Genomic DNA, 230,686 nt, shown 5'->3' with positions numbered 1-230,686 from the left:
TTCCCGTGCGCAGGTTCTTCACCGGAACGTTGACTCCCCGGTGGCCGTAGCGCAGCTTGTATGTCTCGAGGCCAAGCGCACGACCTAAGATTTGGTTACCGAAGCAGATCCCGAAGAACGGAATCTCAGCAGCGATAATATCGCGAACAATCGCCACCATTTCGTCTGCGGTGGATGGGTCTCCTGGACCGTTCGAGACGAACACACCATCCGGTCGGTACTGTTCAATATCCTTTAGCTGAGTATTTGCCGGCACCACGACGGTCTCAATGCCCCGTTGTGCAAACTGCATAGGCGTAGCAGTCTTAATACCCATGTCGTAGGCGACGACGGTGTAACGCTTCTCGCCTTCAGCGGGGATAGTGTACGGCTGCTTCGTCGAGACCTCTTCGCTGAGGTCTGCCCCAGCCATCGCAGGCTGCTCGTTCACCAGCTTCACTAGCTCATCGACTGGACGCTCGGTGTCTTCACCGACGAAAATTCCTGCCGCAATAGAGCCGTGATTGCGGAGATGACGCACCAGAGTACGAGTGTCCACCCCGTAGACGCCCGGGATACCTTCGTTTTCCATCTGTTCTGCAAGGCTGCGCTTTGCGCGCCAGCTCGAGTGCACGGTGGAAAGATCGCGGATCACAAGGCCAGCAGCCCAGATCTTGTTGTCGTGGGACTCATTGTCTTCGTCGTTCCAACCGGTGTTGCCGATCTGTGGGGCTGTAAGGGTCACGATCTGCTTGTGGTAGGACGGGTCAGTCATCGTTTCCTGGTAGCCCGTCATCGCGGTGCTAAACACTGCCTCTCCGAAGACCTGCTTCTTCGCCCCAAATGAGAAGCCTCGAAAAACCTTTCCGTCGCCAAGCACGAGAAGCGCTGGGATACGTTCATTAACCATATTGTTTAGTTCCTTTACTCGTTATCAGCTTGGTACGTAATAGCTCCACGCAGCATCGTCATTTTGACCTGCGCATTAAACTGCATTCCCTCGTATGGTGTGTTCGAGGCCTTCGACGCCAACTCTTCCGGCTCTACCGTCCACGGCGAATTCGGGTCGACCAAGGTGAGGTTTGCTGGTTCGCCAGCAGTAATCGGTCTCCCCTGGTCCTCCAGCCTCAAAATCTCAGCTGGTCTCTCACTCATTACCTTTGCGACGAACCGCCAGTCCGCCAACCCCGCTTCAACGAAGACACGCGCGATGATTGCCAGCGATGTCTCGAGCCCCAGCATGCCTGGCTTCGCGTGTTCAAACTCCACACACTTTTCTTCCGAACCGTGCGGGGCATGGTCCGTCGCAACTACGTCAATAATCCCGTTCAGCAAAGCGTCACGAAGCGCAATTGTGTCTCTGTGCTCACGCAGCGGCGGGTTTACCCGGAAGTTTCCGTTAAACGTTTCCAGCTTCTCATCTGTCAACAGCAGATGGTGCGGTGTAACCTCCGCCGTAATCTTTGAGGAATGCTGCTTCGCCAGGCGCAAGAGCTGAACAGTTCCTTCCGTCGAAGCGTGGCAGACGTGGAGACGTCCGCCGTAATCGCGCGACATGATCATATCCCTGGCGACAATCGATTCTTCAGCTACGCGCGGCCATCCACGAAGGCCCAGCTTCGCAGCCATTGGCCCTTCGTGAGCGCTGGCGTCTTCAGTCAGACGGTGATCCTCGGCGTGTTGTGCGAGCAGCACATCATATGCTTTCGCATATTCAATTGCGCGCCGCATGATTTGTGGATCGTTTACGCATTTTCCGTCGTCCGAGAACATACGAACATGGGACTTCGACATCAATCCCATCTCGGTGAGCTGCTTGCCCTCAAGCCCTTGCGTGATAGATCCAACCGGGTACACGTCACACTTACCGTAGCTTTGCCCCTTGTTCCACACCGCTTCAGCAAGGAATGGCTGGTCAATCACCGGCCGCGTATTAGCCATCGTAAACACGGCTGTAAAACCGCCCTTCGCAGCTGCGTCGGAACCTGTGGCGATGGTTTCCGTATCTTCCCTGCCCGGCTCACGGAGGTGGACGTGCATGTCCACCAGGCCAGGCAGCAGCACCCAACCCTGACCATCTAGTACTTCGTCAGCCTTCGAGGTATCGACGTCTTCCCCTACCGAAGCAATCTGCCCATCTTTGATCAGGACGTTTACGGTGGATTCGCCGTATGGCCGAACGTTTGTCAATGCAATTACTGACATTTCTAGCTATCCTCTCCAGCCAACAAAGCGAACAGCACAGCCATTCGCGTATAAACACCATTTGAGACCTGCTGCAGTACAGCAGTATTTTCGCGGTCTGCAACATCAAAGTTGATTTCCATACCGCGCAGCATTGGGCCCGGGTGCATGATGATGGCGCCAGGTTTCATTTGCTGTGCTCGCTGTTTGCTGAGTCCGAACAGCGTGGCGTACTCGCGGTGCGATGGGAAAAACCCGCCATGCATACGCTCTGCCTGAACGCGCAGCATCATTACAACGTCCGCGTCTGGAATCTCGGCATCAAAGTCGTAACTGATACGGCATGGCCAGTCCTCCGCCCCAACTGGCAACAGGGTTGGTGGTGCAACGAGTACGACATCCGCGCCAAGCTTCGACAGCAGTTGCACGTTGGAGCGTGCGACCCTTGAATGCAAAATATCGCCGACAATGATGATTTTCTTGCCGGCGATTTCACCAATCTTCTGACGCATCGTTACCGCATCAAGGAGCGCCTGCGTCGGGTGCTGGTTCTGGCCATCGCCCGCATTGACGACAGATACATTAGGAACCCAGTCAGCAATGAGTTTCGCTGCTCCAGACGATGGGTGGCGAACGACAATGGCGTCAGCGCCGACTGCAGCGATCGTCGAGGCCGTATCCTTCAGCGACTCGCCCTTCTTCACGGAAGAAGAGGACGCAGAAATATTGATGACGTCAGCGCTCATCCACTTACCTGCAGTCTCGAACGAGGAGCGCGTGCGCGTTGAATTCTCGTAAAACAGCGTGAAGATCGTACGTCCACGCAGCGTTGGGAGCTTCTTAATCTCGCGACCCTCGAGGGTTTCTCGGAACCGATCTGCCTCATCCATGATGAGGTGAATGTCGTTAACGCTGAGATCGTCGATCGAAATCAGGTGCTTCATTCGGTGGTGACCTCCTTGGTCAGCGTCACCGCATCGATGTCATCAATTGGGGTCAGAGACACCGTGACATCTTCAGCAATGGCGGTTGGAATGTTCTTGCCAACGTAGTCGGCGCGAATTGGTAGTTGGCGGTGTCCACGATCAACTAGGACTGCAAGCTGAATAGTGCGTGGTCGACCAAGATCTCGCAACGAATCGAGTGCCGCGCGGATGGTCCGACCGGAAAACAAAACATCATCTACGAGGATTATGGTTGCGTTATTGATCTCAACCGGAATGTTCGTCGGCATTAGCGCCCTATGAGGCTTGTCTCGGAGATCGTCTCGGTACAGCGTAATATCCAGGCTGCCTACGGGGACGGTGATCCCGGTAAAAGACTGAATCGCATCCGCGATCCGCTCTGCTAGTGGCACTCCCCCCGAAGGAATACCCAATAGGACTGGAGTGTCTGAAGACTCCGAATCAAGCGCATTCTTTTCAATGATCTGGTGCGCGATGCGTGCAATTGTTCGCTCAACGTCACGCTCACTTAATAGCGCAGACGTCACGCGTTGCTTGTCACTCATCGAACCTCCTTCCCCGCCTCGCTGTGCGGAATTTAAAGGATGTCGAAATTGGTATTTGTCTATGCTGAGACTGGTCAGAATCTTAGCACCTTCACAAAGGCGTCTCGCTATATCGGTCAATAATTCTCTTCACTAGATTGCTCGCTTCCCCTATACAGGTGTACCCGCCAAGTTTTCTCAGGATTCCGCATAGGTAGTTGGCCGACGAATGATTGGTAGGGTTGGAACAATGACGACGCAACAAATCCCTGACCAGCCCAGTCCGGTTTCGCTTGCAGATGTTGCAGCCATTTTTGAAAATGAGGACCTTGAGTACCGCATTGAAGAAAATATTTTGCGAAGCGGATTCGTCAACTGCGCGACTGTGTGCGCTTTGGATGATAGTTATCTGATTTTCGAATCCATTTGGCGCGGTGCTGTGCCACAAGAAATGGCTTCACACTTGCTCTTGGCAATGAACGAACATAACCAAACCCACTTTGCGCCAACCTTGCGTTTCTTCGAAAACGAAACAGGAAGCGATGCACCATCGCTGGCGGTGAGCGCAATCCGTACGACAGACGTCACAAACGGGTTAACACCAGATCAATTGGGCGCATTTATCGTCACATCGATCGAATCAACACTGCAGGCTTTTGATTTTCTGGAAACGTCATTTCCCACGTTAGTGAACTGGAAGGACCCCCACGTTGAGCACTAGTACTTCTACACCCCAGGTAACGATCGAACGCATCATTGAACAAATGCGGGGTCACGGCATCGAACTGTCCGATGATCCGACAGGGCGCGTCGCGCATGCAAACCTGAATGATTTCCATGTCTTGTTTGTACTCCTGGACACCGTGTTGATCGTCCGCGCCGATGCCGAAACAGACGTTCCTTCCGACTCCACAGATCCCTCACTCTATCTCGCCGCGAACCAGACGAACTCTTCGCTGCTCGGTTGCCGCGCGGTTGTGGCAAACAGAGGGGAGACACTAGTTGTCCGTTCTGAAAGCGAGATACACGTTGCCGCGGGCATGACCGATGAACAACTTTCGAGTGCTCTCCGCCGTAGTGTCGACCAGGTGCTCTATGCACAAAATATGATGAAAGTGCTATCAGAAACGATCGCTGAAGCCGCTCAACGCGGAAACTAAAAAGTGGGAGGCAACGCGTTGATTCGTTGCCTCCCACTTTTTTACAGCGGAAAACTCGTTAAGCTTCCTCGCCCTCCTGACCGTCAGCAGGTTCTTCTGCGTGAGTCTGAGACATTGGAGCATTTTCAGATTGCGATTGAATTACTCCGTCGAGCACCGCGTGGATATACGGCGCCGCTTTCGCGCCTGAGTACTGCGTAGCTAATTCAGCCGCATTCGAGATCGTGATTGGGGCATCAACCTCTGCGTTGAACAGGATCTCCCAGATACCTACGCGCAAGATCTGCCGATCCACTGCGGGGATTCGATCCAACTCCCAATCGCTGCTGAGAAACTTCTCGATTGCGTCGTCAATATCATCGAGCTGAAGGGCCACGCCCTCCACGATGGTCCGGGTATACGGAGCCACCGGGGCAATTTGATTCAGCGGGTTCTGAGACAGCGTCTCTCGGTCTTCGACAATAGCAACCGGGTCGATGTCTCTAGCTTCGGCTTCAAAGAGGATATCGACGGCTCTACGACGCGCACGGTATCGTGCGCCATGGCGTTTGAAATCCTCCATTAGTTGTTCACACGCGAAAGGTATTCACCAGTACGCGTATCAACCTTCACTACATTACCGGTCTCAAGAAACAGTGGGACCTGAATTTCGGCGCCGGTCTCCAGGGTTGCAGGCTTGGTGCCACCGGTGGAGCGATCGCCCTGCAGACCCGGCTCGGTGTGCTCGACCTTGAGATCGACCGAGATCGGTAGTTCTGCAAACAGTGCGTCGCCCTCGTAGAACGAGACCTGGACATGCATGTTTTCCAGCAGGAACTTTGCGGCATCACCGAACTTCTCTTCTGGAAGCTCGAACTGCTCAAAGGTCTTGTCGTCCATGACCACGTAGTTGGTTCCGTCGTTGTACAGGTAGGTCATGTCACGGCGGTCAACCGTTGCCGTGTCAACCTTAACGCCAGCGTTCCAGGTCTTGTCCACGGTTTTGCCGGAGACAACATCCTTCAACTTAGTACGAACGAAAGCTGGGCCTTTACCGGGCTTCACATGCTGGAACTCAACAATCTGCTGGAGTTTCCCATCTACCAACAGAACCAAACCGTTTTTAAAATCAGCAGTAGTTGCCACTTGAAGCCTTCCTTCTTTCTAACAATAGATGTGCTCTCGCAATCACAATTATGCTACAGCACGATGAGTTCCTTGGGGAACTGGGTGATAATACGTGGTGCACCGCTGGTGATAATCAGGGTGTCCTCAATTCGGACACCTCCCTTCCCAGGAACGTAAATACCCGGTTCGATGGTCAAGGTCATCGATGGTTCTAGCTCTCCAGTGCCAGTCAGCGCCGCGTATGGTCCCTCGTGCACATCCAACCCGATACCGTGACCCGTCGAGTGCACGGAGTATTCGCCGTAGCCCGCGTCTTCAATGATGCTTCTACATGCTTTGTCTACGTCGACTAACTTCGCACCTGCAACAGCCGCCTCGACACCTGCTTGCTGGGATTCACGAGTAACCTCGTAGATTTCGCGGAGAAACGCAGAAGGTTCCCCCACCGCAAACGTTCTTGTCATGTCGGAGTTGAATCCTGCACGGTACATTCCGAAATCAATCGTGACAAAGTCACCGTCTTCGATCACGCGGTCAGAGGCACCATGGTGTGGCTTAGCCGAATTCAAACCCGACGCGACAATCGTGTCAAAGCTCGGGCGATCAGCGCCAAGCAATCGCATCCGGTATTCCAAGTTGGCAGCGACTTGGCGCTCTGACTGTCCTGCTGCGAGCTCACCGGCGTCAACTAGTTCGCGAAGCGCTGTCGATGCCAGCTCCGCGGCCTCAGCCAAGCGTTGAAGCTCCAGTTCATCTTTCACTAACCGAATTCCCTCGATTTGTTGCGCGACAGGCACCAAGGTCACGCCTTCAGGACAAGCCTGCTTCAGAGCCTCAAGCTGCGATGCACTGACATAGTCTGCTTCGTACCCAACGCGGTGGCCCTCCACAACTACGCTCAGCAGTTCGGTGGCGACTTTTCGAGTGATAATTGCCTCGATATCAGGAACTTCTTCTGCGACCTGCGTCGCGTATCGCCCGTCTGTTGTGATACGAGCTGAGCGGTCTTTGGAGATCAATAGCGCACCATTGGAACCAGAGAATCCAGACAAGTAACGGACATGCGTCAAATGGGTTACTAACATGTCGTCGATCCGGTGACCAGCTAAAAGAGACGCCAGCTTACGGCGCCGGTTTTCAAATCGAGTATCTGCTAAACCCATTGGGACTCCTTCAAGTCGTTGATAAATACTTGCATTGCAAGCTCGTAACCTTCCAGACCAAGACCGGCAATTACGCCACGCGCTAACGGCGACAAATACGAATGATGTCGGAAGGCCTCACGCGAGAAAATATTCGAAATGTGCACCTCCACAAACCCCGGACCGTCTCCCAACTCAACAACAGCATCGCGCAGCGCCACTGATGTATGCGTAAAACCGCCCGGATTAATGATGACAGGCCATTTACTGTCGGCCGCCTCGTGCACCCAATCGATCAAGTCGCCCTCGTGGTTGGACTGACGAACCTCAACATCCACGCCTGCCGTTGTAGCCTTGCTCTGCAGCCGCTGTGTGAGTGTCTCCAAGGTTTCGGAGCCATAGATTTCGGGCTGCCGCTTGCCGAGTCTATCCAAGTTTGGTCCGTTGAGAACAAGGATCATCATCGCACTAGTCCCCCATCATGGCTTCGTAAGCAGCACGCATCTCTTCTTTGGTGGCGTCTTCGATTCGTGTACAAGAACCGATACCATCGAGTACCACGAACCGAATGTGCCCGTTCTTATTCTTCTTATCGCGGGTCATTCCCTCATAGAGCTCATCGAACACGCCATGCTCGTAGCGCGTTGGCAACCCAGCCGCTTCAAGGATCGTACGGTGTAGCGAAACAACCGATTCGTCGATAAGTCCTCGCTGCAGCGCAAGGTACGCAACGAACATCATTCCCACAGCAACAGCATTTCCGTGCCGCCAACGGTACTGCTCACGACGCTCGATTGCATGACCAAGCGTGTGCCCATAGTTCAAAATTTCACGGAGTCCCGACTCTTTGAGGTCCTCGGAGACAACGCCTGCTTTGACAGCGACAGAGCGCTCGATGAGCTCAGGCCAGTGACGAGAGGCACCCTCCTGGAATAGATCCAAAATCTTTGGGTCAGCGATAAAACCCGTCTTGATCAACTCCGCGGAGCCAGACACGATCTCTTCTTCTGGAAGGGTGTACACGCGTTCCAAGTCGATGAAGACGCCCTTCGGCTCATGAAATGCACCGACCAGGTTCTTACCTTCCGCTGTGTTCATCCCAGTCTTCCCGCCTACTGCGGCGTCCACCATTGCTAGCAATGTAGTTGGGACATGCACGACGTCAATGCCACGCATCCAAGTAGCAGCGATAAATCCACCCATATCAGTTGCTGCACCGCCGCCCACAGTGACCACGGCGTCCTGCCTCGAGAAACCGGCACGCCCAAGAACATCCCAAAGTTCACTTGCAACCGCAATGCTCTTGCCGTCCTCCGCATCAGGGACGGCCGCCAGGTGGGGTTCAATGTTATTGTTTTCTAAGTCTTGCGCGATACTTCGTGCAACGGCAGCTAGCGGAGGCTGATGCACGATCAGGGCCTTCCTCGCCCCAAGCTCCTGCACGCGAATACCGACCTTCATAGTTGTGTCGTGGTCGATGAAGACCTGATACGGCTGGGGCCCACAAACATCCACTACTGCCATGACTTGCCTCTCTTCTCTCTAGGAATCGTTCTATTCGCTATCGATGACGCCTAACACTTCAGCAACGATGCGCTGTGGCGGACGATCGTCAGTGCGGACGCGGTAGTCAGCAACCTCGCGGTAGAAAGGCTCACGTTCAGTAAGCAACGCCTGGTAACGCGCTTCAGGGTCTTCTGCTGCCAGCACTGGACGAGTCCCGTCTCCTGCAGTCCGTCGAGTGCCCTCTTTCACCCCGACGTCAACCCACACGACAAGGTGGTTTTCTAACAGGGCTCTCGTCTCAGGCCGAACCACAGCGCCACCGCCTAGGCTCACAACGCCCTTGCACCCTAATACCTGCTTCACAACCTCATGCTCAAGATCACGAAACGCATCCTCCCCCAACGATGCATAGACTTCACCGCACGGTTTACACTCAGCTTGTTCGATTATCGAATCAGAATCCACGAACTGAAGGTTCAATGCCCTCCCTAATCGACGCCCAATCGTCGTCTTCCCAGCGCCTGGAGGGCCAACAAGCACGACTTTTGGAATACCGGACTCGCACGACCCTAGAACCTCATCTACGGCTGGTCGGGAACCTGTATCTGCGTTCACAGTCATCCTTTCTTTGCGGACTACTCCCCATCAAAACGGAAGCGCTGCGCAACGTATTGCTGATACGACGCAATGTTACGCCTCAACTCGTCGAGACTGTCCCCACCGAACTTTTTCAATGTCGCTTCCGCAAGCACAAGTGCCACCATCGCCTCTGCGACCACGCCTCCCGCTGGGACAGCACAGATATCGGATCGCTGATGAATACCCGTGGCCTCCGCGCCGGTAGCCATATCGATAGATTGCAGCGCGCGAGGCACCGTAGAAATCGGCTTGAAGGCAGCTCGCACACGAAGCTGCTCACCGTTGGTCATACCACCCTCAAGGCCACCGGCTCGGTTAGACAGCCGCTGAACCCGGCCATGTTTCAACGTAATCTCGTCGTGCGCTTGCGACCCTCTGCGCGTAGCAGTCTCAAAACCATCTCCGATTTCGACGCCCTTCACGGATTGAATGCTCATCAAGGCGCCCGCAAGCTGAGCGTCGAGGCGTGCTTCCCCAGAGATGTGGGAGCCCAGGCCGATAGGGAGGCCGTCGACAATTACCTCGACGACTCCACCCAAGGTGTCCCCTGCTTTCTTTGCGGATTCGATACACGCAACCATCGAGGCTTCTGCTTCCTTGCTCGCGGCACGTACCGGAGAGGCGTCGATAGCATCAATGTCAGCAAACGAAGGCAACACGTCACGATCAGGCACTGAGTCCCCAATTGAAACCACGTGCGAAAACACCTCAACGCCCAGGGCCTCACGCAAAAGTGCACGTGCAACCGCTCCTGCGGCGACTCGCGCAGCCGTTTCACGTGCTGACGAACGCTCAAGCACAGGTCGTGCCGAATCGAATCCGTATTTGATCATGCCTGGAAGATCCGCATGCCCTGGTCGCGGACGAGTCAACTTTGCACCACGCCCAGACGACATGGCCTTCTGCACATCTTCATTCGAAGTATCCAACGGATGCGGAGACATAATCGTCGTCCACTTTGGCCACTCGGTATTGCCGATCTGAATCGCGATCGGACTACCAATCGTGGTGCCGTGCACAACTCCAGCGAGCAGCTCCAGCTTGTCTTGCTCAAACTTCATCCGCGCGCCGCGTCCATACCCGAGACGGCGACGAGCGAGCTGATGTGCGATCTCCTGCTCAGTAATTGGCACGCCAGCAGGCATATCCTCAACAAGTGCTATCAGGGCTTGGCCGTGGGATTCTCCGGCAGTGGTCCAGCGAAACATGATGGCTATTCTGTCACACTTCTCATGAGAAGATGCAGTTTCCGGCATAGATTCCAATTACTGCCCAACTCGCCAACACCATCGACGGGCCATGTGGAACACGGCGAGACCTCACGAGTAACGCGAAACATACCGTGCAGAAGCTGCTTATAAACAACGCCACCATAACACCGATGAATCCCCCAGCCGCTGCTGAAGCAACGCCCAGTGGAAGCGCGAGTTTGATGTCACCGCCACCAATGCCCTGTCCAAACAGCAAATAGGTAGCAGGCCAAAGCATACCCACAGATAAGAAGGGCTCGAACGCGACGGCAATGACAGCTACAACGCACAGTGGCAACGTGAGCCAATTAGGCAACCGCGTGTATTTCAGGTCGTACCAGCATGTCAGTATCGACCAGGCCAACCCCAGAGCGACCGCGCCCCAAACAGCTCCCCCCGCCATCTTCTAGTGACTTTGCTGCTCTAACGCGGTCCAATGCTCCACGAGCGCCGTTTCCATTTCTTCACGCGGCGCATTGCGTCCCGTGAACTGTTCGAACTGTGAGAACGCCTGCCCCGCTAGCATCGTCAGCCCCCCGACTGCTTTGTAACCGTTCGCGGCAGATTGGGATACCAGCGGAGTCGGCCACGGATCATATATGACGTCGAGCAACGGGGCGTGAGCCAGCTGCTGAACATAGGGCCGCAGCGTATCTGCGGGGACAGTCGAAACAACCACGTCAGCAGCAGCCGTAACTTTGAAAAGATCACTGTCAAAAGATACGAAGTTGCACCTAATGCCTTCCGTCAATCCTCGAAGCTCGCCGCTCCTATCTGAACGATTGATAACAGTAATTTCCTCAACCCCTCGTTCGCGAAGGGCCCAAATCACAGCCCGAGAAGTACCGCCGGCGCCGATCACGACCGCTCGTTGGATATCTGCTCCGCCAAGCAAACGGCGAAGCGCGTACAGCACTCCTTCGCAGTCAGTGTTATCCGCCCGCCACCCCTGGTGTGTGCGGACCAGGGTGTTCGCGGACCCGATCGCAATTGCCCGATCGGTTGCCCGATCCGCGACCTTTAACGCAGCAAACTTGCCGGGCATCGTAACTGAAAACCCTTGGAAACTCTCGTCCGCCTCAAGCACGACCCTGGGAAGGTCTGCTTCGACGCACTCAATCCTTGTGTAACGCCAATCATCGAGCCCCAGAGCCTTATACCCAGCGTGGTGCAAGACCGGTGAGAGTGAATGCTTAATCGGGGAACCGAGGACGGCTGCTTGGTACATTACTGCTCCCGATTTCCTTCGCGCTGAGAATCGAGAATGCCAGAGTCATACGCGCGCTGCGTATCCTCCAAATGCTTATCAAAAGTGCGGTTAAAGACTGTCGTGCCATCCTTATCGATGGTCACAAAGAACAGCCAATCACCTTCTGCAGGCCGCTCCATCGCCTCAATTGCTTCCATCGATGGTGATGCAATCGGCGTTTGCGGTAGTCCATCCATCGCGTACGTGTTCCAAGGAGTGACCCGCTCACGGTCCTCACGTGACGTCGCAACCTCAACAGAGGGCAACCCATAGTTGACGGTCGAGTCAAACTCGAGACGCATAGGCTCTTTGAGACGGTTCAGGATAACTCGAGCCACCTTATCGAACTCTCCGGCAGGAGCCTCACGCTCAACCAGAGATGCAGCTACGACGAGTTCGTACGGAGTCAATCCAACTGACTTTGCCCTCGTGACTATGTCTGTCGCTTCATACTGCTTTGCAGATCGCGTAATCAAATCAGTGAGCACGGCCTCGGCAGACGCCCCTGGATCCACGATGTACTCACCCGGAGCAATAAGTCCTTCAAGACGTTTCGCGTCTCCCGCTCGAGCGTTCACTACCTCGAGTGCCCACTCTGGAATGCCGAGGCTCGCCGGATCCGCATCGGCCGCAACGTGGTGCAGCTCTTCAACAGTAACGCAACCAGGTTTGACTTCTTCACCACAAGAAACTTGCTGAATCATGGACAAGATACCAAGACGCCGTTGCCCACCAACGACGTTGACATCCATGAGCGTTGCACCCCCATAAACCTGTAGTGGCGTCACGCGCTTGGATGGGTCGAGCAGCGCAGCCACGGCACTGTCCGCACTCATCTCACCTTCCAAGCGGTAAAATCCAGGCTGAATGTTGTCCGAGTCCGCATTATTCGCAGCTGCAGTCTGGAACGCTCCGTTCGAAGCAACAATGCCACGTTCTTCAAGCTCAGGACCCAGCGACGAAATGTTCGAGCCCTCGGGGATCTCGACGACTTGTTCCTCACCATTACCGGTACCGTTAAAATCGGCGTTCGTGCCGTTACGCATCACCGCGATCCAGGCAATCAATCCAATGATCAGCAAGATCGACGTTACGAGCACCGCCGTGCCCCGTGTACGTCGTTTCGAGGTTGTTGGGGTCGTCACGATTGATTCTCCTTGAAGTAATTCGTTCGGCCGTCCAGCCAGGATTGCAAAATCTCAACCGCCGCAGCTTGATCAATCACACTACGACCAGCGCGCTCGTTCACGCCGCTCGCACGCAAGGCGTGAGCTGCAGCAACAGTTGTTAGACGTTCATCAGCCATTCTTACGGGAAGCCCAGATCGTCGCCTAATCCGGAACGCGATCTCTTTCGCGTGTTTGACGCTACGTGAGCCGTGACCTTTTAAATCGCGTGGCAGACCAACAACAACTTCAACGATCTTGTACTCGTCGATGATGTCGATGATTCTATCGATATCTGCTCCGTCGCGATCTTTAAATCCTGTAACACGGGCAACAGTCTCAAGTGGAGTCGCTAGCTTTGCATCACGGTCTGACGATGCGACACCGATACGAACTGTACCGACGTCAATTCCGAGGCGACGTCCCGGCCCGGGATCTTGAACCCCGGGGCGATCGGGCTGCACCGTCATACCATCACTCCAACCGTTTACTCTGTGCCTTCCCTTAAAACCTACTGGTTTTTTGGGACAACGGATATCCAAATACGGCGTGTCGCACTATTGATCCGTGCTTACGGGGCTTAGGCACCAAGTACGTCGCGGATTGCCTTGAAGCCGGCATCGATACCATCAGCGGAAGAGCCGGAGCCCTGAGCAAGGTTCGGCTTGCCGCCACCGCGCCCGTTGACGTATTCACCGAAGGACTTCACAAGTTCGCCAGCCTTGATCCCGCTCTCTACCGCCGCACTGGTAGCCGCAAACACGAACGGCACCTTGCCGCCGTTATCAGAGGCCAGCGCAATGACCGCGGCCTCACCTTCCAGCTTTCCGCGAAGGTCGTTCGCCAAGGTGCGAACATCGCCAGCTTCGATACCGTCGGGCAGCTTCGCAGCAATCACCTTGTACGCACCAATGGTCTCTGCGCGGTCCAAGAACTCGCCAGTCTTCGACAGCAACTGCTGACGGTGCAAATTCTCAATCTCTTTTTCAGCAGCTCGGAGCCGCTCTGTGAGCTGCGCAATGCGCTCCGGCAGCTGGCCTGTTGGAGTCTTGAGCTCGGCAGCGAGCCCCGAGGCCAGTGCAGCTTCTTTCGAAAAGTACTGGAAGGAGTCCATGCCGGAGTACGCCTCGATACGGCGTGCGCCAGAGCCAACAGAAGACTCGCCGAGCACAGCAACAGGTCCAATCTGTGACGAGTGCTCAACGTGTGTACCACCGCACAGCTCAATAGAGAACGGCCCGCCGATCTCTACCACCCGCACCTGGTCACCGTAGTTCTCGCCGAATAGCGCCATCGCGCCCATTTCCTTCGCCTTTGATAGCGAAGTTTCGATGGTGTTAACCGCGAAGTCTGCGTCCACCGCCTGGTTCGTAATGGTTGCAATCTCCTGGAGCTGAGCATCAGTCAGCTGTTCGGTGTAGTTGAAGTCGAAACGCAGGTAGCCAGGCTTGTTCATCGAACCAGCCTGGACAGCGGTTGGGCCGAGCACCTGACGTAGCGCAGCGTGAATGAGGTGGGTAGCGGTATGCGCCTGTCGCGCCCCATGACGCCACTTCTCATCAACTTCAGCTTGTACCTGATCGCCGAGGCCAATGCCGCCATGTTCCACGGTTGCCTTGTGCACCCACAGTTTCTTGCCGATCTTCTGCACGTCGTGAACTTGCAACATCGTATCGCCAACGCGAATCAGACCGCGGTCGGCCATCTGGCCACCGGCTTCGGCGTACATCGGAGTGACGTCGAGAATAACCTCGACCTCATCGCCTTCCGCAGCCTCGTTCACCTTGTCACCGTCGCGGACGAGACCGAGGACTCGGGCATCATGCTCAAGTTCTGAATAGCCCACAAACTCGGTCGGGTGGTTGTCCACCCACTCCCGATAGAGCGATTCATCAACGTTACGGTGCTTCTTCGCTTTATTGTCAGCCTTCGCCCGAGCTCGCTGCTCCTGCATGGCGGAGTTAAATGCGTCCATATCGACGTCAAGTCCGGCCTCATGCGCCATCTCCAACGTCAAGTCAATTGGGAAACCGTACGTGTCGTGGAGTTCGAATGCCTGCTGGCCAGGCAGAGTCTTCGCTCCGGATGCACGCAGTTGCTCGACTGTTTCGTCGAATCGGTGTGTACCGGATTCGAGGGTCTTCAAGAAGGCACGTTCTTCAGCCAAAGCAACCCGCAGGATACGTTCCCGGTTCTTCGCGATCTCCGGGAACGACGGCGTCATTGTATCCATAATGGTGTTCATGAAGACCTCAAGCACGTTCCCAGTTGCGCCTAGAAGACGTGCAGAGCGAACAATTCGGCGCAGCAAGCGGCGCAGAATGTAACCGCGCCCCTCGTTCGACGGCGTAACACCGTCGAGAATGATCATCATGCCTGTACGCGAGTGGTCCGCAATCACGCGGAACCTTACATCATCTTCGTGCACTCCTGCGTCGTACTTAGTGCCGGTAAGCTCAACTGCCGCGTCAATAACGGGGCGGAGCAGATCTGTTTCATACACATTGTCGACGCCCTGCAGCAGGCAGGCAACGCGTTCGATGCCTAGCCCGGTATCGATGTTCTTCTTTGGCAACTCTCCGACGAGCTCAAAGTTGCCCTTCTTGTCGCCCTCACCGCGAATCGACTCCATGAAGACCAAGTTCCAGATCTCCATGTAGCGGTTATCGTCAGCGATTGGCCCGCCCTCTTTACCGTATTCAGGGCCACGGTCATAGTAGATCTCCGAGCACGGACCACATGGCCCAGGAATACCCATGGACCAGAAGTTGTCCTCCATGCCCATTCGCTGGATATGCGACAGATCTACCCCGATCTTGTTTTCCCAAATCGAAGCAGCCTCGTCGTCATCCAGATACACCGTCACCCACAGCCGCTCTGGGTCGAGGCCGTAACCGCCATCCTCTACGCTGCCCGTCAGCAGCTCCCATGCGTGAGTAATCGCGCCTTCCTTGAAATACTGGCCGAAGGAGAAGTTGCCGGCCATCTGGAAAAACGTATTGTGGCGAGTCGTGATACCTACTTCTTCAATATCAAGCGTTCTCACGCACTTTTGAATCGAAGTCGCTTTCCCATGTTCAAAGGGAGGGTTCTGTTGGCCAAGAAAATACGGCTTGAACGGAACCATGCCCGCATTCACGAACAGCAGTGTCGGATCGTCCAAGATAAGCGATGCGCTCGGAACTGGTGTATGTCCTGCACGAACGAAGTGCTGCGTAAAGCGCTCACGAATCTCATGGGTTTGCACGGAGTAGTTTCCTTTCAAGTTCGAATCAATCTCGAACTACTCTACCCCTCAACCACGTACTAACCTACGCAGCCTACCCAAGAACCCGGAAATTCTTCGCTCGTCACCGTGGTCCGTTGGTGTGTAGTAGACCGCATCCTCTAAGCCGTCGGGAATGTACTGTTGTTGTACTACCCCCTTCGGGTCATCATGCGGGTAGACATAACCGACTGCATTGCCCATCGCTTTCGCGCCCTCATAATGCCCGTCCCGTAAATGCGCTGGAACCGGGCCGATCTTTCCCGCGCGCACGTCCTCCTGGGCGCGCGTAATCGCCTGAATCACTGCTGGCGATTTTGGCGCGGTAGCCAAATGAATCGTCGCTTGTGCAAGTGTCAGTCGACCCTCAGGCATCCCGATCAGCTGTACCGCCTGCGCTGCGGCAACTGCAGTTTGCAACGCTGATGGATCGGCCATACCAATGTCCTCCGAAGCATGAATGACCAGCCTGCGCGCTATAAAGCGAGGATCCTCACCAGCTTCAATCATCCGTGCTAAATAATGCAACGCTGCGTCGACATCTGAGCCTCGAATCGACTTGATGAATGCGGAAACTACGTCGTAGTGCTGGTCGCCGTCCCGGTCGTAGCGCACCACCGCACGGTTCACGCTTTCCCTCACGACATCGAGGGTGATCGTCTCCCCCGGTTCGACTGAGGCTGCAGCTGCCTCCAGGTACGTCAAACTGCGGCGTGCATCTCCACCCGCCAAGGCTATGAGTTGCGCTCGCGCGTCGTCGGCAAGCTTCACGGAACCCGCGAGCCCACGTTCGTCTTGTATCGCTCGATCAATCACCACGCCGAGGTCTTCAGCCGACAAGGATTCAAGTTTCAGAAGCAACGAGCGTGAAAGCAGCGGGGCTACCACGCTAAACGACGGATTCTCTGTCGTAGCCGCTACAAGCAACACCGTGCGATTCTCGACGGCCGCTAACAGCGCATCCTGCTGAGTCTTAGAAAACCGATGAACCTCGTCAATAAACAGGACCGTGCTCTCACCCGAGATCAAATCTCTACGCGCTGTATCGATGACCGCGCGGATCTCCTTCACCCCTGAAGACAGTGCAGAAAGACCAACGAAGTTTTGCCCCATTGTTTTAGCGATCAACGAAGCGATGGTTGTTTTACCAGTACCAGGTGGACCGTAAAGTATCACTGAGGCTGCACCCGATCCTTCTACAAGTCGGCGTAGAGGTTTGCCCTCGGAAAGAAGGTGTTGCTGCCCAGCAACTTCATCCAAACTCTGAGGGCGCATTCGGGCAGCGAGGGGTGCACCGTGACCTGCTGCAAAAAAGTCTGAGCCACGTTGTGCGCCACCATCATTGGCAGTCTGCTGGCCACTAGTCGGTAAGGAGTTACCGAATAGATCACCCTGCGACATGTTTACTCTCCTCAAAAACTACCGCTCAGTCCCGGCAGGCCGACCACCTGTGAGAAAAGCCGGAGCCCCAACAACCTACACGGTTGCCGACGCTCCGGCACGCGTTTGTTTCATTGCGCCGGCTCATCCGTGCGCAATGTCGACGCTACTTCTTCGGCTTAAAATCAACGCCAGTCTCTTTACGCTGCTCGTCTGGAATAGGCGCAGGCGCATCCGTCAGTGGGTCTACGCCGCCGCCGGACTTCGGGAAGGCAATGACGTCACGAATGGAGTCAAACCCGCCAAGCAAGGACACAATGCGGTCCCAGCCGAATGCGATGCCGCCGTGCGGTGGCGCACCGTAAGCAAATGCCTCAAGCAGGAAGCCAAACTTCTCCTTGGCTTCTTCCTCGGTGATGCCCATGACTTCGAAGACACGCTGCTGGACGTCTCGCTCGTGAATACGGATGGATCCGCCACCGATTTCGTTGCCGTTGCAGACAATGTCGTATGCGTATGCCAGAGCTTCGCCTGGGTTCTTCTCGAAGTCTGCCTTGAATTCTGGCTTCGGCGAGGTAAACGCGTGGTGCACAGCGGTCCACTTCGAGTGGCCAAGCGCAACGTCTCCGGAGGCTGTCGCGTCAGCGGACGGCTCGAACATAGGAGCATCAACCACCCAAGTAAACGCCCAATCGCCTTCCTTAATCAGGCCAAGCTTGCGAGCGATTTCCCCTCGCGCTGCGCCGAGCAGTGCACGTGCACTCTTCGCGTCACCTGCTGCAAAGAAGATGCAGTCACCAGGCTTCGCACCAACGTGTGCTGCAATGCCGGCCTTCTCTTCCTCGGTGATGTTCTTCGCAACAGGACCACCGAGCTCGCCGTCCTCCTGCACCAAGATGTACGCCAGGCCCTTCGCGCCGCGCTGCTTTGCCCATTCCTGCCAGGCATCAAGCTGACGGCGGGGCTGCGAAGCGCCACCATCCATGACAACGGCACCGACGTAGTCGTTCTGGAAGACGCGGAAGGTCGTGTCCTTGAAAAACTCAGTGCAGTCCACCAGCTGAATATCGAAACGAAGGTCAGGCTTGTCCGAGCCGTACTTCTCCATCGCGTCTTTGTATGTCATGCGCGGGATCGGAGTAGAGACCTCGTAGCCGATCAGCTTCCACAACTCAACAACGATCTGCTCCGCGAGAGCGATGATGTCGTCCTGGTCGATAAAGCTGGCCTCGATATCGAGCTGTGTGAACTCCGGCTGGCGGTCCGCACGGAAGTCTTCGTCGCGGTAGCAGCGCGCGATCTGGTAGTAGCGTTCCATGCCGCTGACCATCAAAAGCTGTTTGAACAGCTGTGGCGACTGCGGCAATGCATACCAGGTACCAGGGCGCAAACGCGCCGGCACCAGGAAATCACGCGCACCTTCAGGGGTAGAACGGGTCAACGTTGGCGTTTCAATTTCCGTGAAATCATTCGCATCCAACACTTTACGTGCTGCGCGATTCGCCGCTGCGCGGAGGCGAAGTGCTGCGGCCTGTCGCTCACGACGAAGGTCAAGGTAGCGGTACTTCAAGCGAGTCTCTTCGCCTACCTCGTTCGAGGAGGCGTCCTCAATCTGGAACGGCAGCGCAGCAGCCTTGTTGAGCACCTTCAGCTCAGAAACGTTGACCTCGATCTCACCCGACGCCAGGTTCGGGTTAGCCGAGCCCTCTGGGCGTGGTTCAACAACACCAGTTACCTGAATGCAGTACTCGCTACGCAAATCGTGCGCAGCTTCAGCGACTTCCGAATCCCTAAAAACCACCTGCGCGTAGCCAGAGCGGTCACGCAAGTCGATAAAAATAACGCCACCGTGGTCGCGCCTACGGCCTACCCAACCTGCCAGCGTGACGGTTTGTCCTTCAAGGTCTTTGCGGAGCTCGCCCGCGAGATGAGTGCGCAGCACAGTCTGTTCCACGTCCTTCCACGTGAGGTACAACATTAACTGTTGAAAGTGTACCCCCTTTGTCTCGCATGCGAAGGGACGGGTCCGAAGACCGTACCAATTCCCCATAAACGCCTGCGTCTATGGCATGCTTGTCCCATGACGTTTAACAGCAACTATCAGCGCGGAAGTGGCTACGCAAAGACTGGTTCAGGTGGGCGGCGTGGCGTCCCAATCGCCGCAGGCGGTGGTATTGGTGGACTTGTACTCATAGTTCTCTTTATTGCACTGGGCGGAAATCCGGCTGATCTCATCGAGCAATCTCCATCCGGCACAGAGCCGGATTCGAGCTACTCCTTGGAGCATTGCAACGAGGACAACGCTGCTAACAAATACGACGACTGCCGGGTCGAGGCAGCCGGCGTATCCGTCAACGGTGTTTGGAAAACCCTTTTGCCAGAGCAAGCTGGCCTTGACTACACCGAACCAGGCCTCACCTTGTTCCGGGACGCGACGCAGACTGGCTGCGGCTATGCTTCCTCAGCTACCGGTCCTTTCTATTGCCCCGCCGACCAAACAGCGTACTTTGACACCACGTTTTTTGAGCAGCTCAATGCACTCGGCGGGAACGACGCACCGTTCACGCAAATGTATGTGACGGCTCACGAGTTTGGACACCACGTACAGCAGATTGAGGGCACCCTCGGTCTCAGCAACTACAACGATCCTGGTGAGCATTCTGCTGCCGTAGCTATCGAAATGCAGGCCGACTGCTACGCGGGTATCTGGGCGCATTACGCGGACAAGGGTGACAACGCATTGCTTGAGCCGCTTACTGAAGACGACGTCCTGGCTGCAATTGAGACCGCACAGGCTATCGGAGATGACAACATCCAACGCCGCTCGGGCGGTGACGTCAACCCCGATACCTGGACACATGGTTCTTCTGAGCAGCGAAAGACCGCGTTTATGTCCGGGTACAGGACCGGCAAAATGTCCGCCTGCGACACTCTCAACCGTGGCGTCTACAACAGCTAAATCTTTCTGGTGATGTAACATCGCGCGCATGTCACACAATGCAGTCAGCGCCGTTGATTTGTTCAGCATCGGAATCGGCCCATCGTCCTCTCATACGGTGGGCCCTATGCGTGCCGCGCTTGCATTTATCGAGGATTTGAGTGAAGCGCCCGCCGCAGTCAAGGTTGAGCTGCGAGGCTCCTTGGCGGCAACCGGTGTGGGCCACGGAACCGACAGAGCTGTGCTACTGGGACTTGTCGGTTATACCCCACTTACTACTTCTGCGGACACCCGGCCGCTTCCTGGTGAGCTCATTCCAGAACGAGGGCACATCCAAGGTCCAGAGCGTGAACTCGACTATGAAGTCGCGATGAACCCGGTGCCCGTCGCTAAGCACCCAAACTGCCTGATTTTCGATGCGTGGAACGCCGAGGGCGTGCGCATCGCTTCCCGTAAAGAGTACTACTCCGTTGGCGGTGGTTTTATCCTCGACCGCACGCAGATGGAAGCAAACCGCGACCAGGCGGGCGTCGCCACCGTACGCGATGCGGTTAACGTCCCCTACCCTTTTTCCGATGGTGCGTCCCTTATGCGCCAATGCGAAACTCATCAGCTATCTATCGCAGAACTCATGCGTGCGAACGAAGAAGCGATACACGGCAAGGACGTCCTGGATGCTCACCTCGACGCGGTCTGGGACACCATGCAAGAGTGCGTCGCCCACGGCCTAAAAACGGAAGGTGAGCTTCCAGGTGGACTATCAGTTCGTCGCCGCGCTCCTCGGCTACATCGCTTATTGACGGCCGAATACGAGGCCTCCGCATCTCGCGGCCTTGACGCGATGGAATGGGTCAACTTGTACGCTCTCGCTGTCAATGAGGAAAACGCCGCGCACGGGCGCATCGTGACCGCCCCGACGAATGGTGCGGCGGGGATTATCCCGGCTGTCATGCACTACTGCCGGGATTTTACCGACGACTTCGACCGGGATGCTGCGCATCAGTTCCTGCTGACCGCTGGAGCGATCGGCGCCATCATTAAGACGAACGCCTCCATTTCCGGTGCCGAAGTCGGGTGTCAGGGCGAGGTAGGGTCCGCATCGTCCATGGCCGCAGCCGGTATGTGCGCAATTCTGGGCGGCACTCCGCAGCAGATAGAGAACGCTGCTGAGATTGGCCTCGAGCACAACCTCGGACTCACATGTGATCCAGTGGCTGGCCTTGTGCAGATTCCTTGCATAGAACGAAATGCCATCGGAGCGGTGAAATCAATCAACGCGGCCCGCCTAGCCAAGCTTGGTGATGGAACCAATAAAGCCACGCTCGATGATGTAGTAGAAACGATGGCAGCGACAGGCCACGACATGATGAGCAAGTACAAAGAGACGTCAATGGGAGGCCTCGCTGTACAGCTTGGCCTCCCGGTCAACATCACTGAGTGCTAAATCAGGCTAGCTCACTGCCTGAATAATGGCCGTAGCCTGAAGCGGAACGGCAACTTGTTCGTGGCTCTCCAGATTCTTGACCGCCACTTCCCCGTTCGCCAGCTCCTGGTCCCCGAGCACGAGAGCAAAGCGCGCACCCGCCCGGTCAGCGCCTTTCATTGCGCCTTTCAAACCGCGACCACCGTACGCCATGTCAGCTGAAATTCCTGCGGCACGGAGCTCGTCGATAAGCGAGCTCATCTTGCGGCGAGCCTCCTCACCGATTGCTACGCCGAACACCTCGACGCGACGATCCAGATTCGGGAGCGCCACCTCCTCAGCCTCCAACGCGAGCACTGTCCTATCAACGCCAAGCCCGAATCCGATGCCTGACAGATCTTGGCCACCGATCTGCGCCATCAAGCCATCGTAACGTCCACCTCCGCCAATTCCCGACTGAGCCCCAAGACCATCGTGCACAAACTCGAAAGTAGTCTTTGTGTAGTAGTCAAGGCCTCGCACCATCCGCGGGTTAATCACAAACGGAACCCCCATATCCTTCAGCGTCCCGGTAACAGTCTCGAAGTGCTCGCGAGACGCATCTGAGAGGTGGTCCAGCATCAACGGCGCATCGGCTAGAAGCTCCTGTACCTCCGGACGCTTGTCGTCCAGAACACGAAGCGGATTGATTTCCACGCGGTGCTGCGTCTCCTCGTCTAACGGGAGCTTCTTGAGGAAAGCTTGGAGCTTTTCCCGGTATGCGGGCCTGCAGGTGTGATCGCCAAGGCTTGTCAGCTCGAGGCGAAAGCCTTTCAACCCAACGCTCCGGTAGCAACGATCTGCAAGTGCGATAATCTCCGCATCAAGCAAGGGGTCGTCGACGCCAATTGCCTCGACACCAACTTGCTGCAGCTGGCGGTACCTGCCAGCTTGCGGACGCTCGTATCTGAAAAACGGACCGGCGTAGTTCAGTTTCACCGGCAGATAACCCCTGTCAAGGTTGTGTTGGATCACTGCACGCATGACGCCTGCAGTCCCCTCTGGACGCAAGGTCACAGAACGCCCGCCACGGTCGGCAAACGTGTACATTTCCTTCGACACAACATCGGTAGATTCACCGACACCACGGGCGAAAAGAGTTGTGTCTTCGAAAACCGGAAGCTCGATGTGTTGGAAACCCGCAACATGCGCCTGTCGCACGAACTCATCGCGGACATAAAGGAACTTCGACGACGCCGGGGGCACGTACTCCTGCACTCCCTTTGGAACGCTCAGTGCCTTGAACTTTTCTTTTTGGGGTTTCTTCGTATCACTCACGGGGACTGAGTCTAGCTGTTCTCAGTCGCTACCGCAGCCATGGCTACTGATTACGAGCCTCAAGGAGAAACGGGTTCGTGGTTCGTTCGTGCGCCATGGTTGTACCGGGTCCGTGTCCAGGCAACAACGTTGTCTCGTCAGGAATCGCCCAAACCGGTCCACACAAAGAGGTTTTCATTGCCCCTGGATCGGAGTGTGGCAAGTCAGTCCGGCCGACGGACCCCGCGAACAGCACGTCGCCTGAAAACATGACGTCGCCCATCTGATAGAGGACACTGCCGGGAGAATGGCCTGGAGTATGAGTTATATCAACCCTAAAACTGGCGATTTCAAGTGGCCCATCTGCGTCAAACGTGCGGAGGTCCGATATGGTCTCCATCGAAGCGGCGTCGAAAAGCTCGAGTGTTGAGGTAGGAAGGCCGCGTCCATGATCAAGCATGAACGCGTCCGCTGCGTGGATAAATACGGGAACCTGGTACCTCGCAACATCTCTCGTATGGTCAATATGGCCGTGGGTAAGAAAGATGGCCACAAGTTGCAGCCCCTCTTCCTTGAGAAACGCAGAAACGACCTGATGCGTTCCCATGCCGGCATCGACGAGGCAGGCTAGCTTCGCAGAATCATCGATGATGACGTAGCAGTTCGTCTGAAACGGTCCCGACGTAAAACCTAAGATTCGCAATGCCTACCTCGCTGTCTACCTAAACCTCTCCGATTAGGAAAGGGCCTGTTCAGCAGCCGAGTAGTCGGGCTCGTTGGTGATCTCCTCGACCAGCTCGACGTGCACCACGCGATGATCGGCGTCGGTCACAATGACCGCGCGTGCAAGCAATTCCTTGAGCGGCGTTCCGTCAAGCGTGAGGCCGAACGCCGTGCCGAAATCAGAGCGGAATGCAGAGAGCGCCTCTACATTCTCGATGCCCTCTGCCGCGCAGAAACGCTGCTGAGCAAATGGCAAGTCCTTGGAGATACAAAGCACTGCAGTGTTTTCTGCAGATCCCGCGAGCTCATTAAACGCTCGCACAGACTTTGCACACACGTCAGTGTCTAGTGATGGAAAAACGTTAAGGACCAGGCGCTTCCCCTCGTACTCGGACAACTTCTTTTCAGAAAGATCGCCCGCGACTAGCACGGCGTCAGGAAGGGCGTCGCCTACCTTAGGAAGAGATCCAGATGTTTGCGATTCATTACCTTGAAAAAATACCTTTGCCATGTCCACGACCCTACATGAACTATCGGAAGCGAGCAGTCGCAAAAAACACAGCAAAATACGACAGGTACAGTTACACCTGCTAATATTTCCCAGTCAACTAGTCAGAATAGAGGTACTACGGTGAGCAATAAAGAGCGCGGTCAAGAAGCCCTTAAACATCTGGAGCGTGAATTGAATTCACGCGATCGAAAGCAGAACTCAAAGCCCTGGTCGATCGCGGCGCTTTCCGCAGTTGTAATCGTGGCGCTAGGCGGCGGCATCTACTTCCTAGCGAACCAGGACGGCGACAGCACCAACGAAGCTCAAAGCTCGGCTGAAGAAACCACCGCCCCAAGCGAATTCGACGCCAACAACTACGAGGCAATCGCGACGAAGCGTGCCGAAGCACTCCCCGCCTCAGTCTCGTGTGAATACACCCCCGATACAGCACAGGGTGACAAGAAAGCAGACCTGCCGAAGACCGACAACGTCTCTACGACAGGGACCGTCAACGTCGAGCTCGACACCAGTGCAGGGCCGATTGGCATGGAGCTCGACCGCTCTGTCTCGCCGTGCACTGTGAATGCGATCGAACACCTCGCCTCTGCTGGCTACTTCAACGATACCGTCTGTCACCGGCTCACCGATGGCGACGGCCTTAAAGTACTGCAGTGCGGTGACCCAACCGGCGTAGGCAGCGGTGGTCCTGGCTTCCAGTTCGCAAATGAGTTCCCGACTGACGAAGCGCTCAAGGCTCTCTCGGACACGCCTGCCCCGGAAGGCATATCTCCAGAAGAAGCAGAGCAGATGAAACAAATGGAGCTCCAGCAGAACCCTCAGAAGTACGCGCGCGGCACCATCGCTATGGCGAACGCCGGTTTGGATACCAATGGGTCCCAGTTCTTCCTGAACTACGGTGATTCAGTGCTGCCTCCGCTGTACACCTACTTCGGTCAAATCTCTGAAGAAGGTTTGAACACCCTTGACAAGATTGCTGAAAAGGGCGTCGAAGGCGGCGGCCAAGACGGCGCACCAGCCGAAGAGGTACGCATCAAATCGGCAACCGTAAAGTAACTACACAGTTGCCTCTCAGCTGCACAGGAGCAGTTTTCAGTCTATTCAAAGTCTTGCAAAACGTCTGATAGCCAACTAGAGTTTGCACTCGTACATTTGTCAATCCCGTCAGATTGGAAAATTCATGAACTTCCGTAAAAGTATTCTTGCAGCAGCCACTGCTGTAGCTGTCGCAACTTCTGGCGTTGCTGCTGCTGAGGCTGCAGAAAGCACCACCCCAACCACCACGGCCAAGCCAGCTTCGAACACCAAGACTGAGAAGGCCCCGACGGTGAAGAACACCACCTCCAAGAAGTCCACCACGAAGCAGGCTCCTAAGGATCAGTCGAGCGACGAGGGCTCCTCCGTCAAGGACATGTCCCCATCTGAAATCCGTGACTGGATCGCAGTGTTCACCGCCGTCATCGGTGCGCTCGGTACCCTGTTCGCATTCCTGGACAAGTACCTGCGCAAGTAGACCGCTGGCTAGGTGCCACACTGGCATCTCCCACTAGCGCACCCAAGTGGGGTAACCCGTGATCGGGTTACCCCACTTTTCTATACACCGACGCGGTAGACGTCGAATACCCCTTCAACATTCCGGATCAGATTCATCACAGAAGCGAGCTGCTTCGTATCCGAAACCTGGAAGCTGAATCGAATCGTGGCAATACGGTCTTCCTTCGCTTGTGAGGAAAGCGATAGAATCGCCAATTTTTGTTCAGACATTACCCCCGTGAGTTCCGCGAGGAGGCCGTGCCGGTCAAGAGCTTCCACTTGAACGGTCACGATAGAGGTACCCGCAGAGCCGCCAGCGCCGGACCACGAAACCTCGATCAACCGCTCTGGCTCTTGCCTGAGCTTGTTCGCGTTGGTGCAATCTGTGCGGTGCACCGAAACCCCTCCACCGCGGGTTACGAACCCGAAGACATCGTCGCCAGGAACCGGCTGGCAGCAGTTGGCAAATTTGGCCATTACATCCGGGCTGCCCTGCACCAAGACTACAGGGCCATCGCCCGAGGGTTCTGGTCGGATGATCTTTGAATGGGGCGTCCGATCCGCCAGAAGATCTGCGGCGTCTTCGACGTCACCAAACTGGTCGACCAGCATTTTTGCAACATGCCGGGACGAAACATTCCCAGCGCCGATAGCCGTGTACAGGGCATCTACATCGGAGTAACGCAGTCTGCGTGCAATATCACGCATTGACTCAGGCGTAAATAGCCGGTGAAGTGGAAGTCCGCTCCGCTGTACTTCCGCTGCCAGCGCATCGCGTCCGACTTCGAGGTGTTCCTCGCGCCGTTCTTTCGCGAACCACTGACGCACCTTTGTTTTCGCACGCGGTGAAACAATAAAGTCTTGCCAGTCACGAGAAGGCCCGGCATTTGGGTCCTTCGAGGTAAAAATCTCGACGCGGTCACCATTTTGCAGCTGTGACTCCAGAGCAACCAGTTTGCCGTTAACTTTTGCCCCCACGCATCGGTGGCCTACCTCAGTGTGCACCGCGTAGGCAAAGTCCACAGGCGTCGAACCGGCAGGAAGGTTGATAACATCGCCGTGTGGCGTGAAGACGAAAATCTGCTTGCTTGTCAGGTCGTAGCGCAGTGAATCAAGAAACTCATTTGGGTCTGAAGCTTCCTTTTGCCAGTCAAGCAGTTGGCGCATCCACGCCATCTGATCTACTTCAGCCTGATCTCCCTTATGCGATCCTTTCGTCTCTTTGTACCGCCAGTGAGCTGCAACACCGAACTCGGCGTTGTAGTGCATCTCGTGCGTACGTACCTGTACTTCGAGAGCTCGCCCGCTGTTCGTCATCACCGTCGTGTGCAGCGACTGATACACACCGAATCGCGGATTCGAAATATAGTCCTTAAATCGGCCCGGCATTGCAGAATACATAGCATGGACGACGCCGACCGCTGCGTAACAGTCGTGGAGATTATCGACGAGCACGCGAACGCCAACGAGGTCGAAGATTTCGTCGAACTCGTGGCCTCGAACAACCATTTTTTGGTAGATGGACCAATAGTGCTTCGGCCTCCCCATCACCTCTGCGTCGATCCCGTTTTTCTTCAGTTCGGTTTGCAGCTCACGAATAATCTCTGCAAGAGCTCTGTCCCGCGAGGGCGCTCGGTCAGCAACTAACCGCACGATTTCTTCGTATTTCTTCGGGTAGAGGATCGCGAACGCGAGATCTTCAAGCTCCCATTTCACTGTCGCCATCCCGAGGCGGTGTGCAAGCGGTGCAATCACATCAAGGGTTTCGCGCGCCTTCTTCGCTTGCTTCTCAGGAGGAAGAAAGCGCATCGTGCGCATGTTGTGGAGCCTATCCGCAACTTTAATCACAAGTACCCGGGGATCCTCCGCCATGGCAACGATCATTTTCCGGATCGTTTCTGCCTCTGCCGACGCCCCAAGCGCAACCTTGTCTAACTTCGTTACGCCATCGACGATTCGTGCCACCTCAGGCCCGAAGTCGGCCGTAAGTTCATCCAGGGTGTAGTCAGTGTCCTCAACGGTGTCATGCAACAGTGCTGCCACCAACGTTGTGGTGTCCATACCAATTTCACCACAGATCGTGGCTACGGCAAGCGGGTGCGTAATATATGGGTCGCCTGATTTCCGGAACACGCCATCGTGAAGCTGCTCAGCCGTCTCATAGGCACGATTCAATAATGCGACGTCGCACTTCGGATGGTGCCGTCGATGAATCGATAACAGCGGGTCCAGGACCGGATTGCTACGGACCCGCGCACCGCCAGTGAGCGAACGAGCAAGTATTGCGGACACACTTCGCATCGAGGGTGTATTCCTCTTCGGTGCTTTCTCTTGAGTCACAGTCCGCCTCCAAACTCTCCTATTGGTCGAGCACTACCACGGGAACATCTCCTAAGCGGCTTCTACCGTCCAGTCCTTGTACCTCGAGCATTACTACGTAACCAACAACGCTACCACCTGCGCGTTGGATTAAATCGGTTGCTGCGGAAAGAGTTCCGCCAGTAGCAAGCACATCGTCAACGAGAACGACCTTCTTCCCGTCCAGGTCAATTCCCGACGCCGGGATTTCCAAAGCTGCAGTGCTGTACTCGGTTTTGTATTCCTGTGTAATCACCGGCGGAGGGAGCTTCCCCTTCTTACGGATAGCGAGGATGCCTACGCCCATTTCGTATGCAACAGCTGAGCCCAGGAGAAAACCACGGGCATCCAGGCCACCAACAAGGTCTGCTCCAAGATTCTCAGATACACGCGCCATTTCTTTGATAACAACCCGCAAGGCATGCGCATCTGCAAGCACCGGTGTGAGGTCTTCAAACAACACGCCCTTTTCGGGAAAATCTGGTACTTTACGGATCTTTTCTCGAAGCGCTTCCTTTGCGCTTTCAAACGTGTCCTTCGAATCGCCCATGGGTTTCTCCTTGGATAGCTTTATTTCTTTACTCATCAACGGACCATCGATCCATATTCCAGCCAATTCCCGACAAGCCTGTGTACATAACAACGTTTTCAACTCGCTGATCAATCGCGAACGAGCGAGGCTGTGCTGAAAGTGGCAGAATCGGAATCTCCCGCCAAAGCCAATTCTCTTGACTCCGCAATGCGTCGAGTTCCTGCACCCGATTGTTCGCAGCTGGGTACTCAACTTGAGAATCGATTGGCATCAAAAGCGCATCGACGGTGCCCTCTTTCTCTACGATCTGGCCTTGTTCGTCCATGGCATAGCCCGGCAACTCGGCCAACGTCGCTAGATTCTCCGACTGGTCGAGAACTTCAATACCCGCCGGTTCGCACTGTGCTCGGATCGTCTGAATCATTGCGGAGATCCGTGCCGACCGCATCGGCGTCGAGATCCGTAGAACACTGCCACTTGCTGCACGTGCCTTTTCGACGTCATACTCAGTTGCCGTCTCACCGACACTTTCAATTTTCGACGCCAGCGGGTCACTATGCGCAACTACTTGTACTGGAGCAGCTGCAACCTCTAGGCCCGACATCTTCGAGGAAGTTTGTGCGACTTCAGACGGATTCACACAGTGAGCAAGCGCCCTGCGCCGTTCTGGTTCTGCCCAGGGACCTGACTTGGCCATGACCAACGCGTCAGTGAGTTCCCCAACAACGCTGGTCACATCAACTGGTTCTCTCTCTGCGTTTACGTCGTACCAGTCTGGTGATGGTTCTTCGAGGTTGCCAATTTTCAATCCGCCGGAGGCAACTAGTTCACCGGAATCTGCATTCCCCGGCCAGACCACGATCTTCTGCAGCGCTGGAGCATCACCGTAATAGGAATCATTAGCGACGAGGACTACTTCGCCTTCTTTGCCAACACTCTCAATCTTGTACGGTCCGAACGATACTTGAAGTTCAGGATCGTACTGCTTCAGATCAAAACCGTAACGCCAAATATCTGCGATGCTTCGAAGGCTCATTGGGTCACGTGCAGTAAGCGCATCGACGAGCTCTTCCGCCGACATTCCGACACGCGCTGCAACTGCGTGTGACGGCAAAACTGTTCCGGGTTCAAAAAGATCGCGCCAACGGGCGCCACGGTTCTCCTTCATTGTGAGAGTGAAAGTTTTTGATCCGGGTTGACATGCCAATGTATCAGCGTCGTCGAAAAGAGGCATCCAAGAATCAAAGAGCTCTGGTAGCTTCCCAGCTGTGAACGTCAACAGGTAGTCATTACACGTTACTGGGGTATTGTCGGAGAACACTGCCGCATCGGAGATGGTGTAAATCACCTGACGCCTGTCGCCGGGCAGCACTTGCGTCTCTACCAAGTCGGTATTGGGGATCATTTGTCCGTTGGGCCCCGGAACGTAAACTCCGGGGTACAAACGACCAGATAGTTCTTGCGCCAGCGTCGAGTGCCCCTCAGCGCTACCCGCGTTCACTGTGACCAGTGGTGCTTGTACCTGATAGCCAAACTCTTCGCTATTAGAGTTCGACGCTGCACCACCGTCGGAACACGCCGTTGCGAGCAACACTACAGAAAAAGCAGCAACGGCGCGTGAAAATACGCTACTCATACTTGGTTTACCTAGCGTGTCGACGGCCGCCAAGTGCTCATTGCCGGCGATTCGTCTCCATCGCTGCCTTCCACAGCACTACGAACCGGTGTATCAACGGTGCGCTTTGGCTTTACAGTGGCTTCATCGTCGTGGTCGACGATCTCACCGGCGCGGTATTTCTCTACTTCAACGTTGTGTTCCTTGTAAGCGCGCTTGCGCTCCATAAGCGTTACCAGCAGCGGAGTCGCGAGGAATAGCGAGGAGAAGATACCTTCGATGACGCCGATCAGCTGGATCAAGGCGAGATCCCGGAGTGTACCCACACCGAGCATCCAAACTGCCACAATCATCAGCGCGACGATCGGGAGTGCAGAAATGACGGAAGTAGAAATCGAGCGCATGACCGTTTGATTCACTGCCAGGTTCGCTTCTTCAGCATAGGTAGAACGACGCGAGTCCAATACACCACTAGTGTTCTCCTTCACCTTGTCGAAGACGATCACGGTGTCATAAATGGAGAAGGTCAAAACGGTAAGCAGACCGATAATCATGGCTGGGGTAATTTCCAGCCCGAAGAGGGCATAGAACCCTACGATCAGTATGCCGTCAATGATCAATGCACCCATCGCCGCGATGGCCATCTCTCGTTGCAGGCGGACAGCCACGTACACGGCTGCAGCGACGAGGAAGACCAGCATCGCCATCAACATCCGCTTCGTGATGGTGTCACCCCACGATTCGGAAACAGTCGAATCACCAATTGCGTCGGCAGACACTTCCCCTTCAGCATTCTTGGTGTGATGCTTCTCAAAGATCGCCTGCCGCGCTTGGTCGATTTGTTCCTGGCTCAGATGCTCAGCATTAATCTCAAGTGTCCGGGCATCACCGGCACCAATAATCTGAGTCAGTTCAGGAGTGACGCCAGTCGCGTCGATAAATGTCTCCTCGACTTCTTCGGCAACGAGATCGTCGGCCGGCATCGAGAGTTTGGTACCGCCTTCGAAGTCGATACCAAGGTTGAATCCACGGACCAGCATCGCAAGCAGCGAGATAACTACCAGTGCCATGGTGATCCCGTACCAGAGCTTACGGCGACCGACGAAATCGATCGCCGCATCGCCGGTGTACAGACGCTCCCAACGGCCGGGCTCCTCGACAGTTGGTACGACGGAAGCAACGGTTTCAATTTGCGATGACGACATTGCTACTTCACCTCAATACTTTCCGACGCGGCTTCTGCAGCCACGCCTTGATGAGCTTCCTCGGTCACGTCCTTGTCATGCTGCGCCGCAGCAAACACTTTGGTCATACCGTTGACAGCTGGCTTCGACCAGAATCGGGACCGGGAAGCGAACACCATGAGCGGAGCAGTGACCAAGAACGTCACTAGCAGGTCAAATACGGTCGTAAGGCCCATCGTGAATGCGAAGCCCTTCACATCGCCAACCGCAAGGAAGTAAATAATGACCGCGCCGATCAGGGTCACCATGTTACCGGTAATAATTGTATCTTTCGCTCGATCCCAGCCGGAGGCAGATGCAGAGCGGAAAGTCTTGCCCTTACGAACTTCGTCCTTGATGCGTTCGTAGATGACGACGAAGGAGTCCGCAGTAGTACCAATACCAATGATCAAACCGGCGACGCCGGAGAGGTCCAGCGAGTAGCCGATCCAGCGCCCCAGCAGAACTAGCGAGCCGTAAACGAGAAGACCCGCAAAGAAAAGCGTAGCCAGGGAAATAAGACCATAGAGCCGGTAGTAGAAGAACACGAAAATTGCGACCAAAATCAGACCGACAATGCCTGCATAGAAGCCAGCCTGCAAGGATGCCAGACCAAGTGACGGCGGCACTGTCATCGCTGTACCACCAGGTTCGCCATTCTCACCCGCGAAAGAAAGCGGCAGCGCACCGTAACGCAGGTTGTTTGCGAGACTCTCAGCTTCCTCCTGAGTGAAGTTGCCTGTAATAGAGGTTGCGGAACCGACTGGGGTTGCGCCCTGAATGACAGGTGCGGAGATAATTTGTGAGTCCAGTGTGATCGCGATCTGCTGCCCGATCATCTCACTCGTCAGCTGCGCCCAGGTAGACGAGCCATTAAACTCGCCTGCCTGGCTGAAAGCGAAGTTGATCTCCATCTGGCTCGACTGCGGGTTGAATCCACCAGTGATCGAGCGACCAGTGTCGATCTGTTCACCGGTGAGACGCGGGCCGTCCGTATCAGTAACACCTGCGAGCAATGGCACCTCGCCGAGGAGCAGTACCTGGCCAGATGAAGGGTCACAGGCTACAAGTGGTGCTGCTTCGTCATCGGTCCCGGCCAATGGATCAGTAGGTTGCACGGCACACAACGCGCTCAGCATCGACATAGCAACGAATTGCTGGGTAGGGTCTTCAGACTGACGAGTAGCCTTGAGCATCTCAGCTTGGTCAGCCCTGCGCTCCGAGGACTCCACAGGACCATTCGGCTCAGGCAACGGTTTCGCATCAATAGCAGGAATCTCAACGGTTTGCCCCTGTTCGGCAACCTGCTTCTTCACCTGATCGCCAATCACCTTGGCTTGATCCGCGGTCAAAACCCCATACCGGATCCAATCGTTCGCGGTTTTTGCGAAGACCTCACCAATCGAATCCGCGGAAGGTGCAGGCGGTTGCATAACCGGACGGAACAGCAGCTGCGAGGTCTGCCCAATATTACGTACTTCCGATGTGTCGTCGCCCGCGGCAGTGATCACTAGGGTATTGCCGTCAACGACGACAGTCGCGCCGGAAACACCCATGCCGTTCACACGCTTCTCAAGAATGTTTCGCGCTTCGTCGAGCTGATCGCGAGTTGGCTCGTCTCCCTGCGGAACGAGGGTCACGCGAGTACCGCCCTGCAGGTCGATACCAAGCTTCGGGGTTGCGGACTTATCGCCCGTGAAAAATACTAATGAGTACACGCCAATGACGATGAGCGCAAAAAGCGCCAGCGCGCGCGCAGGCCACTTCCGCTTTGATCTCAACTCGCCGGAACGCTGAGTGTTCTTGGACACCGAGCTAACTCCTCTATTTCTACGTTATTTCACTGCCACACCCCGCTTTGCCCGAAACTTTGGGTAAAGCGGGGTGTGGTGCACATCGATTTATCGTACGTCATCAACTGTCATATCGGTAAAGACAGCTAGACAGCATTTGCCGTAACGCTGAGATGGACTATTCCGGACGTTGTTCCGAATCGTCTACTGTAGGTTCCTGAACCGCGGACTCGACTGCCTCTCGCTTCATAATTCCGGCGGTCTCCATCTTGACGACAACACCAGGGGCAATTTCAATTCGAAGCGTAGCGTTATCTGCGTCAACAACGTCTCCATGAAGGCCAGAAACCGTCACAACATGGTCACCGGGCTGAATAGAGGACTGCATCTCCTGTACCTGTTGCTGACGCTTCTTCTGGCTTCGCATCATCAAGATTGACGGAAGCATGAACACCAATAGGACGAGCAAAATAAGGATGATTTCCATAGCTCTATATTGACATACTCCCAATTATGTTGAAACGAGTGCCTGTCCTGGAGCATCCGGTGGCGGATCAATTCCAAGGTGCTGCCAGGCAGCCGCCGTAGCAACGCGGCCACGACCAGTTCGTGCCATCAATCCTGCTCGCACCAGGTAAGGCTCGCATACTTCTTCGACTGTAGACGGTTCCTCCCCTACAGCAATTGCCAGTGTATTGACGCCAACAGGTCCCCCACCGTGGCCACGAATGAGCGAATTCAGGACCGCTCTGTCGAGCCGATCAAGCCCGAGGTCGTCAACGTCAAACACCTCCAGCGCAGCACGCGCCGCCTGAATATCGATTCGTCCGCTGCCATGCACATCTGCCCAATCACGAACACGTCGCAGCAATCTATTCGCAATACGCGGAGTTCCCCGTGAACGTGAAGCGATTTCGACTGCTGCGTCCTTGTCGATCTCAACTTGCAAGATCTTCGCAGCACGTTCGACCACGTGCCTCAAGTCAGTAACCTCGTAAAACTCCATCTGTGCCGTAAAACCGAAACGATCCCGCAACGGACCAGTGAGCATACCAGCGCGAGTCGTTGCACCGACCAGGGTGAACGGCGGAATCTCAAGTGGAATTGACGTCGCCCCGGGCCCCTTTCCAACAATGACGTCAATACGGAAGTCCTCCATTGCCATATACAGCATTTCCTCCGCAGGCCGTGCAATACGGTGAATCTCATCGATAAAGAGGACATCGCCTTCCATAAGATTCGAAAGCATCGCAGCGAGGTCACCAGCACGTTCAAGCGCAGGGCCAGAGGTCATCCGCAAGGAAGTTCCGAGTTCCTGCGCGATGATCATCGCCATCGTTGTCTTTCCTAGCCCTGGCGGACCGGAAAGCAAGATGTGGTCCGGTGTGACGCTGCGTTGACTAGCACCCGCGAGTACAAGACTGAGCTGCTCACGCACTTTCGGCTGTCCAATGAACTCATCAAGCGACTTCGGACGAAGAGACCTCTCAATATCGTGTTCATCACTATGCGCATTGACGCTGACGGGAGCCCCATCGGGACGTGAAAGATCATCCGGCAACTGGAATACGGTTTTTTCAACGTCTGACATGAACCCCACCTACTTTTTCGATAGCGTCTTCAGCGCTTCGCGCAACAGATTCGATGGATCAGTATCCGGTTGTTCCGCAACGAGAGGTTCGACGACAGTCCGTGCACTACGCTCGGTAAATCCAAGCCCAACCAGTGCTTCTACAATCTGCTCACTGATGCCTGAGTCTGAAGCAGCCGGAGCCGTTGCTCCGTGGCTCGCTTCGCTGCCCGTTTCAAACAAGCCGACAACCTTATCTTTCAGCTCCAACACGATTCGTTCTGCCATCTTCTTACCGACGCCAGGAATTGTTTGAATCTTCTTCGCATCACCGCTGGAAATCAATTCGGCCAGTTCCCCAGGCCCAAAGACTGCCAGTGCTGCCATCGCCAGCTTTGGCCCTAGCCCACTCACGGTTTGAAGCTTGTGAAACATAGACCGCGAGTCCTCATCCGCGAACCCATACAAGGTCATACCGTCATCGCGGACCACCAGACTGGTGACTACATCCGCATGCTCACCACGAGTTAGGCGACTGAGCGTTGGTGGCGTCGCTAAAAAGCGATACCCAACGCCCCCGCAGCCAATAACAGCATGATCGAGGCCAATCGAAAGGACGTCACCGTGGAGGGAATCAATCATGAACTAGTTCTTTCTCAGTTTTTCAATAGCGGAAGCTCGGGCAAGCAACGGGGCTCGCCAGCAATGGCAAACAGCGATGGCCAACGCGTCTGCAGCATCTGCTGGCTTTGGTGGCTCGCTCAGACCAAGAATACGTGTAATCATCGTAGTCATCTGTTTCTTATCAGCACGCCCATTACCAGAAACCGACTTTTTTACCTCTGAGGGCGTATACATGTGCACTGGTATATCGCGCTCTGCAGCGGCGAGGACCATTACCCCGACGGCGTGGGCAGTATGCATCACGGTGGAAACGTTACTGCGTTCGAAAATTCGCTCCATCGCAACCACGTCGGGCTTATACTCATCCATCCAGTCGCTTACCGACTTCGAGATCCGCAATAAACGCTCCGATAGTTCCACATCGGAAGGAGTGCGCGCTACACCGACGGCAATCGGTATGACCTGACGCCCTCTCCCCGCTTGAACTACCGAAAGGCCGCATCGGGTCAAACCAGGATCTATGCCCATTACCCTCAGACCTTGGAGGTTCACCGCGCTTCCTTCCGCCGAATATTGTACTGGCACATATGTTCTACCATAGTCTGAAAAAGAACCACCACTCGCCGCAACGAATGGTGGTTGAAAAACAGACTACGCCTTACAAGTCGAGCTCGGCTGCGATCTCGTCAGGAATAGACATGTTCGAGTACACATTCTGTACATCATCAGAGTCTTCGAGGGCATCAATCAGCTTCAGATTCTTTTCAGCAGCAGATGCATCCAGTTCAACTTCCACGTCAGCACGGAAGTCCTGCTCAGAGCCCTCAACCTCGATACCGGCCTCCACTAACGCCTCGCGGACTGCGGCAAGGTCGGTCGGCTGACAGGTAACTTCAAACTCTTCGCCAAGATCGTTAACTTCTTCTGCACCAGCGTCAAGTACCGCCATCAACACATCGTCCTCGGTGAGCTCCCCTTTCGCCACCGTGACGACACCGACGCGATTGAACATGTAGCCCACAGAGCCGGTTTCACCAAGATTACCGCCGTTCCTGGTCATTGCCGTACGAACCTCAGTCGCTGCTCGATTACGGTTATCCGTCAGGCACTCGATCAACAGAGCGACACCGTTCGGGCCGTACCCCTCGTACATCACCGACTCCCAGTCAGAGCCGCCGGCTTCCTCGCCCGATCCACGCTTACGCGCACGTTCGATGTTGTCGTTCGGGACCGACGCCTTCTTCGCCTTCTTGATCATGTCATCAAGCGTCGGGTTGCCTGCTGGATCGCCGCCACCAGTGCGAGCTGCAACCTCGATATCTTTGATCAGTTTCGCCCAGAGCTTGGAACGCTTTGCGTCGTTCGCGGCCTTCTTATGTTTAGTAGTAGCCCACTTTGAGTGGCCAGACATCCGGTATCCCTTCGCTTAAAACGGTTGACTATTGGTAATTGAACGTCAACCTACTATACGCCCGAACAGGTTGAGCTGCAGAACCGCGAGCAAGGTTCAGCCGCTAAAGGGAAAGCGAAGCGAAGGCTGGCAGGGCTGCGGTCCCACCCAATCGAAGAAGCCTTACGGCGGGCCGTAGCCGTAGCGAACGAACATCGCTGACAGCGTCGTTATAAAACCGCAGTGCAATTGCCACACGTGTATCTGCAGCGTCAATATCAGCGGGAAGCATCGACCCTTGTCTCTCGATGTGTTTCCGCATTTCTTGTTCGGACTGAAGTCGTTCCTCTACGTCAACTGGAGTCAAACGCAATGATTCGATGATCCGGCACTCCTCGCGCATTTCCGGATACAGTGCGGCAATGACAGCACAGCGTTGGTCGAGCGCAGCTTGAAGTGCGTCGCGTGAACGGTCGAGACGGATATGGAGGCGGTGTAGCCGTTGCGCAGTGAAATATGCCCAGGCAAACAGCAGCGTGATTACCGCTGCGAACACCACTAGGGCGATAGTTGTCATGCGAGTGTCACCTTCTCACCAACACTTACTGCTTCGTATACAGCCATAATCTGAGCAGTCACTGTCGACCAGTCATACTGCGCGGCTCGCAGTTGCCCTCTTCTGCCCATCTCCAGGCGCAAAGCAGCGTCGTCAATCAAAGCCTGTAACGCCTTTGTCAACTCGGCAACATCACCTACAGGAAAAAGAATCCCGGCAGGGTCAGGTGATTCTGCATCACATACCAGCGAAAAGGCCTCTAGATCACTGGCCACAACAGCGCAGCCCGCAGCCATCGCTTCCACGAGAATGATGCCAAACGATTCGCCCCCAGTGTTCGGAGCGACAAATATATCCGACGCCCCCAGCAATCTCGCCTTTTCCTCCTCGCTTACGCGACCGACGAAGTTCACTCCTGGAATCTGCCGAGGCTCCCCGCTTCCGATCACCGTGAGTTCGACTCGTCCTTCAAGGTGATCGAACGCTTCGAGAAGCAGCGTTAGCCCCTTTCTTGGCTCGTCGATACGCCCCAAGAATGCGATTCGAACAGGCCTGACGGAGCTCAACGGCGCTAGCTTCCGGGCGGCTACGAACTTCCGAGTGTCCACTCCGTTCGGGATAACGATTGGATCGGCCCCGATCTGTTCAACCTGCCACCTCCGAGCAAGCTCGCTTACTGCGATACCCCCGCGGATCTTTTCTAAATATTTCCGCAAGAACGGCAGTGCAAGCTGCAAAATGCGAGACCCAGTTGTAGACGTGTGGTATGTAGCGACGATCGGCCCCGAAGCCAACATAAGCGCTGCGAGCGAATAGCTAGGAGAATTGGGCTCATGGATGTGCAATACATCAAAGTCGCCATCACACAGGAATTCGCGAGTAGTCGTAAAAACTTTAGGGCCGAACGCCAGGCGCGCGACAGAGCCGTTATACGGAATAGGTAACGAACGCCCGCCTTTCTTTACAAACTCGGGAAGAGGCGTGTCATCACGCGCAGGCCCGAGCACTTTCACTTCATGCCCTTGACGCAAAAGTGATTCAGCTAAGTCAAGGATGTGCGCTTGAACCCCGCCTGGTTCGTCGAAAGAATACGGGCACACGATACCAATTTTCATCCCTTCGCTACCTTTTTCTTCCGGTCTGCGATCCAAAACGGCTGAAGCACATGCCAGTCTTGTGGGTGCTTTTTGATTCCGCGCTCAAACCAGCCCGCAAGCTTTTCCACTTTACCTTCTACGGAATCTGCAACAATCGGCGGCGATACGCTAGTCACCCACCCATCCATGCTGCCTGAACGCTCAAAGGCATTGTGCACTGCGAGCAGTGTCGCACCGGTTTTCTCCGCTAATACTGCCGGACCGGCGGGCATTGTCGTCTGCTCTCCAAAAAATGCTACCGGCACCCCGTGCCCACCGAGATCACGATCTGCCAACAAGCAGACAATCCCCTGTTTGTACAGAGCTTCCTCGAGGAGCTGCATTGGAGGTCTCGACGCACCACGCGAAGGAATCACCTGGATTCCTAACCCACGTCGAAATTCCAAAAACGCATCGTAGAGCTCTTCGGGCTCTACCCGCTCCGCGACCGTCGAAAAGCTCCCGTATCGGTGAGCAAGCCATGCGCCCGCAAGATCCCAGTTCCCCGAGTGTGGTAATGCGAGTACTACACCCTTGCCTTGTTGAATCGCATACTCCAGATGCTCAATTCCTTGTATCGATGCAGAGAATTGCTTGTGAAACCGTTCGTTCGAGATTACTTTCTGCAGGCAAAAGACCTCGAGCCAATACCGCATGTATGACCGCATCGAGTTCTTCACAAGCGAACGCGTGACGTTCTCAGGTCCAACCACACGCGAGAGATTCTTACGAAGTTGCTCCGGTAACCTCCCATTGCGAGAGTAAATGTCGGCGACGAACATCATCAGACGGTAGGCGATACTGTAGGGCAGCATTGATAGCAGCTTCCACCCCATCCAGTAGCTGCGATATACGCACTCATCTTTGAACGTGTGCATGCGTGCTTCGGTCCTAGCGCGACCCAAACGTTTTAGCTCCTGCTGGCGCGGCAATCTGCCGCTTGGATGCAGGATCCTTCGCTGCAATAACGAGTCGCTGCGCAACCGTATATATCGAGCCGAAAAACAGCAGCCAAAGCCCGCATTCAATGGCGTACGGCACGCCGAAGCCTTCCAACCCCAGCGCGACAAGCGCGATGAGAAGACGCTCAGGTCGCTCAACCAGCCCTCCAACAATCTTGATCCCCCCGGCCTCCGCGCGCGCCTTTACGTAACTAATCACCTGGGAGAGTACTAGTACCGCAAGGCAAACTGCGACATGCGCCGGAGAAGCTTGATCTACGTACACCAGCCAGAACACGATGGCACCGAAGAGCGCTCCGTCAGTAATCCTGTCACAACTTGCGTCAAGCGTAGCTCCGAAAGCAGTCCCTCCCCCGCGGAGACGGGCCATCGTGCCATCCACCATGTCAAAAGCCGCGAAAAGGCCACTCAGAATAGCTGCCAAAACAAGATGGTCAGTTGGAATGAGCACGACGGCTACCAACACAGTGAGCGCTGTTCCACCAAGCGTTGTCCAATTCGGTGTTAGACCAGCTTTAAGCAATGCAGTGGCGACCGGTTCTACGACAACAGCAGCAGGCTTTCGTCCATGAACACTGAGCATCTGCCTACTCCCCTCCAGTCTGTTGAGCCGCCACTTCTTTCCAGCTCTCTGCTAATAGTTGGCGCGTTTCACGCAGCAACTGCGGAAGCACCTTGGTGCCAGTGATGACTGTCATAAAATTTGAGTCCCCTGCCCACCTCGGGACCACATGCACGTGTAGGTGATCTCCGATAGAGCCTCCGGAGGCCCTGCCTAAATTCATGCCAACGTTTATCGCTTCGGGGTCTGATACCGCCTTGAGCGTTTTCACTGCGAGCGTTACGAACCTCATAAGCTCGGCTAATTCCCCCGCAGTCAGGGCTTCAATCTCCGCCACCTTACGGTAAGGCACGACCAAAATATGCCCAGCGTTATACGGATAAAGGTTCAGCACCGCGTAGACGGTCTCCCCTCGAGCCACGATGAGCCCCTCTTCATCGCTCATCGAAGGAATATTCACGAAAGGCTCACTTGACCCCTTCTCATCGCGTGGCGTTGACGCGATGTACTTCGAACGGTACGGCGCCCAAAGACGCTGAAGTCTGTCTGGAGTACCAACTCCAATGTCCTCATACATTTCTGAGCGCCTCTCTACTTCTACTGGTCAGCCTGGCGCTGTTCAACCAGCTCTTTCGTTGGTTGTTCGTTGAACTTTTCGTCCACCCAGTTGGTGATAAGCTCGACAGCCTCGTCGACGCCGACTCCATTAATTTGGGTGCCGTCGAGGAAGCGGAAGCTTACAGCGTTTGCCTCCACATCACGCGCGCCAGCGAGCAGCATGAACGGAACCTTGTGAGTGGTGTGCGTCCGAATCTTCTTCTGCATCCTGTCATCGGAATGGTCGACCTCAGCTCGGATGCCGCGTGCCCGCAGCTGCTGGATGATGCCGTCAAGGTGTCCAGCGAAATCGTCAGCAACGGGGATACCTACAACCTGGTGCGGTGCCAGCCAAGCCGGGAATGCACCGGCGTAGTGCTCAAGCAGCACGCCGAAGAATCGCTCAATTGATCCAAAGAGTGCACGGTGAATCATGACTGGTCGCTTCTTGCTTCCGTCTGAGGATGTGTACTCAAGATCGAAACGCTCAGGCAGGTTGAAGTCGAGCTGAACCGTGGACATCTGCCAGGTACGACCGATGGCGTCGCGAGCCTGTACGGAAATCTTTGGACCGTAGAACGCTGCACCTGCTGGGTCCGGAACAAGCTCGAGCCCAGACTTGGTAGCAACTGATTCTAGGATGCTCGTTGAACGCTCCCAGATATCATCATCACCGATGTACTTCTCGGGATCCTTGGTGGACAACTCCAGGTAGAAATCATCAAGCCCATAGTCTCTGAGCAGAGAAATAATGAACTCCAACACACTCGTCAGCTCATCTTCAAGCTGTTCCTCAGTGCAGTAGATATGGGCATCGTCCTGAGTAAAACCGCGTGCACGAGTCAGGCCATGCACCACGCCGGACTTTTCGTAGCGGTACACGGTACCAAACTCGAATAGTCGCAGTGGCAATTCACGGTACGAGCGTCCACGTGAATCGAAGATGAGGTTGTGCATAGGGCAGTTCATAGGCTTGACGTAGTAATCGACTGCCTGTTTGGTCACATTGCCTTCGTCGTCGGTCTCGCCGTCGAGCTGCATCGGTGGGTACATGCCGTCGGCGTACCAGTCCAGGTGGCCAGATCTTTCGAAGAGCTCACCCTTCGTCAAGTGTGGGGTGTTGACGAATGAATAGCCTGCCTCGAGGTGACGCTGGCGGGAGTGTTCCTCCATCACCATCCGGATAATTCCTCCATCCGGGTGGAATACTGGCAAACCAGACCCAACTTCCTCCGGGAAGGAGAAAAGATCGAGCTCATTGCCAAGACGACGGTGGTCACGCTTCTCTGCTTCTGCAAGCATCAACATGTGCTCATCGAGCTTTTCTTTCGACTCCCAGGCGGTGCCGTAAATACGCTGCAACCCGGCGTTATTCTGGTTGCCACGCCAGTACGCAGCTGACGAACGTGTCAGTGCGAACGCCGGAATGTACTTAGTAGTTGGCACGTGAGGCCCGCGGCACAGATCGCGCCACTCGACTTCATTCGTCCGTGGATTCACATTGTCGTAGTGGGTGAGCTCTCCGTGGCCGACTTCAGTTGCTTCGTCCGAGTCAGGGTCCACGTTTCCTTTGTCCTGCACGAGCTCAAGCTTGTACGGCTCATCAGCTAGGTCCTCTGCTGCAGCCTCAGCCGACGGGTAGACTCCACGAACAAACTTCTGGCCTTGCTTGATGATCTTCTTCATGCGGCGCTCGAGCAGCTTCAAGTCTTCTGGTGTGAACGGTTCAGCCGCGTCGAAGTCGTAGTAGAAGCCACCCTCAATGGCTGGCCCAATTCCTAACTTCGTCCCCGGAAACTCAATCTGCACTGCTTGCGCCAACACGTGAGCACACGAGTGGCGAATCACGGACCGACCCAGCTCAGTGTTCGCGGTGACTGGAGTTACTGTGGTGTCTACATCCGGCGTAAATGACAGGTCCTTCAACGACCCGTCTTCAGACTGCACGCAGACAACCGCCTCCGGGCCCTTATTCGGCAGCGACAATTCGCGCATCGCAACCCCGGCAGGAGTGTTCGCCGGGACCGTGAAGGCCTGGGCTGCATGGTGGGTTTGGTCGTTATTCGTCATGTTCGTGCGCTCCTTTGCGCTTCAATGAGGTACGTCATACCTGGACGCACCCAGCTGGATTCGTACAAGCTCGCCGGAACCTTTAAATATTGAGGTCGGCAAACATGGCAAAAATCATACCGCGTTCACTACGCGAGTAGTGACTCGGCCCAGAAACTCGGAGCACCATCTTGCGCCTGCGTGCCCGGTGGTATCCAGTACACCGCCGAACCAATGTGCGTGATCCATTCATTCAGTCGGTCAGCCTCATCGAGCCTTTTGAGGACCGGAGTGAATTGCGTATCTGGGTTTTCCTGAAATGCAATGAACACTAAGCCAGCGTTGGACAGCTGTTCTTGCCCAGGCTCAGGCGGCAAATTGTAGTTATAAGGGCGCCGTTTAAATTTCTGCTCCGGGTGCCCTTCAGGCGCCATTGACCTGGCAACGTGCGAGTTTCTATCGACCTTTGGCAGGCCATATTCGTCCCGCGCTTCCAGATCTACCGGAGTGAACTCTTCGCCGCCCGAAAGGGGTGCTCCGTTGTCTAGCCTGCGCCCGACGGCCTCTTCACGGGATGTCCGGTCGAGCATTTCCCAGGTGTCAAGGTTCATCGCTATTCGACGAACCACCATCGACGTTCCACCTTCAAACTCTGCAGCGCCTTTTGCCCACACCTGGGCGTCGTATTCCTCATCAATGTGAGGGTTTACCGTGCCATCAATCTGCCCAAAGAGATTCCGTGGCGTGGTTCCTTCGCGGTGTACAGCAGGGTTATTCATGAACCCTTGCTGCACCCACGCGGTAGCTACATAATCGACGCCAGCTCGCACCATATGACGCATCGCCCATGCGCACATCAGTGGGTCATCTGAGCAAATCTGCAACACCACGTCAGTCTGGCCCCACTTCCGTGAAAGCTCGTCTCGCGAGAGCGCCGGAATGTCGTGGAGCCACGACGGTTTGCTCTCAGGCGCGGCGATATCAAAAAACTTCTCTCCCAACCCCACGGTAATGGTGAGGTTTGCGGGGTGTTCCGTCATCTCTGGTTCCAGGCTGGCCAACGGGTTTTCGCCGGCTGTCAACGCACGGGCATCCTCAGTCCACAGTCGCATCAATCGAGCAATCGCAGGCTTATCGACGCCATCTTTAAAATTGAAACCAATCAGATTTAGTGAGGACTGTTGAGGCGTCGAAATGCCTGCCTGGTGTATGCCGTCAAACGGAACCGTTGCTGTGGCAAGGTCTATCGCAGGCTCTTGCTGAGCATTCACCACAGCATCGCGGCTTTCCGCGCAAGCTGTGGCTGCCCCGGCGGCAGCAACACTCAGAGTCCCGGCGAGAAAATGACGACGGTTGACAGGCATTCGACTTTCCTTCAATTAGTGGTTGTGGCCTTCCCCCATGGACCCATGTTGGTGCCCCTGGAGCTCCCCGTGCTCACCATAGTCTTCGTCACCCGGAAGCATAGAGCGAACGGCTACGTCTGGAATCTGCTCCTCGGTTCCGTCGGCGAACTCAAGCGTTACATCGACCACGTCGCCTGCCGGAATTGCAGGGTCGAAGCCCATGATCATGAAGTGGTCACCGCCAGGCTTGAGCTCATATGTCCCACCGGCGGGGATCTCGATGCCGCCTTCTTTCTCGCGCATGACTCCATCTACCACCTCGTGGATCTCGTAGGTGGCGTCGCCGAGTGACGTAGTGAAGCCAACGATGTGAATGTCCTTGTCAGAGGTGTTGTGCAGCGTACCGAAGAACCCGGTCATGGACTTTCCGTCTTCCGCGCCTGCTTCTGCTTTCGCACGAATAGCCGCGGACTCAACGCGGATATCGCCTTCGCCCTGAAGCTTGTCATTGTCTGGAGCAGCAGTCGTAGTGGACTCCACGGTTGTTGTCTCTGCAGCGGTTGGCGCAGATGTCGACGGGTTTTCCTGCGATGGCGAGCAAGCCGTCAGGGCAAGAGCGGCGACACCAAGTGCCGAAATAGCTGCAGTGCAAATGTTTTTCATATTTCTCCTTAGTCGTTGCTAAAAACTTGTGTATGTACTGGCTCAATCTTTGCTCAAGGAGCCGCGACGCAGTAAAAGTGCCGTTACAGCACCGAAAAGAAGCAGGATTAGTCCGCCGACAAAAAGCCAGCTAAAGGAACTGGATGAAGAACCGCTCACTTCTCCGGTTGGCACGGAATCTTCCATAGTTTCATCGACAACTTGTGAACCTTCCGGCGCATATGTAAACGTTGTCATCCCTTTAGTGGCGTGCCCATCTGAAGAGACAATCTGAAATCCGATCCGGTACTCTCCTGGCACTTTGTCACCAGATTCGCGAACTTTCTCTGGAAGTTCAAGGGACACAAATCGTCCGTCGAGCACTGGCTCTCCAGTAAAGAGGATCTCGTTGTCCGATACCCGCGACAGCGCGAACGTGTTGAAGCCTTCCTGGGGTTGACCCGAGAACTCCAACGACAGCTCTTTCGGAAACTCGGCTACCACGGACCCGTTTGATGGATCTCCCCCAATAACGGCATCATGTGCCTCCGCTGATCCGGCCAACGCAGAAGCTACACATACGGCACTCAATATAGCCCATGCCGTTCGCTGTACCCTTTGTCCCGCTTTGGACATTCGGATCCCTCCTACAAAATGAACTGACTTTAAACCAGTACAACATTAGTCGTAACGAATGGCGGATTAGTTCCCCAGCATGCCCAGTGCCGGACCATAGAAAGCGAAAATGCCCGCAAGGCGGGCATTCAGTGGTCCTAGCTGGGATCGAACCAGCGACCTTTCCGGTGTGAACGGAACGCTCTTCCACTGAGCCATAGGACCGAACGCGAACTACTTTACACCCCCTCCACTCCTTCAACGAATCCGCAGTACAGCAACACTTTCACCGAGTAACAGCAATTTCCCTGCCAACCCAGCGCCTCACCATCGTACGCACCTGCCAAGACCGGCCCTGTGCTGGCGATTTGGAAAACTTAGAGCCAACAGATAATGTTTGTTCACGCACAACGGAGGTTCCGCTTCCGGAGAGCATGCGGATGTAGCGCAGTTGGTAGCGCATCACCTTGCCAAGGTGAGGGTCGCGAGTTCGAGTCTCGTCATCCGCTCCAAGTGTCTTTAGACACTCTGCGCGATTAGCTCAGCGGTAGAGCACTACCTCGACACGGTAGGGGTCACTGGTTCGATCCCAGTATCGCGCACAGAGCCGCACAGCTCTTTTCAAAATGTGCATGCGGATGTAGCGCAGTTGGTAGCGCATCACCTTGCCAAGGTGAGGGTCGCGAGTTCGAGTCTCGTCATCCGCTCCAAGTACTTTCAGTACTTCGGAGGTACTCACGGTGGATTGGTCGAGTGGTTAGGCAACGGTCTGCAAAACCGTGTACACGGGTTCGATTCCCGTATCCACCTCCAACCTCGCGCGATTAGCTCAGCGGTAGAGCACTACCTCGACACGGTAGGGGTCACTGGTTCGATCCCAGTATCGCGCACAGAGCCGCACAGCTCTTTTCAAAATGTGCATGCGGATGTAGCGCAGTTGGTAGCGCATCACCTTGCCAAGGTGAGGGTCGCGAGTTCGAGTCTCGTCATCCGCTCCACATAGGCTCACGCCCCCGGGATTCCCGAGGGCGTGTGTTTGTCTCATATCGGTTGGACGCTGCGGTTTCAGCGTGCCCTGACCCACATATATCTAGGGACGTGGGCCCTCCTACTCACCGCGCGCCTGGGTTTTCAGCTGTTCGAGGAACATGCGAGCCACCGTAAACTCCAACGGTTCCCTCATCGGGTCGGAGTACGTCTTCTCCCCCGCCCGGCGCGTCAGCTGTTCCCGTACGAGCGTGACGATGGCGTCTACGCCTCCTGATGAGACTTGCATCGGGTTTTTCGTGGTCTGCACGAGTTCCGGACTGATTCCCATGTCTGCAGCGATGCGACGGAAGAGCGCCTTGTCTTGTGCGATGTCGGCCCCACGGATGACTCGTGGGTGGATGCGCAGTGCGAGATCGACTGCCTCGTGTGTCTGCCAAACCTGAATGTGGCGCTCGGGGTCTGCGATGAGGCGCTCGTAGAAGTCCGGGATGAAACGTTGCCTGGTGAAGTTTGCCTTGATCCCTCGGCGTACCTGGTCATCCCACAGTTGGAGGTAATTGTCGGCTGCGGTATCGATGGTTTTTCCGCCGAGAAACAGTGCGTCCGCACCTGCCCCTGTGATGAGTGCGCCGTCGGCATGATACTCCTGCCTGCACGTGTCGATGGCTACCAAAATGGCCCCAGAGAGCACTTCCCAAGGTTCCACGGTGTCGAGGCGCTCGATGGCTTCCTTGAGCAGCGTCTCCAGCGCTTCCCCGCGTGGGGCGACGACGTGATGCTCGAAGCCGAGTGCGCGGGCCACCTCACTCGCCACCTTGGTCTCCTCCGCTGCCTGTTGCGAGGAGTCTTGACTGAACGTCACCGCGAGGACGTCGGTACGCAGTTGGGCGAGCACCGCGGCGATGAGGATCGAGTCGACGCCGCCGGAGAGCATGAGAGTGGGGCGCCCCGGCCAGCGCCCGAGCACCGCTGTGAGGCGTGCACGCAGGTAGTCGACGACAGCGTGTTTAGCTGGCGCATATTCGGTGATCTCGTATGTACCTGGCTCGATGCTGCGCTCGTCGGCGACGTATTCGCAGCCTTTATCCGTCACAGCCAATTTTCGTCCTTTCCTCAAGCGCTGCAATTCGCTGCTGCAGCTCTCGTATTTGTTTCCGTCGCGTTTTCATCACCACCGGTTCGGCGTGCGTATGGCGGTAGACCGCCACGTGCACCATCCAGGAGAATGCGCCCAGGATGACCCCGGTGGTAAGGATCAGGCCGAAGCGTTCAAAAGTGCCAATCTGTTCTAGCCCTGCGAGCGAGATGTTGAAAGACAGCACCCCAATGACAGCGAGGAAGACAGACAGAATCTCTATGCTCCGTAAGAGACTATTGCGTGACTCTGCTTCAATCCTCTCCGACATCCGCTCTACTTCGGCGCCGACGTGCGCAAGCTCTGCATCTACACGTCCTTGAATGGAGTTTTGTACCTGCCGTTCGGTGGCAATCATCATCCGGTAGGAGACGAACTCCCCGTGCAGCGCTGTGGCATCCGCGGGTAGGTTCTTAATGGCCATCTGCACAGAGTGCAGTGCCTCGGCGTAAAAGTCGTCCCGGGAACGAACCCTGTGTCCCGAGAACACGTCGGAGCGTGGTGCTGCTTCGATGGCTGCCATGCGGCGGTATCCCTCGGCACGCCGGTAGTGCGCGATGTAGTCGTTTGGCGAGTGATAGCGCAAGATTGCCTCAGAGAAGGCGAGTATTTGCTCCCCATACTCGGTGTCTGGATAGAGCCACAGCCCGTGGAGCATGAGATGTTTGAGCTTCAGTGGCACTTGTTCCAGCTGAGAAACGGCATGCTCGTTCCCGTCGCTGAGTGGGGCTCCCACGGCGTCGAAGACGTGCTGCGGGTCAATCCTACGACCCGAGAGCAGCCTGGCGAAGGTGAGAAAAACCTGGTTGAGGTTGACGGTCACCGACAGGTTGTGGAAGCGCAGGGGCGCATCGTTCGCCATATCGAGTACGCGCCGGATGCCATCGTGGTCGAAGTTGAAGCGATGGAGTTGCAGCTCGATAAGGATGAGCGCGAACTCTGCAGTGCGAGACTGCCTTGCCCATTCCGGCAACAGCCGAAGCCATTCCTCGTTGTGCTCACCGAGGCAGCGCTCACGTGCCTTCCATGTTGCGTCGGTCACGGCGTTGAACATCGCTTCAAACGCATCGATTTCACGGTAGACGGTCTCACCAAACACCGCGTCTGCAAGTACGCAGACCTGCTGTTTCCAGTCGGCATCTGCCACGTCTGAGTCAAAGAGCGCTGCGAAGAGCCGGTCAGGGTGTTCGCCACCTATCCATACCCGCTGCGCCTCTTCCACGAGCGGAAAACGATCGAGCACGTGCTGTCTCCTTTTAAAATCCTGGCAGTCAGATGTGTACGCTTGACGCCATGATAGACGCGAGCCACACTTTCGAACCAGCTGAATTGCTGGGCACTGTGCTGCCCGCTTCAGTCCCGGAACTGCGTCTGCTTGCGGTCATGACACTTTCCGGCGCGGCCTCTCTCGATGGCACCTCCCGCTCCCTTGGCAACGCCATCGATGCCGCGCTGCTCAACCTGCTGCGTGTGTGGTCCGACGCTGTCTTAGTCGGTGGAGGCACCGCGCGGGCGGAAAACTACTTCGGAGTCAAGTGCACCGACGAGGACAAGGCCGAACGTCGGTCCCGCGGGCAGGCGGAGGTCCCACCGCTTGCGATCATCACCGAAAGCTTCGAGTTTGACGTGGACACACAGTTGTTTTACGACACGGAGGTGCCTCCGCTTTTCCTCGCTCCGGAGCACCACGTCGACGATCCGGAGCTCGCCGAGCGTCGAGAAGCACTCCTGCACGCGGGCGGCCGCATTCTGTCCACTGGCGATGGCACTGCACGCTCAATTATCGATGCCCTGCACGCCCAGGGCTTTAACCGCATCGTTTGCGAGGGCGGACCTGGACTCTACGACATGCTCCTGACTGCTGGGCTCGGTGACATTTTGCACCTGACCATCGACCCTACGTTGCAAGGCAAGGTAGAAAAGCCCCTCTTCGGCGGAGGTGGAGACTATGCCACCCCGCTCGAGCTCGAAGACGTGCGGGTGAGCGAGGACTCGACGATGTTCGTGCGCTACCGTCTGTGGGGCACTGCTGCTTCCCACGAGGGGTAACTGCATTCGGTACTGTTATGCAAGTGACGTACGCACAAGACACTCCCCCCGCCTGGGCGCAGCGCCTGAACAACATCTGGACCGCTCCTGCCCCACAGAATGGCTCGCACACCACAGCGGCAACGCGCACGCTACAAACCGCCGCTAACGCAGCTGCCTGGCCACTGGCACTTCTGCTCACCATCCACCGAGTTGCCGTTCTTGCAAGGCACGGCTCCCAGACCGACGACTTCACCACCGTGTGGGCTGCCACCCGTCGCTTTGTCGAGCGCGTCCCCGTCTACAACGAGGTGTATCACCACGTCGATCCGCACTATCTTTACAATCCTGGAGCTACGCTACTGCTCTCACCTTTGGGCCTGTTTGACGACGCCTCGCTGATCCGTCCACTCTTTGTTTTAGTAAACACCGCCGCCATTCTTGCGGCACTTGGAATCCTCACGAAGCTCAGTGGAAAACCGCTGAGCCACCCGCTGCTACCTATCAGCATCGTGCTCAGTTTCTGCACCGAGTCAGTTGTAAACACACTCGTCTTTTCGAACATCAATGGTGTATTGCTGCTCCTCTTTACCGTATTCCTCTATAGCTATACTCACAGGCGCTTTGTGTTAGCCGGCGTCTGCCTAGGCCTCGCCATACTGGTCAAGCCGATGTTTGCCCCCTTGGTGGTGTTGCCACTCATGCAACTCCGCTGGCGTTGCGTCGTACCGAGTGTCCTAGTTCCCGTGCTCTTCAACGTTGTCGCATGGCCAATGACACCGGGCGCCCGCGATTACATCGATGTCGTCGTCCCCTATCTAAAGATCACCCGCGACTATGCCAATTCATCGCTTGCCGGCTTCACGACTTACTTTGGCTTTCCGACGCAGTTCTACGACGCACTATTCGTCTTTTTCGGCATCACTGTCGCTATAGCGGTCCTGGGGCTTGCCCGCTGGCGCTGGTCAGACGAGCTCCTATGGCTCACGTTTAGCTCCACGGTTTTACTCGCGGGTGTATGTTTGCTCTCGTCCCTCGGCCAGGCTTACTACTCGATGATGCTCTTCCCGGCGGCTTTCACTGTTCTTTCAGCACGAAGCCCAATGCACACCAGCGGCCCCTGGATCGGACTGTTTTTCTGCCTTGCACCGTTACAATGGACGACACTTCGAAACCCTCTCATCGGGAACTGGATTACTACATTCCTCCCCACATTGGGTTGGGCTGTGTTCATCGTATCGACGGCCACCTGGGTACTCACAACAGTGTTCACAACAAAGAAAGGCGACAGAGACCCTCATGACAGAGAATCGTTTTCAGCAGATGACGGAAGCAGAGTGGAAAGCTCACCTCGCCCCTGAGGAATTCCGTGTACTTCGGCAAGCCGGCACCGAAGCACCTGGAGTTGGTGAGTACACCGATCATTTCGAAGAAGGCATCTACGTGTGCCGCGCATGCGGCGCAGAGTTGTTCCGCTCTACAACGAAGTTCGACGCCCACTGCGGGTGGCCAGCGTTCTACGCTCCTGATAGCGAAGCCGCCGTCATCAAGCGAGCCGATTACTCTCTCGGGATGGTAAGAACTGAGGTGCTTTGCGCTCAATGCCATTCCCACCTGGGGCATGTATTCGAGGGTGAGGGTTTCAACACACCAACCGATCAGAGATACTGCATCAATTCAATTTCTCTGAAGTTTGATGCCCCAAGAAAGGACGATTAAAGAACTCCCCCAGCGCCGAGATGCGCTGAGGGAGTTTTTGATTTCGCAATGCCAGCTACGGCAGAACCTTTATGATGTCAGCAATGCTTGCGACGCGGCGACCGGTCTGGAACGGGATTTCTTCTCGGACGTGAAGGCGCGCTTCTGTGTAGCGCATCGTCTTCATAAGTGACTCAATACGCTCCAGCGTGTCCGCCTCGAACGAAAGCATCCACTCATAGTCGCCAAGGACAAAGGCCTCGACGGTGTTGGCACGAACGTCTGCATAGTCGCGTGCTGCCATGCCATGCTCCATTAGGATCTTGCGACGCTTCTCAGGCTCCATTACGTACCAGTCGTATGAACGAACGAATGGGTACACCGTAATCCAGTCCTTCGGATCCTCCCCCATGATGAAGCTCGGAAGATGCGATTTGTTGAACTCCGCAGGGCGGTGAATTCCATTACCGAGCCACGAAACCTCCAACAGCTGACCGAACGCAGTGTCACGGCGGAATCGCGCGAGTGCATCCTGGATGTACTCGAATTCCTCCGCATGCCACCAAATCATGAAGTCCGCGTCAGCCCGAATACCAGTGTTGTCATAGATACCACGTACGACAACTTTCCCTTCCTCTTTGAGCTGCTCAAAGAACTTTTCTGCTTCTGCGATAACTTCGTCGCGCTCGGTACCAAGTGCACCTGGGATCGCACGAAATACCGCGTACTGCAGGTAGCGCTGGGTTGCGTTCAGCTTTTCGTAGTCAAGCTTCGCCATTTAAACTCTCCTTCTGAGATTCACGGAAACACGTTGGATGCCAAGGCGACCAACCGTCGCTATAAAAACATACATCAAACGAAAGTACTAGTTCAGTGTACACTTCGCTGCAAACGCTGAATCTTGCCAACCAATATACGGCGCGCCTCGCCCCCTCAAAGCCGCATCCTCATTAGCTTGGTTGGCGTGATAAACTCGGATACCACCTCCCCAAGCGAGAGCGCGTCGACTCCTGCGGAGTTCACCGCAGCGGTCGAATCGATGCATAAGGCTCAAGTGCGCCCAGAAATCTCCATCGGTACCATTCGGCCTCCTCAGCGGCCTGCACCGTTTAGCCACGCCGTTGGGCTTGAGGTTATCCAGACCAAGCCAGACCAAGGTGACGCGTTCGGTCGCCTCATCCTGCTTCATTCCCCCGACGCCGAAGAGGCCTGGGAGGGTTCAATGCGACTAGTCGCCTATATCCAGGCAGATATGGACGATGCTGTCGCGGCGGATCCACTTCTCCCCGATGTGGCATGGCAGTGGCTTAACGAGTCGCTCGATGGCAATGGGGCCGGGTTTACCAACCTTGGAGGTACGGTAACCTCCACAGCTTCCGTCCGCTACGGGGAGATTGGCGGCCCTCCGCGGGCGTACCAATTGGAGATGCGCGCATCTTGGACAGCTGAAGGAATTGATCTGTCATCGCATGTGGAAGCGTTTGCAAATGTCCTCAGTTTAGTGGCGGGTCTGCCACCCGAAGGTGTGCGAACTATTTCGTAGCATTAGTATGTGTACGCATGGAAGTGAATTTGTCCTACACCTTTGTCGATCATCCATCGCAGTTTGCCGAGGTAGCTGATCAATTAGCCGAAGGACTTGGTCCTTTTTGTATCGATACCGAACGAGCCGGCGCGTACCGCTACGATGACCGAGCATTCCTCGTGCAGATCTACCGCAAAGACGCGGGAACGTTCCTCATTGCCCCTGAGCACTATCGAGACGAGTTCGAACAGTACTTTGCACCAGTCTGCAATGATCAGGAGTGGGTAATACACGCGGCGAGAGAGGATCTACCGTGTCTCGCGCAATTAGGATTACGCCCGTCCACTATTTTCGATACCGAACTTGCAGCACGATTTGCAGGCTACCCAGCAACCAAACTTGGCGTGTTGGTAAAGAAGTTTTGCCAAGTCTCACTTCCCAAGCAGCACGGCGATGCCGATTGGTCACAGACAGCACTGACTGACTCAATGCTCGAGTACGCAGCGCAGGACGTTATTTACCTGCCCCACCTTGAACAGGCCTTAGTACACCTCCTCGATATGCAAGGCAAACTTGAATACGCGAATCAAGAATTTGCTCATTTGGTAGCTACGCGTTCAAACCCGGGGGTAAAGAAACATTCTTGGCTCGATATACCCCAGGTTTCGGACAAATTGTCGGATCTCGAGCTCACTTTGACGAAGTGGCTTTGGGATGCTCGCGATTGTTTTGCCTACGACCAAGACATAGCTCCGGGATTAGTACTTCCGAACAAGATGCTGGTACCACTGGCTCAGTCCCGCCCAACGACCGTTGACGAATTGCTGGCGTTTGACGGTGCAACCCATGCGCTCACCACCTATCCATACTTCTGGCTCGAGACAATCCATGATGCGCTGTTATCCCCATTTGAAACCGCGCTGAGGGAACAACTTCGCTTACCTACTAGGAAAAGCATTTGGGAGTGGACAAGGCACAACAAAGTGGCGCTACGTACGCGACAAAACATAAACAATCGGGTCGCCGAAATCGCCGAGACTCTTAAGATCCGCAAAGAGCTGATTTTGACGAACAAGGTCCTCGAACGGACCATATGGACCGCCTTCCACGAACGTCTAGATTGGCCAATGGAATACACCCGTCCCCTGCTCAAGCAGATGGGACTGCGCGAATGGCAAATAGACTTCCTAGCACCTATTTTCGTGGCGGAACAGCCGGAACCTCGCCGCTAGGCAGCGAGTGCCTTATTGATCGCGGTCCTCAAGGCCGCGTACCCACTCGCGAATCTTTTTCGTCGCAGCTGACTCGTCCATACCGAATTCTTCAAAGATCTGTTCCCGGGAAGCGTGCTCTGGGAACACCTGAGGAAATGCAATATGCCGCAGCGGTGTGTCGATTTCAGCGTAGGACAACGCTTCTGCAATTGCTGAACCAACGCCTCCATGCACGATCCCGTCTTCATACACCACGACAAGATCGGACTCAACCGCAAGCTCGAGAATATCAGGGGAAACAGGCACAACCCAACGAGGATCTACCAGGGTAACTCGAACATTGTCCGATTCCAATCGTTCAGCGACCCGTAGTGCCGAATCCGCAAAAACTCCCACTGCAACAATCAACACATCAACTGTCTGGTCACTTTCATCATTCTGCGCAGTCGATGATGGCTCTCGAAGAATATCGACGCCTCCTGGAAGCCGCTTAATAGCTGCTCGGTTCTCGCCGACGTTCCCCTTAGGGAAGCGGACGACAGTTGGCCCGTCCTTAACAGTCAAAGCTTCCCTAAACAGTTCCCTTAGCTGCTGCGGATCGCGAGGCGCCGCGACACGAATATTTGGGACGATCGACGTCAGCGCCATATCCCACACGCCGTTGTGGCTTGCGCCGTCCGTACCAGTGACGCCCGCTCTATCGAGCACTACAGTCAACGGCTGCTTGATAAGTGCTGCGTCCATCAGGAGCTGATCGAAAGCTCGGTTCAAAAATGTGGAGTAGACCGCGACAACGGGGTGCAGTCCCCCGAGAGCAAGCCCGCTGGCAGAGGCAATCGCATGCTGCTCCGCAATACCGACATCAAAAAATCTATCAGGAAATTCCTCTGCGAACGGTGCAAGGCCTGTCGGCCCAGCCATAGCGGCCGTGATTGCGACAATGTCACGTCGAGTCCTAGCGGCGTCGAGAAGTTCCTCGGTGAAAATTGATGTCCACCCTGGCTTGGACTTCTTCAGAGTTTCTCCTGTAACAGGGTCAATCGCACCAGTGGAGTGCATTTGGTCGGCGATGTTGTTAACTGCGGGGGCGAAGCCGTGGCCTTTCTCAGTCACAACATGCACAATCAAGGGCCCCTCGTAGGTCTTCGCGTACTCGAAAGCGCTTAGCAACGCCGTGAGGTCGTGACCTTCTACTGGCCCAACGTACTTCATCCCCAGCTCTGGGAACATCTCTGTTGGGATAACCTGGGCCTTCACTCCTTCTTTCAGCGCATGAAGCGCTTCAAACGTCCGTTCTCCGACCCAACCCATCGACTTGAGGGTCTTCTTACCGGATTCCATTACGTCGTCGTAGCCGGGTTTCATGCGCAAAGCTGCGAGCTGATCACGAAGGCGAGTCAGGTTGTTCGCAAAACCACCAATAGTTGGCGAATACGAGCGACCATTGTCATTTACGACTATGACTACGTTGCGTTCTGCGGCTGCAATGTTGTTCAGCGCTTCCCAGCACATCCCACCTGTCAGTGCACCGTCACCGACGACGGCGACAACATTTTCGTCGCCCTTGCCCTGAATGTACTTGGCTTTCGCTAAGCCATCTGCAATTGAAAGCGAAGCACTCGCGTGCGATGACTCAGTCCAATCATGTTCCGACTCCGAGCGCGAGGTATAGCCAGAAAGACCGTCTTTCTGACGCAAGGAATCAAACTGACCAGCACGCCCGGTCAGAATTTTATGCACGTACGACTGGTGAGAGGTATCAAAAACGACCGGTTCCGTTGGCGAGTCGAATACGTAATGCAGTGCAATTGTCAACTCGACAACGCCGAGGTTCGGCCCCAGGTGACCTCCCGTTGCTGACACCTTCTCAATTAAAAACTGGCGTACTTCATCAGCGAGATCTGATAATTCCCCAGGCGCCAACGACTTCAAATCCGCTGGCGAATTGAGTTTACCTATCAGTCCCACGGTCCTCTACTTCTCCTTTAGAACAAGCAATAGTTGACGCTAGTTTACACCTTGCGGGGCGCACGCCCCATTCCTAATGAGGACGCAGAGGCTCCAGGCATGCAAGCGTTTCAAAGTGATGCGTTCCTGGAAATGCATCGATGACTTTTATCTCAGTTACGTGATATCCGCATGCTCCCCAACTTGCTAAATCTCTAGCAAATGCTGCCGGATCGCACCCAATGTGAATCACTCGCTGCGGACTCGCCGCTGCGATATCATGAATCACTTTGTCTCCAGCACCAGTTCGAGGAGGGTCGAGCACAACCAGGCCCGCGGGGGGCAAGGATCGAATTCCTGTTTCTACCCGGGAGTTGACTTTGTTGACGTCGAGGCTTGCAAGTGCAGGCTGAGAATGCGCCATCGCGGACTTCGAATAGTCGACGGTTGCAACCGGACCACCACCGAGTGCCGCGGACATGGATGGAACAAAGAGCCCTACTCCGCCATAGAGGTCCCAACCGGAATTGTTCTGATAAGGCCTCCCCGCAAGGGACCACTCACGCACCAGATCTGCATATGCCGACGGTGCACTACGGTGCGCCTGCCAAAACGCAGTCGCCGGAAACTCAAACCTATCGTTTCCGACCATTTCTACGATGTTGCCGGAGCCTTCAACCGTACGGTCTATTCGTTCCACGCGCCGTCCGCGTTGGACTTTGCTCGTTTCAACGACATGCCGGTTCCCGAGAGAATCGATGACGACGACTATCTCAGACCCAGGAGTAAATCGTCGTGCCCCATCGCCAACAATCCCGTCAAACAGTTCCGGCATCGCCTGAGTACAACGCTCGGCGACGACGTCATTGGAACGTGCTTTCCTGAAACCGGCACGCCCCTGCGCATCAGTGCCGAGTCGGATACGCGTCCGCCATCCGGTCGTAGGCGCTAAAGCCTGAACCGAAATGGCGGTGAGATCAATGCCATCAAGCACACCAGATGGACGTGCCATTTTTTCAAGCTGTCCAACAAGTACCTCTGTTTTGGCGGCCCGCTGCAGAGATTCACTCATATGCGCAAAGTCGCAGCAGCCCGCACCTGCCGCAGCAGCAGGACATCCTACCTTCACTCGATCTGGTGAAGTTTGTTGTATCTCGAGCAGTTCACCGCGAGCCCACCGCTTTTTCACTTTCAGCAGTTTGACGGTCGCTGTTTCTCCAGGTAGAGCGCCTTGCACGAAGACAACTCGTCCGTCATTGGCAAGGGCAATAGCCTCACCGCCGTGAGCAAAGGCGTGGAATGTGACTTGAATGCTGTCGCCTGGTGTCAGCGATGGTTGGGCACTCATTAATTATTCTTATTCGCTTCGTTGTTTTGTGCGATGATCTGTTTCAGCGCGTCACTCAGGGCGTTCGGGTTTCCAGCCTGTGGGCTCTGCTGCTGCGACTCCTGCGCAGCCCGCTCCTGTACAGCCTGCTGCACCTGCCGAGCCAACTGCGCAGGCAGGACGACTGGCAAAGAGTTACCCGCCAAAATTGGGTCCGGACCGCGGTAAACAAAGCTGCGTGCTACGACTTCCCGCCCGAGCTCAGCAAGCTGTTCTTCCATTCCCGCCGGAGCGGCCAACGTGACACGGTACAGCCATCGAGGCGCCTCAACACCTATGATGCGGATCACGCCGTTAGCGCCAGTACCGACGATTTCGGTTCCCCAGAGGCCCTCTTCAAACTCGACAGGCATGTCCTCGTTCTTCATGCCCTCGGCAATTTCTTCTGCCGATTCGGCCCACAGGCCGCCGTTACGCGGTGCAGCGAAAGCAACCGGAGTGATGCGACCGTACCTGGTAACGATGTGCACCATCTTCGGGCCGTTCTCGCCCATTTCAACCTGCACCTGCGAATCCTTTGGCAGCGGAATCTGCATTGATCCGAGGTTGAGGTTCACCTGGGAGAAGTCAGAAAAATCGAACTCCTCAATGTCGACGTTGTCGCCGTCGAACGGACCGGTAGATCCACTGATTGGATCATAATCGGCAAGAGTACCAGTGGCTGATGGAGTCTGGGATAGATCAGTATCCGCTGCAATCCCCGTGTCCTGAGACTTTGGTGCTGTGACCTCTAGATCGTCGTTGGTCTCTGCCTCCGTCTGAGCTGGGGCAGCGTCTTCCTTCTGCTGGTCTTTCTTCTTTTTACCAAATGGCCACCATGCCATGGGTGATCACCTTTCGAGTGAAGTTGTGTATTTCAAAAAAGTTTCTTCGGGTGAGAATTACTCTAGTACGGGCCCAATGTGGCCTCAGGCGAGCCCCGTTGATCCGTATCCTTGGGCACCACGCTGGGTATCGTCAAGCTCGGAAACTTCGACGAAGTCAACCAACTCGACTTTTTGCACCACTAGTTGAGCAATCCGCATTCCTCGTTCAACTGTAAACGAACATTCACGGTCGGTATTAAGAAGGCAAATCTTCAACTCCCCTCGATACTGGGCATCAATGGTGCCTGGCGTGTTCACAATAGAAATCCCGTGTTTGGCAGCGAGTCCCGAACGAGGATGAATGAGCCCGACAGTTCCCATGGGCAACGCGACAGCAATTCCGGTGCCGATGAGCGCCCGTTCGCCGGGAGCCAATGTCCGTGTTTCCGAGGAGTAAAGGTCCGCCCCGGCGTCACCTTCATGCGCTCGTTTAGGAAGCGGCATGTCTGGATCAAGACGTTTTACTGAAATTGGTTCAAGAGAGGTCACTTCATACACCTTACGGGATTCCATTGCGTGTGCATTCTTAAGATAATTTCGCCTAGTGTTATTGGGTAACGTATTCGGGAGTACATCGAATTGACGAGTTGATGAGGGTATGAATAGCAACCAAAACGCACCGGCATCCAGTGGTTCCAAAGTCTTATATACGGAGCGTCAATGGGTGCCTTGGTACTGGTGGATCATCGGTGCAGCATTAACGCTGCTCATCGGGGCACAACTTACGCTCAACCGCAATTTTTGGTGGTTTATTATCCCCGTGCTCGTTATCGGAAGTTTAGTTTTTTGGTTCTTGACATGGCTTTCGAAAACTACAATTGCGGTCGAGCAAGACAGCGACGGCACTCGTTGGCTCGTCGTTGACGACGCCAACTTACCCAACACCGTTGTCAGCAGATCTATGGTTGTCCCTGCATCGGCGAAGCGAAATGCTCTCGGACGACAATTAGACCCAGCTGCTTTCTTGGTATCGCATGGTTGGGTGAAAGAACATATTCTGCTTGTCTTGGACGATCCTCAGGACCCAACCCCCTACTGGCTAATTGCTGCGAAAGAACCGGAGAAAATCCTCGGAATGTTTTTGCCTGAGCAGCGGACCGCCTAGGGATCGCACGACTGCGTTGCTCGCTACTACTCGCAGTCGAGGCAAATCTTCTGGCCGTCTTCGGTTTCGTAAGCCAGCCGATTCTTTTTCTGAACCAAATAGCAAGACGCACAAGTGAATTCGTTATCTTGGCGAGGCTTTACCTCAACGTTCAGTTCCTCACCGGACAGATCTTGAAGTGGCGGTTCAAACGGTTCAACGATTTCACCGTCATCATCCATGCTGCTGCCCGCAACCTCCGCAGCCTTCAAGCCCTCGAGGGAGTCAGTCTCAAGCTCGTCTTCTGCGCGCTTACGCGGTGCATCGTAATCGGTCGCCATGGTGGTGGTGCCTCCAGGAGTAGTCAAGTTCAGCAATGCCTAGGCCCGTTGAGGAGATACGCTTCCTATAGATGAGCCTCAGCCTTTTTATTGGTTTGGAGCCGAATAATAAAGCACACAAAGCTATATGTCATATTACAAGGTCAGCAGGCCAATACCCACGGGTTCCCTACACATCAAAGGCTTTATAGCTAATTAAAGTACAGCGACGTCAACCCGCTCGTTCTAGGTACCGCGCTCCTAAATATTTTCCTACATGCGCAATGAGCACACCTTTTGTATGCTCAATGTTATGACTACAACAAGTGGAATTGATGGTGCCCAAGAGCACTATGGTATGGGCGTCGATGTCGGCGGTTCTGGAATCAAGGGCGCCATCGTCAACCTCAAAACCGGAGAATTCGTCGGCGACAGGATCAAGATCGCAACTCCTCAGCCAGCTACACCTGAAGCTGTTGCATCAACAGTCGCAGAGATCGTCCGTCTCCACGAATGGGACGGCCCTGTGGGAGTAACGCTGCCGTCGGTGATTCAGCATCAGATCGCAAAGAGCGCAGCTAACATCGACCCGTCGTGGATCGACACCGATGTGCATGAGCTCTTTGAGCAGCATCTCCCTGAGCGCTCTGTCACTGTATTAAACGACGCCGACGCCGCGGGGCTTGCTGAAGTTGCCTTTGGCAATGAACGAGCCCGAAACGGTTCTGTCATATTCCTCACGTTTGGCACTGGTATTGGTTCAGCGTTCCTGGTTAATGGGCACCTCTTCCCTAACACAGAAATTGGCCATTTAATCGTCAATAGGAAGGAAGCAGAGCACGTCGCCTCCTCAGCTGTAAAGCAGAGGGAAGACCTGAGCTTCAAGAAGTGGGCGAAGCGAGTTGATAAGGTGCTGCACGAATACGCGCGACTGTTTAATCCAGAGTGTTTCGTCGTCGGTGGTGGCATCTCGCGGAAATCTGACAAATGGGTCCCTCTATTGACTGTCGACACTCCTGTCGTCGTGGCCACTCTTCGCAACCGAGCAGGCATTGTCGGAGCAGCGATGGCGGCCAATGAGCACCTCGCACCGTAACTAGCGAGACTCGGCGTCTAACACAAAGCAGCTTGACAATGCTGTTAAGATAGGCGTTCTGAAAAATCAGCACAGTTTGCGTACGCTAGGAAGGCAGACCGGCGTTTGCTGGTCTGCTTTCACCAGAGTGACTTCCTTTCCATCCATTGTTGGAAGAAGTCTCGGTGTCCGCAAAAGCATCAATCAGTTCACAAAGGCGAAAGGGCGTACGTGGTAGCCAGCGAAGCTTCAGGCAAAAACTCCGTCAACGATGCGGCAGAGAGCACTTCCGGCGGCGTAACCGACGGCACAACGACCGCCAAGAAAGCAGCCAAGAAAACCGCCAAAAAGGCTGCCAAAAAGACCGCCAAGAAGACTGCAAAGAAAACAGCACGCAAAACCGCGAAAAAGGCGTCAAAGGTAGCTAAGAAAGCGAAGAAGACGGTAAAGAAAACCGCCGCAAAGAAGACTGCTTCACCCGCAACTGATGAGGTCACCAGCGACGACTCCGCGCTGGAAGAAGCGGACGAATCGCTCGACGATTCTGACCAGGAGCAGGACTTCGACCCGCTGACGGCTGAAGAAGATGACGAAGAATTTGACGAGCATCTTGGTGATGACGACGAGGAAAAAGAAGACGAGGAAGACGACGGATCTTCTGTCTGGGATATCGAGGAATCTGCTGCACTTCGCCAAGCCCGCAAGGACGCTCAGCTCACCGCATCTGCGGACTCTGTCCGTGCGTATTTGAAGCAAATAGGTAAGGTTGCTCTGCTCGATGCTGAGCAGGAGGTTTCTCTCGCGAAGCGCATTGAAGCTGGTCTCTACGCGCAACACCGACTCGACGAGATGGCCCGTGCAGCTGAGGAGGGAGACAAGGAAGCACGCCTTACCCCTGCGGTTAAGCGCGACTTCCGCGCCGTCGCCCGAGACGGTCGCAAGGCGAAGAACCATCTGCTCGAAGCTAACCTTCGACTCGTGGTTTCGCTGGCAAAGCGCTACACCGGTCGCGGTATGGCCTTCTTGGACCTCATCCAGGAGGGCAACCTCGGTCTCATCCGTGCAGTTGAAAAGTTCGACTATTCCAAGGGCTACAAGTTTTCCACCTATGCAACGTGGTGGATCCGCCAGGCAATTACACGTGCCATGGCAGACCAGGCTCGAACCATTCGCATCCCGGTGCACATGGTCGAGGTCATCAACAAGCTTGGCCGTATCCAGCGTGAGCTTCTACAAGATCTTGGGCGCGAACCTACACCGCTTGAACTCGCAAAAGAGATGGACATCACCGAAGAGAAGGTGTTGGAGATCCAGCAGTACGCCCGTGAGCCGATCTCGTTGGATCAGACGATCGGCGATGAAGGCGATAGTCAACTCGGTGATTTCATCGAAGACTCCGAGGCCGTTGTCGCAGTCGATGCTGTTTCCTTTACGCTTCTTCAGGACCAACTTCAGGATGTCCTCCACACACTTTCCGAGCGTGAGGCCGGCGTAGTGCGGCTCCGCTTCGGCTTGACCGATGGCATGCCTCGCACGCTAGATGAAATCGGCCAGGTGTACGGTGTGACACGCGAACGCATCCGGCAGATCGAGTCCAAGACGATGTCGAAGCTTCGCCACCCGTCGCGTTCACAGGTGCTGCGCGATTACCTCGATTAAATGCGTTTCTACGTAGTAAGCAATAACCGGTAGGAGGTCCACTCTCCTACCGGTTTCGTGTATTACCAATCTCGTAAGTACGCAATACGCGCCCGCAGCTGTTCCGCATTGCACAGCGCGGTCGGTGGACCACCACACGCTTTACGCGCTTCCGTATGGATCGCACCATGCGGGCGACCCGTCTTTCCAGCGACGATTGAAACGCGAGCGTTGAGTTCCTTTCTCAACTGGGGAATCTCATCAGCCGCCACTGATGCCTCCTCACTGCTACCCGGCGCGGAGGTTTGCTTGGACGGCTGAGTGGGAGCCAAGTGCTCTCCTAGTACTTCAGCACGCTCGCGTGCTTGGCGCTCGGCAGCCTTTCGCGCTTTTTCTTCTGCTTCTCGGGCATCTAGTTGGTCGCTTTGGCGTTTGCGGAGCAGAGTCTTGACCTGTTCTTCGTCAAGCAGCCCTGGAAGGCCTAGGAAGTCTTGTTCCTCTGCGGATCCTGCGACGGTGGGTGTGCCGTAGGTGGAGCCGTCGAAAATTAAAGAGTCTAGCTCGGCTGATGCGCCGATGGCTTCGTACGAAGGGTTGTCGTCTGGTTCGTTTTGAACTTGGTTTGCTTGGGCTAGTAGTTCGTCGGACCACCCTGATTCTCGGTGTGGTTTGCCCAAAACGTGGTCGCGTGACACCTCCATTTCTTCCGCGAGGCGGAGCAGAACCGGGACCGACGGGAGAAAAACGGAGGCGGATTCGCCTGGCATGCGTGAGCGCACGAATCGTCCGATTGCCTGCGCGAAAAACAGTGGTGTCGATGCTGATGTTGCATATACGCCGACAGCGAGGCGAGGAACGTCGACTCCCTCGGAGACCATTCTGACTGCGACCATCCATTCGTCGGTGGACGCGGAGAATTCGTCGATGCGGTCGGATGCCCCGGCTTCGTCTGAGAGCACGACCGTAACGGGCGTGCTCGAAATGCTGGAGAGGATCTTGGCGTAGGCGCGTGCTGTCGTCTTGTTCGTAGCGATGACGAGGCCTCCGGCATCCGGCATATTCGTACGAAGTTTTTTCAGCCTTGTATGTGCCGCCTGGAGGACTGCCTTGATCCAGTCCCCTTTCGGATCTAGGGCAGTTTTCCAGGCACGCGCGGTCTGCTCGGCATTCAGTGGCTCACCAAGCCTTGCGGAATACTCTTCCCCGGCGGAGTCTTTCCACTGTGCCTCGCCGGAATATGCCAGGAATACAACTGGGCGGACGACGCCATCGGCCAAGGCGTGGGAGTACCCATAGGTGTAGTCCGCTTGTGAAACGAGGTGCCCATCGCCGTCTTCGACGTATCGGACGAACGGAATCTGGGAATCATCAGAGCGAAACGGCGTACCTGTCAACGCTAAGCGGTGTTCGACATCGTTGTAAGCCTCGTAGACTCCATCCCCCCAACTTTTGGCGTCACCAGCATGGTGAATCTCATCAAGAATCACCAAACTGCGCTTCGCAGTGGCCACCGCATGATGCTTGAACGGGTGCATACCGATTTGCGCATACGTCACGACAATGCCGTCATAGGCAGGGTTTACCGCAGATGAGTTTGTGAAGTTTGGGTCTAGCGAAAGGCCGAACCTCGCTGCTGATTGGGACCACTGGTGTTTTAGGTGTTCTGTTGGTACGACGACGATGATGCGCTGCACTGCCTTCGATGCGTGCAGTTTGCTGGCTAGTGTCAGTGCAAACGTCGTCTTACCCGCACCAGGAGTTGCTACAGCGAGAAAGTCTCGAGGTTTGGTGCGCATAAACGAATCGAGGGCCTCTTGCTGCCATGCGCGCAGCTGAGGCCCGGCCGACGTACCTGGAGCCGTCACTTCCGACGCAACCCCTTATAGATGCGTTCGCAGTCAGGACATACTGGCGACCCAGGCTTCGCCTGCTTCTTCACCGGAAATGTCTTGCCACAGAGTGCGACTACGACTTTTCCAGAAATCGCAGAATCGAAAATCTGATCCTTCTTCACATAGTGGAAAAACTTGGGGGTTCCATCATCATTTGTTGACGATGTGTCTTCCCGAAGGTCTGTGCGCTCAAGAGTCTTCGTCGTCGTATTCACGACTCCCATCATGCCCCACTTTGGCAAAGTTTTTAAGCCGAGGCGCTAACCTGTGTATTTATGAATGAGAGAGAGGGCGAGGCACAAGAGCACGTCTCGATTGATGCGGAAGTCGAAGTCCACGACGATAAGCATTTCCTTTTTCGTCATTTCCGCTCAAAACGACACCGTGCACTCATTACGGATGCGAAGCAGACGCCGGAGCAAAACCTGCAGAGCCGAGAGGCTCAATACCTTTGGTTGCAGGCACTTCGGATCCCTTTCATTTTGCTTTCGATCGCATCTGCGTGGTGGCTCGGTAACTGGTGGATTGCGACGTTGCTCTTTATTGTTTCCGTACCGCTCCCCTGGGTCGCAGTGATGTTGGGCAACGCGAAAGGAGAGTCGCGTGATCCGCGTGAAAAGAATGTCTACAAGCCTGCGCTGAGTCGTGCCTATGCCGCGTTGGAGGAGCAGTCGAGGCAACAACTATCCTCGAACCAGGCTTCAACAGATACGACGCCGACCGTTATCGATCACGAATCCCAATCGGAGTAGCAGCATGACAGATTTATCATCTACGGCATTTGGATTACACCCTGGACTTGCGCGGGAGCTCGGTGAACGATTGCGCGCGCTTCCCTACACCACATCTTCGATTGGAAGTTACCTTGGGCCAAATGCATACCAGGCTCTCTACCGGGGCGAGGTGGGAGCCGTCCTGCGTCGCTGCCATTCAGAAGACGTTATCGGATCGGCCATATCCACTTTGTTGTTGCGGCGCCCGACTTCCCAAAACGAGCTCGAGGCGTTGTTTGGCTCGTCACTTGCTGAGAAACTCATCAGCGCAGGTGTCTTTCGCCAGACCAAAGAGCAACGTTACGAGGTTGCTTACGACATCCGGCCTCATTTGTTGTCTCAACAGCATCACTTCATAGTTGCAGATCTTGACGCCTCTACGTCTGCAATCGTTCCCGGCAAAGATCACGTACTTGGAGTCGGAGCGGCGTCGAAATCCCTGTTACACGCGATCCCGCAGTCACCGACTGGAACGGTTTTGGACCTTGGAGCCGGTTCGGGAGTGCTGTCAGTAGCGCAATCTGGCCTTGCGGATCAGATCGTCGGTACTGATATTCATCATCGAGCGATCGAGTTGGCTCAGGCCACGCTCGAGATGAATGGCATCACTAACGTTCAGCTCCGCGAAGGATCTTGGTTTGAGCCTGTCGCGGGCGAGCAGTTTGAAAGGATCGTTGCCAACCCGCCGTTTGTAGTCGGCATTCCGGAGGTGGGGCATGTTTACCGCGACTCCGGCATGCCGCTGGATGAAGCAAGTCGCCTCGTAGCAGAGCACGCACCTGAATATCTCGCAGCAGGTGGGATGCTGTGCATGCTGGGCTCATGGGCCCATATTGATGGTGAGGTATGGCAGTCGCGGGTTGCGAGCTGGGCCCCTTCGCAAGGAGTCAGCGCATGGGTGCTTCAACGAGAAGTGGTTGACCCCGAGACCTACGTCGCCACGTGGCTGAAAGATGAATCAGTCGATCTCAGGACTGAAAGTGGCATAGCCCGCACACAACAGTGGCTCGATTACTTCCAAGCCGCGGGTGTTCACGCTATTGGTTTCGGTTGGATTTTCATGCAACACATCGGCGACCAGCCCTCCGAGATCACTGCGGAAGAACTAGCGCAACCGTTCACGGATCCGCTTGGGCCTGAGGTCGAGGAATACTTTCTGCGGCAGGCGTGGCTACGGCAAAAATCCGTCCAGGAACTCTTAGATAGTTCGTTCCTGGTCCGGCCCACAGTCGCGATCGAAGACATCGCTGTGCCAAATACTGAAGAGGGGCTGGGTTTCACGCGCGAAGAGTTGCGCATTACTCGAATGGATGGCCCACGATTCTCTCATTCATTGGATGAGGCGTTGAAAACCGTCCTTGCGGGATTGCATCCCGCCGGTTTGCCATTGCGTGACGTGGTGGGCATCCTAGCAGCATCTCGAGGTGTCGACGACCAGCAGGCCCTTGAAGAATTGGAAAACCAAACGGTTGCAGCTGTTGTGGATCTGATCCGCCACGGCATCGTGCTGCCGTCGGAAATTGCAGAGGTGGAGTAGGAATGAAGGCTGTATTGACAAGAGTTACGAGCGCGAGCGTCACCGTCGACGGTGAAGTCGTCGGAGCAATCGACTGCGAGGCGACAGGTGGAATTCTGGCCCTTGTCGGAGCAGGACGTGAGGATAGCGACGACGCTTGGGAAACGGTTGCTCGCAAAATCGCGGAACTGCGAATTCTTGAGGGCGAAAAGTCTGTAGTGGACGCACAAGCCCCTGTTTTGCTTGTGAGTCAGTTCACGTTGATGGGTCGCACGGCAAAAGGACGGAGGCCATCATGGAGTGACGCAGCCCCCGCAGATGAAGCAGCACCCATCATGGAAAAAATCGCAGTCTACCTCCGGGACCGGGGCATCACGGTCGCTGAAGGAAAGTTTGGTGCCCATATGAAGGTGCAGAGCATCAACGACGGCCCATTCACGGTGATTGTCGAGGCCTAGCACTCTTTTGATCATTGGGAACAAAAATGTGTCCAAGATCGTTGAGGGTGTAGAAGATTACCTGTTCCACTCGTCCAAGGAGGCAGTGCTCAATGACGTCGAAGAGTCAGACCTTAACAGCGGACAACGAAGAAAAAGTTGACCGCGGTAGTCGTCGCAATCAAACGAACGACAATCCATCGGCTGACCTTGTTCGCGTGTATCTCAATGGCATTGGCAAGACTGCCCTGCTCGATGCAGAAGAAGAGGTCGAACTAGCCCAGCAGATCGAAGTTGGACTCTATGCCCAGCAGCTTCTTGATGATCCAGACTGCAAGCTCACCCGAGCCCAGAAACGTGACTATAAAATTCTGGCGAAGCAAGGACGGAAAGCTCGCGCCCACCTCCTCGAGGCAAATCTTCGTCTGGTTGTGTCGTTGGCAAAGCGCTACACAGGACGCGGGATGCCACTGCTCGATCTGATCCAAGAGGGCAACCTCGGACTGATCCGCGCGATGGAGAAATTTGACTATGCCAAGGGTTTTAAATTCTCAACGTACGCGACGTGGTGGATTCGCCAGGCCATTACTCGCGGCATGGCAGACCAGTCTCGTACTATCCGTCTCCCTGTGCATCTTGTAGAACAGGTCAATAAACTCTCCCGAATTCGCCGCGAGATGTACCAGTCGTTTGGCCGCGAACCAACGAATGAGGAGTTGGCAGAGGAGTCTGGCATCGAAGAGGACAAGATTGAGCTCCTCCTCCGTCAATCCCGAGACCCCGTGAGTCTTGACATGCCGGTCGGAGCGGATGAAGAGGCCCCCCTGGGGGACTTCATTGAAGATGCAGAAGCTACAGACGCCGAAGACGCGGTGGTATCCGTGCTCCGTCACGATGACATCCAAGATGTCATCAACGGTTTGGAGCAGCGCGAGCAGGACGTCATCCGTATGCGCTATGGGCTGACCGACGGTGTTCCCCGCACATTGGACCAGATTGGGCGTAAATTCGGCTTGTCTCGTGAGCGCGTTCGCCAAATCGAACGAGAGGTCATGGCGAAGCTTCGCGTAGGTGACCGGGCAGAGCGCCTTAGGGATTACGCAATGTAACAACCGCGACGAAGCGTTCCGCAACTAATAGTTTTTTGGGTTACCATAGCAATCGTTAATAGGCGTCGATTCTTGGACTGCGTTGAATGTTGATGCAGCCTCAACGCTTCAGAGCGACTTTTAGGCAAGGGAGTTCCACGTGCGTGATCTCGTAGACACAACAGAAATGTATTTACGTACAGTTTACGAACTTGAGGAGGAAGGCATTGTGCCGCTCCGCGCACGAATCGCAGAGCGGCTCGAGCAGTCTGGCCCGACAGTTTCCCAGACCGTCGCCCGCATGGAGCGCGACGGCCTGATTGTTGTTGAAACAGATCGCTCGCTCTCCCTTACCGACGAGGGACGCGCCCGTGCGACTGCGGTGATGCGTAAGCACCGCCTCGCAGAGTGCCTTCTCACCGGCATCCTCAAGTTGGATATTGAACAAGTGCACGACGAAGCATGTCGCTGGGAACACGTGATGAGTGAAGCCGTGGAAAAGCGCGTATACGAGGTACTCAACCACCCTCAGGTATCTCCGTTTGGCAACCCCATCCCTGCGTTGGATGAAATTGGCGGTTCAAATGTTGCTAAGCCTGAGCTTGGCACTCGCGCAACGGACTTAGATCTCTCCGAGGGTCGCGAAGCTGTAGTGGTCCAAATCAGTGAGATTCTGCAGCTTGAAGCAGAGCGTTTGCCGGAGCTGGCAGGCTTAGGCGATATCGTCGGCCAGAAAGTCATAGTGAGCCTTCCGGATGATGGCGGGCTACAGCTATCACTTCCTGAGCAACAAGATTTCGTCATTCCTGATGACCTCGCGCATGCCGTGCGCATTGAGCTTCGGTAGAGACAATCTGCTGTTAGGAACCTGCAAGCATCTCTAGCTCCATCCAGACTGCTTCCCCGCCTTCTTCAACTGCGTGCAGGAGACCCTCATATTGACCGATCGCGAGTAACTGCAGGAGCACGTCGCTTAATGAGTGGTCCGGCATTTCTTGCAGCGCGCACTGTAGTGCGACCCCTGCCCAAGACCCGATCTCGCACCGCACAGCGATTACAGCCCACAACGCTAACGCGTTTGCCCGCACTGTCCCCACAGCATGGCGCGACAAGAATAGTAGTGGAGCAGCAAGTCGCTTTGGGTTCTGCATAATCGCGGGGATAAGTGTATCCCGCAGTAGAGCATGGGTGAGCAGAGCCGTCAAGCCTTCGAGCGCGATTCTCATTTCATTCGAGATTTCGCCGATTGGATTAGCATCGCGCTGGCCGATGAGGCAAGTCTCGGGCAAGCAAAGCAGAACCTCGATAATGCTTTCAATTTCTTCTTTCGCCAGTTTTGCCGGGTGTTCCTCCTCCCCAGCGTGGCTACCGCCCCACAAGTCTTTCAGTAGCTGCAACCCGGCTTTGCGTGTCTGTGCCTGGATTTGTTGCGCCAGTTGGACGGACTCCGAATCGACCGGCTCAAAATAGCTAAACGTGTCTTGTCTATCGAGTTCTGGGAGTATCCCCTGCTCAACGTATGGGCGCATCGATGGAGAGGAAATCACTGACGATACACAGCCACCAATGAGGGAGGACGCGCGATCGCATTCTTCGGCCGCATTCAATGGCGGTCCAAAAAGCAATGTATATGGGGTACCCTGCGCAATTTCGGAAACATGCCAGCACAGGTCGACTTTGAAACCGGTTTCTTCTTCGAGGAACTGCAAGCGATCAACTGCGTCTTTGACGAGCTCTGAGTTCGGAATACGGCTCACAATGACTGCAAGGTACGCGATGACGTCATCCCCCAGTAGGTATTGCGTCACGTCGGTCTTGAGGCTTTCTATGAATGCTTCAAGGCGCGTGAGGTCAACGCGAACTACAGGTCCAAGTTGAAGCCCACCTGTTCCTTCGCTGTCCGGAATGATGCCGAGCACCACGACCGATTCTTGAGGATAAAACCCTAGAACCCCGGGCAGGGCTGCGATGATATCTGATGGTCCAAAAAGTGATGAATTAGCTGCATTTATTCTCATACAGTTTAGACGTAGCCAACACACCATCGGTTCCCGCTTTGCTAGAATTCCTTATTTTCAGCAGGAATATTTCTTCACCCCAGACGTTGTGGGTAAGTACAAAGTTAGATCCTTTCAAATTATCCTAGGAGCGGTCATGCCAACGAATAATCGCATGTATGAACTTGAGTACCCGTCTCCCTCGAGTCTTGGCGAATCTCCTGAGGGGCCAACGCTCGTCGTTGCGTTACAGGGTTACGCAGATGCGGGCCATGCGGTTGAAGGGGTATCGAATCATCTCAACGCGGCGTTGGAAACCCGCACTTTAGCTACCTTCAATAACGATGAACTTATTGACTACCGCTCTCGCAGGCCTGCTGTAACCCTGGCGAATCACACGGTGGCCGACGTCGAAGAGATCGGCATTGAGCTGCGTGTTGTCCGCGACACAAAGGATATGCCGTTTCTGCTGCTGAGCGGGCCGGAGCCTGATCTGCGTTGGGAGGCTTTTAGCAAGTCTGTGGCTGACCTTGCAGTGCAGTTTGGAGTTCAGCAAACGCTGTGCCTCTACGCTGCCCCTGTTGCCGCTCCCCATACCCGCCCAGTAGTGGTTTCCACACACGGAAATGATGAGAGCTTGGTGAAAGACAAGTATCTCTTCGACGGAATTATTACTGTGCCCGGGGCTGCCTCCATCATGATCGAGCGAGAGCTAGATAAGCGAGGCGAAAAGGTCGCTGGTTTTACTGCGCATGTACCTCATTACATTGCAAACTCTCCTTACCCGATGGCGGCGTTCCAGCTCATGCAGGCGCTCGAGGATACAGCAAATCTTCAGTTGCCACTCCGCGCGCTCGAGCAAGAGATAACAAGTGTTCAGCGTCAATTAGCAGAGCAAACGGCTGCGTCAAAGGAGATCGCGCAGGTCGTCTCGGCTCTCGAACAGCATTACGACCGTGAAGTTGAGGAGTACCGCAGGAACAATCCCAACGCAAAGATGCCCGGTGAGGCACAGGTTCCTTCCGGTGATGAGATCAGCGAAGCCTTCGAGAACTATCTCACGGCGATCGAGGACCAGCAGAGTCGTCCGCTTGTCGACGGACAACGGGGACTGCCGTTTGGCGATGATCTCAGTCAGGCTTTGCAGGATTTTTACTATATTGACCCAGCTCAGCCAACCGATGAGGAAGACGAGTAGCGGCTTTTCGCGACGAACTCGGCTACGGTAGTTGGCGTGACTCTTTCTACGTATTTGGCAGACCTTGACGACGTTCCAGCAGGCCTTTTTGAAGAGGCCGTCTGGGACTCTTTCACTGCGTGGACGCAGAGTCGTGGAATCTCGCTTTATGAAGCTCAGGAAGAAGCTTCGCTTGCGTTGCTTGCTGGGGATAATGTGATCCTGGCGACGCCAACCGGTTCGGGAAAGTCGATGGTGGCAAACGCTGCGCACTTCATTGCCATGGCTCGAGGGCAGCGCTCGTTTTATACTGCCCCAATTAAGGCGCTTGTGAGCGAAAAGTTCTTTGCACTGTGTGAGATCTTCGGAGCAGAAAACGTAGGGATGATGACCGGTGATGCCACAGTGAACAGCGGCGCCCCTATTATCGCAGCCACCGCTGAAATCGTCGCGAATATTGCGCTGCGAGAAGGTGAGCACGCGAAGATTCAGCAGGTCATCATGGATGAGTTTCACTACTATTCGGAGCCGGACCGCGGATGGGCATGGCAGGTGCCGCTATTGGAACTCCCCCAGGCCCAGTTCCTTTTGATGTCTGCCACGCTTGGAGAAACTGCCTGGATAGAAAAGGATCTCACCGAGCGCACTGGCCGCCCAACCACGTATGTTGGTGGGTCGGAGCGTCCCGTGCCACTCGATTTCAGTTACGTGTTCTCCCCCGTCCACGAGACGATTGAAGAACTACTGGCGGATAACAAAGCGCCGATCTACGTTGTGCACTTCTCACAACGCGAGGCAGCAGAGCGAGCGCAGGCTCTGACCAGTATGAAAATCATCAACGCAGAGGAGAAGCAACGTATCGCAGAGGAGATCGGGAATTTTAGGTTCACGACTACCTTCGGTAAGACGTTGTCGAGGTTACTTCGAAAGGGCATTGGTATTCACCATGCCGGAATGCTGCCGAAGTATCGACGGCTCGTCGAAAAACTATCTCAAACAGGGCTTTTAAAGGTGATCTGCGGAACGGACACTCTCGGCGTCGGTATCAATGTGCCAATTCGTACTGTGCTGATTACCGGCCTGGCAAAGTATGACGGGACGAAACAACGCATCCTTAAATCGAGGGAGTTTCACCAAATCGCCGGCCGCGCGGGGCGAGCTGGGTACGACACCGAGGGCACGGTCGTCGTCGAAGCGCCAGAACACGAGATTGAGAATGCAAAGCTTCGGCGTCGCGCCGGCGACGATCCGAAGCGGCTTAAGAAGCTCAACAAGAAGTCAGCTCGTGATGGCGAAGTTACCTGGTCCGAAAAAACTTTCCAGCGCCTCACTACGGCGGAACCGGAGGAACTCACTAGCCAGTTCCAAGTTTCGAATTCCATGTTGCTCAATGTTATTGCTCGCCCGGGTGACGGCTACGGGCACATGAAGCACTTGATTCGGAGCAACCATGACACACGCGCTAAGCAGAACCGTGACATTCTTACGGCAGTCGATCTGTTTCGCGGGCTCATCCAGGCTGACATTGTAGAGCGCACTCCTGATTCCCCAGCGTATCGCCCCTATACTCTCACGCGAGAACTGGACAGGGACTTTGCGCTCAACCAACCGCTTTCCCCGTTCGCGCTTGCTTTTCTCACGGTGCTTGACCCCGAGTCTTCAACGTATTCGTTGGATGTAATCTCAGCGTTTGAGGCGATCTTGGATGACCCCCGTCAGGTGCTGCAAGCTCAGCAGTCGGCAGCTCGCGGCGAGGAGATCGCTGCTCTCAAGGCAGAGGGCGTCGACTACACGGAGCGCATGGCGCTCATCGAAGATTTGACGTACCCTCAGCCGCTCGCGGAGGAACTGGAAGATGCATTTGAAACCTACTGCTCCAGTAACCCGTGGGCGAAAGAGTGGCAGCTTTCGCCAAAGTCGGTGGTACGCGACATGATCGAGCATGCGATGACGTTTTCGGATCTCATCGCAACCTACGGGCTATCCCGCTCTGAGGGTGTGGTGCTCCGCTACCTCACCGATGCGTGGCGCACCCTCTCCCACTCTGTGCCCGAGGCATACATGACTGAAGAGCTCGAAGATATCATCGTATGGCTAGGCGAACTGATCCGTCAGGTGGACTCGTCGCTCATTGACGAATGGGCGACGCTAGCTGATGACGACGCCCCAATCTCCCAGGACGTTCTCGACCGCGAGCTTGCATTCGGTGTTGAGGATCCTACGGCGCTCACAGCGAACCGCAGGGCGTTCAAAATCATGGTTCGCAACTACTTCTTTAGGCTTGTCGAACTGTTTGCGTTCGAAAAGGAAGAAGCCCTGGAGTCGATGCTTGAATATCTCGACCCCGATGTTCGGCCCGACTGGCCCTCGCTTCTCGACGATTACTTCGACGAGTACGACGATGTCATGATAGACGCAGATGCTCGCGGGCCAGAGTATTTCCGAGTTAAGGATGAAAGCTCGCGGCTCTGGGAAGTCGTACAGATCGTGAAAGATCCAGATGGGGACCGCAGCTTCCAATTCCACGGCGTCGTCGATCTCGATGCCTCTGATGAGGCGGGAGAAGTTCGGCTGAGGGACTTGGACGTTGTCCAGATGTAGTCCCTCAGCCGACTATAGCGCAGAAGACGTAACAGTTAGCGTGCGTCTTCTACCACTACGGTCTGTGCAATGGCCTGGATAACAGCAGCAATCTTTACTGCCTCCCAGACCTGCTCCTTGGTCAGGCCCTCTTCGCGCACGACATTGGAGTGTGCAACAGCGCAATGCTCGCAGCCATTGACAGCAGATACTGCGAGCGACCACAGCTCAAAGTCTGCCTTCTCGACGCCAGGCTTCGAGATGATGTTCATGCGAAGGCCAAACTTTACCTGTGCAAAGTCATCGCCGAGCCAGCCCTTTGCGCGGTAGGCAACGTTGTTCATTGCCATAACAGTTGCTGCGCCGAAAGCGGCATCGAGAGCCTCTTCAGACAGGTGCTCCTTGGCCTCGTCCGTAATCTCAGAGATCACGGTGGGGTTCTTTGTCGCTGCAGCGGAAGCAACGAGAGTGCCCCACAGCTGCTGCTCGTTCAGCTCTGTAGAGCGTGTCAAGGAGCCAAGGTTCAGCTTCTGGTCTTTTGCATATTCAGGCAAAGCGCTGCGCAGGTTATCGATCGACATATCTCTTTTCTCTTTCCTCTCTATTGTTTATTAATAAATCCCCGTCACTGAGTATTGAACTAGTGACGGGGACTCGGAGTTCATTTACTTCAGGGATTCCTGAACGACAGCCAACTTGTCGATGTTCTTCGTTGGGTCGTTCTTCTGCCAGTCGCAGGCGCAGACCTCTTCGGACTGGAGAGCATCCAAAACGCGAAGGACCTCTTCGACGTTACGGCCAACAGCATCCGGGGTGACAGACACGAACTGGATGACGCCGTCTGGGTCGATGATGAACGTTGCACGATCAGCGACGCCTGCCTCATTTTCAACGCCCAATGCACGGATCAAGTCGTGGCGGACATCAGCAAACATTGGGAACGGAACGGCCTTCAGATCTGGGTGCGTTGCACGCCAGTTGAAGTGGGAGTACTCATTGTCAGTGGAGCCACCAAGGACCTGCGTATCGCGATCTTCGAACTCTTCGTTCAGCTTGCCGAACGCTGCGATCTCGGTTGGGCAGACGAACGTAAAGTCCTTCGGGTAGAAGAAAACGACCTTCCACTTACCCTCGTACTTTTCCAGGGATACATTCTCGAAGTAGTCCTCTGGGCTTGTTGCGTCGACCTCATGAAGGTCGCCACCCTTCAGCGCTACCAGATCGAACTCAGGGAAACGCTCGCCTACAGTCAGAATTGCCATAGCTTAACCTCCGAATGTGAGATGTCGTATATATACGGTCTTGGAATGCAATCGCTCGCACTCTGTCAAACATTGTGCCAGAAACGCCGCGCAATTTCAACAGCAAAACCTATTGCAATGCCGTATGGTTATAAGAATGAACAATAAAGAATATAAACCAACCTTGGCCCAACTTCGTACGTTTGTGACCATCGCCGAGAATAGGCACTTCGGCACTGCTGCGAGCAAGCTCAACATTTCTCAACCGTCATTATCCCAGGCATTGGTCGCGCTAGAGACCGGTTTAGGGATTCAACTTATCGAGCGATCCACCCGAAAGGTCATCGTCACTCCAACTGGGGAGGCGCTCCTCCCCTATGCGAAAGCAACGCTTGAAGCAGCCGATGCTTTTGTTGCACATGCCCGCGGTGCACATGGGGTCCTTTCCGGGCCTCTCAATATCGGCATCATCCCCACCATCGCACCGTATATCCTGCCCACCCTTTTACAACTGATTCAGAGCGAGTTCCCCGATTTAACTCCTCGAATCATCGAAGAGCCCACCAAGCACCTACTCGCTAAATTGCGCGACGGAAACGTCGATGTGGCGCTGCTAGCCCTGCCTACACACGCGCCTGGAGTCAGTGAATTGGAACTCTATGACGAAGACTTCATCGTCGTAACAAATGAGAAACACAAGTTGTCTGGGCTCCAAAACCTTACTCTCGATGTCCTGGAAGAACTCGATTTGCTTCTTCTCGACGACGGCCACTGCCTGCGCGACCAAATAGTTGACCTTTGCAAGAACGTTCAAACTACACCCTCAAATTCAAGCCAATCAGATACACGGGCTGCGTCACTGACTACCATCATGCAGCTGGTTGTGGCTGGCCTTGGATCAACCCTCGTTCCCAAGTCAGCTATTGCAGCTGAGTGCACACGTCCTGGTTTGGGGCTTTCTACCTTCCAGAAGAGTGTCGACGCGAAGCGTACAATTGGACTGGCCTACCGCTCTTCTTCTTCCCGCATCCATGAGTTTGAGGAACTTGGAGCGTTGTGTAGAAAGGCGTACAAAGAGGTAGCGAAAACCAGTGATGCGATTCTGTCCCGCTAAACTGGGACGCTAGTTATGAAGGACCAGGAACAAACACCTAAGAAAGAACTCTTCCGCCAACTAGACAACGTGGAACTACGCGACGTCCGACGTCTTCGCCGTCGCATTCGACAGGCCAAGAACGGCAAGGAACTTAACAAAGTTGAAGAGGCAATTGCCCGAAGCTTGCACGTCGTTCGGGCGCGGGATGAACTCATTCCGAACATCGAGTACCCAGATGCACTCCCGGTTTCTCAGCGCAAGAATGACATCTTAGAAGCTGTCGCGAACCACCAAGTGACTGTTATTGCTGGTGAAACTGGATCCGGCAAGACCACCCAGATTCCTAAGATGCTGCTCGAGCTCGGCCGCGGTCGACGAGGGCGTATCGCGCATACTCAGCCGCGCCGTCTCGCTGCTAGAACTGTCGCTGAACGCATAGCGGACGAATTAGGTCAGAGCATTGGAGAATCGGTCGGCTACGCTATTCGCTTCGACGACAAGGTCAGCACCACTACCTCAGTGAAGCTCATGACAGACGGAATTCTCCTTACGGAGATTCAGCGTGATCGGTTCCTCAACGCGTATGACACCATCATTATCGATGAGGCGCACGAGCGTTCCCTGAACATCGACTTTTTGCTTGGATACGTCAAGGAGCTTCTCCCTAAACGCCCCGACCTGAAGGTCATCATCACGTCCGCCACCATTGACGTCGAACGCTTCGCGCAGCACTTCTGTGACGAAGAAGGCAACCCCGCCCCGATTATTGAGGTTTCAGGTCGTACCTACCCGGTTGAGGTGCGCTACCGTCCGCTCGTCGAAAATGCCGGCGATCGTGAAATTGATATTGACATGATTGACGGTGTTATCAACGCCATCAAGGAGTTGATGGCAGAAGGCGACGGTGACATCCTCTGCTTTTTCGCCTCAGAACGTGACATCCGTGACTGCATGGAAGCAATTGAAAAGCAGCATTGGAAGAATGTTGAAGTCGCGCCACTTTTCGGACGCCTTTCGAACGCAGAACAGCACCGCGTCTTCTCCCCACATAGCGGGCGTAGGATCGTCCTCTCTACGAACATCGCCGAAACTTCGCTCACAGTGCCGGGAATTCACTACGTTGTGGACACTGGCCTCGCTCGCATTTCACGGTATTCAACGCGGACTAAAGTACAGCGTCTTCCAATTGAGGAGATATGCCAAGCCTCAGCAAACCAGCGCTCGGGCCGTTGTGGACGTGTTGCTGACGGTATCGCTATCCGCTTGTACTCGGAAGAGAACTTTAATTCACGCCCGGAATTTACTGACCCTGAAATATTGCGGACCAACTTGGCAAGTGTGATCCTGCAAATGATTTCTCTCAATCTCGGCGACATGCGGCACTTTCCATTCGTGGAATCCCCAGACGACAAAGCTATTCGCGATGGCCTTACGCTCTTGTACGAGCTCGGTGCAATCAAAGCAATACCAAAGGGTGAACTTCCAAAACTCACGAAAATTGGCCATACGCTTGCGAAAATCCCAGTCGACCCCAAGATGGCTCGCATGCTCGTCGAGGCCGAACGCTACCGGGTGTTGGAGGATGTCACCGCAGTTGTCGCCCATATGTCGATTCAAGACGTGCGCGAACGCCCCCTGGAATTTCAGGCACAAGCAGACCAAGCCCATGCACGCTTCAAAGACAAGACATCCGACTTTCTTTCAGCGCTCAAGCTCTGGGATTACGTCGGAGGTCTCCGTGAAGAGCTTTCAGGCAATCAGTTCAGAAAGCGCATGAAGCGTGAGTATTTGCACTATATGCGAATTCGTGAATGGCACGACCTCGTTCGTCAGCTCCGCGACGTCGAACGTCGACTGGGCTGGGACGTCGACAAAGCAATGACAACGAAACGTGACGCTGACTCGATTCATCGAGCGTTGCTCACTGGCTTACTTTCGAATATCGGTGCTCGCGACGGAAACAGCAAGGAATACCAAGGTGCTCGTGGTACCCGTTTCCTGATTTTCCCAGGGTCATCGCTGGCCAAGACCCCACCAGAGTTTTTGATGGCAAGCGAGCTTGTAGAAACCTCGCGGCTTTGGGCCAGAGACGTGGCAAAAGTAGAATCCTCATGGATCGAGCACGCGGCAGGATCACTCCTGAAACATGTCTATTCAGAACCGTTCTGGTCACGGAAACGCGCATGCGCAATGGTTCATCAAAAATCGTTATTGTACGGCATCCCTATCGTGCGAGACCGACTTATCCCCTACCACCGCGTTGATCCTACGGCTGCGCGCGAGATGTTTATTCGTCACGCACTCATTGACGGCGATTGGACGAGGACTCATGAGTTTCTCGAACACAACAGCTTGTTGCTAAGCGAAGCCGCAGAAGTTGAAGAAAAGCTACGGCGTAGGGGCATCGTCGTTGACGAAGACACTCTATTCGATTTCTACGACGTGAAACTGCCGGATTCAGTCACAACAGCGAACAATTTTGACAGTTGGTGGAAGAAGCAACGGCAGCTCGATCCCGGATATCTTCACTTTGATCCAAGTAAACTCGTTGACGATTCTGCCCAGACTATCTCTGCAGAAGACTTTCCAATGTCATGGTCACAAGGGTCGATGCGGTTCGATGTGTCGTACAAATTCGAGCCTGGAACCGCCTACGACGGCGTTACCATCGCAATTCCCCTGCCTCTACTGGCCAGCGTTGAATCAGTCGGATTTGACTGGCTTGTACCTGGGCTACGTAAAGAGTTGCTGACTGAACTCATTCGTTCACTGCCGAAACCACTACGCAAGGGCGTCGTCCCCGCTCCAGACTTCGCTGACCGTGCACTTGAGCGTATGACGTTCGATCCACGCACGTCGGTTACCGAAGCACTGGCTCAGGCCCTCACTGAATTGGGTGCCAGCGGCATTAGCGGGCATGATTTCCGCACGCACCTGCTGCCACCGCACTTGCTCATAACGTTTGCAGTCATTGATAAACGTGGGAAGATTGTCGACTCAGACAAGAGTCTCCTTGCTTTGAAGAAGCGTCGGGCCACACAGATTCGTTCTTCAGTCGCGAAAGCAAGCCGCCACTCTGAAACTGCCGAAGTTCCTGTATGGACCGAAGACACACTCGGCGATATTCCCGAAAGTACGACCACAACCATTGATGGCAACAAAGTCGAGGCCTATCCTGCGCTCGAGGTGACTCCCAAAGGCGTTCGCGTTGCTGTGCATCCAACCCGGGCGAGTGCTGATGCATCAATGATGACGGCAACGCTCACGTTGCTGCTGCGGGCAATCGAGGTTTCCGATACTCAGATGACGAAGGGACTGCCACTACAGCAACGTGTCGCTGTTGATAGGTATCCACATGGCGGGGCTTCCGGCCTTGTCGAAGACGCTCGCGTTGCAGCAATCCGCGACGCGATGATTCAAGCCGGCGGCCCTGTGAGGTCACCTGCTGATTTCGACGCACTATGTGCGAAAATTAAACCGACTATTCCGGGAGCTGTCCGACGATCAATTGTATCGATCGCGCCAGGTCTCGCTGCATACTCAGATTTGATGCAAGAGCTCAAGAATTGGTCTGGTCCTGCGATTGACGATATTCGGGAGCAACTAGCATTCATGCTGCCCGCGAACGCTATCACGGTTCATGGCATGCAACACCTACAGCACCTCCCCCGTTACATAGAGGCAATCCAGATACGGCTTGAGCATCTAGAAGCGGAACCGGAACGTGACGAAGAGCGGCAGGCTGAAGTAGCAAATGCTAAGGCTTACCTAGAGCGACGATTGGAACAGCTCCCTGCCCAACGCAGGAAGACACGCGCATACAAGGACGTGATGTGGCGAATTCAGGAGCTGCGAGTGAGTTTGTTTGCACAACACCTTGGCACCCAAAAGCCTGTGAGCGTGCGTCGTATTGAAAAAATGGTCGATAAACTTCGCTAGTGAGCCTCGGACTTTATTCCAGTCCCTCTCGCTCGCGTCGTTTCATCAAGCGGATTTCCGACTGAAAATCTTCGGCGCTTTCAAAAGACTTGTACACCGAGGCAAATCGCAGGTACGCAACTTCGTCCAGTGTGCGAAGCGGTTCCAATACCGCCAGTCCAATGTCATTTGCCGCAACTTGAGAACTTCCTTGGGCCCGAACCGTCTCCTCTACTTGCTGCGCTAGCCGCTTCAATGCGTCGTCGCTAACGTTCCTGCCTTGACAAGCACGCCGAACACCAACGATCAACTTTTCCTTGTCGAACGGTTCAGTTACTCCATTGCGCTTCACAACGGTCAGCACGGCCTTCTCGATCGTTGTGAATCGGCCCCCGCACGATGTGCACTCTCGCCGCCGCCGGATAGCAGAGCCCCCGTCTACAACACGAGAATCTGTAACTCGCGATTGTTCGTGATGACAAAACGGACAGTACATCTACACCCCACTTTCTCGGAGAACAGTTATCACCCCCTACATTAGCGGGTTAACGTTGCGCTGCAGAAGCGACTTCATAGCTATGAGCAACGTTCGAATCGTCCCGCGACACCGAGTCCCACTCGCTATTACCGAAATCGCCCGAGATAAGTACAGCGACGAACATAGTTACCCCAAGAAGGGCTCCCATTAGAACGTTTGCTCGCTGCTCTTGAGGCTCGGCGGAAGAATAAACGGTTGGCTCGGGAGCATCTGCAGCCGCCCAGCGGCAACGAAAGTTCTGGTTGATAACCTGCTCGTGGCGTGACGGCTCACCCCCTCGATCACCCCGCATGGGTACAAAATCCCACACTTCAGCTGGCATTGAAGACCGTGGTGCAAGTGGAGCTCCCGCCATATCAGCACGAGTAGAAATTATTTTCGCCTGGTCAATGATGCTCATAAAATGCCCCTTACTTCATTTCGCGAATTCGAAGGTTTCTCATCTCACGCGAAACATTTTTAGCGTATTTGTTCGATTTAACTTCTATGTTCGATTTATACCATCTCATATCAGATCCCCACAACCCCCCCAACTATCGAACATATTTGCCCTCTTTGATATATTCTGTACAGAAGACACTATCGAGACTCAATGTGAGGACCCATGGCACGCAAGAACACAACCAGTAAAAAGTTCGATATGAGCGTACTTTCAGACAGACAAAAGCGAATCCTTCAAGTCATTCGCGACGCCGTCGTATTACGTGGCTATCCACCAAGCATTCGAGAGATCGGCGACGCCGCAGGACTCCAATCAACTTCTTCTGTCGCCTACCAGCTGAAGGAGCTCGAAAAGAAAGGGTTCCTTCGCCGTGACCCAAACAAGCCACGAGCCGTAGACCTCCGCCACCTGCCAGAATCTATGGGAGGTTCGGTTACACCGAAAAACGATGCGGACATTGATGGAACTTCTCCAGCACGGATGATCCCTGTCCTCGGCCAAATCGCCGCTGGAACTCCGATCCTGGCAGAGGAAAACATTGAACACTACTACCCCCTGCCGGAAGAACTACTCGATAGCGGCGACCTCTTCATGCTTCAGGTGGTTGGAGAATCAATGCGCGATGCAGGCATTCTCAATGGTGACTGGGTAGTCATCCGCTCACAACATGTTGCCGAAGAGGGCGAGTTCGTAGCAGCGCTAATTGACGGGGAGGCAACTGTCAAGGAGTTTCATAAGGACTCTTCCGGAGTATGGCTCATTCCTCATAACGATGCCTTTTCTCCGATACAAGGCAACGACGCCGAGATTATGGGCAAAGTGGTCTCTGTTTTCCGGACCCTGTAGCCATTTTTCGCCATTTCGCCCCCAACCGGGGGCTATCAAACACATGTAAAAGCATTCGGGCGCACGGTTTTGCAACAATAGGGGCAACCTAATTTTTGAACCCTGCTGATTCGTGGTTGCCCCACGGAGGAGTTGTATGTACGCCGAAGAGAGAAGAAGGCAGATCGCGTCACTTACCGCAGTCGAAGGACGCGTGAATGTTACGGAGCTGGCCGAACGGTTTGATGTAACAGCCGAGACCATCAGGCGGGACTTGGCAATTCTCCATAATGAAGGAATTGTCCACCGCGTTCACGGCGGAGCCGTCGCTAGCCAATCATTTCTCACCACAGAGTTTTCTCTTGATGCCCGGTTCCGGTCGGCACCGACCGCCAAATCGGCGATCGCGCGCGCTGCGACACAGTTTCTCCCAGAGGATCCTGGCGCTGGCATCTTTCTCGACGCCGGCACCACCATCAATGGACTGGCCGATCTTATTGCCGCAGCAGGAAAAACACAACATTGGTCTATAGTTACGAACTCCCTCCCGATCGCGCTAGACCTATCATCCTGCGGGCTTACAGACGTTCAGCTCCTCGGGGGGACAGTCCGTGCAATCACCCAAGCTGTTGTAGGCGATACGGCATTACGCACTCTCGCGCTTATGCGTGCAGATGTTGCTTTTATTGGCACGAATGCCTTGACTATTGACCACGGCCTCTCTACCGCCGACGCCCAAGAGGCTGCGGTCAAATCTTCAATGGTCACCAATGCACGCAAGGTAGTTGTGCTCTGCGACTCCACGAAGCTCGGCAATGATTATCTAGTTAGCTTTGCGCCGCTAGACGCAATTGACGTCGTTGTTACCGACACAGACGCACCAGAGAGCTTTGTCAGCGAATTGCGGGAGCGTGGAATCAAGGTCGTCCTTGCCAAAGAGTGAAACAAAAGGAATCAAATGCCCGATTGTGCCCGTTCTATTGCATTAACGGACACAATCGGGCATTATGGCTTTAGTAGCGCTTTTCGATACTGCAGCTGCACAACAGACTTTCGGTAGGCGCTACCCCACAGAGCACCAATTACTCTAAGGATGCGCCACATGATTCTGACGTTCACTCCGAATCCAAGTACAGATGCAACGCTTTCTGTAGCAACGTTGCGTCGCGGCGAAGTCGCCCGTGCCATTACCGCTACGCGAGAAGCTGGCGGAAAAGGCGTCAACGTGGCCCACGCCGTAGCGAAGGCTGGAAGAGCGGCACTCGCTGTAGTTCCCTGCGGGGAAAGCGACCCTTTCAAGTTCGCTGCTAACCGACTCGGTTTTCCTTTTGTTTTCATCCCGGTTGAGGGCAATATCCGTACCAATACTGCGATTACTGAATCCGACGGTACGACTACCAAAATCAATGAGCCTGGCCCTCAATACACCATTGATGTCCAGCAGGGGTTCCTCGACGCGCTTGATTCGCATAGCAGCGAATGTAAGGCCGTCGTCATGGCAGGGTCGCTGCCAAGTGGAGCCCCGGCGGATCTCTACGCAACGTTGACCCGAGAAATCCGATTGAGGCTCGCCGAAGACGTACTGGTGGCCGTCGACACATCAGACGAACCCCTGGTAAAGCTGGGAGATCAGCTTGAATCTGCAGCCCCCGATATCCTGAAACCCAACGCTTTTGAATTAGCGCAATTGGTGGGAGCCGATGGGCATGTACTAGAGACTAGCGCTTCAGCCGGAGACTACTCCGAGGTTGTTCAGGCAGCGAAACGCTTGATTCAGCGAGGGGCTAAAGAAATTCTCGTCACCCTCGGTGGCGCAGGTGCTTGCCTGGTCACCGCAGACTCTGCCTGGGCAGCAACGCCCCCACCGACTGTTGTGAAATCTACCGTTGGAGCAGGCGACAGCTCACTTGCTGGATATGTTATGGCTCGCACTCAACGCCTGCCGTTGGACCAGTGCCTCCAAACCGCGGTCGCCTATGGCTCTGCTGCAGCAGGCCTACCAGGTACCGGGATTCCAAGCCCTGACGACATCAACTTGGAACAAACCCAAGTCGTAGAAATCGATTCATAATTTAAGAGAACAGGAGTCCACCATGAGTGACAACATCATCACTCCACAACTCGTTAGTCTCGATGTGGACTACGGGTCGACGCCAAGAGAGGTCATCGAACACCTCGCGCAGCAAGCCCAGGACGCAGGCCGAGCAAGCGACAGCTTGAAGCTAGCCGACGCAGCTTACGCCCGTGAGCAGAAAGCTGGCACCGGTGTGAATGGCCGTGTTGCAATCCCCCACTGCCGCACCGAAGCAGTCGAAACCCCAACGTTGGTTTTTGCCAGGTTACAGCGGCCCGTTGACTTCTCGGGGCCAGATGGAGACGCAGAGCTTGTATTTTTGATCGCTGCTCCTGAAGGCGGCGGTAAGGCGCATTTGAAGATCCTTTCCAAGCTCGCACGTGCCTTGGTACGCGGCGACTTCGTAACTCAGCTCCGCGAGGCAAAGGATGAGCAAACGGTCGTCAACGCGGTGCTGGACGTCGTCAACGCTGCTCCTAAGAAGAAAACTGCCGCAGCACCTACTCCCGCTGCGACGGGCAAGACCGATGGCGTGAAAAAGTTTAGGATTGCAGCTGTTACATCGTGCGCGACCGGCATTGCCCACACATACATGGCAGCCGACGCTCTGACACAAGCTGCGCAGGCTCGCGATGATGTCGAGTTTCAGGTGGAGCCGCAAGGTTCTTCCGGCGGCGATCCTCTGGATCAGGCCTACATCGACAGTGCTGACGCCGTAATCTTCGCCCATGATGTTGCTGTGCGTAACAAAGTACGTTTTGCAGGCAAGCCGGTCGTTGATAGTCCAGTAAAGCGTGGCATCAACGAGCCAAACAAGATGATCGACGAGGCCATTGCCGCTGCAAACGATCCGAATGCACCAAGAGTCACCACGGCGGGATCGGAGCAGCGAGAAGACTCCGCTTCCTCTGGTGAAAGCTGGCCAAAGAAGATCCAGCAAGCTGTAATGACCGGTGTGTCGTACATGGTGCCTTTCGTTGCAGCAGGCGGCCTGCTCCTCGCGCTTGGTTTCCTCTTCGGCGGATACGACATGGCGAATGGCTGGCAGTCCCTCGTCACGAACTTCTCCCCGACCCACCTGCCTGGACATACAATCGATGTCGACGGTGAAATGATGACGTTCCGCCGTTCCGGCTGGCTTCTGTATCTCGGTGCTGTCATGTTCGCGACAGGCCAGATGGGCATGGGCTTCGTTGTTGCGGCGCTCTCCGGCTACATCGGGTATGGCCTTGCAGGACGTCCAGGTATCGCGCCAGGATTTATCGGCGGTGCTATCTCCGTCATGGTTGGCGCAGGTTTTATCGGCGGCCTTGTCACAGGTCTGCTGGCTGGTTTGATCGCATACTGGATCCAGACATGGAAGGTTCCGCGCTGGCTCGGGTCCCTGATGCCAGTGGTCATCATCCCGCTGCTGACTTCCCTTGCTATCGGCCTCATCATGTTCTTACTGTTGGGGCGTCCGCTTGAGTCTCTCATGCTGGGACTGCAGGGCTGGCTTGAGTCGATGAGCGGATCCTCTGCGGTCCTGCTCGGCGTCATCATCGGGCTCATGATGTGCTTTGACCTAGGTGGCCCAGTCAACAAGGCGGCGTACCTCTTCGGAACCGCTGGTCTGTCTGCGGGAACGGAGGCAAGCTTCCAAATTATGGCGGCTGTAATGATTGCTGGCATGGTTCCCCCGATCGCACTGTCAATCGCGACGTTCCTCCGCAAAGGATTGTTTACCCCGGCGGAGCAAGAGAACGGCAAATCCGCATGGCTCCTCGGACTGTCGTTTGTCAGCGAGGGCGCAATCCCGTTTGCTGCAGCTGACCCGTTCCGCGTTATCCCTTCGATGATGCTCGGTGGCGCCACTGCTGGCGCGGTCAGCATGGCACTCAATGTTGGTGTGCAGGCTCCACACGGTGGTCTCTTCGTGCTCTTTGCCTACGAGCCTTGGTGGGGACTGTTCGTCGCGCTCATTGCAGGCGTGGCGGTCGCAACTGTAGCGGTCATCGTCGCTAAGCAGTTCTGGCCAAACGAGGAGATCCAGAAGGTCGCTGCCCAAGCAGAACCTGCAGCGGTGGCGAACTAAGGACACAGGCCCCTAAACTGAATACAGAAACTCGATAGATACTTTCAAAGCAGAAAGGATGAAGCACATGGCTTCAAAGACAGTTAAAGTCGGATCCACCGTTGGACTGCACGCACGTCCAGCAACCATTATTTCTGACGCCGCCGGTGAATACGATGACGAGGTCATCCTGACCCTTGTCGGTGACGAGGACGAGGAAGAGACGGATGCTGCTTCCTCGTTGATGATCATGGCAATGGGCGCCGAGTTCGGTGATGAGGTCACCGTTACCTCTGACAACAGTGAGGCAGTTGAAAAGATTGCCGCATTGATCGAGAAGAACCTCGACGAAGAGTAAATCCCACAACAAAAGCCCGGGCGCTACATCTGAGCGCTCGGGCTTTTGCTTGTTCGAGCTATTTTCGAGATGCAGCGTTGAACTGCCCCTCACCCACTGTGTTGTAAATCCACTTCAACAGAGGATAGAACACGATGATGCCGACCGACCCCAGGGCAATGCCCTCAAGCGTCACCTGACCGACAGTGAACGACAGGTTGCCGATACCAACAATGAGTGCCACAGCCGCAACTGTTAGGTTCACCGGGTTCGTGAAATCTACCTTGTTATCCTGCCAAATACGTACACCAAGCATTCCAATCAGGCCGTAAAGAACCAGGCACGCTCCGCCCAGCACACCGGCCGGGATTGTGAAGATGACTGCGCCGAACTTCGGGATGAACGCCAAAACGATCGCGAAACACGATGCGACCCAATACGCAGCCGTCGAGTAAACCTTGGTAGCAGCCATCACGCCAATGTTCTCCGCATAAGTCGTCGTACCAGAGCCGCCAAAGCCACCAGCCAATGTCGTCGCGATACCGTCACCGATCAACGCCCTGCCTTGGTATGGGTCCAGGTCGCGTTGCGTCATCTCAGAAACTGCCTTGACATGACCAATATTCTCCGCGATCAGCACGACGATGACAGGAAGCGTCACCAAAATCGCTGAGAGGTGGAACTCTGGCGTATGGAACTGCGGCAAGCCGATCCAAGGACTAGCGCCAATCGTGTCCAGTGCATCATCCGATAACCCGCCAGTGAGCGCCGCAAACACCCAGCCGACGATGACGCCGATCAGAATGCTCAGACGAGACAGCATTCCCCTCGCAGCGACAGTCAGCAGAGCAATCGTGCCGAGCGTGACAAACGCGACCCCGGGCTGAGTTTCCACATTAGAAACGGCAGTCGGCGCAAGATTGAAACCGATCAACGCGACGATGGCACCAGTGACCGTGGGAGGCATGACGGCGTCGATAACTTTCTTGCCTGCAAGTTGAACAACAAAGCCAACTGCAATCAACGTCAGACCCGTGATGAGTACCCCGCCCAACTGAGAGCCGATTCCGTACTGGGACGACGCAGACAGCGGCGCGATGAAAGCGAATGACGAGCCGAGGTAGCTGGGCAGTTTATTACGGGTAATCAGCAAAAAGATGATGGTTCCCAGTCCTGAAAACAGCAGCGTTGTGTTTACAGGGAATCCCGTCAACGTGGGAACGAGAAGTGTAGCTCCGAACATTGCTACGACATGCTGCATGCCGATGCCAATTGTTCGAGGCCAAGAAAGGCGTTCATCAGGGGCGACCACCGCGCCGGGCAGAACGCGGCGCCCGTCGACATGCAAGGTCCATCCAATAGTTTTACTCACAGGCTCATATTATGTCGCTAGATAATTGCCGAAAGCGAATTGGGCAAAGTAGCGTAATACGCATGGAGATTTTCATTCGCCGCACGGCAAACGAAATTGGCGATTTCGCTGCAAACATGATTGAACCATTCGTCAAGCAAGGTGCAACGCTTGGTCTTGCTACTGGCTCGACACCGAGTCCAACGTATCAGGCACTAATCCGAAAGCACCGCGAGGAAGGCCTCAGCTTCGCCGACTGTGACGCATTCTTGCTCGACGAGTACTACGGAATCGATCAACACCACGAGCAGTCATACTGGTCCACAATCCGACGCGAGCTGACGGCATCAATCGATATCGATGACGCGGCCGTGCACTCGCTTAGCAGCTCAGCGGCCGATCCGGAGCAGGAGGCTGCGACGTATGAGTCCATGATGAAAGACGCCGGTGGTGTCGACATTCAGCTGCTCGGCATCGGCGCGAACGGCCACATCGCTTTCAACGAGCCGACCAGCTCGCTGAGTTCCCGGACCCGACTGATTGATCTACGCCCGCGGACCATTGCTGACAACGCACGCTTCTTCGATTCAGAAGATGAGGTGCCTCGCCAGGCAATGACGCAGGGCATCGGCACCATCCTGGAAGCGAAGAAGATCCTCCTCATCGCTACCGGTGCAGCGAAGGCCGAGGCTGTCCAAGCAATGATCGAAGGGCCCTTGAGCTCTTTCTGCCCTGCCTCATCGCTGCAAATGCACAACGATGTGTGCATATTACTCGACGAAGCCGCAGCATCCGGCCTCGGCGATGTGGAGTTCTACAAGGAGATCGACGCCTACTGGCGTTAACTCACCACTCCAGCAGTCTCTAGTAGACCTGCTGGACAAACTCGTCATACTGGCGCGCCAGAACTCGTGGCAAGCGGACATCGATCCTGGTGCCGTCGGTTTCATATTCTTCGGAGCGAATCGTCCCGTGTTCATGGACGAGTGAGACAACATCTCCTCGGGTGTACGGGATCAGCATGACTACATGCTCATCGAGCGTGTTCAGGAACATCTCGATTTTTCCCTCGAGTTCAGCAATACCCTCACCCGTGAGCGCTGAGACAAACACCGCTTCCCGACCGGTCGCGTCAAACACGTGGCGTAACTCTGCCAAAACCACAGGGTCAGCGGAGTCAATCTTGTTGACGACCACAATCTCCGGAGGCAATTCGGAATCTTGATCTCGCGTGATCTCTGCCAGCACCTCGCTCACGGCAGCAATCTGCTTGAGTGGGAACTCGTCTGCTCCATCAACGACGTGTAGCAAAAGGTCTGCATTGCTCACTTCCTCCAGCGTCGACTTAAACGCCTCGACCAACTGGGTTGGCAGGTGCCGGACGAAACCAACTGTGTCCGTCAAAACGACGTTTCGCCCATCGGCCAGCGTTGCACGTCTCGTGGAGGGGTCAAGCGTTGCAAACAATGCGTCTTCCACAAGCACGCCGGCGTCCGTCATTGCGTTAATGAGTGAGGACTTCCCTGCGTTCGTGTATCCGGCAATCGCAATCTTGGGTGTCGTCGAGCTCTGCCTCTTCGCGCGCTTAATCTGACGAACAGTCTCCATGTCTGCTAATTGATGACGCAGCTTTGCCATCTCTGAGCGCAACCTTCGCCGGTCTGCCTCAATTCTGGTTTCACCGGGACCGCGCAAACCAACGCCGCCATTCGAACCCGCACGACCACCGGCCTGGCGCGAAAGGTTGCCGCCCCAACCACGGGTACGGGTGTAGAGATACTCCATCTGCGCGAGGCTAACTTGTGCTTTGCCCTCCTTGCTCTTTGCGTGTTGCGCAAAGATATCCAGAATGAGCATCGTTCGGTCGATCACTTTAGAGTTGAGGGCTTCCTCTAGCGCCACCATTTGACCAGGGGATAGCTCACCATCGAATACGACGGTGTCCACGCCACTGGCGTCGACAATCTCGCGCAGCTCTTTCACCTTTCCGGAACCAATGTATGTCCCTGGATCCGGCTTATCTCGTTTTTGATAGAGCATGTCAATAACTTCAGCGCCTGCGGTTTCGGTCAGTGCTGCCAATTCCCGCATGTTTGCTTCCATTTCGGCAGTGGAACCTTCAGTCCATGCTCCAACAAGGATGACTCGCTCGAGCCGCAGTTTACGGTACTCGACTTCGTAGATGTCTTCCCGGTCTTCGTTGCGCAGCTCTGTCGTGGTGTTTACGCGACGAAACGAGTTTCGTTCCTCTAGGTCGAGTGCGCCCTGTGTTGGCGTCGATAGGTCTGTTCCCGCGGTTTCGTTGCGCGTTCGTGCATTATGGCGAAACGCTTCATCCAGCAACGCCTCATGCGAATCAGGAGTGGTTGATTTCGAATTCATGCAAGCTTTCAAAAATAGTGGGTATACGTAACTTTTTTCGCTTTCTTCCTTGCTCAACGGTAGCCCACCCATTTTTCTTCCACCACATTTCTTCACCTCAGGGCGCGTTCGACTAGGCTTCACACTTATGAACCAACAACCTCTGACTGAAAACAAGGATCTGGCCGCGATCGGCCTGAACTTTCCTAAGTGGCAAGACGCGGTAGAAGCTGCAATCGCATCCGGTCGCCTGGGTGTTATCGGTGAGGTACGCGGCGGCCAAATGGTCCAATACCAGGACCGCTCTGGTGCCCAGCTGAATATCTTGGCAGTTGAGCCTTTCGCCACCTTTGCTGGCTTTGAAGGCATCACACGCACAAATGCGCACATCACCCCGGCAACCGATGTGGTTGCGCTTGCTGAGGTTGTGGATCCACATGGGAATCCAATCGGATCTCTGACGCTAAACCTGGCGCAGGAGCCATTGATCGTCGATGAGCCCACAATCCAGTGGCAAGAGCTCAGCGTGACCGCCCTTGCACTCGATGTGAGCACGTACGAATCCACCTCTGCTTATCTTGAGGAGCACCCTGGTAGCACGGTTGGCACAGTCGCTTCTGCAGGAGCCGAAGCGATTGCAACTGGCGCAGCCTCCTCCCCCGATGCAAAAGCCACTTTTTCCGCACGCGTGCTGGAAGCTGAATACCGCACGTCGGAGTTGACGGGTGACCGCTTCATTCATGTTTCAGTCGACGGCGCGTTTCCATTCGACGTTTGCCTACCTGATGGCGATCTCCCCCAACGCGACCAAGTCATCGCCGGCAACGCCGTCATGGTCGGTACCATCCCGGTGCCTACAGGTGGCGGATGTGGTGGTTGTGGTGGCTCCTGCGGTTGCGGTGGCGGCTGCTAGAAACTAGGCACTACTCATGGATCCAGCACGTCGTGATCTTTCCATAGCACTGTGGGGCGCCCTGATCTTCGCCGTCATGGTGCTGCTTGTGCTGCTCCTCAAGACTCCTGGCGCCATCATCGCCGGGCTGATTGGTGTCACGGCGCTTTTGAACCGCAGGCGTTTTATTCCTAACCCGGAAGTAGAGTCGCTTCGCTCATCGCTTCTGATTGCGTGCGATGACATCCGCGACATCGTTGAAGCGTTTGATAACTTGCAACATGGCAGCTCGACGCAGGCGTTGGCCGACCGAACGCTTCATTTTCCCGCGCTTGCGAACACCGATCTTTCTGTGCCCGAAATCAGCGAATTTCATCTCAAGTACAGTGCGGCACAGCGCTTTCTCGCGCGCGTTAACACCTACCTGCAGTCACCGGACCTGGAACGCGTCCACCTAGAAAAACTGATTCGAATTGCGGACGAGCGCGCCCTCGAGCTTGAGGACGCCTGGGTCGCTGCCCGTAACGCTGCTCGGGAAATTGGTCCGTCGTAATCAACCAAGCTGTGCTACTAGTTCCGCAACGTCATAGTTCGCCGCGTCAATCCAAGTGATTCGTTTGTCGCGCCTAAACCAGGATTTCTGACGCCGCACATAGCGCCGCGTTCGCAGTTTGGTGTCCTCGCAGGCTTCGTCGATGGTGAGGTGGCCGTCGATAACTCCAAGTCCTTGGGCGTATCCGATAGCCCTGCCAGCAGTCGAATCCTTCGCTAATCCCTGGCCCACCAACCGATGAATCTCATCGATGAGCCCCTGCTCGAACATCGCATCAGTACGCTGCGCAATCCGCGGGTTGAGCCACTCTGGGGTTGTCTCCAGCCCAATCATGCGCGTACCCCAGCGTGTAGGGGCGTTTTTGGGGGGTTGAGATGCCTGAAAAGGCTTACCAGTAAGCTCAATGACTTCGAGTGCACGCACTGTGCGCCGGGGGTCACGGTCTTCAATTATCGACGCCGCCACAGGGTCAACTGCAGCTAGCTGCGCATGAAGGCGATCTATTCCGATTTCCTTCAATAGAGACTCGTAGCGCCCGCGGACTTCGGGGTCGGTTGGCGGGAACTGCCAAGCGTCGACAAGTGACTGCATGTACAGCATGGACCCACCAACGAGAATCGGCAGCTTTCCTCGATTGGAGATCTCCTCAACGGTCTCCACCGCTCGTTGCTGATACTCTGCGACACTGGCGGTTTTCGTAACCTCCCAGATATCAAGCAGGTGGTGCGGTATTCCTTGTCGCTCCGCGAGAGGTAATTTGGCAGTGCCGATATCCATCCCGCGGTAAAGCTGCATCGAGTCAACGTTGACAATCTCACCATCGAGTTCGTGCGCAAGCGCGAGACTCAGCGAGGACTTACCTGAAGCCGTCGGGCCGACGATTGCTACTGGTTGGTGTCCGATCTCCTTGTTCACTGCTCTACCTCCCAGTAAGCAACATACCGACCAACGCCCAACGTGTCGTCTACGTCTACGAGTGTGGCCTTCGTTGGCTGCAGTGTTTGTAGCTCAAGCCAAATATCTGGTTCCAGTACTCCTGCGTCTCGCATTTCCTGCTCACGGATCAGGGAGCTTTGCTTTCCTGACAACAAAGCCTGGAGTCTGTCGTTCGTATCAGCAGCCGCAGGGATTAACGCTAGCGGGGCGCGAGTTGTCAGCCCTGCAGGTCCATCGACTACCAACACTGTGAGCACTGAAGGATCTAACGGCAACAGGTGCTCACGACTCTCACGCACCGTAGCCCCGTGAAGGCAGTATCTGGCGACAAGTTCGCCTAATACGTGCCCACCTCCTACTTCGACGTGTGGTGCTCCCCAGGCAGCAAACGAGCCAGCAAGGTGCGTTGCCCATCTCCTGTCGTGGCTGCACACAATGTCAATAGTTTTCGTCAGTTTTCCGGCTGTCTCTCTAATTGAGTTCAGCAAACGCTGCGACGGTTCGTCAGCAGGTGCGAGTTCTCGCACGAGAGCTGGCGAACCAGGCATGACAAGTAGGCAGGCACGGGCTTCATTCACCTCGCCCACCATAGTGGGGTTTTCTCGGAGTTGAAACCATGACACATGACGCATGTTCGTCTGCAACACGCTAGAGTTATGAACACGAGAATGCCGTCGATTATGTATCTCGGCGCCGTGACGCGCGGCACAGCTATTTGTGAAAGGACTGTTTCATGACTTCCTCGACTCCAAAGCCACAGCCACCAGCTGGACGTCCGAACCCGGCTGCCATGCCGAAGCAAACGCCGAAGCCCGGACCTCGTCCAGGTGCGGCACAGTCTGTTCCTTCACAGCGGGGTGTTCCACTCGCGCATGCTCAGTCGTCATCAGCGAACACTGATCCGTCGAAGTTCGGGCGCGTCGATGATGCCGGCAATGTTTTTGTCACCCGTGACGGCGTTGAGCGTCAGATCGCATCTTGGCAGGCCGGGTCTCCCGAGGAAGGACTTCGCCACTACGGGCAGCGTTTCGACGACCTCATCGTCGAAACTGAAGTCCTGGAGGCGCGACTCACTGCACACCCAGAGGACGCACACACTCTGCATCGCAGCGTGACTGAGCTGAAAGACTCGCTGAAAGACGTCGCCGCAATTGGCGACTTCGCAGCGCTCGAGGCACGCCTAGAAGAATTACTGCGCAAAACAGAGGTTGCGGAACACGAAGCAAAGGAACTCAAGCAGACCCGACGGGCTAACGCAATTGCCAAAAAGGAAAGTCTAGCGGCCGAGGCTGAGGAGATCGCCGAGAAGTCTACGGACTGGAAAGCTGCCGGGGACAGGATTCGAGCGATCCTCGAAGAATGGAAGACGATCCGCGGTATCGATCGCACAACCGACGACGCGCTCTGGAAGCGCTACTCGCGTGCACGCGATGCCTTCAATCGCCGTCGTGGGGCTCACTTCGCTGAGCTCGATAGGAATCGCGCAACGGCTCGTCGTATCAAGGAGGATATCATCGCCCGCGCGCAGGCAATCCAGGACTCAACGGATTGGAACGCCACCGCCCGTGCCTACCGCTCTCTGATGGATGAGTGGAAAGCAGCCGGACGCGCCCCACGTGGCGTCGACGATGAGCTGTGGGCACAGTTCCGCGCTGCTCAGGATCACTTCTTCGCCGCCCGCAACGCCGTAAACGCGGAGCGCGACCGCGAATTTGAAGCAAATGCTGCAGCTAAGGACGCACTTATAGATGAGTACGATGCGCTCATCACTCCAGAGAAGGGTCTAGGTGCGGCACGTGCCAAGCTGCGTGAGCTCCAGGAGAAGTGGGACGAAATTGGATTTGTGCCTCGCAACAAGGTCCGTACGTACGAAGACAAGATTGCTCGGCTGGAACAGCGCGTAGCGGATGCAGAGGAATCACGATGGCGCAAAGCAGACCCTGAGGCACAAGCGCGGGTGAATCAGTTCCAGGAGAAAGCTGATCACTTCCTGCAGCAGGCTCAGGAAGCTGAGGCAGCCGGGAATTCCTCCAAGGCGGCGAAGCTCCGTGAACAGGCTGAGCAGTGGCAGGAGTTTGCCAACGTCGCAGCGAAGGCCGTCGACGAGCAGTAGTGCTATATCCCTTGATCGTAGGGAGTGCCGACCCGTCACACGCCGCAGTCTCCTCCTACGCATTCTCAGTCACGCTTGCTATCCAGGACATTACGGGAGAAGCGCACTCCGGAGTGAGTGCAGCCCATCTCGCGAAACGCCTGGAGGGATCCGAAGAATCGTTAGCGCTTCTCTTCGCGCTGTGTAGCAAACCAGCGCCACGGTCCCTTGGCGCGTTCGGTTACCCAGTGCTGACTGAGGATGATCTGTACGACGTCGAAGGCTGGGTGCTCATATCGCTTCCTCTACTTGAGGACGTCGATGTGTTAGAAGCGAACGTCACTATCGACGCCTCCATCGCTCCTCTTCCCGGGGAGGAGCAGCCGGCGCACGTGTGGCGAAGTGCGCTCGCGCTGATTGACGCGCTTTCTGCAGAGTTGCACCGTCCCATCCGTCAGATTTGGATCACGGAGCCATTGGGGGCACCGGAGCACCCATTCCTTCGCGACGGCGGCTACACGCCGGCGCACTGTGAGCGACAGGCAATTATCAACGCGGACGCTATCGTGGCACCTGACCAGAATGATAGGTGCGACGTGATTGAAGACATGGCATTCGACCCTGCTGATCTGCCCTCCTTCTTAGCTACTCTCCAGGAGTCCGCAGCGAAATACCCTCGTGGCTCATTATCGCTCGAGCCTGTCCAGTGGTCAGCGTCCCGTCTTCAGGACGCTGCTGCGCGTCTCAAGGACCGCGGCGGCTCCCAGATCACCGCCATTGCCCGTGATGTCTCGGGGAAACCGGTCGGGCTTGCAGAAGTAGCAAAATTCGAGAATGACGCAGACTCTGTTGCAGAAATCGGGCTGGTGTACGTACGGGAGGCAAACCGGGGACTCGGTTTAGGCAAGCGCGCCGTGGCTTCTGCGATATCAGCCGCACTCTCGATTTGGCCACAAACGAAGCAGATCTACGCTTCTTATCCCAACCCGCAGCCGGGTGCGAGCCACATTCTCGACCATTATGCCCCAACTGGGATAAGCCAGGCGACGGCCTGGCAGAAGGGCGTACAAAAGCTCGATAGCTAGCTGCTTCTTTTGTGGCGTCGTGCCGCGTTCGCCCGTCGGTCATCGACAAGCAGTGGGTTCGTTTCTTGCTCCTGATGAGTCCGCGTCGCATTCAATTGCGCATCCGCGATATCCGCGTCGATTTCGCTTGGCTGATTCCGGAGCAGTTCCGGGGCAACCGCCGTCTTTCGCACGAACAGCGGAATGTACGTCAACACGACCAGGAGTACCGCGACAACTTCTAGGTAAAACCCGGGCCCGTGCTGAAACATTCCTGCAACACCGGTACTCGACTTCCGCAGCCACACTGCCAGCAACGAGCTAACCAGGGCAACTGTTGAAATCATCCAAGCGACTGTGGCCATGCCGAAACGTCGCGAAACCGTCACTAGCGACGTGCAAACGCCTACGCCTAGGAAGCCTAGCCATACAAATACGTACTCCGTGATCTTGGTATCTGCACTGCGGGCGCCTTCGCCCACCGCGAGCACCTGCCATCCGGGAATGTCACCAACGAAGGGCAAAAACAGCGCAACAAGCCACCCAATACTTGCAATACCGAGTACCCAGCGCGCGGATCCTAATTCCATTTTCATTGAAGTCTCCCTTCCACTAGTCGCGTGGTTTACGCTTCAGGAGTCGTGCAGCAGCCAGTGTTGCTTACGTTAGTTACTGGAACGATGTCTGGACGTGCAACCGTAGGAATTCCAAGTCCCACCCCAACAGGTGCAGTCGTTGGTACCTCGCCCGCCTCAGCGTGATCACCCGCGAGTGTGCGTCGGTGCGAAAGCACACCAGAATCCGCGATCAGAAAATATGACTTTGCTTCGGTGATACGAGCGGTAACAATGTCGCCCGGACGGATGGCAGATCGATTGGCCTCATCGACAGCAAAGTGCACGAGCCTGCCGTCGCGAGCGCGTCCTGACATTCTGTGAGTCGTCTCGTGCTTTCGACCTTCGTCCTGCTGAACAAGGAGTTCTTGCACAGATCCGACGAGCTTTTCATTCTCTTCCAGGCTGATTCGTTCCTGGAGTTCAAGCAGTCGTTCGAACCGCTCCTGCACCACAGCTTTCGGAACCTGGTTTTCCATTTCAGCCGCCGGGGTCCCAGGGCGCGGTGAGTACTGGAATGTATAGGCGGACGTGAATCGTGCCTTCTCAACTACATCAAGCGTTGCCTGGAAGTCTTCTTCCGTCTCGCCTGGGAATCCGACAATGATATCGGTGGTGATCGAAGCCTCAGGAAGCTTCTCACGGACCTCATCCAAAATGCCTAAAAACTTCTTGGACCGGTACGAACGGCGCATGTCCTTGAGCACTTTGTCAGACCCCGACTGCAACGGCATATGTAGCTGCGGGCAAACGTTCGGAGTTTCTGCCATTGCGTCGATGACGTCAGATGTAAACTCTGCGGGGTGCGGGGAGGTGAAGCGAACACGCTCGAGGCCTTCGATCTCGCCACACGCTCGTAGCAGTTTTGAAAACGCGGACCGATCTCGCTCCATTTCCTCGTCAACGAAATGCACACCGTAAGCATTGACGTTTTGGCCAAGCAAAGTGACTTCTAAGACGCCTTGATCCACGAGCGCCTGTACCTCGGCGAGGATATCGCCCGGACGGCGATCAACTTCTTTGCCACGCAGACTCGGAACGATACAGAATGTACACGTATTATTGCACCCGACAGACACCGAAACCCAGCCCGCATAGCTACTTTCACGTTTCGCTGGAAGAACAGAAGGAAACACTTCGAGCGCTTCTGCAATTTCAACTTGCGCCTCGCCTTGTACTCGTGCACGTTCCAGCAGTACCGGCAGTGAGCCCATATTGTGGGTCCCGAAGACCGCATCTACCCACGGTGCTCTCTGGATAACATGGTCTTTGTCTTTCTGCGCCAGACATCCACCAACCGCAATCTGCAAATCAGGCTGCGATTCCTTAACCTTTTTCAAATGTCCAAGCGTTCCGTACAAACGTTTGTCTGCGTTTTCACGCACGGCACAGGTGTTGAAAACGATGAGGTCTGGGGCCTGCCCATCTTCAACTGCCACGTACCCCGAATCTTCCAGCAGACCCGACAACCGCTCCGAATCATGAACGTTCATTTGGCATCCGAAGGTTCGTACTTCGTATGTCCTTGATGCAGCCATCTGGTTCACCTTTCCTGGTTGATTACGCGGGCCTACGCAGGCACGGCTGAACATTCTAGCCACTGCCAACTACCCCGCCCAAACGCCGCAAATTGCTCCCTAGGAAGTCTCTCGAAGTGATTCAACCCTTGTATCTAGTGCAGTTCTTGCGATAGACATGCACATACCTTGTGGAAAGCCTCGACGCGCCAGCACTCCGACAACCCTGCGCAGCGCGCGGGTGTACTCCGCGTGCCCCGCTGGTGGTGTTTTCACTTCTCGAGCCTTCTTTTCCGCGAGGGCTTCAGCAATTGCGTGTTGGTCCTCGTCACTGATTTGTGCGAGCGCGGCGCGCCGATCTGTTTCTGAGACTCCTTTTTCTCTGAGCTCGCGGTCCAGGAAGCTTCTCGACTTTCCTCGACGTTTCGCCCGCTGTCGGACCCATTCATGGGCAAAGCGACGATCGTCGAGAAGCGAGGATGCGCGAAGAGACGCCAGTACCTCATCAACGAGAGGCGCTGGGAACTCAGCCTGGACAAGACGCTCCCTGAGTTCATGCTCTGATCGCGGTCGCTGATCCAGCAACCTTAATGCACGCCGCCGTACTGGAGCGAGGGCTTCTTCACGTTCGTAGTTGAAGAGTTCTCCATTCCCACCGGTAGCTTCCCATTCGGCAAGTGCGTCCTGCAGGCGTTGAATCTTTTCCGGATCTGGTGTTGCCACGTATTACTTCGCCTTCGCTGGCTCTTCCTCGTCGTCGAAGTCAATGTTTGGCACCATGTCTACTGGGTCATCAGTCAGCGCATCATCATCGGCAAATTCGCCAACCCCCAATGCACGGAAAATCTTTTGCTCGATCTCGTCCGCAAGGTCCGGATTCTCCTTTAGGAAGTTGCGCGCCTTTTCCTTGCCCTGTCCAAGTTGATCGCCTTCGTAGGTAAACCAGGAACCTGACTTCTTCACGAAGCCGTTCTCTACGCCCATGTCAATAATGGACGATTCCCGAGAGATGCCCTCTCCGTACATAATGTCAAACTCTGCGATCTTGAATGGTGGCGAAACCTTGTTCTTCACTACTTTGAGGCGGGTTCGGTTTCCGATGGAATCCTGTCCGTCCTTCAACGTCTGGATACGTCGGACATCACAACGAACCGAGGAGTAGAACTTCAGCGCTTTACCGCCCGTAGTTGTCTCGGGTGAACCGAACATGACGCCGATCTTCTCACGCAGCTGGTTAATAAAAATCGCTGTAGTGCCGGAGTTGTACAGCGCACCTGTCATCTTCCGCAGTGCCTGCGACATCAACCGAGCCTGGAGGCCAACGTGAGAGTCACCCATCTCGCCTTCAATTTCAGCCTTAGGCGTCAGTGCGGCAACCGAGTCAATGACGATGATATCAATCGCGCCAGATCGGACGAGCATGTCCGCGATCTCCAGTGCCTGCTCCCCTGTATCCGGCTGAGAAACGAGCAAGTTATCAGTATCGACGCCCAGCTTGCGAGCATAATCCGGGTCCAGAGCATGCTCGGCGTCGATAAAAGCTGCGATTCCACCGGCCCGCTGCGCGGAAGCGATGGCGTGAAGCGCAACGGTTGTCTTACCGGAAGATTCAGGTCCGTAAATCTCAACGATACGGCCACGCGGCCAGCCACCGATACCCAGAGCGACGTCAATAGCCGTATTCCCAGATGAAATCGACTGAATTGGAGGCCTGTTCTCATCACCGAGACGCATCACAGCCCCCTTGCCATAATCCTTCTCGATCATTGCGAGTGCAGCATCTAGCGCATTCTGGCGATCTTTCGCGGCTGATGCGGTCTTCTTTTTCGCAGCCATTTACATGTTCTCCTTAATGTTCATTCTGTTCGAGTTCGGCGGCGGCGTTTTTGCATACGCCATCGCCCACACACATGTTTAGACTCACCTTCGAGGGTTACGGTTCCCGATGACTTCTAAATCTAGATCTGACTATAGGCAAGAGCCGGGACATCACCAGAGTGTACACGCATACATGTTCGAATTAAAAGTACAAAACGGCGAGAATAGCTAAAAACCTGGCCGATCTATGCCAAGGCGACGCGCCTCTGGAACATCAAAGGCGTCACAAAGCTCGTCCCAGGCTTGACGCAAATCGCCTCCATTTTCGATAACCTCTGCTGCGGTACACCCATGACGTGGCAAAAGTTGCGTCTCAATAATCCATGACGCCCGATCAGGCCCAAATTCATCCTGGACGAGTTGGTGAAACTCCGTTAATCGCATGGCCTCAAATATACGCGCAGAAAAATCAATACGATTTCATAGCGAACTGAACGCCGTTCAAGTACTATTCCCGCTATGTCAAAAAGCATTGCCCAATCAAAGATTGAAGCCCAAGACCTCGCATACATCGCCGTGTTCGCGGCGGTGATCATCGTACTCGGGTTTGTCTCTATTCCAGTCGGCGCTGCCGGCGTTCCAATCGTCATGCAGAACGCTGCTTGTATTCTCGCTGCGCTCGTACTCGGCCCTAAACGGGGAACCTACACCGTGCTATTGTTCCTCCTCATCGGACTTGCTCTTCCCGTTCTCGCAGGTGGACGCACCGTCGTCTATGCCCTGGGAAGCCCTACAATCGGATATCTGGTTGGCTACATCGCAAGCGCATTTGTTGCAGGTCTCATCGCCTACCGCGCTTCCAGCAAGAGCTCTTTCGTGAATATCGCCCTCCTTCTTGGAGCCGGGTTCGCTGGCCTGTTCCTGCAGTACTTCTTTGGGGTGTTTGGATTGATGGCACGCGCAAACATGACCTTTGGCGCTGCATGGGCAGCACAGCTACCGTTTGTCATCCCTGACACCGCCAAGGTGCTAGTGATTGTGTTCATCGCATTCGCAGTTCGCGCTGCACTCCCCTCACTCCGTCGCGCATAAACTGGATTATTTCCATGCCGCAGATCAGCTTCAATGACGTCAGCGTCGTACGTAATGACAACACACTGCTCCAACCATTTTCACTCAAGTTGCAGGAACATCGGATCGGCATCATAGGCTCGAACGGTTCTGGCAAGTCAACGCTCGTCCGGCTTATCAATGGACTCGAAGAGCCGAGCACAGGCGAGGTACTTTACGACGGAATTCCGCTTGCAACTCGTAGCTCTGAAGTCCGCCGACGTGTCGGGTTCGTCTTCTCCGACGCAGAAAGCCAGATTGTCATGCCCCAAGTCCACGATGATGTGGCGTTTTCATTGAAGAAGTTCAAGCTCTCTAAGGCAGAGAAAGAGCAACGCGTCGATGAGGTACTGGAACGCTTCAAACTCTTACACAAGGCAGAACAATCACCTCATACGCTCTCTGGCGGTGAAAAACAGCTTCTCGCGCTGGCCGCAGTACTGGTGACTGAACCGACCACCATCATCGCAGACGAGCCAACGACATTGCTTGACCTGCGAAATCGTCGGCGAATAATCGCTGAATTGAACTCGCTTGATCAACAAACAATCGTGGTGACCCATGATCTAGAGTTACTCAGTGACTTCGACCGAGTAGTTTGTGTCAACGACGGCGTCATTGCATACGACGGCACACCAGCAGATACGATTCAGTTCTACACTCAGCTAATGGAGCCGAACAGTGAAGATTGACTCGCTACCAATGGGCGTGTACGTCCCAGGCAAAACGCTGCTCCACCGTATGAGCCCAAAGAAGAAATTCGTACTGCTCATTCTGTATATCCTCATAGCGACAAACTTCGGGCGTACGTTCCCAATCGCGCTCACGTTGCTAGGCTTGATCTTCGTTCTGTACATCGTGGCAAGAATTCCGATCCGAATCGTTGCCAATCAGCTCGTGCCAATTCTTCCCTTGCTCGCAATGCTGGGCGCTTTCCTTGTTTGGCAAAATGGCATCGGACTTGCTGGCGTCACGCTGATTACGTTGTTCGCAACGATTCTCGCCGCAAACCTTCTTACTCTGACCACAACAGTTGAAGCGCTCCTTGTATCGCTCGAGGAAGGCCTCAAACCGCTCGGCCGTTTCGGAATTCCAACTGAGAAAATCAGCCTCGCTATCGCCCTCACGCTCCGTCTCATCCCGCTCATCTTGCAGACGTCGCAGGAAGTTCTCGACGCCCGCAAGGCCCGAGGACTGGGATTTTCTCTCCTCGCGTTTGGCGTACCGCTCATCGTGCGAAGTATCCGAAGGGCGGAGCAGATCGGCGATGCACTTGTCGCTCGTGGCGCGCTCGACTAACCGCGTTCAATCCTTCGCAGGGCAAAGCAAAAGCTCCAGGTTTCTATAGAAATCCTGGAGCTTTTTTACCACGCTTTAGGCTTCGCCGCGCAGCTCACGCATCCGACGTGCGACGGCGTCCTCACTTGCTTGCGGGGCGCCGGTCTTGCCCTGCTCAATCGACTGCTGTTCCTTTCCCAAGGTCAACTCGCCAGACATCTCTGCGCGAATCTGCTCGAGCCGGCTGTGGCCTGCCATCTGGATTCCAGCCTGCTCCACCTCAGCCATGCGGCCTTGGATCGAGTTCTCCGCGAGCTCTGCAGCACCCAGTGCGTTCGCGTAGCGGCGCTCAATCTTGTCGCGAACCTGGTCCAAGTTCGGGCCGGAGGCGGTCAACGAGTTCATCGAGCGCATGGTCTCGGAAACCTTCTCCTGCATCTTGGCCTGCTCAAGCTGCGACAGCAACTTCGAACGCTCAGCGACCTGCTGTTGCAGGTGTGCCGCGTTGCGCTCCACGGCTTGCTTTGCCTGTGCGGCCTGCTGAAGTGCCTGGTCGTGCAGCGCCTTCGTGTCTTCAACGCCCTGCTCTGCGGTAACAAGCTGCGCCGCGAACGCCTCAGCAGCGTTCTCATACTCGGTCGCCTTCTGTGCGTCACCGTTGGAGCGGGACTTATCTGCTAATTGGAGCGCCTGGCGAGCGTTCGCTTGAAGTTTCTCGACTTCCTCCAAGCGACGATTCAGCTGCATTTCCAGCTGGCGCTGGTTACCGATAACCGCGGCTGCCTGCTGCGAAAGCGCCTGGTGCTGGCGCTGAGCCTCGGAAATTGCTTGCTCAATCTGGATCTTTGGATCAGCATTCTCCTCAATCTTGTTGTCGAAAAGTGCCATCAGGTAGTTCCAGAATTTTGAAAACGGGTTTGCCATAGTGTTGCGTTTTACCTTTCGCTGAGCATTGAAATTGGCCGTGTCCACGGCCAAACTGTTTCGTATTCTATCTGTTACAGCGCTGCTCCGCTATGCGTGAATCGCATCAGCCGTGGCGAATTCATCGTTCATCGATTGCAGTGAAAGGTTCGCAACAGCCTCGAGAACAACTTCTGAAACCGTAGTGTCCAGTGCCTCGCAAATCGATGCGAGCAGCTCTGAGGAAACTTCCTTGCGCCCACGCTCCAGCTCAGAGAGGTAACCAGAAGAGACTCGAGCTTGAGCAGCAAGAGATCGCAACGTCACGCCTTTATCCGCCCGGAAAGCTCGCAGTGACATTCCTAGTGCTTCTCTCAGCAGCGGTTCTTTCTGGCGGGTTCCAGACTCGCGAAATGGAAAAGCGACCTCATCCTGTGCATCGAACGAGGGCTCAAGTGGCGTATCGATTAGAAGTGTCGTAGTCATCACTTGGTATAACTCCCCTCAACGTGTTTTTGTTCCCGCACGGCATGCAACAGGACGCGAAGCGCTGCTTCAACAGCCCACTCGCGTACCTCGTTGCGCGGCGCCTGTAGCAAGTTTCGGGCCTGTCTGAATCCTGGAATGGTTCCGCGTACGAGAGGGGCGTCGGAAAGTATGTCGCCTGCAAGAACTGCTTCACAACCATCACTTGAGGCGATCCCTACCCAGACCTCACCGACAGGGTGGCCATCCTGTTCGCTGGGCCCGGCCACACCAGTGAGCGAAAGGCCCCAGTCCGCGTCGAGCTTCCGCTTTGCCGCCTTCGCCATCTCTTTCGCGGTCACCGGAGAAACAGGTCCAAACTCATCGATGACGCCCTGGGGAACGCCGGCCAAGGTTACTTTGCACTCAGTCGCGTAAGTCACCATCGCGCCTCGTAGCGCTGCGGAGGCACCCGGAACGCCTGCGAGTGCGGCACTTGCCAAACCGGCAGTGAGCGATTCACAAAGCCCAACTGTTGCATCCCTCTTAGTAAGTTCCGCAATCACATCGGATGCAGTACCTCGCATTAGTTATTCACCTTGCGAGCATCGACAAGGTATTGCACGCCGGTCACCACGGTGACGACTACGGCCAACACCATTACAACGTAGGAAGGCGCGTCCATCCAGGAAGGCAGCGGGCACAGGTAGAGAGCAACGCCGACGGTCTGGAGCACCGTCTTCAATTTTCCTCCCTTGGACGCGGGAACGACTTGGTCGTTGCGCAGCATCCACATTCTCCACATGGTGATGCCGAGCTCGCGGACCACGATGACGATAGTCATCCACACAGGAAGGTTGGACGCCACGTTGAGTACTACAAGTGCCGTAATCATCAGGGCCTTGTCCGCGATCGGGTCCGCAATTTTCCCGAAGTCGGTAATCAGGTTGTAGGTACGGGCGATTGTTCCGTCTAGCTTGTCCGTGAGCATCAGCGCGACGAACACACCGAACGCCGCACCCCATCGCTGGTCCAGTGCCAACCATGCGAAGACGGGGATAAAAATGATTCGCAACGACGTCAAGACGTTGGGTACGTTCCAGTTCGATGGTTTTTCAGTCACGCCCTCTACCCTACCTATCCCATGCTTTCCCTTAGACTGCGTGTTATGAAATATTTTGTATTCCATTACACGTACTCAGATAATACGGACCTCGTAGATGCTACGCGCCCCGCACACCGCGAGTTCATCGCGAAGCAGCTAGAGCTCGGAAGGATTGTCGGATCTGGCCCGCTTGTCGACGCCGGCAAGGCCCTAATCATCGTGCAATTACCAGATACTGCCGATGCTGCGGAGGCAGTATCACTCATGAACCAGGACCCCTACTGGCAGAACAACGCTCTACTCAGCCGAGAGGTCCACGAGTGGAACCCGGTTTCCCGGGTGTTCCCTTAGACCGCGGAGGTTCTACTTCCTCCCGCGCTGGACGTGAAGGTGATCCGTCTCGCGGGAACCAGTGGCGGTGTGGTCGCCCTTGCCCGACGTTGCAGGGTCATCAATCCACTCGATGTGGTGGCCCTGATTGTCGACTTTCCGGCGATTGCCGTGGTCGTCATAGTCAATGTGCCAGCTCGGCCCATTCGGGTCCCGCCGCCCTGCCTTGATATCCGCTCGGTCCTTCACCATGGAGCACAGCACGGTAATCACCAGTACTGCCACAATGAAGCCGAGCGATGCAACGGTGCCAACCTCCGGCACGCTCACATTCTCACCGCCATTGACAAACGGCAGGTTGTTCTCGTGTAGCGCGTGAAGCAACAGTTTGATGCCGATAAAGCCAAGAATCACGCCCAACCCGTACGGCAGATACACCACACGGTCCAACAAGCCAGAAAGCAGGAAGAACATCTGGCGAAGGCCCATGAGTGCGAACGCATTCGCGGTAAACACGATGTACGCCTCAGAGGTAATCCCGTAGATTGCTGGGATCGAATCAAACGCAAACATTACGTCGATAAACCCGATGGAGAGCAGTGCGACGAACAGCGGGGTCGCTGCGGACTTGCCCTCCTTCGTCTTCGACCACAGCTTGTCACCGTGGTAGGAGCTCGTGACAGGGACGACTTTACGGAGTGCCTTCACGACAGCCATATCGTTCGGATCTGTTTCAGGTGCATCAGTCGCCTCGTCGTAAACGAGTTTGACAGCCGTGTAGATCAAGAACGCTGCGAAGATGTAGAAGACGTCGCTCCACGCCTCGATAAGTGCTGCGCCGAGCAGAATAAACAGCAGGCGGCATACCAACGCGATAACAATGCCCAAGAGCAGCACCTTTTGCTGGTACTTCCTTGGAATCTTGAACGCACCCATGATCAGCGCAAAGACGAACAAGTTGTCCACGGACAGCGCAAGCTCAGTGATGTAGCCAGTGAAGAACTGGACGCCGTGCTCGCCGTCCCACTCCCACCAGATCGCGCCGCCACAGATCGCTGCCATCGTCATGTAGAACAGCGTCCAAAAGCCCGATTCTTTGATAGTTGGCTCGTGGGCCTGGCGAACGTGAGTAAGAAAGTCAAAGGCGAAAAAGCCCAGAATGATTGCTGCAGTGAGCAGCCATATCCATAGGGGGACACTCAACGTGGTTACCTCCGGTCGTTGCATAGGACAAAGAAAGACCGGAGGTCTCCCCCACCACGTAGCTACGCGGCTGCCTCAACCGGGATACGTTTGTTCCGTGTTGACGATCTGAGGCACTTGCGGGGTACTCCCCTCCAATGCGAATGCCAGGCTACACCATCAGGGGGAGTCGCTACCAGTTATACGGCTCCACCGGTGGGATTGTAGGTTGCTTCGACCGTCTTCACGTCATCTTCATCTGCAGTGGCGTCATCACCAAGTTGCGCGTCGACGTCCTTCGGTGCGTCCGCGGGATCCGCACCCTTGAGCATCCAAAGAATGGTCTCGAGCTCTTCTGGCTTCACCAGCACTTCACGGGCCTTGGAGCCTTCCGATGGCCCAACGATGCCACGGGACTCCATCAAATCCATCAGTCGGCCGGCCTTTGCAAAACCGATACGCAGCTTGCGCTGCAGCATGGAGGTCGATCCGAGCTGCGCCGTAACAACGAGTTCAACGGCTTCCAGCAGGTCGTCCAGGTCCTTGCCGATGTCGTCGTCGATAACTTTCTTCTCGGACTCCTTCTCTTCCGTAACGCCCTCGACGTACTGTGGTTCGTCCTGGCTCTTGGCAGCGTCCACGACGGCTTGGATTTCAGCGTCAGACACAAACGCACCTTGCATGCGTTGCGGCTTGCCGGCGCCCTGCGGGATGAAGAGACCGTCGCCCATGCCAATGAGCTTCTCCGCGCCACCCTGGTCGAGGATGACGCGTGAGTCAGTAAGCGAGGATGTTGCAAACGCGAGCCTGGACGGCACGTTCGTCTTGATCAAGCCCGTGACGACGTCCACCGAAGGTCGCTGCGTAGCCAAGACAAGGTGGATACCTGCTGCGCGGGCCTTCTGCGTAATGCGGACGATCGAGTCCTCGATCTCCTTCGGCGCGGTCATCATGAGGTCGGCAAGCTCGTCGACGACACAGACGATGAACGGGTAGGGTCGCATCTCGCGCTGAGAGCCTGCAGGAGCAGTGATTTCACCGCTCTTCACCTTCTTGTTGAAGTCCTTGATGTGGCGGACACGAGCGGTCTTCATGTCCATGTACCGCTGCTCCATCTCCTCCACCAGCCACTGCAGTGCCGCCGATGCCTTCTTCGGCTGCGTGATAATTGGCGTGATCAGATGTGGAATCCCCTCGTACGGAGTGAGCTCCACCATCTTTGGATCGATGAGGATCAGGCGTACTTCTTCAGGTGTTGCGCGCGTCAGCAAGGAAACCAACATCGAGTTCACGAACGCCGACTTACCGGAGCCCGTAGAACCCGCAACAAGCAAGTGCGGCATCTTCTGCACCGAAGAGGCAATAAAGTCGCCCTCGATGTCCTTACCTAAGCCGATGAGCATAGGGTCATCGTCTGCAGCAACATTCGGCGCTTCGAGGACATCGCGCAGACGAACCATTTCACGGTCCTGATTCGGCACCTCAATGCCGACGGCAGATTTGCCGGGAATTGGCGTCAACAAACGAACGTTATCGGTCGCGACTGCATAGGCAAGATTGGACTGCAAGTTGGTAATCTTCGACACCTTGACGCCGGGCCCAAGCTCTACTTCGTAGCGGGTCACGGTCGGACCACGGGAGAAGCCCGTCACCATAGCATTGACCTTGAACTCCTCGAAGACCTCTGTGATGGCTTCGATCATGCGATCGTTGGCTTCGGTGCGAGTCTTCGGCGCTTGGCCAGCGAGCAGCAAATCGGTTGTTGGAACGACGTAGGTGGAATTCCTGTCGACCTTCTTCGCGTGGCCATCCTTCGGCGCCTCAGGTGGAGTTGCGCTTGGGTCCTTCCCTGAACGCGCTACGACCGCCTGGCGAACTGCGTCTCGCGACTGATCGACAGCATCCCGTTGGGCCTCCTCAAGCGTAGGCCGGGGCAGAATCTTCGTCTCCTCGGGTTGCGCAGGCTGACGTTTCGACGCCGCCTTCGTCGCAGGACGTTCAATGACCGCAGTGGCGTCGCTGCCTTCCTGCGTATCGAAGTCTTCGCCGAAATCGAAAACCTCTGTCTCATCACCCGATGTTTGAGGCGCTGACGCTGGCTTCGCCGGGTAGTTATCCAGTGGCGTGGAGGCCTTTCGCAACTTCTCCGAGAAAGACGAAAACCCAGAAACCCTTGGTTTCTTTGCCGCTGTACGTGGAGAAAGACCGGTACGTGGGCTCCTCGATTCAGGCTCAACCCGCGAGCGCTTTGCCGACGTGCGCGGGCGCCCCTCTGCGATAGCGTCAATGTCCCGGCCTACATCACTGTAAGGATCCGACTCATCGTCAGTCTCGGGCCGCTGGAATACCGAGCTAAGCCACGCAGTGAAAAAGTCATAGGCCTCACGCACAGTAATACCGGTTGTACGAAGCGCACCATAAACAATGACAAGTCCCAGCAGCGGGACTGCCACATAAGAGGAGAATCCAGCGGCGAGCAAACCACCGGTGAACGTGCCCACTACCCCACCGGCGATCTTGCGGGATTCCCAATCTGCAGGGTTGCCAGCGAAGACATGAATCATGCCAAGCATCGCAACACCAATAATCAACAGGCCCGACGCCACCCTGGCACGTACTGCCGGTTCTGCCTTCACGTTCAGCATGAGAGCGATAGCGATGCAGACCAAAATCACAGGAAGCAGGAGCGCACCAGCACCAATTGCCCAGTGAACACCCTGCGCAATGACGTTGCCTATCGGGCCAGCGATATCCATCCATACGGAGGCGCCCAGGATCGCGGCAAGGCCAATGAGCACTAAACCGTACGCGTCAACGTTGCCACGCGAGATGCCCAACGAGCGACTGGGTTTTCGTGAGTGCTCTTCACGTTGCGGCGCCTCAGCAGAGGGGCCGTCATCAAGAAAATCGAAGTTGTCGTCCTCGTCATCGTATCCGTTTGCGTCGGGCACGCTGTCAAAACTCTCCTTACGGTGTGGTCGAAGTTTGGTAAGCAACGAACCAGCTCCGCGAACTGCACTGCCAATTGAGCTTCCGACGACTCTCGTCGCGGACCCGACCCGTTCATCGGCAGTCTCTGCCGCGACCATGGACGAGGTCGGTGGATGCGTCATCGACGCTGGGGCACCGTAACGGCTCGTCGTTGAACGTGCACGGTCCCGCGGGCCTGTCGAAGCTCGCGTATTTCGTGGCGCTGGTTTTCTGGCAGACATGTGCTACACACTAGTACCTTGCGCACCATTATTACCATCCGCCACTCTAAAACCACAGATGTTGTTACAGGCGAATGAATCAAGTACTACAACTTGATATCTACTCCAGCAAGAGCTTCGACCGCACCGGTTACATCCACTTCGACCGCGCTGCGACCGGCGGCCCACAACAAAAGTTCCCCGGGTTCGCCGTATACGCGGACGACGTTATCGCCCTGCTTTGAAACGCCGACGCCTTCGCCAATGACGGCAGGAGGCAAGTCCGGGGGCGTCAAAATCACAGGTACCGCAACACCCTTCAGCGTGACTGAACCAAACCGCTTCGCAAGCTTCAAAAGTTCTTTGTTGGTGACGGCGCTAAACTGCCGTGGTTCGACCTTACCCCCACCACGACGAACGTCTTCGTGGTGAATAAAGTGCTCGGCTGTATTTAACGTGTCGTCACTCGGCTTGAAAAGCGAAGGCGGACCGATGGCCCAGAGACGCACAAGATCCTCGTACGACCATGATGCAAGTCGGGCTTCCTCCGCCTCCAAAAACTTCCTCGCTCGCTTTACGAATATTCCGATGGCAGCTAATGGCCTTCGTTCACGGATGTAGAGGTGCGTCGCCAAATCTCGAGTGTTCCAGCCCTCGCACAGCGTCGGTGCTTCAGGCCCGACTTCGAGTAACAGTTCAGCAAGTTGATTTCGTTCAGTCTTTGCAAATGACATGGGCCCTAGCATAGTGCCAGGGCCCATAGTTCTGCTCACAAAAGTGTCAGGTATTAAAGCGACTCTCGTGTTGCTTGAACATCAGCGTCTTCTGCCGGTCCAATATCCGCCGCGGTTGGAACCACGGTTGGAAGAATGACTGGCTCACGCTTGTACTTCTGCTCAATCGTTCGCGAGAGCTGACGACGAAGCTGCTGCACCATGCGGTACGGGTCATTCTCCCCTTCTACAGCCAAATCACCCATAACTTCCTGGACACGCTCGACGACCTTCTTATTGAAGTCACGGTCGTCTTCAGAGAAACCAGTGGTGGAGACGCGCGGTACCTCAATGAGGCTACTCGTGCGGTCGTCGATCACGCAGGTAATCGAGACAACGCCACCTGAGGCAAGCGAGCTGCGGTCTGCCAGCACGTCCGGGTCAACGTCGCCCATCGTCGCGCCATCAACATAAAGCTGTCCGACCTGGTACTGGCCAACAACCTTGATCTTGCCCTTCGTCATGTCAACCACAACACCATTTTGAGCAAGTGCGGTATTCTCCGGCTTCACACCGGTCGCAATAGCGAGCTCCTTGTTCGCGCGCATGTGGCGCCACTCACCGTGCACAGGCATAGCGCAAGTCGGGCGTGCTGCGTTGTACAGGAAGAGAAGCTCACCGGCGTAGCCGTGGCCAGAAGCGTGGACATGAGCTTCGGAGTTCGTCACCACAGTCGCACCGATTTGTGCGAGGTTGTTGATCGTCGCGAACACAGCCTCCTCATTACCTGGGATCAGGGAAGACGACAGGATGATCATGTCACCGTCGCGGATGGTGATCTGGCGGTGTTCACGGCGCGACATACGCGAAAGCGCAGCCATCGGCTCGCCCTGCGTACCCGTTGTGATCAGCACAACCTTATGCGGCGCCATCTTGGCAGCTTCTTCGATAGGGATAATCGTGTTCTTCGGAGCCTTCAGCAGGCTCATCTTCTCGGCGATTTCCATATTTCTCAACATGGAGCGGCCGTTGAAAGCAACCTTGCGACCATTCGCTACAGCCGCGTTGACTGCCATTTGGACGCGAGCAACGTTGGAAGCAAACGAAGCAATCACAACGCGCTGCTTCGCCTGGCTCACCAAACGCGTCAGTGTCTCCTCGATACCGGCCTCGGATGCAGAAATACCCGGCACCGTAGCGTTCGTGGAGTCGCACATAAACAGATCGACGCCTTCGTCACCGTAACGCGACAGCGCCGGCAGGTCCGTCGGCATTCCATCGTACGGAGTCTGGTCCACCTTGACGTCACCGGTCATCACAACATGACCCGCGCCGGTCTTAATAGACAGGCCGAGACACTGCGGAATGGAGTGATTCACGTGCCAGAAACGCACGTGGAATGGGCCCAAGTTGACGGAAGAATCCTTGTTCACCTCATGCAACTTCGGACGCTGACGGTGCTCCTTCGTCTTCGCAGCAATCAGCGCATTGGTGAAACGCGACGAGTAAATCGGGATATCCGGGCGCAGCTTCAACAACCACGGGATTGCGCCAATGTGGTCTTCGTGTCCATGAGTGACAACCAGGGCCTCGACCTTGTCCAACTTCTTTTCAATCGGACCAAAGTCAGGCAGCACAAGATCAACGCCTGGTTCACCGGAGTTCGGGAACAGCACACCACAGTCAACGATGAGCAGGCGTCCGTTGTATTCAAACACCGTCATATTACGACCGATTTCGGAAATACCACCCAAGGCGTAAATACGCAGGGTCCCCTTCGGCGCCTTCGGAGGAGCCGGGAGGCGCTTCGTCAAGTCTGCGCCCTGCATCGACTTCACCGGGTTGCGACGGCCACCGCCGTTGTTACCGCGTCCACGGCCGCGTCGGCGATTCCTGCCGTTACCGCCATTTCCGTTCGAGTTCCGGGACTTGCTATCCCGCTGTGACTTCTCAGAGCCCTTGTCATCTTCATTACTTGCGGTTCCTGCGGCCTGCTTCGGTGCCTGAAACACCGGCTTCTGTTCAGTGGCCTCAGGTGGCCCTGCTTTACGCGTCACTTTGCGTGAGCGTGTACGGGGTTCGTTCATACTTAAAGGACTCCAGCCTTCTTCAAATCTTCTCTGAGAACCTCCACCTGCTCAGAGGTCGCTCCGACCACTGGCAGGCGTGGTTCGCCTACTTCAATGCCCTGCAGACGCAGGGCAGCCTTTGCAAATGTTGTGCCACCGAGAATCGCCTGTTGATGTGCGAGAACGTCGATGACGTTGGCGTTAATTTCCCGCGCACGGACGAGGTCGCCTTCCTCGAAGCTTGTGATGAGCTCGCGCAATGCTTGCGGTGCTGCGTGGCCTACAACCGAGACCACACCGGTTGCCCCCATGGCCAGCCACGGCAGGTTCAGCGGGTCGTCTCCGGAATACCATGCCAGACCTGTTGATTGGATCAACGGTGCTGCCTCGAAGAAGTCGCCTTTCGCGTCCTTCATCGCAACTACGGTTGGCAATTCCGCCAACTTCGCAATGGTGTCCGAGGCAATCGGAATCGCAGAGCGTCCTGGAATGTCGTAGAGGCAGATCGGCAACGAAGTTGCAGACGCGATCTCCCGGAAGTGCGCAAACACGCCGTCTTGAGACGGCTTCGAGTAATACGGCGTGACAACCAAGAGGCCATCAGCCCCTGCCTCAGCAGCTTCCTTCGCCAATGCGACGGACTTTCGGGTATCGTTCGTGCCTACTCCGGCGATAAGTTTGGCGCTATCGCCAACTTCTTCACGCACCGCTTTCAGTAACGCGACTTTCTCTTCACTGGTTGTCGTTGGCGATTCGCCCGTCGTGCCCGCAAGCACGAGGGCATCAATGCCATTGCCGACAAGGTGGGCAGCCAATGCTCGTCCTGCCTTAACGTCTAGCTCGCCATGCTTATCGAACGGCGTGACCATTGCGACGCAGACTGTGCCGAAAACGTCAGCACCGATATTAGCTTTCATAGAAGTGCCCATGCCAAAAGAGCGTACCCTTTTTGCTGGCTGAATGTAACTCCACCGCTACGTTTTGTACTGGGTTGTTGCCTTCTTAGTCCCGTCCGGCAGTGTTGTGACAACGAAGTCCTCGAATAAGACGGGTGCGCACTCACTCAAAAGTTCCAGACACCTCACGGCGACCGCCCGTAACTCCTCCCCACTGTGCTCAGCTGCCCTGGTCGCAACAAAATTCCGCCAAGTCCGGAGGTTGCCGCTGACAACAAGTCGGGTTTCTCTCGCAGCCGGAGCAAGTGCCATAGCTGCCTCGCGTACCTGTTGCTTGCGCAGTAAGACATTCTTCTCATCCGTCAGACTTGCTTCCACCGCGTCATGCAATTCGTCGTACACAAACGTAGCGTCTTCAATCGCGTGCTCGAAAAACCGTTGAAGTTGCTCGTCCCGCTGTACAACGCTAGGAACCACGACTCCTCTTTGCTCTTCAGGTAAGGAGTACTGTGAAAGCTCGCTGATTGAAAAGTCTCGGTGTCGCAATATCTCATGGCTGGTGGCCATTGAGATTCCCTGAATATACAGCGTCACGCTTGCGTGCTCGAGCAGCGAGAGGTTGCCGGTATCAATGACGTGATGTAGGAAGGCGTCCGTGCTCGAAGTGTGAGACTCATTGTCACCGAAGGAGTCATAGCTTGCCCTGCCTGCAAATTCGACGACAGCATCCGCCGCCGCTGCACCAGATGAAGGCCGCCAGCCCAGTCCGGCTGGCGGTTCGAACGTTGATGCTGCCACGAGCTGGATGCTGAGTTGGCGCTGCGGCTGCATCTGTTACAGCCCGAGGAACTTGTCAAGGCCGATCGTGAGGCCTGGATGATCCATGACGTTTCGCACGCCGAGCAATACACCCGGTACGAACGAATCACGCCCATAGGAATCTTGGCGGATAGTCAACGACTGATCGACGGTGCCGAAGATAACTTCCTCATGCGCAACCATTCCGGTCATACGCACAGCGTGGACTCGGACGCCATCGATATCCGTGCCGCGCGCTCCATCGAGTTCCTGCACAGTGGCATCCGGACAAGGTTGCATTCCGGCGGCCTTTCGGGCCTCTGCAATCCCTTGCGCTGTCTTTACCGCAGTGCCGGACGGTGCATCCAGCTTGTTCGGATGGTGGTACTCAACTACCTCGGCTGACTCGAAGAACTTGGCCGCCTGGCGAGCAAAGGACATCGTCAATACAGCTGAGATGGCGAAGTTAGGCGCAATGAGAACGCCAGTGCCCTGCGAAGCAGCACACCAGCTGCGTACTTGGTCGTAGCGATCGTCATCAAATCCTGTTGTGCCCACTACACAGTGGATGCCGTGCTTGATACAGAACTCGAGGTTGCTCATTACCGAGTCTGGAGTGGTGAAGTCGACGATAACTTCGGCACCAGCGTCCAACAGTTTTTCTAAGCTGTCGTCTTTATCGATCTCGGCCACAAGTTCAAGATCATCAGCCGCGCGCACGCCCGCTACAACTGCGGTACCAACGCGCCCATGCGCTCCCAAAACACCGACTTTGATTGTCATATCCATTCCTCAATTCTGCCTTTGCGAGTTGCGTTCGTTCTACTGCTGTCACTGTAGCGCGCCGTGCGGCAGGTGTGGTTCGGTACACTCGAAAAGCATGAAGAGTAGCTTGATCCTCCCCGGTATCCTCACCGTGGCTGCACTGCTCACGGCTTGCGGCACGGGCTCCGAAGTGACAGAGCCGTCCGCAGCGACCGCGTCCCCTGAAAGCGTTGCAGCTACCACTACGCAAGACGCACCTGCTACGGAGTCAACGGTGTCGGCTGTGGCATCTCCCGCAGCCCCAGCCGCTTTCAACACCTTCGCTCCACCCGAAGGTGCCCCTGAGCTAACGCTCCAGGATATTCGAGTCGGTAGCCATGAGGCATACGACCGCGTCGTCTTCGAGTTCTCAGGCGATGGCCTACCTGGATACCGAATTCAGTACACCGATAAGGCACTCCAGCAGGCCTCCGGCCACGAGCTCGCGGTCTCCGGTAACGACATCTTGGAGGTGCTCATCGAAGGCACACCGATGGATCGACTCCCGAGCAACCCTGATCTTATCTCCGCTGGCCCGTATCAGCTGGCAACCGGCAACGTCGCTGGGATCACCAACGGCGGCACGTTTGAAAACCAGTCGCAGTTCTTCATCGGACTCGACCGGCAGCGTTCGTTTGAGGCTACGGTGTTGGAAAGTCCAACAGGGCTTTTTATTTACGTCCACCTTTAGCTGGGAAAAGGGTTTGTGGCCTGGGCTTAAATGCCCTGGCCACTTCTTTAAGCGGTGAGACTACTTGTTCTGCTCAACAGGAACAAGGGAGATCTTGCCGCGATTATCAATATCACGAATCTCGACCTCGATCTTGTCACCGACGTTGACAACGTCCTCGACCTTCTCGATGCGCTTGTTGCCACCCAAGTTCGAGATATGAATCAGGCCGTCGGTTCCCGGGACGATCGAAACGAACGCGCCGAATGCAACGGTTTTGACCACGGTACCCAGGTAGTGCTCGCCTACCTTCGGCAACTGTGGGTTAGCAATTGCGTTGATCTTGTCGATCGCGGCGTCTGCTGCTTCGCCACTGGTTGCCGAGACGTACACGGTTCCGTCCTCTTCAATCGAGATGTCCGCGCCGGTTTCCTCGGTAATCGAGTTGATCATCTTGCCCTTCGGGCCAATGACCTCACCAATCTTGGAAACAGGAACCTTCACCGTGGTGATTTTCGGCGCCAACGAGCTCATGTCATCCGGCGAATCAATGACCTCTGCCATCGTGTCCAGGATGGTCTCTCGAGCATCATGCGCCTGCTTCAGAGCCGAAGCGAGCACGTCAGAAGGAATGCCGTCCAGCTTGGTATCAAGCTGCAGGGCGGTGATGAACTCGCGGGTGCCTGCCACCTTGAAGTCCATATCGCCGAACGCATCTTCCGCGCCCAGAATGTCCGTCAGAGCGACGTACTTCGTCTCACCATCGACGTCACCCGACACAAGGCCCATCGCAATACCCGCGACCGGAGCAGCCAGTGGCACACCAGCGTTGTACAGCGACAACGTCGATGCGCACACGGAGCCCATCGACGTCGAACCGTTGGAGCTCAGCGCCTCAGAAACCTGGCGAATCGTGTACGGGAAGTCTTCGCGCGAAGGTATCACTGGCAACAACGCGCGCTCTGCAAGCGCACCGTGACCGATTTCGCGGCGCTTCGGGGAGCCAACACGACCTGTTTCACCAGTCGAATACGGTGGGAAGTTGTAGTGGTGAATGTAACGCTTCGAAGTCTCAGGGCTCAGCGAATCGATTGGCTGTTCCATCTTCAGCATGTCAAGCGTCGTCACACCAAGGATCTGGGTCTCACCGCGCTCGAACAGTGCCGAACCATGCGCACGCGGGACCAGTTCGACTTCCACGCCGAGGTCACGGATCGCAGTCACGCTGCGACCGTCGATACGGTAGCCATCCTTCAGGATCTTGCCTCGAACAATCTCCTTCTGCAGTGCGTTGTACGCCGCGCGAATCTCCTTCACCACAGCAGCAACATCGTCGTCATCTTCGTCGACGTCGAGGCGGTCAAGCACATCTTCTTCGATGTCCTCGATGTACGCGTTGATCTTCTCTTCGCGCTCCTGCTTGCCAGCGATGGTCAGGAAGGAAGCGAGCTTCTTCGATGCCTTCTTCTCCACTGCTTCAAACACCTCATCGGTGTATGCCGGGAATAGCGGAAACTCCTTGCGTTCCTTGTCGAACTGAGCTGCAAGGTCGCGCTGCGCCTCACACAGCGTCTTGATGTACGGTTTCGCAGCCTCCAGACCGTCTGCGACGGTTTCCTCGGTAGGTGCAGGTGCGCCGTCAGCGATCAGCTTGACGACGTTCGCGCCAGCTCCTGCCTCAACCATCATGATTGCAACATCCGCTTCCGTCTTACGGCCACGCTTGCGCTCAACAATTCGGCCCGCAACAACCATCTCGAAGATGGCACGCTGGTGCTGCTCGTGATTCGGGAATGCAACCCACTGGCCTTCTGGGTGTTTATCGTCAGCGATCAATGCCATACGCACACCACCAACAGGGCCGGAAACCGGCAGGCCAGAAAGCTGCGTTGCTGCGGAAGCTCCGTTGATAGCGACAACGTCGTAGTACTCTTCCGGGGCGATCGACAGGACGGTAATCACGACCTGAACCTCGTTGCGCAGCCCCTTCACGAAGGTTGGGCGCAGTGGGCGGTCGATGAGACGGCAAGCCAGGATCGCCTCAGTGGATGGGCGGCCTTCGCGGCGGAAGAACGAGCCCGGGATACGGCCCGCGGCATACATCCGCTCCTCGACATCAACGGTCAGAGGGAAGAAATCAAAGCCTTCGCGGGGGTTATTCGACGCCGTCGTCGTCGCAAGCATCATGGTGTCATCGTCCAGGTAGGTCGTCACCGACCCATCTGCCTGGCGAGCCAACTGGCCCGTCTCAAAACGAATGGTGCGAGAACCGAAATCACCGTTGTCGAGCGACGCTACTGCTTCGGTAACCCCATACTCTTCATCAACGTGGATTTCGTACGAATTTCTCGGCTTAAAACTGCTCAATTGATCCCTCTCCTTGGATCTCCGGGCGATCATCGATGTCGCCGTTTTTGTGTCTTTTAGAACGAAGCACACTCTACCACCCTGCCAGGGATTTCACCACGCTTCAGACACAGCTAAACCCCCGCCCTGAAAGCCAGAGCGGGGGTTTGAAGCCTTATGACGTGATCGTCTTAACGACGCAGGCCGAGACGAGCAATCAGGTCACGGTAGCGCTCGACGTTGTTCTCACGCAGGTACTTCAGCAGACCACGACGGCGACCAACCAGCAGCAGCAGGCCACGACGGGAGTGGTGGTCGTGCTGGTGGAACTTCAGGTGCTCAGTCAGGTTGTTGATGCGCTCGGTGAGCAACGCAACCTGTGCCTCCGGGGAACCGGTGTCAGTCTCGTGCACACCGTAGGTCTTCAGAATCTCTGCCTTTTTCTCAGCGTTCAGCGCCATGAAAAACTCCTCATTTGTTTCAGTCCGCATATACTTTGACCACTTCGTGCTGCAACTGCTGCGAACCACAGTCTCAACGCGCACAAAGCCTGGACTACTTTAGCTGCTGCGCGCCAGGTTGGTCAAACGCGTCATGAACTCATCGAGGAATCGATCAACGTCGACACCAACTGCAACCTGACTCGTCTTCTTCGGGTCATTCAGACGCTCCGGGTCCCCGATCGTTCGTCCACGAGTTGGCTCTTCGAGGTCCGTACGCAGGTTTACACCAATGCAGTCAACCAGGCTGGGATCTATCGCAACTGCTACCGCCAACGGGTCATGCAGCCCGCACCCACCAAGATGCGGCGAAGTTGTTTCATATGCCTTGATGTAAAAATCAGTCGCCTTTGCCAAGAAGTTGCCTTGAGACGTGCCCAACTCCTTCCACACCGCGGTTTCTTTCGACGTCAACAGCGTCTGCAAAGTGACATCGAGCCCGATCATGGTGAGGTTCTGCGCCCTGCGCATCACAAAATCAGCAGCTTCGGGGTCCTGATTGATGTTCGCCTCAGTGCACGTATTGACGTTTCCCGGCACGGTCAGCGCACCGCCCATCATCACAATCCTGGCACTGTCTGCAAAGTCTTTATCGGCTTCCATGGCAGCTGCGACCGTCGTCAGAGGCCCGACAGGAACAATCACTAATTCGTCGCCGTAGCGGTGGAACGCATCGACCATGAAGTCCACCGCGGAGGCTTCCTCGACAGCGCGATGGGCATCCGGAAGTTGCGCCTCCCCTATACCGTTTACGCCGTGAATGAACTGCGAAATTTCCAACACTTCAAAGCTGTCCTTGGCACGAGCATGCGTCGGGCCAGCGAACACGGGAATATCGGTGCGCCCGAATAGCTCGAGAATCGCGAGACTGTTGCGAACGCTATCAGCCACCGTGACGTTTCCATATGTCGATGTCACGCCGACAAGTTCCACTTCAGGTGAAGCCATAGCGTATGCCAACGCCAACGCGTCGTCGATACCGGTGTCTACGTCGAGAATCATCTTGATGGTCACAGCAAAAACCTTTCAAGCAACACAGATCAGCAACGGCTTTATTCTACGGAATCAGCAACAGGCTCGCTTAAGAGTTCGCGGGTCCGGGAAACGTCCCGAGCCATGTGCTCCAGAAGCTCGTCAACGGAATCGAACTTGACCATGTCGCGAACCTTCGCCACAAATTCGACGCGGGCCATCCGATCGTAGAGGTCAGCATCTCTATCAAGCACGTAGGACTCGACACTGCGCCGCTTGTCACCGAACGTCGGATTAGTGCCGACTGAAATCGCAGCCGGGTAGCGCTTTCCCGGAACCATGTTCCCGCCGATGGGGGCATCGTCGATAATTGTGAGCCACCCCGCGTACACCCCATCTTTCGGGAGGGCAGAAACATCAGCAACATACTGATTCGCGGTCGGGTAACCGAGCTCGCGACCTCCTCGCCCAGCACCCCGCTCGATCGGACCCACAACGGAGAACGGCCTGCCCATGTAGTCCTTAGCCACGCTGATGTTGCCCTGCGCAAGCTCGTCCCGAATCGCCGTTGAACAAATTCTTGTCGCACCCTCTTTCAGCAGGCGGACTACCGTCACATCAACACCATTCTGCTCACCGAGCTGCACCATCGTCTGCGACGTGCCGGAAGCGTTACGTCCGAACGTAAAATTCTCGCCCACAAAGACATGACGAGCATGCAAGGTGCCCATCACTACTTTGTCGAAATAGTCTTGTGCACTCTCCCCCGCAAGCTCTTTGCGGAAATCGATAACAATCAGCGCGTCCACGCCAAGCTCAGCGATGAGCCGCGCCCGCTCCTCGAGTGGCATCAGCGCCGTGGGTGCGGCTTCCGGACGAAATACTGCTACCGGGTGCGGCTCAAATGTCATCACCACGCATGGCACCTGGAGACGCTTCGCCTCATCAACAGCTGCTTTGATCAGCATCTGGTGACCGCGGTGGACTCCGTCAAAGACCCCTATCGTCAGCACGGTGCCGTCGAGGGCACCAAACGATTCCGGTACAGCATTAAGACCGTGCAAAATATCCACGTGCAATAGCGTACGGCATACTAAAGAGCTATGAGTGATCCCCTCGCTACATCTGGAATTGTTGTCATCGATAAGCCCCAAGGTCTCACAAGCCACGACGTGGTCGCACGCCTTCGCCGTGCTTTCGGGACCCGCAAAGTTGGTCATGCCGGCACCTTGGATCCGATGGCGACTGGAGTACTGGTTGTCGGTATCGAGCGCGGCACAAAGCTCCTCGCCCACCTCGTCGCGGAAACCAAAACGTACGAGGCAACCATTCGGCTCGGTGCCACCACCACGACGGATGACGCCGAGGGCGAGGTCGTCAGCACCTCCCCCACCGATGCAGTCACTGACGCCGACATTATCGACGCCATCGACAGCTTCCGCGGCGATATCATGCAGCGTCCCTCAAGCGTGTCCGCAATCAAAATCGACGGCAAGCGCGCACATCAGCTCGTCCGCGAAGGACACGATGTCGAGATCCCAGCCCGACCAGTAACAATTCATGAGTACAGCATTTTGGGCATCGCTCGCGTCGATACCTGGATTGACGTCGATGTCCGTGTGCACTGCTCCTCGGGGACGTACATTCGCGCGCTCGCACGCGATCTAGGTGAGACCCTACACACCGGCGGGCACCTGACTGCGCTTCGCCGAACCACAGTCGGGCCCTTTAACCTCGAGCACGCATTGGAGCTGGAAGACATCCAGGCTCACCCGCGCTTCAGCCTCACCCTCGACGAAGCCTGCGCTACCTGTTGGCCGGTACTGCCCGTCACCAACGATGAATACGACGCCCTCGCTATGGGCAAATGGCTCGAACCTCGCGGACTTTCGGGTGTACACGCTGCACAACGTGACGACGGCCGCGTCGTCGCCCTTGTGAAAGAATCCAAGAAGCGTCTTGCCACGGTGTTTGTCGCGCGCCCATCCACGCTGTAGTCAGCGCTAACGCCGTTTTTCGCGTTTGTCGCTACAACAGAAACGCAGAAGTGATGACGTAGCCAGCCCGGTGCACCCAGCGCCCCTCAAAGAACGGAGCGGGCGTCGGCCGCTCGAGAATGTACGAAACAAATGTTCCGTTCGGCCGGATATAGATTTCCGCCTGATCGAATTCCAACATCTTTCGCGCCAACGGGAACCAACATTTATATGTGGCCTCTTTCGCGCAGAACAGCAGCCGATCAGCCCAGAAGCAGCCCTCTGCCCGAAGTGCGTCCAACATCTCAAGCTCGGTTGGGCACGCGATTTGGGGCAATACGCCTTCCGGAAGCGGCTCCGCCAGCTCAGCATCAATACCGATAGAGCGCACCTTGTTGAGTGGCGCAACGACCGCCGCACGAAAACCATCCGTATGCGTCAAGGAGCCGCACACGCCGTCGGGCCACAACGGCATCCCAGCTTCGCCCCGCATGATGCGGTGAGGACCTTCGACCCCTAGTTCGTCGAGGGCGCGGTGCGCACACCAACGGGCATCGCCGAACTCCCCTTTCCGGATATCGACCGCTCCGCGGACAACGCCTTTCTCCTGCTCGTCGAGATTATCGTAATTGCGGAGATTATGGCCGTCATCGGTTCGAAGAGAGACGAACCGCGCAGAGGGAGGGAATAATGACAGATCGCGCACTAGCGGTTCACCTCCCAGACTGGGTACGGCCAACGATGTTCCTCTGGCCAGCGCTGCCACTCCCTGGGGTACCCCAACGACACTTCAATATGCGGAATGCCGTCTACATGTACAGTCCCCGGGATATGAAGGTGTCCGTAGACTACGGCCTGTGCCTGGAACCGCTTAGGCCAACTGCGCGTGTGCCGGGTCCCGCACCACATGGCAATGTCCCCGTAGAACAGGCGGTGCGTTGGCTCCTTTACCAGTGGCCAGTGGTTGACCAAGATCGTCTTACCGTGCACGCGAGAAAGGCGCTTCGTTGTGTACGCCAAGCGCTCCCAGCACCACGCACGAGTATCTACAAATGGGCGGATAGCAAACTCGTCCGTCATCAGAATGTTGTTGTCGCGAGCTTTCTTCAGCGCGGCGTCGACACTTAAATGCTGAGGGCGAAACGAGTAGTCGTACAGAGTAAACAGTGGCGCCACCGTAATGCCGTGGAATACCGGGTACGGGTCCTCAGGCGTTACAACGCCGAGTTCTCGCATTGCCTGGACTAGCGCAACGTACTTATCACGGCCTCTGTAGCGTGATCGCTCGCTAGAGAACAGCTCGTGGTTTCCAGGGGCCCAGATGACTTTCTCAAACCGTTGAGCAAGTACACCCATCACGTTGACTATCAGCTCAAATTTCTCTGCAACATCACCCGCGACAATCAGCCAATCCCCCTCATGCCGCGGTTGAATGAGGTCGATCTTGGCCTGATTCGCCTTCACTGCAGCATGCAGGTCGCTGACCGCCCACAGTGTCGGACCTAGCATGACGTACTCACTCCTCTACCCCGGTGCGCGCCCACTTCATCGAACGGAACCGCCACAGCACTCCCACCAGACGCAACACGACTGAGACAAAATAGCCGGCCCACACACCCGCGAGACCCCACCCCAGCCACATGGACAACAACGTCAAAGGCAAAAATCCACCGAGCATTGCGCCAATCGAAAGGTTGCGCAGGAAGACAGCGTCACTCGCTCCAAGCAGCACCCCGTCGAGCGCAAACACCGCACCCCCCACAACGATCATCGCCACCAACCACCGCCAAGGGACAGTCAGCGCGTCTGCCATGCCAGGATCATGCGTAAAAATCGACTGGATTGGCCCATCGAACACAAGAAAAACCGCAGCGAGCACAACCGCAAACACCGTAGCGTAGCGCGTAACAGCTGCACCTGTCCTTCTTGCGCGCTCCACGTTTCCCTGCCCAAGTGCAGCCCCTGTAAGCGTCTGAGCTGCAATTGCGAGCGAGTCCAGCACGAGACACAGGAAGTTCCACAACTGCAGCAACACCTGGTGCGCGGCCAACGCGAAGACACCAAAACGACCAGCGACTGCGGTAGCGGCGAGCAACGAAATCTGAAAGGAGGCGGAGCGCAAAATCAAGTCACGTCCAAGCACCAACTGATGGGCAATGACATTCCACTGTGGGCGCCAAACAGCGCCCTCTCCTCGATGTTCCTTTACAAGCGCCCCAACGAATAGTGAAGCGGTAATTCCCATTCCTATTACATTGGCCACAGCAGAGCCCACCAGCCCAAAGTGGTCAACAAGCAAAGGCAATAGAACCGCCCCGGGTACAAGACCGCACAGCGTCAACACAAACGGTAGCCTGGTGTTTTGCACTCCTCGCATCCAACCATTACCTGCCATAATCAGCAGCGTCAGCGGAATAGCGACCGCCGCGACATGCATCCACTGCGCCGCGTCAGCAGACGTTTCCGCATTCTGTGTCAACGCAAACGCGATGGGTTCGGCGAACAGCCAAATAATCGACGCCAATCCGAGGCCCACGAGTATTGCCACCCACGAAGCCTGGACGCCTTCCGCGACCGCATCAGCACGCCGACCTGCGCCGTAAAGACGCGAGCTACGCGCGGTAGTGCCGTAGGAAAGAAACGTCAGCTGCGTGGTCACCGTAGATTGCACCGCAGTACCAGCAGCGAGCGCCGCAAGCTCAACCGTGCCCAGCCTTCCAACCACAGCAGTATCCAGCAGCAAATACAGAGGATTCGCCGCAAGCACGCCGAGGGCTGGTAGCGCCAAGGCAAAAATGTCACGCGCCCGCACACCATGTGTATTCGTCATACAGGAGCAGCCTTACTCCGCAACGTAAGCGTCATGCAATGCAGCGAGAAGCCGATCTTGTACCTGTTCTTTCGTTCCTTGCGCCGAGTACCCCGCAGCTGGGCGGTGACCACCCCCGCCGAGCGCACTTGCAACGACGGAGACATCTACCTTTGTCGAGCGCAAGGAAATCCCCCACCGCTCCGAGTGGAACTGCTTGAGTACAACCCCGACGTCACTGCCAACGAGGACACGCGCGTAATCAATTACGGCTTCAACGGCAGTTTGGCTCATCGCTTGCATCGCAGCTTCATCAATACACATGAACGAAACTGTGAGATCATCGACTTGACGTGATTCCAAGCTTGCTAATGCACTACCCATCAAACGTAGGTCATCGGCCGTCATCTCGTCCGAAAGCTGCAGGGATATGTTCCTTGGATTGAGCCCGAATTCCAACAACTCTCCAGCAAGCGTATGCATTCTCGGGGAACCCCAACGGAAGTTACCTGTGTCGGTGACAAGCCCGGAATACAGGCAATAGGCTAGTTCAGCGTCTAACTCGACGCCGAGGTACGTAAACAGCTCCCGGATGATAGTCGTCGTCGATTCAGAATCGATAATGAGGTTCCGCGCTCCGAACCCGTCATTCGAACGGTGATGGTCAAGCACGATCACCCGCTCTTGCTGCGCCATAAGCTCAGATTGGTAGCATCCCGTTCGGTCTACCGAGGCACAATCAACCGTGACGATCAGCCCATCCGCTGGTAACGCTTCCCCATAGATGACCTCATCAACCCCCGGAATAGAGCGCAGGTTATTTGCGTGCGGGAATGGCTGGCCGATGTAAGCACTGGCTTCAATTCCGATCTGCCGCAATCCTCGAACAAGAGCGCACGCCGATCCAATCGCATCAGCATCGGGCTTGATATGGGCCAGCACCGCAACATTCGACGCGTTCTTAATGGCGCCAGCAACTTTGTTAAATTCGGCCTCTGCTTGGGGAAATAACAACGCCATAGTGCCTACTCTTCAATCGTCTTATACGGGTTTTCCTCACCTGCTGGCTGGGCGCTCTCTCGCAGTCGCGCCAGCTCTGCATCGCGACGACGAGCTTTCTCCAGCAGCTCTTCCATCCGCGCCGAGGACTCCGGCACCGTATCAAGCTTGAACTCAATCGTAGGGGTAAAGCGGACACTCAACTGGTCGCCAACAATCTTGCGGATCTGTCCTCGGTGACGGTACAGCGCCTCTGCAGCCTGATCGTAATCCGGCTCGTCGTCGATATTCTTTCCGCGTACCGTGTAGTAGACAGTCGCACCATGTAGGTCGCCGGTCATCCGGACGTCCGTAATAGTCACCAATTCGAGGCGACGGTCTTTCACTTCACGCTCTATCGCCGAAGCGACGATCATTTGGATCTGCTTCGCCAGGCGCTGCGCGCGAGGGTTCTCTGACATTTCGTCTCCTTTACTTCATTGGCACTAAACCTCCGAACAGTCTACCCTGCTACGACGCAGCCCACTACTTCAAGAAAAGAAACGGCCCTGCTCACTTCGCGTTTGCGAAAGAGCAGGGCCGTTTTCTCTCTACCGACTAGTCGCGGGGGACTTCCACCATCTCGTATGCCTCGATGATGTCGTCGACCTGGATGTCCGGGTAGGACAGCACCATGCCGCACTCGTAGCCCTTTGCAACCTCTGTTGCATCGTCCTTCTCGCGTCGCAGCGAGTCGATGGTCGCGTCCGAGGTAACAACGTTGCCGTCGCGCACGAGGCGAATCTTCGCTCCACGCTTGACCTTGCCTTCGGTAACCATGCAGCCTGCGATGAGGCCGACAGAAGACGCCTTAAAGATCTGACGGATCTCGGCCTTGCCCAGGTCCTTCTCTTCGTAGATCGGCTTCAGCATGCCCTTCAGGGCTGCCTCGACTTCCTCGATCGCCTTGTAGATCACCGAGTAGTAACGGATCTCGACGCCCTCGTTGTTGGCTTCTTCCGTAGCCTTGCCCTCAGCACGGACATTGAATGCCACGATGACAGCGTCGGAAGCGGCCGCGAGCACGACGTTGGTCTGGGTAACAGCACCGACGCCACGGTCGATGATGTTTACCTCGACTTCGTCGTCGACCTCGATCTTGAGCAGCGCCTCCTCCAGAGCTTCCACCGAACCGGCGTTGTCGCCCTTGAGGATGAGGTTGAGCTGGCTGGTCTCCTTGAGCGCCTGATCCAGGTTCTCCAGAGAGACGCGCTTCTTGTTGCGTGCCTGCATAGCGGCGCGATGACGAGCGTCGCGCTGCGCAGCGATCTGGCGGGCAACACGGTCGTCCTCGACTACCAGGAGGTTGTCGCCTGGACCAGGAACGCCATTGAGGCCTTGTACCTGTACCGGGCGGGACGGGCCAGCCTCTTCAACGTCGTTGCCCCACTCGTCGACCATTCGGCGGACACGGCCGAAGTTGCCGCCCACAACGATGGAGTCGCCGACGCGCAACGTACCGCGCTGCACGATAACGGTGGAGACTGGGCCACGGCCACGGTCGAGGTGCGACTCGATAGCCACGCCCTGTGCATCCATGTCCGGGTTCGCCTGCAGCTCGAGAGCTGCGTCGGCGGTCAGCAAGACTGCCTCGAGCAGTTCGTCGATGCCGGTGCCCTGCTTCGCGGAGATATCGATGAACATGGTGTCACCGCCGTACTCCTCCGGAACCAGTCCGTATTCGGTCAGCTGACCACGGATCTTCTCCGGCGAAGCCTCCGGCTTATCCACCTTGTTCACTGCAACCACGATAGGCAGGTCTGCAGCCTTGGCGTGGTTGATAGCCTCAACCGTCTGTGGCATCACGCCGTCGTCAGCAGCGACAACGAGAATAGCGAGGTCGGTCGACTTCGCACCGCGGGCACGCATTGCCGTGAACGCCTCGTGACCTGGGGTATCGAGGAAGGTGATCTTGCGCTCAACGCCCTCCAGCTCAACGGTGGTCTGGTACGCACCGATGCCCTGAGTAATACCGCCGGCCTCGCCGCGCCCAACATTGGCGCGACGAATTGTATCCAGCAAGCGGGTCTTACCGTGGTCCACGTGACCCATGACAGACACCACTGGTGGGCGCTGTTCAAGGTCCTCTTCGGTGCCTTCATCCTCACCGAACTGGAGGTCGAAGGACTCCAGAAGTTCGCGGTCCTCGTCCTCAGGAGAGACGATCTTAACTTCGTAGTTAATTTCGGCGCCGAGTAGCTGCAGCGTCTCCTCAGGAACCGACTGCGTTGCCGTTACCATTTCACCGAGGTTGAACAGCGCCTGCACCAGGTTCGATGCTTCGGTACCGATCTTGTCAGCGAAGTCAGCCAAGGTCGCGCCCTGACGCAGACGCACAGTCTTGCCACCGCCATCGGGAAGGCGTACGCCACCGATGACGTTTGGTGCGTGCATCTCTTCGTACTCGGCCCTCTTCTGACCCTTCGACTTACGACGACGCCCTGGTGCGCCACCTGGACGGCCGAATGCACCAGCGGTTCCGCCGCGACGTCCACCGCGACCGCGGAAACCGCCGCCCTGTGGGCCGCCCGGGCCGTGTCCACCACGGCCGCGGCCGTGCCCACGACCACCACGGTTGTCCGACCCAGCCGCCTTGCGTGGCATTTGCGTTGGCGACGGTGCCGCTGCCATATCTGCTGGAGACGGACGACGGCTACCTTGACGCTGCGCGCCAGTCCCGCGACCCTGGCCCTGGTTCTGCCCTGGGCGTGGGCCACCTTGGCCACCGCGACCAGGCTGACCACCACGGCCACCCTGTGCACCGCGACCACCTGGACGTGGAGCTGGTCGTGCCCCACCAGTGTTGGAAGAAAATGGGTTGTTGGCTACCCGTGGGCGGCCACCCGGCTTCGGCATCGGCCGCGGCATACCCGACGGCTTCGGTGCTGCAGGTTTCGCTGCGGCAGGCTTTGGTGCTGCAGGTTTTGCAGCACTTGGCTTCGGTGCCGCTGGCTTTGCTGCTGCAGGCTTCGGGGCAGCTGGCTTAGCAGCGCCGGGCTTTGGAGCGGCTGGTGTGGCAGCACCGGGCTTTGGTGCTGCAGGTTTTGCAGCACTTGGCTTCGGTGCCGCAGGCTTTGCTGCTGCAGGCTTCGACGCCTTACCAGCGGGCTTCGCTGCATCCTTATCCTTCGCGGATGCTTCTTCTCCGCCACCATTCTTTTGCTCGTACAGTGCCGTCATCTTCTTGACGACGGGAGGCTCAATGGTGGAGGAAGCTGTCTTTACGAATTCGCCCTCTTCCTTCAGAGTGGCGAGTAGTTCCTTGCTTGTTACGCCGAGTCGTTTTGCGAGCTCGTGTACGCGTAGCTTTCCGGGCACGTGTCTCCTCTTAGTTGGGCTAGAGGGCGGCACCGGAAACGGCGACCGGCCTCTAGACGTTGATTATGACTTTCATCGCTGATGCTGCTTCATTGTTGCGTTCTCATCAGTGTTCGGTCTTCCTTACTTCTGTTGGGTCTTTCGCCTTTTCAGCGAGGTACTTGTGTACATGACCTACGTCCGCAGGAGCGGACAGACGGAGGGCGCGAGAGAAAGCTCTACGCTCTTCCGCCAGCTTTAATGCATCCCATGTAGGGGTTATCCACGCTCCCCGCCCAGGTAATGATCGGGTGGGATCTGCAAGAACAACACCTGGAACAGTACCGTCAGCAACAACCCGGAGCAATTCCCTATCTGGAAGTTTCCGGCCTGTGGCTATACAGGTGCGACGACGGATTGAGCGTTCGCTCGCTGAAGTCATCCACACCCTTCTTCCACATACTCGACATTGCTGAACGGCTATCGCGTGGCCAACACCACGATGGGAAAATTAGCCACGGACCAGCCTACGCCACTTTGCCAAGTTTTTATAAGCGTTGTGTGAATTCCCAACACAGAGGCCAGGATCTGGCGTCGTTAATCTGCGGCTGCGTCAGAGTGGATGTCGATCTTCCAACCGGTAAGGCGAGCAGCCAGACGTGCGTTCTGCCCCTCCTTGCCAATCGCAAGTGACAGCTGGTAGTCGGGCACGGTAACACGCGCTACTTGCGCCACTGGGTCGACGACCTCGACCTTGACAACCTTCGATGGCGCCAGAGAGTTACCAACATACGTAGCCGGATCCTCTGCCCAGTCGATGATGTCGATCTTTTCCCCGCCGAGCTCCTTCATCACGTTTGAGACGCGCGAGCCACGCGGGCCGATGCAAGCGCCTTTCGCGTTGACACCCTTCACCGTCGCCCGTACAGCGATCTTGGAGCGGTGCCCCGCCTCACGGGCAATGCCCACGATCTCAACGGTGCCATCTGCGATTTCCGGGACCTCAAGCGCGAACAACCCGCGCACGAGCTCAGGGTGCGTGCGCGACAAACTTACCTGCACACGACGGTCAGACTTATTGACGCCAACTACGTACGCCTTAATGCGGTCACCGTGCTTGAGCGTTTCGGAAGGGATCTTTTCTGCCGGGATGAGCAGGCCATCCTGTGGATCGGCTTCGGTTCCAAGCTGCACCACGGAGATACCGCGTGCTTCCGCTTGCGCGTCCCGCTGCACGATGCCTGAGACAACAGTACCTTCGGCGCCGGAGTACTCCTCGTACACGCGACCAGCTTCGACGGCCAACAGCTTGCCCTTGATGGCATCGCGCACGGCCCTCGCACCGATTCGAGAAAAGTTGACCGGGGTGGCGTCGTACTCCGAGATAATTTCGCCCTCAGCGTCGAGCTCAGAAACCATGACGGCAACGTCACCGGTTTCGGAGTCGATGTCGACGCGCGCCTTGTGGTGTTCATCCTGGGGGTGCTCCAGGTTGTCCGTGTACGCGAAGAGCAGCGCCGAGGCGATGGTCTCGAGCAGTTCGTCGAACCCAATTCCTTGCTGTGCTTCGATGTTCTTCAAGACTTGGACGTCAATATTCACTTGTCTTCCTCCGGATCCCTTACAGGGTTGCTGCTACTTCTGCTTCTTCAAACGTCGCCTCGCTGAGTTCTCGCTCAGCAGCGGGCGGCGCGTTGAACTCAATTTCTACCACCGATTTCGGCATTTCGGAAACTTCCAAGATTTGCACCGCCGGGGTCTTCTTCCCTGCCTCGATCAGCGCTACCTTCGTTTCCTCGGAGTTCATCGCACCAATGCGCCAGATAGAACTCTGGCCGTTGGTGTCGTTGAGCTTCACCAACCGCCCGCGGTTACGACGCCAGTGGCGCGGTGCTGTGAGCGGTAAGTCGACACCTGGGGTGGTCACTTCCAGCGTGTAGCCAGCACCGAATGAGAACGCCCCGACTTCTTCCTGCTCGTCAAGGAACTCCCCGATTTCGTTGGACACTACCTCGAGCTCGTCGAGCGTTGGACGCGCATCGGCATCAAGCGCGATGACAATCTGGGATTTCTTGCCAGCCTTCACTGCCTTGACGTGTTCGATGTCCATGTTGTGGCGTTGGGCCAGCGGCTCAATGAGTGTCTCTAATTCTTGGGGAGTTGGAAAAGCCATGTGCCCACCATAGCGCGACGCAAACGTGCTAGCGTTTTCCCCGTGAAAAAATTGCTGGTTGCTGTTCTTGCGGTGCCGTTGTCGCTGACGCTTTCGTCGTGCGACCTTCTCGGTGTTGTTGGGCCCCGCCCCGACAAAGCAGTCCTTGGCCTTGCCCAACAGGCGTCTGCGGATGCGCGCAGCCTTTCGGATCCAGCACTCGCTGAGCTTCGTGGCAAGCAGGCGGATGAGCTTTTTGGAGAGGTTGCGCGACTCTGCGGCAGCATTGACGCGGAGTTGCCGCGCAGCTGCGAATTTTCCACGGGCCCTGGTGAAGCCGTGGGTGTCAGCGATGATGCAGGACTGCAAGAGTTCGTCGAGCAGTCCGTGACAGCTTCTTTGGAGAAGGTTCCAGCGCAGTCGCGAGACTTAGTTGCGGCGCAGGCCGTCGACATCGTTGCGGCAATCGGCCCCGAACTCGACGCTGAGGACGTCGCCGCACTGCAAAACAAGGGCGATATCGAGCTTGCCAGTGCGGCGCTCAAAACAGAGTACGAGTTCCTCTATGGGCTGGGGCTGGCAAAGGCGTATGCGGATGCGCCGCTGCACGCGCGTATCGCCACGTTGGAGGACGCCTCCGATGAGCGCGTCGCGTTCCTGCGCACCGCACTGCGCGACGCTGACTCGATTCCAGTCGCAGCAGCTGGGTATCAACTCGCCCACGATGATGCGCTCAATGATGCAGCAGATGCCGAAGCGCTTGTCGACGCCCTCTCCGCCCAGCTCACCAATACCTGGAGGGGAACCGTATCCCAAGCCAGCTCTTCCGAGTGGAAACAACAAAGCCTTATGCTTGCCGCGCACGCGCAGCAAGCATAAGGCTCCTTGCTACTGCCGAATTAGCTTTCGGCGATGAGCTGCTGCAGCTTCGCCACAACCTCACCAGCTGGGACCTCAAGGGTCTCGCCGCCGCGGATGCGAAGCTCAACGATGCCGTCGGCGAACGAGCGACCGAGGATCACAACGAACGGCATGCCGAGCAATTCGGCATCCTTGAACTTGACGCCCGGGGACACCTTTGGGCGGTCGTCGTAAAGTACTTCGATGCCCTTGTCGCTGAGTTCCTGCACGAGTGCGTCGCCGGCTTCCATGGCTGCCTTGTCCTTGTTCGCGACGGCAACGTGTACCTGGTACGGCGCGACTGCAACTGGCCACACGAGGCCCTTCTCGTCGTGCTTCTGCTCCGCGACGACGGCCATCATGCGCGAGATACCGATGCCGTAGGAGCCCATCGTCGGCACGGCGCGCTTGCCATTTTCGTCCAGGATCTGCACATCCATTGCCTCGGTGTACTTGCGACCAAGCTGGAAGATATGGCCTAGTTCGATGCCACGGGCAAGCTTCACTGTGCCGTTGCCGGACGGTGAGGGGTCGCCTTCCTTGATCTCGGCGGCTTCGATGAACCCGTCAACGGTGAAGTCACGTCCAGCAACAAGGCCGACGACGTGCTTCTGAGGAGCGTCTGCACCGGTGATCCACGCGGATCCTTCCACCACGCGCGGGTCCGCGAGGACACGCACGCCATTGGCCTGCAGCGCGCGCGGCCCGACGTAGCCCTTGACCAGGAAGTCGCTCTTTGCGAAGTCCTCGTCGCTGGCCAGCTCAAACGTCGCTGGTTCCAGCGAAGCTTCCAGGCGTTTTTCGTCCAACTCGCGGTCGCCCGGGATCAAAATGCCGACGAGCTGCGGGCCGACCGGCTTCCCGTTTTCGTCGGTCACGCGCGGGTCGTCGACTTTGATCATCATGCACTTCAGGGTGTCGGAGGCCTCGGCAGGGTGGCTGTCGATAAGCACTCCTGCCTCCTGCGCCCACTCCACGAGTGCCGCGATGGTCTCGGACGCTGGTGTGTCGTGCTCGACGGCCTCAGGCAACCCTTCAATTGACCGTGGTTCCGGCGCAACCGTGGTCACTGCCTCAACGTTAGCGGCGTAGTCCCCTGCCGTGGACACAGCAAAGGTGTCCTCGCCATTATCGGAGTACGCAAGGAACTCCTCGGATGCGGAGCCGCCCATCGCACCAGACGTGGCCTTGCAAATCTCGTAGCGGATGCCAACGCGGTTGAAGATGCGCTGGTAGGTCTCGCGGTGCTTGGCGTACGCGTTATCCAGGCCCTCGTCCGACATGTCGAAGGAGTAGGAGTCCTTCATCACGAACTCGCGGCCGCGCAAGATGCCGGCACGGGGGCGTGCTTCGTCGCGGTACTTGGTCTGGATTTGGTAGAGGGTGACCGGGAAGTCCTTGTAGGAGGAATACATGTCCTTGACTGCCGCGGTGAACATCTCTTCGTGGGTTGGGCCGAGCAGCATGTCGGCACCTTTGCGGTCCTGGAGGCGGAAGAGGTCGTCGCCGTATTCGGTCCAGCGGTTGGTCAGCTCGTATGGTTCGCGTGGCAGAAGGGCCGGGAACAACAGCTCTTGTGCGCCCATAGCATCCATTTCTTCACGGACGATGCCCTCGATCTTGCGCAGCGTGCGAAGCCCGAGTGGGAGCCAGTTGTAGACGCCCGGCGCGGCACGGCGGACGTAGCCTGCTCGGACGAGCAGTTTGTGGCTTGGAACTTCGGCATCGGCGGGGTCCTCGCGCAGCGTGCGCAGGAAGAGCTCTGACAGGCGTGTAATCATGGGGCATATCTTAGCGCTAGGGTGAGTTGCATGTTGATCCTGCTCCCTCCTTCCGAGACGAAGGCACCCGGCGGCGAGCGCGACGCCATGTCTGTCTCCTTCCCTGCCCTTGATTCGGTGCGCGCTTCGCTTATCGACGACCTCTCCGCAATGGACGTGGACGAGATGATGGCGCTGTTGAAGATTCCGAAGACGAAGCGGGAGGAGGCGGTGGAGAATCAGTCGTTGCGTTCGGGTCCGGTGATGCCTGCGATTTATCGCTATACGGGGGTGTTGTATGACGCGCTTGATCCTGAGACGTTGCCGGATGAGGCGATTCGCCGTTTGGCGGTCGGCTCGGCACTGTTTGGCGTTGTGCGTGCTGATGACATGATTCCGCGCTATCGGGTCTCTGCCTCGTCGAAGGTGCCTGCTGCGGATGGGTCGCTGCCGACGATGCGGGCGCGCTGGGGGTCAGCGGTTTCGTCAGCGCTTGCGCAGGAGCCGTTCGTGGTGGATATGCGTTCTGGTGCGTACGAGAAGCTGGGGCCTGTCGATGGCGCGGTGACGGTCCGGGTGGAGTCCGTTGCCCCGGATGGATCACGCAAGGTGGTCAGCCACTTTAATAAGCACTACAAGGGGCTGTTGGCCAGGGCGCTGGCGCGTGGGCCGGAGGTGGCGTCGATAGGCGAGGTCGCCGAAGTCGCCGAGGCCGCGGGTTATGCTGTCGAGATTAATGGTTTGGTGCTGACGCTCGTGGTGAAGGAGACGTAGATGGGTGCGCCGGTGAACTGGAAGCCGTGGGGTGTTGCCGTTGTTGTGTTGCTGGCGCACGTGGCGCTGTTGCTGTTGTACTGGGACAGCATTCCCGACCCTATTGCAGTGCATTTTGACGCGTCGGGCCAGGCGGATAGTTGGGAGCCGAAGACGATGCTGCACGTGCTGATGATGCCGCTGGTTTCGGTGGCGACTGCCCTGTTGATGTTTGCATGCCTTCCCCCACGTGAGCTCGCACAGCCGCAGCCGGTCGATGGGGCTGCCTCCGTACCGTATTCGGCGAGTATTGCGCAGCGAGTGGAACAGCTTGTGCACATGACCTGGCGCTTCATGGGGTGGTTCGCGGTGGCGATTGCTGTCGCGTTTCTGGTCAGCGACGTCACGACGCGGCTGCCGGCGTTTGCCCACATGCAGTGGCTTGCCCCCGCTATTTGGGTGGCGTTCACCATCCTGGTTGTCGCGGGAAGCCTCGTCTTGATGGTGCGGCTGACGTCCTCGAAGAAGATCGAACCCGATGCGGAGGAGATGGCCCGCGCTGATGACGAGTTTCTCGTGGGTATGTACAACGACCCGAACGATCCGATGGCCGCAATATCGATTTCGTCTCGCCCGACTCGCATCATCATCAACCGTGGGCAGCGGCTGGGCAAGCAGTATTTAATGCGGATGGTGGTCTCGATCGTGGTGTACACGCTCTTCACCGTGCTGGTGGCCATGCTATGAAAAAGGTGTTTGGGCTCCTCGCTGCGATTGTGCTGCTCGCTGTCGGCAGCTGGGTCTGGCAGCAGGTCGACGCCCCGGAGGCTGAGTTTCACGTCGCACAGGTTGTTGACGGCGACACAATCGTTGTCGACGGCCCCGCTGGGCAAGAGCGCGTTCGCCTGCTCGGGATTGACACTCCGGAGCGTGGCGAGTGCTTAGCTGACGACGCAACCCGGCGTCTCGAGGAACTCCTCCCTGAAGGCACGGGCGTACGCCTCGAATACGACCAGGAGCGCACCGACCGCTACGGGCGCACGCTTGCTGGTGTGTTACGCGACGGCCAATTCGTCAACGCCGTGATGGTGTCCGAGGGGCTTGCCCGCGTCGTCGAGTACGCGCCGAACACGAAGTTCACGCAGCGTCTCGAGGCAGAAGCCGCCCCCGCGGTGCGCGATTCCCTCGGCATCTACGGGCTGGGGCCCGAGTGTTGGTTTACCGAACCAACGCAACAAGTGACGTTGGAAATGCTCACCACAGGCATCGACGAGCTCGAGCGCTCCCCCGGTGACCGCGGCCTTGCCGGCCGCTGCCAGCACTACGTCGACGCACTGCGCGACAGCGTGAAACGTACCCGAAACTTCACGTTCCGCGAGCCCGCCATGGAGTACCTCGACGAACAGCAACGCCTTATCGACGAGCTGTCAGCACCGTAAACTTCGAGTTCCTCGCCACCTGCTCCACCTGTGCAAAACGCTTCGTGACCTGGGCACGGTATGGCAGGTGCGAGTTGAACACTATGAAGAGCTGACCGCCCGGTTTCAATAGGCGATGCGATGCGTCCAGCAGATGCTCCACCAGCGTCGTGTCCACGGTCGTGCCCGCGTGAAAGGGCGGGTTGAGCGCCACGGTATCGAAGGAGGCGTCGGCAAACTTGCTTCCGGCATCATCCCAGGTCGCGTCAATACCGATCGCGCGGGCGGAAAGCACCGCGTCCGCATCAGCATCCGTGGCATACACCTCCCCCTCAAGCCCCTTCGAAACAGCCCCATTGCCGCAGCCCAAATCCAGCAGCGCGCCGGGGGCGTCCGGAAGGCACGACCGCAGCAGCTGCCCGCCGTAGTCCGCCCGCGCACCTGCGAAAACACCACCGATAGCGACGAACCCGTTTGCTTCTACCGGCGTGTAGGACACTTGCTGCGGCCCGTATGCGGCCAAGCAGCGGAACTTGCCTTTGCCCCGCGTGGCGTGCACCTGCGCGAAGGACTGCGCCAGCACACCATTCATGGTGCGGCTCAGGTGCTTGTTGTTCGCCCCCAACACTACGTCCGCCTGCGTAAACCCTGCGCCCGCGATACTGCGCGCGAGGTAGTCAAGGCGCGCGAGCGACTTCGGTATCTCTCCCAACGCAACGCACGAACCGGACAACCCCGCCAGGTACTCATCGAGGCGCTGATCACCGACGACCTCTGCGCCCAACGCTGCTGCTTGCTGGCAGCGGGAGTAGTCCGTGTCCGCGACGATGACGCGCTTCCCGCTTTCCACACCGGCATGCACAAGCGCCCCGGTCGGGTCGTTGCACACGATGAGGATGTCGGCTGATCCGAACCCCTCGAGTTCCCTCACCTGCCCCCAGATCAGCCGGTCAAGCGCGCGCACGGCCACTTACCTCCCACTGCGTCAACACCAGGTACTGCTGCATGTTCTCTCCTTTTGCTCCTTGCCCAGACAGTTTAGGCTGTTGGCATGCATTACCCCGAGCTCCACCAACACTTTGCGGAAACACTCCCAGGCATGGTCGGCACGGTGGTGCCCACGCACTTCCCCAACGCCCAGGTGAGCTACCTCAACGAGTCAGCCGCGTCCGAGCTCGACCTCGACACGGAGTGGCTCCGAAGCGATGAGGGCATCGCCTGGATGACAGGTGCGACGGGCGGCGTTGCAACCGCCTACGCAGGCCACCAATTCGGCGCGTTCGTGCCCCTGCTTGGCGACGGCCGCGCAACCCTCCTCGGCGACCGCAACGGGTACGAGATCCAGCTCAAGGGAAGCGGGCGCACCCCTTTCTCCCGCCCAGGCTCCGACGGGCAAGGCCCACTGACCGCAATGCTGCGCGAGTACCTGGTCTCGGAACATATGCACGCGATCGGAGTTCCGACCACACGCGCCCTCGCCGTTATCAGCACAGGTGAGACAGTCATGCGCAGCAGCGGCCCCGTTCCAGCGGGCATCGTGGTCCGCGTCGCGCGCTCCCACCTACGCGTTGGCTCGGTGCAGTACGCAGCAACTCAGTCCCATGAACTCTTGGAGGCCGTCGTGCACGCCGCGGGTTTCGATGCTGCGGAAAGGCTGCTGGAAGGGGTTGTCGACAAGCAACTTGAACTGGTAGCGCAGTGGATGCGCTACGGGTTCGTGCACGGCGTCATGAACACGGACAACACCGCGCTCAGCGGCGAAACCATCGACTACGGCCCCTGCGCTTTCACCCAAGGGTTTGACCCGCACTCATGCTTCTCATCCATCGATCGGCATGGGCGCTACTGCTTCGGAGCCCAGCCAAACGTGATCGCATGGAATCTAGTGCGACTCGCGGAAGGGCTCTTGCCACTGATGCCGGAATCGCGGGCCAACGAGATCCTTACCACTATCCCTGAGCGCTGGGAGGGCGCCACCAAGCGCTGGTTCGGACCGGAAGGCCTCGATGCGGTAGTAGGTGTCGACGACCTCGCCGCCTACAACCGTAAACACGGCGTCAACGGACGCCCAGGTCCGTTGTATGTGCCGAAAAACTTCGCGCTACAAGACGCACTCGACGCGGTCGAGCACGTTGGCGACTACAGTCCGTTCACCGCTTTGCTCCAGGCAGTCACCCACCCATACGACCCGGACGCCGGGGAGCCGTGGATGCTCGAGAAGGAACCTGACGGCGCATTCACGACGTTTTGCGGAACGTAAAAGCCACACGGCGCCGGTACAACCGGAAGCCGTGTGGCCGATACTTTCAAGCGGCTACTACGCCTGGAGACCAAGCGTCTTTTGCGTCCACTCCCACTGCTTCTCGTACGCTGCCTTGTCATCGCGCAGCGATACACCATAGGTCGGGAACATTTCGTGCAGCTTGTCGCCCCAAGAGACCATGCGCTCGCCGAAGCAACGCTCCAGCAGCTCAATCATCGCTGCCGGGGTAATCGACGCACCCGGCGATGCACCCAGGATGCCTGCGATCGTGCCATCCTGGTCGTTGACCAGTGCGGTACCGAACTCGAGCGAACCAAACTTCGGTGCACGTGCAGGCTTAATCACTTGGACACGCTGGCCTGCGACAGCCACATCCCAGTCGGCAGGGTTTACCTCCGGGTAGTACTGACGCAGCACGTCGATCTTGCCGTCAAAATCGCGGAAGACTTCCTCCACCAGGTACTTCACCAAGCCGATGTTTGACGCAGCGACACCAAGGTAGGACGGAATGTTATCCGGACGAATCGACTTAAACAGGTCCAAGTACGAGCCCTTCTTCAAGAACTTCGGGCTCCAACCACCGTACGGGCCAAACAGTAGTGACTGCTCACCGTCAACAACGCGGAGGTCAAGGTGAGGAACGGACATTGGGGGCGCGCCCACCTTTGCCTTGCCGTACACCTTCGCTTGGTGCTGCGCAACCAGCTCCTGGTTGTTGGTACGCAGCCACATGCCGGAAATCGGGAACCCGGCGTAACCATGCACCTCCGGCACGCCTGCCTTACGCAACAAGTCGAGCGCGTAGCCACCCGCACCCACGAACACGAAACGCGCACGCGCGACATGCTTGTCGCCTGTGTGGACATTGCGGACGGTGACATTCCATAGCTTGCCCTCGCGCTTAAGATTCACTACTTCGTGCCCATAGTGGATCTGGGTACCAGCCTTCTCGGAGGCGTCGAAAAACTGGCGAGTCAGCGCACCGTAGTTAATGTCAGTACCCGCGTCCATCCAGGAAATTGCAACAGGCTCAGCACCAAAGTCGCGGCCCTTCGCCATCAGAGGAAGCTTCTCAGCAAACTTGTCTTCATCCGCCGAGAACTGCATACCCGGGAACATGTGGTTCGCAGACAGGGCCTCGTAACGGCGACGCAGGTAGTCGATCTGGTCCTGCCCCTGCGCGAACGAAACGTGTGGGACTGGGTGAATGAACTCGCTTGGGTCCCCCAACTTGCCATTGTCGATCTGATGGGACCAGAACTGGCGCGCGATCTGGAACTTCTCATTAATCGCGAGCGCCTTTGTAATCTGAATCTGCCCATTCTTTTCAGGCGTGTAGTTCAACTCACACAGCGCAGAGTGCCCGGTACCCGCGTTGTTGAGCGGGTACGAGGACTCTTGCGCTGGCCCCTCAAGTCGCTCATACACTGCTTGAGTCCACTCCGGCTCAAGCTCCCGGATCATTGCTCCCAGCGTGGCACTCATAATTCCGGCGCCGATATGCAGTACGTCAACCTCATCAACGTACTGGATGTTGCCCGTCTCAGACATTAGTAATATTCCCTCTTCGATCCATATCGTTGTACGAGTGCAACGCACACCTCAGGCAGGTGCGTAACCTCTCTAACCATACGCTTGTTGGCTGAACAGTTTCCACCTTACGTTACCCCTTATGCCCACATTTTGTTTTTGCTTCATACTTGCAGCCACCCCACCCCCTACACCCGCCCCCACCCCCTAGACCAAATGGTAAACATGGCTACTTGCGCAGCCCAAGCAAGTTCCTAGCCAGTCCGTTACCATTCCTACATGGCCAAAATTAGGAGCAACCACTGGCAACCAGACATATTGGGGGACGGATTCGAACAACTTACGCTCCCCCTCGGGGAAGACCCTGATACCCACCAGCCGGTCGTAGCGACACTCGTACGAATGACCTCGCCACCGCCGCCCAAACCGGGACAACCAGCCTTACTGTGGATTCACGGCATGTCCGATTACTTTTTCCAGGATCATGTGGCCGAACACTTCCACGAACAGGGTTATCCATTTTATGCACTCGACCTTCGTCGCTGCGGGCGCTCTCGGCAGCGAGGTGAGCGCTGGCACTACACCCGGGACATGTCCCACTACTTCCCCGAAATCACAAAGGCGGTGCAGTACGTAGCCCAGGGACACGGCCAGGTGGTCCTACTCGCGCACTCTACGGGTGGGCTTATCGCGCCTCTGTGGGCCGACGAGATGCGCCGTAACAACCCCGAAGTCCACGATCTAATAGCGGGCATCATTCTGAACAGCCCCTGGCTTGACCTACAGTTCCCGAAAGCGCTGACGACGGCATTCAAACCAGTCATTAATATTCTTGGCCGCGTGGTCCCACTGCTCCCGCTCCCCGGCGGAAGTCTTACGGCCTACGGTAAATCTCTCCACTACGAGGATCATGGTTCATGGTCCTTCGACAAGCAGTGGAAACCGATCTCCGGGCATCGGAAATATTTCGGCTGGATGCGCGCTGTACTCCAGGCGCAGGCAAAGATTCACTCGGGAACGGTCAACGCTGGTGTTCCAACGCTGGTCCTGCATTCCTCGCATTCTTTTTTGAAAAACGAATACACCCCAGCTGCTGATACCGCGGATACCATCTTGGACGTCGACCAGATCAGCTACTGGGCGCCCCACGTCGCCGACGACACCACCACCGTCGCCATCGATGGCGCCCGCCACGACGTCTTCCTTTCCGAGCCTTACTCGCGCACAGCTGCCTACCGCGCGTCCATCCAGTGGCTGCAGACCCTCACAACACCTAAGGAGTAACCAATGAGCATTCACGTAGACGAGCATTTTGACCTCATTATTATCGGCACCGGGTCCGGCAACTCGATCCTTACCCCAGAGTTCGACGACAAGAAGGTTGCCATCGTCGAGAAAGGCACCTTCGGTGGCACGTGCCTCAACGTCGGCTGCATTCCGACAAAGATGTATGTTCTCGCCGCAGACGCCGCATACCAGGCCCGCACGTCCAAGAAGCTCGGCATCGACTTGGAATACCGTGGCGTCGATTGGCCCTCAATCGTCGACCGTGTCTTCACCGAGCGCATCGACAAGATTGCCGAGGGTGGCGAAGCCTACCGCCGCGGCGACGAGTGCCCCAACGTCACCGTCTTCGACCAGCACGCAAGATTCGTCGCCCCAAAGACAATTTCCACTGGCATCGGCAACGAAGCACGCACGATCTCCGCGGATCAGATTGTGATCGCCGCAGGATCGCGCCCCTTCATCCCCGAGTGGGCAAAGGCAGTTCCGTTCCACACGAACGAGGACATCATGCGCCTGCCAGAGCTACCTAAGTCACTGACTATCGTGGGCGGCGGCTTCATTGCGATGGAGTTCGCCCACGTCTTTGATGCCCTCGGCACCAAAGTCACGGTGGTCAACCGCTCACCGTTCCTTCGCACGCTAGATGAGGACATCACCCAGCGCTTCAATAAGCTTGCCCAAGAGCGTTTCGACGTCCACTTCGGCACCGTCCGCGAGGCCCAGCACAACGAAGACGGCATAGCGCTGACTCTTGACGACGGCACCACCATCACCAGCGAGCACCTCCTGATTGGCATGGGCCGTATCCCGAACGGCGACCAGATGTCGCTCGAGGCATCGGGCATCGATATGGAAGATGACAGTCGCGTGGCCGTCGATAGTTACGGGCGCACCACCTGCCCGGGCGTGTGGGCACTCGGTGACGTGTCCTCCCCGTATCAGCTCAAGCATGTAGCTAACGCGGAGATGCGTGCCGTGCGCCACAACCTACTGGCGGCGATGAATGGCGCCCCAGAATCCGAGTACCGCACCATGCCACACGAGCATGTCCCATTCGCCGTCTTCACCGAGCCACAGATCGCCACAGTTGGCCTCACGGAGAAGGAGGCCCAAGACGCAGGCTACGACGTCACCGTGAAGCAGCAAAACTATGGTGACGTCGCCTACGGCTGGGCACTCGAGGACACCTCAGGCATCGTAAAGCTTGTCGCCGACAAGAAAACTGGGAGACTCCTGGGAGCCCAACTTATTGGTCCGCAGGCCTCAACGCTCGTCCAGCAACTGATCACGATCATGGCGTTCGACATGGACCTTCGAGAGGTTGTACGCAAGCAGTACTGGATCCACCCCGCTCTGCCGGAGGTCATCGAAAACGCGATTCTTGGTCTTGACCTTGTATTTATTGGTGACTAAACCTTACCGCCACCCCAAAATGGGGTGGAGACGAGATCAGGCAAGGCACACCTATTTAACGTGCATATTTCCCCAGGTGGCCGTACCACGTGTAACGCATGTGACACGCGCGACGATTCCCCTGTTGGTGCAGCAGGCGATACGCGGGCTTACTGAAAGTTCTCTCACGGATTTTTTGGGATAACTTGTGCAATCTTGCCCGCGTTGGTCTAAAGTAGGTCACCGACACCGGGCAGAGTCCACATGGGGCTTGCTATCGGTCCTAGGACCTTCACAGGTTCTGGATTTCTCCGAACTTCCACCCGGACGTCTTGTAAGTATCTATCAGAGAAGGATTTCGTTTCATGCGTAATTTCCGTAAGGCAGCCCTCGCAGGCGCTACCGCTGTCGCTGTAGCATTCGGCTCCGCAACCGTCGCTATTGCTGAAGAGTCCACTATCGCTACCCCAACCCCGACCGTCAACGTCGCTCCGGACAAGCAGATCGACAAGAACAAGAACCTCGGTGGCTCTTCCACCAAGATCGGCCACAAGCTGGGCGCTTGGGAGAAGGACGAGAACGGCAAGGTTCAGGCCAAGGGCGCTAACGCTAAGGCTCTGTTCGGCATCAAGAAGGAGGGCTTTGGGGACCAGCCAGTGTGGGCGCAGATCGGCTACGTCCTCACCGTGTTCACCTCCGTCGCTGCAGCAGTCGGCCTGATCGTTGGACCTGCATACAACTTCGTTGTTCACGGTCTGCCAGCAGCCAAGTAAGTAATCGCGGATTTCCGCAACTGAATCAATAAATTTCGAAAGAAGGAAACTCAATGCGTAACTTCCGCACCGCAGCTGTTGCTTCCGCAACCGCACTGACTGTCGCTCTTGGCGGCATTGCTACCGCTTCCGCAGCAGAGAAGACCGATACTCCTGCAAAGCCAGAGACCGTCCCAACCGCCACCGAGACGCCTAAGCCTAAGGCTGACCGCCAGGTAATCTTCACGGGCAAGCAGGAAGGCGACAAGGAAGCCGGCAAGGTCATCTCCGAGGGCACCAAGGGCCTGTTCTCTGGCGCTGGTTCCTCCCACTACTACGATGACACCGACAAGCCTTTCTACGCCACCGATGCGTTCGGTAAAGAGACTGACGCTGCGGCTGTCCCTCAGTGGGCACGCGCTTGGATTGACGGCACCGTCATCGCTGGCATCGGCGCACTGGTTGGCCTGATCATCGCTGGCTTCAACTTCGCTTCCTACAACGGCCTGATCAAGCTCTAAGATCTGCCTCCTAGGAAACGCCACTGCCCTGTCGCAACACGCGGCAGGGCAGTTTTCTATTCGGCAAAATAAAACCGCGGCTGGTACCTTACGACAAGCACCAGCCGCGGTTTAGCGCGTTCAGGAGCTGTTTATGCTCCCAACATCAGCTGGCCCTCAGCAACGTCCTTATCCGGAATGGTGAGGATCTCGTTGCCGTCCTCGGTAATCACCAAGGTGTGCTCGAACTGGGCGGTGAACTTACCGTCGCGGTTTTGCACAGTCCAACCGTTATCCCAAATGTCGTACGGAAGCGCGCCGAGATTGATCATCGGTTCGATAGTCAGCGTCATTCCTGGCTCCAGGATGTCCCGGTAGGCATCGGAGTCGTAGTGGAGAACCACGAGTCCGTTGTGGAACGTTGGGCCAACACCATGACCAGTGAAGTCGGTGACTACGTTGTAGCCAAAACGCTTCGCATAAGACTCGATGACCCTGCCAATCACGTTGATCTCACGGCCAGGCTTCGCAACCTTGATACCGCGCATCATCGCCTCGTACGTGCGCTGGACCAGATCCTTATGCTCCTGGGAGACATCGCCGGCGAGGAACGTCGCATTCGTATCACCGTGCACACCGTTCTTATACGCGGTGACGTCGATGTTGACGATGTCGCCATCCTCAATCACGGTGGTATCCGGGATGCCATGGCACACGATCTCGTTGAGAGACACACAGCAGGACTTCGGGAAGCCACGGTAGCCAAGCGTGGACGGGTACGCGCCGTGGTCAAGCATGTACTCGTGGGCAACGCGGTCGATCTCGTCAGTCGTCACGCCGGGCTTGACTGCTGCACCCGCAACCGCCAGTGCATTTGCGGCGATCTTGGAGCTCTCGCGCATCTTCTCGATCGTCTCGGCGTCCTGCACGTACGGTTCGCCGATGTTTTCCTGTACGTCGTCTTTCCAGGCGTATTCCGGACGCTCAATGTCCTTGGGTACTTTCCGGATCGGAGTGGACGCTTGTTGTTGTAGTTTTCCTCGTTTGCTCATGCGCCCCATAGTAGTACCTGCCTACTGAGGTCGAACTAACCCCCGCGCGACTGGTCAAGATTCACCAGCATCGAGTTCGTCAGCGCGACTGCTGCCTCCGAGCCGCCGCCAAGCACGACCAGGGCTGCGAACGCTATATCGTCGTCAACTCGGTAGCCGGTAAACCACGAATGGGAACCCTGGTTGATTTCGGCCTCACCGGTTTTGCCACGGATATCACCACCGGCGGTCATTCCTGCCGCCGTACCACCCGGGGCTGTCACGGCCGCCATCATTTCCTGGAGCTGGTGCCATGCCTCATCCGGCATACGAGGCGCAGACTCGCTCAGCTCGGTCTCCTGTCCCTTAATCAGGTACGGGGTCGGCATTGACCCATTCGCAGCTGATGCGGCCACAAGTGCCATGCCGAACGGGCTTACAAGGTCGTGGCCCTGCCCGTATCCGGCCTCTGTTCGGTCGAGTGGCTCCTCGCCTACCGGGATGGAGCCGGTGATGGTCTCCAGGCCAGGGATCTTCATATCGAGTCCAAGCCCGAACTGCTTGCCGATATCCCGAAGTTCACCAGGGGCGAGCTTCGTCGAAATGTCGGCGAATGTCGTGTTGCACGAGTGCGCAAATGCCGACTGTAGTGAGACGTTGCCGAGGGAGAATCCGGCGTAGTTCGTCACGGTCCTGCCGTACAGGTTCATGGTTCCCGGGCAGGGCACGGTACTACCCGGAGTAAGGGCCTGGCGCTCGAGGCCCGCCGCAGCTGTGATGATCTTAAACGTTGAGCCTGGCGGGTACTGGCCCATCGTCGCAAGGTTGCCCTCACGGTCAGCCTCCCGCGTCTGCGCAACAGCAAGCACCGCGCCATTGGACGGGCGGATAGCAACAATCATCGCCTGTCGTCCGGCATACGGCTCGAGCGCCCGCTCTGCAGCCAGCTGCACGCTGTGGTCCAGGCTGACCTCAATCGCGGGTGCAGGAGCCGGGGCGTGGCGTTCAATATCCTCCAGCACCGCGCCGTGCTCGTTGACCACGCTCACGCTCCAGCCGGCATCACCAATCAAGTCATCACGAACGAGCTCACCAACGCGAGCGAGCATATCCGGCGCGAAATCCGGCTCGATATTCACCATCGCCGCTTCCTCGTTGATGCGCACTCCCGGCACGGAGCTAAACGCAGCCTTGGCGGCATCACCGAATTCGGCCGGCACCATCGCAACTGAGTACGTGCCCTGAGCCTGAAGGAGGCTGTTCTCTAGTTCATCCGCGGGAATCTCGGGCACCGCGGAAGACTTGCCACGGGCATCTTGGAGGAATGCAGAAATCCGGCGAGCGGTGTCCGGGATGTCGCGCACGGCGTGCTTTTCCACCAGGATGCGGAACGCTGTCCCGGGTCGCAGCAGTTCTACCCCATCGGAAGAAACGACGCTCGCCTTAGATGCAGCTACGGAACGCAGCTCCAAGTGTTGCTGCGCGCCCAGGCGCGGATGCAAAATGCTGGGCTGCCAACGAACGGTCCACTTCTCGCCAATCTGGGTCAGCGTCATGTGCGAGTCATACTCGACCGTGCGTTCTTTCGGCAGGCCCCACTTCAAGTGGTACGAGACGGTAGCTAGGTTGTCACTCTGGTTAACGTCGTTGATCGTCGCCTCCAGCGCCTCAGCTTGGAGCCCTTCGACCGTTTCTTGGAATGATGCGTTGGCGTCGGAGGGGACGTCGACAAGATCTTGAAAATTAGACCCGTCAAGACTCACGAGGGCGTCAAGAAACTCACGAGCGACGGGCTCAACATCATTCGGGCGCGGTGTGCAGGCAGTGGCCAGCGCGCCCGTAAAAACTACGCTTAGGAGCAAAGCGAGGAGACGTTGCATGGACCTAAAGTACCAAGACCACAGCGAAACGTCGCCTCCGCCACTCCCCGCGAGCAGACTATCTAGCGCGTAACCTTGACTTCCGCGCGTGCGCCCTCGACCTCCTCGAGGCCTTCTTCCTCAGCGATACGCTGAGCGTGGGCGATAAGGGTCTCAACGATCTTCGACTCTGGAACAGTCTCAACGACCTCGCCCTTCACAAAGATCTGTCCCTTGCCGTTGCCAGAAGCCACGCCTAAGTCAGCGTCGCGAGCCTCACCAGGTCCGTTCACAACGCAGCCCATGACGGCGACGCGCAGCGGGTACTCCATGCCCTCGAGACCTGCAGTCACTTCCTCAGCGAGCTTGTACACATCCACCTGTGCGCGGCCACAGGACGGGCAGGAGACAATCTCAAGCTTTCGCGGGCGCAGGTTCAGCGACTGCAAAATCTGGTCGCCGACCTTGATCTCCTCCACCGGGTCCGCAGAGAGCGAAACGCGAATCGTGTCGCCGATGCCCTGTGAAAGCAGCGCACCAAATGCGACGGAGGACTTAATAGTGCCCATGAACTTCGGGCCGGCCTCAGTCACGCCGAGGTGCAACGGGTAGTCGGTCTTCTCGGCGAGCTGGCGGTAAGCCTCAACCATGAGAACCGGGTCAGAGTGCTTCACGGAAATGGCGATATCGCCGTATCCGTACTCCTCGAACAGGCCAGCCTCATAGATCGCGGATTCAACCAACGCCTCAGGGGTGGCCCGGCCATACTTCTCCAGCAGGCGCTTATCGAGCGAGCCACCGTTGACACCAATGCGAATCGGGATACCAGCGTCCCCTGCAGCCTTAGCGACTTCCTTCACACGACCATCAAACTCTTTAATGTTGCCCGGGTTCACTCGCACGGCAGCACACCCGGCATCGATCGCTGCGAAGATGTACTTCGGCTGGAAGTGGATGTCGGCAATCACCGGGATAGGTGACTTCGCCGCAATCGCTGGAAGAGCATCTGCGTCAACGGTCTTCGGGCAGGCAATGCGCACAATGTCACAGCCCGCGGTAGCCAGCTGCGCGATCTGCTGCAGCGTAGCGTTAATGTCGTGCGTCTTCGTCGTGGTCATGGACTGGACCGTGATCGGGTGATCCGACCCAACTCCCACACCGCCAACCATCAGCTGACGAGTCTTTCGACGAGGTGCGAGCGTTGGCGCTGGGCCTTCAGGAATACCTAAACCGATGGGAAGATTCATAGTTGCTTACTCTAGCACTGCTACCCAAACAGCTTGATTGGGTTCACCACATCCGCAAGCATCACAAATACACCAATCGTCAGCAGTGCAGCGGCCATCGCGTATGTCACCGGCATCAGCTTGCGGTAGTCCGCAGGGCCACCAGGCTCGAGCCCCCGCAACCTGCGATGCGCATCCCTAATCTTCTCATACAGGACTACTGCTATATGCCCACCATCCAGGGGCGGCAAAGGAATCAAGTTGAACAGCGCGAGGAAGAAGTTGAGACTCGCCAACATCATCCAGAACATCGACCACATGCTTTGTTGCGCTAACTCCCCGCCTGCGCGAGAAGCGCCGATGACACTAACTGGACCGTCAAGCTCTCGCTCAGCACCAAAAATTGAAGCCACAACACCAGGAATCTTCGACGGGAACGCGATAAGGCCCTGGACAGTCGCATTCAGCATCTGGCCCGTAAACGCAGCCGTAGCTGGCACAGCCTCGAGCGGACCGAACTGGCGCATCGCGTCTTCCACTGGCGCGCTTGTGACACCGATCGCCCCCGCTTCAAAGGACGCACCGGTCGCTGGATCGATCCTGGACACGGTCGCGAGTGGAACTGCAATATCAAGCTCTTGCTCGTTACGCATCACAGTAAGCGTGACTGTTTCCCCCGGACGCTGCATCACATAATCCCTCAACGCGGGGAACGTAGTGAGCTCCTCCCCATCAACGGCGAGTAGCTTATCCCCTTCACGCAAACCTGCATCATAGCCAGGACCATTACCGGTGCATTCTCCCAGATGAGTCTCATCAATCTGGTCGGGAGCGCACTGCAGCTCACCCACAGTTGGTGTCCGGTCGGCGTACGGGTTCGGAATCGCCGCGAAGATCGCCACGAAGTACAGCACCACAACGCCGATCAGTAGATTCATGGCGATGCCGCCACTGAGCACCGCAATTCGCTGCCACCACGGCTTGCGGTACATCGCAACGGGAGCTTCCTCCTCAGTGACAGGATCCTGCGCGGTCATCCCTGCGATATCGCAAAATCCGCCGAGAGGCAGTGCCGCAATGCCGTACTCCGTCTCCCCCTTCTTGACGGACCACACTTTCGGCCCAAAGCCCACAAAATATCTCCGCACGCGCATCCCAAACGCGCGTGCGGTAAACATGTGTCCGGCCTCATGGAGCGCGATAGAGACTGTAATACCCAGGGCAAAAAGTATGATTCCTACAACGCCCACTCGCTGCTCCTTGCCTTTCAGGCTGGTTTACAGCTGGGCGATTACTTCCTTTGCCGCCCGGCGTGCACCAGCATCCACGTGAAGAATATCTTCGATAGATGTCGGCGCAAAAGCAAACGCCCCTGCCGCGTCAAGGACATATCCAATCACGTCAACGATGTGCGGGAAACGAATCTTGCCTGCAAGGAATGCTTCCACCGCCACCTCATTCGCAGCGTTGTACACCGCTGGGTATGGGTCCCCCATCGCTGAAGCTTCCCGAGCGAGACGCACGGCGGGGAAAGCTTCGTCGTCGAGCGGCTCAAACGTCCACTCACTTGCCTGCGAAAAGTCCAGCGCTGGCTGTGCACCCGGGATACGCTCCGGCCAAGCAAGAGCGTGGGAAATCGGCAACATCATCGACGGCGGCGAAGCTTGCGCAATCGTCGCACCATCGGCAAACGTGATAGCCGAGTGCACAATCGACTGCGGGTGCACCACGACATCAATAATGTCGGGCGCAATACCAAACAGCAGCGTCGCCTCGATCAGCTCCAGTCCCTTGTTCACCATCGTGGCGGAGTTCAAGGTGTTCATAGTGCCCATCGACCACGTCGGGTGCTGCCCGGCCTGCTGCGGAGTTGCCTCCATCATCTGCTCGCGGGTCCACCCCCGGAACGGGCCTCCCGAAGCAGTAAGGACGAACCGTGAAACGTCAGCACGGCTCCCTGCGCGCAGGCATTGGGCCATCGCAGAGTGCTCAGAATCGACCGGCACGAGCTGTCCAGGCTTCACCTTCTCCATGACGAATTGACCGCCAGCGACCAGCGATTCCTTGTTCGCCAGAGCTAGCACGCCATCCTTGCGAAGCGTCGCAAGCGTCGACTCAAGACCGGCGGAACCGACAAGTGCATTTAACACGATGTCTGCATCTTGCATTTCAACAAGAACCGCAGCGGCGTCCTCACCTGTGATAATGACATCACCCACAGCGCGAGAAACGTCTTTCGCAGGGTCGAGCTGCTGCACTGCAATTTGTTCTGGGCGCAGATTGAACTCCTGTGCCTGTTGGATAACAAGCTCAGGGTTGTGCCCTGCTGCCGCGATGCCGACAACCTCAAAGTCTTCAGGGTGCTTCCGAATGATATCGAGAGCCTGTGTGCCGATAGAGCCTGTCGATCCAAGAATCAGAACCTTTTTCACAACCTCCATTGTGGCACGTCACGGCAAAAATAGATACTTAGTTTCTCCTTAAAGTATTTTTGACCACCGCTCGTCGTGGTGCATACACAAGATGTGCACATACGACCGTGGGGATACTCTGTCATTCCCATCACCACACATCGCACCCACAGGCGCACCTCCCCCGCTGGCCCTCACGTACATGATGCGAAAGTTTGAACTCATTGGGGGCTACACAGTGCCATCGCGCCCTGCAATATGAAAAGATAATGCACAGTACACACAGATTTAGCATGTCCGCCGTCGGGCGCATACACAATAGTGCGAACCGATGCGGACGACTACAGCTCAAGGAGAATGGCAGTGGCTCACCCTCAGGACAAAGCTCCACAGGTATATAACGGCGTTTCTGAAGCTGACGTCCCTTCCGCCCGCTTCGGGTGGAGCGCGTTCAAGCCGCGCACGATTCAACTCGCAGGGTGGATCTCGGTGATCTTCTTGCTCGCGTACAACTTCGGTAACCACCACGGCCACGTAGAAACGATTTGGCTGCTCGCATTTGCAGTTTTGATTGCAGTTGCACTGATTTTCCACGGACTGCAGCCGAAGCTCAGCCAGGTTCGCACGGTCACCTCGCACAACAAGCCTGCTGGCCACAAGGAGCCGGACTGGATTTACGCACAGCAGACAATGACCGGCCCATACGCCGAGCTCGATGAGCGCGAGCTGCGCGCCCTCAACATCGATCCGGCGCGTCTCAATACACTGCGCGGTGCACAGCAGCAGAGCATTCACTAGTTTCGCGCTTTACACCGAATAGCAATAAACGGCGCCACCCCACTCACAGGTTGAGGGTGGCGCCGTTTTCGCGCACCTAAACTCGGCGCAACGTCACTCGCCTTCCGCCGCGAGCTGCCCGCAAGCCGCAGCGATCTCCTGACCCTTCGTGTCACGGACAGTGCACGTCACACCCTGCGCAATCACACGACGAACAAACTCATCCTGGCGCGCCTTCGGGGACGCGTCCCACTTCGAACCCGGAGTTGGGTTCAGTGGAATGAGGTTGACGTGTACCAGCGGCCCTAGCGCCTGATGCAGCTTCCTGCCGAGCATGTCAGCGCGGAAATCGTGATCGTTGATGTCACGAATCAACGCGTACTCAATCGATACGCGGCGCCCTGTTGTATCCGCGTAGTAGCGGGCTGCGTCCAGCACATCCTGCACGGAAAACCTATTGTTCATCGGCACCAGTGTGTCGCGCAGCTCGTCATCAGGGGTGTGCAAGGAAACCGCGAGCGTGCAGGAGAGGCCTTCGTCGGCAAGCATTCGAATCTGCGGCGCGAGACCAACTGTTGACACAGTGACGTTGCGCTGAGAAATCCCGAATCCCTGCGGCGCTGGACTCGTGATCTGGCGTACTGCGCTGACCACGCGCTTGTAGTTCGCCAGCGGCTCTCCCATCCCCATAAAGACGATGTTGGAAAGACGGGAGCCTTCCTCCTGCATCATGGCTGCTGCAGCTCGCACCTGATCGACGATCTCCGCAGTTGACAAGTTTCTATCGAGACCGCCCTGACCGGTCGCGCAGAACGGACAAGCCATTCCGCAACCCGCCTGTGAGGAGATACACAGCGTCGCGCGATCCTTGTACCGCATCAGCACAGACTCCAGGAGAATGCCGTCATGCAGCCGCCACAACGTCTTGGTGGTGTCCCCCTCATCGGTCTCTACCCGACGTACTGGAGTCAGCAGCGTCGGAAAAAGAGCCTCTTTTACCTTCTCGCGCTGCGCGGCAGGCAGATCCGTCATCGTGAGGGGATCTGCTTCAAACTTGCCGTAGTAGTGGCGCGCAATCTGGTCCGCACGGAACTTCGGCAGACCAAGGGACTTCAGGGCCTCGATGCGCTCTTCGCTCGACAAATCAGCGAAGTGCTTCGGCGGCATACCAAACTTTGGGGTCAGAAGTGGCAGTGTTGGGGTCTCAGTCATAATTGCCCCATCTTTGCACGTTAGAACGGATTCATCAATGCGGAAGCGCTGAGCAGAATGTACGTTGCGCACGCTGCTGGCAACATACCGTCTAAGCGATCCATGATTCCGCCGTGTCCAGGCAGTATCTGGGACATATCCTTGATACCGAGTTCACGCTTGAATTGGCTTTCGACGAGATCACCCATAGTGGCGCACATAACCAGTGCGGCACCCAAAAGGATCCCCATCCACCACGGGCCCTTGATCAGTAGCGTGACCACCGCGACGCCTGCAATGATCCCGAATATCATCGAGCCCGCAAATCCTTCCCAGGACTTCTTCGGGCTTACAGCCGGCGCCATCGGGTGCGCACCAAACATCACGCCAGCAGCGTATCCCCCAACGTCAGACGCCACCACACAGCACATGAACGCGACAATGAACGCTGAACCACTGACGGAGCCTTCGTCGATAAGCGAAACCATCGCAGCGAAGCTTCCAAACAGTGGAATCCACGCCAGGACGAACACTCCCACGGCGGTGTCGCGGAGATAGTTGGTCGGTGTCTGGTGCCTGCCATGGTCGAACAGCCGCCAAAACATCAGGAACAGCACTGTGAACGCGAAAGCGCCAACTACGCCAGCGGTTTTGTAGGCGGCGGAGGACCACACCATGATCTGACCGAGGATGATCAGCAGCGTGCGCGGCTGCTGGTAGCCCGCTTCCCGCAAACGGGTAAGCACCTCCCACATCCCACCTGCTACAGCGATGGCGACAAGCGGATACCAGGCCATAGGACCAACCCACACAGCAGCGATCACCACAGCGCCGAGGATGACCCCGGTCGTGATGGCGGCTGGCAGATCGCGACCCGCATCATTTTTCGGCTTGGGCGGCGCGATGCGGGGCCAGCCCGATGGTCCTGACTGATCTGTCGAGTGTTTCACGTAGCGGTGCTTTCTATTCATCGAAAGGTCTGCTTAGACCTCCATCAGCTCGGCTTCCTTGCGCTGAACTAGCTCATCAATCTGTGCCACGTAGCCCTGGGTGGTCTTGTCCAGTGCCTTTTCTGCGGTCTGCACTTCGTCCTCGCCGGCGTCGCCGTCCTTCTGGATCTTCTTCAGTGCTTCCATACCGTGGCGGCGGACGTTACGGATAGCGATCTTGCCGTCCTCACCTTTCTGCTTGGCCTGCTTGACCAGGTCACGGCGACGATCTTCCGTCAGCTGTGGGATCGTGACGCGAATGACTTGCCCGTCATCGGTCGGATTGACGCCGAGATCAGAGTTGCGGATGGCAGTCTCAATTTCCTTGAGCGTTGACATGTCGTACGGCTTGATCAGCAGCATGCGTGGCTCCGGAACAGAGATCGTCGCCATCTGGTTGATCGGGGTTGGGGCACCGTAAAAATCAGCCATGACGCCATTAAACATGGCAGGGTTAGCGCGACCAGTCCGAATCGTTACGAGGTCATCGCGGGTGAAATCGACAGAAGCGCTCATACGCTCTTCGGCATCAAGCAACACGTCATCAATCATTTTTACTCCACTTCTTCTGTACAAAGCGTTCGGGACAAATAAGTCGCACACTAATCTACCAGCGTTTCACTCCCAGCCGTGTCGTGGCTTGACGGGGAACGGCAGAATTCAAGGCAAGTTACGCCTAGACTGTCCCCATGCTTTACTCCCCCGCCAGTGCCGCGATGGTCTATACACACCCGACTCCATTGCGCACTGCTGAGGGCCGACTTTCATCGTGGCAAATCCCCATCAAAGACGGAACGGATGTCGCTGGAATGCCCACCACGCACGGCAACCCGTCACGCAGCGTCATCGCGGAAGAGCACAGCCCAATCGTCGCAGCACTGCTTGAGTCTGGGGCAGCCATCCCTGGAAAGTCACTGACAGCCGAGCTAGGGGCGACGTGCTACGCCGAAGAAGTCCACTCACCACTTTTAGAGTCCCCCATGTTCCCTGGGTGCACGCCCGGTGGTTCTTCAGCAGGCGCCGGAGTGCTCGTGGGCAGTGGGCTGTACCGTGCTGCACACGGCACGGACGCTGGAGGGTCCTTGCGAGTCCCGGCTGCAGCCTGCGGTGCCGTTGGTTACAAGCCTGGAACACGCGGGGCAGTCGCGAATGGTTTTATCACGCGCAGCGTCGCAGACCAGTTTGAGTTGTACGGACATCACCCCACCGCGGTACGCAAACTGCGCATCGGAGTACTTATCGACGGCCTCTTCGCCAACACCACTGTTTCAACGAGCCGCGGTGATGCCCTTGAGGCCGCTGCACGTGAGCTCGGGAAACACCATGATGTAGTGTCTCTTCGCCCCTATGCGGATGCACAATCAACGTTTGAGCACTTCAGACACCGCATCACGAGCAGCTTCCGCAACGTAGAGCCACTCGACAATCACTACCTCGCATGGATGCACGCACAAGGTTGCGCAGTAACTCCAGAAGAACTATTTTCAGCGAATGACCACTTCGCGCACCTACTAAGACACGTACAGCACGAGTGGGACGTCGATATCGTGCTCACCCCCACGATTGCGTTTGATCCCCCACCAATTGGCTACTTCTCTTCCCTCGCCCCGGATGAGAGCTTTTACCAACAAACAGTGTGGACGCCCTGGTGCACGCTGTTCAATGTGATGGGCAGCCCCGCTGTCGCAGTCGGGGCGCTCCACCTTGGGTCAGTCACAGTTGGCGGACGCGCGCTACTTTCGGTAGCGCGCACCGTCGAACATTTTGGGCTGCCCGATTAATTCTTAGGAAACAAGGGTACCGATCTGCTCGCCGGATACCGCGCGGGCAATGTTGCCTTCCTTGAGCAGGTTGAACACGAGGATCGGCATGTTGTTGTCCATGCACAGCGAAAACGCGGTGGCATCGGCAACCTTGAGTTCCTTTTCGAGCACCTCGCGGGGAGAAACCTCGCTGTAGAGCTGTGCGTCTGGGTTGGTTCGAGGGTCGTCGTCGTAGACTCCGTCAACCCCCTTCGCCATCAGGAGCACCTCGCAACCAATTTCCAGGGCGCGTTGCGCGGCCGTGGTATCCGTAGAGAAGTACGGCATGCCCATGCCAGCACCGAAGATGACGACGCGCCCCTTCTCCAGGTGCCGCACTGCACGAAGCGGCAAATAGGGCTCAGCGATCTGCGCCATGTTGATGGAGGTCTGAACGCGGCAGTCGACGCCCTTCTGCTGCAGGAAGTCCTGGAGCGCCAGGCAGTTCATCACCGTGCCGAGCATGCCCATGTAGTCGGAGCGTGCACGGTCAAGGCCACGCTTTTGCAGCTCTGCACCGCGGAAGAAGTTGCCGCCGCCAATCACTACCGCTACTTCGGTTCCGGACTGGGCGACTTCGGCAATCTGTGCAGCAACGCTTTCGACGACGTCCGGATCGATACCAACCTTTCCACCGCCGAACATTTCACCGCCCAGCTTGAGCATGACGCGTTTGAATCCTGTGCGGGTAGACGCAAGTTCTGACACTGTGAGGACACTCCTTGAGAGTTGGCCAATTCGAGCCGTAGAGGACAATTCTGTTCTCGACCGATCTTAGCGATCTCAGTCCGGTTTGTAGCAACCGGGTATAAAGAAACCGCCGGCCGAGGGTAACCCCTCAACGCCGACGGTAAAAGCATCAGGCTTATGCCTGGCCAACCTCGAAGCGAACGAAGTCGGTGACCTCAATGCCGCTCTCCTCCGTGAACTGCTTCACGGTCTTCTCGGAGTCAGCAAGCGACGGCTGGTCCAGAAGAACAACGTCCTTGAAGAAGCCGCCCATGCGGCCCTGGACGATCTTCTCGATAGCTGCCTCAGGCTTACCCTCGTTGCGGGTGATCTCTTCCTGAACAGCGCGCTCCTTCTCGACGACCTCGGCCGGAATATCCTCTTCCTTGAGGTAGCGAGCCTTCATCGCAGCGATCTGCAGCGCAACCTGGTGTGCAGCCTCAGCGTTGTCGCCCTTGTAAGCAACCAAAACGCCAACAGCTGGTGGCAGGTCAGCGGAACGCTGGTGCAGGTACTTCGCCAGCTGCTCACCCTCGATGGTGGCAGCGCGGCGCAGCTCCAGCTTCTCGCCAATCTTTGCGGAGAGGCGCTCAAGAACGTCGTGGGCAGTCTCGCCGTCGACATCAGCGTTTGCCAGCTCCTCCTGGCTGTTTGCCTTCGCTGCTGCAGCAGCGTCAGCAATCTTGCCAGCGATGGTCTTGAACTCGTCGTTCTTAGCAACGAAGTCCGTCTCCGAGTTGATTTCGACGATGGTGTTGCCGGAGACAGCGACGAGCCCCTCGAGAGCATTGCGCTCTGCGCGCTTGCCCACGTCCTTTGCGCCCTTGATGCGGAGCAGCTCGACAGCCTTCTCGAAGTCGCCGCCGGTCTCCTCCAGCGCCTTCTTGCAGTCGAGCATGCCGGAGCCGGTGGTTTCGCGCAGCTTCTTTACGTCAGCAGCAGTGTAGTTCGCCATATTCGGGCGATCCTCCTCGTACAGTAGTGGATAAATACGTCGTAAAATTATGCTTCAAGCAAAACACCCCACGCCCAATTCGCGCCCATAATCCAGGACGTGAACAGGACGCGGGGTGTCACACTCGCTTATGCAGGATACACGTTTCGCGCGTCCTGCGAGCGGAGTTACTTAGCCTGCTGAGCTTGCTCTGCAGCGCGAACAGCGTGTGGCTGCTCGACTGGTGCAACCTCCTGTGGCGCAGCAGCTTCAGCCTCAGCGGCTGCCTTCGCAGCGTCTGCAGCGGAAACCTCAGCGGATGCGGCTGCCTGAGCAGCGGCCTCTGCAACCTCTGCCTGGTGCTTAGCGTCGGTGTCGCCTGCAGCCTCACGTGCGGAAGCCAGCTGACGCTCTTCGCGCTGCTGCTTACCAGCGATGACTGCCTCGCCGATGATGTGGGTCAGGATCTTGACCGCGCCGATGGCGTCGTCGTTACCCGGGATTGGGAAGTTGACGTCGTCCGGATCACAGTTGGTGTCAAGAACAGCAACAACCGGGATACGCAGCTTCTCTGCCTCGTTGACCGCGATGTGCTCCTTGTTCGTGTCAACAACCCACAGAGCAGAAGGTGCCTTGGTCATGTCAGCGATGCCACCGAGGACACGCTCGAGCTTCTGGCGCTCGCGGGTCAGCATCAGAACTTCCTTCTTGCCGCGACCTGCGTAGCCGTTCTCAGCAGCGTCCATAGCCTGGAGCTCCTTCATACGGGCGATACGCTTGGAAACGGTCTGGAAGTTGGTGAGCATGCCACCGAGCCAGCGGTGCGTTACGTATGGCATACCAACGCGCTGAGCCTCTTCCTGAATAGGCTCCTGCGCCTGCTTCTTCGTACCAACAAACAGGATCGTGCCGCCGTGTGCAACGGTCTCCTTGACGAACTCGAAAGCCTCGTCAATGTAGGTCAGCGTCTGCTGCAAGTCGATGATGTAAATGCCGTTGCGGTCGGTGAAGATGAAGCGACGCATCTTCGGGTTCCAACGACGCGTCTGGTGGCCAAAGTGGACACCTGCGTCGAGGAGTTCGCGCATGGTTACAACTGCCATGGGAATTTCTCCTTTGGAGTAATCTCGTTCGGTTAATGTTCATGTACTGCAAGGGTTTTTATCCCTCGCCCTAGCACCGCACCCGCTCAACACCCTCATACTGTGGGACCAACGCTGAGCTGGCGTTATTCGGCGCGCGTAGTCAACTTCGAAAAGTTGCCTTGCCAAGCATAGTCGACTATCCCTCGATTACCTAATTTGACCTGCACAAACCCTGAGCTTTATCCACAGGCCAGTTTTTCTCCACAGGCTGCATGCCCACAGCCTTGTCCACTACCGCGGTTTCAGGGCTCAATGGCAACATGCACATGTTCACACGCTTACTCGCGGCCATTGCTCCCCTACTTTGCACGTGGTGCTTGGCGCCTCAGGCTCTTGCGTACGTCGATCCCACTACGGGGCTGCCCTACGCAACCCGGATTACACGGCCCGCAGAGATCCCGGAGAAGAACTGGATGCCGGGGCATCGCGGGGTTGATCTTGCGCTACGCGTCGGAGCCACTGTTCTAGCAGCAGACAACGGGACAGTCGCTTTCGTGGGCAAGGTAGCAGGCACACCCATTATCAGTATTGATCACCCAGATGGCATCCGTACGACGTACCAGCCTGTACACGCGCGTGTGCGGCAAGGCGACGAAGTAAAACTCGGCGATGCGATTGGGACGCTGGCACGGCCGACGGGGCCGCAGGCACATCTCCAGGACGGGCTGCACTGGGGCGCACTCATTGCGAAAGACACCTACATCAATCCGCTTTCCCTCTTATCGACGCCCACCATTCGGTTGAAGCCGACCCGTTAGAGGCTCATGCCCTGGGGTGCGCTTGGTTGTAAATCTGCGTGAGCCGCTGTGAGGAGACGTGCGTGTATATCTGCGTGGTTTGCAGGCTAGAGTGCCCGAGCATTTCTTGCACCATTCGTAGGTCGGCGCCGCCTTCAAGCATTTGCGTAGCCGCTGTGTGTCGCAACGAGTGCGGCGTGATACTCGCCTGCCCCGCTTGCAGCCCGGCGCGCTCGACGATTCGGCGAACTTGGCGTTGGTCGATGCGCTTTCCCTGGGTGCCAACGAACAGCGGTTCGGCCCCCGCGTTAGCACTATTGGCGAGGGCTGGCCGGGCGTCGTGAAGCCATGTGGTGAGTGCCTCGTGTGCGTTGTTTCCGAAGGGAACGATGCGTTGTTTGTTGCCTTTGCCAGTGACTTTTGCGGTGTTGGTATGGAAGTCGAGGTCGTCGATGTTGAGGGCGACGAGTTCGCCGACGCGGATTGCGCTGGCGTAGAGCAGTTCGAGGATGGCGGTGTCGCGGATGTCTTCTGGTGTGTCGCCGTGGGGGCGGATGAGTTCCTCGGTAGCGGGGGCGCTGAGCACGGTGGGTAGTTTGCGCTGTTCTTTCGGGGTGCGCAGGCGGGCTGCTTCGTCCTTTGCGATGTAGCCGTGTTGATAAGCCCAGGTGGAAAAGGCGCGCGCGGATGCGGTGCGGCGCGAGATGGTGGAGCGGGCTTTGCCTGCTTGGACTGCGTCGGCGAGCCAGTGACGTAGAGCGTCGATGGTGAATGCGTTGAGATCTGATGTGTACGGCGCGAGTGTGGTGAGATCCGATCTGTAGCTCTTGCAGGTCGCCGCGGCGCGGTTTTTGACGTGTTGGCAGTAATCGATGAAGTCGTCCACCGCGGTAAGAAACTGGGTGGACGACTGATCGTGGCTGCTACTCATGCTCCGTATTGTATCGGTGCCTTAGGGTTTGGCTGTCTCGCTTCGTCGCCACAGCTGGCCTTCCCGCTGGATCAGTCCCTTGCCTTGCAGCTCAATGAGCGTGTTGATGGTGACTTGGAGGGATAGCGCGGCGGCACCTGCAATCTCCTCCGCTACAAGCCCGTCGCGATGATGCTTTGGCGCGGCATCGTAGATGCGCATCTCGGTGCGGGTCAGGAGCTGGAGGGGCGAAGCTACATTGTTGTCCGCAAGTTCTTGTTCTGCATCCAGTCCGTTCTCGAGGCGGATCGCCTCGAGGACGTAGGTCGCGTTGAGCACCATCGTGGCCTCCCCCTTATAGATGGCGAGGTTGGTGCCGACAGATCCGGCGGTGGTTATCGGCCCAGGTACTGCGAGCGTCCCGCGTTGGTAGTACTGCGCCCAGCGCAACGTGCTAAGTGCTCCGGAGCGGTAGGCGGCTTCTATTACTAGCGTGGCCTGTGTGAACCCAGCGACGAGTCGGTTCCGGGTGAGGAAGCGGTGTCTCTCAGGGGCCATGCCAGGGCTGTATTCGGTGATGATCGCTCCCCCTGCCGCCACGATGCGATCAAATAGCTGTTTGTGGCGCCTCGGGTAGGTGATACCCGGCCCGCATGCGGCGAACACCACAGTTGGCAGTCCCGCCTCGAGGGCCGCATCGTGGGCTGCCGCATCAATACCGAGTGCACCGCCGGAGACGATAGTGTATCCCCAGCGCTTCAGTCCATGCACGATGTCACGGGTGGCTGAATGCCCATATGCGCTCAGCGCTCGTGTGCCGACGATCGCGATCGAGTTTTCCAATAGCTCCGGCAGGTTGGTATTGCCTCGAACCCAGAGGGCGTGTGGCGGAACCCCGTCTGCACGTATCGGAGCACCTTCGCCATCCCGACTCATCTTTGCGCCGAGATTGAAGGAGTCATAAATCCGTTCGCGAGGCCACTCGGGCGATTCCGGTGTGATAAGTGTGTACCCATGCTCCGCTGCAGTAGCTAGGTCTTCTGCTGGCTGGTCCCAGGTGTATCTCGCATCGGTGTCGGCGGCCAGGTCACCGAGCCAGGGCGCTCGTGTGCGCACGCCTTCGGCGATTTCGTCAGCGGTATAGCCTTCGTTTCGCAGTGCCCATAGCGCCGTCGACGGACCCTCGATGACACGGTTGAGGTAGGCCCATGATTCAAGCGCGCTCATGCCGATACCTCCTCATGTGCTGAAAGCAAGGTCTGGTCGTCCCGAAGATCGACGGCCTCAGCGACGTGCCCGAGGTGGGGGCATTGTGCGCCAGTGAGATCGGCCAAGGTCCACGACAATTTCAGGATGCGGTCGATACCGCGCTGGCTGACCTCCCCGCGCGCAAGCATCGAGGAGAGGAACATCATCGCGGAATCTTCCGCCGGGAAGAATCGACGCAGCCACGGCCCCGGCACGCGCGCATTCGTCAACGCCCCGTTCGTGTGTTCCTCGCACGTCCGCCACCGATGTGCCGCACGGTCCCGTGCCTCTGCCACACGCTGGGCGATGGCCGCGGAAGACTCTGCCCCGTTTGGGTTTAGCACGGCGTTATCCAGCGAAGTCCTGCAGACAATATCCAGCCGGTCCCGCAGCGGACCCGAAATACTTCGCGCATACCGCGCACGCTGCGCCCCGGAGCACCGACAGCGGTTCGCTGGTTTTCCACACGGGCATGGATTCATCGCGAGGATGAGCTGGAAGTCGGCTGGAAAGACGACGTCACGGTTGCTGCGTCGCAGGCGCACCTCGCCTTTCTCCAGAGGAATGCGCAACGCATCGAGGGTAGCGGACGCGATCTCAGAGGCTTCGTCGAGAAACAGCACACCGTTATGGGCTTGACTGACCGCGCCGGGGCGAGGAATCCCGCTGCCTCCCCCGATGAGTTGCGCCTTGGAAAGCGACGGGTCCGGCGCGATGAACGGGCGGTGCGCAATCAGCTCTCCCCCGGCGATCCCGGCAGCTGCGTGAATCGCTGTGGACGTGACCATTTCTTCGACGTCCATTGCGGGGAGGATGGATGGGAGACGCTCTGCAAGCATGGACTTGCCTGAGCCGGGTGGTCCGATCATTAGCATGTGATGCGCACCGGCCGCGGCGACTTCCATAATCCTTCGCTCGGGGCCTTGCCCTGCGATGTCTGCGAAGTCCGGCTGTCGTCCTTGCTCAATGCTTGGCGCACCCACAGAAGCTACTTCAAGCACCTCTTCCCCGACCAGCCACGCCCACACCTGCGCCAGCGAGTCCACCAGCACGATGTCTCCGCGTGACACGAGCTGTGCCTGGTGCTCGTTCGCGCGCGGAACCACAATGCGGTCAATTCCACCCTCCTGAACAAGCAGCTCCTGGGCCGCCAGCAGCATCGGCAGCACTTCCGGTACAGGCCGCAAGCTGCCATCCAGCGCCAACTCTCCTACAAAAAATGTTCGCGATAGTGCCCGTTGAGCGCGTGGATCTAGGCTCCCCATCACCGCCAACGCAATCGGCAAGTCAAACTGCGAACCAGCCTTCGGCAGGTGCGCCGGCGACAGCGACACCATCGCCTTCGTCTTCGGCCACGGCAGTGAACTATTACGGCAGGCGGTACGGATTCGCTCGCGGGATTCTTTCACGGCAGCATCGGCGAGCCCAACAATATGCATTCCTGGTAACCCCGGCCCGACGTTGGCCTCCACGCGTACGATGCGCGCCCGAATGCCCTCAACCGTGGCACTCAACGTACTAGCAAGCGGCATCTTCGACCCCCATGATGAACTCAAACTCGAAGCCGTCCTCGTGATACATCGCCTCCACGACGTCGAACCGGACTTCGTAGAACCCCTCAGTGCTGCGCAACCACTCAGCAGCCGCGTTACGCATTGCCATCATCTTCTTCGCGTGCACCGCCTCAACCGAACCAAACCCCGGTAAACGACGAGTTTTCACCTCTACGAACACCACGGTGCCGTAAGAGTCCTGCATAATCAGGTCAATCTCGCCATGCCGTAATCGCACCCGCCTACCAAGGCACGTGTAGCCCAACGCTAAATACTCCTCCAGTACGGCATCTTCCCCTAGACGGCCAAGCTGGTACTGGTCCATGCACGGTTTCTGCATAACTTCGTTCCCTTCTTCACATCCTTGTTCGTTTGCACACACCTCCAGACGCACCAGAGGCGTAAGTGTTTAGACGCAAAAACCCCTCCCGCGGTTCCTTACAGGCAACACGCGGGAGGGGCGGAGGGGACGTCGAAACGCAGACTACGAATTAGGGAACGTGATGTCCGGCTTGTCTAGCTCCTCGATATTGACATCCTTGTACGTAATTACGCGGACGTAGCGCACAAAACGCACCGCACGGTACATGTCCCACACCCAACAATCCGACATACGGACCTCGTAGTACACATCGTTGCCGTCTTTGTGCGGGATCAACTCGACAGCATTCGCAAGGTAGAAACGACGCTCCGTCTCCACAACAAACGAGAACTGGCTCGCGACGTCGCGATACTCGCGATACAGCGACAGCTCGACGTCAGCCTCGTAATTGTCCAGATCCTCAGCACTCATGCGGTGCCCCCTTCGTAAATCTCAACGGCAGTTCTCACGTTGGCATAACTATAACGATGTTGCGGCGTCGCCCCGTGGCGGCGCACCGCATCCATGTGCGCCTTCGTGCCATACCCCTTGTGGCGCTCCAAGCCATACCCCGGGTACTGCTCCGCGTAGCCATCGAGGAGACGGTCGCGGCTCACTTTAGCTAGCACACTGGCGGCGGCGATGCACCGGGCACTCGCGTCACCGCCGATAATCGGCAGTTGTGGTACGGGCAAACCCGCGATATGGAAGGCATCGACAAGCGCGTACCGCGCCTCCGTCTCTAGCTGCGCAACTGCGCGCCGGGCCCCGTCAATGTTGGCATGCTGCACCCCGCGGTGATCAATCTCGCTGGCGGGCACGTGCACGATGGAGTATGCGAGCGCGTGCTGGCAAATGATGTCAAAGAGTGCTTCTCGACGCTTCGCCGTCAACTGCTTGGAATCCGTCAACCCCTCAAGTTGCCGTATCGGCTGCGGTGGTAGCACGCACACGGCGACTGTCAGTGGTCCGAAGCAGGCGCCCCGGCCGGCCTCGTCAACCCCTGCGACTGGTCCGAGACCGGCCTTTTCAAGCGCCACCTCGTACGTCCGAAGCTGCTTCAAACGACGCACCACAGCTCACACACCAAGCGTCGGGCTACTGCTGGATCGCCGGGTCGTCGACGCCACCAAAACGCTGGAGTGGGAACACAATCGCAAGAACTTTTCCGCGAAGGTTCTCCTCCGGGATCGTGCCCTGGTACTCATCACCAAGGTGGTAGCGCGAATCAGCGGAATTCGTGCGGTTATCACCCATCATGAAGTAGTTCCCATCAGGGACAGTTACCGGGCCGAAGTAGTTCCCACCGCAAGCGTCGGACCCAGTCTCAGGATCCACCGGGTAGTAGTTCGGCTGCAGCGTGTACGACTGGTCGATCGGCTTTCCATCCACCATCACCGCCGGATCCCCCTCCTGGCAAGACACCGTCTGGCCACCCTTCGCGATGATGCGCTTGACCAACGTGTTCTCATCCTTCGGCACCAGCCCCACCCAGGAGGACACCTCCTGCAGACCGGCAATGGCCGGGTTGTCGGAGCGGTTAGTGACGAAGCCGGTATTCCACGAGTCAGTCCCCTTAAACACGACGACGTCACCCGGCTCCGGATCGGAGAAGTAGTAGGACACCTTCTCCACGAAGATGCGATCACCCTTGCCGTCCTGTCCATGCAACGTCGGCTCCATCGACGCAGACGGAATCACGTAGAGGCGGCCAATGAATGTCTGAATAATGAAGATGAACACCAAGGTGAGTACAACGACCATCGGGATTTCGATGTACCACGGCATGGATTTTTCTTCAGATGCGCTCTTTTCGTTCACCCGCAACACTCTAGCAGCGCAACAAAACACCCCGCACCTTACGAAGCGTAAGTGTGCGGGGTGATGTGCAAAAAGCGGGTATGCGCTTAGCGGCGCTCCTTGATGCGGGCAGCCTTGCCGCGCAGGTCGCGCATGTAGTACAGCTTCGCGCGACGTACGTCACCCTTGCGGACGACCTCAATCTTCTCCAGGTTCGGGGAGTGTACCGGGAAGGTACGCTCAACACCGATACCGAAGGAAACCTTGCGGACCGTGAACGTCTCACGGATGCCGTCACCCTGACGACGAACGACGAAGCCAGTGAAGACCTGGGTACGGGTAACCGAACCCTCGATAACCTTGACGTGTACGTCGAGGGTATCGCCCGGACGGAAGTCAGGGATATCGTCGCGCAGCTGGCCTGCGTCTACAAGATCAATAATGCCGTTGCTCATTGAAGCAATCCTTTACGTTTCTGGACAGAGGACCCTAGCGGCGTTTTCCACAAGTGGACGCTCGGCTGGTTCATGTCGCTTACAATAACCCGCACGATTGTACATGCGAGCACGTCACTTCCCAAATCCGGCACGCTTGAGTGCATCCGCCATCGAACCGCCCTGCGGCGCACCTCCAGCGCGACCTCGCTGGCGCTTCCCACCCTGACGGCTCGGCTTCTGCTGCGGCTTCTTCCCGCGTGAAGACTCACGCTTCTGCTCGCTTCCAGGCTCATCATCCAGGCGCAGCGTGAGGCTAATTCGCTGGCGCTGCACGTCCACCTCGAGGACCTTCACCTTCACCACTTCACCCGAGCGCACGACCTCGTGCGGGTCCTTCACAAAAGAATGGCTCATCGCAGACACGTGCACGAGGCCATCCTGGTGCACGCCGACGTCCACAAACGCACCGAACGCGGCGACGTTGGTGACCGTCCCTTCCAGAATCATGCCCGGCTGGAGGTCAGACACCTTGTGTACACCTTCTTTAAATGTGGCCGTCTTAAACTCCGGACGCGGATCCCGGCCCGGCTTTTCCAACTCGGCAAAGATATCCGTGATGGTTGGGACGCCGAAGGTGTCGTCGGCAAAGTCTTGCGGACGAAGACCCGACAGCACTCTGCTGTTACCAACGAGTGCCGCAGTGTCCACCCCAGATTGCTGAGCGATGCGCTCCACAACGGGGTAGGCCTCCGGGTGCACAGCGGAGCCATCAAGCGGATTCTCTCCGCCTTGGATGCGTAGGAAGCCGGCCGACTGCTCGAAGGCCTTCGGCCCAAGTCGCGGCACCTTCTTCAGCTCCTTGCGCGAAGCAAACACACCATGTTCATCGCGGTAGGCAACGATGTTCTTCGCGATCGTCGGCGTCACGCCAGCGACTCGTTCCAGCAGCAGTACCGACGCCGTATTGACGTCCACCCCGACTGAGTTCACCGCGTCCTCCACCACGGCGTCCAACGACTGCGCGAGCGCCGCCTGATTCACATCGTGTTGGTACTGCCCCACGCCAATTGACTTCGGGTCGACCTTGACCAGCTCCGCAAGCGGGTCCTGGAGGCGCCGCCCAATCGAGACCGCGGATCGCAGTGCCACATCCATGTCCGGAAACTCCTGAGCCGCGATTTCAGAAGCCGAGTACACCGACGCACCCGATTCCGACACCACCACCGGAACAGGCCTGCGCCCGCCCGCTGCTGCGATCATGTCCGCGACCTCTCGTGCAAGCTTCTCCGTCTCCCGCGACGCCGTGCCGTTACCAATCGCGATGAGCTCCACGCCGTGTTCCGCCACAGTGTTCGCGAGCACCTGCACCGCCTGCTGCCATTGGTTCTGCGGCTGGTGTGGGTAGACGATCGCGGTTGCGAGCACCTTCCCCGTGCCATCTACGGTCGCTGTTTTTACGCCGTTCCTGTAACCCGGATCCAGCGCCAGGGTCGCGCGTTGACCGGCAGGAGCGGCCAGCAGCACATCGCGAAGATTCGTACTGAAGACGTCCAGAGCCGCCTCATCCGCGCGCTCCTTCAGACGCATCCGTGTATCCAAATTAGAAGAGACCTGCAGCTTTGTCTTCCATGCCCACCGCACGGCCTTCGCCAACCACGGGCTCTTTTCACAGTTAAGGTCGAAACGGTTCGCGATCATCCCCTCGTACGCCGCGTCATCTCCGGCGTCCAAATCCAGCGAAAGCACGCCTTCCTGCTCGCCTCGCAGCAGCGCTAAAATGCGGTGCGACGGCAACGAGGCGAATGGCTCGCTGAAGTCGAAATAGTCGCGGAACTTCGCACCCTCGTTCTCCTTGCCTTCGACGACGCTCGAACGCATCGTTCCGGACTCGTACACCTTGTCGCGGACCTCGCCGACGAGATCCGCATCGGTGGCGATCCTGTCAACCAAGATCGCGCGGGCACCGTCCAGCACCGCTTTCGTGTCGGCGAACCCTTCACAGATATAGCGTGCCGCCTCTGTCTCGGCGTCGGCCGAAGGGGCGTCAATAAGCGAGTCAACGAGCGGCTCGAGACCGGCCTCACGCGCGATATCCGCCTTGGTCTTCCTGCGCTTCTTATACGGCAGGTAGAGATCCTCGACGCGCGCCTTCGTATCCGCACCCATGATGAGCGCCTTGAGCTCATCAGTGAGTTTGCCCTGCTCCTCGATCGCCTCAATGACCGAAGCCTTGCGCTCCTCAAGCTCGATCAAATACGCGTTGCGCTGCTCAATGTGGCGCAGCTGTGTGTCATCCAAGCCACCGGTAGCTTCCTTCCGGTAGCGAGAAATGAATGGGACCGTATTCCCCTCTGCCAACAGTTGCAGCGCAGCCTCAACGTGGCGCGGCGCTACCTGGAGTTCCGATGCAATGGTCTCAGCAATGAACGTCATTCCGGACATTCTAATGCTTATGCGTTCCCATCCACGAGGCGGGTCGATCCGTACCAGTAGGTGCCTCTGGGCAGGCCTGCGACCACCGCTTGCGTCGCAGCGTCCAGCTCGAGCGCGGTGCGGCCGCGCACCTCGAGCCTGCACAAAGACTCAAGAGGCGGATGCCCCTCCTTCAACAGGTAATCGGTCTCAAGAATCGACTCATCCTCGCAGTGCGGGCCGATCGGCTCCAGTGAGATTTTGGGCTCGCGGTAGCCAGCCTTGCGCAACGCACGGGCCAAAGACTTGCGCGCCTTCGGCCAGCGCTTCTCGTCGACGAGCACCTGCATTGCCGTCACGACGTCGCGGCCGTACAGCGCAAACTCGTCATCCTCATCGAGCTCGGCGGCGTCCAATAGCTCCGGGCGGACTTGCTGCGTGCGCAGCAGCGATGCATCACGTCGGTAGCGCTCCACCTTGGCGTGATCACCCGAAAAGAGCACGTCAGGGGCGCCGATCCCGCGCCACGTTCGTGGCTTTGTGTAGCTCGGTCCCTCAAGCAACCCATCGGAAAAACTATCGTCCTCGTGGCTCTGCGTATTGCCCAGCACCCCGGGGATCAGACGGGTGACGGCCTCCGCGATCACCAACGTAGCCACCTCCCCGCCGATTAGCACGTAATCGCCGATAGAGACCTCGCGCACCCGGTACCGCTGCTGGGCGTCAACAAAGACTCGCTGGTCAATACCCTCGTAGCGGCCACAAGCAAACACGATGTGGGACTCGCGCGACCACGCCTGCGCATCCTGCTGCGTAAACGGAGATCCCGCCGGAGTAGGCACAATCAACAGTGGTTGCTCAGCAGACTCGCCTTCGCGGACATCACTAACTTCATACGGTCGCGGCGCGACGGCGTGAACCTCATCGTGGCGGGCCTTGTCATTGCGGTGCGGTGCGGCGGAACGCAACCCTTCACCTTCGTTGCCAGCTGCCACGGAATCAAGCGCCTCACCCCACACATCCGGGCGCATCACCATACCAGGCCCGCCGCCGAGCGGAGGGGCGTCGACAGACTTATGTACACCAAGCCCCCACTGTCGAAGATCATGCACGCGGACGCTCACAATCCCCTGCTCAATCGCCTTGCCCAACAACGCGTGGCGCAGCGGCTCAAGGTATTCGGGGAAAATGGTGACAATGTCGAGCCTCAAGGTGTGCCTAGACATTGAGCAAACCCTCAGGCGGGGTGATGGACAGGAAGCCCTTCTCCAGATCTACTTCGGGCACAATATCGCTCACGAACGGCACGAGGACCTCACGGCCGTCGTACTCAACCTCCAGAATCTGGCGCCCCGGCGTATGCATCACACCTGTGACCTGCCCGATCTCCTCCCCATCAAGACGCACATTCAGTCCAATCAATTCGTGATCGTAGAACTCATCCGGGTCCGCGTCCTCCCCGCGTTCAAGCGGCGCCGCGAAGAACTTCAGCCCTCGCAGCCCCTCAGCGGCGGTACGGTCCGGCACCTCTTCGAAGCTGAGCAACAGGCGTCCTTTGTGCGGGCGGGCCGTCGCAACGGTGAGTTCAATTTCCTTCCCTGTTTGCGTGCCGCGCAGCTTGCTGCCCACTGCGAAGCGGACCTCGGGCTGGTCCGTGTGCACTTCCACCGCGACTTCGCCCTTAATACCGTGAGTCTTCACGACCCGACCAATCAGTAGCTCCATGCTCAATTACCCTACTTTTCGACGCCCACTTCGCAAACAAAAACGGCACGCCCTCCGACCACACGGATCGGGAACGTGCCGTTGCGAGGTTCGGATTAGTCCTCGGACTCCTCAGCTGGGGACTCCTCTTCAGCGGACTCCGCAGCCTCAGTAGCTGCAGCTGCCTCAGCCTCTGCGGCAGCCTTAGCCTCAGCCTCTTCCTTCGCCTTCTTGCGCTTCTCGGTGATCGCCTCGGCGGTCGGGCCGTTGTTGGCCTCCTCGAGAGCCTTGTTGAACAGGTCAAGCTTGGATGGCTTCTCCTCAGCAACCTTGAGGGTGCCCTCAGCACCGTCGAGGCCCTTGTGCTTCTGCCAGTCGCCGGTAATCTTCAGCAGAGCGAGCACAGGCTCGGTCGGCTGCGCACCAACGCCGAGCCAGTACTGAGCACGCTCGGAGTCGATCTTGATGAGGGAAGGCTCCTGCTTCGGGTGGTAGATACCGATGTTCTCGACAACCTTGCCATCACGACGAGCCTTCGCATCAGCGATAACAACACGGTACTGCGCGTTACGGATCTTACCGACGCGCTGCAGCTTAATCTTTACAGCCATGAAAATCTTCCTTTACGGTCACCGGGCAGTACAGACACCCGCCAACACGATAGGCGGGCCGGTTCAACCCTTCTTCTTTACCCTGCGCGTGACTGGTTGGGCGACATCGCACATCTCTGCACGTGACGGGTCCAACGCGAACGCAGTTTGGTCCTGTTCAAAACCTGCATACACAGATAATCAACCTGAAAGAGGTTACCCCATAGCGAACCAATTCCCAAACAGGACTTGTTATCTAGGCAGATAGTTACCATTTGCCTGCCTGTTGCGGGTATCGTCTTTTCAGTTGCCCGCCGAAAAATAGCATGAAGCGTAATGAGGGCGCGAAACAATCTGAGAGTACACGAGGTTTTTCAGCATGCCTGCACCGAGCACGAAACGCTCAACCGCATACCGCGTCGACCTTGACGGGCTTCGAGGCTTTGCTATCGCACTAGTCGTCTTGTTCCACGTCTACGTCGGCCGAGTCTCAGGCGGCGTCGACGTCTTCTTGCTGCTGTCTGGATACTTCTTCCTCGGCGGCCAGATCCGCTACGCAATGCGCCCTAACCCAAGCCTCAACCCCTGGTGGCCACTGTGGCGCACTATTCGACGCCTCGTTCCAGCACTTGCGCTCACTGTCCTGGCAACCATGCTTGGCGTGATGCTGCTCGCCCCCGAGCTGATGGGCGTGGAACTCTCCAAGCAGTTCACCGCCTCCATGCTGTACTACCAAAACTGGGAGCTGATCGCCCAAGATGCGGATTATGCGGCGGCAAGCCAGAACACGTCTCCGCTGCAACACCTGTGGTCAATGAGTGTGCAGGGCCAGTTCTACGTTTTCGCCATTTTGTTGGGGACACTGCTGGCCTTCTTGATCTGGAAGTGCAAAGTTCCGGCTGTCATTGCCAAGCGAGGCGCGATCACGCTGCTCGCCATTATCACCGTTGCTTCGTTCGCATACGCTGCGCGCTTCGGCTTCGTCGGTACGGGCCAGAACTACTACTCCACGTTCTCCCGTGCGTGGGAGCTCGCGCTCGGTGGGTTGCTTGCCTTCGTGCCAACCAGCCGTTTCCTGCCACAGCGCACAGCCGCGTGGACTGCGGGCCTTGGCGTTGTGATGATTTCAATTACCGGCATCGTCGTCACCACTTCACTCGCGTTCCCCGGCCCTGTCACGCTGCTGCCACTCACTGGCGCCGCGCTGATTGTCATGAGTGGCAACCAGAACTCGGTCTCAAACATTCTGGCGTCGAAGCCGATGACGTGGCTAGGCAGCATCGCCTATTCCCTCTATCTTTGGCACTGGCCGTTACTCATCATTGTCACCCTTGCTGGAGGGTTCGGGACTCCTCCGTGGTGGGTTGGCACCCTCGTCATCGCGGTTTCGCTCGGACTCGCGCATGTCACACACCTGCTGGTAGAAGACCCGCTGCGTCAACACCGCAAGCGCCCGCAATCGACCGATACCCCGATTATCGACGCCCGCTCGACGCTGCGCACCCGCACCGGCATTGGCCGCGCAGGCGGCGGCGTGCTGGTTTCCGTGCTCGTTGCCACTATTTTTGCAATCCAACCGCTTTGGAATCAGCGCATCGAGGACGCAGACCGCGATCTTCCGGAGGACCTTTACCCGGGCGCCCTCGCCATTGCTGGTGCTGAAGTCCCAGACGTCAAGCCACAGCCCGATCCGGCCCTGATTGCGGGCATCTACCCACCTATCGGCGTAGACGAGTGCATGATCATGATCCCCCAGCCGGCAACGGACATGCCTCGTCCCGACTGCCAGTACGGCGACCTCGAGTCCGACGTCACTGTAGTGATGGCCGGCGGGTCCCACATCGAGCCGTACGTCGTGCCCCTCGACAAGCTCGGGAAAGAGCACCACTTCCGGGTCATTCCGTACGTCCGGCAGGAGTGCCCGATTGTCATCGGCGGTGCCGACAGAGACGAGTTCGTCAGCGATGTATGCGCTCAATGGTCGGAGCTTGCGTTCCAGAGCATCGTCGAAATGAACCCGGACCTGGTGATTTCAAACTCCACACGCCCCGAGGGCCACGCGGGCGGTGCAGCGTTTTCCACGGACAAGGTCCCCGACGCCTACGCGAACCTGTGGCAGAACTTCGCCTACAACGGCATCCCGTTCGTTGGTTTGCGCGATAACCCATGGATGTTCACCCCAGAAGGCGATCCTATGGACCCGAACCTCTGCATCGTTGCTGGTGCCTCCGAACGCGACTGCTCAGCACTGCGCAGCACAATCTACGGGCCCGAGGACCCAGCAACCTCGTACCTCTTGCCCGAGAATCACCAGTGGTCCATCGATACCGCTGACTGGTTCTGCGACGACAAGTTTTGCCCGCCACAGCGTGGCAACGTGTACATCTACCGCGACCAGAACCACATCTCGAACGCCTACGCAGCAACGCTCGCTCCGCTTCTGTGGGCTGAGCTGATGCCGATATTCGAAGAGCTAGGCCTGCTCCCGGGGCCCGCCACGGATCCCACACCGAGCTTGGAGATGGACGCACCCGCTACGCAGTAGCGTGCGAGCACCATAGCAAAGGGCCGGTACGGATGCCCGTACCGGCCCTTCAGTGTTTTGCTGACTACTTCTTCTTGCCCATGCGCTTCATCGCTGCGCCGAAGTCAAGATTGTTGAGGTCAAGCCCCTCCATACCCGGAGGAAGTTGTTCCTGCATCTTCTGCAGATCCTCCATGCCAGGCATTCCCGGCATCTGTGGCATGCCCGGCATCTTCGGGCCTCCACCACGGCGCTTCGCCGGTTTGCGCTTCCCGTTCTTGCCCCTGCGTCCCTTGGGCTTCTTCTTTGTCGCGGAGCGTCCGCCACCCATGCCCGGCATTCCTGGTAGGCCGAACTGGTTGGCCATCGCGCCCATCATCTTCTTCGCCTCAAAAAAGCGGTCAACGAGCTGGTTGACGTCAGAGACTTTCACGCCGGAACCAGCAGCGATGCGCTTCCTGCGCGACGCATTGAGAATCTTCGGGTTCGCGCGTTCCTCAGGCGTCATACCGCGGATGATTGCCTGGATGCGGTCCAGCTGCTTCTCATCAACCATGTCCGCCATCTGGTTCATCTGCTTGCCGCCAGGCATCATCTTGAGCAGATTGCCGATCGGGCCCATGCGGCGGATCATCAGCATCTGGTTCAGGAAGTCTTCAAGCGTGAGCTCCCCAGTGCCGAGTCGGCTCGCGGCCTCCTCAGCTTCCTTCTGGTCGAAGACGGTCTCCGCGTGCTCAATGAGTGAGAGCAGGTCGCCCATACCGAGGATGCGACTCGACATGCGCTCCGGGTGGAAGACATCAAAGTCATCGAGCTTCTCACCTGTGGACGCGAATAGGATCGGTTTGCCGGTGACTTCACGGATGGACAGGGCTGCACCACCGCGGGCGTCACCGTCGAGCTTCGTCAGCACAACGCCGGTAAAGTCCACGCCGTCTGCGAAGGCCTGCGCAGTCGTGACCGCGTCCTGACCGATCATCGCATCGATCACAAACAGGACTTCATCAGGCTGGACTGCATCACGGATGTTACGGGCCTGCGTCATCAGCGTTTCGTCAATACCCAAACGGCCCGCGGTATCGATGATCACCACGTCGTGCTTGTTTTGCTTCGCGTGCTCAATACCAGCCTGCGCCACCGCGACAGGGTCGCCGTGGGAAGTGCCCATTTCGTGCTCAAACGAGTCGATGGACGTGCCAGGATCCGGCGCGAACGTTGCAACCTCGGCGCGCTCACCCACAATCTGGAGCTGTTGCACCGCGCCCGGGCGCTGGAGGTCACAGGCCACCAGCAGCGGTGTGTGCCCTTGTTTTGCAAGGTGGCGGGACAGCTTACCTGCCAGGGTGGTCTTACCAGCACCCTGTAGACCTGCCAGCATGATGACGGTCGGCGGTGTCTTTGCAAAGTTGAGGCGTCGAGTCTCTCCGCCCAAAATGGCGGTCAGCTCCTGGTCAACAATCTTGACCACTTGCTGTGCCGGGTTCAGCGCCTCTGAAACGTCAGAGCCCAAAGCGCGCTCTTTCACGCGCTTAATGAAGGCGCGTACGACAGTCAGCGAGACGTCAGCCTCCAGCAGCGCGATCCGAATCTCACGTGCTGTGGCGTTAATGTCAGCCTCGGTGAGCTTGCCTTTGCCGCGCAAGCCTCCAAGCGCTGATTGTAAGCGGTCAGACAGTGACTCGAACACAGTGCGTTGCTCCCTTAACTAATTCATTCTTCGGTAATGAGACAGAACGCACCTAGCCTAGCGCCTTTCCGCCCAACTGTTCACATCACGCCAGGCTATCCCAGCAGAGCATCCACAAAGCTCTCTACTTCAAACGGCGCGAGGTCATCGGCGCCTTCGCCAAGACCCACAAGTTTGACCGGCACACCCAGTTCCTCTTGTACCTGGAACACAATGCCGCCCTTCGCGGTACCGTCCAGCTTCGTCAGCACCACACCGGTGATATCAACGACCTCTCGGAACACTCGCGCTTGCGCAATGCCGTTTTGTCCAACCGTTGCATCCAGTACCAGGAGCACCTCATCAACAGTGGATTTCTTTTCGACGACCCGTTTCACCTTACCCAGCTGATCCATCAAGCCAGTCGAGGTGTGCAGACGGCCCGCTGTGTCGACAAGCACGACATCCGCACCCTCTTGCACGCCGGTCGCCACGGCGTCGAATGCGACAGAGGCAGGGTCTGCGCCTTCTGCTCCGCGGACCGTAGAGGCACCGACCCGACGCCCCCACGTCTCCAGTTGGTCTGCCGCAGCAGCGCGGAATGTATCCGCAGCGCCAAGTACCACCGAGTGGCCCATCGCTACGAGTACGCGTGCAAGCTTGCCCGTCGTGGTGGTCTTACCCGTGCCGTTGACACCGACTACCAAGATCACGGCGGGCTTGCCTTCGTTCGGCATTGCGTGAATCGAACGATCGAGCTCTGGCTTCGCGGCTTCGATCAGGGTTTCCCGCAGCATTGCGCGTGCTTCAGCCTCAGATGCCACGCCTCGCTCGGCAATCTTCTGACGCAGTGCATCGGTAATGCGCATGGTCAGATCCGCACCGATATCCGCCATGATGAGGGTGTCTTCGATCTCTTCCCACGCGTCCTCGTCGAGGTCGCCCGCGGTAAGAATGCCAAGCAGCCCTTGGCCAATCGCGTTCTGCGAGCGCGACAGGCGCCCGCGCAGCTTGCCCATCCGGCCTGCGGCTGGCGCGATTGCCTCGACAGGCTCGGAGGAGACTGGTTCGCTGACAATTGCGTCCTCGGTCGGTTCGGCACCGTCTTCCAGGGCACGTTCCGCCCCGTCGACCGTTGCTGCGGCTGCGTCAGCTGCCTCTTGTGCTTCTTCGATGTCGTGGTGTTCGACGTCAGCTTCGTCGGGGGCGGGCTCTGCCGGCGCGGGTGCCTTCGGCTCTTCCGCGACCAGTGTCGGTTCCGGCTCCTTCTCAACCTCAGGTTTCGGTTCTACTGCAGATTCAGGCTCGGCCTGCGGTTCCGGTACAGCCACCGGCTCAGGCTTTTCAGACTCAGTTTCCTCAACCGGCTCCGGCTCAGGCTCAGGCTCAGGCTCAGGCGCCGACCCGTCCTCTACAACCGGCTCAGGCTCAGGCTCAGGCTCAGGCTCAGGCGCCGACCCGTCCTCTACAACCGGCTCAGGCTCCGGCATTGGCGCAGCCTGAGCGGGCTTCGGATCGGAGGGGGCGTCGACACGCGGGATAGGTTCCTTTTCCTTCACTCCTGCTTGAGCGAAATTAAAACCCCCCTTTGCCTGGTAGTTGCCGGACTTTTCCTGCTGGGTAAGTTCTTTCGGCTCCTCGGTCTTTTCAAAGGAAACAGACTTTGCCGATTTCCGTTTATTGCCAACAATGATGATGCCCACAATGAGAATCACGAGCACCACAGCTGCGATTGCAATCCATAACGAGTACGTAGTCATGACTTCCATAGTGCCAAAGGCGCTCAAAAACTGTGTGGAATACCCCATTTATGCCAACAACGTGGTTGAATAAGGTTTATGAATACTCCCCCATTTTTGAAGAATCTGCCACAAGACGTTGCCCAATGGATCCTGCCAGTCCTCACAACGCTGATTTCGCTGGCCGTCGGACTTGGCATCATTGCCTCAAGTGGCCAGCTTGGCAGCTCAAAGGTAGACGTGCCGAGCGTTGGCACCGACGCGCCGAAGGAGGCAGTGCCAGCGACTGGTGAGGCGCTCACCACCGCACTGAACACCACCTGGGCACCGCTGCCGTTGTATGACGGCGCTACTGTCCAATTTGTCAAGGAAGATAAGGGCTACGTGCTTGTAGGCGGTCCATGCAACGGCTACGGCGTCGGCTTCACCATTGACGAAGCAACTGGTGCGGTCTCCACGTTCAAGACGCCGACGACGAGGAAGGCATGCCCGTCTGAGGACACCATCTGGGAAAACACCACCAGCGACTTGCTGAAGCAGACCACGAGCCTGAAGGTGCTCGGCCAGGATAAACTCTTCGCAGTTGGTCCTGAGGGAACACTGGAGCTTGTTGTAAAGAACTAAGCCCCGCACCCCTATTTATGCGTCCGGATCGGAGTCAGGAGCTGACCCCGCCGGGCGCATTCTTTGTGAGAGCACCCTCGTTACACCATCACCGCGCATGGTGACACCGTAGAGCACGTTCGCCACATTCATGGTCGGCTTCTGGTGCGTGATCACAATGAGCTGCGAGTCCTGCCGCAGCTCCTCAAGCAGCGCGATCAATCGGCGCAGATTCACGTCATCGAGCGCTGCCTCCACCTCGTCCAGCACGTAGAACGGGCTCGGGCGCGCTCGGAAAACCGCCACCAGAAACGCCAGAGCAGTCAGCGACTTCTCCCCACCTGAAAGCAGTGACAGCCGCTTGACGCGCTTGCCCGGTGGACGCGCCTCAATCTCGATGCCGGTGAGCAGCATGTCATCTGGTTCCGTGAGTATCAGGCGGGCTTCCCCACCGGGAAACAGCGTATGGAACACACGTGGAAACTCCTCCTCCACGTCGTGCCATGCATCCGTGAAGAGCTGCAGGATGTGGGCGTCGACATCCTCGATGACGTCGAGCAAGTCCTTTCGAGCCTGAATCACATCGGCAAGCTGGGTAGAGAGGAACGTATAGCGTTCCTCAAGCGCCTTAAACTCTTCGAGAGCCAGCGGGTTCACCTTCCCCAAAGAGCGCAAGTCTTTTTCGGCCTGGCGCAGTCGCTGGGTCTCAGTGGACTCGTCAAAGTCTTCTCCCGGCGCGAAGTTCGCGAGCAAGTCATCGACCGAAATACCGAGCGACTCGACGATCTTCTGCTGAGCTTCCTCAAGACGCACCTTCGCCTGCGACCTTGCAATGTCTGCGGCGTGCACGCGGTCACTCAACCGATTCAGCTGCTGACGAGCAGCGCTGACCTGCGATCGCTCTTGTTGAATCCTGCCCTGCAGCGCAGCAAGCGTGCGCTGCAGCTCATCGCGCTGCGCGGTGGCTCGCTGTAATGCATCCTGGACTCGCGAGATCAGAACCTCCGTATGTTCCTTCACGGCTCCGGCGAGCAGGGCCTGGGACCGCCGACGTGCAACGGCTGCGTCATGACGCGCTTTTGCCTGGCGCTCGTTTTCCGCCTGGCGCCGCAACGCATCGCCCTTCCCCGCAATTGTCTGAGCGCGCTGTTGCGTCTCACGAGCAGCGAGAACCGCTTCCAGTTCGATCGCCTTCGCCTGCGTCAGTTGCTGGGATGCAGCATCACGGGCCTCGGGCGAAGGGCCTTCCGCAGCAGGAGTGTCGTCGATGCGAGAAAGACGCTCCTGGGTTTCCAGCAGTTGCTCACGGCGCTGAGCGAGCCGCTGCTCTGCCTCCTCAAGCTGCTGCGCGGCACGGACGCGCTCTTGCTCGGCCGTGTCCGATTGCGCAGCCAAGCGCTGATGCTCACGCTGCCACGAAGCAACCTCGGTGTCGTGCTCGCGCAGCGCTGCCTTCGCCGCCGCAACATTCACCCGCGCGTCCTCTGCTGCGAGCTGCGCTCCCTCAAACGTGCCCGAGAGCTCCGCCAACGCGTGCTCTGCGGTGCGTAGGTCTCGCTGTGCGGCTTCAACCTGCGCACTCACCTCGACCGTAGACGCGCTCGCGATGCCTACCGACATCCAGCCTTCGCCGAATAGTGCCCCCTCTCGCGTCACAGCACGCAGTCGTGGGTCTGCCTTCACGACGTCCACGCCCTCCTGCGGCGTCTCCACTACAACAACGTCTGCTAACAGGCGCGCCACGGGGCCCGCGACCGAAACGTCGACGTCGAGATGGTCGAGGAGCCAGTCATAGCACCCGTCGGTTTCAACACGCCACAGCGCGCCGCCGACTGCCTCAACGATGCTGGCACGATCTGCAGATTGCAGCTGCTCCACAACGTCCAAGTCGCGCTCGCCCACCAATGCCTCACTGAAGCCACCAAGCGCGGCAGCCAGCGCTCCTGACAGGTCAGCAGGAGCCTTCACCAGTGATGCAAGCGCGGGATAGCCTCCGAGCATCTCCTCCGCGGTACGTGTTGGCATTTGGTGCTGCAGCGTCTCTATCTTCGACTGCAGCGTAAACACCGCCCGCTCATGCTCGCGCTGCTGCGTCTGTAGCTCCTGAAAGCGCTGCTCGGCGGCAGTGAGCTCCGAGCTTGCTTGCTCGTACTCATGGACGAGTGGCCCTCGGCGGGCTTCAAGCTCAGCAATCTTCTCCGCTACCTCCTCGGCTTCGCCGCGGGCGCTGTGGGCCCGCTCGCTGCTGAGTGAAAGCTGCTCTTCAAGCCGGGTTGCCTCTTGCTCACCTCCGAGCACGGCCTGCTGGTGCGCCTCCTCTTGCGCCACCAGCCGCACAACGCCCTCACGGCGATCCGCTACCGCCTGAATCTGCGCCACGTGTTCGCGTTCAGCTTCATCGAACGCAGCCTGGTATTCGGCAACGTCTTCCCGAACAACCTCAAGTCGCTCCGCGGCTTCCTCGGCAGCCTCAATGGCCACCTCATATTCTTCGTCCGCTGCTGCTGCCCGAGCGAGCAGCTCCTCTGGGTCTTGCCCGTGGTACTCAGTCTGCGTGTTCAGGTTGTGCGCGCGTTCCTGTGCGATGCGCAACGTCGCGTTCGCCCGTTCCTCGAGAGATGACAGTGCAAACCAAGTTTCCTGTGACTCCTGGGCACGCGGCTGTACCTCCCGTTGTTCTTCCTCGAGCTGCGCGTACTGCTCCTCAGCGCTCTCGAGCGACGCGGTCACGGTCTCGACCTGTTCTTCGAGCAGCTTCGCACTCTCGTCACTTTGCGCATGCGCTGCCTGCAGCGTGACCATCTGGTGGCCGGCGAGGCGGAGCCGGGCGTCGCGAAGCGTGGCTTGCACAGTCGCGGCGCGCTTCGCGGCTTCGGCCTGGCGCTCCAGCGGCTTGAGCTGCTTGCCAAGCTCATCTGCCAGATCCTGCAACCTGTCGACGTTGCCTTGCATCGACTGCAGCTTGCGCTGTGCCTTCTCTTTACGACGTCGGTGCTTCAGCACACCCGCGGCTTCCTCAATGAACGCTCGGCGCTCCTCAGGGCGCGATTCCAAAATCTCAGACAGCTTGCCCTGCCCGACGATGATGTGCATCTCGCGGCCAATACCGGAGTCCGACAACAGCTCCTGAATGTCCATCAGCCGGGCTTTCGAGCCGTTAATTTCGTACTCGGAGGCTCCATCACGGAACATACGTCGCGTGATCGCAACCTCCGTGAAGTCCACTGGAAGGTGCTTATCGCTGTTGTCGAAGGTGAGTGTTACCTCTGCGCGCCCTAGTGGCTTGCGGTCCCCCGCTCCCGCGAAGATGACATCCTGCATCTTCCCACCGCGTAGATTCTTCGCACCCTGCTCCCCCATCACCCAGGCAAGCGCGTCGACGACGTTCGATTTACCTGAGCCGTTCGGTCCGACAACAGCGCAAATGCCGGGCTCGAACTTCATCGTCGTTGAAGAAGCGAAGGACTTGAAGCCCTTCAGCGTCAACGATTTCAAATGCATTGTGGTGAGTTTACCGTTCGTGGAAGCCTTCCGCCCCACGGGGCTCACCGTATTGCGCGACTACTATGTCCACGTGGCCCGGTCGTTGCGTTGAGGAGGGCTGTTCTTCCAGTAGTCGCTTCAGCGTATCGACGTCCCCTTCGTCGCCTTCCGCGACCACTTCAACGCGGCCGTCGACAAGATTTTTCGCATACCCCTGTAGGCCGAGCTCCAAGGCCCGGCAGCGGGTCCACCAGCGGAACCCGACGCCTTGAACGTGCCCGTGCACAAACGCGGTCATACGAATGGTGGCCATCGGCTACTTCAAACCGCCCTGCTCGTTGTCTTCACCTACGGCGCGGGCCTCGGAAGCCGTGATGCGGTCCTCCAGGCTGCGGCGCGTGACCGGGTCGGAGCCGTCCCAGAACTCTACGTTCTTGACCTCAGGCATCATGTCGCGGTGGAACACCGGGTCGATGCCCTGGACGCGCTGCTCGTTGTAGTTCTTGAGCAGCTTGATGGCGACACCCGCAAGCGGGACGATCGCGATGATGTTGATGATGGCCATGGTTCCCGCCATTGTGTCGCCAAGCGACCACACGAGCGGAATCGAACCGAATGCACCGAAAAACACGAAGACGATGACGCCGCAACGGAAAACGTTCAGCACCGTCTTGGAGTCCGAAAGGTACTCGATATTCGCCTGCGCAAGGTAGTAATTACCGATCACTGACGAGAAGGCGAGGAAGAAGAGAATGAACGTGATGAAGTGCGTGCCCCACGCACCCACCGTTGCAGCCAGTGCTGACTGTGTCAGCGATGCACCCTGTACGTCTTCCAGACCGTAGGTGATCTCTGGGCCCAGCAGCACGATGAACGCGGTGATGGAGCACACGACGAGAGTGTCAAAGTACACGCCGAGCGTCTGCACCAAGCCCTGCTTCACCGGGTGGGACACCGTAGCGGTAGCCGCCGCGTTCGGAGCGGAGCCCTGGCCTGCCTCGTTCGAGAACAGACCACGGCGCATGCCCCACACGAACGCCATACCCAGCGTCGCACCACCGACCTGCTTCAGGCCCAAGGCGTGGCCGACGATCAGCGCGATCATGCCTGGAACTTCCTGAATATTCAGGATGACTACCAAAAGGCCGACCAGGATGTAGGCAACAGCCATAAACGGAACGACGAGCTGCGTGACGTTCGCGATACGGGTCACGCCGCCAAAAATGATTGCAGACGTCAGCGCTGCGATGACGACCGCGACGATGAGCTTCATCGTCATCGAATCGGAGCCAACGGAACCACCGACGGCCTCAACGATGGAGTTCGTCTGGATCGCGTTGTACACAAACCCATAGGTGAACGAGAGCGCGACAGCGAAAATCACTGCGAGCGGGCGCCAGCCGAGTCCGCGCGTCATGTAGTAGGCGGGGCCACCGTGGTAGTTGCCGTTTTCGTCCTTCGTCTTCCACAGCTGTGCCAGCGTGGACTCGACGAACGCGGTAGCGCCACCCACAATGGCGATCATCCACATCCAGAACACTGCACCAGGCCCTCCGACCGAGATCGCGAGAGCGACGCCAGCGATGTTGCCGGTGCCCACGCGGGAAGCGGCGGAAATGGTAAACGCCTTAAACGCAGAAATACCGCCGTACTCTTCATCCAAATCGCGTCCGTCACGGTCTTTGCCCTTCGGGGTTTCGGTAACCGCCTTGAACATTTCCGGAAGTAGTCGAACCTGTACGAACAAGGTACGCAGCCCGAAATAGACACCCGCAGCAAGCAGGAGCCACGGGACAATGTCCCAGATGATGCCGTTGAGAGTTCCGTCAATGAACTCGGTTGCTTTTTCCATGCGGAGAATCCTAGTCGCAATGACAGGATTATTCGCGATTTTGCTCAGGAACCTGGCATGTTGGGCAGTAATAACTCGACCGCTGGTTCACGACAGTCTTCGCTATTGCTTCCCCGCAACGAGCGCATGGCTGCCCTGCGCGTCCGTACGCGTTGAGAGAGCGAGCAAAACACCCTGCCGCACCGTTGACGTTTACATATAGGGAGTCGAAGCTCGTCCCGCCTTGTGCAAGAGCTCGCTCCATGACAGCACGCGATGCGTTGAGGAGTTCAACCGCAGTTTCCTGGCTGAGCGTATCTGCCCGCTGCCACGGCGCGACGCGTGCCGCCCACATTGCCTCGTCAGCGTAGATGGATCCAATACCGCTGACTACGGCCTGATTCAGCAACACCGTTTTGACCGCAGATCGCTTGTGCCGCATCAACTCTGCAGTTGTATCAACGTCGAAGCCTTCCTCGAACGGGTCCATCGCAATGTGGCTTGCACGTTCTGGGATGCCATCGACAAGCTCGCAGTACTGCCACGAGCCGAACGTGCGCTGATCCACGAAGACCAGTTCCACGTCGCCCATCCTGGCGCGAATCCGCGCGTGTGGACTGTCCACGCTGCCCGGCGCGCCGACGAGCATCTGGCCGCTCATTCTAAGGTGCACCAGGAGGCAGGCTCCGTCGGACAGCGTCAGCCAGAGGTACTTGCCACGGCGTCCGGTGCCCGTGACGCGGAGCCCGGGGAGAGTTGTTGCCAAATCGACGGTGTTCTCCCTGACCGCCCTGGGGTGCGCGACCTCGATACTGTCGAATGTCCTGCCAACAATGTGCTCGTTCAGACCACGACGCACGACCTCAACTTCCGGCAGTTCGGGCATCAGCTACGCCTTGTCGTGGGTCTGCTGCTCAAGAACGAGCGCTTCCGGGTGCTTCTGAATGAACGCCACTGCTTCCCTGGCTGCTTCTTGCTCGGCGAGCTTTTTGTTGTGCGCCACTCCACGTCCGCGGCTTTCACCAAGAATGATCGCGTACGACGTAAATTCGAGGTCGTGCTCGGGGCCTTCAGACGTCGTTTCGTACTCAACCATTGGGATGCCACGTTCCGCGAGGCGTTCCTGCAGCACAGTCTTCCAGTCTTGTCTGTGGCCGTGTGCCGTCGCGTTGTGGAGCTTCTCGTGGAAGAGCTTAAGAATTACGTCGCGGGCTGCTTCAAATCCGTGCTGCCGATAGATCGCGCCAAAGAGCGCCTCCGTCGTATCGGCGAGGATGGACTCTTTGTCCCTGCCGCCGGTATGCAACTCGCCTTTTCCAAGCAGCACGTACTTACCAAGCTCGATGCCACGGGCGACATCCGCCAACCCGTAGCGTGACACAATTGAGGCCCGCATCGGGGAAAGCACCGACTCGGAGCTCGAAGGGTAGATCTCGAAGAGCTTCGTGGCTACGGTCAGACCGAGCACTGCGTCTCCGAGAAACTCAAGCCGCTCGTTATTTGGCAGGTAGTCGTGCTCGTTGGCAAAGGAGCGATGTGTCAAGGCGAGTCGCAACAGTTCGTCGTCCAGCTCCACACCCAGCCACTCGAGCAGAGGCGCATGGTCTACTTCGGAGAACGCGCTGTTCCACGCTTCTTCGCCGCTGACGCGATTCTTCTTTGAGCGCCGGCTCATAGGAACTTCTCCAATCCAGCCCAGCGCGGATCCACCGCGTCGGTTGCTTCGCCGCTGATGCCGTCTGGTGCCGGAACGTCGCTGTCTTCGGGGCATGCAGGCTGGCAGGTCGGGTTAAACGGCAGTGTGAGGCCAGCTTCGTCGACGAAGGCCTGCTCGAGATCAACCGTTTCTTCCACGATGCGCATGATCTCATCCCCGGATCCTGCGTCTTCCTCTACTTCTTCATCACCCTGGATGAAGTCGTCGCCGTTAGAAAACACCTGGGAGACACGCAGCGTTTCCGTCGGCTGCAGGGTGCGCAGGCAGCGTACGCACTGCCCTTCCAGTACCGCGGTCACGGTGGCGTCGACCATCACGCCAGAACCGAGCGGGGTCACGGTAGCGTCGACGGCCACCTCCTGGCCTTCCGGAATTGCGATCATCTCCGGCCCGATGCGGGAAGGAGCTGGGCCCACGTTGTGGACAACTACCGGCATGCCGTCGCCGTGCAGAGCGTCAGCTACTTGAATAATGAAAGGATTTTTAGCCATAGCAACCCAAACTCTACATCGGTTTTCTTCCGGAAGTGCTACCTGGTTTTCTCTTGTGCGTTCCTAATGCTCGCCGTAGTCGTAACGCTCCGCGCGTTGGCTGCCGCCTGAGACGCCGGCGCCACGCCGGAGCGCAGAACGGTCCTTAGATACTGTGCGAAGCACTGCGGAAAGTGACTCCTCAAACTCCGCAAGCTTGGAATCCACAAACTCGTCGCACTCCCCGCGCAGACGCGAGGACTCCGCGTGTGCCTGCTCGACCAGGCGGTGCGCCTCCTCGTCTGCGCGACGCATGACCTCTGCCTCGGAAACAAGGTGTTCCTGCTGCGCCAAGCCCTCATCAATTGAGCGCTGGTATTCTTTCTGACCGTTTTCAACCAGGCGCTGAGCTTCTTCCTGTGCTCGCGCCACGGTGGCTTCCGCGTCTTCGCGTGCGCGGCTGACCATATCGCGGGAGTCCTCTTCAGCGTTGGTCACCAGCATGGTCGCGTGGGACTGGGCGTCGTCAATCATTTCTTGAGACTGCTCGTTTGCCTCATCCATAATGTGCTTCGCGTCTGCATTGGCTTGAGCCACCAAATCGTCCGCGCGTTCCTGTGCACCATGCAAGATAGCGTCCTGCCGGTCGAGGACATCTTGAGCGTCGTCCATCTCATTCGGGATTGCGTCACGAATATCGTCTAACAGCGCAAGCACTTCGTTGCGCGGCACGAGGCAAGAGCTTGATATTGGCACGCCGTAGGCCTGCTCGACGATTTGGACGAGTTCATCAAGTGCTTCAAAAACGCGATACATGTCGGTCATCGTACCCGAGAACCACTGCGCTGAGTGTGCAACACAACGGAAGGTATGCACTACACTTTGCCCTCATGGATGAAGCATTGCGTACCCCAACCACAGTCACCATCGCCCCAGACGCATTCAAAGGCACGGCGTCGGCTGAGCAGGCCGCAACGTGGATCGGAGAAGGCGTCCGCGAGATATTAAAGGACGCAACCATCAAACTCGCCCCAATGGCCGACGGCGGCGAAGGCACCTCCGAACTGTTCAAGGGCGAGCGCATCACCCTGCCCACCACGGACGCCGCGGGGCGCCTCACGGAGGCTACCTACACCTATGATGCCGCTTCAACCACAGCGTTTATCGACGTCGCTGCCGCCTCTGGGCTACCCGCCGTCGCAGATTCACCAGTTCCGTTGACCGGCGATACCTACGGCACCGGAGTGCTCATCGCCGACGCACAAACCCGTGGCGCAACACGGATCGTGCTCGGCTTGGGCGGCTCGGCAACCACCGATGGCGGCACCGGCATTCTCGTAGCCCTTGGCGCGAACCCCGTCGACGCTGAGGGCTATCAACTCAAGCCTGGCGGCGGCGACCTCGAGCGCCTCGCGAACCTCGATACCGCAAAGGTCAACATTCCCGCAGGCGCGCTCGACTGGGTACTACTCACCGATGTGGATTCGCCCGCCACGGGACCGGAAGGCTCCGCCGCTGTATTTGGACCTCAGAAGGGCGCTTCCGAAGAAGACGTGGCCAAGCTCGACCGCGGGCTGGCCAGGCTGTGCGAAGTAGCAGGTCTCGACCCCACTACCCCGGCCTTCGGGGCTGCGGGCGGAATCGCGATCGGCATCACCTGGTTATCAACGCTCCTGCACGGCGATGCCAGCCACGTCTCCATCTCCCCCGGTGCGCCCGTCATCGCGAACGCCAGCGGGCTCGCAGATCTTATCGCACAGTCCGGACTCGTCATCACCGGCGAGGGACGCTATGACGCCCAAACCGCCGCTGGCAAGGTTGCCAGCACGGTAAGCGACCTTGCCGCTGATGCAGGTGCTGTCTGCGTAATTGTGGCGGGTAGCTTCGACGCCGAACCCGCTGGTGAAGCAATCGCAGTCCCCCTTGAAAACATCGCTGACACCAGTGAGCAACTCCGCCGCGCAGGCCGCGAGGCGGCGATTCGCTACCTGAACACCTCGACGGTCCAGGGGTAAAGCGCAGGCGTCTCAAACTGGTCTTGCTGCTCCAACGCGACGGGGTCTGATGGATGCTGCGCTCGCGGGGTCAGAATCCGCGACAGGCCCATCGCCAGGCTGTTCAGGCTCCTCGCGCCTTCAACCTCGATGTCGTAGCGCTGGAGGGCGGCACCCTCTTCTTCAGCCGAGACCTGCCTGTCCTGCACGTATGTTGCTTCCAGTTCCTCGGTGACCTCGCTAGGCAACGCTACATGCGGGGTGTACACAACATTTCCGGCAGTGAGTTTTTCGCGCCGCACCAAAATATCGATTGCGCGCTGGTATGCCTCCGCCAACTTTTCTGCCGACGCATCGGGGGCCAGCACATGGAACTGAATGATCGCCATGACGAACAGGCTAATACACCGGGGAGTAACGTAGCAGGTATGACTTTTCCAGTGCACTCGTATCGTGACGCCCTGACGACCATGGCTGACGGCACGATCAAGCAAGTCAACCCATTTTCCGGCACCGAGGTTTGGACGGTCCCAGGCAGAGGAAACCGGCCCCTTTCCCACCCCTCAGGAACCCCGCACCCGCTCAGCGCTTCCGACTTTCACGAGCACTGCAACTTCTGTGACGCCCACCAGCTTCGCACCCCACCAGAGAAGTCACGCATGGTTCGCACCCGGGATGGTTGGGAGATCGTCCGCAACGCGATGCCCGAAGAGCTCGACGCCACCACCGCCGAGTTCCGCCGCGTACCGAACCTCTTCGAGATAGTCTCCTACGACTACTGGGCAAAGAACTACGGCTACAGCATGCCCCAGTCCCAGCAGGAACACATGGACCGCTACCTCGCGGACCCCGCCGGCAAGGCCCACGTCCTCGACATCGTTCGCACCCGCCTCAAGGCCTCCGGAGAGAATCCCGACCGCGACGAGGCGTCACTCTTGGAGATCGCGCCCGCGTATTTCGGCGGCGGTCACGACGTCATTATTGCTCGACGCCACTTCGTCGACGGCGCCACCGACGACACACAGCTAGCAAGCTCCGGAACACTCACCGAAGACGAGCACGGGGCTTTCTTCAAGTTCACAGTTGATTCCCTCCACGACCTCGTCGTAAAGAATCCCTACTCCCCGTACGTCGTAGTCTTCCAAAACTGGCTTGCGCCTGCTGGCGCCTCCTTCGACCACCTGCACAAGCAGCTCGTCACCGTCGACGCGCGTGGCGTGCAGGCCGAGATGGAGATTGCAAAGCTGCGCCAGAACATCAACATGTACAACGAATGGGGAGTGAACTACGCGTTCTACCACAACCTGGTGATCGCGGAGAACGACTTCGCAATCGCCATCGCAGGCATCGGGCACCGCTACCCCACTGTCGCCATCTATTCCAAGTCCGCAACCTGCGCACCTTGGGAGCAGTCGGAGCAGGAAGTGCGCGGTCTGTCGGACCTCGTGCACGCGATCCACGCAGCGATGGGACCTGAGGTCGCGTGCAACGAGGAGTGGCACTACCGGCCTGTGGATCTGGACCTTCCGATGCCATGGAGGGTGAACATTAAGTGGCGTATTTCTACACTCGCGGGGTTCGAAGGCGGCACTAAAATTTACGTCAATACGCTTTCCCCGTTTGATGTTCGTGACAAAATGGTGGACAAACTCTACCGACTCCGCGATGCCGGGAATGTGACAAAGTCGCTGCGTATTGCCACAGAATGTGCCCCGTCACGCAACTCTCTCCTCTACAACCCAGTCCTTTAGACCAAAGTTGTTTATACCTTCCTCCCAAAAGACTGGTATTACTTAATGTGATGGTAGTTAAGCAAGCACGTGCGGAGTGACGCACAGAGGGACGTACATGATCAACATCAACGATATCCTCAACAGTTACGTCGTTGACGAATCGTGGCAGCGTGCATTCTACGAATTCATGCACACCACGCCCGAGCTATCGATGCAAGAAGAGGAGACGCACCAACGGCTCCTCGCCGAACTTACCCAGTTCGACTGCGAAGTAATTGCACCGATTGGGGGCTACGGAATCTGTGCGGTCTTCCGCAACGGTGACGGGCCAACTGTACTGTTCCGTGCCGACTTCGATGGGCTCCCAGTTACGGAATCTACCGAAGTTCCATACGCTTCAAAGAAAAAGGTGCGTCTTGAGGACGGCACGAGCGTCGGCACTATGCATGCTTGTGGCCATGACATGCACACCACGGCACTTCTCAGTATGTGCAGTTTTATGGACGACACCCGCCACGCCTGGCGTGGGACGTTCATTGCGCTGTTTCAGCCAGGAGAAGAGCTGGGGGTAGGGGCAGAAGCGATGGTCAATGACGGACTTCTGGAACGCATCCCGCGTCCTGACGTCTGCTTTGGCCAGCATGTAATGCCCGGACCTGCGGGAACCGTGATGTCAAAAGCGGGTCCCCAGTTCGCGGCATGTGACTCCATCAGGATTACGATCCCGGGGCGAAGTGCGCACGGCTCTATGCCACACAACGCCATAGACCCAACGTTTACGGCAGCGATGATCATTGCCCGCCTGCAAGGTCTCGTGGGCCGGGAAGTCGATCCTTCTGACTTCGCAGTCGTCACCGTTGCCAGTTTGCACGCTGGAACGACGAACAACATTATCCCCGACTCCGCGGAAGTCGTACTCAACTGTCGCTTTTATCAAAACAAGACAAAAGAGCAGATGTACGCCTCCATCGAGCGGGTTGTTCGCGCAGAGGTGCAAGCATCGGGTGCCACCGAAGCGCCTACGTTCGAGTACTTCGCTCACGGAGAACTTATGAGCAATGACGCCGAGGTGTACGCAAAGGTCCGCCAGTCTTTCGACGAGGTTTTCAAGCATGAGTCTGCTGAAGCCGACCGAAAGACAGTGTCTGAGGACTTCCCAGTCATCCCCCTGGCGTTTGACGTGCCGTACTTCTACTGGCTTATCGGGTGCACCCCAAAGGCACAGTGGGATGAAGCCGTCGCGGCAAATAGAGTCGCGGAAGACATTCCAGTCAACCACATGCCGACCTTCTTGCCGGACTACGCACCCACGGTGAAAGCAGCTACCAATGCCGGACTCACGGCAGTTCTGACGTATCTTGCTCAGCCATAGCGCAACGCCGTTCCGGCTGAGCACGACGCATTCCAATTCGACACATCAAGAGATCTGAGGTTTTTATGAAGAACACTGTAGGAACATCGGTACCGGCACTGCAGGACACTGTCGCCGGCCATGTTCGTGGTTTCTCTGGACGCAGCCCGCAGGCATCCACCAATAACAAGTTTTGGACTGGCCTCTCGGCCGCCGTTGTGGAGCAGATTGCCGACAAGTGGGATGCAACCCAAAAGGCCTACTCGGCTACTCGTCAGCAGGCGTACTTCTCCGCAGAGTTCCTGCAAGGCCGTGCACTGCTGAACAACCTCACGAACCTGGGCATGGTGGAAGAGGCTGAGGCTGCAGCAGCAGAGCTCGGCCACAACCTGACCGATGTCCTCGAGGCAGAGCACGACGCCGCGCTGGGCAACGGTGGCCTTGGCCGCCTCGCGGCGTGCTTCCTGGACTCCGCAGTGACGCAGGACTACCCGGTCACCGGCTACGGTCTGCTCTACCGCTACGGCCTGTTCCGCCAGGAGTTCGTCGATGGCTTCCAGAAGGAGCACCCAGATTCCTGGAAGGAATCGTTCTACCCGTTTGTTGTTGAGCGCACCTCCCAGCAGCGCATCGTGAAGTTCGACGACATGACGGTTCGAGCAGTACCGTTCGACATGCCGATTACCGGCTACGGCACCGATAACGTTGGTACCCTTCGTCTGTGGGACGCATCCCCAATCCACGAGTTCGACTACGATGCGTTCAACTCGCAGCGTTTCTCCGACGCCATCCTGGAGCGCGAGGCTGTCCACGACATCTCCCGCGTGCTCTACCCGAACGACACCACGTACGCTGGCAAGGTGCTCCGCGTCCGCCAGCAGTACTTCTTCGTCTCTGCTTCGCTGCAGGAGATGATCGACAACTACATCGAGCACCACGGCGAGGATCTGAGCAAGTTCCACGAGTACAACTCAGTGCAGCTCAACGACACCCACCCGGTGCTGGCGGTTCCGGAACTCATGCGCCTGCTCATGGATGAGCACGGTCTGGGCTGGGATGAGGCGTGGAACGTCACCACCCAGACCTTCGCGTACACGAACCACACCGTGCTCCAGGAGGCTCTGGAGACTTGGGACGAGTCCATCTTCAAGCAGCTGTTCTGGCGTATCTGGGAAATTGTCCTGGAGATTGACCGCCGCTACCGCCTCGACATGGAGTCCCGTGGCATTGGCCCGGAGGACGCACACCACTACTCCCCAGTCCACGACGGCAAGGTGCACATGGCGTGGATCGCCTGCTACGCTTCGTACTCCGTGAACGGCGTGGCTGCGCTGCACACCGAGATCCTGAAGCGCGACACACTCAACTACTGGTACTCCATGTATCCAGAGCGCTTCAACAACAAGACCAACGGTGTCACCCCACGTCGCTGGCTGCGTATGTGCAACCCGCGTCTCGCATCCCTGCTCGACCGCCTGTCTGGTTCTGATGAGTGGACCACGGACCTGTCCAAGCTGAAGGAGCTGCGCAAGTACGCTGATGATCCTGCAGTGCTCAAGGAACTGCGGGAGATCAAGGCTGCTAACAAGCAAGACTTCGCTCGTTGGATCGAGCAGCGTCAGGGTTCTGTCATCGACCCGGACTCCGTCTACGATACGCAGATCAAGCGTCTGCACGAGTACAAGCGTCAGCTGATGAACGCGCTGTACATCATCGACTTGTACTTCCGTATCAAGGAAGACGGCGAGACCGACGTACCGAAGCGCACCTTTATCTTCGGCGCGAAGGCTGCACCTGGTTACACGATGGCAAAGGGGATCATCAAGCTCATCAACGCCATCGGCGAGCTGGTGAACAACGACCCAGTCGTTTCGAAGTACCTGCATGTGGTCTTCGTGGAGAACTACAACGTCTCCCCTGCTGAGCACATCATCCCGGCAACGGATGTTTCCGAGCAGATCTCGACGGCCGGCAAGGAGGCGTCGGGCACCTCGAACATGAAGTTCATGATGAACGGTGCGCTGACCTTGGGCACGATGGACGGCGCAAACGTGGAAATCGTTGACGCTGTCGGTGAAGAGAACGCCTACATCTTCGGCGCTCTCGAGGAGGATCTGCCTGAGCTGCAGCGCTCCTATGACCCGAAGGCTACCGCCGAGCAGACCCCAGGCCTGCACCGTGTGCTCAACGCACTGGTCGACGGCACCCTGGACGACTGCGGCACCGGCGCGTTCCACAACATCCGTGCTTCCCTGCTCGAGGGCTTCGGCTTCGACGAAGCTGACGTCTACTACGTGCTGGGTGACTTCGCGGACTACCGCGCAACCCGCGACCGCATGGCCAAGGAGTACTACGAGGACCCAGATGCATGGGCACGCAAGTGCTGGATCAACATCTGCGAATCCGGTCGCTTCTCCTCTGACCGCACGATCCGCGATTACGCGAACGAGGTCTGGAAGATCGAGCCGACGCCGATTAACTAGCCTGTAGCTCCTACTACAAAAGGCCTGCCGCTGTTGCTTCGCGGCAGGCCTTTTGCATGTCCCCTTGTATGTAGCGAGCTACAAGCCGAGATGAAAAACACCCCGGAGCAGCTGCCCGGGGTGTTCTCCGATTTGGAACTTAGTCTTGTTCCTCTTCCTTCTTCTTCGACCAGTAAGCCTCCTCGCCCAGCTGGTGGACGTGGACCGTGTTGGTCGAGCCTGCAACTCCTGGAGGGGTACCTGCAACCATCACCATGGTGTCATTCTCCTGGTACTCATCCATCGCCAGCAGGTACTTGTCAACGGTGGCGATCATGTCATCCGTGCTGTGCACCGGCGGGCACAGGAAGGTCTCCACGCCCCAGGTCAGTGCGAGCTGCGAGCGAACCTCCTGCTTCGGAGTAAACACGAGCAGCGGCAGGTCTGGGCGCAGGCGCGCGACGCGTCGAGCGGTGTCGCCAGTCGCGGTGAACGCCACGATTGCGCGTGCGTGCAGACGGTTTGCCACATCGTTCGCCGAGTAGGAGATCACACCACGGCGGGTACGCGGGATGTGGTTCAGAGGCGGCACCTTGTCCATAGCCTCAGCGGAGCGGACAATGCGGCTCATCGTGCGGACCACGTTGTGCGGGTCAACGCCAACGGAAGTCTCACCGGAGAGCATGACGGCGTCTGCACCATCGAGCACGGCGTTCGCAACGTCGGAAGCCTCTGCACGCGTCGGACGCGAGTTATCAATCATCGAATCCAGCATCTGCGTAGCGACGATGACCGGCTTCGCGTTTTCACGAGCGATCTGGATGACGCGCTTCTGCACACCTGGAACAAGCTCAAGCGGAATCTCAACGCCGAGGTCGCCACGGGCAACCATCACGGCGTCGAATGCCAGGATGATTGACTCCAGGGCGTCGACTGCTTCTGGCTTCTCCAGCTTCGCGATGACTGGGACACGACGGCCAACTTCGTCCATGATCTCATGAACCAGGTCAACATCTGCCGGAGAACGCACGAAGGACAGCGCGACGACGTCGACACCCATCTTGAGTGCGAACCGCAGGTCCGCCTTGTCCTTCTCGGACAACGCCGGGACGGAGATGTCCATCCCCGGCAGGGAAACACCCTTGTTGTTGGAAACAGGGCCACCTTCGGTCACGCGGCAGACAACGTCGTTGCCGTCGACTTCGACACAGACCAGACCGACCTTGCCGTCGTCGACGAGCAGGCGGTCGCCCGGCTTCGCGTCCTTGGCGAGGTTCTTGTAAGTCGTCGAGACTCGATCGTGCGTGCCTGGCACGTCATCGACTGTGATGCGGACCGTTTCGCCCGTCTCCCAGACGGTGGCGCCTTCTTCAAAGCGCCCAAGACGGATTTTCGGACCCTGAAGGTCGGCGAGGATGCCAACTGCGTGTCCCGTTTCATCGGTGGCTTCGCGGACCCAGCGGTAGTTCTGCTCGTGGTCCGGATAGTCGCCGTGGGAGAAGTTGAGGCGGGCGACATCCATGCCGTCGCGCACAAGTCCGAGGATTGCTTCTTTGCTGGCCACAGCAGGGCCAAGCGTACATACGATCTTTGTTCTTCTATCCACGAGATCCAACCTAGTAGCGATTCAACAATTACCGGTGGTTTCAAGGCCAGATAGTGTGTGAATTCTCCACTGCCGTATCGTGTGGCCTATCTTCCACTTCGGATACCACCCTACCCCGAATCACGATTCGTATCATCATTATCGTTGTGAACGAGTTCTTTCTCGGCTTCTCTCCCACGTGGCAATAGGAAGAAAATCCCAAGTGAAACAACAAAAAGCAGGCCTGAAACCCACGTGTTCACACGCAACCCCAAAATTAGTGTTGCGACGTCAGTACGCATCAACTCGATTGCAAATCGGCCCATCGTGTAGCCAGCAACGTATAGCCAAAATACCCTGCCGTGTCCGAGCCTGAAGTGCTTATCTGCCCAAAGCAGGAAAGCAAACACAAGCAGATTCCACACCAACTCGTAGAGGAACGTCGGGTGAACGCTCGCGATGACCTCACCGGTAGAACGCCCTGTCAGCGGAGCGAACGCCCCTTGCTCGTCAACGCGGTAGTAGATATCCAACGCCCACGGTACCGTCGTTTCAGCACCATAGAGTTCCTGATTGAACCAGTTCCCAAGGCGTCCCACGGCCTGGGCCAACACGATGCCTGGCGCCAGCGCATCGGCAACAGGCCCAACAGCAATCTTCTTCCACCGCAGCAGCAACCACACGCTCGCCGCGCCCAGTGCGACTGCGCCCCAGATGCCCAAACCACCCGCAGTAATGTTCAGCGCCTGCAGTGGATCTTTGCCGGGGCCGAAGTATTTATCATGATCCGTCAGCACGTGGTAGAGCCGACCGCCAATGATGCCCATGGGGATAGCGACAATTGCCGCGTCCCAAATCACGTCGGGATCACCACCACGCGCACGATAGCGTCGCGTGCCCACCCACATTGCAAGCAGAATGCCGGTGATGATGCACAGCGCGTACGCCCTCACCGGGAGCCAGCCAATGTGCCACACACCCTGTGGTGGCGAGGGAATGTTTGCCAGAATCGTAGTTTGCACGCCCCCTAGTGTGCCTGATTATCGGCGGGAAGCGCACGCGGGGTGTCGCCCGGCGGTAGCAAGTGAAGGAATAGCCGCTTCGGCATTCGCCAAAATGGCGTCTGCTCCTGCGGCAGCGACGTTAAACAGATCACGCGGAGTCAACACATCCGCCATCATCACCACGCGGATCTTGCTCGGAAGGCCTGCAACAAGCTCACCCAGTGCGAAGTGATCAGTCTCCCCCGATGGACGTTTCGGTGGCACAACAGCCAGCACGGATGCGCCCGCCCGAAGCGCACGTGCCGCCTCCTCAGCGTCTCCGACTTGTACGAAGGCCGACATGCCAAGCGTCTCCGCTCTATCTAGCAACGCCTCCAGTCGCGGCTGCTCAAGAATATCTGCACGAAGCACAAGCGCATCGGCTCCATAGCAGCGAGCCTCGTGCACTTGGTACGGATCAACAATCGTATCCAAGCTCACCACCGGTATATGCACTGCTGCCCTCGCTGCGTCCATCTCAATGTTCGCGACCTCACGGCCAAACAGCGCACCCGAACACGCGAGCAGCTGCGCCCCCTGCATCTCAAGCTCCACTGCGGCAAGTGCCGCTCGGTGAATCCGTTGCTGCGTAGTCCGGACGCCGTGCTGGTTGTACTGTACCTGGGCAATAATTGCGCATCCGTCTGAGTCAACGGCCGCGTATGCGTCGCGCGCAGATGCAGCCGCCCGCGAGCGATCCTTCACCTCTTGAAACGACACCAAGGACTCACGGCGTGCGACCTGCCGCTGCACTGCAGCGAAGAGATCGCTGTGTACATCCGTGGCACACATACTCGCCTCCCGCGTGACTCCGAGGTGAAAGCCTATTGTTGCAGTTGCCAGCGTAGCCCGCGCGTATTTAGTTCATGAAATTTCACGGGGGTATACCGAATATTTATCGGCGTGCCTCATCATCCGTAGGGTCAATTCCGGAGTCCAAGGCGTCCCACATCACGCGCCCAGAGTCCGGTCGAGCTTCGAGATCTTCACCTAGCTTTTCACGGCGCACAGCCTCTGTCTCATACTTGTTGAGCTTCGCGGAATCTACACCGGGCCGCATTACAACCGTGAGCGCTCCAATAAGCCCCAGGAGCGCCCCCAAGATGACCAGGTAAATGCCAGCGCTATGCTGCTGCACCTGTGTGATCTCCGCCCACGCGGCAATCGCCCCGTCACTGGCTGCTCCTCCCTGCTCCCCGCTTCCGGCACTCAGCAGTGTGTGCAAACGCTCCAAGTCAGGCTCGGCTAATAAGGTTCGCAAGCCCGATACGCCGGCGCCCACGGCGCCTAGTGCGGCCACCACACCTACTATTCGACGCCCAACTCGCCGCAGCGCGAATATCGCAATCATTGCAACGATCAGAATGAGCGCCACTGCCGCGATCTCCGTAGACCACATTGAACCATCGACGGTAGTGGTACTGGCTCCAGCGCGGTCGTCGAAAACTTCGACAGTAAACCAGTCCATCCTGGACCCCACCCACGCCAGCGCGCCACCGACGCCCACCAGCAGTGCGCCGACGCGGTTCGCCGTATTCACCTAGATATCCTCCAACAGCAGATCTGCATCGAAGCACGTACGGTCCCCCGTATGACAGGCACCATCCGTCTGGATCACCTTCACCAGCAAGGTGTCGCCGTCGCAGTCGAGGCGCACCTCGCGGACCTCTTGCACAGCGCCACTGGTGAGCCCTTTTACCCAGTATTCGTTACGGGAGCGAGAGAAGTACGTCCCTCGTCGCGTTTCCAGCGTGTACGCCAGCGCTCGCTCATCCATCCAAGCCATCATGAGGACCTCACCGGTGTCAGCAGCCTGCACCACGGCGGGAACCAGGCCGCGGTCGTTCTTCTTCAGCCGAGCAGCAATTGCAGGATCCAATACGGCATCTTCTGGTCGTAGTTCAGTCATCAGCGAACCTCAAAGCCCTCATTCCGAAGCGCATCCTTTACTTCCGCGATGCTCACTTCGCCGAAGTGGAAGATCGACGCCGCAAGTACGGCGTCTGCGCCCGCTTTTACTGCTGGCGGGAAGTCTGCAGCCTTGCCAGCGCCACCGGAAGCAATCACCGGGATGCTTACCGCTGCTCGAACCTTCTCCAACAGCTCGAGATCGAACCCTTCCTTGGTCCCATCTCCGTCCATCGAGTTCAGCAAGATTTCCCCCACACCCAGGTCTTGTCCAGTGCGAGCCCACTCCACCGCGTCGAGACCAGCTGAACGCGTACCACCGTGCGTGGTCACTTCAAACCCAGACGGCTGCGGAAGCCCACCATTCGGCACGCGACGCGCGTCGACAGACAAGACAATGCACTGCGCTCCAAACTTCTCGCTGAGCTCACGCAGTAGCTCTGGCCGGTGAATCGCCGCTGTATTCACACTGACTTTGTCCGCGCCAGCACGCAGCAACTCAGAGACGTCTTCGACGCTTCGAACGCCTCCGCCAACGGTCAGCGGGATAAATACCTGCTCTGCGGTCTTACGGACGACCTCAAGCATCGTTCCACGGCCCTCACGCGACGCAGTTAGGTCCAAAAACGTAAGCTCATCAGCGCCTTCCAGTCCATACCGCTGAGCAAGTTCTACGGGATCACCAGCGTCCCGCAGGTTTTCAAAATTTACGCCTTTTACCACCCGCCCGTCGTCCACGTCGAGGCAAGGAATCACACGGATTGCAACAGACAAGGTAATTACCCTCCATACATGTTTTGTGCCACGCTACTCCAGCCCGCAAATACGTTCCGGAAACTACATACTACCGCGAAGCACTCTGCCTATCAGGGCTTTCAAAGCACCGTTGGACCGTCGCGAGCGCAGTCGCATGGGCAGCATTCGTACCAATGACAGCCCCCATCGACGACATCTCCCATGGCTGCCCGTACACGTCAGTCACCGTCGCGCCCGCGCAGCGACCGAACAAGACACCGGCCGCGTTATCCCACACGTGCGGGGAGAAACTCACGCTGGCCTGGAACACACCCGACGCCACAAACGCCAAGTCCACGCCCACTGAGCCAGTCATGCGTGGTCGCAGTGAGGTGGCAGCCAATTCACCGACGAAGGCCAAGCGGCCTTCCGCTGGAAACGCAGCGCGATCATCCGAACCAACGGTTGCAACGCCTACCTGAGCGGCCGTCGTCGAAGGATCAACGCCCTGTGGGAGCGCAGGCAATGGGTCGCCGTCAAGCACAACGGGCTCACCCGAGATCGCATGCATGCGGTGCCCCAGCAAAGGCATGTCGGTCACCGCGACGACCGGTTGGCCGTCGATAAGGAGCGCTACCAAGATCGCGCACATCGGGTTGCCACACGAGTAGTTCGAGGTGCCGTCGACAGGATCGAGCACCCAGCACGCCTCAGCGTTGAGGTCCCCGCCGTGTTCCTCCCCGAACACGGGGATACCGGTCGCTTCCGTCAAGCGTTTCCTCAGCAACGTTTCAATGGCGAGATCCGCTTCCGTGGCAAAGTCACCTTCGCCCTTAAAGAGCGCTGGAGCTGCACCGATATGTGTTCGAAACAGCTCGGCGGCTTCATCGACCGCCTCTAACGCAATAGCTCGGTATGCCTGCAGATCCCGCACGCTGTTTACTCGCCCTTCGATACCTTTGCGACGGCCTCCAGCGCCTCACTCAGCGTGAAGCGCTTCTCGTAGAGAGCCTTGCCGATAATGACGGAGTCGATCCCTTCATCGGTATACCGGGCCACTTCTACAACGTCGTCGAGAGTCGCGATTCCGCCCGAGGCAGTAATCTGAGCGTCCGTCGCTGCGGCGACCTCCCGCAACAGTGCAACATTCGGCCCCGCTAGCGTGCCGTCCTTGCTCACGTCGGTCACCACGAAACGGCTGCAACCAGCGGCATCGAACCGCTCCAGAACCTCCCACAGATCACCGCCGTCGGACGTCCAGCCGTTCCCCTTCGTGCGCCACTCACCATCAGTTTCACGCACCGCGATATCAATCGCGATCTTGTCGCCGTAGCGCTCAATTGCCTTACAGGTCCACTCCGGATCCTGTAGCGCCGCGGTACCAATATTGACGCGCTTCGCTCCGGTGGCAAGGGCTCGCTCCAACGTGGCGTCGTCACGAATACCACCCGTGAGCTCGACAGCGATACCCAGCTTCGCAGTGATATCCGCCATCAACTCATGGTTCGAGCCACGCCCAAACGCAGCGTCCAAATCCACGAAGTGCAGCCACTGCGCCCCCTGCTCTTCCCAACGGCGAGCAGCCTCCAGGGGATCCCCGTAGCTCTTCTCCGTCCCGGCTTCCCCCTGGTCCAGCCGCACGGCCTGACCTTCAACAACATCAACAGCAGGCAACAAGGTAAAAGTCATGGTGCTCATCTTATCCAATCTAACTCAGCCAGGTTCGGCGCTCGCTACAGAGTCTTCACCCAGTTTTCCAGGAGATGAAGTCCTGCGTCACCAGACTTCTCAGGGTGGAACTGCGTCGCCCAGAGCGGACCATTTTCGACGGCAGCCACAAACTTATCTCCACCGTGCTCCGACCAGTGCACAAGTGGCGGCGCAATGAACTCATCCGCTTTCAGCGTCCATTCGCGAACGCCGTACGAATGCACGAAGTAGAAGCGCTCGTCTACATTAATGCCATCGAACATGCGCGAGCCGCCAACTATGTCGACGGTGTTCCACCCCATGTGTGGAAGCACAGGAGCCTGGAGCTTTTCAACGGTCCCCGGCCACTCTGCTAATCCAGCAGTATCAATGCCATGCTCGACTCCATGCTCAAAAAGGATTTGCATACCAACGCAGATACCCAGCACAGGACGACCACCTGCAAGGCGCTGTCCGATGATGCGCCCCCCTTGCATCGCCTGCAACCCACGCATGCATGCATCAAACGCGCCAACCCCCGGCACTAACAGGCCGTCAGCCTCCACCGCGATCGCCGGATCGGCAGTAACGCTGACGCGCGCACCAACTTGTTCTAGCGCACGCTGAGCGGATCGGATATTTCCTGCCCCGTAGTCGAGCAGCGCAACATGGGGTTGTGGCATGTCGTTAGCAGTCATGAAGATTAATTCTAGCGCCCGTTCCGCCGATAAAGGCGCGGGGGCTGAACATTTTTCAGTCGCACGGACAAGTTATTAACTTCGACGACGCGGTGCTTGCCCAGCTGCCTATCCAGCAACGTAATAACTACGCCAATAAGGATCACGGCCGCCGCAAGACCAAACATCGGAGTAAACATCATCATTGTCAGCAACATGCCGTACATCGTCGACCCCAGACCTGTTCCTCCGTCGAATGCGATATTCCAAATCGCAGAGGCCTCAGAGCTCTTCGAACGGGGCAAGCGATAGAACATCAAGGTGAGCGCCTCGTTCTGTACCGCGCCGAATCCAACACCGTAGATCAACGCTGCCAACGCCATCCACCACACCGGCAGATCAAGAAGCAGAATGAGCGCGATGAGAAAGACACCACCTGCAGCGATGAACTGGCACGGAATGAGAATGCTGCCTGGGTATCCCTTGCGGTCCATGACCTGACCCGCTGCGTACCGCGACAACATAGAAGCGAAGTTCATCACGCCCAGCATCACACCGCCAAGCGCCGCTCCCTTGGCCGGATCGAGATCGCGCATCGCCGCGGGAAGGAAATTAGTAATTGCACCATACGCTGAGGTGACGAACATCAAGGCCATGCCCGGAACAAACACAAGCCGCCACATCGGTACGTGCACGTGCGCCACGCTCAACTCATCGCGGTCCGCTTGTGGCACAGCTGGGATGAACATGCATGCCACCAACGAAATGAGGCCTACGCCCGCTGCAATGTAATACACCGCGTTATACCCAATGACGTTGACCAGGGCGAGGCCCGTCGGCAAGCCGACCATCTGAGACAAGCCCACCATGATGCCCAGCGTGCCGGTCGCCCGCCCCAGCAAGCGACGCGGTACCAACTCAGCGACGACGGCTGCCTCCGCTACCGTCAGCGCGCCAAACCCAACACCGCGGATCGCGCTCACAGTCAGCACTGTTCCGGCTTCCATTCCCAACGCGTAGGCGAACGCCGGAACACCCAAGAGCAAAGAAGACAGCCCCATAATCAGGCCAAACCCGAACTTGCGCAGCAGCGCAGGTGTCGCCATCTGTGTAAGCACTGTAGCGAGCATGAACACACCGGTGGTAAGCCCGGCCAGCGTTTCGGTTCCTCCTGCATCGAGCACCGCCGTAGGAATCACCGGCAGCAGCACCGCCCATGCGGCGAACGCTGCCATCACCGCGAGCAGAACGGGCTTCATGCCGCGTGCCTTCCAAACGCTCGAGACCGAGTTGATTTCCTCAACAGTAAGCGGTGTTGGTGGGAAGAACTTCAAACTACATAACCTCCATCATTGCCATGATCGCGAATGCGAGCGCCAGCGCAGTAGCCAAGGCTAACACTGCAGTCGGCACCCTCAATCCACGCTGGTACGTTGACCACACTCCGCCTGCGAGCACACCCGCCAACACGAAGAGGCCAAGCACTCCCATACTTGCTGGAATGCCTCCCACCTATAACGCACCCTTTGTCGACGGCACACCCGTAATCTTTGGGTCTGCATCCACTGCAGCTCGCAAACTGCGGGCCACAGCCTTGAATTCGGCTTCCGTAATGTGGTGCGGATCGCGACCATAGCGCACATTCACGTGCAAGGTCATTCGGGAGTTATACGCAAGCGTCTCAAAGAAATGGCGATTTATCACCGTGGCGTAGTGCCCGCCGATGACCTGCCAATCCATATGCTCCGGCTCACCGTTCATCACAAAGTACGGACGCCCAGACAGGTCTACAACTGCCTCAACGAGCGTTTCGTCCATCGGCAACAGCATCGAGCCAAAGCGGCGGATGCCACGCTTGTCCCCGATCGCATCCAGCAGGGCCCACCCGAGCGTGATGGCGGTGTCTTCCACCGTGTGGTGGGCATCGATCTCCGTGTCGCCTTTCGCCTTCACCGTGAGATCGAAAGCACCGTGCGCCCCGAATGCGGTGAGCATGTGATCGAAAAACGGCAATCCGGTGTCAATGTCAGTCACGCCTGTGCCGTCGAGATCGATGGACACAGTGATGTCGGATTCAGACGTCTTCCTGTGTGCGGTCCCTACCCTATTCGCCATGAAGTACCTTTCTTGCTGCCTCTAGGAAGGCATCGTTTTCGCTATCAAGTCCAACCGTCACTCGCAGGTGACCTGCGACGCCAACGTCACGAATGAGTACGCCACAGTCGAGGAACTGCTGCCACGCTGCATGGGTCGAAGTGGCGTCGCCAAACGGGCCGAAGAAGATGAAATTCGACGAGCTCGGCACAACCTTGTAGCCCATCTCTTCCAGCGCTGCTTGCACGCGCACGCGCTCCTGCGCCAACTTGTCAACCGTCGCGAGCGTGTCCCCGGCGTGCTTCAGCGCCACGCGTGCAGCGACCTGGGAGAGCACCGAGAGGTGGTACGGCAAGCGAACCAGCATGACGGCGTCGATAAACGCCGGTGCTGCAACGAAGTACCCTAGGCGCGCGCCTGCGAAATCGAACGCCTTCGACATCGTGCGCGACACAACGAGCTTCTCTGGATACGTTGCCAGCAGCGTCGTTGCGGACGGGGAATCCGAAAACTCAGCGTACGCCTCGTCAATAATCACGATGCCAGGTGCAGCCTGAACAATCTTTTCGATGTCTTCGAGTGCAGTCTCACCGCCAGTTGGATTGTTCGGCGTAGTGATAAAGATGACGTCCGGCGCGTGCTTTTCGACGGCCTGCACAGCCTCCTGCACATCGATATCGAAAGATTCGTTGCGATCAATCGGGATAAACTCGGTTTGCGTGCCCGCCGCAAGGATTGGGTGCATCGAGTAGCTAGGCACGAACCCCAAGGCACTGCGTCCGGGGCCACCGAAAGCTTGCAACAGCTGCTGCAAAATCTCGTTCGAACCGTTTGCGGCCCAAATATTGTCTTTGCTGACCTGGACGCCCGTCTGCTTCGACACGTATGCAGCCAAGTCTTCCCGAAGCAACACGGCGTCGCGCTCTGGGTAGCGGTTGAGCGACCGTGCCGCTGCTTCAACCTCGGCAACCAGGTCCTGAATCAACGCCTCAGAGGGCGGGTACGGATTCTCGTTGGTGTTCAGCGCGACAGGCACTTTCAACTGTGGGGCGCCGTATGGGTTCTTTCCTTGCAGCTCGTCGCGAAGTGGTAGCGATTCGAGCGTGACGCCCTTCGCGATCGTCGAAGGATCAGTAGACATACTTACTTAGCTCCGTTTCCTCGTGCCTTAATGGATTCACCGTGTGCAGGAAGCTGCTCTTCCGCAGCCAGCACCATGATGTCCTCAGCAATTTCCACCAACGCTGCCTTGTCGTACTCGATGAGATTGACAGGCTTCAGGAACGTCAGGGTGGACAGGCCGGGGTTGAAGCGCGCCGTCCCGGATGTCGGCAAGACGTGGTTCGAGCCAGCCGCATAGTCACCGAGTGGGACCGGTGAGTATGGCCCGACGAAAATTGCGCCCGCGTTTCGAACTCGCTCCGCAACCGCGCGAGCATCGCGCGTGTGCACCTCCAGGTGCTCTGCTGCGTAAACGTCTGCGACTGCGACAGCCTTCTCAATATCGTCGACCAGGATGATGCCGGATTGCTTACCGCCCAGCGCAGTAGAGGCACGCTCAGCGTTGAGCGTTTCCTTCGAGCGCTGCTCAACGAGTTGGCCGACTTCCTGCGCCAGGGCCTCTGAGTCGGTGATAAGCACACTAGCTGCTTGCTCGTCGTGCTCTGCCTGCGAAATCAGATCGAGCGCCACGTATTCCGCATTCGCGCTGGCATCGGCGATAACCGCGATCTCGCTTGGGCCGGCCTCCGCGTCAATGCCCACCGTGCCGTTGACTACGCGCTTCGCGGCAGCAACGTAGATGTTCCCCGGTCCGGTCACCATATCAACTGGTTCCAGCCCGTGGGCATCATCGCCGTACGCCAGCAATGCAATCGCCTGGGCTCCACCGACTGCCCACACTTCGTCGACGCCGAGCAGCGCGCACGCGGCGAGCGTCGTTGGGTGCGGCCATCCACCGAACTCCTCCTGAGGAGGAGTGCAGACCACCATGCTGTCCGTCCCCGCCTCCTGCGCAGGAATCACGTTCATAAGCACGCTCGAGGGGTACACCGCTTTTCCACCTGGAACATAAAGTCCCACGCGCGAAACAGGAATAAATGTCTCGGTGACAGTTGCGCCATTCGCAAGCGTCGTAGTGTGTGGCTGCGGCTTCTGTTCAGCGTGTACCTTGCGAATCCGCTCGATCGCGACTTCAAGCGCGGAGCGCAGCGCAGGATCAAGCTTGTCGACGGCCTCTTTGATCACCTCCGACGGCACCCGCACGGATGCTGGACGGATCCCGTCGAACTTCTCTCCGTATTCGAGTGCCTTTTCGGCACCGCCTACGCGAACCTCTTCAACGATCGGCGTAACTGCGGGAAGCACGGCATGGACATCAACGCCACCACGTGGCAGTGCCCTGCGAAGTTCGGCGGTCGTTGGGGTTGTCCCCCGGAGGTCGGTAACTCTCAGCATTTTCGTGTCTCCCAGATTCAACAAATGAGCACAATACGTACCGCAGCCATTGTATTCTCCGACAGGCGCGAAAAAGCTGTTCAGGCCAAAAAAGGCGTCACCCCAGAGCTTTCACCAAGGGAATAAGGTAGTTCACACTATTTCGGGGGTGTCGACTGCGCGGATCACCATCCTCGACCACGCGACGAGTCCTGTGACGAATGGCGCAAGGCACAACGCCACTCCCGGGGCAACTATCGGAAACACGCTTAAGCGTTGACCGTCCTGGAAGCCGTCTGCATGCTCAGGCAAAGCTGTGAGCCAGCCCGAGACCATTCCGCCAACCGCCAATACAACGTATCCGGCGAGCGCGGCAACGATGAGCTGCCAGACAAACCATGCGAGCTGGCCCCCGCCTCGACGCGCTCGACCCGCAGCACCGACAACCAACCCGACTACCAACAACACCACCGCTAGCCAGCCGAGTCCAGCAAACTGCGCATTCTGGATCGTTTCCGTTTCATCGATCATGAACGATCCATCCGACACAACGGTCACTATCGGGGGACGCAACCACGCCCACGCTGCCCCACCGATTACACCGCTGACAAGCCCAACGAAAAGCAGGCCGGCGCCAGCGTGGATCGTGGCGCGCGGCTTGGAGTCGAGCTGCTGTGCTAGTTGCACAGCTTCCAGCGACCGTCTTCGTGCGTGAAGAGCTGGGTCTGGGTCTTTTCACCCTCGGAGTTATTCGACTTCACTGTCGCCGAAGCATGGTTGCCATCAACGCGGACGTCGCTCAGGGAAATTTCGGTCTTCGGGATCTCAATCGCCTGACCGGCCTCTTCCTGCATACGGGCAGCCTGCTCAATCACCTCGAGGGAAACGCCTTGGCGCTCCATCTCTTCCAGTGCGGGTTCGGTGATCTTCTTACAGGAGTTATCCAAGATGACGCGCGTCCACTTTTCGAAGGACTCCGGGTTCGTCACCTTGCGAACCACTTCCTCCATTTCCTTGCGCTGCTCTTCGGTGCCTTCTTTACCGCCCTCGATTGGCTCGAAGGTTGGAACAGCGAACTCTCCGTCCTCAAACGGATTCGCAATCGTTGGGATCGCACCGGGCTCCCCTTGTGCCTCCGTCTGCTTTTTGTCGTCGGACTTCTTCTCGCCCTTTTCGTCCTTCTTCGGCTCTTCCTTCGCCGAATTCTCGGCCTTATCTTTCTCAGAAGCCGCCGAATTCGGAGCGCTGGCAGCGGTGGACAGTCCGCCGCCCGCGGTCTCGTCATCAGAGCCACACGCAGTCAATGACATTGCCAATGCAACAACGGCAGCTGCAGCAACCTTGGAACCAGTGGTGGAAATCCTCACGACGTATCTCTCCTTACAGCGACCAGCACAACGGTTGTACCCGGCCTGTTACGTTAAAAATCGTTGATGCCAATTTTAACCACTCGTTTCTGCTGGCCCAATTACGCTCCGGTACAAAGTATCTGAACACTCTCTGTGAACTCGTTGTAAACGTCCACCCCCTCTCCACCATGAGACAGGTAACATTGGCACACATGCACCTGTCCGTGGATCAGATCACGATCACTGCGATGGATTTACTCAGGTCATATGGCTTAGCCGATGTGTCAATGCGCAGGATCGCCAAGGAGCTCGACGTCGCACCGTCAGCGCTGTATTGGCATGTGGCAAGCAAACAGGACCTTGTGGCTCGCCTGGCAGAGCACATCGTTGCGCCCCTCACAACCTCCTCCTCACCAGCCACATCCACGAGTGAAGCAGCCAGAATGCTCCGTAACTGCCTGCTCAGCATTCGAGATGGTGCTGAGGTGACGGTCACAGCGGTAGGCAATCCGGAGTCTCCGATACACTCCCAACTCCAGCGCTTTTTCATCACATCATTGGCTATGGAAATCGAAGGGGCGTCGACACCTCAGCTCCGCGCAACCGCCGATGCTCTCCTACACCTGATCCTTGGCAGTGCCCTCGTCCAGCAAACTGAATCCCAGCTGGTAGCGGCTACGAATGCAAGCGAAACATTGCCACAATCACAGACCATTGAGAGGGACGACTCGTTCGCATTTTCCGTCGATCTCATCATTCGGGGGCTGCAAGCGGGCTGCTGATTGCCAGGCTGGTGAGGGTTTCGCAATGCGGGAACCCCCGGGGGTGCACTATGGTGATTCCTTATGATTCAAAGCTCTACTTCCCCAAAGCCCGCGAACGATATCGTCGTGTGGCCTGGTTCCCCATACCCGCTAGGTTCTACCTATGACGGTGCCGGAACAAACTTCACGCTCTTTTCAGGAGTTGCGGAGAAGGTTGAACTTTGCCTTATCGACGACGAAGGCGCCGAAACTCGCATCGAACTTGAAGAGGTAGACAACCACGTGTGGCACGCCTACCTTCCAGGAATTACACCTGGACAGCGCTACGGCTACCGCGTCCATGGTCCGTGGGATCCAGCGAACGGCAAGCGCTGCGACGCGAACAAGTTGCTCGTCGACCCCTACGCGCGCGCTTTCGACGGCGAGTTCTCACAGCATTCTTCGCTGTTTTCCTATGACATCAACGCAGACGCTCCCGGAACGGGCCGCAACGAAGAAGACTCGCTGGGCCATACGATGCTCTCTGTCGTCATCAACCCGTTCTTCGACTGGGGCGATGACCGCGCACCACGCATCCCGGATGAGGAAACCGTCATCTACGAATGCCACGTCAAAGGCATGACCCAGACGCACCCTGACGTACCCGAAAACCTCCGCGGCACCTACGCAGGCATGGCACACCCAGCAGTGGTCAATTACCTCAAGGATCTGGGTGTGACGTCTGTCGAGCTCCTGCCTGTCCACCAGTTCTTGCAGGATGGGCGTCTGCGCGACCTTGGTCTGCGTAACTACTGGGGCTACAACACCTTTGGATTCTTCGCCCCCGAGAACAACTACGCAGCTGCTGCGCAGCCGAGCGACGCCGTCGCCGAGTTCAAGGGCATGGTGCGGGCGTACCACGAGGCAGGCATGGAGGTCATCCTTGACGTCGTGTACAACCACACTGCTGAAGGCAACCACCTCGGCCCCACCATTGCTTTCCGCGGCATCGACAATGAGGCCTACTACCGCCTGGTGAACAACGACAAGTTCCACTACATGGACTACACAGGCACCGGAAACTCATTCAATGTGCGCGACCCTCACTCACTGCAGCTCATCATGGACTCTTTGCGTTACTGGGTCACTGAGATGCACGTCGATGGTTTCCGTTTCGATCTAGCTTCGACCCTTGCACGCGAGTTCTCTGACGTCGATCGTCTGGCAACATTCTTCGACCTGGTCCAACAGGACCCGGTAGTCTCCCAGGTCAAGCTGATCGCCGAGCCGTGGGATGTCGGCGAAGGCGGCTACCAAGTTGGTAACTTCCCTGCGCTGTGGAGCGAGTGGAATGGTAAGTACCGCGACACAATGCGAGACTTCTGGCGTGGTGAACCAGCGACACTTGGTGAGTTCGCATCGCGGCTGACCGGTTCTTCGGACCTGTACCAGCACAACGATCGCCGCCCGACTGCGTCAATTAATTTCATCACTGCACACGACGGCTTCACGCTCAATGACTTGGTTTCCTACAACCACAAGCACAACGAAGCGAACGGCGAAGACAATCGCGACGGTGAAAGCCATAACCGTTCCTGGAACTGTGGCGTCGAGGGCCCGACGGATGACCCCGAGGTGAATCAGTTGCGCGCCCAGCAGCGTCGCAACTTCTTGACGACGCTCCTGCTCTCCCAAGGCACGCCCATGATCTCCCATGGAGACGAGCTGGCCCGTACCCAGGGTGGCAACAACAACGTCTATTGCCAGGACAACGAGATTGCGTGGATGGATTGGACACAGCTCGACGACAGCGAACAGCTGCACGAGTTCACCAAGCGCCTGATCGCTATCCGCAAGGCCCACCCGGTCTTCCGCAGGCGCCGGTTCTTGGAAGGCGGCGCGCTGGGCACGGATGCTGTCGACCGCGAAATCGCCTGGTTGGTGCCGTCCGGCGAGCTGATGACGCAATCCGACTGGGACTTCGCGTTTGGCAAGGCACTGATGGTTTACTTCAATGGCGACGCCATCGCAGAACCGGATGCTCGCGGTCAGCGTGTGCGAGACGATTCATTCATTCTGATGTTTAACGCCCACTACGAAGACATCGAATTCACGCTTCCTCCACAGGAGTTCGGATCAAGCTGGGAGGTGCTCATCGATACAACTGAGAAACTTGGCTACCCGGCGAGCACGCTGACAATCGGCGCCTCGGAGACCACAGTCGTCCCGGCGCGCTCTACAGTTGTGCTGAAGCAGGTAGGTGCCCCGGTTCGCGAGGACGCCTAACTCCAGGGGCTTGACCGCCGTCAGTTTCATGTCCGGTGGGTGAGTAGTATGTGTGCTACCCGCCTACCGGATTTTTGATTGGAGCCATACGCTGTGATTACTGCTTGCCGTGCGACGTTGAGTGTTTCGAATACGGAGCTGGTCGTCACCCCAACCCCCTTGGAGGCGGCGCTGGCTGGTTCCAGCGAGCCCACGCGCATTCCGATAGAGGCAATCACAAAGGTTGACTTGACCGAAGGCGATGACTGGAGCACGGGCACCGTCAGTATCACGTGTAGCGACATCGTTGTAAACGTTGTTTTTGCGCCTGGCGCGGGCGCTGCGATGCGCGAGCTCGAGGATGCTATTTCTGCTGCACAGCGTGGCGACGCCCCGACGCAGGACGCGCAGCGAAGCGGTTCAAGCGGTTTTCCTGGCTTTGATTTCGTTGCGTTTGATGTGGAAACTGCCAACCAGAGGTGGGGTTCTATCTGTCAGATCGGTGCGGTGAAAGTCATTGATGGTGTAGAAACTGACCGCGTTTCTTGGTTGTGTATGCCTCCGGAGCAGTGGGCCGAGTTTGACCCCCACAACGTCGCTATTCATGGGATTCGTCGGGAGGACGTGGCAGACGCACCAAGTGTGGCTGACTGTATTGCGCAACTTGTCGAGTTCGCTGGTTCCCTCCCCCTTGTGGCTCACAATGCGCATTTTGATAGCACTGCGCTGTTTCAAGCTGCTGGTGCAGTCGGGATGGATGCGCCACAGGTGCTCTTCGCATGCTCGTTGGCGCAGGCACGCTCGTGCGACCTTGATGTTGAGAACCACAAGTTGCCCACCTTGGCGTCTCACTTCGGCGTGCCGCTGGAGCAGCACCACGACGCCTGCGCGGATGCTGCAGCCTGTGCGGGCATCATGGTTGGCCTGGCCCGTCGGGCGCACTACCAGGGTTCACTTGTTGGGTTTGTCCATGACGCTGGCTTCACTTTGGGCTCGATCGATTCCCATCGGGTGACTCCAGTGCTCAGGGACCGATCCGGCGCGGGCCGTGCACTGCAAGCAGAAAGCATCGCCAAGGGAGGCATGCAGGCAGCTGCCGCTGCAGTTCCTGCACCTGCTGGAAGCAACCAAGCGGGCCCCTCTAGAAAGAGCACACAGAAGCAGAGCAAGGGTCGCAAGCCAGCTCCGTGGCAAGCGGTGGCAACCCCGGACACGGTGCCAGAACCGGCGCTCGATGCTGATGCTTCCTCGCCATTGTTTGGGCAGCACGTCACGCTGACCGGTGAGTTTTCTCCATTTGATAAGGGTGCGCTGTGGCAAGGCATTGCTGCTCAGGGCGGCCAGGTGGGCAAGAACGTGACGAAGAAGACCACCATCCTCGTTGTTGGCGAATGGGGGTCAATGACCTCGAAGGAAAAGCGGGCTCGGCAGCTTATTGAGCAGGGCCAAGACATAGCAATCTGGAAGGCCGATCAATTACTGGATGCCCTAGGATTGAACGAGCAACCACCGTTTTAAAACTTTTTGGGAACCATCGGCGGGTTTGAACGGTCTAAGTACATATGACTACTCATATGCCCGCTCCGTGCGCCCCTTCAATGCTTGTACCCATTTTCCCCCGTCTGGCCCGACGTTGTGAAGTCACGTCGAGTTCTTCGCGTGCGTGGCTCACGCCAGGTTTCGGGGCTTCGACCGCTTACATCAGTTTGGCGCCCGGGTTGGTGTGCGTCTTTGACTCAGATTCGGTGGAGGGCCTGACGCACCAGTCCATTGGCGCGATGGGCTTGACGGTCCACCAGGCGTGGAACTCAGCTGCGCGCATGCTGAGCACCGATCTTCTCGAGGGCCGAGTGATCTTGGACTACCTGCCAGCGGAAAACTCGCTAGGGTTCGGAGCACCGAAGGGAGTTCAGGTGCAAAGCTCTGCTGGGTATGCGGCGTCTTGGCTCGCTCACCCGCAACTCTTCTCGACGCTCTATGCTCACGTTGATCGCGTACTCATGCCGCACAACGAATTGCTGTTCTATTCCCGCGATCAGCAAGAACTCTTCGTCTTCGACGCCACCTTGGAGGAAGTTCTGGCGTTCGCCAATCCGGAGCACGTCATGCGCTATTCGGTTGGCTTCCCTCTCTCTTGTGATTCTCGCGTCCGCAGCTAAGTGCGTCTTGAGCTACTAGGGTGGCTGGTAACTTCAAGGAGGACGTATTGCAAGCCCCAATTACATCAACCTACCGTCTCCAGCTGCGTGGCCCACAAGCCGATCCGTCGGGTCGCGCGTTCGGCTTCGACCAGGCAGCGCAGTGTCTGCCCTATTTGGAGTCACTCGGTATTTCCCATGTGTACCTCTCTCCTATCTTGCAGGCACTGCCGACATCGAATCACAACTATGACGTCACTGACCCGACTGTGGTCAACCCGGAACTGGGTGGACTAGCAGGCTTCCGGCGCTTCGTGGAGGCAGCCAGAAAACTCAACCTTGGCGTGATCATCGATATCGTGCCGAACCACCTGGGTGTCGCTTCCCCGCAGCTCAATAGCTGGTGGTGGGACGTTCTCAAGCATGGTCGCGACTCTGAGTACGAGCGCTACTTCGATATCGATTGGCACGCTGACAACGGGGCGGGCGGGAAGCTCGGCCTGCCGATCTTCGGGAAGGAACACGACGAAGATGCTCTCACGCTGCGCTATTTAGATCAGGACAACCCCGAAAGCGGCATCGTGCTGGCCTACTACGACAACGTATTCCCACTCAAGCCAGGCACCTGCTCTTCCCTCGACGACGATCCGAAGGAGGTCTACGAGCGTCAGTCCTACAAGCTGATGTTTTGGCGCGACGGCATCATTTCTTATCGCCGATTCTTCTCTGTCAACGGGCTTGCGGGCATCCGACAAGAGGACCCCGCGGTCTTTGAACACACGCATGCGATCATCCGCCAGCTTGTGGCTGAGGATCTGATTGACGGCGTCCGCGTCGACCACCCGGATGGACTCACGGATCCTTTCGGGTACTTGTCACGGCTTCGTGATGTTGTTGGTCCCGATCGCTGGCTGGTCGTCGAGAAGATCTTGGAGGCCGACGAGCCGCTCGACCCACGCCTGCGCGTCAACGGCACAACTGGCTACGACGCGCTTCGCGAGCTCGACGGCATCTTCGTTAACCAGACGGCCGAGGATACACTCAGTATGCTCGCACTGCGCCAATCGGGCTCCACGTGGGATCAGGCGGCGCTTGATGCCGCGGCGCTACAGCTCAAGCGTGAGGTGGCAACGCACGAGCTTCAGGCGGAGGTTCGCCGTCTTACGCGCGCTATTCGGCGCGATAACTTTTCGACGGCCGGCTCCGCCGTCTCTGACGAAATCCTCGTTGACACCGTCATTGCATTAGTCGCAGCCATCCCCGTCTACCGCGCCGATTACCGATCACTGTCCAGGATTACCGCGACGGTCGTTGCCGATATGGCGCAGCGCTTCCCTTCCCGGCGCGACGCCCTCGACCTCATCGCGGCTGCCCTGCTCGCTGAAGGTGAGGCAAGCACCCGCTTTGCGCAGGTGTGTGGTGCGGTCATGGCGAAGGGGGTCGAAGACACGTTGTTCTATAGGGCGAACCGGTTGGTGGCGCTGCAGGAAGTAGGCGGCGCTCCTGGCCGCTTCGGAGTGGGCGCGGCGGAGTTTCACCTGCTACAGCAAGAGCGTGCTGAGCTGTGGCCGCAGACGATGACGACGTTAAGCACCCACGACACGAAGCGTTCCGAGGATACGCGCGCGCGGATGCTGGAGATCGCCGAAGTACCAAACGCGTTTGCGGAGTTAGTGAACACGACGACAGCGCTGTTGCCTCCGCCAGACCACGCCACGGCGCATTTCTTACTGCAGAATATCGTGGGGGTTTGGCCTGCGGATGGGATTGTTACGGAGTCGCTTTCGCAGCGGCTGCATGATTACGCGATCAAAGCAGTGCGTGAGGCAGCGCTGCATACGAGCTGGTTCGACGCTGATGAGGCGTATGAGCAGCAGGTGCTCGATTGGGTAAACGCAGTGCTGGCGGGGCCTGCAACGTCACTGATCACGGACTTCGTGTCAACCATCCATGAGGGGGCGGTCGCAGTAACGCTGGGGCGTAAAGTTCTCCAGCTTGCCGGCGCTGGCATTCCTGATACCTACCAGGGCATGGAGTTCTTCGAAACGACGCTTGTCGACCCAGATAACCGAAGCTTCATCGACTACACCGCACGCACGCAAACGCTGCACCGGTATCTCGATGCACGGCAGCAACCGCAGTTCAATCTGGGTGACTTCTTGGGCTGCGAGCAAGACGGTTCGCCGGGCCGGTCCTGGCCCGGCCTATCCGAGTCTGTTGACGCCGCCAAGCAGCTGGTTATCCGTGAATGCCTTACGGCACGAAAGACCACGCCGACCTTGTTTACCGAGGGGAAGCACCGCGCGGTGTTTGCGGTCGGCCCATCCCAGCAGCACTTTGTCGGATTCGCTCGTGAGCACCGGGATACGGCCGAGATTGGTGTGATTGCGGTTGCAACCCGAAAGCCCCTTGAACTTGCGCGCCGGGGTGGCTGGGAGGACACCACACTGACGTTGCCGCAGGGCTCCTGGTTCGAGCGGTTCACCGGTAGAGAGTTTCACGGCACAGTCCCGGTCGGAGTCCTGCTCGAGTACCTTCCTACTGCGCTGTTGGAGCGTCGAGAGGCCGTCGAATAGCAACGGTGGGTACACTGTTGTGCCGATGAACACGAAGCACAATGACACAATCGCGCAACTCGGCAACACCTACTTCGCGTGGCTACGGCAACACGAAGGGGTTGCCGAGGAGTTTCGTCATGCGCTCCACGAGCTTATGATCGACGCCGGTATCAACTTTGACCGCGTCGATGTGCGTATCAAAAGCTGGCCTTCGCTGAAAGAGAAAGCTAAGAAGCGTCGTGGTGGAAAGATTGTGTACCCGGACCCGTGGAACGACATCCGTGACCTCATCGGGGCCCGTATCACCGTGATGCATTCCACCGAAATACCAGCAGTGCTTCGCTTGCTTGCGGATCAGTTCGACGTGCTTCGTAGCGTGGACAAGGCGCAGGAGACGAGGGTGTCGGGCACGTTCGGATACGGCTCGCACCACCTGGTGCTCCAGGTAGGTGAGCATAACGAGGAGCTCGAACACTACCGCGGGCAAGTCTTCGAGGTGCAAGTACGGACGGTGCTACAGCACGCGTGGGCGGAGTTCGAGCACGATGTGCGCTACAAGCGCTCTCACGGCGAGCTGGACCCACAAATTGATCGCGCGTTCACGCTCGCAGCCGGGCTTATCGAACTTGCGGATCAGCAGTTCGACCAAATCGCAGAGCTGTCCAACCCGCAAAAACAGAGCCCGAGCGCTCCCGATACCGCAGCGGCATTGGCACCAGAGACGCTCCCCGGCGTGCTCACCGTGATCCTTGGGGCGTCGTTTCCCCTGTCCCGCGTTGATGATTACAGATTCTTGCACGAGCTACTCAGCGCCGACGGCATCGAGACAGTCTCTGCTCTCGCGGAGTTAGCGAACCCGGCAGACATCGAAGCCGTGCAGAACACGCTGCAGACGCGGTTCACCCCAGGCCAAGTCAGGCTTGTCGACGACCTCCTGCTGAACAAGTACGGGCAGGAGCACATCAACCGCACGTGGGAAAGCGGAAACCGGCCATTACTACGCAAACGCAAACTTACACGCAGGCTCACCCAACTCCGTGAGGGCGGCGCCCCGCAAACAAACTCGGGCGAGAACGCCTAGAAGCTGTTGCGCCCCCGCAGGCGGTCGAGCTGCCTGCGCTCTTTCTTCGTCGGCCGACCTGCCCCACGATCCCGTACGGGCAGCGCACCAAACACCTCCGATGTCACAGGAGGTGGGGAGTGGTCTACATAGCAGGTCGTGGCGATTTTCGCTCCGGCGCGCTTCTGCAGCGTCTGGGTGACTTCCAGGTCAAGGTAGCGATGGTCCTTCCACACCTTGAGCCGATCCCCTGGCACGACCTGTGCTGAGGGCTTGACTGCTTTGCCATTGAGCTTGGCATGTCCGGCGCGAACCGCCTCTGCGGACAACGAGCGCGTCTTAAAGATGCGGACAGCCCAGAGCCAGACGTCGATCCTCGTCGCGGTGGTATTTGGGCTAGTCATCGTGCTTGTTTAGTAGTTGTCGTGATGGTTTACGATCTTTTGCACCTTGCTCCAGTTGATATAGCCGCCAACCACGCCAATGACAAGGCACACGATAAACAGTTGCCACGAACCGGCAATCAGGCCGAGCGCTACACCAGCGCCGAGGCCACCGCCGGCCCACACGACTGCGTTCTTGGAGTAACGGCGTACCGCCTGCTTGCGGGATTCAATCGGATTCGATGGACGAGGCTGCATAGTCATGGCACACAGTTTAGCGTGCAGATTCAATCCATTGGCGACCTGCTTCTTCTGCCTCCGCGCGGCCCTGGGTGCTCGCTGCGAGTTGCGCGTCGAGTGCTTCGCGTTGTCCGGGGTCGTGCGCCAGCGTGTACGTGGCGGCGGCACCGTACTCGACGTTGACAATGTCAAAGCCTGCGTTGCGCAGCTCGGCCTCGATGCGACCTGCCTCCGCGTGCGGCAGATCGACGCGCACGAGTTCCTTTGTACTACGCAGCACCCGCGGTACCAGTGGAAGCGTCTGGCCAACGGAATCCGAGTAGGCGTGGACCAACCCACCGGCGCCCAGCTTGATACCGCCGAAGTACCGGATGACCACCGCAGTGAGGTCGAGCATCCCTGAACCGTGCAACATATCGAGCATCGGTTTGCCTGCGGTGCCGGAGGGCTCACCATCGTCAGATGAGCGCTCGACGGGCAGGGCGTCGTCGACGTGCAGGATATATGCGGAGCAATGGTGACGTGCATCCGGGTAAGTCTCACGGGCCTGCTGGATCAGGGACCGTGCCTCGGCTTCACACTGGGTGCGGCCGATCCAAGTGATGAATCGGGATCGTTTGATCTCGATTTCGTGGGTGGTGATGTCACCGGCGGCAGGCAGTTCGTACGATGTGCGCATAGTGCTTCCACTCTAAATCCATTGCGACGGTTATGGTACTTCCATACAGTTGGTGGTATGTCTAGCAAGCAAACTCCGATGCCCGAACAATTTGGGGTGTGGGCTCCGAACGCGCGCGCCGCGCGCCTGCACCTCCACGACAGCGAAGGGCCCCGCACGCTCGAGATGCAGCGCGACGATGCCCGCCGGGACTGGTGGGTGGTTCCACGCGAAGTCGCAAATCCTGAGGTGGGAGCGCGCTACAGCTTTTCACTACTGCGCAACGGCGAGTGGTCACAGCCTCTTCCCGACCCGCGATCACGCTTCCAGCCCGAGGGCGTCCACGGACCATCAGAGGTGACCAGCAGCACGTTCGATTGGACGGATGATTCGTGGGAAGGCATCGCACTTCGCGACCAAGTCCTCTACGAGCTCCACGTGGGCACCTTCACGCCACAGGGGACGTTCGAGGGAGCCGTCGAAAAGCTTGATTACCTTGCCGAACTTGGCGTCAACTCCATCGAGTTGCTGCCGGTGCAGCCCTTCGCGGGTGCCCGCAACTGGGGCTACGACGGCGTGGACTGGTTCGCCGTGCAGGAATCGTACGGCGGCCCCGAGGGCCTCAAGACCCTTATCGACGCTGCTCACGCCCGCGGTATCGCCGTCATCCTCGACGTGGTGTACAACCACTTCGGCCCCGAAGGTAACTACAACGGCAACTTCGGTCCGTACACAACCGCAGGGCACACCGGCTGGGGTGACGTGATCAACCTGTCCGGTGCCCACTCGGATGAGGTCCGCGCATATGTACTCGACGCCGTGCTCCAATGGCTCGACGAGTTCCACGTCGATGGCCTGAGACTCGACGCGGTGCAGACCTACGACGATCGCCTGGCCTTCTCCATCATGGAGGAAATCAAGAACGTCGCCAACGAAGTTGAAGCTTCCACCGGCATCCCCCGCACCATCATCGCCGAATCGGAGCAAAACAACCCACGGCTCCTCGAGTCCCCGGAGCGCGGCGGCTACGGGCTCGACGCACACTGGCTTGACGACGTCCACCACGGGATCCACACGCTGGTCACCGGCGAGCGTGCCGGGTACTACGCCGACTATGGCACGCTCGAAATCCTGGCGGATACACTGCGCAACGGTTACCGCTTCCGCGAGGACTACTCCGTGTACCGCCAGCGTACCCACGGCAAGGCGCTCGACCTTGACCGCGTCGCACCGTGGCAGATGGTCACCTACACCACCGACCACGACCAGACCGGAAACCGTGCGAAGGGTGACCGCCCGTCGCAGTATCTCAGTGCGCGCAAGCAGGTCCTCAAGGCGGCCGTCGTACTCTTATCTCCATTCAGCCCGATGCTTTTCATGGGCGAAGAGTTCGGTGCACGCACGCCGTTCCCATTCTTTGTCTCCCACAGCGATCCACAGCTCCTGGAAATGACCCGCCAGGGGCGCATGAACGAGTTCGCCCGCATGGGGTGGGACTCCTCAGCCGTCCCGGATCCTGCCGCGGAGGAAACGTTTACCTCCGCGAAGCTCGACTGGAACTTCGACGAGGAGCAGCTCGAGATCCTCAGCGCGTACAAGAAACTCATCGAGCTGCGCAAGCAGTACCCGATGGCGCGCGACGACCTTCGCCAGCTGACCGTAGATCACGGCCCAGCCCAGGGCGCAGACGACGCGTGGCTAACCATGGGTGACCAGGCAGTGCTGGTGGCAAACTTTGGGTCGGAGGGCACCGTCGCCCCAGTGGGCGGAACCCTGCTGTACACCTTCGGTGGCGCCGAGGTCTCCGCCGACGAAACCCGCTTAGAACCGTGGGCATTCGCCCTGGTTATGCCGACACAATAAAGTCATACTCTGGTGTGCCTGGGAGGAGGCGTCGGCAATCAATGACCGACGCCTCCATCCGCTCAAGCAACGGCTCGAGGTCGCTAGCGCAAGAAAGCTCCAGGCCAACCAGTGCGGCACCGGTTTCCTTGTTGTTCTTCTTCAGGTACTCGAACAAGGCGATATCGTCGTTAGGTCCAAGGATGTCGGTAAGGAACGTGCGCAGCTGCCCTGGCTCCTGAGGGAAGTTCACCAAAAAGTAGTGCTTCAGTCCGCGGTGCACAAGCGAACGCTCCATGACCTCTGCGTAGCGCAACACGTCGTTGTTGCCACCAGAGATGATGCACACCACCGTGCTGCCCGGCTGCAGCTTCATCTGCGATAGTGCCGCCACAGACAGCGCGCCCGCAGGCTCCGCGATGATGCCCTCGTTTTGGTACAGCTCCAGCATCGACGTGCACACCGCGCCTTCTTTGCAACGCAGCAGGTGCGTGCGAGCAAGGTTTTCCTCAATAACAGCGAACGGGAAATCGCCGGTGCGCTTCACAGCCGCGCCATCCACGAAGGACTCAATTTCGTTGAGCGTCACAGGGTGACCAGCCTCCTGGGCGGCCTCAAGCGACGGTGCACCCTCGGGCTCAACGCCTACGACCGCAGTGCCAGGCACCATGTCGGACACGTAGGAAAGCACGCCAGCCAGCAAGCCTCCCCCGCCGACTGGCACGAAGATGGTGTCCAGCTCGCGGCCCATAACTGACAACTGCGACACGATCTCCGCCGCAACTGTCCCCTGCCCGATGACGGTATCACGGGCGTCAAAAGGCTCAACCATGGTTGCACCGCGCTCAGCAGCGTCCTTGCGGGCGGCCTCCGCAGCGGCGTCAAACGTATCCCCCACGACGACCAACTCGATGTTTTCGCCGCCGTGCACCAGGATTCGGTCTCGCTTCTGCTTCGGCGTTGGCTTCGGCACAAAAATCTTGCCCTGGATCCCCAACGCCCGACATGCGTAGGCCACACCCTGAGCGTGGTTGCCCGCTGACGCCGCAACGACGCCGGCTGCACGCGCCTCGTCACTGAGCCGTGAGATGCTGTAATACGCACCGCGAATCTTGTAGGAACGAACGTCTTGCAAATCTTCCCGCTTGAGGAAAATCTCGGCACCGTACTGCTGCGACAAGCGGGGGCAGTACTGCAATGGGGTCGGCTCAATCACCGCAGAAATCTTCGACTGCGCTGCTTGAACGTCCGCGGCGTGTACCGCGTGGAAAGCTGGCTGTTCCTGTTCACTCATAACAGCAAAGTGTATACCGCTGCACCACGTCTAGGTGATACTTTGCCGTAGCCAGTCCAGGCGTTCTAACTATTAAAAGCGTCAATTATCTGCTAGATTTTCTAGCAACAATTCGTGGAGACCGTAGCATTTCATTGACATTGCTGTGGTTTCGCCTCGAATTCCTATCCTTTCAAACAACTTCAGGAGATTTCATGAAGCGCATTTCCACCGTTGCCGTTGCCGCCGCAACCGCAATCTCGTTGACCGTCGCCCCTGCGTTCGCAGAGGAGAACGCCCCAGCGAAGGACACCACGGCTCCAACCGCCGAGCAGACCCCTGGTGACACCAAGGATCAGAACACCCAGGAAACCCCTGACACCGGCAAGGAGTCCGACAAGAAGGACGAGGAGAAGCCAGGCGAGACCGAGAAACCAGGCGACAACAACACGAATCCTGGCACCAACAACAACACGAAGACGTCGGGCAGCTCTAAGGGACACGCCCTCGGCGCTTTCGCAGGCATCCTCGCTGCGGTCCTGACCACCGGCTTGATCGTCCTGTCCGACCCGACCGGCCTCAACAAGCTCATCGACATGGCAAATGCTCAGTTCCACCTGGGCCTCGGACACGTCCACGTGCCGAAGGTGTTCTAAGCTTCACCACTACTTCAGACAAACAGGGAGTTGAACGTGAATACACGCTCACTGGTCGCTCTTGCCATTACTACCGCCCTCGGTGGTGCTTGCCTCACGGCAAGCCCACTGATGGCACAAGAGAAGCAAGACACGCCGACCACGCAATCACGTGTTACTGCCACAGAAACAGCACCTGCTGTGACCGTGACGGTTACCGCTTCGCCAGTACCAAAGACCACGGAGCCACGAAAAGCTGAAGGCCCAAGCTCCGAAGCGATCAACAAAGGCATCATGACCGATGAAACTCGCGAGATTTTCAGCTATATCTCGGCTGGCATCGCACTCTTCGTCGGGCTGATTCAGATGATCACCGCGGCGATCAAGGCTATCCCTGGAGCGCAGGACAAACTGAAGTCCATGCTTAAGTAGCTGCGTAGCAAGTAGCGCTAAGGCCGGTGCCCATCTCTTTCCGAGGTGGGCACCGGCCTTAGCGCTTCTGCTACTTCCGATTAGCCAAACAGATGGCGCGTCGCGATCTCTGCGCCCTTCACCAGTGATTCCAGCTTCGCCCAGGCGATCTGGTGGTTCAGGCGCCCACCCAAGCCACAGTCTGCCGAAGCGATAACGTTTTCTGGGCCGACGACCTCGGCGAACTGAACGATCCTATCCGCAACCAACTGTGGGTGCTCGACAGCGTTCGTGCTGTGCGAAATGACACCCGGGTAAATAACGCTGCCCTCTGGCAACGCGTGGTCCTGCCAAACGCGCCACTCATGCGCGTGACGCGGCGATGCCCCCTCGAAGGAAAAGCCGCCAACCTCTGCCCGCAGGATCTCCTCGATAATGTCACCGAACGGTACGTCGGTAACGTGCGGGCCGTGCCACGAACCCCAGCAAATGTGCAGGCGAGTCAGTTCCTTCGGCAAGTCGCGGATGGACTCATTGATGGCGTCGATACGAATACGCAGCCACGCACGGTAGTCTTCCAAGGTCGGCTCGGGATTAATCTGATCCCAGGATTCTGCAAGGTCAGGTGCGTCGAGCTGCACGGTCAAACCGGCGTCGGTAATTGCCTTGTACTCGTGTGCCATCGCAGCAGCACACGCCTGTACGACTTCTTCGTCGGTGTTGTAATACTCATTCTTCAGACGGGCGGCGGAGCCTGGCGAAAGCGCTGCGACAAACCCCTGCGTGGCACCGGCGCGATCCATGGAGCGCTTCAGCAGCGCGACGTCCGTCTCAACTTCCTGCTGGCCAATGTAAGTAATCGGACCCGTGAACTTCGGGTTACCAACCTTCGCACGGCCAGTGAAAATGCCGGAGTGTGGGTCGGAGTACGCCTCGGAAAAGAGTGCGCGGTCGCGACGATCTGAGAAGCTGGTCAACTCAATGTTTCCAGGTGTGGAACGCTTGATCTCCTGCGAGGCCCAGCGGTCCTCGTCGGTCATGGTCAGTCCACCAAGGCGAGAGAAAGAGTAGTTCCACCAAGCACCGTAGTCGACTGCGCCAGAGGTGATGTGACCGTACTCGCCCTCGTTGATGATGTCGATGCCCAGGTCAACCTGGCGCTGCACGACCTCGTCGATCGCGCGCTCAAGGATCTCCTTGAAGTCCTCGTCGTTGATTTGCTGCTCCGAACGAAGTTGGTTCGCTTCGAGCAGCTCAGGGGTGCGCGGCAGGGACCCAACGTGTGTTGTCAAAATCTTGTGCTCGGACATATATTATGCTCCACTCATTCGCCTCTTAGCTGGTATTGATTCCAACGACAGAGTGTAGCCAAGCCGATTTTCACACTGGGGAATATATTCACTCCCCTCCACTAGCCGAGGATCCCAACCCCCATCGTCGCCTTCAGATCGCCCATCAAGCTCGCTGAACGCTCCACCCGCAGATGGTCGCCTAACACCATCATTTGCGTCTCGTCGCCATGTACAAGGTTCAGGTACACATCCGAGTCGCCCGGGTTGTTCTGCAGCACGCCCTTCAAACGCTGGATATTATCCACAGTGCACTGCTCGGTGCGCAGCGTGAGACGCAGTGGCAGCCCAGCACCGTTGCCTGGGCCCAGCTCCGGCGTTTTGACGTCGTCGCCGAACAGGCTCATGCGTTCGTCACGGATCGAGACGTGCGCCTTCACAAGGATGATATTGTCTTCCACAATTTGTGGCGCAACCAGCGAATACACCTTGTTAAACAGCAACACGTCAACGGAGGCGCCGTGGTGATCCTCAATCGTGACGATCGCCCAAGGGGAACCGTCCTTCTTCGAGAAACGTCGGTCGACTGAAGAGATCAGACCGCCAATCGTTACCTCGGCGCCATTTCGCAATTCGCCGGAGAGGATCGTCGTTAACTGAGTATCGGTCTGTGCGTCAATTGCTTCCTCGAAGCCGTCAAGCGGGTGGCCCGAGACATACAAGCCCAGCATCTCACGCTCGAGAGCAAGTTTGTGTTTCTTGTCCCACTCCTCATCCGGGATCTGCAGCGCAAACGCGTTGTCAGCAGCAACAGCGTCGTCACCTCCGAAGGAGGCGAACAGGTCGAACTGCCCCTTGTCAGCAGCCTTCTTCGTGGTAAGCACAGAATCGACGGCATCCTCCTGGATGAGCATCAATCCCTTGCGCGGGTGCCCAAGCGAGTCGAACGCACCGGCCTTAATTAGAGATTCAGTAATTCGCTTATTACATGGCAGTAGGTCAATCTTGTCGAGGTAGTCAGAGAAGCTCGTGAACTCGCCCTTCGTCCGGCGTGTCTCCTTAATCGATTCAACAACTTCGACGCCGACGTTACGCACCGCCGCGAGGCCGTATCGAACGTCCTCGCCAACAGCCATAAAGTTCTCTTCGGAAGCATTAATATCTGGCTGGAGCACGGAAATGCCAAGGTGGCGGCAGTCGGAAAGGTAGATCGCCGACTTGTCCTTCTTATCGCCCACCGAGGTCAACAACGCTGCCATGTACTCAGCGGTGTAGTTCGCCTTCATGTACGCCGTCCAGTAGGACACTAGCGCGTAACCTGCAGCGTGAGACTTGTTAAACGCGTACGAGGCGAACGGCTCAATAATCTGCCACAGTGCGTCCATCGCGCTCTTGGAATAGCCATTGTCCTGCATACCCGACCAGAACTTCTCGTACTGCTGCGCCAGCACCTCTGGCTTCTTCTTACCCATGGCCTTACGGAAGCCGTCTGCCTCACCAGCGGTGTAGTTCGCAACCTTTCGGGAGATCTCCATGATCTGCTCCTGGTACACGATCAAACCGTAGGTTTCGTCCAGGATGTCCTTCAGTGGCTCCTCAAGTTCCGGGTGGATGGCCGTAATCGGCTTGCGGCCATTCTTGCGGTCCGCGTAGTCCCAGTGGGCGTTCATGCCCATCGGGCCTGGGCGATACAGTGCAAGCGAGGCGACGATGTCCTTAAAACCAGTCGGGCCCATGCGCTTGAGCAGCTCTTGCATGCCACCCGAGTCCAGCTGGAACACGCCAAGCGTATCGCCGCGAGAGAGCAACTCGTATACCTTCGGGTCATCAGTACTCAACGACTCAAGGTCGACGGTCTCGCCGCGGTTCTTCTTCACGTTTTCCAGTGCGTCGCCAAGCACGGTGAGGTTTCGCAGGCCAAGGAAGTCCATCTTCAGCAAGCCGATGGCCTCACACGCTGGGTAATCCCAGCCAGTAATGATCGCACCGTCGGCAGGCCGCTTCCACATCGGGATGTGGTCCATCAAAGGCACCGACGCCATAATCACGGCACAAGCGTGCACGCCCGCCTGGCGCACAGTACCTTCAAGGCCACGCGCAGTCTCGTAGATGCGGGCTACATCCGGGTCAGTCTCAATCATGGAGCGCACCTCGGTTGCCTCGTTATAACGCGGGTGTTCCGGATCCGTAATACCTGCCAGCGGAATGTCCTTCGCCATGATCGCAGGAGGCAGCGCCGCGTTAATACGGTCCGCCATCTGGAAGCCGGGCTGGCCGAAGTTCACCTTGGCCGAGTCCTTAATAGCCTGCTTCGTCTTAATCGTGCCGAAGGTAATCACCTGCGCGATCTTGTCCTCGCCCCAGCGCTCTGCAGCGTACGTGATCATTTCCCCGCGGCGGCGGTCGTCGAAGTCGATATCAATATCAGGTGCCGACGGCCTCTCCGGGTTCAAGAACCTCTCAAAGAGCAGGCCATGCTCCATCGGGTCAATGTTCGTGATGGTCAGCGCGTACGCCACAAGCGCACCCGCCGCGGAGCCACGGCCCGGCCCGACGCGAATGCCGACCTCGCGAGCATGCTTGATCAGCTCGGCAACGATGAGGAAGTAGGACGGGTAGCCCTTCATATCGATGACGTCGATCTCGTAGTTCGCGCGCTCGATGTACTCCTCCGGCACCTCCCGGCTCTCGAAGCGCGCCTGCAAACCACGCATCACTTCCTTGCGCAGCCACGTTGTTGGGGTCTCCCCTTCCGGCACGTCAGCCACCGGCATCCGGTCGTGCGGATGTTCCTCCCACAGCTCGCTGTAGTCACCGACACGCTCCGCAATCCACAGGGTGTTATCGCAGGCGTCAGGCACCGTAGAGTCCCACAGGTCGCGCATCTGCTCAGCTGACTTGATGTAGTAGCCGGTGCCGTCGAACTTAAAGCGGTCCGGGTCCATCAGCGTCTTGCCGGTCTGCACACACAACATGGCCTCGTGCGCCGGCGCCTGGGACTCCAGGACGTAGTGACAGTCGTTCGTCACCAGTGGTGGAAGGTCGAGCTCCTTGCCGATGCGCAGCAAGTCATTACGTACGCGCTGCTCAATATCCAGACCGTGGTCCATGAGCTCGAGGAAGTAGTTATCACGCCCGTAGATGTCCTGCCACATCGCCGCGGCCTCAAGAGCCTCACGGTACTGGCCAAGCCGCAAACGGGTTTGCACATCACCCGACGGGCACCCCGTGGTGCCGATGATGCCGTCGGCATGTTCGGCGACGAGCTCCGCATCCATGCGCGGCCACTTACCAAGCTGCCCCTCGTACGAAGCCAGCGACGAGAGCTTGAACAGATTGCGCAGGCCGGTCGCGTTTTCTGCCAGCATCGTCTGGTGCAGATACGCACCGGAGGCGGATACATCGTCGCGCTTCTGGTCAGGGGTGCCCCACAGCACGCGCTTCTTATTCAGGCGCGACTCCGGCGCCAAGTAGGCCTCGATGCCAATGATCGGCTTCACCCCCGCGTCCACCATCTGGCGGTAAAACGCGTTCGAGCCGAACATATTACCGTGGTCAGTCATGCCCACTGCGGGCATGCCCTGGCGCACGACCTCCTCCGCAAGCATGTCAACTTTCGCCATGCCGTCGAGCATCGAAAACTCGGTGTGGTTATGCAGGTGGACGAAGGAAGATTTTTTGGCCATGCGCTTCATCTTATCCAGACTTCGGACACGGCCAAAAGAGCCAGCAACCAGCGAACTTATTCGTAACGCAAAGCATCAATAGGCTGCATCTTTGCAGCCTTCGCGGCCGGATAGGCACCGAAGAAAATACCGGTTGCCAGCGAAAACCCGAGCGCCAGCACAATTGCGCCGAGCGGCGGCCAAGTAAAGGCATCGAATGCGGCCGTCGCGATCATGCCAATCGCCCCGCCCAGAATTACACCGATGATGCCGCCAATCAGGCACACCAGCATCGCCTCGACGATGAACTGTGTACGGATATCGCTTTGCTTGGCGCCCAACGCCTTGCGCACACCGATCTCCCGCGTGCGCTCAGTGACGGTGATCAGCATGATGTTCATCACACCGATACCACCGACCAGCAAAGAGATACCGCCGATCGCGGAAAGCACCGTCGACATGATGCGGAATACGCTCGTCAGCTCTTCCAAGCTCGAGGAAAGATCCACCACCTCAATGGTGTAATCCTCGTTATTGGCGTACCAACGGTCCATGTAGTGTTGCAGGTCGGCCTGGAAGGTCTTCGCGTCTTCATCCGGCGCCGATTGCACCGAAAATGACGTGAACCAGTCGCTGTCAAGCCCAACGCGATCTGCAGCGGTGAGCGGGATATAGATGTCCGCAAACTGTTCTGCGGCACCAAACATTCCGCCGCCTCGGGAATCTTCCTCGCCATCGAGCACGCCCACGATAGTGAACACTGCCGGCTGGTCGTCTACAACCACATCGATGCGCTTGCCCAAACTGGCTTGGGCGTTGCCGTCGAAGAGGGCGTCGATAAGCGAGGGGCTCACGACTGCGAGCGGCCGGTGCCCATCGATGTCATCCTGGGAAATCTCGCGGCCGAACTGCACTTCGATGTTTCGCACCTTCATCGAGTCTGCAAGGACCGGCTTGACGTTCGTGGACACAGTTGTGTCATCGGAGACCACTTCCCCACTCGTGGAAACATCGATGTCCACGCCCTGGATACGGTCCCCAAATGCCTGACGCAGCTCATCGAGCTGCTCGGGAGTGACTGCGTTGCGCTCATCGGATGGTGGCGCGTAAGAAAACGCCGCGAAGGGATCCTCGGATGCATCCGCGTCATCGGGACGCTCATGCACCATCACCGGGTGCGTCGTAGTGCCGACGCCTTCAAGCCCCGACATCACCTGGCGCTCCAGACCACGACCCAGCGTCATAATAATGACCACTGCCATAATGCCGATAATGATGCCCAGCAGCGTCAGCAACGAGCGAAGCTTATTCTTGCGAAGCGACGAGGAGGCAAGCTTGATTGACTCTCCTACGTTCATGGCCTCGCCCCCAGTGGGGCGCGAACCTGCGCGATGCGCCCGTCCATCATCTCTACAATGCGGCCAGTTTCTTCTGCCAACTCAGGGTTGTGCGTGATGAAGACGATGGCTTTACCAAGGTCGTCGTGCAGCTCATGGAAGAGATCCATCACCATGCGGCCCGTCTTGGAGTCAAGCGCGCCTGTGGGCTCGTCGGCGAGTAACAGGTCAGGGTCGTTGGCAAGGCTGCGAGCAATTGCCACGCGCTGCTTCTGCCCACCCGACAGTTCGTTCGGGTTATGGTGCAAGCGGTCGCCCATGCCCATCATGTTCAGAAGTTCAGCGGCGCGCTCCTCGCGCTCTTTCTTATCGACGCCCGCATACATCATTGGCATCGCCACATTTTGCAATGCGTCGATTCGACCAATCAGATTGAAGTTCTGAAAAATGAAGCCGATGTTCTGGCTACGGTACGCGGCCAGCTCATTGTCCGACTTGGCGTACACCGGCTCGCCGTTGAACGCGTACGCGCCGTCTGTCGGCCGGTCGAGCATGCCAACCAGGTTCATCAGCGTCGACTTGCCGCAACCCGACGGGCCGACGATAGAGACAAATTCGCCCTGTTCTGCATGGAAGTCGATGCCATGCAGCACGGTCAGCTCGCTGGGCTCTCCGACGTTGTACGTCTTGACGATCCTGCGCATGTCAATGAGCAGACCGCTCTTCGACATCGCCTCTTGCCCTGCAGGTGTGTGCAGTGCTGGTTGTGGTTGCGCAACTGGCTCCGCCGGCGTTGGTACTTCGAGCTCCTCCGTCGAAGGCTCGGCGGCCTCAAACAACTCGTCGAACTCTGCGTCGGTGGCATCGTCCTGTACGCGTTGTCGGGAGTGCTTTCGGAAGGGATTCCGTGCCATCGCCTACCCCTCCTTTTCCGCTGGCGCGGAAGACTTCGGCGCTGCAGAAGACGTCGCCGGAGTGGTTGGAGCGGCACTGCCTGTCGGCTTCTTGTCCTTTGCGTCCTTTACCTGCTCAGGATCAAAGTTTTCATCGTTGACCTTCACCGTGGAGCCAACCTTGTCCTTGAAGTTCTCAGGCCAGTTGATCACGATGTCGCCGGGCTTGAGCTCGCCCCCCGTGACAGCGACGTCAACGTCATTCTTCGCACCGGTCTTGACAGTGCGCTCTTCTACGACGCCGCTGGTGTCGCCGGGGTTCTCCGTTGCGAGCACCAAAATCTTGTTCTCGTCATAGACGGCGTCGCGAGGAATGTTGATGGAGTTCTTCGCCTCTTCAGTGATAATTTCAGCACGCACACTGCCACCGAGCAGCAGGCCTTCCTTATCCCCGGTGACTTCGATTTCAACCGGGAACGTCACTGAGGACCCGCCACCGCTGCCACCTGCGGACATCGCTGCTGCAGCCTCTGCCCCACTACCAGCACTCGCGCCTGTGGAACCGACCGGGGAAACTCGCGTGACACGTCCGGTGAACTTCTTCTTGCCAGTCGCTGTCGACGTGAACTCAACGCGGTTGTCTTGCTTGATCGCCGGGACGTCGGCCTCGCGCACACTCGCGCGGATCAACAGCCGGGAGTCGTCTGCGATGCCAAGCACGCGGCCCTGCGGGATATCGCCTACCTGCACGTCAACATTGGTGACTACGCCAGCCATCGGAGCATTAATCGTCGCTTCCTGCACTTGGAGCTGCAGCGTACCGTCGTCGTCAGTGGCTGAAGCATTCTCTGCTGCACGCCACGCGGAGTCAACCTGTGCTTGCAACTGCTGGCGCTCCTGCCCGGCTTGAGCCTTGGCGGCCTCCAGCGCGGCTTGTGATTCCTGGAGGGCAGCTCGAGCCTGCTCCACGCTCAGCATTGGGGCAGCACCCTGGCCACCACCCGGGACTGCACCCGGCGCGGCCGGGGCTGCAGGGGGTGCCGTGCGGATTCCGTGGCCGGAACCGCCTGGCAGACGGGAGGACAAATCGCCGGCCATCTTTTGAACGTGGGCTGCGATCTTCGGCGAAGCGATCATCCGCGGGCCACCCTGCGCGGCAAGCGCAGCATCAAGCGCTGCCTGCGCTTGATCCACCTGCGCTTGCGCCTGCGCCACGGCCGGGTTGGATCCGTTTGCCATCGCCTGGTCGTACGCGTTGAGCTGACTCTTGGCCTGCTCAACGCCCTGCATTGCTTCTGCCTGGGCGCTCGCTTGCTGCTTTTCCTGCTTCGCCAGTTGGCGCTGCAGCGCGTCGGTGTTCATCTGCACCAAGAACTGGTCTTTCGCGACGCGGTCACCGGGCTGGACTGCGAGTCGCTCCACCTCGGACTGCAGCGGGGTCGTGATGCTGACAGAGCGAATCGGCGCGATGTTGCCGTTGACCACGATGCTGTTGGTGAGGTTTTCCTCTGCAGCAATCGTGTAATCTCCGGCGAGCAAACCATCGTGCCCACCGTCTTCACCACCGCCAATAGCGCCACACGAGGCTGCAAATAACGCTGCAGTTGTAGCCAGCGTGACACCCACAATTCGCGTTTTCGAAAAACGTTGACGTTGCGGGCTTCGGGCGTTGACTCCAGGATCGGAAACCAATGTCTCTCCTCGTGTTGTTTTCCGCGCATCATTTGGGCGCGCGTATAGGTGCAATCCCGGAAAACTATACACGCCTTCACTGTGCGTCTACGAAACTTACGGGCCGGATTGCGAACGCGCCCCATACCGCGTCAGCTGGTAAAACTTCCACAGAAAACACATCGTTCACATCATTCACATCAGCCAAATGGGCAACAGTGTCGTAGACGACTGCGCCTTCAATGTGTGCTGAGACTCCTCGGAATATTTCGGCGCGCGACGCTCCGGGCGCAGGCTCTCCGACTGGATTCGCACCTAACTTGGTGATCACGGCATTCACACGCCCAATCGGGCGTAGCACTGCGTCTGCTTCTTCTGGGTCTAAAGGATGGCTAAACGATACAAGCGCGAAATGAGCCTGTACACCTGCCCGCGCTGCCTCCTCGAGGCTCTGCTCCGCGCGCGCCGCGTACGCCTGCGCCGTCTCACCTTGTTCCACCCCAAGGGCATCCCCTTGCAGCACAGGTTGCTCCGGTGGATTATTGACGCCAACAAGGTAGCAGCATCCGTAAAGCACAGCACCGGCGAGCAACGCCGCAATTGCGCCCCGCCACACCTTTGCCTGGTTAGCCACGGTTCGCCGATCGCAACATGTCCAAGGCGTGCTGCAGGTCGTCGGGGTAGGGAGATTTCACCGTCATTGGCTTTCCGGTACTTGGGTGGTCGAACGTCAAGCTGGTGGCGTGCAGCCACTGGCGGTTGAGCGCAAGTTTGGCGGCAAGGTTCGGGTCACACCCGTACATTGGGTCGCCGACGCACGGGTGCCCTACCGAAGACATGTGGACACGAATCTGGTGCGTGCGCCCTGTTTCCAGATGAACCTCAAGCAGGCTTGCCTGGCGAAACGCCTCGAGCACCTCGTAGTGCGTAATACTCTGGCGCCCATCCGCCGTGACAGCAAACTTCCACCCCGCCGACGGATGGCGCCCGATCGGCGCGTCAATCGTGCCAACAATCGGGTCAGGCAGCCCCTGCACCACCGCGTGGTACGTCTTGTGCACTGTTCGCTCCTTGAACGCACGCTTCAGCACCGAATAGCCACGCACACTATTTGCGACAACCATCACTCCGGACGTGCCGACGTCCAATCGCTGCACAATCCCCTTACGCTCCGGCGGGCCGGCATCTGGCAGCGTGAATCCCATCGCTTGCAGTCCACCGACCACAGTTGGCCCCTCCCAACCCAGTGTTGGGTGGGCGGCAACGCCTACCGGCTTGTCCACGGCGATGACGTCCGCGTCGTGGTAGATCACGTCGAGTCCGTCGACGTGCTCGGCCACAGGCTCCGGCGCGCGCTTCGGCGGTGGCAGCGTGGCCTCCAGCAGGGCGCCCGCAGTAACACGATCGGATTTCTGTACTGGGGAGGCGTCGATAAGTACGCTGCCGTCGGCGATCATCTCTGCCGCAACACTGCGCGAGACCCCAAAGAGCTTTGCAATTGCCGCGTCAACGCGCATCCCCGACAGCCCCTCAGGCACCGGAAGCGCGCGAAACCCCGTACTCACGACCGCGCCTCCTTTGCGAACATCGAGATGACGACGACGGCCACCCCGATGGTGATGGCGGCGTCGGCAAGGTTGAACACTGCAAACGAACCGATGGAGATGTAGTCAACGACATGGCCGAACCAAAAGCCCGGATCGCGCGCGAGCCTATCGATGAGGTTGCCAAGCGCCCCTCCCGCGATCAACGCCACCCCAAGTGTCTCCCACCTGCCAGCAAGGCGTGGGGCATAGATCAACGCACCGATAACGAACGCAAGCTGGATCGTCGTGAACAGCCACGTCGAGTTCTGCCCCATCGAAAAGGCCGCGCCAGGGTTAAACAATAAATACAGTCGAGCCCAATCACCGATCACTGGCACGGGCTCACCGGGTGTCAAGGATGTCACCATAATCTGCTTGACTACTTGATCCACAGCAGCAACAGCGAGCATAACGCCGACGACGACAGCGAGCGAGCGACGCTTCGCTGACGCTCCGCCGCGCACACGTGATTCCTTTGAATTACCCATCGCAGATAACTGTAGTATGCAAATGCTGTAGCTTGTGAAGTTGTGTTGTACTCCGCTCATCCCAAAAGTTCATTGTTCGGCCCTCTGACCATCACCGCCGCGGTTTTTGTGCTCACTGCATGCAGCGCCGAGGAGCCGGATCCATTCGCTGACATTCCCGAGTTCGCCGTTGAGTCACCAGTCGTGCAGGTACTTTCACAAGGACAAAACCCGCAGGTGTGGAAGTACGAGGACGGCGCATCAGCAGACAGCGAAACTACGGCGCCGCAGCGGGTCGCGCTGTCGCACGCGATTGCGCAGTACCCCGGCGAGGAGGGCTCGGAGCCGGTCATCGCGCGCGAGCACGAGCGCGACACAGTCACGCTGACCGTTTCGACGCACACTACAGAGAGCAACAACGAGGGTGCTGTGCGCCAGGTAGACCTTGTCGCAGAAGGGTTAGAGCACTCGGATTTAGCGATGCAGAACAGCTTGACGTCAAACGAGGGCTTCCAGATGCGCTGGCACAGCGACCCTAGCGGCACAGTATCGGCGGTACAACTGATGCCTACGGCGGATTCCGATGAGGAAGGCCGGGCCATCGCCGAGCAGAACTTGCTCGAGTTGATGTCGTGGCAAGTTGTCTTCCCGGATGAGCCAGTCGGCGTAGGCGGCTCGTGGAAAGTTGAGCAGCGAGGACTTGGTGCCTCGGACATGCTACGGACCACCACGTACACGCTGGAATCCGCACAGGACGCAACACTCGAGCTGAAAGTAGATGTCCAGGAACGCCCGCTGAAGCGATCCATCACGATTGATAACGAGGTCGCTGGCGCCCTAGACGGCACGACGCTGCACGTGGTGAGCAACACTTCGCACTCGGAGGGCTCGCTGACGGTGGACCTGCATTCGCCACTTCCGGTGGGCGGTTCTGTGCTTACCGCTACGCGGCTTGTATATGGCAGTGACGAAGCCGATACCCGTGTGGCCCAAGACACCACGAGCGTTGTGGACTATAACGTATAAGAGACGGCCCACATTTGATGACGAGGAGCATCCCATGACTGCCCCACTGCATATTGGCCTTGACGGCATTTCGTTTTCGTACCCAGGCGGACACCGCGTCCTCACTGACATTTCTTTCGCGGTGCCATCCGGGTCTGTCACCGGGCTCATCGGAGAGAACGGCGCCGGCAAATCGACGCTGCTCGGCATCATCTCCGGAGAGCTGAAACCCGATGCAGGGGTGCTTATCACTCCCCCGATCACGGGCTTCATCCCGCAGGAAACCTCGCTGCCGTTCAGCGAGCCTGCCCAATCACTTATCGACGAAGCCGTCAAAGAGCTTCGCGCTGTCGAGGAAGACATCTCAACCTTTGCGCAGCGCATGGTCGACAACCCAGACGACCAGGAGGCGGCCGACGCGTACGACCGGGCGTTGTCCCGCGCAGAAAACTCAGGCGTGTGGGAGTTAGATGCCCGCATCGCTACCGTGTTGGCTGGCCTCGGCCTTGCGAACGTCGACCTGGCCACCCCACTGGGCGAGATGTCTGGCGGGCAACGCCGACGGTTTGCACTGGCCACGCTGCTGCTACACCCGGTGGACGCGATGGTGCTCGACGAGCCGACCAACCACCTCGACGACGAAGCAGTCGACTTCCTCATCGGCGAGCTCGAGGCATTCAAGGGTCCAGTGCTCGCCGCGTCGCACGACCGCTACTTCCTCGACACCGCCTGCGACGGCATCGTCGACCTCGACCCTGGCTTGGGCGCCGAGGGCGGCTTCGGCGAGGAGACCCGCCAGGGCACCCGCTACCGTGGCGCGTTCAGCGACTACCTCAAGGCCCGCGAGGACCGACGCCGCCGCTGGGAAAGCGACTAC

At 57.5% G+C, this 230,686-nt stretch carries 220 protein-coding genes, 7 tRNA genes and 1 pseudogene (2 of these 228 only partly in view); 75 read left to right on the top strand and 153 right to left on the bottom strand.

The window, feature by feature from the left end; translation table 11 throughout:
• The 4 genes in view from carA to pyrR are tightly spaced (at most 14 nt apart) and all read right to left on the bottom strand, a layout consistent with a single transcriptional unit that may run on beyond the window.
• Nucleotides 1-889, bottom strand: the 5' portion of a protein-coding gene (gene carA / locus JMN37_RS01395; protein WP_071572591.1) for a glutamine-hydrolyzing carbamoyl-phosphate synthase small subunit. It extends 257 nt beyond the left edge of the window; only the first 889 of its 1,146 coding nucleotides appear in the window; the start codon lies at nucleotides 887-889; its stop codon lies beyond the left edge, outside the window.
• A 14-nt stretch (nucleotides 890-903) separates the two neighbouring features.
• Nucleotides 904-2,184 (bottom strand): dihydroorotase, encoded by a 1,281-nt coding sequence (locus tag JMN37_RS01390; protein WP_070362401.1) that lies wholly within the window; start codon nucleotides 2,182-2,184, stop codon nucleotides 904-906.
• Between the two features lie 2 nt (nucleotides 2,185-2,186).
• The gene (locus JMN37_RS01385; RefSeq protein WP_071572590.1) at nucleotides 2,187-3,107 is read right to left on the bottom strand and encodes an aspartate carbamoyltransferase catalytic subunit; all 921 of its coding nucleotides are present in this window, start codon (nucleotides 3,105-3,107) and stop codon (nucleotides 2,187-2,189) included.
• Nucleotides 3,104-3,673, bottom strand: coding sequence for a bifunctional pyr operon transcriptional regulator/uracil phosphoribosyltransferase PyrR (pyrR, locus tag JMN37_RS01380; protein ID WP_071572589.1), 570 nt, complete (start codon nucleotides 3,671-3,673; stop codon nucleotides 3,104-3,106). The genes JMN37_RS01385 and pyrR overlap by 4 nt, the downstream gene beginning before the upstream one ends.
• A 229-nt stretch (nucleotides 3,674-3,902) precedes the next feature.
• Here pyrR and JMN37_RS01375 point away from each other — a divergent pair, with 229 nt between their 5' ends.
• Both JMN37_RS01375 and JMN37_RS01370 read left to right on the top strand, forming a co-directional pair.
• The gene (locus tag JMN37_RS01375) at nucleotides 3,903-4,373 is read left to right on the top strand and encodes a type III secretion system chaperone family protein (RefSeq protein ID WP_070362398.1); all 471 of its coding nucleotides are present in this window, start codon (nucleotides 3,903-3,905) and stop codon (nucleotides 4,371-4,373) included.
• Nucleotides 4,363-4,812 (top strand): YbjN domain-containing protein, encoded by a 450-nt coding sequence (locus JMN37_RS01370; RefSeq protein WP_070362397.1) that lies wholly within the window; start codon nucleotides 4,363-4,365, stop codon nucleotides 4,810-4,812. Before JMN37_RS01375 ends, JMN37_RS01370 begins: the two co-directional genes overlap by 11 nt.
• Nucleotides 4,813-4,870: 58 nt before the next feature.
• Here the strand turns inward: JMN37_RS01370 and nusB are convergent, their stop codons facing one another.
• The 14 genes from nusB to aspS all read right to left on the bottom strand — a co-directional run bounded on the left by nusB (nucleotide 4,871) and on the right by aspS (nucleotide 19,458).
• Nucleotides 4,871-5,374 (bottom strand): transcription antitermination factor NusB, encoded by a 504-nt coding sequence (gene nusB, locus JMN37_RS01365; RefSeq protein WP_252930857.1) that lies wholly within the window; start codon nucleotides 5,372-5,374, stop codon nucleotides 4,871-4,873.
• Entirely contained in the window at nucleotides 5,374-5,937 is a 564-nt protein-coding gene (efp, locus tag JMN37_RS01360; protein ID WP_070362395.1) for an elongation factor P, read from the bottom strand. Before efp ends, nusB begins: the two co-directional genes overlap by 1 nt.
• A gap of 53 nt (nucleotides 5,938-5,990) precedes the next feature.
• Nucleotides 5,991-7,082, bottom strand: coding sequence for an aminopeptidase P family protein (locus JMN37_RS01355; protein WP_252930856.1), 1,092 nt, complete (start codon nucleotides 7,080-7,082; stop codon nucleotides 5,991-5,993).
• Nucleotides 7,073-7,525 carry a type II 3-dehydroquinate dehydratase gene (aroQ, locus tag JMN37_RS01350; protein ID WP_071572587.1) on the bottom strand — a complete coding sequence of 151 codons (453 nt, stop codon included), beginning with the start codon at nucleotides 7,523-7,525 and terminating at the stop codon, nucleotides 7,073-7,075. The genes JMN37_RS01355 and aroQ overlap by 10 nt, the downstream gene beginning before the upstream one ends.
• Before the next feature lie 4 nt (nucleotides 7,526-7,529).
• Nucleotides 7,530-8,585 carry a 3-dehydroquinate synthase gene (gene aroB / locus JMN37_RS01345; protein ID WP_071572586.1) on the bottom strand — a complete coding sequence of 352 codons (1,056 nt, stop codon included), beginning with the start codon at nucleotides 8,583-8,585 and terminating at the stop codon, nucleotides 7,530-7,532.
• Nucleotides 8,586-8,615: 30 nt separating this feature from the next.
• Complete coding sequence (locus tag JMN37_RS01340; protein ID WP_070363510.1) at nucleotides 8,616-9,119, bottom strand: shikimate kinase; 504 nt, start codon at nucleotides 9,117-9,119, stop codon at nucleotides 8,616-8,618.
• 83 nt (nucleotides 9,120-9,202) lie between these two features.
• Nucleotides 9,203-10,414, bottom strand: coding sequence for a chorismate synthase (gene aroC, locus JMN37_RS01335; protein ID WP_070362391.1), 1,212 nt, complete (start codon nucleotides 10,412-10,414; stop codon nucleotides 9,203-9,205).
• A 22-nt stretch (nucleotides 10,415-10,436) separates the two neighbouring features.
• On the bottom strand, nucleotides 10,437-10,859 hold the full coding sequence (locus JMN37_RS01330; protein ID WP_083433151.1) for a prepilin peptidase: 423 nt from the start codon (nucleotides 10,857-10,859) through the stop codon (nucleotides 10,437-10,439).
• Nucleotides 10,860-10,862: 3 nt separating this feature from the next.
• Nucleotides 10,863-11,684 carry a shikimate dehydrogenase gene (locus JMN37_RS01325; RefSeq protein ID WP_070362390.1) on the bottom strand — a complete coding sequence of 274 codons (822 nt, stop codon included), beginning with the start codon at nucleotides 11,682-11,684 and terminating at the stop codon, nucleotides 10,863-10,865.
• Nucleotides 11,684-12,850 (bottom strand): endolytic transglycosylase MltG, encoded by a 1,167-nt coding sequence (mltG, locus tag JMN37_RS01320; protein ID WP_071572585.1) that lies wholly within the window; start codon nucleotides 12,848-12,850, stop codon nucleotides 11,684-11,686. Before mltG ends, JMN37_RS01325 begins: the two co-directional genes overlap by 1 nt.
• Nucleotides 12,847-13,341 carry a Holliday junction resolvase RuvX gene (gene ruvX / locus JMN37_RS01315; RefSeq protein ID WP_070362388.1) on the bottom strand — a complete coding sequence of 165 codons (495 nt, stop codon included), beginning with the start codon at nucleotides 13,339-13,341 and terminating at the stop codon, nucleotides 12,847-12,849. Before ruvX ends, mltG begins: the two co-directional genes overlap by 4 nt.
• A gap of 110 nt (nucleotides 13,342-13,451) precedes the next feature.
• On the bottom strand, nucleotides 13,452-16,118 hold the full coding sequence (gene alaS, locus JMN37_RS01310) for an alanine--tRNA ligase (RefSeq protein WP_071572584.1): 2,667 nt from the start codon (nucleotides 16,116-16,118) through the stop codon (nucleotides 13,452-13,454).
• 48 nt (nucleotides 16,119-16,166) lie between these two features.
• Nucleotides 16,167-17,537: a replication-associated recombination protein A gene (locus tag JMN37_RS01305; RefSeq protein ID WP_070976822.1), complete on the bottom strand. Its 1,371-nt coding sequence runs from the start codon at nucleotides 17,535-17,537 to the stop codon at nucleotides 16,167-16,169.
• 145 nt (nucleotides 17,538-17,682) lie between these two features.
• The gene (gene aspS, locus JMN37_RS01300; RefSeq protein ID WP_070477189.1) at nucleotides 17,683-19,458 is read right to left on the bottom strand and encodes an aspartate--tRNA ligase; all 1,776 of its coding nucleotides are present in this window, start codon (nucleotides 19,456-19,458) and stop codon (nucleotides 17,683-17,685) included.
• Between the two features lie 114 nt (nucleotides 19,459-19,572).
• On the opposite strand from aspS, the gene ypfJ reads away from it, so the two are divergent.
• Both ypfJ and JMN37_RS01290 read left to right on the top strand, forming a co-directional pair.
• Entirely contained in the window at nucleotides 19,573-20,475 is a 903-nt protein-coding gene (gene ypfJ, locus JMN37_RS01295; RefSeq protein WP_255365768.1) for a KPN_02809 family neutral zinc metallopeptidase, read from the top strand.
• Nucleotides 20,476-20,503: 28 nt separating this feature from the next.
• Nucleotides 20,504-21,898: an L-serine ammonia-lyase gene (locus JMN37_RS01290; protein WP_252930855.1), complete on the top strand. Its 1,395-nt coding sequence runs from the start codon at nucleotides 20,504-20,506 to the stop codon at nucleotides 21,896-21,898.
• 6 nt (nucleotides 21,899-21,904) lie between these two features.
• Here the strand turns inward: JMN37_RS01290 and hisS are convergent, their stop codons facing one another.
• From hisS to tpx, 3 genes are read right to left on the bottom strand one after another with little or no spacing between them, the layout of a single operon-like run.
• Nucleotides 21,905-23,194, bottom strand: a complete 1,290-nt coding sequence (gene hisS / locus JMN37_RS01285; RefSeq protein WP_070976817.1) for a histidine--tRNA ligase — start codon at nucleotides 23,192-23,194, stop codon at nucleotides 21,905-21,907.
• Nucleotides 23,195-23,237: 43 nt separating this feature from the next.
• Nucleotides 23,238-23,876, bottom strand: coding sequence for an MBL fold metallo-hydrolase (locus tag JMN37_RS01280; RefSeq protein WP_071572582.1), 639 nt, complete (start codon nucleotides 23,874-23,876; stop codon nucleotides 23,238-23,240).
• Between the two features lie 33 nt (nucleotides 23,877-23,909).
• Nucleotides 23,910-24,407 carry a thiol peroxidase gene (tpx, locus tag JMN37_RS01275; RefSeq protein ID WP_070976812.1) on the bottom strand — a complete coding sequence of 166 codons (498 nt, stop codon included), beginning with the start codon at nucleotides 24,405-24,407 and terminating at the stop codon, nucleotides 23,910-23,912.
• Nucleotides 24,408-24,527: 120 nt separating this feature from the next.
• Between tpx and JMN37_RS01270 the strand changes: the two genes are divergently transcribed.
• Nucleotides 24,528-25,460, top strand: coding sequence for a peptidylprolyl isomerase (locus JMN37_RS01270; RefSeq protein ID WP_070976809.1), 933 nt, complete (start codon nucleotides 24,528-24,530; stop codon nucleotides 25,458-25,460).
• A 124-nt stretch (nucleotides 25,461-25,584) separates the two neighbouring features.
• Nucleotides 25,585-25,917 carry a hypothetical protein gene (locus tag JMN37_RS01265; RefSeq protein WP_070976807.1) on the top strand — a complete coding sequence of 111 codons (333 nt, stop codon included), beginning with the start codon at nucleotides 25,585-25,587 and terminating at the stop codon, nucleotides 25,915-25,917.
• 80 nt (nucleotides 25,918-25,997) lie between these two features.
• Here JMN37_RS01265 and JMN37_RS01260 read toward each other — a convergent pair whose 3' ends face one another.
• The 20 genes from JMN37_RS01260 to JMN37_RS01165 form a co-directional block, all read right to left on the bottom strand.
• Nucleotides 25,998-28,277: a RelA/SpoT family protein gene (locus JMN37_RS01260; protein ID WP_252930854.1), complete on the bottom strand. Its 2,280-nt coding sequence runs from the start codon at nucleotides 28,275-28,277 to the stop codon at nucleotides 25,998-26,000.
• A gap of 19 nt (nucleotides 28,278-28,296) precedes the next feature.
• Nucleotides 28,297-28,845 carry an adenine phosphoribosyltransferase gene (locus tag JMN37_RS01255; RefSeq protein WP_070477021.1) on the bottom strand — a complete coding sequence of 183 codons (549 nt, stop codon included), beginning with the start codon at nucleotides 28,843-28,845 and terminating at the stop codon, nucleotides 28,297-28,299.
• A 28-nt stretch (nucleotides 28,846-28,873) separates the two neighbouring features.
• The gene (locus JMN37_RS01250) at nucleotides 28,874-30,463 is read right to left on the bottom strand and encodes an ABC transporter substrate-binding protein (RefSeq protein WP_071572671.1); all 1,590 of its coding nucleotides are present in this window, start codon (nucleotides 30,461-30,463) and stop codon (nucleotides 28,874-28,876) included.
• 11 nt (nucleotides 30,464-30,474) lie between these two features.
• A complete protein-coding gene (secF, locus tag JMN37_RS01245; RefSeq protein WP_252930853.1) occupies nucleotides 30,475-31,647 on the bottom strand; it encodes a protein translocase subunit SecF in 1,173 nt (390 codons plus the stop codon).
• A 2-nt stretch (nucleotides 31,648-31,649) separates the two neighbouring features.
• Nucleotides 31,650-33,476: a protein translocase subunit SecD gene (gene secD / locus JMN37_RS01240; RefSeq protein WP_252930852.1), complete on the bottom strand. Its 1,827-nt coding sequence runs from the start codon at nucleotides 33,474-33,476 to the stop codon at nucleotides 31,650-31,652.
• A gap of 160 nt (nucleotides 33,477-33,636) precedes the next feature.
• Nucleotides 33,637-33,945 (bottom strand): preprotein translocase subunit YajC, encoded by a 309-nt coding sequence (gene yajC, locus JMN37_RS01235; RefSeq protein ID WP_070362376.1) that lies wholly within the window; start codon nucleotides 33,943-33,945, stop codon nucleotides 33,637-33,639.
• Between the two features lie 24 nt (nucleotides 33,946-33,969).
• A complete protein-coding gene (ruvB, locus tag JMN37_RS01230) occupies nucleotides 33,970-35,049 on the bottom strand; it encodes a Holliday junction branch migration DNA helicase RuvB (protein ID WP_070977183.1) in 1,080 nt (359 codons plus the stop codon).
• Nucleotides 35,050-35,058: 9 nt separating this feature from the next.
• On the bottom strand, nucleotides 35,059-35,670 hold the full coding sequence (gene ruvA / locus JMN37_RS01225; protein WP_070477015.1) for a Holliday junction branch migration protein RuvA: 612 nt from the start codon (nucleotides 35,668-35,670) through the stop codon (nucleotides 35,059-35,061).
• Between the two features lie 3 nt (nucleotides 35,671-35,673).
• Nucleotides 35,674-36,204: a crossover junction endodeoxyribonuclease RuvC gene (ruvC, locus tag JMN37_RS01220; RefSeq protein WP_070362374.1), complete on the bottom strand. Its 531-nt coding sequence runs from the start codon at nucleotides 36,202-36,204 to the stop codon at nucleotides 35,674-35,676.
• A 106-nt stretch (nucleotides 36,205-36,310) separates the two neighbouring features.
• On the bottom strand, nucleotides 36,311-37,063 hold the full coding sequence (locus JMN37_RS01215) for a YebC/PmpR family DNA-binding transcriptional regulator (RefSeq protein WP_070362373.1): 753 nt from the start codon (nucleotides 37,061-37,063) through the stop codon (nucleotides 36,311-36,313).
• Between the two features lie 103 nt (nucleotides 37,064-37,166).
• Nucleotides 37,167-37,619, bottom strand: a complete 453-nt coding sequence (locus JMN37_RS01210; protein ID WP_070477014.1) for a hypothetical protein — start codon at nucleotides 37,617-37,619, stop codon at nucleotides 37,167-37,169.
• Nucleotides 37,616-38,713, bottom strand: coding sequence for a glycosyltransferase family 4 protein (locus tag JMN37_RS01205; protein ID WP_252930898.1), 1,098 nt, complete (start codon nucleotides 38,711-38,713; stop codon nucleotides 37,616-37,618). The genes JMN37_RS01210 and JMN37_RS01205 overlap by 4 nt, the downstream gene beginning before the upstream one ends.
• On the bottom strand, nucleotides 38,710-39,612 hold the full coding sequence (locus JMN37_RS01200; protein ID WP_070477186.1) for a phosphatidylinositol mannoside acyltransferase: 903 nt from the start codon (nucleotides 39,610-39,612) through the stop codon (nucleotides 38,710-38,712). The genes JMN37_RS01205 and JMN37_RS01200 overlap by 4 nt, the downstream gene beginning before the upstream one ends.
• A 13-nt stretch (nucleotides 39,613-39,625) precedes the next feature.
• A complete protein-coding gene (gene pgsA / locus JMN37_RS01195; RefSeq protein WP_070362369.1) occupies nucleotides 39,626-40,279 on the bottom strand; it encodes a phosphatidylinositol phosphate synthase in 654 nt (217 codons plus the stop codon).
• Between the two features lie 4 nt (nucleotides 40,280-40,283).
• Nucleotides 40,284-40,835, bottom strand: coding sequence for an ATP adenylyltransferase (locus tag JMN37_RS01190; protein ID WP_252930851.1), 552 nt, complete (start codon nucleotides 40,833-40,835; stop codon nucleotides 40,284-40,286).
• A 20-nt stretch (nucleotides 40,836-40,855) separates the two neighbouring features.
• Nucleotides 40,856-42,925, bottom strand: coding sequence for a threonine--tRNA ligase (thrS, locus tag JMN37_RS01185; protein ID WP_252930850.1), 2,070 nt, complete (start codon nucleotides 42,923-42,925; stop codon nucleotides 40,856-40,858).
• A 128-nt stretch (nucleotides 42,926-43,053) separates the two neighbouring features.
• Nucleotides 43,054-44,268 (bottom strand): Dyp-type peroxidase, encoded by a 1,215-nt coding sequence (locus JMN37_RS01180; protein WP_252930849.1) that lies wholly within the window; start codon nucleotides 44,266-44,268, stop codon nucleotides 43,054-43,056.
• Between the two features lie 15 nt (nucleotides 44,269-44,283).
• Nucleotides 44,284-44,913, bottom strand: coding sequence for a copper chaperone PCu(A)C (locus JMN37_RS01175; RefSeq protein ID WP_252930848.1), 630 nt, complete (start codon nucleotides 44,911-44,913; stop codon nucleotides 44,284-44,286).
• Nucleotides 44,914-44,955: 42 nt separating this feature from the next.
• Entirely contained in the window at nucleotides 44,956-45,528 is a 573-nt protein-coding gene (locus tag JMN37_RS01170; RefSeq protein WP_070362364.1) for a copper resistance CopC family protein, read from the bottom strand.
• A 132-nt stretch (nucleotides 45,529-45,660) separates the two neighbouring features.
• Nucleotides 45,661-45,732: transfer RNA gene (locus tag JMN37_RS01165), tRNA-Val, on the bottom strand.
• A 211-nt stretch (nucleotides 45,733-45,943) separates the two neighbouring features.
• On the opposite strand from JMN37_RS01165, the gene JMN37_RS01160 reads away from it, so the two are divergent.
• The 6 genes from JMN37_RS01160 (at nucleotide 45,944) to JMN37_RS01135 (ending at nucleotide 46,505) form a co-directional block, all read left to right on the top strand.
• Nucleotides 45,944-46,019 (top strand) — tRNA-Gly (locus tag JMN37_RS01160).
• Nucleotides 46,020-46,037: 18 nt separating this feature from the next.
• Nucleotides 46,038-46,109 (top strand) — tRNA-Val (locus JMN37_RS01155).
• Between the two features lie 32 nt (nucleotides 46,110-46,141).
• A tRNA-Gly gene (locus JMN37_RS01150) sits at nucleotides 46,142-46,217 on the top strand.
• 29 nt (nucleotides 46,218-46,246) lie between these two features.
• Nucleotides 46,247-46,320 (top strand) — tRNA-Cys (locus tag JMN37_RS01145).
• 5 nt (nucleotides 46,321-46,325) lie between these two features.
• Nucleotides 46,326-46,397 (top strand) — tRNA-Val (locus tag JMN37_RS01140).
• Nucleotides 46,398-46,429: 32 nt separating this feature from the next.
• Nucleotides 46,430-46,505 (top strand) — tRNA-Gly (locus JMN37_RS01135).
• Between the two features lie 110 nt (nucleotides 46,506-46,615).
• Here JMN37_RS01135 and JMN37_RS01130 read toward each other — a convergent pair.
• Nucleotides 46,616-47,590 (bottom strand): asparagine synthase-related protein, encoded by a 975-nt coding sequence (locus JMN37_RS01130; protein WP_252930846.1) that lies wholly within the window; start codon nucleotides 47,588-47,590, stop codon nucleotides 46,616-46,618.
• A complete protein-coding gene (locus tag JMN37_RS01125; RefSeq protein ID WP_252930845.1) occupies nucleotides 47,580-48,875 on the bottom strand; it encodes a hypothetical protein in 1,296 nt (431 codons plus the stop codon). Before JMN37_RS01125 ends, JMN37_RS01130 begins: the two co-directional genes overlap by 11 nt.
• 50 nt (nucleotides 48,876-48,925) lie before the next feature.
• Between JMN37_RS01125 and JMN37_RS01120 the strand changes: the two genes are divergently transcribed.
• The 3 genes from JMN37_RS01120 to msrB are packed head-to-tail and all read left to right on the top strand — an operon-like array spanning nucleotide 48,926 to nucleotide 51,379.
• Nucleotides 48,926-49,681 (top strand): pyrimidine reductase family protein, encoded by a 756-nt coding sequence (locus tag JMN37_RS01120; protein ID WP_252930844.1) that lies wholly within the window; start codon nucleotides 48,926-48,928, stop codon nucleotides 49,679-49,681.
• A gap of 23 nt (nucleotides 49,682-49,704) precedes the next feature.
• A complete protein-coding gene (locus JMN37_RS01115; protein ID WP_252930843.1) occupies nucleotides 49,705-51,021 on the top strand; it encodes a glycosyltransferase family 87 protein in 1,317 nt (438 codons plus the stop codon).
• Entirely contained in the window at nucleotides 50,960-51,379 is a 420-nt protein-coding gene (msrB, locus tag JMN37_RS01110; RefSeq protein ID WP_070976779.1) for a peptide-methionine (R)-S-oxide reductase MsrB, read from the top strand. Before JMN37_RS01115 ends, msrB begins: the two co-directional genes overlap by 62 nt.
• Before the next feature lie 55 nt (nucleotides 51,380-51,434).
• Here the strand turns inward: msrB and hemQ are convergent, their stop codons facing one another.
• Nucleotides 51,435-52,136, bottom strand: a complete 702-nt coding sequence (gene hemQ / locus JMN37_RS01105) for a hydrogen peroxide-dependent heme synthase (protein WP_071572574.1) — start codon at nucleotides 52,134-52,136, stop codon at nucleotides 51,435-51,437.
• A gap of 177 nt (nucleotides 52,137-52,313) precedes the next feature.
• Between hemQ and JMN37_RS01100 the strand changes: the two genes are divergently transcribed.
• The gene (locus tag JMN37_RS01100) at nucleotides 52,314-52,901 is read left to right on the top strand and encodes a DUF3000 domain-containing protein (RefSeq protein ID WP_256472553.1); all 588 of its coding nucleotides are present in this window, start codon (nucleotides 52,314-52,316) and stop codon (nucleotides 52,899-52,901) included.
• A 17-nt stretch (nucleotides 52,902-52,918) separates the two neighbouring features.
• Complete coding sequence (locus JMN37_RS01095; protein ID WP_252930842.1) at nucleotides 52,919-54,115, top strand: HRDC domain-containing protein; 1,197 nt, start codon at nucleotides 52,919-52,921, stop codon at nucleotides 54,113-54,115.
• A 12-nt stretch (nucleotides 54,116-54,127) separates the two neighbouring features.
• On the opposite strand, the gene dxs is transcribed toward JMN37_RS01095, so the two are convergent.
• From dxs to dut, 4 genes are all read right to left on the bottom strand, one after another.
• The gene (gene dxs / locus JMN37_RS01090) at nucleotides 54,128-56,065 is read right to left on the bottom strand and encodes a 1-deoxy-D-xylulose-5-phosphate synthase (protein ID WP_071572572.1); all 1,938 of its coding nucleotides are present in this window, start codon (nucleotides 56,063-56,065) and stop codon (nucleotides 54,128-54,130) included.
• 73 nt (nucleotides 56,066-56,138) lie between these two features.
• Complete coding sequence (locus JMN37_RS01085) at nucleotides 56,139-57,392, bottom strand: class I SAM-dependent RNA methyltransferase (RefSeq protein ID WP_071572571.1); 1,254 nt, start codon at nucleotides 57,390-57,392, stop codon at nucleotides 56,139-56,141.
• Nucleotides 57,392-58,255 carry a DUF3710 domain-containing protein gene (locus tag JMN37_RS01080; RefSeq protein WP_071572570.1) on the bottom strand — a complete coding sequence of 288 codons (864 nt, stop codon included), beginning with the start codon at nucleotides 58,253-58,255 and terminating at the stop codon, nucleotides 57,392-57,394. Before JMN37_RS01080 ends, JMN37_RS01085 begins: the two co-directional genes overlap by 1 nt.
• Before the next feature lie 84 nt (nucleotides 58,256-58,339).
• Nucleotides 58,340-58,810, bottom strand: a complete 471-nt coding sequence (gene dut, locus JMN37_RS01075) for a dUTP diphosphatase (protein ID WP_070362355.1) — start codon at nucleotides 58,808-58,810, stop codon at nucleotides 58,340-58,342.
• 85 nt (nucleotides 58,811-58,895) lie between these two features.
• Here dut and JMN37_RS01070 point away from each other — a divergent pair, with 85 nt between their 5' ends.
• Complete coding sequence (locus JMN37_RS01070; RefSeq protein ID WP_071572569.1) at nucleotides 58,896-59,402, top strand: DUF3093 domain-containing protein; 507 nt, start codon at nucleotides 58,896-58,898, stop codon at nucleotides 59,400-59,402.
• Between the two features lie 26 nt (nucleotides 59,403-59,428).
• On the opposite strand, the gene JMN37_RS01065 is transcribed toward JMN37_RS01070, so the two are convergent.
• Nucleotides 59,429-59,722 (bottom strand): DUF4193 domain-containing protein, encoded by a 294-nt coding sequence (locus JMN37_RS01065; RefSeq protein WP_070363501.1) that lies wholly within the window; start codon nucleotides 59,720-59,722, stop codon nucleotides 59,429-59,431.
• A gap of 292 nt (nucleotides 59,723-60,014) precedes the next feature.
• On the opposite strand from JMN37_RS01065, the gene ppgK reads away from it, so the two are divergent.
• Nucleotides 60,015-60,797, top strand: coding sequence for a polyphosphate--glucose phosphotransferase (gene ppgK / locus JMN37_RS01060; RefSeq protein WP_070363500.1), 783 nt, complete (start codon nucleotides 60,015-60,017; stop codon nucleotides 60,795-60,797).
• Between the two features lie 210 nt (nucleotides 60,798-61,007).
• Nucleotides 61,008-62,435: an RNA polymerase sigma factor gene (locus tag JMN37_RS01055; RefSeq protein WP_252930841.1), complete on the top strand. Its 1,428-nt coding sequence runs from the start codon at nucleotides 61,008-61,010 to the stop codon at nucleotides 62,433-62,435.
• A 62-nt stretch (nucleotides 62,436-62,497) separates the two neighbouring features.
• Here JMN37_RS01055 and JMN37_RS01050 read toward each other — a convergent pair whose 3' ends face one another.
• Both JMN37_RS01050 and JMN37_RS01045 read right to left on the bottom strand, forming a co-directional pair.
• Nucleotides 62,498-64,210: a DEAD/DEAH box helicase gene (locus tag JMN37_RS01050; RefSeq protein ID WP_070363498.1), complete on the bottom strand. Its 1,713-nt coding sequence runs from the start codon at nucleotides 64,208-64,210 to the stop codon at nucleotides 62,498-62,500.
• Nucleotides 64,211-64,275: 65 nt separating this feature from the next.
• Nucleotides 64,276-64,530: a DUF3039 domain-containing protein gene (locus JMN37_RS01045; protein ID WP_070363499.1), complete on the bottom strand. Its 255-nt coding sequence runs from the start codon at nucleotides 64,528-64,530 to the stop codon at nucleotides 64,276-64,278.
• A 51-nt stretch (nucleotides 64,531-64,581) separates the two neighbouring features.
• Between JMN37_RS01045 and JMN37_RS01040 the strand changes: the two genes are divergently transcribed.
• The 5 genes from JMN37_RS01040 to JMN37_RS01020 all read left to right on the top strand — a co-directional run bounded on the left by JMN37_RS01040 (nucleotide 64,582) and on the right by JMN37_RS01020 (nucleotide 68,967).
• Complete coding sequence (locus JMN37_RS01040; protein WP_071572566.1) at nucleotides 64,582-65,058, top strand: DUF3099 domain-containing protein; 477 nt, start codon at nucleotides 64,582-64,584, stop codon at nucleotides 65,056-65,058.
• Between the two features lie 4 nt (nucleotides 65,059-65,062).
• A complete protein-coding gene (locus JMN37_RS01035; RefSeq protein WP_252930840.1) occupies nucleotides 65,063-66,616 on the top strand; it encodes a DUF7782 domain-containing protein in 1,554 nt (517 codons plus the stop codon).
• A 2-nt stretch (nucleotides 66,617-66,618) separates the two neighbouring features.
• Nucleotides 66,619-67,053, top strand: coding sequence for a D-aminoacyl-tRNA deacylase (dtd, locus tag JMN37_RS01030; protein WP_071572564.1), 435 nt, complete (start codon nucleotides 66,619-66,621; stop codon nucleotides 67,051-67,053).
• Nucleotides 67,054-67,145: 92 nt separating this feature from the next.
• Complete coding sequence (locus tag JMN37_RS01025) at nucleotides 67,146-68,141, top strand: sigma-70 family RNA polymerase sigma factor (protein WP_070478945.1); 996 nt, start codon at nucleotides 67,146-67,148, stop codon at nucleotides 68,139-68,141.
• Nucleotides 68,142-68,280: 139 nt separating this feature from the next.
• A complete protein-coding gene (locus JMN37_RS01020; protein ID WP_071572563.1) occupies nucleotides 68,281-68,967 on the top strand; it encodes a metal-dependent transcriptional regulator in 687 nt (228 codons plus the stop codon).
• Nucleotides 68,968-68,980: 13 nt separating this feature from the next.
• Here the strand turns inward: JMN37_RS01020 and JMN37_RS01015 are convergent, their stop codons facing one another.
• Nucleotides 68,981-70,138: a DUF4192 domain-containing protein gene (locus tag JMN37_RS01015; RefSeq protein ID WP_252930839.1), complete on the bottom strand. Its 1,158-nt coding sequence runs from the start codon at nucleotides 70,136-70,138 to the stop codon at nucleotides 68,981-68,983.
• Nucleotides 70,139-70,274: 136 nt separating this feature from the next.
• On the opposite strand from JMN37_RS01015, the gene JMN37_RS01010 reads away from it, so the two are divergent.
• Both JMN37_RS01010 and JMN37_RS01005 read left to right on the top strand, forming a co-directional pair.
• Nucleotides 70,275-71,315 (top strand): PAC2 family protein, encoded by a 1,041-nt coding sequence (locus tag JMN37_RS01010; protein ID WP_083290923.1) that lies wholly within the window; start codon nucleotides 70,275-70,277, stop codon nucleotides 71,313-71,315.
• 36 nt (nucleotides 71,316-71,351) lie between these two features.
• Nucleotides 71,352-73,895 (top strand): DEAD/DEAH box helicase, encoded by a 2,544-nt coding sequence (locus tag JMN37_RS01005; RefSeq protein WP_252930838.1) that lies wholly within the window; start codon nucleotides 71,352-71,354, stop codon nucleotides 73,893-73,895.
• Between the two features lie 35 nt (nucleotides 73,896-73,930).
• On the opposite strand, the gene ahpD is transcribed toward JMN37_RS01005, so the two are convergent.
• Nucleotides 73,931-74,455 (bottom strand): alkylhydroperoxidase, AhpD family, encoded by a 525-nt coding sequence (gene ahpD, locus JMN37_RS01000; protein ID WP_070362344.1) that lies wholly within the window; start codon nucleotides 74,453-74,455, stop codon nucleotides 73,931-73,933.
• An 84-nt stretch (nucleotides 74,456-74,539) separates the two neighbouring features.
• Nucleotides 74,540-75,136 carry a peroxiredoxin gene (locus JMN37_RS00995; protein WP_252930837.1) on the bottom strand — a complete coding sequence of 199 codons (597 nt, stop codon included), beginning with the start codon at nucleotides 75,134-75,136 and terminating at the stop codon, nucleotides 74,540-74,542.
• A 136-nt stretch (nucleotides 75,137-75,272) separates the two neighbouring features.
• On the opposite strand from JMN37_RS00995, the gene JMN37_RS00990 reads away from it, so the two are divergent.
• Complete coding sequence (locus JMN37_RS00990) at nucleotides 75,273-76,229, top strand: hydrogen peroxide-inducible genes activator (RefSeq protein WP_070479000.1); 957 nt, start codon at nucleotides 75,273-75,275, stop codon at nucleotides 76,227-76,229.
• Between the two features lie 15 nt (nucleotides 76,230-76,244).
• Entirely contained in the window at nucleotides 76,245-80,150 is a 3,906-nt protein-coding gene (gene hrpA / locus JMN37_RS00985; RefSeq protein WP_252930836.1) for an ATP-dependent RNA helicase HrpA, read from the top strand.
• Between the two features lie 13 nt (nucleotides 80,151-80,163).
• Here the strand turns inward: hrpA and nrdR are convergent, their stop codons facing one another.
• Nucleotides 80,164-80,625 (bottom strand): transcriptional regulator NrdR, encoded by a 462-nt coding sequence (gene nrdR / locus JMN37_RS00980; protein ID WP_070362341.1) that lies wholly within the window; start codon nucleotides 80,623-80,625, stop codon nucleotides 80,164-80,166.
• Between the two features lie 49 nt (nucleotides 80,626-80,674).
• Nucleotides 80,675-81,067, bottom strand: coding sequence for a hypothetical protein (locus tag JMN37_RS00975; protein ID WP_143000867.1), 393 nt, complete (start codon nucleotides 81,065-81,067; stop codon nucleotides 80,675-80,677).
• Nucleotides 81,068-81,271: 204 nt separating this feature from the next.
• On the opposite strand from JMN37_RS00975, the gene lexA reads away from it, so the two are divergent.
• From lexA to JMN37_RS00950, 5 genes are all read left to right on the top strand, one after another.
• Entirely contained in the window at nucleotides 81,272-81,955 is a 684-nt protein-coding gene (lexA, locus tag JMN37_RS00970) for a transcriptional repressor LexA (RefSeq protein ID WP_252930835.1), read from the top strand.
• 136 nt (nucleotides 81,956-82,091) lie between these two features.
• Nucleotides 82,092-82,877 carry a transcriptional regulator SugR gene (sugR, locus tag JMN37_RS00965; protein ID WP_252930834.1) on the top strand — a complete coding sequence of 262 codons (786 nt, stop codon included), beginning with the start codon at nucleotides 82,092-82,094 and terminating at the stop codon, nucleotides 82,875-82,877.
• A gap of 159 nt (nucleotides 82,878-83,036) precedes the next feature.
• Nucleotides 83,037-84,005, top strand: coding sequence for a 1-phosphofructokinase family hexose kinase (locus JMN37_RS00960; protein ID WP_070362337.1), 969 nt, complete (start codon nucleotides 83,037-83,039; stop codon nucleotides 84,003-84,005).
• Between the two features lie 22 nt (nucleotides 84,006-84,027).
• The gene (locus tag JMN37_RS00955) at nucleotides 84,028-86,082 is read left to right on the top strand and encodes a PTS fructose transporter subunit IIABC (protein WP_252930833.1); all 2,055 of its coding nucleotides are present in this window, start codon (nucleotides 84,028-84,030) and stop codon (nucleotides 86,080-86,082) included.
• Between the two features lie 67 nt (nucleotides 86,083-86,149).
• Nucleotides 86,150-86,419 carry an HPr family phosphocarrier protein gene (locus JMN37_RS00950; protein ID WP_070363496.1) on the top strand — a complete coding sequence of 90 codons (270 nt, stop codon included), beginning with the start codon at nucleotides 86,150-86,152 and terminating at the stop codon, nucleotides 86,417-86,419.
• A 58-nt stretch (nucleotides 86,420-86,477) separates the two neighbouring features.
• Here the strand turns inward: JMN37_RS00950 and JMN37_RS00945 are convergent, their stop codons facing one another.
• Complete coding sequence (locus tag JMN37_RS00945) at nucleotides 86,478-87,770, bottom strand: uracil-xanthine permease family protein (RefSeq protein ID WP_252930832.1); 1,293 nt, start codon at nucleotides 87,768-87,770, stop codon at nucleotides 86,478-86,480.
• A 62-nt stretch (nucleotides 87,771-87,832) separates the two neighbouring features.
• On the opposite strand from JMN37_RS00945, the gene nagB reads away from it, so the two are divergent.
• Nucleotides 87,833-88,594: a glucosamine-6-phosphate deaminase gene (gene nagB / locus JMN37_RS00940; RefSeq protein WP_252930831.1), complete on the top strand. Its 762-nt coding sequence runs from the start codon at nucleotides 87,833-87,835 to the stop codon at nucleotides 88,592-88,594.
• A 19-nt stretch (nucleotides 88,595-88,613) separates the two neighbouring features.
• Here the strand turns inward: nagB and hflX are convergent, their stop codons facing one another.
• Complete coding sequence (gene hflX / locus JMN37_RS00935) at nucleotides 88,614-90,131, bottom strand: GTPase HflX (RefSeq protein WP_252930830.1); 1,518 nt, start codon at nucleotides 90,129-90,131, stop codon at nucleotides 88,614-88,616.
• Nucleotides 90,132-90,258: 127 nt separating this feature from the next.
• Here hflX and JMN37_RS00930 point away from each other — a divergent pair, with 127 nt between their 5' ends.
• Nucleotides 90,259-91,023 carry a hypothetical protein gene (locus JMN37_RS00930; RefSeq protein ID WP_070478927.1) on the top strand — a complete coding sequence of 255 codons (765 nt, stop codon included), beginning with the start codon at nucleotides 90,259-90,261 and terminating at the stop codon, nucleotides 91,021-91,023.
• Between the two features lie 16 nt (nucleotides 91,024-91,039).
• Nucleotides 91,040-91,555 carry a hypothetical protein gene (locus JMN37_RS00925; RefSeq protein WP_252930829.1) on the top strand — a complete coding sequence of 172 codons (516 nt, stop codon included), beginning with the start codon at nucleotides 91,040-91,042 and terminating at the stop codon, nucleotides 91,553-91,555.
• Here the strand turns inward: JMN37_RS00925 and miaA are convergent, their stop codons facing one another.
• On the bottom strand, nucleotides 91,556-92,470 hold the full coding sequence (gene miaA / locus JMN37_RS00920; protein WP_240492805.1) for a tRNA (adenosine(37)-N6)-dimethylallyltransferase MiaA: 915 nt from the start codon (nucleotides 92,468-92,470) through the stop codon (nucleotides 91,556-91,558).
• Complete coding sequence (locus JMN37_RS11395; protein WP_330166362.1) at nucleotides 92,467-92,790, bottom strand: hypothetical protein; 324 nt, start codon at nucleotides 92,788-92,790, stop codon at nucleotides 92,467-92,469. The genes miaA and JMN37_RS11395 overlap by 4 nt, the downstream gene beginning before the upstream one ends.
• A gap of 434 nt (nucleotides 92,791-93,224) precedes the next feature.
• On the opposite strand from JMN37_RS11395, the gene JMN37_RS00910 reads away from it, so the two are divergent.
• On the top strand, nucleotides 93,225-94,604 hold the full coding sequence (locus JMN37_RS00910; protein WP_370295810.1) for a DUF349 domain-containing protein: 1,380 nt from the start codon (nucleotides 93,225-93,227) through the stop codon (nucleotides 94,602-94,604).
• Nucleotides 94,605-94,615: 11 nt separating this feature from the next.
• Complete coding sequence (locus JMN37_RS00905) at nucleotides 94,616-95,668, top strand: GNAT family N-acetyltransferase (protein WP_252930827.1); 1,053 nt, start codon at nucleotides 94,616-94,618, stop codon at nucleotides 95,666-95,668.
• Here JMN37_RS00905 and JMN37_RS00900 read toward each other — a convergent pair.
• The 5 genes and pseudogenes from JMN37_RS00900 to JMN37_RS00880 all read right to left on the bottom strand — a co-directional run.
• A pseudogene (locus JMN37_RS00900) lies at nucleotides 95,665-96,249 on the bottom strand (Rv2732c family membrane protein); the annotation flags it as partial. The gene JMN37_RS00905 and the pseudogene JMN37_RS00900 overlap by 4 nt on opposite strands.
• A 23-nt stretch (nucleotides 96,250-96,272) precedes the next feature.
• Nucleotides 96,273-97,799 carry a tRNA (N6-isopentenyl adenosine(37)-C2)-methylthiotransferase MiaB gene (gene miaB, locus JMN37_RS00895; RefSeq protein ID WP_252930826.1) on the bottom strand — a complete coding sequence of 509 codons (1,527 nt, stop codon included), beginning with the start codon at nucleotides 97,797-97,799 and terminating at the stop codon, nucleotides 96,273-96,275.
• A gap of 99 nt (nucleotides 97,800-97,898) precedes the next feature.
• Nucleotides 97,899-98,501 carry a recombination regulator RecX gene (recX, locus tag JMN37_RS00890; protein ID WP_252930825.1) on the bottom strand — a complete coding sequence of 201 codons (603 nt, stop codon included), beginning with the start codon at nucleotides 98,499-98,501 and terminating at the stop codon, nucleotides 97,899-97,901.
• 3 nt (nucleotides 98,502-98,504) lie between these two features.
• Complete coding sequence (recA, locus tag JMN37_RS00885) at nucleotides 98,505-99,614, bottom strand: recombinase RecA (RefSeq protein ID WP_071572547.1); 1,110 nt, start codon at nucleotides 99,612-99,614, stop codon at nucleotides 98,505-98,507.
• Between the two features lie 210 nt (nucleotides 99,615-99,824).
• Nucleotides 99,825-100,040, bottom strand: coding sequence for a DUF3046 domain-containing protein (locus JMN37_RS00880; protein WP_252930824.1), 216 nt, complete (start codon nucleotides 100,038-100,040; stop codon nucleotides 99,825-99,827).
• A 75-nt stretch (nucleotides 100,041-100,115) separates the two neighbouring features.
• Between JMN37_RS00880 and JMN37_RS00875 the strand changes: the two genes are divergently transcribed.
• From JMN37_RS00875 to JMN37_RS00865, 3 genes are read left to right on the top strand one after another with little or no spacing between them, the layout of a single operon-like run.
• Nucleotides 100,116-100,688, top strand: coding sequence for a biotin transporter BioY (locus tag JMN37_RS00875; RefSeq protein ID WP_252930823.1), 573 nt, complete (start codon nucleotides 100,116-100,118; stop codon nucleotides 100,686-100,688).
• 14 nt (nucleotides 100,689-100,702) lie between these two features.
• The gene (locus JMN37_RS00870; RefSeq protein WP_252930822.1) at nucleotides 100,703-101,398 is read left to right on the top strand and encodes an energy-coupling factor ABC transporter ATP-binding protein; all 696 of its coding nucleotides are present in this window, start codon (nucleotides 100,703-100,705) and stop codon (nucleotides 101,396-101,398) included.
• Complete coding sequence (locus tag JMN37_RS00865; protein ID WP_370295805.1) at nucleotides 101,388-102,005, top strand: energy-coupling factor transporter transmembrane component T family protein; 618 nt, start codon at nucleotides 101,388-101,390, stop codon at nucleotides 102,003-102,005. Before JMN37_RS00870 ends, JMN37_RS00865 begins: the two co-directional genes overlap by 11 nt.
• Nucleotides 102,006-102,080: 75 nt before the next feature.
• On the opposite strand, the gene JMN37_RS00860 is transcribed toward JMN37_RS00865, so the two are convergent.
• The 4 genes from JMN37_RS00860 to pgsA (JMN37_RS00845) form a co-directional block, all read right to left on the bottom strand.
• Entirely contained in the window at nucleotides 102,081-102,908 is an 828-nt protein-coding gene (locus tag JMN37_RS00860) for a PspA/IM30 family protein (protein WP_252930821.1), read from the bottom strand.
• A gap of 90 nt (nucleotides 102,909-102,998) precedes the next feature.
• Nucleotides 102,999-103,373 (bottom strand): helix-turn-helix domain-containing protein, encoded by a 375-nt coding sequence (locus JMN37_RS00855; RefSeq protein WP_083290921.1) that lies wholly within the window; start codon nucleotides 103,371-103,373, stop codon nucleotides 102,999-103,001.
• The gene (locus tag JMN37_RS00850; protein WP_252930820.1) at nucleotides 103,373-103,939 is read right to left on the bottom strand and encodes a CinA family protein; all 567 of its coding nucleotides are present in this window, start codon (nucleotides 103,937-103,939) and stop codon (nucleotides 103,373-103,375) included. The genes JMN37_RS00855 and JMN37_RS00850 overlap by 1 nt, the downstream gene beginning before the upstream one ends.
• Nucleotides 103,939-104,475 carry a CDP-diacylglycerol--glycerol-3-phosphate 3-phosphatidyltransferase gene (pgsA, locus tag JMN37_RS00845; RefSeq protein ID WP_252930819.1) on the bottom strand — a complete coding sequence of 179 codons (537 nt, stop codon included), beginning with the start codon at nucleotides 104,473-104,475 and terminating at the stop codon, nucleotides 103,939-103,941. The genes JMN37_RS00850 and pgsA (JMN37_RS00845) overlap by 1 nt, the downstream gene beginning before the upstream one ends.
• 45 nt (nucleotides 104,476-104,520) lie before the next feature.
• Between pgsA (JMN37_RS00845) and JMN37_RS00840 the strand changes: the two genes are divergently transcribed.
• On the top strand, nucleotides 104,521-104,808 hold the full coding sequence (locus JMN37_RS00840; protein WP_071572541.1) for a YciI family protein: 288 nt from the start codon (nucleotides 104,521-104,523) through the stop codon (nucleotides 104,806-104,808).
• Between the two features lie 12 nt (nucleotides 104,809-104,820).
• Here the strand turns inward: JMN37_RS00840 and JMN37_RS00835 are convergent, their stop codons facing one another.
• On the bottom strand, nucleotides 104,821-105,990 hold the full coding sequence (locus JMN37_RS00835; protein ID WP_252930818.1) for a TerC family protein: 1,170 nt from the start codon (nucleotides 105,988-105,990) through the stop codon (nucleotides 104,821-104,823).
• Nucleotides 105,991-106,169: 179 nt separating this feature from the next.
• Nucleotides 106,170-108,920, bottom strand: coding sequence for a DNA translocase FtsK (locus tag JMN37_RS00830; protein WP_252930817.1), 2,751 nt, complete (start codon nucleotides 108,918-108,920; stop codon nucleotides 106,170-106,172).
• 34 nt (nucleotides 108,921-108,954) lie between these two features.
• Between JMN37_RS00830 and JMN37_RS11390 the strand changes: the two genes are divergently transcribed.
• A complete protein-coding gene (locus JMN37_RS11390) occupies nucleotides 108,955-109,101 on the top strand; it encodes a hypothetical protein (protein ID WP_246814942.1) in 147 nt (48 codons plus the stop codon).
• A 166-nt stretch (nucleotides 109,102-109,267) separates the two neighbouring features.
• On the opposite strand, the gene JMN37_RS00820 is transcribed toward JMN37_RS11390, so the two are convergent.
• From JMN37_RS00820 to dapB, 5 genes are read right to left on the bottom strand one after another with little or no spacing between them, the layout of a single operon-like run.
• Nucleotides 109,268-109,894, bottom strand: coding sequence for a TIGR03085 family metal-binding protein (locus JMN37_RS00820; protein WP_252930816.1), 627 nt, complete (start codon nucleotides 109,892-109,894; stop codon nucleotides 109,268-109,270).
• Nucleotides 109,895-109,947: 53 nt separating this feature from the next.
• The gene (locus JMN37_RS00815) at nucleotides 109,948-111,960 is read right to left on the bottom strand and encodes a ribonuclease J (protein ID WP_252930815.1); all 2,013 of its coding nucleotides are present in this window, start codon (nucleotides 111,958-111,960) and stop codon (nucleotides 109,948-109,950) included.
• 2 nt (nucleotides 111,961-111,962) lie between these two features.
• Nucleotides 111,963-112,871, bottom strand: a complete 909-nt coding sequence (dapA, locus tag JMN37_RS00810) for a 4-hydroxy-tetrahydrodipicolinate synthase (protein WP_252930814.1) — start codon at nucleotides 112,869-112,871, stop codon at nucleotides 111,963-111,965.
• Between the two features lie 45 nt (nucleotides 112,872-112,916).
• A complete protein-coding gene (gene thyX / locus JMN37_RS00805; RefSeq protein ID WP_252930813.1) occupies nucleotides 112,917-113,636 on the bottom strand; it encodes an FAD-dependent thymidylate synthase in 720 nt (239 codons plus the stop codon).
• 36 nt (nucleotides 113,637-113,672) lie between these two features.
• Nucleotides 113,673-114,419 carry a 4-hydroxy-tetrahydrodipicolinate reductase gene (gene dapB / locus JMN37_RS00800; RefSeq protein ID WP_071572535.1) on the bottom strand — a complete coding sequence of 249 codons (747 nt, stop codon included), beginning with the start codon at nucleotides 114,417-114,419 and terminating at the stop codon, nucleotides 113,673-113,675.
• 97 nt (nucleotides 114,420-114,516) lie between these two features.
• Here dapB and JMN37_RS00795 point away from each other — a divergent pair, with 97 nt between their 5' ends.
• Entirely contained in the window at nucleotides 114,517-115,131 is a 615-nt protein-coding gene (locus tag JMN37_RS00795) for an AMIN-like domain-containing (lipo)protein (protein WP_252930812.1), read from the top strand.
• A gap of 60 nt (nucleotides 115,132-115,191) precedes the next feature.
• Here JMN37_RS00795 and JMN37_RS00790 read toward each other — a convergent pair whose 3' ends face one another.
• From JMN37_RS00790 to JMN37_RS00775, 4 genes are all read right to left on the bottom strand, one after another.
• The gene (locus JMN37_RS00790; protein WP_071572533.1) at nucleotides 115,192-117,510 is read right to left on the bottom strand and encodes a polyribonucleotide nucleotidyltransferase; all 2,319 of its coding nucleotides are present in this window, start codon (nucleotides 117,508-117,510) and stop codon (nucleotides 115,192-115,194) included.
• Nucleotides 117,511-117,647: 137 nt separating this feature from the next.
• A complete protein-coding gene (gene rpsO / locus JMN37_RS00785; protein WP_070362312.1) occupies nucleotides 117,648-117,917 on the bottom strand; it encodes a 30S ribosomal protein S15 in 270 nt (89 codons plus the stop codon).
• Between the two features lie 99 nt (nucleotides 117,918-118,016).
• A complete protein-coding gene (locus tag JMN37_RS00780; protein WP_252930811.1) occupies nucleotides 118,017-118,970 on the bottom strand; it encodes a nucleoside hydrolase in 954 nt (317 codons plus the stop codon).
• Between the two features lie 38 nt (nucleotides 118,971-119,008).
• On the bottom strand, nucleotides 119,009-120,001 hold the full coding sequence (locus JMN37_RS00775) for a bifunctional riboflavin kinase/FAD synthetase (protein WP_252930810.1): 993 nt from the start codon (nucleotides 119,999-120,001) through the stop codon (nucleotides 119,009-119,011).
• A gap of 30 nt (nucleotides 120,002-120,031) precedes the next feature.
• Between JMN37_RS00775 and truB the strand changes: the two genes are divergently transcribed.
• Nucleotides 120,032-120,925: a tRNA pseudouridine(55) synthase TruB gene (gene truB / locus JMN37_RS00770; protein ID WP_252930809.1), complete on the top strand. Its 894-nt coding sequence runs from the start codon at nucleotides 120,032-120,034 to the stop codon at nucleotides 120,923-120,925.
• Between the two features lie 31 nt (nucleotides 120,926-120,956).
• Here truB and JMN37_RS00765 read toward each other — a convergent pair whose 3' ends face one another.
• The 9 genes from JMN37_RS00765 to rimP form a co-directional block, all read right to left on the bottom strand.
• Complete coding sequence (locus JMN37_RS00765; protein ID WP_070362309.1) at nucleotides 120,957-121,610, bottom strand: 4'-phosphopantetheinyl transferase family protein; 654 nt, start codon at nucleotides 121,608-121,610, stop codon at nucleotides 120,957-120,959.
• Complete coding sequence (locus JMN37_RS00760; protein ID WP_070478902.1) at nucleotides 121,610-122,413, bottom strand: metallophosphoesterase family protein; 804 nt, start codon at nucleotides 122,411-122,413, stop codon at nucleotides 121,610-121,612. Before JMN37_RS00760 ends, JMN37_RS00765 begins: the two co-directional genes overlap by 1 nt.
• Before the next feature lie 7 nt (nucleotides 122,414-122,420).
• Nucleotides 122,421-123,734: an MATE family efflux transporter gene (locus tag JMN37_RS00755; protein ID WP_070362307.1), complete on the bottom strand. Its 1,314-nt coding sequence runs from the start codon at nucleotides 123,732-123,734 to the stop codon at nucleotides 122,421-122,423.
• Nucleotides 123,735-123,746: 12 nt separating this feature from the next.
• A complete protein-coding gene (locus JMN37_RS00750; protein WP_070478899.1) occupies nucleotides 123,747-124,733 on the bottom strand; it encodes a DHH family phosphoesterase in 987 nt (328 codons plus the stop codon).
• A gap of 5 nt (nucleotides 124,734-124,738) precedes the next feature.
• Nucleotides 124,739-125,173: a 30S ribosome-binding factor RbfA gene (gene rbfA / locus JMN37_RS00745; protein ID WP_252930808.1), complete on the bottom strand. Its 435-nt coding sequence runs from the start codon at nucleotides 125,171-125,173 to the stop codon at nucleotides 124,739-124,741.
• Nucleotides 125,174-125,309: 136 nt separating this feature from the next.
• Nucleotides 125,310-128,069: a translation initiation factor IF-2 gene (infB, locus tag JMN37_RS00740; RefSeq protein ID WP_070478896.1), complete on the bottom strand. Its 2,760-nt coding sequence runs from the start codon at nucleotides 128,067-128,069 to the stop codon at nucleotides 125,310-125,312.
• 106 nt (nucleotides 128,070-128,175) lie between these two features.
• Nucleotides 128,176-128,490, bottom strand: a complete 315-nt coding sequence (locus JMN37_RS00735) for a YlxR family protein (RefSeq protein WP_071572529.1) — start codon at nucleotides 128,488-128,490, stop codon at nucleotides 128,176-128,178.
• 155 nt (nucleotides 128,491-128,645) lie between these two features.
• The gene (gene nusA / locus JMN37_RS00730; protein ID WP_070478894.1) at nucleotides 128,646-129,650 is read right to left on the bottom strand and encodes a transcription termination factor NusA; all 1,005 of its coding nucleotides are present in this window, start codon (nucleotides 129,648-129,650) and stop codon (nucleotides 128,646-128,648) included.
• Between the two features lie 19 nt (nucleotides 129,651-129,669).
• On the bottom strand, nucleotides 129,670-130,221 hold the full coding sequence (gene rimP / locus JMN37_RS00725) for a ribosome maturation factor RimP (RefSeq protein WP_252930807.1): 552 nt from the start codon (nucleotides 130,219-130,221) through the stop codon (nucleotides 129,670-129,672).
• Between the two features lie 42 nt (nucleotides 130,222-130,263).
• On the opposite strand from rimP, the gene JMN37_RS00720 reads away from it, so the two are divergent.
• Nucleotides 130,264-131,079: a DUF4439 domain-containing protein gene (locus JMN37_RS00720; protein WP_252930806.1), complete on the top strand. Its 816-nt coding sequence runs from the start codon at nucleotides 130,264-130,266 to the stop codon at nucleotides 131,077-131,079.
• A 20-nt stretch (nucleotides 131,080-131,099) separates the two neighbouring features.
• Here the strand turns inward: JMN37_RS00720 and JMN37_RS00715 are convergent, their stop codons facing one another.
• Entirely contained in the window at nucleotides 131,100-132,881 is a 1,782-nt protein-coding gene (locus tag JMN37_RS00715; RefSeq protein WP_252930805.1) for a proline--tRNA ligase, read from the bottom strand.
• A 30-nt stretch (nucleotides 132,882-132,911) separates the two neighbouring features.
• On the opposite strand from JMN37_RS00715, the gene yaaA reads away from it, so the two are divergent.
• Genes yaaA through JMN37_RS00700 form a run of 3 tightly spaced genes read left to right on the top strand, consistent with a single transcriptional unit; the run spans nucleotide 132,912 to nucleotide 135,052 of the window.
• Nucleotides 132,912-133,634 (top strand): peroxide stress protein YaaA, encoded by a 723-nt coding sequence (gene yaaA, locus JMN37_RS00710; RefSeq protein WP_252930804.1) that lies wholly within the window; start codon nucleotides 132,912-132,914, stop codon nucleotides 133,632-133,634.
• Nucleotides 133,635-134,360, top strand: a complete 726-nt coding sequence (locus tag JMN37_RS00705) for a DUF1648 domain-containing protein (RefSeq protein ID WP_252930803.1) — start codon at nucleotides 133,635-133,637, stop codon at nucleotides 134,358-134,360. It begins immediately after the preceding gene.
• Entirely contained in the window at nucleotides 134,357-135,052 is a 696-nt protein-coding gene (locus tag JMN37_RS00700) for a thermonuclease family protein (protein WP_252930802.1), read from the top strand. The genes JMN37_RS00705 and JMN37_RS00700 overlap by 4 nt, the downstream gene beginning before the upstream one ends.
• On the opposite strand, the gene JMN37_RS00695 is transcribed toward JMN37_RS00700, so the two are convergent.
• Nucleotides 135,027-135,995 carry a class I SAM-dependent methyltransferase gene (locus JMN37_RS00695; protein ID WP_252930801.1) on the bottom strand — a complete coding sequence of 323 codons (969 nt, stop codon included), beginning with the start codon at nucleotides 135,993-135,995 and terminating at the stop codon, nucleotides 135,027-135,029. The genes JMN37_RS00700 and JMN37_RS00695 overlap by 26 nt on opposite strands.
• An 87-nt stretch (nucleotides 135,996-136,082) precedes the next feature.
• Between JMN37_RS00695 and JMN37_RS00690 the strand changes: the two genes are divergently transcribed.
• On the top strand, nucleotides 136,083-137,291 hold the full coding sequence (locus JMN37_RS00690; RefSeq protein WP_252930800.1) for a protein adenylyltransferase SelO family protein: 1,209 nt from the start codon (nucleotides 136,083-136,085) through the stop codon (nucleotides 137,289-137,291).
• Nucleotides 137,292-137,348: 57 nt separating this feature from the next.
• Here JMN37_RS00690 and mqo read toward each other — a convergent pair whose 3' ends face one another.
• The gene (gene mqo / locus JMN37_RS00685; protein ID WP_252930799.1) at nucleotides 137,349-138,845 is read right to left on the bottom strand and encodes a malate dehydrogenase (quinone); all 1,497 of its coding nucleotides are present in this window, start codon (nucleotides 138,843-138,845) and stop codon (nucleotides 137,349-137,351) included.
• A 258-nt stretch (nucleotides 138,846-139,103) separates the two neighbouring features.
• Here mqo and JMN37_RS00680 point away from each other — a divergent pair, with 258 nt between their 5' ends.
• The 4 genes from JMN37_RS00680 to JMN37_RS00665 all read left to right on the top strand — a co-directional run bounded on the left by JMN37_RS00680 (nucleotide 139,104) and on the right by JMN37_RS00665 (nucleotide 142,776).
• Entirely contained in the window at nucleotides 139,104-140,108 is a 1,005-nt protein-coding gene (locus JMN37_RS00680) for an alpha/beta hydrolase (protein ID WP_256472548.1), read from the top strand.
• Between the two features lie 3 nt (nucleotides 140,109-140,111).
• Nucleotides 140,112-141,524 carry a mycothione reductase gene (gene mtr, locus JMN37_RS00675; RefSeq protein ID WP_071572518.1) on the top strand — a complete coding sequence of 471 codons (1,413 nt, stop codon included), beginning with the start codon at nucleotides 140,112-140,114 and terminating at the stop codon, nucleotides 141,522-141,524.
• Nucleotides 141,525-141,868: 344 nt separating this feature from the next.
• Nucleotides 141,869-142,276, top strand: a complete 408-nt coding sequence (locus tag JMN37_RS00670; protein ID WP_071572517.1) for a hypothetical protein — start codon at nucleotides 141,869-141,871, stop codon at nucleotides 142,274-142,276.
• Nucleotides 142,277-142,329: 53 nt separating this feature from the next.
• The gene (locus JMN37_RS00665; RefSeq protein ID WP_071572516.1) at nucleotides 142,330-142,776 is read left to right on the top strand and encodes a hypothetical protein; all 447 of its coding nucleotides are present in this window, start codon (nucleotides 142,330-142,332) and stop codon (nucleotides 142,774-142,776) included.
• Nucleotides 142,777-142,907: 131 nt separating this feature from the next.
• Here the strand turns inward: JMN37_RS00665 and map are convergent, their stop codons facing one another.
• From map to dxr, 5 genes are all read right to left on the bottom strand, one after another.
• On the bottom strand, nucleotides 142,908-143,807 hold the full coding sequence (gene map, locus JMN37_RS00660; protein WP_071572660.1) for a type I methionyl aminopeptidase: 900 nt from the start codon (nucleotides 143,805-143,807) through the stop codon (nucleotides 142,908-142,910).
• Nucleotides 143,808-143,842: 35 nt separating this feature from the next.
• Nucleotides 143,843-145,666, bottom strand: coding sequence for a penicillin-binding transpeptidase domain-containing protein (locus JMN37_RS00655; protein WP_071572515.1), 1,824 nt, complete (start codon nucleotides 145,664-145,666; stop codon nucleotides 143,843-143,845).
• Nucleotides 145,667-145,728: 62 nt separating this feature from the next.
• Entirely contained in the window at nucleotides 145,729-146,892 is a 1,164-nt protein-coding gene (gene ispG, locus JMN37_RS00650; protein ID WP_070362289.1) for a flavodoxin-dependent (E)-4-hydroxy-3-methylbut-2-enyl-diphosphate synthase, read from the bottom strand.
• A gap of 20 nt (nucleotides 146,893-146,912) precedes the next feature.
• Nucleotides 146,913-148,121, bottom strand: a complete 1,209-nt coding sequence (locus tag JMN37_RS00645) for a M50 family metallopeptidase (protein WP_071572514.1) — start codon at nucleotides 148,119-148,121, stop codon at nucleotides 146,913-146,915.
• Nucleotides 148,122-148,148: 27 nt separating this feature from the next.
• Nucleotides 148,149-149,312: a 1-deoxy-D-xylulose-5-phosphate reductoisomerase gene (gene dxr, locus JMN37_RS00640; protein ID WP_071572513.1), complete on the bottom strand. Its 1,164-nt coding sequence runs from the start codon at nucleotides 149,310-149,312 to the stop codon at nucleotides 148,149-148,151.
• 327 nt (nucleotides 149,313-149,639) lie between these two features.
• Here dxr and JMN37_RS00635 point away from each other — a divergent pair, with 327 nt between their 5' ends.
• Nucleotides 149,640-150,080 (top strand): DUF2631 domain-containing protein, encoded by a 441-nt coding sequence (locus JMN37_RS00635; RefSeq protein WP_070478870.1) that lies wholly within the window; start codon nucleotides 149,640-149,642, stop codon nucleotides 150,078-150,080.
• A 93-nt stretch (nucleotides 150,081-150,173) separates the two neighbouring features.
• Here JMN37_RS00635 and rlmN read toward each other — a convergent pair whose 3' ends face one another.
• Genes rlmN through frr form a run of 3 tightly spaced genes read right to left on the bottom strand, consistent with a single transcriptional unit; the run spans nucleotide 150,174 to nucleotide 152,791 of the window.
• Nucleotides 150,174-151,271 (bottom strand): dual-specificity RNA methyltransferase RlmN, encoded by a 1,098-nt coding sequence (rlmN, locus tag JMN37_RS00630; protein WP_070478868.1) that lies wholly within the window; start codon nucleotides 151,269-151,271, stop codon nucleotides 150,174-150,176.
• A 20-nt stretch (nucleotides 151,272-151,291) separates the two neighbouring features.
• On the bottom strand, nucleotides 151,292-152,221 hold the full coding sequence (locus tag JMN37_RS00625) for a phosphatidate cytidylyltransferase (RefSeq protein WP_083433144.1): 930 nt from the start codon (nucleotides 152,219-152,221) through the stop codon (nucleotides 151,292-151,294).
• A 12-nt stretch (nucleotides 152,222-152,233) separates the two neighbouring features.
• Nucleotides 152,234-152,791 carry a ribosome recycling factor gene (gene frr, locus JMN37_RS00620; protein WP_070362284.1) on the bottom strand — a complete coding sequence of 186 codons (558 nt, stop codon included), beginning with the start codon at nucleotides 152,789-152,791 and terminating at the stop codon, nucleotides 152,234-152,236.
• Nucleotides 152,792-152,928: 137 nt separating this feature from the next.
• Here frr and JMN37_RS00615 point away from each other — a divergent pair, with 137 nt between their 5' ends.
• The gene (locus tag JMN37_RS00615; RefSeq protein WP_252930797.1) at nucleotides 152,929-154,020 is read left to right on the top strand and encodes an amidase family protein; all 1,092 of its coding nucleotides are present in this window, start codon (nucleotides 152,929-152,931) and stop codon (nucleotides 154,018-154,020) included.
• A gap of 3 nt (nucleotides 154,021-154,023) precedes the next feature.
• Here the strand turns inward: JMN37_RS00615 and pyrH are convergent, their stop codons facing one another.
• From pyrH to rpsB, 3 genes are all read right to left on the bottom strand, one after another.
• The gene (gene pyrH, locus JMN37_RS00610) at nucleotides 154,024-154,707 is read right to left on the bottom strand and encodes a UMP kinase (RefSeq protein WP_070362283.1); all 684 of its coding nucleotides are present in this window, start codon (nucleotides 154,705-154,707) and stop codon (nucleotides 154,024-154,026) included.
• Between the two features lie 199 nt (nucleotides 154,708-154,906).
• Nucleotides 154,907-155,725, bottom strand: coding sequence for a translation elongation factor Ts (gene tsf / locus JMN37_RS00605; RefSeq protein ID WP_252930796.1), 819 nt, complete (start codon nucleotides 155,723-155,725; stop codon nucleotides 154,907-154,909).
• 167 nt (nucleotides 155,726-155,892) lie between these two features.
• Complete coding sequence (gene rpsB, locus JMN37_RS00600; protein ID WP_070362281.1) at nucleotides 155,893-156,807, bottom strand: 30S ribosomal protein S2; 915 nt, start codon at nucleotides 156,805-156,807, stop codon at nucleotides 155,893-155,895.
• 308 nt (nucleotides 156,808-157,115) lie between these two features.
• Between rpsB and JMN37_RS00595 the strand changes: the two genes are divergently transcribed.
• The gene (locus JMN37_RS00595) at nucleotides 157,116-157,607 is read left to right on the top strand and encodes a M23 family metallopeptidase (protein ID WP_143110510.1); all 492 of its coding nucleotides are present in this window, start codon (nucleotides 157,116-157,118) and stop codon (nucleotides 157,605-157,607) included.
• Nucleotides 157,608-157,611: 4 nt separating this feature from the next.
• Here JMN37_RS00595 and JMN37_RS00590 read toward each other — a convergent pair whose 3' ends face one another.
• The 12 genes from JMN37_RS00590 to rpsP all read right to left on the bottom strand — a co-directional run bounded on the left by JMN37_RS00590 (nucleotide 157,612) and on the right by rpsP (nucleotide 168,622).
• Nucleotides 157,612-158,517: a tyrosine recombinase XerC gene (locus JMN37_RS00590; protein WP_252930795.1), complete on the bottom strand. Its 906-nt coding sequence runs from the start codon at nucleotides 158,515-158,517 to the stop codon at nucleotides 157,612-157,614.
• Between the two features lie 21 nt (nucleotides 158,518-158,538).
• On the bottom strand, nucleotides 158,539-159,723 hold the full coding sequence (locus JMN37_RS00585) for a DNA-processing protein DprA (RefSeq protein ID WP_252930794.1): 1,185 nt from the start codon (nucleotides 159,721-159,723) through the stop codon (nucleotides 158,539-158,541).
• On the bottom strand, nucleotides 159,720-161,276 hold the full coding sequence (locus tag JMN37_RS00580; RefSeq protein WP_252930793.1) for a YifB family Mg chelatase-like AAA ATPase: 1,557 nt from the start codon (nucleotides 161,274-161,276) through the stop codon (nucleotides 159,720-159,722). Before JMN37_RS00580 ends, JMN37_RS00585 begins: the two co-directional genes overlap by 4 nt.
• Nucleotides 161,263-161,637: a YraN family protein gene (locus JMN37_RS00575; protein ID WP_083329535.1), complete on the bottom strand. Its 375-nt coding sequence runs from the start codon at nucleotides 161,635-161,637 to the stop codon at nucleotides 161,263-161,265. The genes JMN37_RS00580 and JMN37_RS00575 overlap by 14 nt, the downstream gene beginning before the upstream one ends.
• A gap of 144 nt (nucleotides 161,638-161,781) precedes the next feature.
• Nucleotides 161,782-162,090 carry a DUF2469 domain-containing protein gene (locus tag JMN37_RS00570; protein ID WP_070362276.1) on the bottom strand — a complete coding sequence of 103 codons (309 nt, stop codon included), beginning with the start codon at nucleotides 162,088-162,090 and terminating at the stop codon, nucleotides 161,782-161,784.
• The gene (locus JMN37_RS00565) at nucleotides 162,087-162,731 is read right to left on the bottom strand and encodes a ribonuclease HII (RefSeq protein ID WP_252930792.1); all 645 of its coding nucleotides are present in this window, start codon (nucleotides 162,729-162,731) and stop codon (nucleotides 162,087-162,089) included. The genes JMN37_RS00570 and JMN37_RS00565 overlap by 4 nt, the downstream gene beginning before the upstream one ends.
• A 25-nt stretch (nucleotides 162,732-162,756) precedes the next feature.
• A complete protein-coding gene (gene lepB / locus JMN37_RS00560) occupies nucleotides 162,757-163,446 on the bottom strand; it encodes a signal peptidase I (RefSeq protein WP_083290932.1) in 690 nt (229 codons plus the stop codon).
• 119 nt (nucleotides 163,447-163,565) lie between these two features.
• A complete protein-coding gene (rplS, locus tag JMN37_RS00555) occupies nucleotides 163,566-163,913 on the bottom strand; it encodes a 50S ribosomal protein L19 (RefSeq protein WP_070362274.1) in 348 nt (115 codons plus the stop codon).
• Nucleotides 163,914-164,027: 114 nt separating this feature from the next.
• On the bottom strand, nucleotides 164,028-166,328 hold the full coding sequence (locus tag JMN37_RS00550) for a Tex family protein (RefSeq protein ID WP_252930791.1): 2,301 nt from the start codon (nucleotides 166,326-166,328) through the stop codon (nucleotides 164,028-164,030).
• Nucleotides 166,329-166,345: 17 nt separating this feature from the next.
• Nucleotides 166,346-167,533: a tRNA (guanosine(37)-N1)-methyltransferase TrmD gene (gene trmD / locus JMN37_RS00545; protein ID WP_252930790.1), complete on the bottom strand. Its 1,188-nt coding sequence runs from the start codon at nucleotides 167,531-167,533 to the stop codon at nucleotides 166,346-166,348.
• A complete protein-coding gene (gene rimM / locus JMN37_RS00540) occupies nucleotides 167,526-168,038 on the bottom strand; it encodes a ribosome maturation factor RimM (RefSeq protein ID WP_330166361.1) in 513 nt (170 codons plus the stop codon). The genes trmD and rimM overlap by 8 nt, the downstream gene beginning before the upstream one ends.
• Nucleotides 168,039-168,127: 89 nt before the next feature.
• On the bottom strand, nucleotides 168,128-168,622 hold the full coding sequence (gene rpsP, locus JMN37_RS00535; RefSeq protein WP_252930788.1) for a 30S ribosomal protein S16: 495 nt from the start codon (nucleotides 168,620-168,622) through the stop codon (nucleotides 168,128-168,130).
• A gap of 358 nt (nucleotides 168,623-168,980) precedes the next feature.
• On the opposite strand from rpsP, the gene JMN37_RS00530 reads away from it, so the two are divergent.
• Complete coding sequence (locus tag JMN37_RS00530) at nucleotides 168,981-171,146, top strand: acyltransferase family protein (RefSeq protein WP_252930787.1); 2,166 nt, start codon at nucleotides 168,981-168,983, stop codon at nucleotides 171,144-171,146.
• A 64-nt stretch (nucleotides 171,147-171,210) separates the two neighbouring features.
• On the opposite strand, the gene ffh is transcribed toward JMN37_RS00530, so the two are convergent.
• Both ffh and ftsY read right to left on the bottom strand, forming a co-directional pair.
• The gene (gene ffh, locus JMN37_RS00525) at nucleotides 171,211-172,812 is read right to left on the bottom strand and encodes a signal recognition particle protein (RefSeq protein WP_252930786.1); all 1,602 of its coding nucleotides are present in this window, start codon (nucleotides 172,810-172,812) and stop codon (nucleotides 171,211-171,213) included.
• Between the two features lie 95 nt (nucleotides 172,813-172,907).
• On the bottom strand, nucleotides 172,908-174,551 hold the full coding sequence (gene ftsY, locus JMN37_RS00520) for a signal recognition particle-docking protein FtsY (RefSeq protein ID WP_252930785.1): 1,644 nt from the start codon (nucleotides 174,549-174,551) through the stop codon (nucleotides 172,908-172,910).
• Nucleotides 174,552-174,629: 78 nt separating this feature from the next.
• Between ftsY and JMN37_RS00515 the strand changes: the two genes are divergently transcribed.
• Entirely contained in the window at nucleotides 174,630-175,154 is a 525-nt protein-coding gene (locus JMN37_RS00515; protein ID WP_070362267.1) for an META domain-containing protein, read from the top strand.
• A 15-nt stretch (nucleotides 175,155-175,169) separates the two neighbouring features.
• Here the strand turns inward: JMN37_RS00515 and smc are convergent, their stop codons facing one another.
• The 7 genes from smc to JMN37_RS00480 all read right to left on the bottom strand — a co-directional run bounded on the left by smc (nucleotide 175,170) and on the right by JMN37_RS00480 (nucleotide 183,450).
• Nucleotides 175,170-178,634, bottom strand: coding sequence for a chromosome segregation protein SMC (gene smc, locus JMN37_RS00510; RefSeq protein ID WP_252930784.1), 3,465 nt, complete (start codon nucleotides 178,632-178,634; stop codon nucleotides 175,170-175,172).
• 10 nt (nucleotides 178,635-178,644) lie between these two features.
• On the bottom strand, nucleotides 178,645-178,929 hold the full coding sequence (locus JMN37_RS00505) for an acylphosphatase (protein WP_071572497.1): 285 nt from the start codon (nucleotides 178,927-178,929) through the stop codon (nucleotides 178,645-178,647).
• Between the two features lie 3 nt (nucleotides 178,930-178,932).
• Entirely contained in the window at nucleotides 178,933-180,468 is a 1,536-nt protein-coding gene (locus tag JMN37_RS00500; protein WP_252930783.1) for an alanine/glycine:cation symporter family protein, read from the bottom strand.
• 28 nt (nucleotides 180,469-180,496) lie between these two features.
• On the bottom strand, nucleotides 180,497-181,333 hold the full coding sequence (gene mutM, locus JMN37_RS00495) for a bifunctional DNA-formamidopyrimidine glycosylase/DNA-(apurinic or apyrimidinic site) lyase (protein WP_252930782.1): 837 nt from the start codon (nucleotides 181,331-181,333) through the stop codon (nucleotides 180,497-180,499).
• Nucleotides 181,334-181,336: 3 nt separating this feature from the next.
• A complete protein-coding gene (rnc, locus tag JMN37_RS00490) occupies nucleotides 181,337-182,122 on the bottom strand; it encodes a ribonuclease III (RefSeq protein WP_252930781.1) in 786 nt (261 codons plus the stop codon).
• Nucleotides 182,119-182,655 carry a YceD family protein gene (locus JMN37_RS00485; RefSeq protein WP_070362261.1) on the bottom strand — a complete coding sequence of 179 codons (537 nt, stop codon included), beginning with the start codon at nucleotides 182,653-182,655 and terminating at the stop codon, nucleotides 182,119-182,121. Before JMN37_RS00485 ends, rnc begins: the two co-directional genes overlap by 4 nt.
• Nucleotides 182,656-182,718: 63 nt before the next feature.
• A complete protein-coding gene (locus tag JMN37_RS00480; RefSeq protein ID WP_070363481.1) occupies nucleotides 182,719-183,450 on the bottom strand; it encodes a DivIVA domain-containing protein in 732 nt (243 codons plus the stop codon).
• 74 nt (nucleotides 183,451-183,524) lie between these two features.
• Between JMN37_RS00480 and JMN37_RS00475 the strand changes: the two genes are divergently transcribed.
• Complete coding sequence (locus JMN37_RS00475; RefSeq protein WP_252930780.1) at nucleotides 183,525-184,649, top strand: glycerate kinase family protein; 1,125 nt, start codon at nucleotides 183,525-183,527, stop codon at nucleotides 184,647-184,649.
• On the opposite strand, the gene JMN37_RS00470 is transcribed toward JMN37_RS00475, so the two are convergent.
• The gene (locus JMN37_RS00470; protein ID WP_252930779.1) at nucleotides 184,619-185,017 is read right to left on the bottom strand and encodes a hypothetical protein; all 399 of its coding nucleotides are present in this window, start codon (nucleotides 185,015-185,017) and stop codon (nucleotides 184,619-184,621) included. The genes JMN37_RS00475 and JMN37_RS00470 overlap by 31 nt on opposite strands.
• Nucleotides 185,018-185,056: 39 nt before the next feature.
• Between JMN37_RS00470 and JMN37_RS00465 the strand changes: the two genes are divergently transcribed.
• The 3 genes from JMN37_RS00465 (at nucleotide 185,057) to JMN37_RS00455 (ending at nucleotide 190,195) form a co-directional block, all read left to right on the top strand.
• Nucleotides 185,057-186,379 (top strand): DUF4921 family protein, encoded by a 1,323-nt coding sequence (locus JMN37_RS00465; RefSeq protein ID WP_252930778.1) that lies wholly within the window; start codon nucleotides 185,057-185,059, stop codon nucleotides 186,377-186,379.
• A gap of 97 nt (nucleotides 186,380-186,476) precedes the next feature.
• Complete coding sequence (locus JMN37_RS00460) at nucleotides 186,477-187,733, top strand: amidohydrolase (RefSeq protein WP_252930777.1); 1,257 nt, start codon at nucleotides 186,477-186,479, stop codon at nucleotides 187,731-187,733.
• Between the two features lie 65 nt (nucleotides 187,734-187,798).
• Nucleotides 187,799-190,195, top strand: coding sequence for a glycogen/starch/alpha-glucan phosphorylase (locus JMN37_RS00455; protein WP_252930776.1), 2,397 nt, complete (start codon nucleotides 187,799-187,801; stop codon nucleotides 190,193-190,195).
• 139 nt (nucleotides 190,196-190,334) lie between these two features.
• Here JMN37_RS00455 and pyk read toward each other — a convergent pair whose 3' ends face one another.
• The 16 genes from pyk to JMN37_RS00375 all read right to left on the bottom strand — a co-directional run bounded on the left by pyk (nucleotide 190,335) and on the right by JMN37_RS00375 (nucleotide 203,708).
• Entirely contained in the window at nucleotides 190,335-191,780 is a 1,446-nt protein-coding gene (gene pyk, locus JMN37_RS00450) for a pyruvate kinase (RefSeq protein WP_070478976.1), read from the bottom strand.
• Between the two features lie 110 nt (nucleotides 191,781-191,890).
• Nucleotides 191,891-192,781, bottom strand: coding sequence for a prolipoprotein diacylglyceryl transferase (lgt, locus tag JMN37_RS00445; protein ID WP_071572491.1), 891 nt, complete (start codon nucleotides 192,779-192,781; stop codon nucleotides 191,891-191,893).
• An 18-nt stretch (nucleotides 192,782-192,799) separates the two neighbouring features.
• On the bottom strand, nucleotides 192,800-193,594 hold the full coding sequence (locus JMN37_RS00440; protein ID WP_070362256.1) for a hypothetical protein: 795 nt from the start codon (nucleotides 193,592-193,594) through the stop codon (nucleotides 192,800-192,802).
• A gap of 103 nt (nucleotides 193,595-193,697) precedes the next feature.
• Nucleotides 193,698-194,342, bottom strand: a complete 645-nt coding sequence (locus tag JMN37_RS00435) for a TIGR02234 family membrane protein (RefSeq protein ID WP_070362255.1) — start codon at nucleotides 194,340-194,342, stop codon at nucleotides 193,698-193,700.
• Complete coding sequence (gene hisI, locus JMN37_RS00430) at nucleotides 194,343-194,711, bottom strand: phosphoribosyl-AMP cyclohydrolase (protein WP_070362254.1); 369 nt, start codon at nucleotides 194,709-194,711, stop codon at nucleotides 194,343-194,345.
• Nucleotides 194,711-195,484, bottom strand: a complete 774-nt coding sequence (gene hisF, locus JMN37_RS00425) for an imidazole glycerol phosphate synthase subunit HisF (RefSeq protein WP_252930775.1) — start codon at nucleotides 195,482-195,484, stop codon at nucleotides 194,711-194,713. Before hisF ends, hisI begins: the two co-directional genes overlap by 1 nt.
• Nucleotides 195,485-195,554: 70 nt before the next feature.
• Nucleotides 195,555-196,379, bottom strand: a complete 825-nt coding sequence (locus JMN37_RS00420; protein WP_071572489.1) for an inositol monophosphatase family protein — start codon at nucleotides 196,377-196,379, stop codon at nucleotides 195,555-195,557.
• 5 nt (nucleotides 196,380-196,384) lie between these two features.
• Nucleotides 196,385-197,134, bottom strand: coding sequence for a bifunctional 1-(5-phosphoribosyl)-5-((5-phosphoribosylamino)methylideneamino)imidazole-4-carboxamide isomerase/phosphoribosylanthranilate isomerase PriA (priA, locus tag JMN37_RS00415; protein ID WP_071572488.1), 750 nt, complete (start codon nucleotides 197,132-197,134; stop codon nucleotides 196,385-196,387).
• A gap of 44 nt (nucleotides 197,135-197,178) precedes the next feature.
• The gene (gene hisH / locus JMN37_RS00410) at nucleotides 197,179-197,832 is read right to left on the bottom strand and encodes an imidazole glycerol phosphate synthase subunit HisH (protein ID WP_083290915.1); all 654 of its coding nucleotides are present in this window, start codon (nucleotides 197,830-197,832) and stop codon (nucleotides 197,179-197,181) included.
• An 11-nt stretch (nucleotides 197,833-197,843) separates the two neighbouring features.
• A complete protein-coding gene (locus tag JMN37_RS00405) occupies nucleotides 197,844-199,070 on the bottom strand; it encodes an MFS transporter (RefSeq protein WP_083290931.1) in 1,227 nt (408 codons plus the stop codon).
• 76 nt (nucleotides 199,071-199,146) lie between these two features.
• Entirely contained in the window at nucleotides 199,147-199,323 is a 177-nt protein-coding gene (locus JMN37_RS00400; RefSeq protein ID WP_168156151.1) for a CG2302 family histidine operon protein, read from the bottom strand.
• Entirely contained in the window at nucleotides 199,324-199,926 is a 603-nt protein-coding gene (gene hisB / locus JMN37_RS00395) for an imidazoleglycerol-phosphate dehydratase HisB (protein ID WP_070478835.1), read from the bottom strand.
• The gene (locus tag JMN37_RS00390; RefSeq protein WP_252930774.1) at nucleotides 199,916-201,046 is read right to left on the bottom strand and encodes a histidinol-phosphate transaminase; all 1,131 of its coding nucleotides are present in this window, start codon (nucleotides 201,044-201,046) and stop codon (nucleotides 199,916-199,918) included. The genes hisB and JMN37_RS00390 overlap by 11 nt, the downstream gene beginning before the upstream one ends.
• Before the next feature lie 2 nt (nucleotides 201,047-201,048).
• The gene (gene hisD, locus JMN37_RS00385; RefSeq protein WP_252930773.1) at nucleotides 201,049-202,362 is read right to left on the bottom strand and encodes a histidinol dehydrogenase; all 1,314 of its coding nucleotides are present in this window, start codon (nucleotides 202,360-202,362) and stop codon (nucleotides 201,049-201,051) included.
• A gap of 132 nt (nucleotides 202,363-202,494) precedes the next feature.
• Nucleotides 202,495-203,028, bottom strand: a complete 534-nt coding sequence (locus JMN37_RS00380; protein WP_252930772.1) for a hypothetical protein — start codon at nucleotides 203,026-203,028, stop codon at nucleotides 202,495-202,497.
• Nucleotides 203,019-203,708 (bottom strand): hypothetical protein, encoded by a 690-nt coding sequence (locus JMN37_RS00375; RefSeq protein ID WP_070362246.1) that lies wholly within the window; start codon nucleotides 203,706-203,708, stop codon nucleotides 203,019-203,021. Before JMN37_RS00375 ends, JMN37_RS00380 begins: the two co-directional genes overlap by 10 nt.
• Nucleotides 203,709-203,902: 194 nt before the next feature.
• On the opposite strand from JMN37_RS00375, the gene JMN37_RS00370 reads away from it, so the two are divergent.
• The 6 genes from JMN37_RS00370 to JMN37_RS00345 all read left to right on the top strand — a co-directional run bounded on the left by JMN37_RS00370 (nucleotide 203,903) and on the right by JMN37_RS00345 (nucleotide 212,475).
• Nucleotides 203,903-204,472: a TetR/AcrR family transcriptional regulator gene (locus tag JMN37_RS00370; protein WP_252930771.1), complete on the top strand. Its 570-nt coding sequence runs from the start codon at nucleotides 203,903-203,905 to the stop codon at nucleotides 204,470-204,472.
• A 63-nt stretch (nucleotides 204,473-204,535) separates the two neighbouring features.
• Nucleotides 204,536-206,719 (top strand): glycogen debranching protein GlgX, encoded by a 2,184-nt coding sequence (glgX, locus tag JMN37_RS00365; protein ID WP_252930770.1) that lies wholly within the window; start codon nucleotides 204,536-204,538, stop codon nucleotides 206,717-206,719.
• A gap of 93 nt (nucleotides 206,720-206,812) precedes the next feature.
• Nucleotides 206,813-208,216 (top strand): exonuclease domain-containing protein, encoded by a 1,404-nt coding sequence (locus tag JMN37_RS00360; RefSeq protein ID WP_252930769.1) that lies wholly within the window; start codon nucleotides 206,813-206,815, stop codon nucleotides 208,214-208,216.
• 227 nt (nucleotides 208,217-208,443) lie between these two features.
• Nucleotides 208,444-208,857: a hypothetical protein gene (locus tag JMN37_RS00355; RefSeq protein ID WP_252930768.1), complete on the top strand. Its 414-nt coding sequence runs from the start codon at nucleotides 208,444-208,446 to the stop codon at nucleotides 208,855-208,857.
• 47 nt (nucleotides 208,858-208,904) lie between these two features.
• Nucleotides 208,905-211,412, top strand: a complete 2,508-nt coding sequence (treY, locus tag JMN37_RS00350; RefSeq protein ID WP_252930767.1) for a malto-oligosyltrehalose synthase — start codon at nucleotides 208,905-208,907, stop codon at nucleotides 211,410-211,412.
• Between the two features lie 25 nt (nucleotides 211,413-211,437).
• A complete protein-coding gene (locus JMN37_RS00345; protein ID WP_070362242.1) occupies nucleotides 211,438-212,475 on the top strand; it encodes a GTP pyrophosphokinase in 1,038 nt (345 codons plus the stop codon).
• Here JMN37_RS00345 and JMN37_RS00340 read toward each other — a convergent pair.
• Genes JMN37_RS00340 through JMN37_RS00330 form a run of 3 tightly spaced genes read right to left on the bottom strand, consistent with a single transcriptional unit; the run spans nucleotide 212,472 to nucleotide 213,756 of the window.
• Nucleotides 212,472-212,858 carry an RNA-binding S4 domain-containing protein gene (locus JMN37_RS00340; RefSeq protein ID WP_071572478.1) on the bottom strand — a complete coding sequence of 129 codons (387 nt, stop codon included), beginning with the start codon at nucleotides 212,856-212,858 and terminating at the stop codon, nucleotides 212,472-212,474. The two genes, JMN37_RS00345 and JMN37_RS00340, sit on opposite strands and share 4 nt — an antisense overlap.
• A 9-nt stretch (nucleotides 212,859-212,867) precedes the next feature.
• Complete coding sequence (locus tag JMN37_RS00335; protein WP_070362240.1) at nucleotides 212,868-213,101, bottom strand: hypothetical protein; 234 nt, start codon at nucleotides 213,099-213,101, stop codon at nucleotides 212,868-212,870.
• A gap of 10 nt (nucleotides 213,102-213,111) precedes the next feature.
• Complete coding sequence (locus JMN37_RS00330; RefSeq protein WP_252930766.1) at nucleotides 213,112-213,756, bottom strand: IMPACT family protein; 645 nt, start codon at nucleotides 213,754-213,756, stop codon at nucleotides 213,112-213,114.
• A gap of 57 nt (nucleotides 213,757-213,813) precedes the next feature.
• Between JMN37_RS00330 and treZ the strand changes: the two genes are divergently transcribed.
• Entirely contained in the window at nucleotides 213,814-215,598 is a 1,785-nt protein-coding gene (treZ, locus tag JMN37_RS00325; protein ID WP_252930765.1) for a malto-oligosyltrehalose trehalohydrolase, read from the top strand.
• Here treZ and ilvA read toward each other — a convergent pair.
• On the bottom strand, nucleotides 215,582-216,871 hold the full coding sequence (gene ilvA / locus JMN37_RS00320) for a threonine ammonia-lyase IlvA (protein WP_252930764.1): 1,290 nt from the start codon (nucleotides 216,869-216,871) through the stop codon (nucleotides 215,582-215,584). The two genes, treZ and ilvA, sit on opposite strands and share 17 nt — an antisense overlap.
• A 194-nt stretch (nucleotides 216,872-217,065) precedes the next feature.
• Between ilvA and JMN37_RS00315 the strand changes: the two genes are divergently transcribed.
• Both JMN37_RS00315 and JMN37_RS00310 read left to right on the top strand, forming a co-directional pair.
• Complete coding sequence (locus tag JMN37_RS00315; protein WP_252930763.1) at nucleotides 217,066-217,506, top strand: hypothetical protein; 441 nt, start codon at nucleotides 217,066-217,068, stop codon at nucleotides 217,504-217,506.
• A gap of 36 nt (nucleotides 217,507-217,542) precedes the next feature.
• Entirely contained in the window at nucleotides 217,543-217,917 is a 375-nt protein-coding gene (locus JMN37_RS00310) for a hypothetical protein (RefSeq protein ID WP_070362235.1), read from the top strand.
• An 80-nt stretch (nucleotides 217,918-217,997) separates the two neighbouring features.
• Here the strand turns inward: JMN37_RS00310 and JMN37_RS00305 are convergent, their stop codons facing one another.
• From JMN37_RS00305 to lspA, 8 genes are all read right to left on the bottom strand, one after another.
• A complete protein-coding gene (locus JMN37_RS00305) occupies nucleotides 217,998-219,206 on the bottom strand; it encodes a cobalamin-independent methionine synthase II family protein (RefSeq protein WP_252930762.1) in 1,209 nt (402 codons plus the stop codon).
• Between the two features lie 101 nt (nucleotides 219,207-219,307).
• A complete protein-coding gene (dnaE, locus tag JMN37_RS00300) occupies nucleotides 219,308-222,871 on the bottom strand; it encodes a DNA polymerase III subunit alpha (protein ID WP_252930761.1) in 3,564 nt (1,187 codons plus the stop codon).
• Nucleotides 222,872-222,927: 56 nt separating this feature from the next.
• A complete protein-coding gene (locus JMN37_RS00295) occupies nucleotides 222,928-224,208 on the bottom strand; it encodes an ABC transporter permease (protein WP_070362232.1) in 1,281 nt (426 codons plus the stop codon).
• The gene (locus JMN37_RS00290; protein ID WP_070478973.1) at nucleotides 224,205-224,918 is read right to left on the bottom strand and encodes an ABC transporter ATP-binding protein; all 714 of its coding nucleotides are present in this window, start codon (nucleotides 224,916-224,918) and stop codon (nucleotides 224,205-224,207) included. Before JMN37_RS00290 ends, JMN37_RS00295 begins: the two co-directional genes overlap by 4 nt.
• A gap of 186 nt (nucleotides 224,919-225,104) precedes the next feature.
• Nucleotides 225,105-226,619 carry an efflux RND transporter periplasmic adaptor subunit gene (locus JMN37_RS00285; protein ID WP_252930760.1) on the bottom strand — a complete coding sequence of 505 codons (1,515 nt, stop codon included), beginning with the start codon at nucleotides 226,617-226,619 and terminating at the stop codon, nucleotides 225,105-225,107.
• Between the two features lie 229 nt (nucleotides 226,620-226,848).
• Nucleotides 226,849-227,385, bottom strand: a complete 537-nt coding sequence (locus JMN37_RS00280) for a hypothetical protein (protein ID WP_252930759.1) — start codon at nucleotides 227,383-227,385, stop codon at nucleotides 226,849-226,851.
• Complete coding sequence (locus JMN37_RS00275) at nucleotides 227,378-228,268, bottom strand: RluA family pseudouridine synthase (protein WP_252930894.1); 891 nt, start codon at nucleotides 228,266-228,268, stop codon at nucleotides 227,378-227,380. The genes JMN37_RS00280 and JMN37_RS00275 overlap by 8 nt, the downstream gene beginning before the upstream one ends.
• Nucleotides 228,269-228,312: 44 nt before the next feature.
• On the bottom strand, nucleotides 228,313-228,825 hold the full coding sequence (gene lspA, locus JMN37_RS00270) for a signal peptidase II (RefSeq protein WP_252930758.1): 513 nt from the start codon (nucleotides 228,823-228,825) through the stop codon (nucleotides 228,313-228,315).
• 72 nt (nucleotides 228,826-228,897) lie between these two features.
• On the opposite strand from lspA, the gene JMN37_RS00265 reads away from it, so the two are divergent.
• Nucleotides 228,898-229,830, top strand: a complete 933-nt coding sequence (locus JMN37_RS00265; RefSeq protein ID WP_252930757.1) for a DUF6263 family protein — start codon at nucleotides 228,898-228,900, stop codon at nucleotides 229,828-229,830.
• A gap of 34 nt (nucleotides 229,831-229,864) precedes the next feature.
• On the top strand, nucleotides 229,865-230,686 hold the 5' portion of the coding sequence (locus tag JMN37_RS00260) for an ABC-F family ATP-binding cassette domain-containing protein (protein ID WP_252930756.1). 876 nt of this gene lie beyond the right edge of the window; only the first 822 of its 1,698 coding nucleotides appear in the window; its start codon is at nucleotides 229,865-229,867; its stop codon lies off the right edge, out of view.

Source organism: Corynebacterium lipophilum, from assembly GCF_024102595.1.
In the GTDB taxonomy this organism is placed as follows: Bacteria; Actinomycetota; Actinomycetes; order Mycobacteriales; family Mycobacteriaceae; genus Corynebacterium; species Corynebacterium pseudogenitalium.
The sequence above is the reverse complement of the archived record's forward strand: the minus strand, read 5'-3'. Positions and strand labels throughout refer to the sequence as shown.

Bases quoted from the DNA above. Each gene is read 5' to 3' on its own strand.
- JMN37_RS01390 (WP_070362401.1), bottom strand. From the start codon at position 2,184: ATGTCAGTAATTGCATTGACAAACGTTCGGCCATACGGCGAATCCACC.
- JMN37_RS01385 (WP_071572590.1), bottom strand. From the start codon at position 3,107: ATGAAGCACCTGATTTCGATCGACGATCTCAGCGTTAACGACATTCAC.
- pyrR (WP_071572589.1), bottom strand. From the start codon at position 3,673: ATGAGTGACAAGCAACGCGTGACGTCTGCGCTATTAAGTGAGCGTGAC.
- JMN37_RS01375 (WP_070362398.1), top strand. From the start codon at position 3,903: ATGACGACGCAACAAATCCCTGACCAGCCCAGTCCGGTTTCGCTTGCA.
- nusB (WP_252930857.1), bottom strand. From the start codon at position 5,374: ATGGAGGATTTCAAACGCCATGGCGCACGATACCGTGCGCGTCGTAGA.
- JMN37_RS01355 (WP_252930856.1), bottom strand. From the start codon at position 7,082: ATGGGTTTAGCAGATACTCGATTTGAAAACCGGCGCCGTAAGCTGGCG.
- aroQ (WP_071572587.1), bottom strand. From the start codon at position 7,525: ATGATGATCCTTGTTCTCAACGGACCAAACTTGGATAGACTCGGCAAG.
- aroB (WP_071572586.1), bottom strand. From the start codon at position 8,585: ATGGCAGTAGTGGATGTTTGTGGGCCCCAGCCGTATCAGGTCTTCATC.
- aroC (WP_070362391.1), bottom strand. From the start codon at position 10,414: ATGTTTCGCTGGACCACTGCCGGAGAATCCCACGGCCAAGCCCTGATA.
- JMN37_RS01330 (WP_083433151.1), bottom strand. From the start codon at position 10,859: ATGGCGGGGGGAGCTGTTTGGGGCGCGGTCGCTCTGGGGTTGGCCTGG.
- JMN37_RS01325 (WP_070362390.1), bottom strand. From the start codon at position 11,684: ATGTACCAAGCAGCCGTCCTCGGTTCCCCGATTAAGCATTCACTCTCA.
- ruvX (WP_070362388.1), bottom strand. From the start codon at position 13,341: ATGACGGTGCAGCCCGATCGCCCCGGGGTTCAAGATCCCGGGCCGGGA.
- JMN37_RS01305 (WP_070976822.1), bottom strand. From the start codon at position 17,537: ATGTCGCAGGGTGATCTATTCGGTAACTCCTTACCGACTAGTGGCCAG.
- JMN37_RS01290 (WP_252930855.1), top strand. From the start codon at position 20,504: ATGTCACACAATGCAGTCAGCGCCGTTGATTTGTTCAGCATCGGAATC.
- tpx (WP_070976812.1), bottom strand. From the start codon at position 24,407: ATGGCAAAGGTATTTTTTCAAGGTAATGAATCGCAAACATCTGGATCT.
- JMN37_RS01265 (WP_070976807.1), top strand. From the start codon at position 25,585: ATGAACTTCCGTAAAAGTATTCTTGCAGCAGCCACTGCTGTAGCTGTC.
- JMN37_RS01255 (WP_070477021.1), bottom strand. From the start codon at position 28,845: ATGGGCGATTCGAAGGACACGTTTGAAAGCGCAAAGGAAGCGCTTCGA.
- JMN37_RS01250 (WP_071572671.1), bottom strand. From the start codon at position 30,463: ATGAGTAGCGTATTTTCACGCGCCGTTGCTGCTTTTTCTGTAGTGTTG.
- secF (WP_252930853.1), bottom strand. From the start codon at position 31,647: ATGTCGTCATCGCAAATTGAAACCGTTGCTTCCGTCGTACCAACTGTC.
- yajC (WP_070362376.1), bottom strand. From the start codon at position 33,945: ATGGAAATCATCCTTATTTTGCTCGTCCTATTGGTGTTCATGCTTCCG.
- ruvB (WP_070977183.1), bottom strand. From the start codon at position 35,049: ATGTCAGACGTTGAAAAAACCGTATTCCAGTTGCCGGATGATCTTTCA.
- ruvA (WP_070477015.1), bottom strand. From the start codon at position 35,670: ATGATTGATTCCCTCCACGGTGACGTCCTTTCGATTGGCCTCGATCAT.
- JMN37_RS01215 (WP_070362373.1), bottom strand. From the start codon at position 37,063: ATGTCTGGCCACTCAAAGTGGGCTACTACTAAACATAAGAAGGCCGCG.
- JMN37_RS01210 (WP_070477014.1), bottom strand. From the start codon at position 37,619: ATGACAACTATCGCCCTAGTGGTGTTCGCAGCGGTAATCACGCTGCTG.
- JMN37_RS01205 (WP_252930898.1), bottom strand. From the start codon at position 38,713: ATGAAAATTGGTATCGTGTGCCCGTATTCTTTCGACGAACCAGGCGGG.
- JMN37_RS01200 (WP_070477186.1), bottom strand. From the start codon at position 39,612: ATGCACACGTTCAAAGATGAGTGCGTATATCGCAGCTACTGGATGGGG.
- pgsA (WP_070362369.1), bottom strand. From the start codon at position 40,279: ATGCTCAGTGTTCATGGACGAAAGCCTGCTGCTGTTGTCGTAGAACCG.
- JMN37_RS01190 (WP_252930851.1), bottom strand. From the start codon at position 40,835: ATGTATGAGGACATTGGAGTTGGTACTCCAGACAGACTTCAGCGTCTT.
- thrS (WP_252930850.1), bottom strand. From the start codon at position 42,925: ATGACGAATAACGACCAAACCCACCATGCAGCCCAGGCCTTCACGGTC.
- JMN37_RS01180 (WP_252930849.1), bottom strand. From the start codon at position 44,268: ATGCCTGTCAACCGTCGTCATTTTCTCGCCGGGACTCTGAGTGTTGCT.
- JMN37_RS01175 (WP_252930848.1), bottom strand. From the start codon at position 44,913: ATGAAAAACATTTGCACTGCAGCTATTTCGGCACTTGGTGTCGCCGCT.
- JMN37_RS01170 (WP_070362364.1), bottom strand. From the start codon at position 45,528: ATGTCCAAAGCGGGACAAAGGGTACAGCGAACGGCATGGGCTATATTG.
- JMN37_RS01120 (WP_252930844.1), top strand. From the start codon at position 48,926: ATGATAGACGCGAGCCACACTTTCGAACCAGCTGAATTGCTGGGCACT.
- msrB (WP_070976779.1), top strand. From the start codon at position 50,960: ATGACAGAGAATCGTTTTCAGCAGATGACGGAAGCAGAGTGGAAAGCT.
- hemQ (WP_071572574.1), bottom strand. From the start codon at position 52,136: ATGGCGAAGCTTGACTACGAAAAGCTGAACGCAACCCAGCGCTACCTG.
- JMN37_RS01095 (WP_252930842.1), top strand. From the start codon at position 52,919: ATGGAAGTGAATTTGTCCTACACCTTTGTCGATCATCCATCGCAGTTT.
- JMN37_RS01085 (WP_071572571.1), bottom strand. From the start codon at position 57,392: ATGAGTGCCCAACCATCGCTGACACCAGGCGACAGCATTCAAGTCACA.
- JMN37_RS01080 (WP_071572570.1), bottom strand. From the start codon at position 58,255: ATGGCATGGTGGCCATTTGGTAAAAAGAAGAAAGACCAGCAGAAGGAA.
- dut (WP_070362355.1), bottom strand. From the start codon at position 58,810: ATGGAATCCCGTAAGGTGTATGAAGTGACCTCTCTTGAACCAATTTCA.
- JMN37_RS01070 (WP_071572569.1), top strand. From the start codon at position 58,896: ATGAATAGCAACCAAAACGCACCGGCATCCAGTGGTTCCAAAGTCTTA.
- JMN37_RS01065 (WP_070363501.1), bottom strand. From the start codon at position 59,722: ATGGCGACCGATTACGATGCACCGCGTAAGCGCGCAGAAGACGAGCTT.
- ppgK (WP_070363500.1), top strand. From the start codon at position 60,015: ATGACTACAACAAGTGGAATTGATGGTGCCCAAGAGCACTATGGTATG.
- JMN37_RS01050 (WP_070363498.1), bottom strand. From the start codon at position 64,210: ATGCGCACCAAACCTCGAGACTTTCTCGCTGTAGCAACTCCTGGTGCG.
- JMN37_RS01045 (WP_070363499.1), bottom strand. From the start codon at position 64,530: ATGGGAGTCGTGAATACGACGACGAAGACTCTTGAGCGCACAGACCTT.
- JMN37_RS01040 (WP_071572566.1), top strand. From the start codon at position 64,582: ATGAATGAGAGAGAGGGCGAGGCACAAGAGCACGTCTCGATTGATGCG.
- JMN37_RS01035 (WP_252930840.1), top strand. From the start codon at position 65,063: ATGACAGATTTATCATCTACGGCATTTGGATTACACCCTGGACTTGCG.
- dtd (WP_071572564.1), top strand. From the start codon at position 66,619: ATGAAGGCTGTATTGACAAGAGTTACGAGCGCGAGCGTCACCGTCGAC.
- JMN37_RS01025 (WP_070478945.1), top strand. From the start codon at position 67,146: ATGACGTCGAAGAGTCAGACCTTAACAGCGGACAACGAAGAAAAAGTT.
- JMN37_RS01015 (WP_252930839.1), bottom strand. From the start codon at position 70,138: ATGAGAATAAATGCAGCTAATTCATCACTTTTTGGACCATCAGATATC.
- JMN37_RS01010 (WP_083290923.1), top strand. From the start codon at position 70,275: ATGCCAACGAATAATCGCATGTATGAACTTGAGTACCCGTCTCCCTCG.
- ahpD (WP_070362344.1), bottom strand. From the start codon at position 74,455: ATGTCGATCGATAACCTGCGCAGCGCTTTGCCTGAATATGCAAAAGAC.
- JMN37_RS00995 (WP_252930837.1), bottom strand. From the start codon at position 75,136: ATGGCAATTCTGACTGTAGGCGAGCGTTTCCCTGAGTTCGATCTGGTA.
- JMN37_RS00990 (WP_070479000.1), top strand. From the start codon at position 75,273: ATGAACAATAAAGAATATAAACCAACCTTGGCCCAACTTCGTACGTTT.
- hrpA (WP_252930836.1), top strand. From the start codon at position 76,245: ATGAAGGACCAGGAACAAACACCTAAGAAAGAACTCTTCCGCCAACTA.
- nrdR (WP_070362341.1), bottom strand. From the start codon at position 80,625: ATGTACTGTCCGTTTTGTCATCACGAACAATCGCGAGTTACAGATTCT.
- JMN37_RS00975 (WP_143000867.1), bottom strand. From the start codon at position 81,067: ATGAGCATCATTGACCAGGCGAAAATAATTTCTACTCGTGCTGATATG.
- lexA (WP_252930835.1), top strand. From the start codon at position 81,272: ATGGCACGCAAGAACACAACCAGTAAAAAGTTCGATATGAGCGTACTT.
- sugR (WP_252930834.1), top strand. From the start codon at position 82,092: ATGTACGCCGAAGAGAGAAGAAGGCAGATCGCGTCACTTACCGCAGTC.
- JMN37_RS00960 (WP_070362337.1), top strand. From the start codon at position 83,037: ATGATTCTGACGTTCACTCCGAATCCAAGTACAGATGCAACGCTTTCT.
- JMN37_RS00955 (WP_252930833.1), top strand. From the start codon at position 84,028: ATGAGTGACAACATCATCACTCCACAACTCGTTAGTCTCGATGTGGAC.
- JMN37_RS00950 (WP_070363496.1), top strand. From the start codon at position 86,150: ATGGCTTCAAAGACAGTTAAAGTCGGATCCACCGTTGGACTGCACGCA.
- nagB (WP_252930831.1), top strand. From the start codon at position 87,833: ATGGAGATTTTCATTCGCCGCACGGCAAACGAAATTGGCGATTTCGCT.
- hflX (WP_252930830.1), bottom strand. From the start codon at position 90,131: ATGAATTCGAAATCAACCACTCCTGATTCGCATGAGGCGTTGCTGGAT.
- JMN37_RS00930 (WP_070478927.1), top strand. From the start codon at position 90,259: ATGAACCAACAACCTCTGACTGAAAACAAGGATCTGGCCGCGATCGGC.
- JMN37_RS00925 (WP_252930829.1), top strand. From the start codon at position 91,040: ATGGATCCAGCACGTCGTGATCTTTCCATAGCACTGTGGGGCGCCCTG.
- JMN37_RS00910 (WP_370295810.1), top strand. From the start codon at position 93,225: ATGACTTCCTCGACTCCAAAGCCACAGCCACCAGCTGGACGTCCGAAC.
- miaB (WP_252930826.1), bottom strand. From the start codon at position 97,799: ATGGCTGCATCAAGGACATACGAAGTACGAACCTTCGGATGCCAAATG.
- recA (WP_071572547.1), bottom strand. From the start codon at position 99,614: ATGGCTGCGAAAAAGAAGACCGCATCAGCCGCGAAAGATCGCCAGAAT.
- JMN37_RS00880 (WP_252930824.1), bottom strand. From the start codon at position 100,040: ATGCGATTAACGGAGTTTCACCAACTCGTCCAGGATGAATTTGGGCCT.
- JMN37_RS00875 (WP_252930823.1), top strand. From the start codon at position 100,116: ATGTCAAAAAGCATTGCCCAATCAAAGATTGAAGCCCAAGACCTCGCA.
- JMN37_RS00870 (WP_252930822.1), top strand. From the start codon at position 100,703: ATGCCGCAGATCAGCTTCAATGACGTCAGCGTCGTACGTAATGACAAC.
- JMN37_RS00860 (WP_252930821.1), bottom strand. From the start codon at position 102,908: ATGGCAAACCCGTTTTCAAAATTCTGGAACTACCTGATGGCACTTTTC.
- JMN37_RS00855 (WP_083290921.1), bottom strand. From the start codon at position 103,373: ATGACTACGACACTTCTAATCGATACGCCACTTGAGCCCTCGTTCGAT.
- JMN37_RS00850 (WP_252930820.1), bottom strand. From the start codon at position 103,939: ATGCGAGGTACTGCATCCGATGTGATTGCGGAACTTACTAAGAGGGAT.
- JMN37_RS00840 (WP_071572541.1), top strand. From the start codon at position 104,521: ATGAAATATTTTGTATTCCATTACACGTACTCAGATAATACGGACCTC.
- JMN37_RS00820 (WP_252930816.1), bottom strand. From the start codon at position 109,894: ATGTCATTTGCAAAGACTGAACGAAATCAACTTGCTGAACTGTTACTC.
- JMN37_RS00815 (WP_252930815.1), bottom strand. From the start codon at position 111,960: ATGAACGAACCCCGTACACGCTCACGCAAAGTGACGCGTAAAGCAGGG.
- dapA (WP_252930814.1), bottom strand. From the start codon at position 112,871: ATGGGCACTTCTATGAAAGCTAATATCGGTGCTGACGTTTTCGGCACA.
- dapB (WP_071572535.1), bottom strand. From the start codon at position 114,419: ATGACAATCAAAGTCGGTGTTTTGGGAGCGCATGGGCGCGTTGGTACC.
- JMN37_RS00795 (WP_252930812.1), top strand. From the start codon at position 114,517: ATGAAGAGTAGCTTGATCCTCCCCGGTATCCTCACCGTGGCTGCACTG.
- JMN37_RS00790 (WP_071572533.1), bottom strand. From the start codon at position 117,510: ATGATCGCCCGGAGATCCAAGGAGAGGGATCAATTGAGCAGTTTTAAG.
- rpsO (WP_070362312.1), bottom strand. From the start codon at position 117,917: ATGGCGCTGAACGCTGAGAAAAAGGCAGAGATTCTGAAGACCTACGGT.
- truB (WP_252930809.1), top strand. From the start codon at position 120,032: ATGAGTGATCCCCTCGCTACATCTGGAATTGTTGTCATCGATAAGCCC.
- JMN37_RS00760 (WP_070478902.1), bottom strand. From the start codon at position 122,413: ATGCTAGGTCCGACACTGTGGGCGGTCAGCGACCTGCATGCTGCAGTG.
- JMN37_RS00755 (WP_070362307.1), bottom strand. From the start codon at position 123,734: ATGACGAATACACATGGTGTGCGGGCGCGTGACATTTTTGCCTTGGCG.
- JMN37_RS00750 (WP_070478899.1), bottom strand. From the start codon at position 124,733: ATGGCGTTGTTATTTCCCCAAGCAGAGGCCGAATTTAACAAAGTTGCT.
- rbfA (WP_252930808.1), bottom strand. From the start codon at position 125,173: ATGTCAGAGAACCCTCGCGCGCAGCGCCTGGCGAAGCAGATCCAAATG.
- JMN37_RS00735 (WP_071572529.1), bottom strand. From the start codon at position 128,490: ATGACTTCAGCGAGCGAACGCTCAATCCGTCGTCGCACCTGTATAGCC.
- rimP (WP_252930807.1), bottom strand. From the start codon at position 130,221: ATGGCTTTTCCAACTCCCCAAGAATTAGAGACACTCATTGAGCCGCTG.
- JMN37_RS00715 (WP_252930805.1), bottom strand. From the start codon at position 132,881: ATGATTACACGCCTGTCAGAGCTCTTCCTGCGCACGCTGCGCGAGGAC.
- yaaA (WP_252930804.1), top strand. From the start codon at position 132,912: ATGTTGATCCTGCTCCCTCCTTCCGAGACGAAGGCACCCGGCGGCGAG.
- JMN37_RS00705 (WP_252930803.1), top strand. From the start codon at position 133,635: ATGGGTGCGCCGGTGAACTGGAAGCCGTGGGGTGTTGCCGTTGTTGTG.
- JMN37_RS00700 (WP_252930802.1), top strand. From the start codon at position 134,357: ATGAAAAAGGTGTTTGGGCTCCTCGCTGCGATTGTGCTGCTCGCTGTC.
- JMN37_RS00690 (WP_252930800.1), top strand. From the start codon at position 136,083: ATGCATTACCCCGAGCTCCACCAACACTTTGCGGAAACACTCCCAGGC.
- mqo (WP_252930799.1), bottom strand. From the start codon at position 138,845: ATGTCTGAGACGGGCAACATCCAGTACGTTGATGAGGTTGACGTACTG.
- JMN37_RS00680 (WP_256472548.1), top strand. From the start codon at position 139,104: ATGGCCAAAATTAGGAGCAACCACTGGCAACCAGACATATTGGGGGAC.
- mtr (WP_071572518.1), top strand. From the start codon at position 140,112: ATGAGCATTCACGTAGACGAGCATTTTGACCTCATTATTATCGGCACC.
- JMN37_RS00670 (WP_071572517.1), top strand. From the start codon at position 141,869: ATGCGTAATTTCCGTAAGGCAGCCCTCGCAGGCGCTACCGCTGTCGCT.
- JMN37_RS00665 (WP_071572516.1), top strand. From the start codon at position 142,330: ATGCGTAACTTCCGCACCGCAGCTGTTGCTTCCGCAACCGCACTGACT.
- map (WP_071572660.1), bottom strand. From the start codon at position 143,807: ATGAGCAAACGAGGAAAACTACAACAACAAGCGTCCACTCCGATCCGG.
- JMN37_RS00655 (WP_071572515.1), bottom strand. From the start codon at position 145,666: ATGCAACGTCTCCTCGCTTTGCTCCTAAGCGTAGTTTTTACGGGCGCG.
- ispG (WP_070362289.1), bottom strand. From the start codon at position 146,892: ATGAATCTTCCCATCGGTTTAGGTATTCCTGAAGGCCCAGCGCCAACG.
- dxr (WP_071572513.1), bottom strand. From the start codon at position 149,312: ATGGAGGTTGTGAAAAAGGTTCTGATTCTTGGATCGACAGGCTCTATC.
- JMN37_RS00635 (WP_070478870.1), top strand. From the start codon at position 149,640: ATGGCAGTGGCTCACCCTCAGGACAAAGCTCCACAGGTATATAACGGC.
- rlmN (WP_070478868.1), bottom strand. From the start codon at position 151,271: ATGACTGAGACCCCAACACTGCCACTTCTGACCCCAAAGTTTGGTATG.
- JMN37_RS00625 (WP_083433144.1), bottom strand. From the start codon at position 152,221: ATGAATAGAAAGCACCGCTACGTGAAACACTCGACAGATCAGTCAGGA.
- frr (WP_070362284.1), bottom strand. From the start codon at position 152,791: ATGATTGATGACGTGTTGCTTGATGCCGAAGAGCGTATGAGCGCTTCT.
- JMN37_RS00615 (WP_252930797.1), top strand. From the start codon at position 152,929: ATGCTTTACTCCCCCGCCAGTGCCGCGATGGTCTATACACACCCGACT.
- pyrH (WP_070362283.1), bottom strand. From the start codon at position 154,707: ATGCTCAAGCTGGGCGGTGAAATGTTCGGCGGTGGAAAGGTTGGTATC.
- tsf (WP_252930796.1), bottom strand. From the start codon at position 155,725: ATGGCGAACTACACTGCTGCTGACGTAAAGAAGCTGCGCGAAACCACC.
- rpsB (WP_070362281.1), bottom strand. From the start codon at position 156,807: ATGGCAGTTGTAACCATGCGCGAACTCCTCGACGCAGGTGTCCACTTT.
- JMN37_RS00595 (WP_143110510.1), top strand. From the start codon at position 157,116: ATGTTCACACGCTTACTCGCGGCCATTGCTCCCCTACTTTGCACGTGG.
- JMN37_RS00590 (WP_252930795.1), bottom strand. From the start codon at position 158,517: ATGAGTAGCAGCCACGATCAGTCGTCCACCCAGTTTCTTACCGCGGTG.
- JMN37_RS00585 (WP_252930794.1), bottom strand. From the start codon at position 159,723: ATGAGCGCGCTTGAATCATGGGCCTACCTCAACCGTGTCATCGAGGGT.
- JMN37_RS00580 (WP_252930793.1), bottom strand. From the start codon at position 161,276: ATGCCGCTTGCTAGTACGTTGAGTGCCACGGTTGAGGGCATTCGGGCG.
- JMN37_RS00575 (WP_083329535.1), bottom strand. From the start codon at position 161,637: ATGCAGAAACCGTGCATGGACCAGTACCAGCTTGGCCGTCTAGGGGAA.
- JMN37_RS00570 (WP_070362276.1), bottom strand. From the start codon at position 162,090: ATGAGTGCTGAGGATCTGGACAATTACGAGGCTGACGTCGAGCTGTCG.
- lepB (WP_083290932.1), bottom strand. From the start codon at position 163,446: ATGCCGTGGTACATCGAAATCCCGATGGTCGTTGTACTCACCTTGGTG.
- rplS (WP_070362274.1), bottom strand. From the start codon at position 163,913: ATGAGCAACGGCATTATTGATCTTGTAGACGCAGGCCAGCTGCGCGAC.
- JMN37_RS00550 (WP_252930791.1), bottom strand. From the start codon at position 166,328: ATGACGTTCATTGCTGAGACCATTGCATCGGAACTCCAGGTAGCGCCG.
- trmD (WP_252930790.1), bottom strand. From the start codon at position 167,533: ATGTCTAGGCACACCTTGAGGCTCGACATTGTCACCATTTTCCCCGAA.
- rpsP (WP_252930788.1), bottom strand. From the start codon at position 168,622: ATGGCTGTAAAGATTAAGCTGCAGCGCGTCGGTAAGATCCGTAACGCG.
- JMN37_RS00530 (WP_252930787.1), top strand. From the start codon at position 168,981: ATGCCTGCACCGAGCACGAAACGCTCAACCGCATACCGCGTCGACCTT.
- ftsY (WP_252930785.1), bottom strand. From the start codon at position 174,551: ATGACTACGTACTCGTTATGGATTGCAATCGCAGCTGTGGTGCTCGTG.
- JMN37_RS00515 (WP_070362267.1), top strand. From the start codon at position 174,630: ATGAATACTCCCCCATTTTTGAAGAATCTGCCACAAGACGTTGCCCAA.
- smc (WP_252930784.1), bottom strand. From the start codon at position 178,634: ATGCATTTGAAATCGTTGACGCTGAAGGGCTTCAAGTCCTTCGCTTCT.
- JMN37_RS00505 (WP_071572497.1), bottom strand. From the start codon at position 178,929: ATGGCCACCATTCGTATGACCGCGTTTGTGCACGGGCACGTTCAAGGC.
- JMN37_RS00500 (WP_252930783.1), bottom strand. From the start codon at position 180,468: ATGGAAAAAGCAACCGAGTTCATTGACGGAACTCTCAACGGCATCATC.
- mutM (WP_252930782.1), bottom strand. From the start codon at position 181,333: ATGCCCGAACTGCCGGAAGTTGAGGTCGTGCGTCGTGGTCTGAACGAG.
- rnc (WP_252930781.1), bottom strand. From the start codon at position 182,122: ATGAGCCGGCGCTCAAAGAAGAATCGCGTCAGCGGCGAAGAAGCGTGG.
- JMN37_RS00485 (WP_070362261.1), bottom strand. From the start codon at position 182,655: ATGGCTAAAAATCCTTTCATTATTCAAGTAGCTGACGCTCTGCACGGC.
- JMN37_RS00480 (WP_070363481.1), bottom strand. From the start codon at position 183,450: ATGTATCGCGTTTTTGAAGCACTTGATGAACTCGTCCAAATCGTCGAG.
- JMN37_RS00475 (WP_252930780.1), top strand. From the start codon at position 183,525: ATGGATGAAGCATTGCGTACCCCAACCACAGTCACCATCGCCCCAGAC.
- JMN37_RS00470 (WP_252930779.1), bottom strand. From the start codon at position 185,017: ATGGCGATCATTCAGTTCCATGTGCTGGCCCCCGATGCGTCGGCAGAA.
- JMN37_RS00465 (WP_252930778.1), top strand. From the start codon at position 185,057: ATGACTTTTCCAGTGCACTCGTATCGTGACGCCCTGACGACCATGGCT.
- JMN37_RS00460 (WP_252930777.1), top strand. From the start codon at position 186,477: ATGATCAACATCAACGATATCCTCAACAGTTACGTCGTTGACGAATCG.
- JMN37_RS00455 (WP_252930776.1), top strand. From the start codon at position 187,799: ATGAAGAACACTGTAGGAACATCGGTACCGGCACTGCAGGACACTGTC.
- JMN37_RS00440 (WP_070362256.1), bottom strand. From the start codon at position 193,594: ATGTGTGCCACGGATGTACACAGCGATCTCTTCGCTGCAGTGCAGCGG.
- hisI (WP_070362254.1), bottom strand. From the start codon at position 194,711: ATGACTGAACTACGACCAGAAGATGCCGTATTGGATCCTGCAATTGCT.
- priA (WP_071572488.1), bottom strand. From the start codon at position 197,134: ATGACTTTTACCTTGTTGCCTGCTGTTGATGTTGTTGAAGGTCAGGCC.
- hisH (WP_083290915.1), bottom strand. From the start codon at position 197,832: ATGACTGCTAACGACATGCCACAACCCCATGTTGCGCTGCTCGACTAC.
- JMN37_RS00405 (WP_083290931.1), bottom strand. From the start codon at position 199,070: ATGAAGCCCGTTCTGCTCGCGGTGATGGCAGCGTTCGCCGCATGGGCG.
- hisB (WP_070478835.1), bottom strand. From the start codon at position 199,926: ATGGCGAATAGGGTAGGGACCGCACACAGGAAGACGTCTGAATCCGAC.
- JMN37_RS00390 (WP_252930774.1), bottom strand. From the start codon at position 201,046: ATGTCTACTGATCCTTCGACGATCGCGAAGGGCGTCACGCTCGAATCG.
- hisD (WP_252930773.1), bottom strand. From the start codon at position 202,362: ATGCTGAGAGTTACCGACCTCCGGGGGACAACCCCAACGACCGCCGAA.
- JMN37_RS00370 (WP_252930771.1), top strand. From the start codon at position 203,903: ATGCACCTGTCCGTGGATCAGATCACGATCACTGCGATGGATTTACTC.
- glgX (WP_252930770.1), top strand. From the start codon at position 204,536: ATGATTCAAAGCTCTACTTCCCCAAAGCCCGCGAACGATATCGTCGTG.
- JMN37_RS00345 (WP_070362242.1), top strand. From the start codon at position 211,438: ATGAACACGAAGCACAATGACACAATCGCGCAACTCGGCAACACCTAC.
- JMN37_RS00340 (WP_071572478.1), bottom strand. From the start codon at position 212,858: ATGACTAGCCCAAATACCACCGCGACGAGGATCGACGTCTGGCTCTGG.
- JMN37_RS00335 (WP_070362240.1), bottom strand. From the start codon at position 213,101: ATGACTATGCAGCCTCGTCCATCGAATCCGATTGAATCCCGCAAGCAG.
- JMN37_RS00330 (WP_252930766.1), bottom strand. From the start codon at position 213,756: ATGCGCACATCGTACGAACTGCCTGCCGCCGGTGACATCACCACCCAC.
- treZ (WP_252930765.1), top strand. From the start codon at position 213,814: ATGTCTAGCAAGCAAACTCCGATGCCCGAACAATTTGGGGTGTGGGCT.
- ilvA (WP_252930764.1), bottom strand. From the start codon at position 216,871: ATGAGTGAACAGGAACAGCCAGCTTTCCACGCGGTACACGCCGCGGAC.
- JMN37_RS00315 (WP_252930763.1), top strand. From the start codon at position 217,066: ATGAAGCGCATTTCCACCGTTGCCGTTGCCGCCGCAACCGCAATCTCG.
- JMN37_RS00305 (WP_252930762.1), bottom strand. From the start codon at position 219,206: ATGTCCGAGCACAAGATTTTGACAACACACGTTGGGTCCCTGCCGCGC.
- dnaE (WP_252930761.1), bottom strand. From the start codon at position 222,871: ATGGCCAAAAAATCTTCCTTCGTCCACCTGCATAACCACACCGAGTTT.
- JMN37_RS00295 (WP_070362232.1), bottom strand. From the start codon at position 224,208: ATGAACGTAGGAGAGTCAATCAAGCTTGCCTCCTCGTCGCTTCGCAAG.
- JMN37_RS00290 (WP_070478973.1), bottom strand. From the start codon at position 224,918: ATGTCGAAGAGCGGTCTGCTCATTGACATGCGCAGGATCGTCAAGACG.
- JMN37_RS00275 (WP_252930894.1), bottom strand. From the start codon at position 228,268: ATGCGCGTTGACGCGGCAATTGCAAAGCTCTTTGGGGTCTCGCGCAGT.
- lspA (WP_252930758.1), bottom strand. From the start codon at position 228,825: ATGGGTAATTCAAAGGAATCACGTGTGCGCGGCGGAGCGTCAGCGAAG.